Genomic DNA, 230,686 nt, shown 5'->3' with positions numbered 1-230,686 from the left:
CGAAGACACTCGCAAGGAACGAGTAGATGATCGTGAGACCCGTAATGATTCCAAACTGCTGGAGGGGAGGCAGGATGGCGAATACGAGAACACCGAACCCGCCCACGGTAGTCGCGGCACTGCCGAGAAGTGCCCCACCAGTACCGGTGACGCTCTTTCGCATTGCAACCCACGCGGACGGTTGTTCGTCGAGTTCGTGGATATAGCGCTCGCTGAGATGGATACTGTAGGCGATTCCCAGTCCGACGGTCAGGCTGGTAATCAGTCCGGTAATCACGTTGAACGAGATTCCGAGGAGGTACATCGTCCCAAGAATCCAGGAGACGCTGAACGCCACAGGAAGCATCGTGATGAAACCAAGCGTCGCACTTCCGTGCAGGAAGTAGTACGTGATCATCAGGAAGATGAATGTCGCTCCGAGCGTGATGAGGAGACTTTCGATGACCGAGTTGAGCAGTTGGTCTTGAACTATCTTGAAGATGATCGGCTGACCCGTCGCAACAGCATTGAGAGTGCTTTCCTGTTCAACCGTCTCGGCAACTGCTTTCATCTGCTCGCTAACCGCATCACCGCTTGCGCTGCCTTTAACCGAGACCGTCATGTGAATTGCTTTATACTGACCGTCATCGGTACGATAGAGCACACTTTTTGCTTGGTCAGGAGCGACTGTGTACAATTTGTCGTAGACTGATTCCAGATTGCGATCCGGGACACCATCACCATTCGTGTCGGCGTTTTTGAACGTCGTTTTGAACGAATCGTTCTCGTTCGCGACGGACCGCATAACGGACAACGGACTATCGATGTCGGGTTCTCCACTGGAGAGAACGACCGTTGAATCTTTCTCGGCCGCTCCGTTTTCTGCTTTTTCAACCGTTTCGAGCGTGGATGGTTGGGTGATATCTCCTCGTATCAGTATCTCTGCATTGGAATCCTGCCGCAGGAAATTGTTGTTCACGTATTCCAGCGAGGATTTCACCGTATACTCACCGGGGGCGAAGGGTTCCGGCAATTCGGTCATTACGCCCGACGGATTGCTTGCCAGGAAATCCTCCTGCGAGAAGCTCGTATCGACTTGTGCTGCACCAGCACCGCCGAGGACGGTGAGAATCACGGCGATGGCGAGTACGATACGTGGTGCTTTGCGAGCTGCCGTCGCACCGCCAGCGAGCACCGCGCCAAGTCGTCCACCTCCGGTACCGAACGCCCGTTTCTCCCTATCCCAACCGCGGGCTTCCAAGAACGAATCGAGTTCGGTTTTCAGAGCAGGAATGAGTACACCGAAGATAATCAGTGCCGCCGTAATCCCGACGGAACTCACGATACCGAACTGACGAATTGGGGGCACGTCGCTGACGAGATTCGAGAGGAACCCGATTACAGCGGTTACAGTCACGAGAATCAACGCGATTCCGAGACTCGATAACGTGACCTTCATCGACTGTTCGACACCTTCAGTACGATCTCGCTCCTCGCGATGGCGCATGAAGACGTGAATGGCGTAGTCGATCGAGAGCCCGATAAGTAACACTGGGACTGCAATGAAGATCTGGTTGAAGTCGATACCGGTCCAGCCCATGAAGCCGAACGTCCACACGAGAACGAGGCCGATACCGAAGAGCCCCAGAATGATATCGAGAAGATCTCGATAGGCAAATATCAAGACGCCGAGAACGAAGATGACCGCTAGGGGTCCGACGATAAGAATACTGTCGCTCATCGAACGCTGAGTCTCGTCCGAGATAATGCCGCTTCCGAAGACGAGGACGCTCGACTGTTCTGCCTTGAACTGCTCGTGAGCGATCGTTTGCATGGCAAGCTGTGAATTCATGATCCGATCGCTCGACGTCTGACTACTGGTGGTTTCACCCTCCGTCTGTTGGGTGACAACGATCATCGTCGCGTTCGCATCCGTGCTCCCGGCTTTGTAGCTGGTCGGCATGAACGCGAACGCGCCGTCACCACCAGCACTTGCACCACCAAAACTGGAGTTCTCGGCCAGAATGGTCGTGGTCGCATTATCGATCTCCGATTGATTATGTGATTCGAGGATCGACAGCTGCTCGGAAAGCGTGAAATTAGTCCCGTTTTGGAGTGCTTGCTGGTCGTTCTTGAGTTCCTGTCCGTCCTCTTTGAGTGCTTCCTGAGCGTCTTTGAAATTCTCGAACTGCTCTTGGAGCTGTTGACCTTCTTCTTTGAGCTGCGCGGAATCGTTCTCCAACTCCGCTTGTGCTTCTTTCAGCTCTTGGGAGTCCTCTTGAAGTCGTTGTGAATCTTCCTTGAGTTGCTCACCACGCTCCTTGAGCTGCTGTGAATCCGTTTCGAGCGCAGCCTGTTTTTCCTGCAATTCCTTTTTGTCCTGCTGGAGTTCGCTAAATGCTTGCTGAAGTTCCTTGCCTTCTTGCTGTAGTTTAGCTGACCGCTCTTCCAATTCAGCACGTTCGGCCTGCATCTGTTCTGCAGTTTCTTTGAGCTGTTCGGATTGCTGTTCGAGTTCTGCCTTATCTGACTCGAGTTTAGCTGCTTGCTGTTTGAGTTGTTGGGCATCCTTTTCGAGCTCTTGGCGGTCCTGCTGGAGTTCGGTCGATTTGTTTACGAGCTGAGCTTGATCAGCTTTCAATTCGGTCTGTTCTTCTTGAAGTGAACCGAGACGTTGTTCATACTCGGTATCGTTGATCGTACCATTCTGGTGGGCCTCCTCGATAGTGGCCCGCTGCTCTTGCAAACTCTTATTACGCGCTGCGAGCTCCTGTTGAGTCTGATTGAGTTCTTGGGCTCGTGCTTCCAAATTCGCCTGGCGTTGTTCGAGCTCTGCTTGGCTCTCGTTGAGTTCTTGAGCACGTTGTTTGAGCTCCTCGCCCTGATTCTGGAGCTGTGCTTTGCTCTCGTTCAACTGTTTGGCTTGCGCTTGTAGCTCCTGGCCCTTCGCTTGGAGCTGTGCTCTGCTCTCGTTGAGCTCGTCAGAGCGTTGTTGGAGTTTTTGTCCGCGTTGTTTGAGTTCCTGACCCTCCTCTTTGAGCTCTTCACCGCGCTGTTGGAGTTCCTGTTTACTCTGATTGAGTTCGTCCGAGCGCTGTTGGAGTTTTTCCCCTCGCGCTTGCAGCTCTTCACCTTGCTCTTTCAGCTGCTCTCCCCGTTGCTGGAGTTCTTCTTTACTCTCGTTGAGTTGTTCCGAACGGGCCTGAAGCTGTTTACCCCACTCGGTGAGATTTTCCTTTCGTTCCTGGAGGTTTTCGCCACGGGATTTGAGCTCTTCCGCTTTGTCTAATTGGTTAATCGTTGTGGCGAGGATATTCGCTATCCCAACCGTTGGAGAGTCTTCGGTAAGAGTTTCGTTTACGGTGCTATTATTCCGCAGTGCTTGCTGTAACTTGATTTGATTTTTGAGTGAATCTTTAGAGAGCGTATTGTTATCACGGACGATTATTTGAGCACTCGTCGTGTTGTTCGATCCCGTCGAAAAGTTCTCGCTAATGTAACTCTGTGCTTTTGCGGCTGAACTGCTATCACTTTGAAACGAATCGAGGGAAGATGATTGTCCTACCATCGACGCACCCGATCCGAGAAGCAACGAAAAGACGAGTAGAGCGACGATAAAAAGACGACTGTGTTTGACGATCTTGTCGCCGAGTTTGTCAGAGAATGACATTTGTACCACGTTTTCTGCGGTCCCTCAGTTTTGTTTGTAGCTGCCTACTCACAACCATTGTCGGTATTCTTCTACTCACAAGTGTCCCATATCCTTTCCGAATTCTAAGGAGTATTATTGAAATATGATAAGAGAAACCGAGAATAGCTTTAGAAGGATGTATAAATCCAGAGAACACCATATAGGTATACCATTTTTTAATACTATTCGGAATAATATGGTTTCCATAGTATCACTACGAATGCGAACGGACATGGGTTTTGGTCTGCTCGATAGGGTGGGAGAAATCATCCAGATCACCGCCAATGTATAAATTAGTTGAAAATCTTGGAAACGTGAGTCCTCTTTTTGAACCCTATACTACAGGGTCTTAAGCGGAGCTACCTACTTGAGGAGACTGATACGGTGAGACAGGGTAGAGTGAGTGCCACGAACAGGGACGATTTGCGGAACAAGCGAGTAATGACAATATTCTTCGAGTGGTTCGTGAGTCCGAGTTTCCAGCGGTGGCTGCTCGGTGAATCGCAGATACGGTCAGATGAAACGGCGGCCAGTGCATCAACGGCTTGAGGAGCTTCATGAGTGTGGTGCGTTAGAACGAGGGAAATGGAGTCCACAGGAGGTTATCTGGTGGGTTCCAGGGGAATAGATGCTTCACTCAAATAGAACTCGACCCGTCTACATCTGTTTCTTTTTGGATTCTAAGCCACAGTATTTTGATGGAGTAATCGCCTCTCTCTGGTATGAACGACAGATTACTCGAAGCAACCGAACATCCGGAAGAACTCATCTGTCGTGGCGCACGGAACGATTACATAGCCTTGCAACTTCCATAAGCCAATCTGCTACCCGTGTGAACGATCGTACACGAACTTCTGATCGAATGTTACGAGAGTATATATCCGGAAATACCTATGAATTGTTCAGGACGCTCATTCAAGCAGCGGGGCTATTGCTATTGACGATGAATAGGGTACGTAGTTCAAAGAGCAGATGGCTATCCTAAAATCATTCATTGTCGTGGCTGGTGCGATCACTACAAGTCTAGCGATGGCGTGGGCACTAGGCGCGAGTAGTAATTCACCCCCCTTTGCACCAGCGGTTGGTGCAAATGCCCTATCGACGATGCGCGCTGCATTTCTTCTAGGACTACTTGCTGCTTTAGGAGCGATCACACAAGGTGGCAATATTTCGAAAACGGTGGGAGAAGGGCTAATAGCGGGCGTTCAATTAACACCACTCGCAGCGATTGCAGGTCTACTGACAGCAGCTGGCTATATCGCGCTTGGAGTTAGGGCAGGATATCCGATTCCAGCTGCGTTTGCAACCACAGCGTCGATCGTTGGCGCGGGACTGGCACTTGGTGGGGAACCTGCATATGGGACCTATCGTGAGATTGCAACATTCTGGGCAGCAGTACCGGTGATGTCGATCACGATCGCTTATACGACGGGCCACTTGCTCCGTCGCACCAGTCTTTCCGAACAAACCACGCTCCCGATCCTCGGTGGGATCGTCGGTATCATCGTCGCGAATATGCCCTCGGCACTGATTCCTACCCCTGATACTACACAGGGAACCATCGCGAGTTACGTTTCTAACTCGTTGATGATGACTGGCCCGACGATAATTGGGGAGTACAATCTTGTGATGGCATCTACGAGTTTGATTCTGGGTCTCGTCGCAGTCGGATTACTTCGACGATCACTCAATCGTTCGATCGACCGTGGAGTTCGGCTCTTTTTGATTGCTCTCGGGAGTTTAGTCGCCTTTTCGAGCGGTGGCAGTCAAGTCGGCTTAGCGACCGGTCCACTGGAACCCCTGTTCGAATCACAGCTGCAACTTTCAGGGACGATTTTGCTGTCGTTCGGAGCAATTGGGATTCTGCTAGGAGCATGGATGGGGTCGCCACGTATTCTCCAAGCAGTCGCACGTGATTACTCGTCGCTTGGCGTTCTACGCTCAATTGCAGCGCTGATTCCGGCGTTTATCATCGCTCAAACCGCGATAATTCTCGGCTACCCGATCTCGTTCAACAATATTATCCTCTGGAGTATCATTGGAAGTGGCCTAACTGAAGGGACAGAAAGTATCTCCGTCCGGAAAACAATTTATACAGTCGCAATTTGGCTGCTCACACTCCTTGGTGCAGGAGGCACTGGATTTATACTGTATCGAGCGTTTGCCTTTGTTCTGTAAACGAAGTCAGCCGGACATTTAGCTTGTCATCTTCGGTAATAGCGCATCCATCCGTTTCAGTTAGTAAGTCGGTTTCTCGTTAAGGAAAGCTATGGAAAATATCCACGAATACCATGTCTCTTTTCAGAGGGTGAGTGGTCCTTGCGAGAGCACGCACAACAACCATGCAAGCAGATACAGTATGATTAATCATGCTGTATCACCAGCGGAGACGGCGACGTGGTTCGCTAGCACATCAGCGACACAACACAAAACGTCTGCAGAAGCAACTCAATGAGCAACGTCGCCGCATCGCCGCGTTGGAACGAGTGATATACAAATCTCAGGCAGAATCCGCTACCGACGGGACTGTCGAAGGAAAGTGTGCACAGTGTGCCGATGGAATCCTCTTCCATGATGGTGACAGGATTTACTGTCGAAATTGTAGATATGTCGCGTTCCTGTGACCAGAGAAATCATATCCACTGTTCCCACCAACAGGGATAGCTTTGTCCTTCGTAGTCAGTGAATGTAAACCAGCATTATGTGGTGAACTACCCAGTTCACGCCCCGAGACACTCAACCTGCCCTGCTTGTGAAAAATACACAAAAATGTTTATCCTCTTGATTGTATATGTGTCGATTTAAATCATCAGTTAGAAGTAAGTTTGAATATTACGGGTGTACCGATAATTAATGCGATCTATTGAGCGCGCTCATCTGCTCTTGATACCGCTTACGGACAGTCATTTGAGAAATGTTGGCGACGTCGGCAATTTCAGCTTGGGTGTTTTCTCCCTTACAAAGAAGCGTGGCACCATAAATCGCTGCTGCGGCAACACCAACGGGTGATCTGCCCGAGAGTAATCCTTGATTGATTGCGACGTCTATGATTTCGTTGGCTTTCTCTTTGATCTCGTTAGAACAGCTGAGTTCTGAACACAAACGGGGAATGTACTGATGTGGGTCAGTGGGTTCAATTTTGAGTCCAAGTTCCCATGCGATATACCGATATGCCCGGCCGATTTCGGTTCGTTCCACACGCGACACGGCCGATACTTCTTCCAGACTACGAGGGATCATTTCACTCCGACACGCTGCATACAAACAACTGGTTGTAACGCCTTCGATTGATCGACCTTTAATCAGATCGTCATTCAGTGCGTGGCGATAGAGTACGCAGGCAATTTCCCTCACCGAACGCGGGATGCCCAGTGCGCTTGCCATTCGATCGATTTCGCCAAGCGCGAACTGGAGATTACGCTCGTTGGCGTTTTTCGCCCGGATACGCTCTTGCCACGTCCGTAGCCGGTGCATCTGTTTGCGTTTCTCGGCCGATAACGTGTGGCCAGATGCATCCTTGTCTTTCCAGTCTATCGTCGTCGTTAGGCCCCTATCGTGCTTGGTGGGCGTCGTCGGTGTGCCAACTCGAGCTTTCTGTTGACGATCCCGATGGGTGAACGCTCGCCATTCTGGACCATGGTCGATACTGCGTTCTTCAACAACTAATCCACAGGTCTCACAAACGAGTTCCCTCCCATTGGGGCTCGTAATTAACGTATTTGAGTGACACTCGGAACAGATTTGGCCACGGTTGTGTTTCTCGATATTCTCTTTCATCTCGTCGTCGGGTTCGATTCGACGAGTAGAGTGTGACATACTCTAGCGCAGAGTGGTTCGACTTGGTTAACGTCTCTGCCTGTTATATCCACCAAACGTTCTAAACAAGCATCGGGCTGGGAGATTGACGCCAGAATCAGTAATCGGTGGAACTGTGGATTTGTGTCTCTTTAAAAGTGTTGATTAAAAACTGAAGCAGTGGTTAGTTCGGCAGTTCCTCCCGTCCTGTTCGCACGCACGGCCAGCATGGGAAGTCATCGAGGCCGTCGCAGTCACATACTGATGCTGTTTTAAACAATCCGGATGGAAATACTGAAAGACCAGCGTCCTTAGATGCGTATATGGAATCAAGTGAATTGAATCCCTTCGCACTCATCAGTGATGAGATACGGGCGAAGATAATTAAGGCACTAGGCGATGCGAGGGTAGAGAAGGGAACAAAACCGATACTCACGTTTACCGAGCTGATGAACCGGACGGCTGTCGACATACCAAGCAGCCAATTCAATTACCACCTACAGCGTCTTCAAGGGATTTTCGTTGATAGGGTCGATGGAGGATATCAGATGCGAGTGGAGGGACGCATCGTCTATCATGCACTCCGATCTGGAACCCTTGATCGACCTGATGTAGACTACAAATACACGCTTGACACAGGCTGTTATTACTGTGGTCAACCAATGGAGGCAGTATTTGAAAATAGTGTCGCTCGGATTCGATGTACTGACTGTAACCACCTTTACGAGATTATCGGTACTCCACCAGCCCTTGATCCTACAGGGACAGATCCAGTCACGCAGTTCGAACGATATTGTCGTCAGATGCAATTTGCATTCGCAAACCGAAGCTGTAGGACATGTGGCGATCGGACAACAATTAATGTACTCCGACCTCCACAGATTCCATTCAACACAGATAGCCGGGGGGTAGCAAGCATATACAGTTCGTGTCCATCCTGTGGAGACCAATTTTTCCTCTCAGCCGGGGAACTGATTCTATACGATGAGGGCGTCGTTTCGTTCTGTCACGATCGAGGGCTTGATGTCCTTAATCAGCCGGTGTGGACGATTCCATTCGCGGCAACGGATCGTTCAGTCGTTGTTTCGAATGAGGCACCGCTAATTCTCACAGTTCGTATTGAACTAGCTGGAGAAACTCTTCTGGTACGAGTAGACAACTCTGCAGAGATTATCGAACGAATTCGTTCCTGACCGGTGTCATACGTATCCAGAGCAGTCCGGCAGCAGCTACTGACAGACAGCCAGAGACTGCAAGAAATGAAAAGAGGCCAATACGTTCGGCAAACTGACCGGCGACGAGATTCGCGCCACCACCGGCGAGCGACAAAGCCATTGAAACACCAGATAGGACTGTGGCTCGCCCCATATCGTCTGCCCGATCGTTCACATATTGTGCCCGCAACGGCTGGACGATACTCTGGATTGCCCGCACAAGGAAAACGACCGGAACGACAACGACCGGTAAAACACCAACCAGAAGAAATGCAATGCCAACAACAGGGATGAGGAGACGGAACGAGTCACTTACCCCGACACGGTCGGCGAGCCAGCCGGTCGCTGCAGCTGAACACGCAGAAACCAGTTTGAGGCCTGCATAGAGGACTCCCAGTGCAGCAACCGGAACACCCACACCCGTCACAGCAGGTTGTTCGAAGGCACGGAGAACGTCAAAGAGTGCATAGAAAATGGCAGAATAGACAATGAACCACCGGAGACCAGGGGCGGTAACTGTAGTTAAGAGTGTCCGCAGACCATCGACAAGCGTTAGACGGCGTGTGTCAACAGTCACTATGGGAAGAGCCATAAGGACAGGCAGACCAGCAGCGGAGAGAGTTGCACCTGCAACGAACGGTAGCGGCCACGCTACGGTAACTAGGACGCCAGCAGTGACGGCACTGATGGCTGAGACAAGGAGTGAGACAGTACTGCCACGGCCACGAACTCGCGCAAACTCGTCAGAGTCAAGACGTTCAGAGAGGATCTCATAGAGCCACGCCGATCCGGTACCAGACTCAAGACTCCATCCAATCGCCCACAATATGTAGAGAAGAACATAGGCAGTTGGTGTGGTAATGACGGTGTACAAAGCCATGACAAGAGTGGTGATAACACTGGAAAGTGCGAGAGTTGACCGACGGCCGAGTCGATCACCAAGATAACCAGTGGGGATTTCAGCGAAGACAAGCGCGAGTCCAAATGCCCCCTGTGTCAAGCCAATTATATCGAGACCGAATCCACGTTGTTGTTGGAGAAAGATGATACCGACAGGAAGGTAAAAACCATTTGAGAGAGTTGCCTGGTAAAGGTAGTAGAGGAAAATTGTTCGCCGGGTAGTGGACATGATAGGAACTGACCGTGCACGGTACTTGGCATCTCTCGAAAGCGCGTTTTAGTTGGAATTCTGAATATATATCTGTAGTCCACTCTTTTACTGGGGACTAATCACGTTTGATCGCTACATCTGTGCTTTCCGTGAGCGTTTGCTGGTCGGTGATATCCGAGAACGTCACTAGCGTGTCATGGATAAAAAGAGCTGAAGGGGTGGTTAGTTCGGCAGTTCTTTGCGACCCGCACGAACGCACGGCCAGCACGAGAAGTCCCCGAGGCCGTCACAGTCGTAGTTGTCTGGTTCGATATCGTCGTCGTCCTCGGAGGGAAAGGCCTCGAGCGTTCCATCGTCAGTTGCGTGTTCGACGGCGGCCATGTGTTTGCAGCAGGTGTTCCGGTGAACGTGGTGCGGGCACGTGCAGGCCATCAGTTCTTCAGTCACGTCGTCGATAGCAACTGTGTACTGGTGGGCTGCGGGGTTCTCGTGGCTCTCGTTGGTAACTTCTACGAGTCCGGGGGCACCGACGTCGAAGGCAAACTATTCAACCGATGCACGTCTCAAAAATCAAGAGATCTCGTCGAATCACTCAATTATATTACTAAATGATATTGGAGAGGAACACTCATATTTAGGTATGAGCTTCAGCAGCGATCTCGAAACAGTGGCCGAACCGATCTGGGATGCTATCGTAGCGCATCCGATAGTTGAGGAGTTAGGGGCAGGAACCCTTGATGAAGAGCCATTTAGGTATTGGGTCAGGCAAGATTACATCTACTTGATTGACTACGCACGAGTGTTCGCCCACGGTGCGACGAAGGCACCTGATCTCGAATGGATGGGTACATTCGCCAAACTCCTCGATTCGACAATTAACACTGAGATGGATCTACATCGCGAGTACGCGGCCGAGTTCGATATCACGGAGAGCGATCTGGAGACTACGGATCCATCACCCACTACGAGGGCGTACACCGACTTCCTCGTGCGTATCGCGACAACGGGGACGTTCGGTGATCTCGTGGCTGCACTCTTGCCCTGTATGTGGGGCTTCAACGAGACAGGAAAGCGACTCGCAAAGAAAGGATTGCCGGACGATGATCGGTATGCTTCGTGGATTGAGATATACGCAGGCGATGAATTCACGGAACTCACGACGTGGTGTAAGGAGTTGATGGACGATGTGGCCAGGAATAAAAACGAGGTCGAGTGTGAGCGCTTTCGGAACCTGTTTCGAACGTCCGCTCGCTACGAGTACCGCTTCTGGGACGCCGCTTGGCGACAGGAGGAATGGTCGGTATGACTGGCCGTGATACCAACGTTGCCAGCGTTCCCGAGACCTTCGAGAAGTACGCGGAGGTATATGAGACGGCCGGATTCACCGACTGGCTTCGCGAACGTGCGCAACCGGAATGGTCGGAAGCGACGTCCCATCAGTTCACACGCGAACTCGGAACCGACGACCTCGACGATGAGGTCTTCCAGCTGTATCTAGTATAGGACTACGCCTTCGTCGGAACGCTCGTCGGGGTCTTTGGACACACCGTTGGAGACGCACCGACTATGGAATCGAAGTCACAACTCGTCGATTTTCTCGAGATACTGACCGCCGACGAGAACGACTACTTCGAGCGCTCCTTCGAGGCACTCGACGTTCCAGAAGCTGAGTACACTGATCCCGAATTAACCCCCGAAACTCAGGCGTTCGAGGATCTCTTAGAGCGAGCCGCAAGGGAAGGCGGGTATGCCGAGACGCTCGCGGTTCTCCTTCCCGCAGAGTGGATCTACTTGGAATGGGCCAATACCGTTGAAGGCGAATCGCCCTCAAGATTTTACCTTGCGGAGTGGATCGACCTCCATGCCAACGAGAGGGGTTCGAGAGCTTCGTGTCGTGGCTCCGCGACGAACTCAATCAAGAAGGCGAGGCCGCCTCACCCCGTCGTCGGCGACAGATCGAACGACTCTTCCGGCGAACGGTATCGTTAGAGATCGCCTTTTTTGAGACAGCATACGACCCCCACGATGCGATGGACGTCGAAGGAGGTGAGAAGTGATATGGTGAGTTCTGCCGTGGCGCTTGGACTGACGATCGCGACGCTTGCGGTCTTTACCGGGATCGGGGTTTGGTTCTCACATGGGAGGGTCGAGTCTGTAGAGGATCTCATCACTGCACGCAATTCAACTGGGGAAGGGCGAACGTCGGCCACGCTCATCGCCTCGGCCATGGGTGTCTGGATTCTCCTTTCGGCCCCAGAAGCTGGCGCCCTCTACGGAATCGCGGCCGTGGTGGGTTACGGGGTCGGTGAGGCCATTCCGATGCTCGCGTACTCAAAGCTCGGCCCGTGGATCCGCGAGGTGATTCCAGAAGGCCATTCGCTCACTGAGTACGCCTACGTGCGGTACGGCGGTGCGATGTACGCGTTCGTGATCGCCGTTAGCGTCCTTTATATGTTCGTGTTCCTCGCCGCGGAGCTGACCGGAATTTCGCTGGCGCTCCACCACGTAGCGGGAGTTCCTCAATGGCAGACGGCGGTTCTCGTTGGTGGATTTGTCCTGCTGTACACCGGTTACGGCGGCCTCCGGGCTGATCATCGTCACGATCGTACTCGTACTCGGCGGAACCGACGGCGTTTACGAGGGGATCGTGTCTGCTGACTCCACGCTCCTTGATCCCGGGTTCGTTCCAGGGATCAGGTTCGGCGCTGCACTGGTTTTCGCGATCCTCGGTGCGGAACTCATCAATCAAACGTGGTGGCAGCGTATTTACGCCGCCAGCGGATCCGACACGGTTGAGCGAGGGTTCCGCACCGCGACCATCGCTAACGGCCTAGTTCTCCTCTTGGCCACGCTCCTCGGTGTCGTCGCAGTCGGTAATGCCGATGTCGTCACTCAATTCGGCAGTGAGAATTATAACGCTGGAATTGACTTTTTCGTTCTGCTCGAGGGCACCGTCTCAGAGTGGGTCGTCCTCAGCGTCTTCTTGCTAGCGCTCTTGTTAGTGATGAGCACTGCCGACACGCTGTTCAATGCGTTGTCGAGCCTCGTGACAGCCGATCTCCCGCGGTTGCTCGAAAACCCGGACGACCGAACCCTACGATTCAGTGGGCGGGCGTTTACCGTGGTCATTGCGGTCGCCGCAATCGCGGTGAGCCTTCGCGCTCAGAGTGTCCTTCGCCTCTTTTTCGTTGCCGACCTCCTCGGTGCCGCCGTAGGCTTCCCGCTCGTCTACGGCCTGTTTAGTGGCCATCTCTCGGGTACGGGAGCCCTCCTGAGCAGTCTCGCCGGACTCGCGGCCGGGAGCGCTTACTTCCCCTTCCCGTTCGGCCTCCACGAGGTATTGGATTCATTGCTCGGAGATGCTCTCCCAGCGGCTGACACGACGTATTTGATTCCCTTCGCCGGCGCGTTTCTCATCTCGACCGTGCTAACGTTGATTATCGCACGATTTTCGAGCGAAAAATTCGACTTAGCTCGACTCTCCCACGAGATTCGCAGATTCGATGAACCGGCAACCGACGGTGGTTTGCCGGTGGACACAGACATTGACGTAGAGGTGAGTAAGTAATGGCAGTCATGGGTCTGATGGTTTTCGCGATCGTTCTCTGGGGAAGTCTTCTCGGCGTTCTCCTCGTATTTTGCTACGAGGTAGTCGTGATTACTAGAGATATCCGTCAGTTAGAGTGGGGGTGAACAGCTTGGGATCTCACCCCGAGACAATTGACCTGCTCGGTCCATAGAGTCGGTATGTATTTTATTCTCCGGTAATACCACCAAGGTATGAACGAAACACCGACTACTGTGACCACCGCGGAGGGCAGAGCAGTCCGCGACTACCTCCGTGAGATGGGCCCATCGTGGGTTGCCGGGGCGATCGCCGCAGGGCCGGCGACGATGGCGAGTCTACTCACTGCGGGTGCACGCTTCAACTACGCCCTGCTTTGGGTCGTGATTCTCTCTGCGGTCGCAGGTGCACTAGCGCAGTATCTCGCAATGCGGTTGGGACTCCTCACCGAGCGGGGAATTGTGGGCATCGTCGAGGAGTATCTCGGGGAGTGGTGGGCCTGGATTCTCGTCATCGATGTGGTGATTGTAGCTGGCGTCGCACAGCTCGTGATCATGAAGACGGTCGCTTCAGTCTCGTCGACGATAACGGGAATCGACGCCAGAATATGGGGGGGTATCTGGGCGCTGGTTCTGGCCATCGGTCTCGCCGGGCGAGGGTATCGTTTCATTGAATTTTTTGCGAAGATCCTCGTTACCGCGGTCGTCCTCGCATTCGTCGCATCCCTTTCCGTCGTTCCGATCGACCCAGGGAGTGCCGTTCAGGGACTTTCTCCATCACTTCCCTCCGGCAGTGCGGTTGTGGCTGCGGGCATCCTCGGCGGTTCGGTTCACATCACGCTGATCACGATGCATTCCTACACAATGCACGCTCGTGGGTGGACTGACCGTGAGTACAGCCTCGCAACCTTCGATATCGTCGCCTCGATGCTCGTCGCGTTTGGCATTTACAGCGTTGCGATCTTCCTCGTTACTGCCAGTGTGCTCACCGACCCCAACCTGACGACCGTGAGCGCGGCACAGGCTCTCGGCCCGCTTGTCGGATCGAGCGCCAAGTGGCTTTTCCTTCTTGGGCTTGGTGGTGCGGCAGTCTCAACACTCGGAGGAAATACAATCGTCCTACCGTTCCTCGTCGCTGATAAACTCGGCTGGAACACGACGGTCGAAGACTCACGGTACCGGACACTCCTCGCCGCATTCGCGCTGCTGTCTGCTCCCGGTGCCATCATCGGTGGGGAAGTTATCGGCCAGCTCGTGCTCGTCCTTGCGCTTGGAACAGTTGGAACGCCGTTTGCTCTCGCCATCGTCCTTTATCTCCTGAACTCCAAGGCAGTGCCAGAGTCGAACTCGACGCTCGCCAACAGTGGGGGGCTCGCCTTACTTCTCGTTTCGGGGGCGCTTGCAGTGAACTTCGTTCGCGAACAGATTGCAGGCGGCATCGATTCGGCGTCGGGGATCGTCCTAGCGTTTGCCGTCATCCTCGGGATCGCGACTCTCGTCCTCCTTGGAAAATATGCCCGTGAAGAGACAGCCATCAGATGACCGACCTGCCGTTCCCACTCTCCGGTTCGACCCTGATTGTCGGCCCTTCTCAGACTGGGAAGACCCGTCTCACCGCCCAAGCGCTCGATGCTTGGATCGAACAGAAGGGTACCGAGGGCGTAGTCGTCATAGAGTTCGCACCCGAGGTCGAACGCGACGGATGGGTGCTCGGCGGCAGGCTCGACCGCTTTACGACGATTCCTGATCGAGTATGGTACGGTGTCCTCGATGCGCATGCCCCGCGATCGGAAGGCAAGACTGAAGAGGAGATGGTCGCACTCGCCGGCGATAACGCCGAGCGAGCGGAACGAATTCTCGATGAGGCTCCCCAACCCCGAGCAGTATTTATCAATGATTCCACCATACCGCTTCAGCACGCGAAATCTGATCTTCAAAAGTTCACGACCTATTGTACAGACGCAGAATGCGTAGTGATGAACGCTTTTGAGAGCAATGAACTCGGGACAGACGATCCAGTCTCGCGTTGCGAACGTGAGGCTGTCAAGATTCTCCGAGAATGGGCCGATCGAACAATTTCACTGGAGTAGATAGACAAAATCCCTCTCAGAAGTTGGTCTGATCGCCCAATATGGGAATTCTGGTCAAATCGAAGATTCAACATTGAAGCGGAAGAGTTCTCATTGTGCGCGTTGCTGTGCCGTCTCGGCAGCTTCACAGTCAGTGGGTGATTCATTTTCATGCATTTCGAAGATTGTTCCGAGGAAAGAGTAGGAAACAGCAAAACTGGATAAATGATACTACTACACATCGAGAAACTAGCCCGAGAGTTAACTATCTCGAGAACGGATTGTGTCTATGGTCACACTTGAGGTCGCCTTGCCTGACCGCATCGAGAGTGATATTGATCGGCTTGTCGAACAAGGTGATTTTCTCAATCAAGAACAAGCGGTCGAAGAGCTGCTCACACTGGCGATTTCGGCCCAAGACAATGGTAACGAATTCGAAGAGGGGTTGGATGAGGATCTGTTTACGGATGCTGTCGATGAGCAACAGGATCCAGCCGACCAGCACAACGATTCGCTCTAATCTTCCTCACAAAACGAGGAGCAAAGACTGCCTTTCACCTCGAGTTTGATGAGCCAATCGAGGTTTTCTAGTTAATTGTCTCGACTGGCTGGCATCGGCCGGTCTGTCGGGCGACATCCGTAGCATTCTGATGATTCTACGTTCTATATTCTGACCGGGATATATCGGGGTTAGTACGGATTAGATGTAGCCGATCTGCTGGGTAGAATGTCTATATCACTGTTGATGACGAGTGAGCAAACTCAAGCCCGTTAAGCATAGCTACGATCGCTTGAACTCTGCTTAGAGAGAATGGCTCTAGAAGTGATAGGGTGACTATAATGAGAGGTCAATGAAACTTATTATGAGGCAGTCATAAAGGAAGAAGATGAGAATCATTGGAGAATACTCAGAATCATCATTTCACTAAGAATCAATCCCCAATTGGTAGTCGAAATATTGATGAGATTTGTAATGCTGATTGTGAGTGTTTTGACATCATCATTAACTGATCAACGAACGCGATTACAAACTGTATTGATCACTTTAGGGTTGTTTGTGTGTTCTGCTGGGTTTCTTGTTGTGGTAAAACGGTTTGACTTGCCCGTATTCCAATTTCTTCGGTTAGAATATCTTGCAGTCGGACTGCTCACTGACTGTGCAGTGCTTGCCGTCCAGGATCAGAGTCTCCGTCGGGTGTGGCTATTCACCTTAGCGCTCGCAGCAGGATTCGGTATCCATCTCGCTGGCATGGGAATTGGTGGTGAAATGCTAGGTCTTACATTCCGTATTCTGTGGACGATTATTGTTGGGGCCGTAGTTGCCGCTGTTCTTGAGACACTGGGCGGACTACTTGGATTGTGCCTTTTCCGAGTGTCCACTGCTGTCCGCTAATGCTGGGCTGGGGGATTTGCCCACTGTCGGTATTTCCCGTGGGCGCCAACCACGACTCCAAGAAGAATCAGTATGAACGATAAGACTATTAGGATACCCTCTGGAGCTGTGTAAGCTGCAATCACCATCACCCAGACACTAGTTGAGAGCGAGACAATGACAATCAATTCCCATCGTTCCGTGATATCGCGATCAGGAGCCAGTAAATAGGTCATGAGTGCAAAGATGAAGAGATTCCGTCCATACTCGGCAGTATTCGGCCAATAGGTAGTGCCGAGTAGTCGATCACTTATCACTAGACTGCTACCGATAGCAGCAATGCCGATTGTTGTGTAGACAAAAATCCTGAGAGCTCGGGTACCATGAATAGCCATTAAATTTGAATATGTATTCTTAGCTAATATACACTTGTATTGGGGTCAAAGAGATGTTCAGGTAATTGACCCCAAAAAGACAACTCCCAGTGTAGCACAACAAAGACATGGGACAGCAATTTCTTGTCATACTCTCCAGGCCACCAGCCTCTGGCACATCAACGCTCTCTGAAATGCTGGCTGATGAGTGTGGATTCTCGGTCGTGAATGGTGATGATATCTTTCGGGAGATGGCCAAGGATCAGAAGATGACTGTCGCTGAAATCGCTACTGTGGCTGAAGACGATTTCTGCATCGATCGGGAAATCGATGATCGACTCTTGAATTTTCCCGTTATGATATCTATGACGGTCGTACAGAGAGGTTGAAAATCACTGAAACTGAATTTCCATGAGAATTGGTTGGTGCTGGCCATCTGTGTCGACCGGTCTTCCAGGCCACACGGTTTAGAACTGGAAGAAAGGGGTCGCCTATAGAACACCGATCCGAGACTCAACCAATGACACAGAATCCACCCAGCGATACGTCGTTGCTGTTGGATCAAAATATTTATGATTGTCAACCTACGGATCGAGGCGCTCTATCCTTAACAGAGGAGAATTTAAGCATCAGTTATTTGCCCAATTGTCACCCTCATTTTGATTATTTTCTCGCATAATATTTAATACTTGGAATAGAATTTTGATACGCATGCTAGACGTTACGCGATCGAAGAGAGCTAATGATTCGTCGAACTGGCTCCAAGATGTGGCAATACTGGAGTCAGATCCCGTCGACAGCATATCATACTACAAGACTGCTGAGTTCAGAGAACCATCTACTCTCTCATTCTCCGAGTTTTCACCATGTGAAATTGGCTTTCGATGGCATCGCAACCGAAATACGACGTCAAATGACCGTCGGGATGCGGAAACTGATCTTCTCACGGGTGATTTGCTTCCCGATCGGCTTGCACTCGGAGATAACGTCTGGTTCCGTTTGCAGTTTACCATTCCAGAATCGATGAGGGATCACCCAGTTAGCCTCAAATTTCGAGTTGAACCACTTAAACAGCCTACAGAGGCAGAGCAACTTCCTCGATTGGAGGCACTCTGTTACCGGAATGGAGAACCATGGAAGGCGTTCGATGATGGACACGATGAATTACGTTTGACGGACTCGGCAGAAGGTGACGAATCGTTTGACCTTCTGATCGAAGCAGGGACTACAACATTGTGGGGGCTTCTCGATGTCGAAGAATTCGTTCTCGATACTGCCCACATATATGCAGAGCGCAAGAAAGTCAAACTACTCGCCCGAAATTACAACCTACTCAACGATCTCCGCAAGGAGATACCCGAAGAATCGCCGAACTGGAATAAGATCACTCGTGGGCTTGTCGAGGCCAGCCATGCGTTCGCATTTGATGCTGGCGACGAAGCATCATATGAACGAACAGCTTCCAACGCGCTCAGCATTCTTGACGAGCTAAAAGCAGATTTGCGATCGGACCTAACTGGATATGATATCACCGCGGTAGGTCATGCACATATTGACCTTGCTTGGCTCTGGCCTTGGTCCGAGACAACTCGAAAAGGGGCACGATCGTTTTCGAACGTGCTGAAGTTGATGGAGGAGTATCCTGAATTTACGTTCCTTCAGTCACAACCACATCTGTATGAATTCGTCCGCAATCGGTATCCGTCAATTTTTGAAAGAATAGAGTCACAGATCGATACGGGGACTTGGCAGCCAACAGGCGCACTTTGGGTTGAATCAGATATCAATCTCGCCGGTGGTGAAGCATTGGCGAGACAATATTTGCTCGGGAAACGGTATTTCCGTGACAAATTCGATATTGACCCACAGATCACGTTCATTCCAGATGTGTTTGGTTACAGTGGGTCGCTTCCAGAAATCGCTCGTGCCGCCGATTGTCCCTACTTCTTCACCCAAAAATTGAGCTGGAACAACGTCAATGATATCCCATACACCTCTTTCAAATGGGAAGGAATCGGTGGCTCATCGGTTCTCAGCCATTTTCCACCAGCAGATACCTACAATGGGGACATGAGCGTTAAACAGATTCGAGATTCCGTCCTCGAAAACGATGAAAACGATATCGTCGAGGAAACCGCGTATCTCTTTGGTTGGGGTGACGGTGGTGGTGGGCCGACACGAGAGATGATTGAGAACCGGGAAATCATCAACGAAATAGGATCGCTTCCCGACGTCTCTTTTGGGTCGTTACAAGGTTATTTCGATAGACTCTCTGCATCAACTGACGATCTCCCAACGTGGGTCGGCGAATTATATCTCGAAATGCATCGAGGAACGTTGACGACGCAAGCTCGAACCAAACGGAATAACCGAAAAGGAGAGTTCGCTCTCCGAGAAGCAGAACTTTGGTCTTCACTTGCGCTCGCTTACGATGAAGGGTATGAATACCAACATACCAACTTGGAGCAGGCCTGGAAGAGATTACTATTCAACCAATTTCACGACATTCTCCCGGGGTCATCTGTTACAGAGGTATACGCTGATGCTGAACGGGATTATGAGCGCGTATTCGAGACGACTAAATCGGTGACGGATGACGCCTTGAGGAGTCTTGTAACGACCGCTGAATCATCAAACCTCATCTGTGTCACGAACTCATTGTCCTGGGCGCGGGATATGGTTGTAGAGATAGATCCGGAAATGCTCCCGGATGACTTGGAGGAGAATTTAGTTGCTATTTCGAACGATGGGGTCCCATTACCAATTCAACGTTCAGAATCGGGCTCGAATGCCCTATTCGTTCGAACGAATGAGGTTCCCGCACTCGGGACGACAACGATCGAAATCATCGAAGGAGAACCAGCATTTGAGAATGATCCGTTGACGGTTTCCTCATCGCATATCGAGAATGCCCAGCTACGTGTTGACCTGAACGATGATGGCACAATTACCTGCTACGATAAACAGGCGAGTCGAGAGATATTATCCAAGCCGGGTAATCGGTTTGTGAGTTATCGAGACCATCCCGAAGCCTGGGATGCATGGGATATCGACCAGGACGTAACTGCCGTCGGTGACGAATTGAGTCCCCCAGTCGAAACGGACATCATCGAATCTGGGCCTGTCAAAGCGACGATTCGACAGAAACGAGAGTTCGAGGAGTCTACCCTAATCCAAGACATTTCGCTGGAACGGGGGGAAGGACGGATTGATTTCCAAACGGACGTCGATTGGCATGAGGAGGAACGATTGTTGAAGGTCCATTTCCCGATAAACGTCCATACGAACACTGCAACCTATGATATTCAATTTGGCCACATCGAACGGGAGACGCACGAAAATACGTCATGGGACGAGGCGGTTTTCGAAGAGCCACATCAATACTGGGTCGATGTTTCAGAGCATGAGTATGGCGTATCGGTAATGAATGATTGCAAGTATGGTGTTCACGTCGATGACGCGGATATCGGGTTGTCACTATTACGTGCACCGAATTCACCTGATCCCGAAGCGGATCGCGGTCATCATCAATTCCAATACTCCCTCTATCCGCACAGTGGATCCCTTCAAGAAGGCTCTGTCGTCGAAACAGGCTATGAGATAAATGTCCCATCTTTTATTCGCCCGGTCAAAGAGCGTACCGAGCACGCACCGATTGAAATAAATGGCGAGGGTGTAGTCATCGAGTCGATCAAACGGGCGGAAGACTATGATGATGCACTCGTCATCCGTCTCTACGAAGCCTGGGGAAGACAGACCGAGGCCACACTCGAATTTGACTTTCCGGTGCAGGCAGCATCGACGATGAATCTTATCGAGGATGAAAAATCGAACCTGTCCCTCTCGAATCCGGGTACCGTCGATCTGCCGTTTGATCCCTTCGATATCAAAACAATTCTCGTTAAGCTGTAGTCGTCAACCGACACTGATCTTTATTTCACTGATCACCTTCCTCCCAGACCAAATCGAAGAAATCGTCGCTAGTTACGATCTCGTATTCGGACCCAAGATCTTCAAGCCCTTCCACGACTTCGGTGGGAGTCAGGTTCCACGCAAGGAGACCGATGGCGATGAAGACTGGTGATTCCCCGTTCCAGTCGTCGGGTGTTTCCGATTCGATTACGTCGACAAGCCGATCTGCATCGCTAACGAGGGGACCGGCAGCTCGGGCAAGTCGATCATTAAGGATGTCGGTCTCCGCTGGAACTTCACCGCCGAAATTGAGCGTGACCCCTTTTGGATTGATATCTTCCGCATATTGGTTGATGGTTTCGGCACTTAGGGACACGTTCTCGCCACTTTCACGATCCAACATATATATGGTATTGAGATCAGTCCGTCGCATATAGCGTGCTGTCTGTTTCGTGAATTCCTCCAGCGTTTCATCTGGCCACGGACGTGGATACATATATCCAAGACCGGATGGACCACAGGTCAAGTGGTCGTTTTCAGTTGCGGTGCGCTGGTAGTGTGACAGGATCGACGGAGCTGCGTCCGCTAATTGTGGTGATGTTGACCAATTTATCGGTATTTCACCACGAGCGTCATCATCCCAGAGGTATCGCATTCGATGTTGATTATATTGTAGGTTGTCTCCTTCGGTATACGTAAGAGTAACATACACCTTGTTCTCCAGCTGAGGACAATCAGCTCCCCAATGATAATGCCGACAGCCAACGTTTGCGTTCACACCGGAGAAGACAGTCATATTGTCAAAATAATCGGTTGCCCCAACATAGACTGAATTCTGTGAACACTGCTCGACGCCACTTACTTCTCCCTCGAAATCACTACCGAACCACCCAAGGTAGGGACTGTTTGGTTCCAATCTATCGAGAACCGTCCCAAACAGATCCTGTATATCCCCATTAGGCCACAGCGTCAAGGCCCGTGTTGCAACCGCATAATCGCGGAATTTCGAGAATGGCTTGAACACAGTCTCGGATGGATCGGGGGGCGTGGTAGTCGTTGCTGCAACTTCAAACTGATTTTCCATTTCTATGTAGGCGGTCAATCCCGTCGCCTCAGTGGGCGTCTGAAATTTATAGATAAAGTAGGCACCCATGTCTGCGAATCTTAATTTCAAATTTTCTTTTACTTTCGAATTGTTTGGATCATATAGATATTGATCTTCATCATCAGTAGTAGGCTGGAAGTCGGCGACAGTATTACCAGTATGCGTTTCTACACGAATGCTGTACACTCCTGGGCCCCAACCATCATCCTCGAACGCATCATCGAATCGGAGGTAGAAAGCGTTACTACCGAGATACGAAGAAAGATCAACTTCATACACATCGTGGTTCGAACTGTCTCGTATTTGGTTGCTTTCAGCCAAGACTACATCATAATAGTCTTGACGTTCACTTGGGATCTCCTCGACTGGTACATCATCACCACCAGATAAACCAACGATATGCCGATCACTTGTCTCTGACCAATATTCATCCAGTTGCCATTGATACGCAGTCTGTGCATCATCGAACTTTCCACGGAGATCCCGTAGATCGAGATGATCGTACTTATTGATCAACTCCATCCCTAGTTTATGATCGGTGACAACCCCGTCTTCTACCCCTGCGATCGTGGTACCCACATTAACGGATGCAGGAACATCTGGATCATACACGATCACTGTTCTGATCTCGTCAATATAGTCGTCGATAACGGACTGGATCTCACTTTCGGTGTTGTGAACAGTATAATCGACATCGAACTCGCTAATCCAAGTATGTGGTCCTTCTTCAAAGTCAGTAATGATGTATATACGGGGTCGTTTTCGATTCACTACTCCTTGTAATGTAGTGAGAAATAGATGGCTAAACTCCACTTCACGGATGTCAAGAACATCCAGGTATTTCGCCTTCCGAAACTTGGGTAGAGCTTGGTTCTTCGGCCATGTGATCCCCTTGTACATGGGATGACCGTTTTCACTTGTCGCAGTACCAGACGCAATGCCGGATATTCCAAGCGCTGATGATGCGCTGACTCCCCACATGAATTGACGTCGGTTAAATTCGAAGCTGTTCTCTGTACTGTCGTATGACTGATTGCGGTCCATTTGCTGAGCTCCAAACCATATAAGTGATTAAATCATATTAATTTTTTTATAGAATTAATATATTATTAGCCTAGTAGGTCAGTGTCAAAGCGTCAAATCTGTATTTTGAGTACGTATTAGATCCTAATGGTCCGATAAGTTTAGACCGTCTCCGGTACTAATCCAACTGAAGATGTCATCCGATACAGTTCCAAGAACGGAGTATCCGCGTCCACAACTTCGACGTGATAATTGGAGAACAATAAATGGCGAGTGGGAATTCGAGATCGATCATGGTAACTCGGGACGATCCCGTGGACTTCCAACAGCCGATTCCCTCGAACGAACGATCACCGTCCCGTTCCCACCGGAGAGTAAACTCTCTGGGATCAACTACTGTGATTTTATGCAGGCAGTCTGGTATCGACGTGAGATTGAAATCACTGAGGCTGATCTCGATAGTCGTCTACATCTTCACTTCGGTGCTGTGGACTACGAAACTGAGGTCTGGATAAACGGTGAATCTGTGGGAACACATCGTGGCGGTTACACACCGTTTACGTTCGACATTACTGACTACGTCAAAGTTGGACGAAATGTGATCACTGTCTGTGCCGAAGATGATGTACGATCAGGAAATCAACCAGCTGGTAAACAGAGCCGTCAATATGAATCTGAAGGACCTAACTATACTCGGATCACTGGAATCTGGCAATCCACCTGGTTGGAATCAGTGCCCGATACATACATCGATGATCTACAGCTCGATACAAACTCTACTACTGGGGAAATATATGCGACAGTCTCAATTTCCGGTGAGAATCGGGGATTGGAGTTAGAGATTGAGACAACCTTTGGAGACAAAGTTGTTGGTAGAAGTTCGATGGCTATCGAAGGAACGACGAGTCGATGTTCAATTAACCTGGATGAGATTCATTTATGGACTCCAGAATCTCCGAATCTATACGATCTCACACTCCAACTTTGTCGTAATGGAAAGGTGGTGGACGAAGTTGAAAGCTATACTGGGCTACGTTCCGTCAATGTGAAGGACGGAGTCGTACACCTTAATGGCGAGCCTCGATTTCAAAGATTAGTCCTTGACCAAGGATACTATCGGGATGGTCTCTATACAGCACCGTCCGACGATGCGCTCATAACCGATATAAATCTTGCAAAAGACCTTGGTTTTGATGGAGCACGGCTCCACGAGAAGGTATTCGAGCCTCGGTTTCTATACCATGCAGATCGGTTGGGCTACCTTGTATGGGGAGAGCACGCTAACTGGGGATTAGACCACACGGATCCATCGAATCTTAGTCCGTTTCTGCAAGAGTGGATCGAAGTCCTTGAACGAGACTATAACCACCCGTCACTCGTTGGCTGGACACCATTCAATGAAACACCACCTGATCAGAACAACGACTTACTTCGCACAGTGTACCGTACTACGAAGGCAATCGATCCAACGCGACCGGTGATCGATACGAGTGGTTACATCCATGTAGAGACTGATCTACTCGATATCCATGATTACACTCAGGACGTGGACCAATTTCGTGAGCGGTATGAGTGCATCGCAGAGGGCAACGAACTCCAGGTCGATTATGGAGATAAAGAATATGCGAACGAATTGAGTTTTGTTAGCGAGTATGGCGGTATCTGGTGGAATCCCGATAACGAGGAAGGTTGGGGATATGGGAATCGTCCTGAAAGCATTGACGACTTTCTAGATCGATACCGTGGCCTCACTGAGGCACTTCTCGAAAACGAGGGGATTGGCTTATTCTGCTACACTCAACTCTATGATATCGAACAAGAAGTTAACGGTCTACTCACCTACGATCGCGAACCGAAGTTTGATCCCGAAACGATGCAAGAAATCCGGAGTATAAATAAACAGTCTGCCGCTGTCGAAGCTCGGAAATAGGAATTCGATCCACACGTTCCTGATCGTTTCCAAACTGTATTGGGGCCATCAATTACAGACATGACTCGCGTTCTTCCAGATGTTGTAAACCGTTCTAGCTCACCCAAATTAGAACTGTGTAATATTAATTCATTAGATTGAATCCAGGGTGATTTTATATGCACCGTAATCCTCCAGATATGCATCTGGGCCACCAATGCTTACTATGTCACCGTCTTCAAGATTGATCCTAAAAGTACATTTTCCGATATCGGATGTAGTGAAGGGATTAACGATACGTTGCTCAATATCAACTATTTGTCCGACGATCTGCGACTTGTCTCCACTTTCTCCAACTCGATGAGCTTCGATAATTGCTTTCAGCGATGTCCCCGCTTGAGAGTGTAAAGACGCCTGAAAAACGGCATGTTTTAGATTCCAAAACGTCTGAGGGAGCTCACATGCAGTCTTCACAAACACTTCGTTCCCAAGATTCCAATCGGTATTCAAGATGGATTTTGAAATTATCGGTTCGATATATGATTGTCCCAGTCGAACTGCATGGACGTGATGATTCGGTTGTGTAATTACCCCACGTGGTGCAACAAGAGCACACGAGTGGTCTACAGAGACTATTACCGGAATTTCGACTTCACGTACGCGTACGATGTGAGCAAGTGGATCTAACTCAATGTTAGATAGATCAATCTGTTTATCTCCGGTTTTAAAGATTAACAGTAGTACAAACACACCTCTGTTAACGGCAGCTTTGAGAGAGTCGGACAACGTAGAGATTAGTGTTGCAGGGATGGTAACTATCACCTGTCCCTCTGCGTTCTGTAAGATCTGGCGTATACGCTTGATCACCGTTTTCCTCGATTTCAGAACCTCGAAAGAATCGGCTGGTGAAGCTTCTGTATTGATGGTGGCTTCCAGCTTGTCGCGCATTCTATCTGCCGTAGAGGTGATATCTTCATAGATTTGCTCCGGGGGGGTTGGTTGAATGACTGTTGGGGTAATATAGTCATTTATCTTCACAAATCCACGCTCTTCTAATTTTTCTACGAGCGTATAAACGTGTCTTCTAGAGACATCTGCACGGCATGATATCTCATTTACTGTCGTCGGTCCTTCATCTATTAACACTAAGTATACATCAATCTCTTTATTCTGTAATCCAAACCGTGTTAGAAGTGATTTGAGATCGCCGTCGAGCATATCGCTTTATTTCCCTAGACACTATATAAACCCTTTTGTTAAACAGATGATGACAGTTTTAGCACTGTGCCGGGAGAATTACAGACATAGTATTGTAATACACACGCCCCTCGTTCGGTGAACTCGAATTTCTCACATCCAATCGTTAAGAATCAACCGCTACGAGACGTAGTCATCCGGGTGAAGGCAGGACAATCCAATAGAATAGCAGGGACAAACTACAAATTTGACTTTATTGGTAATTAATATAGTTATGTATTTAATATATTAATTTAAGTTTGTATCTTATTTCAATTATAATCGGTATGTTTTTATCTCCGTATGGTTCGCTATATGCATGGCTGTCAAACTAGGCGCGATAGGTATCGGTGGATTAGGCCATCTACAAAGCCAAGTCTGCACCGAACTCAACGATATCCAGCTCGTCGGTGGTGCGGATATTGATGAAAGTAGCCGCAAAAAATTTGAGAACGATTTCGGAGTCCCAGCATACGAAGACTACCACGAGTTACTTGACGAACACGAATCCGAGCTTGATGCGATCAACATAGTCACTCCGCACTCACTGCATTTTGAACAGGCGATGGCATGTCTCGAGAGAGGGCTTCATGTCCACTTAGAAAAGCCGATGGTCATCTCGACTAAACAGGCAGTGGCGTTGAATAGATATGCTGATGAGAATAACTTAGTACTTCAAATCGGTTATCAACGCCATTTCCATCCGGCATATCAAGAAATTCGACGTGTGATTGACTCTGGTCGAATAGGAAAGGTACACATGGTCGCTTGCTACTTGGCCCAAAATTGGATAAAATCGATTGGCGGTACATGGAGAACCAACCCTGCACTCTCTGGTGGTGGTCAACTGATAGATTCAGGCTCACACTTGCTCGATGTCCTCCTTTGGACTACTGATACATCTCCACGAGCAGTAACAGCTGTTACCGATAATTGGGACCAAGATGTAGACGTCAATAGCGCAGTTTCCGCCCAACTACGGACAAACAATGGACAGCAAATCATTGCGAGTATTGGTGTCTCAGGAGACGGCAGCTCCTTTGAAGAGCAGATTACTATCTGGGGGACTGATGGACATATCGAGTATAACGATGGCAATTTGCTCGTTACCGAACGAGGGAACGACTACGTAACTTCGTTCGAAGATCCGGATTATAAAACCCTCACAGCAAAGAAATTCAATTCGTTCTCTGATGCAATCTTATCCGGTTCCTCCCCGGCAGTGCCCGGTCAGTTTGGTCTTCGAGTCACGCGTTTAACCGAAGCTGCGTTCATATCGAGTACGATTGGCGAGACGGTCGACGCTGCTTCCCTTCCGTGGGATGAAAAAGAGAGAGAAGAGATAGGAATCAGTTCAAGAACGGATTAAATATCTAAAATCATATTAAAAGTTTTTTAAATAATATATTTAGAGGCGAACAATTAAGTTAATACGAGATAGCCATAGAGTTGTGTTATGAAACGACAATCCATCCACGCGGCAGTCTGGTCTGAAGGAACTACTCCACTCGATGTTTACCCAAACGATGTCAATACAACCATCGCTGAACACCTCAATGAAAATCGTGACATCGTAGCGAAGGCGATTTCTATAAACGACGATGAACAGGGAGTTAGTAACGATTTACTAGATTGGTGCGATGTAATTCTTTGGTGGGGCCATCTACGTCACGATGACGTTTCTGAAAAGACGGTTAATCGAGTTGAGCAGTGCGTACGTGAGAAAGGGGCCGGCTATATCGGCCTCCACTCTGGTCACTACGCAAAACCGTATAAACGCTTAATTGGCACGTCTGGCGATCTTGGTGCTGTTCGAAACGAGCAAGAGAAGGAAGAAATTGAGGTTGTTTCGCCATCACACCCGATAGCAACCGGGATAGACGACTTCTCGTTACCGAAGGTAGAAATGTTCGGAGAGCCCTACGATATCCCTGAACCCGATCAAGTCATTTTCGAGAGTAGCTTTGAAGATGGTGGTGAGTTTCGGTCAGGCGTTACGTTTACGTTTGGAGCAGGTCGTGGATTCTATTTCCGACCTGGTCACGAGGAATTCCGGATCTACCACGACCCAACTATCCAGCAAATACTTACTAATGCTACACGGTGGGCAGCAAATAGGTCCGATTGAAGCGTTATTGTTTGATCTATTCAACAGAATCGCCACCGGACAGATCTATTTCATCTCAATGCTATAAATAATAATTTAGATAATATTAATTTTTAGTGGCAAACGTATATATATGATAAGTATGTACATTAATCATGGTCGGACCAGAACGACAGAGCAAATCAACATTAGTGACGAGGCGGAAAATACTAGCAGGCAGTGCTGCAGGTATCGCCACTAGTATCGCAGGATGCAGTCAATCGGACCCAGCAAGCCCAAGTGGATCAAATGGTGGTGGTGGCTCGAAAGGGGCTGTGTTCACAAACGCAAATTGGACGGTACCAACGGACGCCCAGTGGAACCCATACAATCTCTCAAATTGGCCGGTTTCGTTAGTGAATATTGTTTATGATTCGTTTGCGGAGTTCAATGATAACACAAAGGGGTTCGAGCCTGCACTAGCAAAAAAATGGACCGTCAATGGAGATATGATGACGGTTTCCTTACGAAAACAGACCTGGCACAATGGTGACCAAGTCACTGCAAACGATGTTGTAGTCCAGTATCGTCTCGCCAAATATGAGGGGGATCTGGTTTGGAATTATCTCGATGCAGTCACTGCCAAGGATGACTCTACCGTTCAATTCAAACTTATTGGTGAGCTCAACCCTACTGTTATCAAACGGTATATCCTCCCAACTCGGGTCCATGCACCTGCATACGTATTTAAAGAATATCTGAATAAAATCGAAAACGCTTCAGAAGGAGACGAGCGCGACAAGGCGATAGCTAACCTACTCAATTACGCTCGTGAGAAACCAACCGGAAATGGCCCATATAAGGTAGACAAGACAACTAACAGCAAATTTGAACTGAGTGTCTACAAGGATCATCCGTGGGCAGATGACATCAGTGTAAAAAATTATGAATTTAAATACGCAAGTGGCAACCAGGACCGCTGGGCGTCTCTCTCTTCTGGAAATATAGATGGATACGGAAGCACTTACGTTCCACCAGACGTTTATAAAAGCTTACCAGATTCAATCCGTGAAGTCAATTTCACCCAATATGCCGATTTTGCATTGGTGTTCAATCATGATGATGAGGACTTTGGCAAGCGGAAGGTTCGACAAGCACTCGCACACATCATCGATCGAAAAACAGTTGCGAACAACGTCGGTCCACGAACGAGAAAACCAATCAAGGTCCCCACTGGGACGTCACCTTTCGCCACAAAGAAGTACCTACCAAGTAGCGTCGTCGATTCGTTAAATAAGTATGAAACAAACGAAGAGAAAGCGACGAAGCTGCTTCAAGAAGCGGGGTATAGCAAAGAAGGAAACAAGTGGGTGCGTGGAGATGGAAAACCGCTCAAGGCACCAATCAAAGTTGATTCTGGATTGAGTGATTACGTTAGTGGTGTCCAGACTATCGTTCCCCAATTGAAATCGTTTGGAATACAGGCGGAGCTGAAGACGATAGAAGGAGTAAGCCTCAGTAAGCAAATCCGAAACAGTGATTTCAGATTGCAGGGGGATAGCTGGGGAGAATGGAACGAGTCGTATCCATTCTTCGATTACAGGAGTGCGTTTGTCAGTCAAGATATGGTTGAATGGCGAAACCTCCCCGATCAAGTCACGGTCCCATGGCCTCCAGAAAATCCAAATGGTGAAAAGAAAGTCAAGCCGTCAAAGATGGTAATTGAGTTGTCTGAAACGACGAGTAAGGAAAAACAGCAAAAGCTGCTTGGTCAGCTTGCTTGGATCTATAACATTACTTTGCCGAAGTTGCAGATGTCTGAAAGGATGGACCAAGCGTGGATAAACGAAAAAGACTGGGATGTCCCGTCTAACGATGAAGACGTAATGGGTGTTCGATTCCCTGCCTTTTGGGCTGTGAAGACTGGTGCTATTTCTCCCAAATAAAAGTTGAATCATAGATATCTTTATTTAAAATTAATTTATATAATATTTTTTTAGGAAATGCATAAATACAATATACGTACATTATATTGGTAAGATATGACTAGACACATTGTGGAACGAGCTGCGCAAGCGATCTTTACGGTATTCATTGTTTGCACACTGTCATTTGGATTGATTCGATTATTACCGGGTGGACCGATGGATTCCATACGGGCGAAGATGATGCAATCCCGAAGTGGCAGTATGAGCATGTCCCAGGTGAACAGGTTAGTCGAAGTTTACACCAATGTGCAACCTCAGAAACCAATTTATATACAATATGTGGATTACATGTCGTCTCTACTTACCGGGAATCTCGGTAAGTCGATCTTTTACAACGGAGAGAGTGTCTCAAGTATAATCGCGGCAGCGTTACCTTGGACCGTTTTTATCATGGCAATTTCGTTACTCCTGACGTTTACCATCGGGATTAGTCTTGGAGCAGTAATGGGCTATCTTGAGGGTAGTAGATTTGACAGCGTTGCAACCATGATATCAACTCTGTTCAATTCAATACCATACTACATTGCAGCCGTAGTATTAGTATACGTTCTTGGATATCAGCTATCGTGGTTTCCAACCGGCGGTCGAGTCTCGTCGGATGTGGCACCCGGAACTCTCCCGTTCTTTCAAAGTGCACTCTTTCATGCAGCACTTCCAATATTCTCTCTCGTACTGACTGGCTTCGGGGTGCAAGCTCTCTCAATGCGTGGGAATAGTATACGCATTCTCGGTGAAGACTATCTCAGAGTTGCTCGACTACGCGGGCTTTCGACACGGCAGATCGCACTCCGATACGTTGGTCGAAATGCAATACTCCCGATGTACACCGGCTTGATGATCTCGATCGGATTCATGTTTGGTGGATCGGTTATTCTGGAACAGATATTCAAATATCAAGGAGTAGGATATTATATGTATGCAGCAATTGATTCACGCGATTATTCGCTCATGTTAGGTGCATTCTTGATCATCACGATTGCTGTCGTTCTGGGTATATTCATCGCAGATATGACGTATGAGAAAGTTGATCCGCGTGCTGGTACAGGAGGTGGCAACCGTGAGTCCTACTGAAAAGAGGACAGATGGTGGGAATGCGGACGCGTCTGACTTGCCGTTCGAGCAATTGTCTCCAGATACGATGACTCGTGGAGAACGATATCGATCAACAATACAAGAATGGGTAATTGCTCCTATTCAGATCATTTGGAGTGATCGACGAGCTCGGGTTGGATCGATAATTATTCTATTTTATATTCTCATGGGAACTGTGGGCGTCATGTTGGTACCTCCAACACAACCAGGTGATGGGGCCCAGCTAATAAAACCGTTCCAGAATTTTGCACACCCCCTTGGGACTGACAATCTTGGAGATGACCTTCTAGCGAGGACAATTCATGCAACCCCAGCGATGCTCGAGATGATTACAGCTGGTGCTTTATTCACAACAGTATTGGCTACTATTGTCGGAGCGCTCTCGGGATACAAGGGAGGAAACATCGATCGGATTTTGATGACGATAACAGACATTCTAATCACAATTCCGGGGCTTCCGTTAGTTATTGTAATCGCTGTGATTCTCAATCCGAAGGAACCATGGATGGTAGGAATTATTCTCACGATCAATGCATGGGCAGGACTCGCACGAGCGATCCGTTCTCAAGTACTAACACTGCGGAATGAGTCGTTTGTAGAAGCCTCTAGATTGATGGGAATCTCCACTCCAACAATCATTTTAAAGGATATTGTACCAGGGTTGATGCCATATATTACCGTGAATTTCGTGAATTCGGCACGTGGGGTAATATTCAGCTCCGTTGCATTGTATTTCCTCGGGATATTACCGTTTACTAACCGCAATTGGGGAGTAATGTTGAATTTGGCCTACAGTACCGGAGGAGCACTTTATAGTATCAACATCATCCACTGGTTGTTGGTTCCTATGATTACGATTATTCTATTATCTCTCGGGTTGATACTATTTGCACAAGGTACTGATAGGATATTCAACCCTCGTGTGAGGGCTCGCCATATGACAGTTAATACCGAACAGTTCGAAGAAGACGGTGAAAGTAGAATCACCACCGAATCACAAATCAAAAATTAAATCAGAATAAACAAATGTCGAATTACAACATCACCTCGCAAAGTCAAAACGACTCGTCACTGATTGAGAGCCCTCGAAACGATGAAAGCGTTATCATGGAAATGAGGGGCGCAAATGTTAGCTTCGATATGGATAGGGGAGAATCACGCGTTCTTCACGATGTCGATCTCGATATTTATCGTGACGAAATTATCGGGATCGTCGGTGAAAGCGGTAGTGGAAAATCGATGTTAGCATCAGCTCTTCTGGATGCCGTCGTAAAACCAGGAGAGCTGTCCGGTAGTATAACTTACCATCCAGAAGAAGGGGATACTATCGATATTCTCGATCTGACTGAAAACCAACTCAAAAGACTTCGGTGGGAAGAAATTGCTATGGTTTTCCAAGGGGCTCAAAGTTCGTTCAACCCGACGATATCCATTCGAACTCATTTCGAGGAAACAATGAGAGCACACGATTATAATATTGAAAAGGGAATGGACAATGCTCATGAGTTACTGTCCGATCTTTATCTTCAGCCGGATCGGGTGTTGGATTGCTATCCTCACGAGCTCAGTGGTGGCATGAAACAACGTGTTCTTATCGCGCTCAGCCTGGTTCTTGAACCAAGCGTACTAGTTATGGATGAGCCAACTGCAGCATTGGATTTGCTGATGCAAAGATCGATACTTCAATTAATCGAAAATCTCCAACAGAAATACGATCTAACGGTGATTTTCATCACCCACGATTTACCGCTTGTCGCTGGATTAGCCGACAGGTTAGCGGTCATGTATGCATTCGAGCTGGTCGAAATCGGTTCCGCTGATGAACTAATTAGACATCCATCGCATCCATATACCCGTGCACTCCTCCGTGCAGTACCGAATCTAGAGATTCCATTGTCAGAAATGAGTCCCATTGAGGGGTCTGCCCCAGATCCAGTGAATGTACCAAGAGGTTGTTCGTATCACCCTCGGTGTCCATTGGCAGACGCCCAGTGTACTGATATGGCACCTTCATTCGACACAGTTACAGACGAACATCAAGCAGCGTGTTTCCACTGGGAAGAAGCAGAAAGTGAGATCCCATTAGCGTATGAGGGTGATCGAGCCGAAGAGATATCGAACTACGAAGGGGAACAATCAGAGAACCACGTTGTTTCGATGCAGGATGTAGAAGTCTATTTTGAACAAAAACAGGGTCTATTCCAAAGTCTGTTTGCCGATCCAGACGAGGTCCATGCTGTCGATGGCATCAACCTCGACATATATGAAAACGATGTAGTCGCATTAGTCGGGGAAAGTGGATGCGGAAAAACAACGCTCGGGAAGACCGCCATTGCTGCCCAGCGACCGACAAACGGATCGATCACGTACCGTGGTCAAGATGTTTGGGATATCAAAGACGATGTCGGGGATACCACCATTGCTTACGAAGAGATTCGTCGAAACCTACAGATGGTTCACCAAGATCCGGGTAGTTCTCTCAATCCGAATCGTAAGATAAAGGCAAGTCTTGAAGCACCGTTGAAACGATGGAAATCAAATATGGGCCAAGAGGATCGGCAAGCCCGCGTTTTGAGTATGCTGGAGTATGTGGGAATGGCTCCACCGGAGGATTACGCTCAACGATATCCTCATCAACTTAGCGGAGGTGAAAAACAACGAGTTGCTCTTATTCGGGCAATGTTGCTGAATCCAGATGTCATTTTAGCTGACGAAGCAGTAAGCGCGTTGGACGTCTCGCTGCGTGTCGAGATGATGGATTTGATGTTGGACCTACAGGATCTCTTCGACACATCGTATCTCTTTATTTCACACAATCTATCAAATGCCAGATATTTCGCCGGGAAGAGTGGTGGTCGGATCGGAGTTATGTATCTCGGTGAAATCGTGGAGATCGGACCGGCGGAAGAAATCATTAAAAATCCGCAACACCCATATACAAAAGTCCTGATGTGGTCGACGACCGACTTGGATATTGATACTGAAAGCGGTGACCCTCCGATAGAAGGTATAGATATCCCCGATCCGGTAAATCCTCCTGGTGGCTGTCGTTTCCATACGAGATGCCCTCAGGCTAGGGAGATATGTAAACACGAAACACCATCGCTTGGAGGAGGAAACGATCTGGACCACGGGGTCAGCTGCTTTAGAGCATATAGAGAAAACCATCCCTATTGGGGAAGTGAAAAGATAGAGAATGATCTGTAGTTGAAAGATCCGAGTTATATATTTGTCTTGTGCCAATCGAAAGTCTGCAACTCATTTACCAAGATAGGTATTAAGCATTATTAGCACAAAGAGTTGCTTTAGACGATGATGGAGAAGTTTTGGAAAGTTGTTTGTGCTACCGGCCCCGCGATAAAAATCGCGCTTAATATAATAATTGTCCTAATCTTACTATCCATATATTCCTTCCTGATAGTTTCTCCAGATACAGGGTCGTATTACCTTACCCTCGCAAACATTACCATTCTTGTCATATTACTGGTATTTGTCTTGTACTCTATTTGGCGCTGTGACAAATTATCCGATATTGAAAATGGCTAACTCTAGTAAATAGTGTGGCGATGATAAATCACCACTTACTTCTCTTCATCGATCATTCTCACCAAAAGTATATAACTCATGCATGAATAATCATTGACGGATTGCTTTTCAGGAAGAGCATGAAGTGATAATGGACAAATTCAAACACCACAAACAAGCAGATCGTAGTCAGCAACCACCTTCTTTTGAGGGGCGATCATCTACCCTCAGAGCATGTTCGTTTAACATTCGTTATGACAATCCGGACGACGAATATTCATGGGACAAACGGAGAGATCAGGTTTTTCAGACGATCGAAAGTATTGCGCCTGATTTACTGGGAATACAAGAGGCACTACCACATCAATTCGATGATCTCCGTGAACTGAGTGACGAGTATGAGTGGTACGGTGTCGGGCGAAAAGATGGACACCGAGAAGGTGAATTCGTCCCGATCGGATGGCGCCATACCGACTTTGAAATGATCGAAACAGGAGAATTTTGGCTTTCAGAAACACCAACAAAACCAAGTATTGGGTGGGACGCCGATTTTCCCCGGGTAGCGACTTGGGTCAGTTTATGTCATCAACATACAAAAAGACAAATATGGTTCTGTAACACACACTTATCACATGTTGGGGAAGAAGCACGAATGGAGTCGGTAAAACTCATCCGAGAACAAGCATATAATCGTACAGAAAGTGGTACAGATGTCATTATCACTGGGGACTTCAACTCCGAGCCTAGTCAAGACCCGTATCGTCTGTTAATTGATACTACAAGCACATCAGCTAATGCGCTGATCGATTCACGGCGGAAAGCAGAAATCGACTCGGTGTACGGGACAGAGGGGACTTACCATGGATTTACAGACGAACCTAAAGAACGAATCGATTATATATTCATTGGAGATATTGGCGCTGTTAAATCATATTGGACGCTTCCGATTCAAGAAGGTGAATATAGATCCGATCATCTCCCGATTGCCATGGAAATGGAATATGAACCTAAGTACTGATATCACACCGATATTTATGTATGGGAAAATTCCTCGTTGAGAACCCCAACGTGATTTTTAGTGGGTACAGTACCTTATCGACCTGTAACATAGGAGTCGCTCACGACATTCTTTCCTTCGAGCTGTTCTCTCATGGAGCAGTAGTCGATGATTCTTATGGTATTAGCGAGACTATCCGATTGGTTTTGTGTGAGTGTATATTCATTTTGGACACTCCACGAAGCATTTAACCACTCGTTCGACGGAAAGCCGTTCAACGCAAAAAGGACGTATCGGGGAGCAAGAAACTCATTGAGGGTGCCCTCAATGCGCGTCAAAATCGCGATCGAGAGCGTCACGATTAACTGATAACTGAGATAACTCGCGAACTGGCTCCTGAAACGGATGTTCTCGTCCTAGCACAGGCATCCATGAGTCACTTAGAAACCAGACTCTCCAAACAGATCCCCGTTCCTGTTCTTTCGAGCGTGGAGTTGGTGATGGAAACAGTTGCAAACAAAATTGAAGAAACGCCGGAACACTCTGTCTGATGATTTCTGATTACCGTGAACCATAACATTATCCTTAACTTTATCTAACATTCAGAATGATGAAGATAATAGATTCGATCCTGATCGGAGAAAACACGTTTCCATTTCATTCACTCGATGATTTTGGGAACCAGATTGATGTCGCGCTCGGAAGTATGATTACTGTGGACGTAACGACAGACCGGACCCGCTTTGAGCGTTTGTCGGACTACGATATCGTTATAGACTACCTTACTGATAGCACGCTTACGGACGAACAATTCACGGGACTCCAGTCGTTTGTCGCAGAGGGAAATGGATATCTTGGAATCCACTGTGCGGCGGACCTCACGAGTGTATCGGACGGTAACGGCGGTATCGATGCTCGCTCTGAGCCAATTCCGGAACTACGGGAACTGCTTCGTGGACATTTTGTAGATCATCCCGTACAATCAAACTTCGAAGTCGATGTCCAGCCTGTATCTCATCCGGTCATAAATGGGGTCTCGGATTTCGAAGTTTTCGATGAACCGTATCAAGTCGATTGTGACGAAGATGAGGTTACTGTCCTCGCACGGATGGAACATCCTGATTTAGAATCATATCCTGTTCTCTGGGTTCGAAGGTATGGCGACGGTCGCGTTTGTTACGTCTCGCTCGGTCATACCGCTGACGCGTTCGAACATGAGGGATTCCGACGGATACTCCAAAACGCCGCTCGATGGGTCGCGGATGCGTGAATGCTAGCCATCGTATGTCGTGCGCTTTCCGGAGCACTTCCGATATACCGGTCAAGAATAGAAATCGGGCGTTAGTAGAAAGAAGGTTATCGGTTTTATAGATCAATCCATACTACATTGGAGTGTCCGAAAACCATCGATTGCAACGAAGATATGGAACCCAATCTTCTTCAAACAGCCCTTTTTGGGGCGTTCATTCTCTAATTTCCTCGGGGAATGACTGTGGGAGCAATGCAGGGCGTTCACAGTCCGTGTCGATGTCTTGATGCCGATTCTTTTTCGAGGAGGTTCGAATACCGGCTAAAATATCGAACACATGACTAGCTACTTCCACGTTCGTCCGCTGGTTCCAGTCGGTTCGAAGAGTGTAGGCTAAGTCAGCAACGCCAGCACCCCGACCGTCAGTATAACTGTGTGTGAGTGGAATCGTCTTGAACTCCTCTTTGTTTCGTTCTCGAATCTTGACTGGCCCCTTGAAATGGTTCGGGTCGGGTAGACTCAAGGTCCCTTCAGTCCCGTAAATTTCAAAAGTTGGTTCCGGAAGCGTCGAACCCTGGACATCGAAACTGAAGAGAAGGTTTGCAACAGCACCGTTCTCAAAGTCGACGATACCGGTTTCGTGTGTCGGGACCTCCACAGTTAGCTGTTCCCCACGTCGTGGATTACTCGTGATCGTTCGCTCTTCGAATCCTTGAGTGACAGAGCCTGATACTCGAGCAGCTGGACCCAAGAGTGCCACGAGCGCAGTTACATAGTACGGTCCCATATCGAACAGCGGACCGCCGCCGCGTTGATAGAAGAGATCAGGATTCGGATGCCATCGTTCGTGCCCAGGCGATGTCCAAATTGCTGTCGCCCCGATCGGCTCGCCGATTCTACCCTCGTCAATAACCGTTCGGCAGGTCTGCAAACCAGCCCCGAGGAATGTGTCGGGTGCAGAGCCGACGAGAACCTCGTTCTCATCGGCTATCTGGCGTATTTCTGCGACTTCGTCGATGGAAGTGGCGAGCGGTTTTTCTACGTACACGTGTTTACCTGCTCGGAGTATCTGCCGGCACGTTTGGGCGTGAACACTTGGCGGAGTCAAATTGACGACGAGCTCTATTCCTGGGTCTTGGAGTAACCCCTCTACGTCGTATGCAGTGACGTCGTACTCCGCTGCTTTGTCCTCTGCTAGTTCGAGATCGATGTCCGCACAGGCGGTAACATCGTATATATCGAAGGTTTCATCGGATCGAAGATACGTATCGCTGATGGTACCACAACCTAATAGTCCTACATTGACACGGTTCATACGAATGTATCTCAAAGGATGGTAATAAAATGATAGTTCGAAAAACCCGGATCGAACTCAGTCGGTCTAAGGAGTGAGCTCACTGCTCGATTCGTTCAACTCGCCCGCTTTGGGCAGCCCGATAGATCGCCTCCATCGTCCACATATCGACGTGTCCGTGTTGTCCATCAGGAGAGGACTGCCACGCGTGAATGAGTTCATGGCGCACCGGCGAACTGAATAGCGCCCAGACCTGCGCGTCGTAGGCGTCCCAACTGAGTCTGATCGTAATCTCCTCTGTTGTCGGGTCCTACGTGGTGACATCTGCCTGCCGTTTCGCACGGGGAGACATCTCCCACATAATCGCATCAGTCGGCAGGTCCGGGAAGTGCGCAGCCCCGACGTCAGCCACGTGTGTTTGTGCTTGGTTGAGCAGGTCGCGCCCAATCGTCGGTACGTTGTCGCGTTCAGTCGAACCAGCCGCACTTTCGGTGAGCATTTGCTGGGTAACATCGGACAGCGTTGTTTGCCGTGGCAGAACTGAAAAAGGGAGACGGGGTTAGCAGCAGTCGGTGAGAGCGCCTTCCGGGAGGTTTCCGTACTACAGCCCTCACATTTCCAGTAGGTGTGATCGACGGTGCCGTACGTGTCGTAGCCAGTGTACGGGTCACTGGTACGTTCGTCCTCCGATGGGAATGCCTCGAGCGTCCCGTCATCGGTTGTGATTTCGACGGCGGCCATGTGTTTGCAGCAGGTGTTCCAGTGAACGTGATGCGGACACGTGCAGGCCAACTGGTCCTCGGTCACATCGTCGATGGAAACGGTGTACTGGTGGGTGGGGTTCTCGTGACTCTCGTTAGTGACTCGATGAGTCCGGTGGCATCGACGTCGAAGGCAAATTGTTCGGCCTATGCCCGGTTCTGTGCCGTCTCGTCAGATGTATGGCAAGCCTGATAGGATAATACAAGAAAACATCGTGGTAATGATTCTAGCCTATATAATCGCAGATGTCCATTTTAATATATAATATTAATACGTCCTAAATACAGTATTTATGAAAATTCTCTTCTATTTATTATAACTGGCTTAAATGTCAATAGTGAAATAAACTTAAATATTCATTGGGTGTTTATTGCTTATGGGACTTAGAGAAACCCTATTCAACGACAATCGAAAAACAACGTTCGTCGCTCTCGTACTCATTGGAGCAGTTCTCCTCGGATTCGGCACTTGGGCTCTCTGGAGCGATACAGCAACGGTCGATCAGAACACAGTTAGTGGCGGCACGTTCGACCTGAATGTCGATGGTGCAGACTCTGCCAGCGGGGTCATCGGATTGACTGAAGCTGCACCTGGTGACACCGCGAGTCACACGTTCAACTTAACTAATGTCGGCTCAAAAGAAGCAGATCACGTTGCAATGGACCTCAGCTTTACCGAAAACGATTCTGGAGAACCCGACGATAGTTCGCTAGCTAAGGACCTCAACGGGCCAGATACCGCAGCCATGATTGAGGTCACAGAACTCTCCTATGATGGGACGGACCACTTGAAAGACATTGATGATCAAAACAATAACGGTATTCAAGATCTCGCAGACGTTCAAAGTCAAGTAGACACCCTCGACGATCTTGCTGCACCTGCTGCCGGTGGAAACGATGCAAAGGAAATGACCTTGGGTCTCAAAGTGGCCGATGACAACGGCGCATTCAACGGTACGGATGAAGACCTCATGGGAGATGGTGTCGATATCACCATCGACTTCACACTCAACCAGAAAGAAAGCCAATAACGATTTGGCTTTGATTTTCCAGTTATTCCAAAACTAAGTCAATGAACAGATCAGTACTGATACTCCTCATCGTGTGTATTTGTGTGGCCAGCATTGGTAGTGCATCAACCGCGATGGCCATTTTCAGTGATACGGATACAATTGAAGGAAGTGTAATGCAGAGCGGTGTACTCGATATCAAACTCAGCGAGATTGGGCCCACTACACATGCTAGTACCACCGATGAGCACCAGCAGGATACACTCCATGAATCGTTCAAGGATCAGAGTCATGGAGGTCTCATGGGCACATCAGCAGTAACCAATACACTTCGTATCGATAATAGCCAGTCAACACTGGATGCAGAACAGATGGGAATTAATGTATCGTATACTGAAGACGATGGAACAATGGGTATGAGCGGCAACGCCGAGACGACTGCCAAAACAATCCAACTTACCGAGTTTACCTATCACGGGTCAAATCTACTCACGACCGCCATCCGGGACGAGAATGGCAATGGCATGTTGGATGTAGATGACTTAACACAGGGTCAAACCAAGCGGAACCTAGCTACGCTTTCTGGTGTAAATGCTGGCGACACTGCTGATATACGAATTGGCCTACAAGGAGATACCGATTTGCTTGAAAGCCTACTTCAACCAGAGGATGGTATTAACATTACATTTAAACTAATAGCATCATCACATTCATTTACCGATGCAGACTCGACAACGAACAATACAATTAGATATGCACTACTCAATCCACTATGACTGACCTTCGAGCAATTCTTTCGCGCATAGTAATTTTTGTCCTCTTAGCCCCACTTATCCTCCAGATCACCTTTGTCTTGGTACCAGGATTTGGAAGTTACTCTGTATTAAGTGGGAGTATGGAACCGACAATCCATACTGGGAGTTTGGTCTATACCAAGGACACTGGTGACTATACAACGGGAGATATCATCACATTCGTAGTTGCAGGAGATACAGTCACCCATCGAATTGTCGACAAGACGCCGGAAGGGTTCATTACTAAAGGTGAAACTCAAAAACAAGATTCTTGGCGGATCACCCCAGACCAAATCCGTGGAGAGTATCTCTTTTCGATTCCCCTGTACGGATATCTCATACGACCATTTTCGTCCGTCGGCATGGCTCTCTATGCCGTTTTAGGTGGTGGCGGAATTCTCTATATTGTTGGTCAAGAGATTTTCAACAGATCTGAATCGTGAGAGGCGATTCTCCATCTGCCGTTCTTGCACATCGGTTAATTGGAGGCGGATTCTTTACAGTGAACGTGTGATTTGCTGGAAGACAGTCAGTGCGCACTCGTGAACCCTGCCATCGATTAATGGTAGTTCCGTCTTTTAATCATTTTTTGCAACGAGTGACCGCTAGGTCATAGTGAGCAAAACTTGAAAGAATAAGCTCGTAAGTCGGCGTATAATATGGATTTGACTACGATAGCGACCCATTGTTAGAGAAGTGCGTTCTGTGTCGTGTTGAAAAACGGGTTGATGCTATGGTGAAGTAGTGAGCAGCTACAAATCGCGCACTTGGACGGTTTTACGATCGTTTTCTTCGGCTCGCCGAGAAGCGTCCTCAAGAATTGATGCGACTTTCTCATCAAGTGCATCATAGAAGTCGCTGGCCACATTCTGTCCTTCGATCTGTTCTTTCACTGCGGATTGGACAATCAAATCAGCCATACAAGCGTCCGGACGGTATAATACTACAAAAAGACAGTGGAGAAATGGTCAATAAAAACCAGTAATTTGGATCACGGATGGCGATATGCCTCAGATGAGTCGTGCGTTCGAGTTTCCGGCAGTGACCGCTCGGTGGGTTGCAGATACAGTTGCAATAGAACAGCGGCCAATACATTAGTGGCTCGAAGAGTTGCATGAACAGAGTGAGTTGGAACGTGAGAGATTGAGTCCACAGATGGGTGTGTGATGGATTTGGTCAACAACAAGCGGCCCCAGAGACTATTTTCGCGTACAGAGAACTAAGTAGAAGCACTCCCTGAAGAACAATGGTCCACTCCCAAACTAATGGAGACGATGCGGCCCGTAGCCACCGAGATCCAGCATCAATACTCCAAAAAGATCTCATCGTCGTCTCTAATCGCCAGCCGTACCAACACCGATACGAAGAGGATGGCCGCATTGAGGTTGATCGGCCAGCCGGCGGACTTACGGCTGCGATAGATCCAGTAATGCAGCAAACCGATGGTACCTGGGTCGCATGGGGTGATGGTGAAGCGGACGCCGAAGTCACAGCTGATGACGGGACGATTCGGCTGCCACCGGAAGACGAAACGTATACCCTCAAACGCATCTGGCTCTCCGAGGAGGAGGTTGATGGCTACTACTATGGCTACAGCAATCAAACGCTTTGGCCACTCTGTCATGGCGGTGTCTGGAAACCTGAGTACGAAAGTCGCCATTGGGCACGTTATCAACAGATCAACGAGCGATTTGCATCGGCGGTAGCCGAGCACGCGGCGAGCAACTCACTCGTCTGGTTCCAGGATTACCATTTCGCGCTTGCACCGCGACAACTTCGTAATGGTGACGACAGCGCATTCATCATGCACTTCTGGCACATCCCATGGCCGAGTTGGGAAACATTCCAAGCCTGTCCGCAGCAACGGGAGCTGCTTGATGGTCTCTTGGGGAACGACTTGTTAGGATTTCATATCGAGCGCTATTGTGAAAACTTTCTCACATGCGTAGATCGATGTCTGGACGATGCGTTCATCGACCGCGAGGACGGACAGGTACGCTACGACGGCCGGACCACAACAGTCCGCGCGTTTCCATTAGGCATCAACGCCGACGATATTCAAGCGGCGAGTGAGAGTATAGATGGGAGCTTTTGGCAGTCGTTCCAGCGAGATCACAGCATCACACCAAGTACCCGTGTCGTGGCAGGAGTCGACCGACTCGATTACACGAAAGGCATCGTCGACCGTCTCAACGCTTTAGAGCGGCTGTGGACAACGAACCCGGACTGGCGTGAAGAGTTCACATACGTCCAGAAAGCCAACGAGAGTCGATCACTTATCCCAGACTATCAGGATCTCCAGCAGGACGTCGAGGACGCAGTCACTCGCATCAACGACCGATTCGGGACTAACGACTGGCAGCCGGTGGTGTACATCGAAGACTGGATGACAGACGAGGAACTCGCAGGATTGTACCGCCATAGCGACGCATTGCTCGTCAGTGCGGTTCGTGATGGCATGAACCTCGTCGCTAAGGAATACGTCGCTGCCCAGACCGGTGATCCCGGTGTTCTTGTGTTGAGTAACCAAACCGGTGCGCACGAGGAACTCGGTGACCAAGCGGTCACTATCAACCCACACGAAACGGACACCTTTGCGGCTGCTATCACGACCGCTCTAACAATGAAGGAGAGCGAACGGCGCGACCGAATGGAGACGCTTCGCCACCGCGTTCGGGCAAACGACCTCTCGGCGTGGATGACGACTGTCTTCGAGACCGCTCGTGATCTGCAGTAGCCCAATGACAGCGCTGTATCCCCTTCCTGTTCGCGCCATTCGGCGCTCGCTGAGGAAGGGGGCTTAGCGCCTGCAATTCAGCTAAGATAGAAAGCTAGGGCATAGTTAGTTCGGCAGTTCTCTTCGTCCCGTTCGCACGTACGGCCAGCACTGGAAACCGTCGAAACCGTCACTGTCACAGTCGTCTAGTTCAGCATCGTCTTCGTTGTTCTCCGACGAGAAGGCCCCGAACGTTCCGTCGTCGGTTGCGGACGGTGGCTATGTGCTTGCAGTAAGCGTTGCGGTGGACGTGATGCGGGCACGTGCAGGATCCTCGGTCACGCTGTCGATGGAGACGGTGTTTTGGTGGGCTGCGGGGTTCTCGTGGCTCTCGTTGGTGACTTGGATGATGCCGGTCGCTACTCACTGTGGTCCAAGAGCAGTGGAGAGATCCGAGCCTACCTTGATGCGTCAGAGCTAGCTGAGTGGATTCGCCTAAAAGAATCCGGTGTGAGCAAGAAATACTCGCAAGAATTTGCCCGGCGGACGATAAACGCAATGCATGGACTCTCGAAAGGCCGCCTGGGGAAGATCAAGCGCCAATGATCGAAGGACGGATTGAGCTACCAAGAGACGCGTCTCATGCTCAAGGCCGGTGTGGACACTTCTTGGAGAGGTTGGTAGCAACGACATGGAGGCTAGCCCGACCACAGACGGGGTTGCCGGAAAGTAGCGTGGTCGGAACCGCGTGATTGAGTCAACCGAGAAAGTGACCGTCGAATCAAGAATGACGATGATGCTTAAATGACGCGACGCATATTTTCTACTATGGCAGCTGAAATCTCCGATCGTGTCCGTGAAATCGCCGACGCACGAGGAGTTCGTGAGGGGGAGGTTTTCGAGCAAGCCCTTGAACTAAGAATTGCAGATCTGTGGGAGAACGTCGTCCTCGGGAAATACGTGGATGGCGAGCTATCTCGCGAAGAGGCGATCGAATTGGTTGGACTCGAAAACGTCCAGCGAGCCGACCGCGAAGCAGCAGCCGTTGAAGCGGATGTCGACTGGGGTCTCAACGCGTGACGATCGTTGCGGTCGCAGATACAGGCCCACTGATTCATCTTGCAGAAATCGACGCCCTCGATTTGCTGACGGCAATCGACGAGCTACTGATTCCTGAAACAGTGTATGCAGAATTCGAAGAAGGAGGAGTTCCACCGGAGTTCTCAGACCTGGAATGGGAACGAATCAAGGTTGCACAACCGGTCGAGCGCGGTGCTGAACTGGACGCAGGTGAGCGTGCCGAGAGTCAGCAAGTCCAAGAGAAGTACCTGAATGTCCTCGAGCACGCGAAGAACGTCGCCAAGACGAACGACATGATGGTCGCGCGGTTAGGCTATCGGGAAGTTGCGACCCACTACGGCTGTGCGTACACAAACGACGGCTATCGGATAATCGAAGAGATAGCCGAGTGTGTTCCCGGCGTGACCGACAAGGAATCTCGAACGCTGTGTGTGGACGACGCAATAGGCATCGGTGGTCACCACATCGAGATCACGTTCGCCCATCCCGACCTCGCGGGGTGGATGCGAGTACACGAAGCCAACGCGGAGATAGAGGGAAGACGCTAATTATAGCGTTGTAATCATGGGGGTTCGCAGAACTCACTCTCGAAATAAACCCAACTATTTCGAGCGTCACGATGTTACCTGGGTCCGGGAACATCTCCAAGACGAACACGACATTACTCACGAGCTATACTACAAACCAGATATCTACCCGCAAAGAGAATCTCAGCGGGAACAGCCGACGAATTTGCCCTCTCAGCCCCTTCTAGGTACGTCAAATAGTTCCCCGTCTAGGAGCCGTGTCACCAATCCTTTTACGACCCTTCTAACCAACTTGTGCTGTGTATACAGTAGGGCGGAGCGAAGCAACTCGGAGGCTGTCAGAAATGCCGTGACCGACTCAAGGGGTATATGCAGCAAGCCACCAGCGTTTCTTCCCGCCAATTTAGGGCGAACCAACCGCTCAGTAGGATGGCGAACTGAACACGCACGACCGTAGTAGTTTTTTCAGTGGCCTACTAAGTAGTGGTATGCTACATACATGTCCAGTGTGCCGAACAAAACGAGAAGACATGGACGTGAGAACCGACGAGTCCCTCGTGGTTTGTCCGGAGTGTGGACACGAACGCTCGTTTGTCCAGCCCTCGCTATGTATTGTTACGGGTGCCGCTGGTACCGGTAAGACGACGATTCGACGTACGCTCGCCGGAAGAGTCGACGCTGTGTTTCTGGAAGACGATAGCATCGTACCCGACGAGTGCGAGTTCAGTTCGGAAGAAACGTTCAACGAGTACGTCCTCCGGTTATGTCGTGATGTTGCCCAATCGAACGTGCCTCCCGTCCTGTTCACGACCGGACTCGGCGTCCCAGAGAACGTTGAGGGACTCGTTAATCGCCGGTATTTTGCGGACTCCCACTATCTGGCGCTCGTCTGTGACGACGACGTGCAGGCCGACCGACTCCGCGCTCGGCCACGGTGGGAGGGCAGTGATTACTGGGCCGACGTGGACAAACAGGTCGAGTTCAACAATTGGTTCAAAGATTACGCAGTCGAAGAAGGCATCGACCTACTTGATACGACCAACATGACCATTGAGGAAACAGCAACCGACGTTGCCCAATGGCTCGCGAACCATGTAACTGAGCAGAATACCTATTGTGATTGATCTCGCGCGTCCGCTGCCACTGCTCGAGTCGCTTGAAAATGAATTATTTCCCTAACAATCGACCACAGCCGTCAACTAGACAGTGTGGACAATGCCATCTGGTCGGCCCCTGCAGGCGTCTCTGGCCTGCAAAATCTTCTAGAACAATCCATTTAATCTGACTGAAACGGTGGCAGGGCTACATATTTCGTGATCAACCCCAGACATATTTCGGAGCGTGTAGTAGCCGTAGGAATAGAGAATTGTCAATAATCCACAAATATACCTTACCCTTAGCTATAATTTTATGTGACTTTGTATTAATCACTAGTATAGAGAAGGGAGAACATACTGTGTATCGATTGTTAGGCAGCAAAAACAAACTGCCTCGATAATATGACGAGAACACACACCGGGGTGTGGGTACATTCGAAAGTCAAAGCTTCTCGCCACAGATTATGACTGGACGCATCCCTCCGTCTGATGATGAAAACGAGCAGAGCGATACAATTGTCTACCAGACAAAGTTCGATCCAACAACGGACAACGTCAGCGAAGCAGTGATTAGAGTCGTTAGAAAACTAAACGATGCGGATCTCGGCGAATTCGCACTCCTCTGGGACGTTGTTGATCCTGATGCACTTGATTCGATCTTCGCACCGAAAGCTTGCGGAGTTCCACGCAACACGAATGGGTATATCCTGATTAAGTACGATGCGTATTATGTGAGAGTCAAAGACGATGGTCAGATTACGGTATATCAGTCTGATCCAGAAATCGACGATTGAACAGGCGTGAAAGCAAAATAGAGTACTCTCAAGCTTAGCTCTCAATTCCAGTATCGATACCGAAGACACAAAATGACTTAGTTTGTGGCCGTATACGAGTCAATAATTTCGAGGAGATGTTCAAGGCGTTTGCCATCTCGATACCGGATGATTTCACTGCGCTCATCGTAGTCAATGATTTCATGCTCGGCGAGTTTCGGCAGGTGGATATGAACAAGTGTGATCCGCGCTTGTTTAGGGCGAGAGACAGTCTCGACTGTTTCGTGAATATATGCAGCCAATTCGGTGAGCTCAGCGGTCGTCGTCTCTGTGGCCATAAAATATCGAATGGTAGCTCGTCGCGTGGGTTTGGCAAGCAATTTACAAGCAATACTGAGCGAGAGGTCTGGAGTTAATGGGTCGTCGGCATTTGGTGATACATTCATTGATGGTCGGTGTGTTTTTGGTTGGCACGCGTGGTCGCTGCAATATGACACTCCGGAACGACATAGATGGAACCAACAGTTGAACCGGAGGAGATCTATACTATTCTTTCGAAGAGTGAGCATTAGTTAATAATTAGAACTTATGTTTTTGTTGATAGTATATAAATATATTGAATGGTATCACAAGTCACAGATAGGCACCTCGTTAGACACCTGACGTTCGTATTGCTGCTGTTGTTCTACACGCCAAGTCTGTCCCAGCTCCATGGAAAGCCCAAATAGGAACGTAAATAATATATAAATAGATCTCTATTCAAGTAGTGCGAGAACCTTCGCTCTCCTCTGTAATTTTGAACTGTTCGTGTTCGCTAGCCGCATTTAGGACTACACTAGTGTTGCTTTCATTAATTTCCGCATCGCTAAGGAGCGTTTTGATCTGTTGATTCATTTGATCGGTGTCTGAATATTTCCCGATCGCAATAATATCATGGTCCCCAGTGACTTCGTACACGCTGATCATCTGGGATTGGTCTTGGAGACGAGCAATGACTTCCGGGAGTGCCGTTCCATCTACTTTGAGTTGGATTACAGCGGTTACATCGTAGCCTAGCGTGCTATAATCCAGCGTCGGAGTGTAGCCTGTAACGACATCTGTCTCTTGTAAGTTTTCGAGATGGTTTGAGACAGTCGTCACCGAAACATCCAGTTCATCGGCAATGCTACGGAGATTTGCTCGGCCATCATCCAGTAAGATGTTGATTAATTCTGTATCTAACGTTTCATAGGTCATTACGTATTTGATCACAACCCAGATATTTATCTCTAGCGAATAATCAAGTACTACCGATTGAAAACAAATTGCCGACTAGCATAGATGCATGACCTGCAGGAGAAACCACTGGTCTTTCTGACGAATCGCGATTAGGCCACCGATTCATATGTAAGTGAGTAACAGCGTTTTCGTGCATCGGCAAATGAGAAGCGTGAATCGACGAGATCGTGGTCGTTGAGACGACTGAGCGCGTAGCGAACTGTGCGTGCTGGGAGAAGAGTTTTATCGACAAGTTCAGCCTGCCTAAGCGCATCGTCATTATATTCGAGGACTTTCGCAACCAATTTTGCACTTGGTGGAAGCTCCGAAAGAACGACAGTCGGCGTGATCCTTTCTGGATGAATCGTGTCGTCTGAAGCTTGCACACGTTGTTGCATTGGATAACAAATGAGAGTAGTATGTGAAGACACCCCTGATATAGCAGAAGCGTCTGTCGGATTGATACTGAATATCCACAGACGCGGATATGGACGGTGTGTCAATCTGTGTTCGAGGTAGCTACGATGATTGCTGAGCTCCTTCTTAGAAATTGGATTGTTACTCATTGTCGGAGAAACTAAGGCAGATTGTTCCCTGGTACTTTGTATGGGAACTAAAGAGTATACCCTGCCAGGTCCTCTAAGTCGACGACAGATATTTACTCTCTTTCTTCTCCTTCAAATCGTGTCCGCTGCGTTCATTGCTCCAGTTGGTGCAACCGAAGAGACCGCAGACAATGGAACGACAATCACAATCTCTGAATTAGTTAGTTGGATAGAATCAACGATTAGCCAGCAGACAGAGGCAGTAAAGAATGTGGTAAGTGTAGCTATCGAGGAGCTCTCTCTTAGTGGCGACAACGGTACTGACGACGAACAACAACCCGATTCAGATCGAGATGTGGTTGATTCGGACGACGAACAACAACCCGATTCAGATCGAGATGTGGTTGATTCGGACGACGACAAAACGCCGAATGATCGTGGTTGTCATCCAAATCACACCGAGACATCGAAAACGAGCAAGAGATCCGTCGATACTGCCGGAAACGATAGTACAGACTGTAGTGGGACAGATGGTGAAAAAACAACCACGACTAATAATCGAACAACCACCAGTGACGGCACGAGTGATTCGAGTCCAAACGATCAAGATGAACACACCAACGAGGGCGAGACAACAAGTCGGCACGAGGGGGATAGTGGTGTCAACAGTACTGACACCACTCACAAACACAGTACTACGTCGCGTACTGGTGGAAAACACACGGTGAGTACCACCCACTCGACACATGAAATGGGTAACGAATCACCAGACGAGACGACAAGCGGAGTCAATTCTGGACCGTCACAAGGGTCGAAATTTGAGTCAAATATTCCTGAGGCTGACGCGCTTCCAAACATCAATTCACCGATTATTGCATTGATTGGGGCATTTTGTGTGATCAGTGGGTTGGTATCCATTGCTCGTCGCCTAAACTAGCTGTTCTTTTTCAGGAATTCGTCCAGTAAGTAAGAGATATAGATTATCAACCATCATTAAAATAAACAAAATTACTTTACGGTCTCACTAAATAGGGAATATATGGGACGTCGCTGGTTTCTAGTACTCGGAATTTTCCTCATCATCGGTCAACTCGCAGCTCTCGTAGCATATGGGATTCCAGTATCGTCCGAACTTAGTACGATAATAACGTTCTTGACCACCTGCTGTGCAGGGATTCTATTCGTGATCGGTGGAACAGAAAGACAATTCAAGGAGCTGACCTGGAACCAGTTCGTTGGAGCAGCCGATTTCCTCCTTGGTCTACTGTTTGTACTCGGCGTTATATTCCCCCTCTGGAACACATCGGCGTACGAAAGTAGTATTCAGCTGTTTTTTGCGATTGCAGCTATCGGTGGCACCATGTCACTCATGCTTATTGGGATTGACTGGGTTCGTGGTGGCCACTACTCCAATTTCTCTTCATACGAGTCTGATCTGATTCTCTCTCGCAGATAGACCAGTTGAACTCAAAAAAACAACAGGGATATGTAGTTTCAGAGAACAGCGGCTTTTCTGGGAGCTAACACAAGTTGAAAACCTATATAGATAATAAGAGAATTACACAATTAGGATTTCAATAGCTACTGTTGGTGGATTTGTAACACTATTTATTACCCTAGACCCCATAGGAAAGGATACGGATGAAATCTACTGCAGATTGAGAATTGAAGACAATAGTAGTTGTCCGCCACAGGAGAGAGAGCATGATCGCCACTATCGATTTCTGGAAGTACGGGGACCCGCAACACGAACTCAATACCGCTCACCTTGATGAGCGAACTGTATATGGAGCCCCACAGCATGACCTGACGGCCCCGATCAATGTGGAACTCCGAGAGTCAATTTCATACCTGCACTCCTGGGAACAATATGCCCAAGAGCGACGACAAGACGTCGAATCAAAACCGCTGATACCCACTATCGGTCATCATCCTTCTCAAGAGTAGTTCAATCAATCGGCCCACATTACTTCCAGTTAAAAACGAGTGAATAGCAGTGTTTTCGAGCATCGAGGGGAGAAGGGCGTGACTCAACGAGATCATCGTCCTCCAGCATGCGCACAGCGGAACGGACCGTCCGCAATGGAAGAAGGGCTTCTTCCTCAAGCTGCGACTGCGTCAACATGGGAGTGTCATCAAGGACTTTTGCGACCAGTTTTGCGCTTGGTGGCAACTCAGCGAGTATCTCGATCTCGGAATTGGCTCCTGAGCACGTGCTGTCGGTAGAAGTTGGAATACCTTGTTCCACTATCAGATTGTTGAGACCACAGGCAGAATACTCCTTTGGCTCAGTATCGATAGTGAGCACGTTGAATTCAAAGTGACAGTATTGAGAAATAATAGTCATGTAGGGTAGGTAGGTCTCACAGAGAAATGAATCCGGCGACCACAGCTACTTTGAAGCAAACAAAGGAGAGCACTGAGGCAACAAGCGGAGAGATGAACCATGTCGTTACCACGTGTCGGGTCATCTCTTCGCTGAAAAGATTACTGGGATGCTCATATTTTGATCCGTCTCCACCATCTGATTGGGCCTGATTCGTAAGTTGAAGCCGCTGAGAGATCTCAACGTGACGAGAGGCCCGTCCCCAACCAAGTCCAATCACACATGTAATCGCTGTAATCGCCAGACTAGCTGGAATACCGGCCCAACTGAGGAGTGTGATGATTGTTGCAGCGGTGATTTCGACGATCAATGTACCCTCCAACGAGAGAACAGTTAGCTCGTTTCCAATGGTCTCGATCGTGCGAGGATCGATGAGAAACGCACCAATGGCCATCACACTCCCTCCCAAAATGATTCCGGGTGTCATGTCCAAAACACCTACACCGACGAGTGGTGCAATCGCATTTGCCACGTTGGAGGCCTCGCCAAGAATCCCATATAACAGGCAATTACAATCACGAGCGCCTTCCCAATACACGTGACGAGCGGATCGATGAGTTGCAAGCCCGTGAATTTGAGAAAGGTGCCCATCTTCTTGCCGACAACGTTAATGAAGACCAGATCTTCGTCGAAGAAAACAAACTCGAACGCATCACGAAAGACGACTGGAAGACCTACTTCCGTCTTCCCGGTGAAGAAGATGCGCTTGGTCGTGGTGGTGCAGTTGCGCGTTCAACAGCGAATCTCTTACCGATTCAGCGACTTTTCCGCCATGACGGCGAGATGCTCGCTTCTGTAACCAACCGCAAACCCGACGAACTTGCAGGCGAAGTGTACGACGCGAGCGCAATGAGGCAGGTCACTACTCACTCTGGTCGACCGGCATTGGCGAGATACGTTCCTACTTAGACGCTTCAGACCTCGCCGAATGGATTCGCCCGAATGAATCTGGTGTGAGTAAAAAATACTCACAGGAGCTTGCTCGCCGAACAATGGACGCGATGCACGAACTCTCAAATGGACGTCTTGGTGAGAGCAAGCGCCAGCGATCCAAGGAGGGGTTGAGCTACCAGGAGACGTATCTCATCCTCAAGGTCGATGTGGAGCTCCCCGGTGAGGTGACGAACAGCGACACGGACGACAATCCAACCACAGACGAGGTTGCCGGAGAGTAGCGTGGTCGGGACGAAGACACGCCCGAGAGAGTAACAACTCTTCCACGAAACCAAGTACAACCGCGGTCATGGACGCCCCGATTGACACAATTCGGGACAGACGTGGTACGGTTACTTGTGAGTACGGCAATTGTACCGACGTCTATCGGCTAGGAGCCAGCGTGAAGGGGAGAACTGATACCGGCCACCGTGTTTGTGGTCGGGAAGTATGAAACACCGAGCGACCGAAGAGTTTCCACTCGACTCTCAGAGCCGTACTTCCCCACGAAAGGACAGCTAATCATACAGAGAACTTAACCGGGTAGGACCAGTATATAAATAAAGACATGTTACGCCCTACCCGTCGGGATGAGCGAGATACGTCGACGGAATGTAGCACAGATGAACAAGAGGGCGTACAAGATTGTCCCGAGTGTAAATCAAACACACTCCATAGGAGCGCAGATGGAAACGAAGTCGCTTGTGAGAACTGTGGCTTAATTGTTGAAGAAAAATCAATCGACCGTGGGCCAGAGTGGCGGGCCTACACACATCGAGAGCATCAGAACAAATCTCGGGTCGGCGCACCAATCACCCAAACGATGCACGATAAAGGTCTCACAACAACCATTGATTGGAAAAACACGGACGCGGCAGGCAACTCGCTCTCCGTCAACAAACGTCATCAAATGCATCGATTACGCAAGTGGCAAAAGCGAATCCGAATAAAAGACGCAGGCGAGCGTAACCTCCAATTCGCTCTGAGCGAGATTGACCGAATGGCGAGCGCACTCGGTATTCCGCGTTCGGTTCGCGAGATCGCATGTGTACTGTACCGCCGTGCCTTAGAAGACGACCTGATTCAAGGCCGGTCGATCGAAGGAGTCGCGACAAGTTGTCTGTATGCGGCATGCCGCAGCGAGAATATTCCTCGCAGCCTCGAGGAGGTTTCGGATGTATCCCGTGTGAAACGAAAGGAGATCGGTCGCTCATACACATATGTTGGGCGGGAACTTGGACTCGAGATCGAACCAGTTGACCCGAAACAGTATGTCCCTCGATTTTGTTCAGAACTCGGGTGCAGTGACGCCGTTGAAGCGAAAACAAACGAAATTCTTGATGTTTCGATAGCAAAGGGCCTGCTTTCAGGAAAGTCACCCACTGGGTATGCTGCGGCGGCGATTTACGCTGCTTCACTGCTTTGTAATGAGAAACAAACACAGGATACGGTCGCTTCAGTTGCACAGGTGACCGAAGTAACGATTCGCAACCGATATCCGGAACAGATCGATGCGATGGACATCGAATAAGATATCCACTGCAGTTGGAAGCAATCGATCACCCCTTCTTCATGCAACAGATGCGAACACGGGAGAAGAGTTTAAGCTGGCGCACTAATGCCCCAGAAGAATGCAATTCCGAGAGTGGTCACAACAGAGAGTAGAAGCTGCAGCGGCGCACCCACTCTGGCATAATCCGTGAATTTGTATCCACCAGGACCATACACAAATAGGTTTGTTTGATATCCAACAGGCGTAATGAACGCCGTTGAAGCAGCAAAAGTGACTGCAAGAATAAACGCGAACGGATTGCCACCAATATCTCGAGCCGCTTCGACAGCAACTGGAATCATCAAGACGACGCTCGCGTTGTTGCTGATGATGCTTGTAATGAGCCCCGTTGCGATGTAGAACACCCACAGAACACCGATCAGCGGCAAGAAATTCGCAGTTGCAGCGACGAGCGAACCGAGGAGGTTTGCTGCACCCGTCTGCTCTAGGGCAACGCCTAGTGGAATAACACCCGCAAGCAGGAAAATGACACTCCAGTCGACGCCCTCGTATATCTCTCCGGGCTTGATCACATCAGCGACAACCATCAGTACGACACCTGCAAGTGCTGTCTGGACGATGTTGAATTCGACACCTGCAAACATCTCAATGCCGGTTATATTCGCGAGGGTGGCCCATGGCATTCCAACAAGACCGACGACAGCGATAATAATCCCGAGCGCCCACGGTATCTTTTCCGTTCGATAATCGGGCGATTCAGATTCGTGAGCGACAATAAATTCAGGATTACGGCTCAATCGATCGATGCTATCACTCGGTGCTTGGACAAGGAGCGTGTCACCGACCCGTAGTGGGAGTTCGTTGAGCGACTCCGTATCGTTTTCCCACCGGACCGGAATGCAAGGACGCTTGCGTCGTACCGCTCACGAAAGGCTGAGGTTGCAATCGTCTCACCGAGTAGTGAGGAGCCTGATTGAATGACGATTTCGATGAGTGTCTGTGTTTCTTCCTCCGCCGGTTCGAGTGCCGAATCGGAGTATCGTGTCCCAACAAGGTCAAGACCTTCTTGCTCACGAAGTACGTTGAGCGTTCCACGGTCAGTACGAACAGTGAGAATATCCCCCACACGAATCCGCTTGCTGGCGATACCTTCGAAATACTGTTCATCGTCGCGGGAAAGTTGGACGATTTCCGTATCGAATTGTGATTCGTCGATCGCAGTTTGAACAGTTTTCCCGACGATAGGGGATTCGTCCCGGACGACGACTTCGAACACATAGCCCTGTAGATCGTACTCCTCGATGTAATCCTCACGTGCAGGGACGCGTTTCGGAATGAGCTTATGGCCGATAGTCAGCAGATAGAGACTGCCCGTGAGAAGCACGATGACTCCAAGTCCAGTAAAGGTGAACATCGAGAATGGCCGCCCAATCAACCGTTCGGAAACACTGGATGCGAGTAAGTTGGTTGAGGTCCCAATGAGAGTGAGCATTCCACCGAACATCGAAGCATACGAAAGAGGAATGAGGAGTTTCGAGGGAGATGTATTCCCCTCGTGGGCGAGGTCGGAGATGACCGGAACGAGGATAGCAACCACTGGAGTGTTGTTAATGAATCCAGACACAGGACCAGCAACGCTGATAGTCGCAACAAGTTGTTTCAGTTGGTCATTGCCAGCAAAGGCGGCCATCTGTTTTCCAATGATCTGCACGAGTCCCGTCTGGCTAATCCCTGTCGAGAGGATAAGCATCGCGAGCACGGCGACGGTTGCAGTGCTTGAAAACCCCGAAATCCCTTCAGTGATAGAAACCTGGGTCCACGGGCTTAGGAACATCAGGAGCACCATTACGAGAATTGCAGTGACATCTATCGGCAATAATTCCGTCACGAAAAGAAAGAGTGCCAACGCGATAATCCCGAATACGACAAGCATACCAGTTGTAACTGGTGGGATTCCCCCAGCTTGTGCTAGAGATACATGTATTACCATACTGAATATAGATAGTAGCCTATCTTAATACCACTACATATCTTTACAGGAGAGTAATTAGATTTGACAGAGTCATGTTATCAAGGAAAATGTAAATTATTCGACTCATTCGGGTTGGTATTGTCTCTCTGATTTCATCGGTATCTTCTATGAGGCTGTGTGAGTTTTGCAATTCAGTTCGGTGGGATGTTTACCAGAGAAAACAGGTTCCGAGTGTCGGCCACAGCGTTATCCCCTTCGTTCACCTAGATATGATATGGCGGACAACAAAAAGAGCCGAAACAAGCAAGCCCGTGACGAAGAGAACCGCCAGCGAGCGTGGGAAGTTGAACAGGCGCGTGAGCGAATGGACGAAACCGAACCACGTGACAACCAGAACGAAGCAGATGAATCTCGATACGCGAGAGAAGAAAATTCGGACTCGCATCCGACGTGTCACCGTCGTGGGTGCGACGAGCCAGCGAAGTTTGTCGTTCTCGAACGTTATCAAGAAGAAACGGGTCACGGGAGTGTTGAGGCAGAGGCTCGTCTTTGTCAAAGGCATACTGCTGAAGAAAGTCCCACGAATCTTGATGGCGTCTATGCGGACTATGTGTTCCGCGTTGATCCATTAACAGGGACAACTGATGCAGACATAGCGTGATTTCTGTCTGTACATACAGTCCACCACGAAATCATCAAGAGGTAGATGTGGTTGCATTTCTCTGCCACATCATATTTAGCGAACAATGCCAAGCGAGGCTCAACAAATTGCTCTATCTCTTCTTGAGGGGTATTGTTACGGAATATTTGAAGCAAAACCCTGCGCTCTAGCACGGGGAGAATGTCAAGTATAGGGCAGTTCGAAGGCTACTGCTCTGAATAAACCGTCACCTAAAAATGAAACAAAGTACACAGCGTACAGCGTCGCCTGATGGCGACTATGTGCGTAAATTATGCGCGAACGATGTTCGTTGCGCGCGGGCCCTTGGGGGCTTGTTCTATTTCGAAGTCGATCTCGGTCCCTTCAGTCAGATCTTCACCGCCAACGTCCTCCATGTGGAAGAATACGTCGTCGTCAGAGTCGTCCGTCGTGATAAAACCGTAGCCGCCAGTGTCGTTGAAGAAATCAACCTTTCCGTTTGCCATTGCAACCAAACACAGAGCCAACACACGGTTAAGACTTCCGAATTCATTTTATAAATTCGGAGAATATTTAGACATATGTTCATGAGTGCCAAGAGGAGGTAGTTATTCAACCAATTGGTTAGTTCTGCAGAGAAAGAGCACCCAATCCGCCAGAACGAACCATGGCTTCTACCGAAGCCATACTTCTAGTTTTACGGAAATTCTTGTCTCCGGCGGCTCCAAGAGCCACAGATGCTGTCCGACTGTCCCCCAATTGGCGTCGCAACTACGACTGGGGATTCCAGAACCCAACTGAGATCATGGACGAGATCAATGAGCTCACACCGATTTACGTCGGATCAGCGTTGTTTTCTGCGTCTATTTCTGCGAAATTGTGGGAGTTGCGTTCACGATTCCCCTCTATTACAACGATATAATCGATGGCTGCCACTGACGAGAGACGAGAACAGCATAATGAGAATGTGTGCTGAAGTTTCCGAAGTGTGGTCAAACGCAGACCTGTACCTCATCCCCATCGACGCGGACCTCATACTCCGGTTCAGGTTCATCTGCGGGTGGTCCGAGAACCTCCCCAGAGGAGATATCAAACTGCGCGCCATGCCATGGACAAGTAACGGTCGTTCCGTCAAGGTCTCCTTCTCCGAGTGGTCCACCTTGGTGAGTACAATCGTTGCCAATAGCGTAGAAGTCGCCATCGACTCTAAATAGGGCAATCGTGTGGCCACTTGCCTCGACGACAGTCCCTTCGCCGTCGTCGAGTTCGTCGGTCGTTGCTACCGCCACAAACTCTGTCATACGAGATTATTTCCCACTAAAAGTGATAATAGTTTGCCTGTGGATTGCACTGTACGGTGGTGCGAACGGATCTGCTTCTATGAGGATGGGTCAAGATGAACATGGACATCGCTGACATCATTCTCCCGCTGAAGCGTTTGGATGAGATCCGTTTCAAGGGCATGGGCATCCTCAAAGGTCCGATCGGCATTAATCTCCGCATGGAATTCGACTTCGATGTCAGTTCCCGAGTAGTACATCGCGACATCGTGCACACCATGAACGTCGGAGTGGTCCCTAATCGTTGCGAGAATCTGTTCCTGGGTCTCTTTCGGTGGCGCACGATCGAGAAGGTACGAAATATTTTCGCGTGCCAACTTAACGCCTTCATGCATAACGACCAGACTGATGAGTGCGCCAGCAACCGGATCGAGAACCGGGTATCCCGCCCACACTCCGATTACTCCGACGAGTGCAGCGATAATTGTATAGAAATCGTTGAGACAATCTCGCGCAAGTGAATGGAGACTCGATGAGTTCACGATCTGATTGAGACGCTCGGTATACCGGTAGGTACCATACATATCGATCATCGAGAAGAGAAGGGCACCAACGAGGAAGATACTGAACGTTGCTTCATTTCCGTGGAGATATTTTTGGACGCTTTCGTAGAGGAGAAGTCCACCGAGTGGGACAAGTACACCACCAGCGATGAGCGCAGTGAGTGGCTCAAATCGATCGTGACCATGTTGATGGATATCGTCAGGCGGATCAAACGCAGTCGGACCCCAAATATGGACGACGACACTTGCAGCCAAATCGGCGATTGAATGCCCAGCATTCGCTATCAGAGCAGTACTTCCAAATGTTACCCCGACCAACCCTTCGATAACGATTTTGAGTGTATTGGCGAGGAGATTGGCCCAGGTTGCCCGTCGAAACTTGTCCACATGCTCGTCCATCATCTTGTCTCATCGCTACTCACTGATAAGAGACCTCATTAGTCGCGTATAACCGATTTTTTGACTCAATCTAATTCTCAAATATTTATATCGAAAGTGCTGATGAGCCGAGTTCCTAGTAGACACACCTGCATTTGATGACAATAACCCTGAACGCGCTGGCGTTGCTACCCGTGTTCAGTAATGATGGGGCAGAGTGATTGTACTACCAGTCGAATCATGCAACGGGACAAACGTAAACCCGCGGTTATACCGAATGCTAGTCGAAAGATCAACATCAGCTCTTCAGACACAACATCTCCGCTGTGCCAGAGAAACAACAGATATCCAACTAGTTACGTTGTCCGCGCCGGGAGAATAACTGGGTGACTTTCTCAATCGAAACGGACTCTGGGAGTACAGATCGAGTATAGTAGTGGCTCGCCGCGGGGATAGAGAAGACGAACAAAATAATTGGAATGATTAATTGAGATGCCACTTGTGACACAAATGGAAGCTGAAGCAATTTAGCACCCAACAGACTCGTGCTGAAAAGCGTCCCACCGAGATAATACCGTTCCCATCGACGATTCACCGCACTACCCGTCGAAGATTCGGATGGATCGTGTGGAACGGAGTCATCCAGATATGGATCAAATTGGTCAGCGCGGGACGTTCGTTTAATTGTTCCGCGATCTTTGTTGTACTCGATGATACCCTCCGTATCGAGCGTCGGAAGGTGAGTTTGATACAGAGAGATATAGGCGCGTTGGCGTTCTTTCGAAGTTATCTCCACGACCGACAGCTCGTTCTCCCAAGCTGCTACCTGCTCGGCGAGATCGCGTAACGAAACGGTGTCTGTTCGCTCTTGGAGGTACTGTAAGATCAAGCGACGGCGCTCTACCTGTAAAATATGAAAAATCGTATCCTTCGACAATGGTTGGGACGCCGAAGTGTCTTGCGGGGTCGAGGTGGTATCACCAACGGAGTCGGCCGTGTTGGGAGATGCGCTCATGATTGCGATGAGTTCAAGCACGATGATTATATGAATGTATTGGCCGTTCAGATTTTAGTGTTAAGCGTCGAATTATGCCGTTAGATCACCAAAATAGACAGATCTCAGATTTAGCTGAACTAAACTAAACCCTGTATCGATTTATCCTATAAATTTATTTTCGCTGATTTTGGGCTATCTACGATAGTCTAATCACATATATCGAAATTAGTAGCTCAGTCGAATATCCGAAGATAGTCGGAGCCGTCTATCGATTAAAATCGAATGGGACAAATCATCTGGTCATTAGATTTTCAATTCAGCGGTCATCAGAGTCCGCTTCCTGCCCAGTGTGCGGACTTATTATCGATTTCGACGACCGGACGATAGAAACTAGAACACCAGGAGGCTTGAGCGGGTAAAAAATAGGCCTAAATTCTGATAACACTCAACATTCCATCGAGTGGCAATCTTCTCGCTTACGAAGGTGGGTGAGGATTTCATCAGGGGGTTTCACCGGATGAAAACGCTCGTAGGGAACTATGCCCCCGGACTGGTAATCGCCACCTGTGAACCAGAACTGGAGACAAATCGGACGAGCGCTGCTTATGCTGAGTGTAGTACTACTGGTTGTTTCCCCTGGCGTTTCGATGGCAGTCAGCGATGATCATACTAAAACATCGACGCCGTGAACAGCAACCACAGTGACGACTAACAGACACCCACGGACAACTGGGCGCCACTTGAACGCCTCTGAGAGATTTGAGTAGATGCACTCGATGATCACGTCTCTGCCCGCGACAGACGCGCTGTAACAGTCTTTGAACATTGGGAAGAGTGGTCAACCAAGACACCGCAGGGAAACCTCCTCAAGACGAGTGACAGCCTCAAGTCGCTTCTCTCCACAGCAACCGACGAGCATCTCGATTGGAAGCAGGTGTATCGCGCTTGCCGCCGTATCGAACCGCTATTGCAGGGACGGCTCACGTTCTTCCAGCACGGCAAACACGGCTGGATGCTCAAGCAGGACCAATCGTTCTCGTCCACTCAGATCACGAATGCAGGAATGACAGCGTCGTCAGTGGCCACATAGGCACCCCGTCAGCACACCCATCCCGAGAGGGACACATCCACGGTGAGCTATCTCGCGAAGAGGCGGTCTAATTAGTTGGACTCGAAAACGTCCAGCGAGCCGACCGTGAAGCAGCAGTCGTTGAAGCGGATACCGACTGGGGTCTCGACGCGTGACGATTGTTCTCTGACTATTCGCCCATTGGCTCAGGTGTGGAATCTCCGTTTCCGCCCGAGTCCCCTCCGGCGCCACTACGCTGGCCGAGTTCCTGATCAACCATCAGGAGGCCAGGACCGTCGTCACCGACGTGCTTGAGTTTATCCAGAACGGCCTGTGCTGTCGCCTCTTCTTCTACCTGCTCCGCAACGAACCACTGGAGCATGTTCTCGGTCGCGTTGTCGTTCTCTTCACGGGCGAGTGCGACGAGGTCGTTGATCATCTCAGTTATTTCGACCTCGTGTTCGTAGGCTGCCTCGAAGGCATCAGACGGACCGGACCACTCCTTTGGCGGACTGTCAATAGTATCCAGAGTAACCCGTCCGTCGCGCTCGATGATGAAGTCATAAATTCGCATCGCGTGAGCACTCTCCTCGTCGGCCTGAGCCCGCATCCACGACGCGAACCCGGGCAGACCTTCATCCTCGTAGTAGGCTGCCATCGAGAGGTACAAGTACTCCGAGTAGAGTTCAGCGTTGATCTGTTCGTTCAATGCCTCCTCGAGCGAATCTTTGAGCATTACTTCTAGGTTATTGCTCGGCCATGCCATCATCATTTGGGTCATCGAAGCCCAACCTTACTGGACGTGTCCGACGGGCGTTCATTCAGCTCCGAAAGGCCTATCGGTTGCTCAAAACCGCACGAAAATGCCATATATTGGTATATTAGAAATGTAAGCCATGTTTATATTCGGTACAAGTATGGCCCGTGCGGTTCAAGTGGGACGTCCACGATTGGTTGGGGAAATCTCACCCTGACGAAAGTCCCACAGAACTGTACACGAACCTGCACGTTACCTCCGTGGACTGGTAGGTGAAACCCCAACGTGAGGGATTTCGCCCTTCAGGGTCGGGAGGATATCAAGAGGATCAACAGCGGTCGTCGTTCTGGTCGTTCCCGGCGTTATTATCGGGGTTTCCACCGGAATTACCATCCGAGTCACCACCGGAGTTTCCGCCGGAATCGCCACCGGAGTCCCCTCCTGAGTCTCCACCAGAATCGCCACTGGAGTCTCTACTGGAGTTCCCGCTGGAATCGCCACTGGAGTCACCACCAGAGCTGCCACCGGAGTCTCCACCAGAACTGCCTCCGGAATCGCCACCAGAGTCGCCTCCCGAGTCCCCTCCTGAATCTCCGCCGGAGTCACCACCAGAGTCGCCGTCGTCCTTGTCGCCGCCGTCGTACTCCCAGCTGTTATTGCTGCCCTCGTATCCGTCCGGGCTGTTGTCGTCGATGCCGTTCTCGATGTGGGAATCCGTGACGGCGACTCCTTCGGCATTGCTCGTGATGCGAAGCGCCTCGTTCCCGCTCTGTGCGAGTGCCGAGACGCTCTCTATCGTCGTTCCGGTCCCGCTCTCAACGAGCGCGTTTTCTTCGGAGACGTAATCGCCTTCGGAGATCACGACGTTGTTCCCCGTGTTCGTCAGTGCCCGTCGACCCTCTTCCCCGCCGTGATGGACCTTCAGATTGCGGAACTCGCTACCGTCGCGGTTGTTCTGGATGGCGCTCCGGCTGCCATTGGTCGCCGCGTTCCCGGTAACGGTGACGTTTTCGAGGGAAACTGGCTGTTTACCCTCTTTGATTTTGATAGCCTCCGCACCGCCAGATTCGTGGTCGACGGTCGTTCGCTTGATACTCGTCCGGCCCGAAGATTCCTGAATATAAATTGCATTCGTCGTGCCATCGGTTCGAGCCGTGATAGTGGAGTCGACAACGGTTACGTCGTCCGCATCGCTCGTAACCCAAATTCCGGGACTATTATCGATGGTCGTCCGTATGTCGACGTTCCGTGCGACGATACTGGCGCCTTTCTCCATGCGGAGACCACGCTGGGCGATGTCGTTGTTGCTTTCTTTGTCGACGATGATAGTGGCGTCCTCGACGTAACTGTCCTTGCCACCGATACGGACGTTCGAACTCAGACTGTTCTCGAAGTGACCACCTTCGACCTGGATGGCACCGGTCCCGTTAGAAGCGTACAGTCCGTTGTCCGGGTAGCTTCCGAGTACACAGTTGCGAAATGTCATCGTCCCCTTGTTCGCTTCGTTGCAGAGGATACCGGTCGGTCCACGCCACAGGGAATCGCTCGGGGCGTGTTGTTCCACTACGGCACCGTCAGGTGCCTCGAATCGTTCGACGAGACCGCTACCGTCCGAGTTGTGCACGACGGAGCTCGGAGCGGCCCCCACGTTCCACTGTCGTGTGTGCCTTTGACCTCGATATCGCGGATGGTCAACCCGTCGGTTACCTCGGCCTCGATGACGCGGATACCGGTGTTATCTTCGGTCTGATCGACGGTGAAATTCTCGACTCGCAGGTCTTTTCCGGGCTGATCCACGACGCCGAGTCGGAAGAGCCGGTAGTTATTGTCACCGCCACCGTCGAAGTCGTTGTAGTTCGCCGGGATGAGTGTCGCGTTCTGGCCAACCATCCCGAAATTTGTGAAGCCAGTAAAGCGGAATTGCGAATCCATATAATACTCTCCCTCAGGGAAGTAAAGGAGCGTATCGTCGTCCGCGTTGTCTTCGAGTACCGGCGTGATGGATTCGTTTCCGTCGTTGTCCGCTCCGGCCTCCGTCACATCAATGACGTTGCCGTACTGATCACTGTAATCAGATTGGGATGAAGAGGCAGTTCCCATGATTGCAGACGATGCGAGGACTGCTCCAGTTAGTTTGAGATAGGTTCTACGGCTTGCAATATTTTGATTTTGCCTGTCTGACACCATCAAAAGTGAAGTCTCACCACCCCTTATTAATTATCTGGTGCTTAGTTCTATTTCCCTCGTTTTTTCACTGTTTTAAACGTCATGAACGGTATAAACGGTTTTTCGTCATCAGGTTTTTAAAGTGAAAAATAAATCCACAGGTAGAATTGGATATAATGTAAGATTAATATAATTTTTGTAAGTCAAGTTGGACTGATGAATGATGAAGCAATCCCAACCGAGATGGGTGGACGAGGCTGAGCGACAAGGGGAATGTGAACGATCTCGACTGCATACCAGAAGCCTACAGCCTCTGGTGACGTTGACGAGAGCAAAACTCTCGTCCGCACATCAGAAACGCGTTGTGTTTCTGAGGGCATTGAAGAATCACGGAGCGACTCGTTCACAAACCAGAAATCGATGATTTCTGGTGACGTTGATTCGAAGCATCCCGCTCCTACTTTCTTTAGACTGTGAACGAAGATGTTGTACGCCGGGTTCTAGCCCCTGTCTATGAAGAGGGTAAGAAGGAACTCTCACAACCAGACACGGCGACATTGTCAGCTGATGGCGCCAAACGATGGCGTCGTACCGGGTTGTGAGAGCGTATCTCGACTAATGGTCCGAACGAGGAAATAAGTTCGTCAGACATAGCCCGATTTTATTATATAACTCAACTAAGGAGTGAAGAACATTCATTAGATTAATATCTAATGCTGATCTCATTCAGTTTATTAAATTCTAATGTGAGATTCTGTTACTCAATTTTCTGGAAGGAATGTCATAACAACCGGTCAATCGAGAATCGACCGTAGAATCAGTTATCCACTTCGGACGGAGCAATCGGTACCCGATCAAGACCAACAGTATCGTAATCTAGTTCGTTGAGAGTGCCTGCTCGCCCTTCGTCGCGACAAGACCAGCGTAGAGAGCATTGAATGGCGTCATATGATACTCGTCGATATACGTTGCAGCTGCGAGAATCACATCTTCGTGAATTTCTGGGACGATAGGAACGAGTTCAAGAAGGTTCGTAATAGCTCGCGGCGCATCAATGTCGACGGTATCGACAACCAAACAATCGAGAGAGGACGCATAGTACAACAGAAAAGGATTAGAATACTGTATGGATTTTGGGTAAGAGATGGAAATTCTTCAGGCTATTATTTATATTACCTTATCACAATGACAATTAAGATGCGGTATAGTTTGTAATTAAAGGAACCTTTATTCAATGTTAACTGCTATCTGACGGCTATGGCTGAACAAAGAAACAGTGGGGAGGAGACGACGAATTGGTCGTTGATCGGGCCGGGTCTCATCGTCGCCGCCACCGGTGTTGGCGCTGGGGATCTCGTCGCCGCCCTCGTCGCTGGGAGCAGTTATGGATTGAACTTCGTGTGGGCGATCGTACTTGGAGTGGCAGTCAAATTCTCGTTGAACGAGGGTGTAGGACGATATCATCTGGCGAGCAACGAGACCATTCTCGAAGGAATCGACTCACTTGGACGGTGGGCATCCGGGTTTTTCGGCGGCTACACGGTGATTTGGGGATTCGTGTACGGTGCTGCCGTCGCTGCCTCGTGTTCACTCGCTGCGAACGCACTGTTCCCGGGAATTCCGTTCTGGGTATACATTGTCGCCCATCCGATTCTCGGTTGTATACTGGTGTTGTTCAATCAGTACGAAACGTTCGAGAACCTGATTACCGCCTTGGTCGCGCTCATGTTCGTGAGCGTTATCGGCTCCGCGATTCTCGTGATTCCGCAACTTGACGAAATCCTCGCGACTGGGATCCCCGCGCTTCCCAAAGGGTCGGTTGTCTATGCACTGGGGCTGATCGGCGGTGCTGGTGGAACGATCACGATGGCATCGTATGGCTACTGGCTCGCGGAAAAAGACTGGGACTCCGCCAATCACATCCGCACGATGCGACTCGACGCTTCATCGGCATACGCCATCACGGGTATCTTTTCGATCGCATTGATCATGATGAGCGCAGCACTCCTGTACGGAACGGGTGCGTCTGTCTCGGGCAAGGACGGACTGATCGTCCTTGCGACCAATCTCGGTAATGAGTTGAATCCGCTGGCTCGGACTGGGTTTTTGGTCGGCTTCTGGGCCGCCTCGTTTACCTCGCTCCTCGGGGTTTGGCACGGCGTTTCATACTTGTTTGCTGACTTCGTCGAGACAGTAACGACTGACTCGGCGAACGCGGTGAATGAGGTGTCGCTTCGTCAGACTAAGTGGTACAAATTCTACGTGCTGTGGCTGACGTTCCCGCCGATGGTGCTGTATTTCTACGGGAAGCCGGTCTTCCTCATCGTCCTGTACGGCGCTCTAGGCGCGATATTCATGCCGTTCCTTGCTATCGTTCTCTTGTTGCTCCTCAACTCGGACAAGACCAAGTCCGGTGAACGAAACCATTGGCTCTCCAATTCGATGTTGATCATCAGTGCGCTCCTCTTTATGGCGTTGATGGTGGTACAGGTCGCCGAGCTTCTTCCCTGATTCACGGCGGTTACCTCACCCTAAACGACGTGGCATTGGGTCTGATCAACCACGTCATCACCAGGAAGTGATTGACCCTATCGCAAAGGATCGAAAGCGGGAACGTCAGGAATTCAGCAACCGTCTTGCGAGTGGTGACGTGTAAATGGTTGACGAGGAGATTTTCGTCGATAAGTTCCAATACATCAACCAATATTCCGGCGATTTTCGGCAGATGCGTGGACAGGCAGGAAACCAATCTCTGAATTTCTGCTTCTCGGTCGTTGCATCCGTACGTTCCATGAATGTTCGCTGAACAGTGCGGTCCGTGAACGTCATTCGATGTACCAGGGGGAAAAATCTGAAGCGAGGGTTCGTGTGCGACGAACGGGGGTGGAATCGAACCACCGGGGCCACAAAGTGGCCGCCATCGACGTGGCGTCGATGGTGCTTCTACCAACAAGCAACCCGTTCTCGTGAAACAATGTGTGGTCGTGCCAGCACAACCACACAGCGGACGTTGGGCATCAGGCGTGGTGTTTTTTCGTTGACGATACCAAGCGTCGCAGGACACGACAACCTGACTGGTGTAGTGCGACGCTCGCAATTTTTCTATCGGGCGCTTCGAGTATTGTTATTGGGTGCCTGACGGTAGAGAAAGAACAAACAGAACGTAACTACATTGTTAGTTACCTATGCTGTCGGAGATGGGGGATGAGCGAATCGATTGGTGTCGTAGTGAATTGCCGTTGTGATTTGGTTTTGAGAAATTGGTCAGAATTTCTTTTTCCGATACGCTCGTTGGTTGAGTTGGCTCGGGGAAACTCGGCCACCACGCCTGTCTAAGTGAAGTCAGAGGCACGACTCGACAGGACCCTAAACGGTGAAATCAGTTCACCATCGGCTACCCGCTTGGCATTTAACCCGCATCATCTCGAATTCCAGCCCAATCGTGAGTGCCGTCATCATGCTCACGGAGTAGATCTCCAGGGTCGGAATTTTGGCCCGAAGCAGTACAAGAGGTATTGTTTAGCGGACGGCGGTTCTATGACTACTCTATGTTTTCTCGAACCATGCTTTCTTCCACGTCGACGTCCGGATGTTCAGCATTCGCATGTTCTTGGACTTGCTCAAGCACCTCTTCTTCAGTGACTCCTTCCGCGGTGAAGTCACATCCCTCGACCACACAACTGAATTGTCGTGGCATACTGCCTGCTAGCCCAGAGAGTGGCATCAAACTATTGGCAGCCAGAAGCGGGTTCGATAGATTGATCGAAAAGTACTGCTTGTACAGGGTAGTTCTGATGTTCCGAACGAGTAGTGTTTATTGAGTCTATCTCCGATCCGAACACGATCGACGACGTGATGGGCGCTGGTGGCCATCAGAGTCTCGATCGATTGTGCAGAAGTTCTCCAAGTGCCCGTGAATATTTTACACGCAGAGCATATGAATATACTATGGAGATGGATAGCGTCCGATTGGGATCCACAGGGCTCCGTGTGTCTGAGTTTTGCTTGGGAACCGCAATGTTCGGCCGGGAGATGGGCGATCATCTCGCTGCGACACCCGAGGAATCACATGCGATTCTGGATGCATTCGCCGATGCTGGTGGGAATTTCATCGATACGGCGAATACGTATGCAGATGGGCGAAGTGAGGAGATCATTGGTGAATGGCTCAACGAACGAGACCGCGAAGAGTTCGTCATCGCATCGAAAGCATACTGGAACCGGATCAGCCCACTGAACGAGAATCTCTCCCGACCCGCACTCCGAACTGAACTTGAGGGGACGCTCGACCGACTCGATACGTCGTATCTCGATATCTACTACATCCATCGCTGGGACGACGACACGCCTATTGCGGAAACCCTCTCGACACTGGATGACTTCGTACACGAAGGGAAAGTCAACTATCTCGGTATCTCGACTGCGGCGGCGTGGAAACTCACGAAAGCCCTCTGGACGAGCGACGTTGAAGGGCTTGAGCGCTTCGAGGTGGCTCAACCGAAGTTCAACGCAGCGTATCGAGAGGACGTCCAAAGCTATCTTGATGTAACGGTCGACCAAACCCTCGCAGTGGTTCCATACTCTCCCCTCGAAGGAGGGTTCCTCACCGGAAAATATGAACGCGATCAGGACGCACCGGAAGGATCACGCGGTGCAATCTCCGAGTGGGATGGGTTCGAGAAGCGTCAATGGGCCGTACTTGACACCGTGAAAGCAGTAGCCGAGGAGTGTGATACTGATCCTGCCGTCGTGGCACTTCGTTGGCTTGCAGATCACAACAGAGTCACTACCCCTATCCTTGGTGCACGAACTCGTGAGCAGATCGAAGAAAACTTACAGGCCGTTACCTGCACACTCACCGACAACCAACGTGACCGCATCTCAGACGCATATTTCGAGGCCAGGCAGCGCGAATAGTGCCTCCCTAGCGATACATCGCGAATGCCGATGACCGACCCGCTGATGAAGTCGAACGAGCAGATGCTGCGCTTGCCGCACTCACAGCACAACATCTCAGCACAGGAGCAGCTACACAGGCATACGTTTACACGACCGACATTGCTCCAGGGGAAGGTACCGAAATCGTACTTGCATTGCACGGGTACGGCGATGCGGTCACCTTCGTGAACGCTTTCCGATTCATCGGGGATCTTCATACCTGACAAGCGGTTCGAGGATATTTCTCACGATTGGAATCAAGATAGTCGCCGTCAGTGAAGTGAGAAGTGAGTCAGACGGCAGTGTCAGTGACTGCGAGTCAGTCGATAGAGATGAAATCAACGTAGGTATACTAGCCACACTTGGGTAAGTCCGACGACAGGGTAGGAAATCGAGCTATGGAGTTCGAAGGAGACAGGACTCTATGTAGCGTTCGACTTCAGCATGCGTCATCTCCAGTATTGGGTCGTCCGTTGTCGCTTGGTCGAACTTCGAACCGTGCGCAACGGTTACCAAGAATTCGGCGACCGAGTCGGGGGTGATGTCCTCACGGAAAACACCCACTTCGATACCTTCAACGAGAATCTCAGTGAGGTGTTCTACTAAATGAACGCGTGTGCGCGTAAAGTGTGTGCGGTAGTTCTCATCGTGGGCAGCCTGCGCCCGCATTTCGACGAGGGCGTTCCTGAAGCTCGATTTCTGCGCCTTTTCGGACATAGTAGTGGTATGCTCGATGAACGAGTAGAGACGTGCCTCCGGGTCGTCCTCGGTTGTCACGGGAAAATCCTGTTCTTCGGACCGTTCAAGCAGATAGCCGAGAAATTCGAGGAGGAGTTCGTCCTTCCCGTCGTAGTGGTGGTAGAGCAGCGACTTCGACATTGGGAACTCCTCACTAATCCGTTTGATCGTGAGATCGGCGTATCCGTGCTTGCAGAGTGCCTTAAACGTCGCTTTCATGATCGCCGTTCGAGTGTCTGAGGGGTCCTCCGGAAACGGGGAGTCATCATCCGCGTCGGTGTGTTTCCCGGACATCATTACTCCTCTTCTTGCCACAATGTCTCTGATATCATTGGTCCTTGAGCCATTTGTCGACGATGTGTTCGAACTGGTTGGCTGTCAGGTCATCGCGTTCGAGAAGGTCGGCAGCGAGTGTCACGTCCTGATTTGTGGCTTCGTCCTGAACGACGAGACGCTCGAAGAGATCATCGACGACAGGGATCGTCTCAGATCCGTTTATTGTCATCGAGTCTGCAGCAGTGACGAGCGTGCCGTCGAAGTGGACGCTGTCACCGTCTCCGAGTGTGTCGGGTACCGTCGTCTCGTAGGTAAGTGAGACGTCAGTCGGTTCATCTAACTCCCACACAGTGTAGAGCGTGCCGTCGGTAAGAGCAGTGCGAATGGGTCTGGGGTTAGTTTCGACGACGAGGGGCGTACTGGCCATTGCCGTCTCTCGGACGAGGAAGCGTCCGGTCGCGTTGGGGATGTCGAGCCGAACGCTCGCTGTCTGTTCTGGCTGGAGGACCGGCGGTGTGACCGTCCGGACCGCGTCGATGTCACGCGCGACATTCTCGGTATCCGCTCCATCGAGGTTCTTATCGACTACCTTCTCATCGTCAGAGAGGGAGGTGGCGTCGTTGGTGACGTCAGATTTGTCGTCAGTACTGGCGATGTCGCTGCTACTGTGGGCGCTGGTAGCGTCCATGCCACCATTGGTACTCGCAACGTCACTCCTGTCGTTCATGTCGGTGGTTTTACTTTCGTCGTCTATCTCGACACTTTCACTTCTGTCATTCATGTCGTCTATGTCGCTTCCGCCGTTCATCTTGGCAATTTCACTTCCGTCGTTCATGTCGGCAACGTCGTTTCCGCCGTCGGTACTAGTGCCCGCACTCTCGGGCACCTCGGTACCCATCTCTCCGCCCATCTCAACGTTCGCCTCTTCGCTGAGGTCAATGCTAGGGAGGACGAGTGCGACGAGGAATGCGAATCCGATGATCACTGAGCCAGTGAGGAAAAGCTGGTCGATGCTGTTCGCCACAGCCATCTTCACGACAGGGATGGCAGCGTCCGGTAGTTGCTTCAGGGCTTCTGGGCTGAGGTTCGAGCCCGCGCCAGAAAGGGCCTGCGCAGACTGTGGACTGAGACTGCCAGATTTAACCGCGTCAGTGATACGATCCGAGAGCTGGTTCGTGAGGATTGCGCCGAAGACGGAGACGCCGATAGCACTCCCGAGACTCCGGCTGAAGGTCACAGACGTCGTGGCGACGCCGAGGTTCTTGTGGTCAACGACGTTCTGAACGGCGACGGTGAGCGTCGGCATGACGAAGCCGAGGCCGAGTCCGGTGACGAACATGAAAGTGCTCGACCAGAGTTGGGTGGTGCTCGGACCCATCGTCGAGAGGAGGTAGTATCCGCACGCGGCCAGCGCGGCGCCGAAGGCCGTGAAGGGCTTGTAATACCCGAGACGAGTCATGAGCTGGCCGGTCAGAGCACTCGTGATCATGAGTCCACCGACAAGCGGAAGCAACAACAGTCCGGAGTTCGTTGCAGACTGCCCGAGAACGACCTGGAGGAAGACGGGGAGGTAAGTGGTACCGCCGAGCATCCCGACCCCAACACAGAAACTCAGGATATCGACGCCCGCAACAGTCCGCCGCGTAAGAAGGTTTACGGGGAAGATGGGCTCGTTCGCGCGTAGCTCCTGTACAACGAAGAGTACGGTTCCAAGAATGGCAACAGCGGCGAGCCCGTAAATCTGGTTGGAATCCCAGGCATACTTCGACCCCCCCCACGAGGTGACCAGCATGAGGGAGCCAACAGCGATAGTGAGGAGAACTGCACCAAGGTAGTCAATGTCGTGGTTCTCCCCAGGTACGGGGAGATCAAGCTGTGTGTGGATGATGGTGATCGCGGCGAGCCCAATCGGGATGTTGATATAAAAGATCCAGCGCCAGGTGGCGTTATCGGTGAGCCAGCCACCGAGGAGTGGACCGCCGATGGTCGATGCTCCGAAGATAAGCATCATGTAGCTCATGTACTGACCGCGTTCACGCGGGCTGAAAATGTCACCGAGGATGGTCGTCGCCATAGCGATGAGTCCGCCTGCACCGATACCTTGAATCGCGCGGAAAATGGCGAGTTGCGCCATCCCGCTGACGTGCTGATCGAGGACAGGAATGTCGCCCGCGAGCCCGGAAAGCGCGCTTCCAATGAGGAATACGGCAATCGAGAACTCATAGATGATGCTTCGACCGTAGAGGTCAGAGAGCTTCCCGTAGAGCGGCGTCGTCACCGCAGTCGTGATAAGGTAGGCGGTTACAATCCACGAGAGACTCCCGGAGCCTCCAAGGTCGCCAACGATGGTCGGTAAGGCGGTAGAAACGATTGACTGATCGATACTACCGAGGAGCATTCCGAGCATGAGACCGCCGAGGATGACGGCGCGCTCGCGTCCGAGATCACCGAGGAAACCGTCCTTGCTATCACTTACAGTCTCACTCATAGGGGGTACCCCACGAGACTGAATGAACGTTCAATGAACACGGACTGAATGTATGTTCAGTCAATATAAAACAGTTTTGGAATGAGATTAGCCGAAATAACAGTCCTGTTTACTCGGTGTATGCCGGAGGGAGCTTGAAACACCCATGAATGGGACGATAGACACTCGAAAGGGGGAGACCTGTTAAGAAATAAAACTCGCCTACGTTAGTATTCAATACTAACCAACGACTACTGAAAAACGGGAGTACGCGACTCAACCCGTCCTTTGAGGGGATTTACAAAGCAAACCGAAGCGACTGTCTCCATCACTGTTCGAGCTCCGATGTTCGCCTCCCTGACAACAGGCACCTCGATTTCTCCACGACTATCATCGAATCTCCCTGTGATCTGATCATTCGGTGTGTTCTCATTGAACAGGGACATCAGCCGTAAATGACATAGATTTAAGCGATTCGTAAGAAAATCGTTTGTTCTAGAACGTAGAAATCCATGAAAAAGACATCTGTAACAATTCTGTTAGTCGTTTGTTTGATGGTTTCGGGATGTGCGTCACTTACCGGAGACACCACACAAACAACGAGCGAGGCCACGACAACGCACGATTCGACCACAGCCGCATCGACGACAGCACCACCCACGACACAAACGAGTGAACCAACAGCAAGCTCGGAACCATCGTCATCGACCACGGAACCCACCACGACAGGTCAGTCAGCAACACCATCTACCACGACATCGATCACCACAACAGCAGCACAACCAACGACCACAACACAGCAACCACAAACGTCCGCACAGTCCTCGACGAGGACCACGTCAACGACTAGCGAAGCGAGTTCGACAGCTGATACTACGTCATCACAAACGACACCGACCACGACAGTAACCACTACAACACAGATGACGACAACGCAGACGACGACCACGACCAAAACAGAGTCTTGGGACGAACCAAAGCAACCGAATACGCCGCTCCAAAACAAGATGGACACGGAGGAGGATCGTCACCGCATCAAGAGTGTCACAGTCACAAACGAGCAAAAGGCTGGTACTGGTGGCTACTCGGATTTTGATCTAAAGGTGACTGCCGACACGAAGATGGAGCGGATCGACCCCGCAGAACACGGAACTGTAGACGGTGAGCCTTTCTTCCTCGTCTACGCCGATGGGTCGCTCGATAACGGATCGAAGTTCACCCGAACTGACGGTACGCTTATTGAACGGTCGGACGTCAGCCAGGATACGAACGGCGAGTACACCCTCTCTATCAACCCTGCAGCCCTCAAGCAGTCAGGTGTCGAAGACGGTAAAGTGACGTTCATGATCCTGTTGATGGACAGAGACACTGACTGGGATGATATTTACGGCGTGAAATTTGTCACCGTCGACTACTCGTCGGGTGAGTAGCGATACGGCCACTCCCACTTTTAGGACTCACGACTTTCAATCGGTGGGCGATGTAGGTTAGTATTATATAGTAACTCTTGAGCGACCGATTGTAGACACACACTCTTAACCGGATCACTCGTCCCCTGGATCGTCCCTGCACGATTATGACTCGTGCTGTGCATCCGTTGTCCAAGAACGGTTGCCTCAACGGCGGACTTTTCAGCTGAGTCACGGTATACGGCCCATGGATGTCTCGTGGTCGGCAGTTGTCGAACTCGCTCGGTCGAACGCTGAACGAGTCGCAGTGTGGGGTCTCATTCTACTCATCGTCGCTGGGATCGGACTCGGGTGGTACGTGACAAATCCACTTTCCGGAAGTGACGCGTCACTCGCGACAGTACGTGCCGATGAGAACGTTTCTCTCAGCTATCATGACGGGACGTATGCACTCGTGCCAACCGATGTCGAACCGAAAGCTGGATTCGTATTTTATCCCGGTGCCCATGTCTCTCCAGACGCGTATCTCGCTTCGCTCGCACCGCTCGTTTCGCAGGCCGGCATCGCGGTATACGTTCCACGAATGCCATTGGGTTTCGCAGTGTTCGATCCCAGCGCGGCCAATGGCGTTGTCGCCGGCCACCCGAATATCGACCGCTGGTTCGTTGGTGGCCACTCACTCGGCGGGGTGATGGCGTGTCGCTACGCAAGCAAGCATCGCAGTCGGGTCGAGGGACTCGTCCTCTTCGCCTCTTACTGTGAGGCAGACGTCACGCCGAACGTGCCCACATTGAGCGTCACCGGGAGCGCTGACACGGTGCTCAACCGGAAGAAGTACGCTGCCCGCCGCAGAAATCTCCCGGCAAATGCAACGGTGGTCGAAATTCAGGGGATGAATCATTCAGAGTTCGGCTCCTACACTGGCCAGCGTGGCGACCAACCGGCACCAATTGGATATCGAACAGCCCACGATCGATTGGCAGACGTCATCGTCCCATGGACCGAAAATCGACTTACTCAACCGCCGTCGCTGCGTATTCGGGAGCCATATCTTACGACCAAGAATCGACATCTCGTTCATGAAATTCGGGCTGGGTACTTTGCTCGGGGTCGTGCCGGATAGTTCACGAGTTCATCAACGACAGCAACCTACACAACGGCAAGATGATCACGAAGTGCAGCATGCACCGTCGAAAAATCCCGAACAGCCCAAGAAGGACTCGACAGGTTCTATCGGTTTCCGATTCGGATTTCCGAAACACTGGCTCAAAACAGACAAGGCATCGAACGGGACATAGTTAGCATGATATACTAACCACAGTACTGCTTGGTTCTCGAAAAGGAGGACCAATACAGAATGAACAAGACGCCTGTATGCTAGTCCAAATGCCGAATTAGCCGTTTAACGCGTCTATGGGTGGACTTCCACAGTGTTTCTGGACAATCGAAGTGAAACCTCCCCCAATCTTAGCAATGGAAAAGCTGACGACTACCAGCCGACACAGAACAAAGAGAACGGTTGTATACAGCAAGTATCTATATTAGTGGTTTACAGTCCCCAACCGTCGATTGGAATATTCCGAACGAGGGCTAAATCGGGTTCCGTTCCTCGGACGAACTGTGCAGTCGAACCAATCTGAACTAACACACGACGACTCGTCCGGTGATGGATCACCGAAGAGTGAGAACATATCGCGCTTCTTCCCATATCCGGCAGCACTGCTCGCGCTGACGATTAGTGCCTTTGCCATCGGGACGAACGAATTCATCATCGTTGGCCTCCTGACGCCCATCGGCACCGACCTCGGTGTCAGCGTTGCGACGGCGGGCCTTCTCGTGAGTCTATACGCGCTCGCTGTCGCGTTCGGTGCACCAGTCATTACTGGCTTAACGAGCCGAATCGGTCGGCGGACGCTGCTGCTGAGCTTGATGGGGTTGTTCGTGGCAGGGAACGTCGTCGCGGCGTTCGCCCCAACTTACGAACTGCTCGTACTTGCTCGCATCCTCACGGGCTTCGCCCACGGTGTGTTCTTCGCCATTGGGTCAACCATCGCTGTCGATATCGTTAGGGAGGAACGCGAATCCAGCGCCATCGCGATCATGTTCGCCGGTCTCACCGTTGCCACTGCGACGGGAGTTCCGTTCGGGACCTACATTGGTCAGAATTTCGGGTGGCAAACGACCTTCTGGGCTATCGTCCTCCTCGGCGTAGTCGGCTTCGTTTCCAGCTGGATACTCGTCCCGCGCGATCTCGAACATAAGGAGCAGGGCTCGTTTGTCGATCAAATTTCGGCACTCACCGAAGGCCAAATCCTGCTCGTGCTCGCGATGACCGCCATTGGCTACGGTGGCACGTTCGTCGCGTTCACCTACCTCGAACCGATACTCCGTGAAATCTCGGGGTTCGAACCCACCACCGTGAGTGCCTTGCTTGTCCTCTATGGCGCTGGCGTTTTCGTCGGCAACCTCAGTGGCGGCCGTCTCTCTGACCGCTTCGGCGCGGTGCAGACACTCGTCGGACTGTTCGCCGTGCAAGCAGTCGTCCTCGCAGCGTTCACGTTCACCGCTAGTGACCCGACGTGGAGCATCGTCACGGTGTTCTTCCTTGGGGTCGTCGGCTTCGCGAACGTCCCGCCGCTCCAGACGTATATCGTCAATAAAGCCGAACGGCTCGCCCCCGAAGCGGTAAACGTCGTCTCCGGGCTCAACATCGGCGCGTTCAACGTTGGTATCGCCGTCGGCGCGTACGTCGGTGGTTGGGTCACCGGGTTCAACAACGGTCTCGGACTCATCGATACGCCGTGGATCGGGGCATTATTCGTAGTCGGTGGTCTCGCGCTGACCATCGTCAGTTGGCTACTTGACCGCCAACAGTCTGCCTCGAAGTCGTCGGCTGCCGTTACCGCCGACTAATCAAGTAGTAGTACCACTGTCTCGGTAGAGATTCGAGAAGAGAACTTGCGTGTATCCTCGTTATTTAGTTTCCGGGTGTACGCCTCTTCGATACCCCTTCCTGTCGCCGTTACAATTGCAGCCTTGTTTCAGTGGATGAATAGTCTCGGTCAGTTCGTTATTTGCTGATTCTGTTCCGACGCTACGCACTAAGTTCAAGGTCGACCGGGTCAACTCGCTGGTCAACCTCGGTTCCGAGCGTCTCGGTGACGAACTGCTGAGCCAACCATGCCTCCGCGCGAGTGATCCGATACTGAAGCGTCGAGTTCGGAATACCGATTTTCTTGGAGATATCCTGAACGGTGTTTCGACGTGGTGACTCGTAGTAACCGTATTCGACGGCGGCTTCCAGCGCTGCCTGTTGTTCCGGAGACAGTCCGTCGAGATCAGCCTCCCTGTCGTCAAACCAGCACTTTGGTTCGCTGAGCCGTTGGACACTGAGCGTGAGTCCCTCGTCCAAGCCGTCGTCCACCTCTTCGTAGATTGCTCGGACGGTGTCGTCGTCGTCGATAAGTAACCGCCACTGGTACTGCGACCCCCGACGGACCGCCTGCATCAACACCCCCTCCCCGATATGTTTCGCAGCGACGTACGGAATCGATTGAACGCCCTCACCTTCTTTGCGACAAGAGTAGACAATGCGGCTCTCCGCCGAACTGGAGAGAATTTCGTAGTTCCACTCGAACACAGGCGCACCACACATCCCGATGACCTCGTTACAGACGGACACGCGACCAATCACCGAGTCGAACTGCTCCAGTACTTCGGACGGACCGGTGATGCGGTCGAGCCGCCACATCGACTCCGTCGTCGCGTGGACCGCCATTGTCTTCGCTTTGAGCTTCGGATTGTCGATGAACAGATCCATCACCTCGTCGGCACCCTTCTCGTATTCGACCGTGAAGACGAACTCACGCATACGTCCACTGTTTGGCCCACCTGCATATAGCGTTGTTTGGAATATACCAACTGCTTGTGCCCGGTCAACGTCCTTGACGAGCGGCAACAACTAGACCCGTCGGAGGAGACGACAGACAGCCAAACCACGGTCTCTCCGTACAAGTACGTAACCCCAGGTGCGCTCAAAGACATACATCGAAGCAAGTGCGTCGAGAAAGGCCGATGTTGAGGTGCGATTCACGGTTGAAGACTATCTTGTCACCGTTTGCAGTAACAATACCATCCTAATCTATGAAGCGGTTGCCCCCCGACAATAACGGGGAAATCTCAATTTAAATCGCTATGACAGGATTTGCAAGTGAAACACGGACATGTGAGAACAGTTATCTCGTCGTGCTCCATGCGACCAGATACGATGATTGATGGTGTCGCAGAAGAAGTAGATATGCTTGACCGGCATCTGGAGGTTCTTCAGATGGTTGTTAGCAACGAACCGATCGGGATAGTGAAAATGGCGAATGAATCAGGCTATGACCATCACGAGATACGCTATTCGCTTCGAATACTCGAAGAAGAGAACCTGATCGAGCCCACGCAGCAGGGTGCAATCACAACTGATGAGACGGAATCATTCATTGAGAGCTTTGGTGGACAGATCGACGATATCAGAACAAGACTCACCGCGATGAAGAGTAGTGAGTGACAGAACAGTCTTGCGCTGATTAGAATCGATTTTCCCCGCTAGCCATTAACATGGCCAATAATTATTATAGATAGGTTCTCGAAGTCTTGGTTGTGGGGAAGGAGAATGTCCATTTTCGACACGATAATCAAGCGGTACCGCTCGCCGAAACCAGAAGAACCACTCTATGAATGCACTATCTGTGGTGAAACAGCATCTGCAGTGACATCACACATCGTCTGTCCCGAGTGCGGAGGAAAACTTGAACGAATAGAGCTTGTTCATCAATCGTAGCACTCACTCTCGGGTCATTTCGATCGCGCGGTGGCAAGTACTGTGATAGGGACTACGAATCAGTGAGCCGGAGTTTCCCCTCGACTTCGTAGAGATAGCCTTTCATGTAGAGCCGTTCGACGATATCCTCGGCAGCGGGCCGCCCAAGACTTTCTTCTTCCTTCAAAATCGCATATGCTTGCTCATACGTGAGCTCTCCTTCATCCGGAAGTGCATTCGTGAGCGCATCAAGCGCTTCTTGGGCAAGTGGGGAGAGTGGCGACGTCCCATTCGAGACCATTGGTATGCAAATTCGAGCACGGGATAGGTAAACCCTCGGACAGAGTCTCCTCGTGACACTACCTAGCTCATCGTGACAAGGCGAAAAGCAGACAACACGGGAACTTGGGTTGGGATGAGTACGAGAACCCACATCGCCTGCTTGGGTACACTGACTGCAATTAACGATTAGTACCCGATAGGTAAAGACTTCAGCCAACCAGAGCGGAAGTGGAACTGAAGACACGGGAGGATTCGCGACCTCGACGCTTCTCACCAACAACGCAGAGTCGAGAACACAACCGCCAAGGCAAATAGTCTTGAGTTAGTATAGAATACTAACCATCGATACCCAACAAAATCAAACGGTCCGGCGATGGCCTCGTTCTCCAGGTCACAAAGCCTGCCCGAGCCGCTGGACTCGTCTAAGATACCGACGACGACCGCGCTTGACACCGTCTCGATCCACCGAGTTGCAAACGCTTCGTTGCAAATCGCAGGGAATGGCTATCAAGTCCAACTGCCAGGTGCTGCCGATGCTAGGTTTCACGTCGGTGATCGAGCATCCTGCACACCTTTACCGAATATGCTCGTGATTGCAGCGGATATGGTGACGATTCGGAAAGAACAGATGTAAGTTGGCCCGTTCTTTGTTAGTATAATATACTAACAGAGAGACGAATGTAACTGTCCACTCGAGTGGACACCAATAGTCGGCCTCAGGAGAACACCCCCACACCGGATTTCAAATGAATTCCGTTCCAAGGGAAAGTGGGCGTTCTGAGAGTACGGACTGACGAGAAAACTCAGGAGAAAGAAACAAGCACTACAGTGGTTCTTCCGCATGAATCACCGGAAATAGATTTATCACCGGAAATAGATTTCATTTGGAGACCAGTATTCTCAAATCGCGTTATTATATATATTACTATAACGGTAATATAGTAGTAGTAGCTCAGTGCAAATAATCGGATTTCTAATGAAGCAACCACTCTGAAGAAGACCCAACTTCTACGACTATCTCATTTATATATCGAGTGTTGAACCGCCCTTTTGAGCAGACGCGCTCATCTTCTCAGTCGTATCCCATCAAACGACACCGGATTTCAATTGATTTCCCCGAGACGACGCTTCTCTTACCTGTTTAACGGGAGTTCAAATGTGTTTCTCTTTCTCCCCCTTGTTCCGTCCCTGCCCAGATCTTCCCTGAATTCATTTGAAATCCGGTGTGGGGGTGCCGAGTCTCGCCTGGCTTGCTATGCCCTACCGAGAATTCATTTGAAATCAGGTGTGGGAAAGGGGGTAGCCAACTGCTTTACCACTCCCTCTTTTATAAGAAATTCATTTGAAATCCGGTGTCATCCGTTCGTCCGACAGTTCTGTTCAACTCGTAAAACTCCAACAACAGCAACCAGCTTTCGACACGAATCGATGCAACTGAGGTGCCTGGGGAAAGAACTAAGGTGAATTCATTTGAAATCCGGTGTATGGATTCAGGCACAGCACAGGTGAAAACACTCGGTGAGTATGCAGCCGAGCATGGGGCTGTTGCCCATTCTCGCTCTAAGGCTCGTGATGATCCTCTTTCCGTGCTTGACGAGGATGATCCGATCTTCGCCAACGAAGATTTGCTTCGTATCGACCACATTCCCGAGCATGACAAAATCGTTGGTCGAAACGACCAGATTGAAACCGTCGCTCGGCGACTCAAACCGACGATCACTGGCGGATCCGGAAAAGGAACGCTCCTTCTCGGCAAGTCTGGTTCTGGAAAGACACTTGTCACTCGATACGTAAGTCGGGAAGTCGAAGAGCGTGGTGAAGCGAACGATACCCGGATCGGCCGGGCTATTATCGACTGTGCACAGCGTCGTTCGGAAGTTCAGACCGTTATTCATCTCTCGAAAAGCCTGAACGACCCGCAGAAAACAGGAATTACAATTCCACACTCGGGGATTGCGACGGGAGCGTACTACGACCGCTTGTGGATGGTCATCGACAAACTCTACGATGCGATCATCGTCGTCCTCGACGAAATCGATCGGCTCGCACCGTCAGATGACGCTCGAAACATCCCACCTGAAGAAGCGGACGACAGCAAACTACTCATGCAGCTTTCCCGAGCTGGTGAGGAAAACGACGTTGACGCCAGTATCACCGTCGTCGGCATCAGCAACGATCTCAAATACGGCGACCGATTGGACACCCGCGTGGAGAGTTCGTTTGCTCCCGATGAGATTGTATTCCCAGCGTACGACGCAAACCAACTCGGAGATATTCTATACCGACGTCGCGATGCCTATCACAAAGGCGTCCTTTCGGAGGACGTTGTCCCGTTGTGTTCTGCATTTTCTGCACAGGAACACGGGGATGCACGACGTGCTCTTGATCTCTTTCGACTTGCTGGCGAAGTCGCTCGTGATGCCGATAGCGATCAGGTTCGTGAAGAACACGTCCGAGCTGCGAACGACGACGCTGAAGTTACACGTGTGCAGGATTTGATCCGGGGCTGTCCAACCCAGGCAAAGATCGCGATTGCCGCGCTTGCTGCCATGGATGAATTCACAAACCAATCTCATTTCAAGGCGACCCAGATGTACCAAATCTACCGTGTATTCGCGAAATCGATTGGCACGAATGTCCTTGGTCAAAAGCGTATCACCGATCAACTCCGTGAGTATGAAACGCTGAAAATCATCGATATGACTCGGACGAGTGATGGATACCGTGAAGGAACATACCTGGAACTTTCCCTGCTGGATGAAGCAAGTCTTCTGCTTCAGTCGATCGGACTTGATGATCAGTGTTCTCGTATCCCGATTGACGCTCAAATGCGCCAACAGATTGTTAGCCTCGTGGAACGCTGACTTTTCTCCGGGACTAGTGCTTTCAGATACGTTTCAGCCAACGATTTTTGGCCAGCAATTCGTCCATAGCTTCGAAAACTCACTAGAAGTACGTTAGCGCTCAAGGCGAGGTGCAGGCTGATCAGTATCAATCAATCGACGAGAGAAAATCGCTAATGCGGGAATCTTGTTCGAGTACAGATTTGACTATATCGGGTTCTTCGAGGAGACGGTGCTTTGCGTGAACCCCTTGACCACGCCCACGTCCCCGACGTTCTGATTGAATCACATTCAGGAAATCATGCTCTTTCAGAATTTCTTGTGTACGGCGTTCAGAGAGCATATCAAGACCGGTACCACGCGCAATCTGTTGATATCGTCGATAAATCTCCTTCGTAGAGAATTCGTCTGCTTGTTCGGATTCGGTAAGGGTAGTAAGTGCCAACAGAATCGTCTTTGCTTGCGTTGGAGCGCCAGCGATCAACTCGGCAAATCGGTCGGCTTCGGTCTTTTTCTTCGCTTGGCGAACGTGCTCGTCAGTTACGGGCACAGTATCCGATTGAGTAGCGATCCGGCCAGCATTTCGAAGAATATCGATTGCTTTGCGGGCGTCCCCATGTTCCTGAGCTGCGAGTGCTGCGGTCAGGGGAATGACGTCACCTTCGAGGACGTCCTCACGGAAGGCATCACGACGATTCTCGAGGATATCGACGAGTTGAGTTGCATCGTATGCAGGAAAAACTAGTTCGTCGCGTGCAAAACTGGATTTAACGCGCTCACCGAGCTCATCTGCAAAGTTGATCTTGTTAGAGATGCCGACAATACCGATATTGGAATCAGATATCTGTTGATTTTCACCTGCTCGCGATAGTTTTCGAAGGACCTCATCATCCTCGAGAAGGTCGATTTCATCAAGAATGAGAATCGCGACGTCACAACATCTGTCGAGAACATCCCAAAGACGACGATAGTAATCTCCAGTTGCAAGTCCTCGTTCAGGAATCGTGATATTGCTTTGTGTTGGCTCGTTAAGTTCGCGCCCAATGGTTTTGACGACACCAGCTTCGGTGTTTTGCTCACCGCAATCCACGTAGGCAGCTTTCACCGTGATATCGTCTCGCTGAGCTTCGTTGATAACGCGTTCGGTCACACTTCGCGAGATCAAACTTTTTCCCGTGCCGGTTTCACCGAAGATGAGGAGATGAGTCGGTTCACGGCCAAAAATTGCAGGGTTAAGTGCCTCTGCAACCTGCTTCATATGCTTATCTCGGCCGACGATCCGGTCCGATCCAGGTATATGCTTGATTTTCAAAAGTTCTTCCCGAGCGAAAATGGGATCATCGTATCGGAAGAGTGGATCACGATCATCTGACTCATCGGATACCATGCGATTGACTACTACATATTCTTCAATCGTAATAAAGGGCGGGGGAGTCGCGGATGTAAGTCAGCAAAAATCGCAACTTCTAGCCGCCAAAGTAGGTATTTGAGAATCTGTGGGATAACAAGTAGTGTCGCGGATGTAGTACCAAGAAATGATTGCTGATTTTGATGTCGGACACCTACGTCGCGGATGTAAACTCACGATATATCAGCGATAGAAGACTCAAGTCGATTGGTGATGAATTATCCCGGTGTGGAATACAAGTTGATGCGCACACACCTCTGTCGCGGATGTAACTGATTCAATGAAAGGGCGAGAGACTGTCGATACTCACCGAGATCGAGAGAAGAAAAGGGTGAAGAGTAGTCGAAAAAATCGACTACTCTTATTAAAAGCTGAAATTAACTTAATGAGCTATACGCTGCTACTACACAAATAACTTTGGGATATAATATGTGTACCTAATATCACTTCGTCAAATAGATGGAGACCATTGTGAGTTACATCCGCGAGGGTGGTGTGTCTCCTCCAATCGATTTGAATGACCTACACATTCGTCTTCCACTTACATCCGCGACCAAGGTGTGTCTGTCCGTACTCGATTCATCCAATTCGTCATTTCAACACGCTCTCGAATAGCACTAGAGCTCTATTGGTTAGCTGGGTTCATTCACGACACAAAGAATTTGTCTGACATACTTTTATCCCATCTTAGAAGGCATAACTAGAGTAGAGAAGTATGACGACTAAGATCGCTGTGAGTAATCAAAAAGGCGGTGCTGGAAAAACGACAACGTCGATCAACGTCGCAGGAGCACTCAATCAGCTAGGATACGACGTTCTTCTAATTGATCTGGATCCCCAGGGACATGCAACCGAAGGGGTCGGCTTAGAAGACAAATACGATGCAGACGTCATAAGCTTCTATGATGTCTTACCTGATTTAGACATCATAGACGAAACGGCGCAACTGGTTTACGAGCATTCTGAGATGGATGTCATACCTAGTCATCAGGATATGATCAACATCGAAGATGCGTTAGCTGGAGTGCCAAACCGTGAAAATCGCCTTAATATGGCGCTTGATAACCTCGATGGGTACGAGTATATCGTCATCGACTGTCCACCAAACTTGGGCGTCCTGACCGACAATGCCCTTCTCGCGTGTGAAAACGTGCTTATTCCGGCCCAGACAAAGACGACGAGCATTCGTGCGCTTGAATTGTTGTTCAAACAAATCAACGCCCTTGAAGCTGCTTTTGGCACGGAGATTCATGAAGTGGGGCTCGTCGCGAACGAAGTTGGGACGGACAACGAAGCGACCGAGATGATGGAGTGGTTCGAAGAAGTATTCGAGGAAAGGGCACCAGTGTGGGAGATCCGAAAGCGAGTTGCATTACAGCGAGCGTGGAACGCGGGGGTCTCGATTTTCGAACACGAGGAAGACTGTGACATGGAAGAGGCCTATCTACAAATTGCCGAGTCGTTGGAGGGAATCAATGGCGAGAGATAAGACACAGAACCGCGACCCATTTGGAAGTCGGTACGCTCAGAACGAAGAGCCATCTGAAACAGAAACTCAAGACAATCTGTCTACGACAGAAAAATCGGATAGCCTGTCTAAGACGGGGAAGACAGATAATACGTCTATGACTTCTAAGACCGATGAACCAGAACAGAACAAAAAGACAAAACAGAACGAGAAGACATCTGTGAAGGACCGACCGTCAGTCCTGATGTATCTTCCCGAAGAGCAACACACCGAACTAGATATCCGATTCGACGAGATCAACGCGAAATACAAACGTGAATACGGTGAATCACTCCAGAAAAACCGCGACTACTACCCCATTCTTATCGAACTCGCAATGGAGAGGACTCAGGAGATAGACGACGATGAATTGCTTACTCGTCTGAATCAGCGTTGATTATCTTAGAGAGAATATCTGTCTATGAGGTCATAGAGGTCTTTTTGAATCACTTTTTATTATACGATTCACCCGCACTGAACAGAGTTTCAGACTGTTTCTAAGATGGTTATGATGGTTGAGACAGCATATTCTAGTATTGGTTTAGCTTCGAGACCCGAGAAGAATGTCATCTGATATAGCGTAGGTCTAACCTCTCTTAGATGGTTTAGAAAGATATGATGGGAATGCTCTCTTACCTCACTGGGACTCTCGATCCCATTTTCTTCGTTAGGGTGTTCCACAACTTGGGTGAGAAGAGACTCTCCTATGGCCCTGCGCTGTCATAGCTATCATACGTCTCTAACCCCTCTAAGATGCCCACTCTCTATTGTGGTAACGACTAGCCAACTTTTTCGTGGTATTGTTAGTATACAATGCTAACAACCGTCGCCTTTCTGTGCCAAAGATAGATTCGTTGCGCCGAAGCAGTGGCGGCGATCTACTCTAGATCTGATATGGGAGACTGAGTCTCTTCAGAGGGACTTCCCTGATCGCGATCGAGAATCTCGGCTATTCCAGCTATCGTACTGTGTTGATGATCGAGAACAGTGAAGTATACACGAAATGCTGCTATATGTACTCCACAGACCGTGGCCATAGTCTCCGTGAGCCCCAACTCAGATTTCCCATCCAATAGTTGTTCGAACATCGTTACACGTTCATCTGGGAGTACTGTCCCCTCCGTCAACACATCGTCTTCTATTTTCATATACTCACGTGTGGGATTATCTCCCGCCCAATTAGTCCGGTATCCATACCTTTTCGTGAACACTAGTCATAGCGCTAACTATGCGAGTCACCGTCATCGGAGCTACCGGACACATCGGTTCCTACCTGGTGCCACGACTGGTACGGGCCGGCCACGAGGTCGTCGCAGTCAGCCGGGGCAAGCGCGATCCCTACCAAGACGATAGCGTGTGGACCGCGTCGAGATGGTCGAGCTTGACCGCGAAACCGCCGAGGAACGCGGCGAGTTCGGCGAAGAGATTGCGGCCACCGACCCGGACGTCGTTATCGACCTGATCTGCTTTGGGCCGGAGAGCGCCGAAGCGCTCGTCGCGTCGCTACGCGGGGAGGTTCAACACCTACTACACTGTGGGACGATTTGGGTCCACGGTCCCAGCGACGTCGTGCCCACGACTGAGGACTCCCCTCGCACGCGCCGGCCACTCGGCGAGTACGGGCGAAAGAAAGCCGAAATTGAGGCGTACCTGCTTGATGAGGCGCGACGGAACGACTTCCCGGCGACCGTTCTCCACCCCGGACACATCGTGGGCCCCGGTTGGGAGCCCGTCAATCCGGCGGGCAACTTCGACCCCGACGTGTTCTCGCGACTCGCGCAGGGTGAAGAAGTCGCGCTCCCCAACTTCGGTCTCGAAACCGTTCATCACGTCCACGCCGACGACGTAGCACAGGGCTTCCAGCGTGCGCTAGAGAACTGGTCGGCGGCCGTTGGCGAAAGCTTCCACGTCGTCTCGCCGCGAGCGCTTACCCTCCGCGGCTACGCCGAGGCCGTTGCCGGGTGGTTCGGACGAGACGCCGACCTCACGTACCTACCGTTCGACGAGTGGGCCGATCGCCCCGAATACGACGAAGAGGACGTCGAGATGACCAAGGACCACATCAGCTACAGCCCAAATGCGAGTATCGAGAAGGCGCGGGAAAAACTCGGATACGAACCGCGATACACCTCGCTCGAAGCCACTCGAGAGGCGGTCGAAGCTCTGATCGAGGCCCGAGAAGTCGGCTTGAGCAAGTAGCACAACTTACGTCGGAGAACTCCGGTTTGGAGAGCAGTCACGGCTGCTCAGGCAACTCCTCGTCATCGGACTCGCCGATAAACATTGTATGAGCGCGGAACTATCGCCGTCACTGCTGAACCGTTCGAAGGGATGCCGCGACGTTCATACCTCATCGTCATCGACTGATCATATCTGATGCTGCCTCGTCGTTGACGCCACCCGTGTGTACTCCACGACGAAGGATTTGCACATCTCCGACATCCATCGGTCCAGCGACTCCGAGCGCGGCAACGCCTGCCTTCGAGAATCTTCCTCGCGTTCTCCCGCCCCTGAGAACAATTTAATTCGATTTTAGCGACTCGATTCGTCTAAACCACGCATCACAGCCCCGCTAAACTCACTGTAATCTCAAAACCTCGACGATCGATTTTGATGTAGCGCTATGTAGTTTATGAATTTCTAAGGGGCCATTTCCGTACAATAGAAGCACTGTATCCCTGGTCTACACAATACGTGGTGGTGTCTCCTATACTGCCGCTTAGGGAAGTAAGCGGAAGTGCACTACCCCCGGGACCCCCCGCTTGTTCTATGCAGGGTTCGTAGTCTATATTGAGCACCCACCTGCGGTCATCAGGATTCGAATGTTCTACTCACGGATGTGTTGGCGTAAATGTCACGCTAAAAATCTACCGGAATTCCCATCGATTAGGTTCCTCAAAGTAACAAAACAAACGACTAATCAATTGTCGATCCTCGGTTTGCTCCGGCTGTCTCTGTACGTGACGAACGGATTTCGAGCGATTCGAGATGACGTAGCAGGGACATCAAAGTCGACTGTCCGCTGCCGAATGTAGTTACGATCGGAAGGAAGGACGTTCAATTCGTTATATATACATTCGAGATAGTAACTATTTCTCTAACCCGTAACGACCTTTTTCGACCCATTCGTTCTTCTCCCACCCGCAGTGAGGACACTCCGTCTGCTGCCAATCGAACTCCTGATCGCAGTTCTGACAGAGAGTCGTATTAGGTGATGTACTCTCCGAGAGGCGCGGTTGATTCTCATCGTTAGTATCCATATGTGATAATCTCTCTCTCGAGAAATAAATTTCTTGTGGCGATCAACTGGTCTTGGAATTTTGTCTTTCGTGAGTGAATCGACATTAGACCGTTGTTATAGTGGCCATCAGCCGACGAGTATGTCGTTTTCGACCATTTTGGGCCGATTCTATCTCCTCGAAGGTCATAAACTTCACGTGGGAGTACCACCGGCCGATCTGACTTCCCCAGACACCCAGAAACGCGACTTCGGCAATCATCACGGGGTCGGAACCTCCGAAGTATACATTGTAGCTCGATTCAATGATGGTGAACCTTAATGAGGGTTCTGAAGAAAGGGTAGTCTATGAAAGGGAAAAACAAGCCGAAACGGATCAAAGCGAGTGCCCGATCGCTCTCCGTCCTAGAGGCGCTCATGACACTTGGTCAGGCCTCGGAAACTGAAATTTCGGAGCACCTCGATATGGCGAAGAGCACGACGCACTATCACCTAACCACGTTAGCTTCTCACGAGTTCGTCGTCAAAGAAGGGGCAGACTATCGATTAAGCATGCGATTTCTCAATATGGGACATAGCACTATTGACCAACTAGATATTTACCAAGTCGGAAAGCATAAAATCGATCAGTTGGCCAAAGAGACTGGCGAACTCTGTATTCTGATGATCGAAGAACGGGGGTACGGCTATTATGTTTACGATGCACAGGGTACGAACGCGGTCAACTTCGATACGACGGGAAGCCAAAAATACCTCCACGATAACGCGCTCGGTAAGTCAGTTTTAGCACACCTCCCTGCGGAACGGATCGACAAGATCATCGATCACCACGGACTTCCAGCGACGACGCCCCACACAATCACGGATCGATCCAAACTGGAAGCAGAACTGGAGACGATTCGTGAACGGGACATCGCATTCGATCGGGAAGAACAACTCGAAGGCCTTTGTTGTGTGGCCACTGCGATCCAGCCTTCGAATGAAGACGGCTCTAAAGGCGTCTACGGATCAATCTCGATCGCAGGTCCGGCAAGTCGAATGAAGGGTGACTACTTCACCGAGAACCTCGCGATGGCAGTCTCCGATACTGCCAATCTCATCGAACTCGAAATGAGGGACTACTGATCTCGATCTCGAGAAATCAACGGTGGTGAATCACTGAAACCCCCATCACTCTCTTGGTCAGGTGAGTGAACGATCACGATGCGCTTGTGTAGGTTTCTGGAGTAGCTGTCTCCGATGGAAATATCTGCTTGAGGTCCGAACTTCCTCGTTCTCCACTTGCAACGATTAGAGAGAATATGGGGCGACCGGGATTACGACACTAAGACTGTAATGCTACTCGTCGAATTGATCCAATTCACTCCTGTTGAATCCGTTTCACCGATATGATGATGTCGTACCCAGTCAATACGTCTTTCCGAGACAAAGAATGACCACTGAGTGCCCTGGTTCAACAGCATTGAACCGGATGGTCGAGTCTACGGTCGGATGACGGCGCGACCCTCGATTTCGTTCCGCTCGAGTTTTTCGGCTACTTTATTGATTTCGTCGAGGTCGTACTGCGTGGTGGTGAGGTGCATCTCCCCTTGTTCAACGAGCGCGATGAGTTCCTGGAGTTCGGTGTAGGTTCCGACCAGGTTGCCCTGATAGGAGAACTCGCCGTCGACGAGGTCCTGGGAGGGTCGATGGACGTGCCCGCCGTAGCCGACGATGTGGTGGTCGCCACCGGGTGCGACGATATCGGGCGCGAGGTTAGTGGTGCTGTCGGCGCCGACGAAGTCCAGGACTTGTGTCCCACCCGCACCGTCGGTGATGTCGGCGACGCGTCTGCGACGTTCTCGTCCCCGGAGTTGACGGTAAAATCGGCGCCCAATCGCTCGGCGAGTTCGAGCGCGTCGTCTTTGATGTCGACGGCGATAGTCCGTGCCGCACTCATCGCTTCGACGGCTTGCAGACCGATGTGACCGAGCCCCCCGATACCGATGAGGACGCAGTAGTTCCCCGGGACCAATTCATCGACCGCTTTCTTCGACGCGTGGTAGGCTGTGATCCCAGCATCGGCGTGCGGTGCGATATCGACGGGGTCGATGTCGTCGAGTTTGATCGCGGATCGCTCGGAGGTGAGGAGGTACTCCGCAAATCCGCCATCCGTGTCGAGTCCGGAGAACGCGCTGTTCTCACAGTACATATCGTTACCTAATCGGCAAGCGCGACACTGCCCACAGGTACGAACGGGATGACAGATGACCGAATCACCGACTTCGACGGTGGTTACTTCGTCACCGACTTCGACGACTGAACCGGCATTCTCGTGGCCCAGAGTCATCGGGAGATTCTGCTCTGCGTAGGGTTCCCACATCCCCTCGATGATGTGGTTGTCCGTCTGGCACCATCCGGCGCCCTCCACCTCGACGATTATTTGCCCCGATGTCGAGATTTCCGGCTTCTCGACATCTTCGACCGTAAGTGCCTCGCTCATATCGTCCGTATACTCGTGTAGTCGCGCAGCTTGCATGATGCGACTGATAGCACCTCTCCAGCTGGTAGTAAATTCAGTGGTACCGGCAGCGACTGCCGACTAAACGCAACGGGCTCGCGGGTTGTTGCATCACGATGGGAAAGCTACGACACAAAATCCCGACTGTACCCTGTTGGCGGTCCATAACAATTATTACTGTGTGTGGTTGTTATTTGCATGCAATGCTTCAGCACCAAGGCGAAGATATCTTCGTCGTTGATGGTCACCTTCACGCGTGGAACGCGACGAAGGAGAACATCATCCATGAGGGAGGCGAACAGTTTATCCAGTGCTTTCACGACTATCACACGGGATTCGCGCCGGAAGAACGACAACGCTCGCTCGACGAGTTCCGTACCTACAGTGATGAGCAACTCCTGACGAGTGTTTTCGGGACCGGTGACGTCGATGTGGGTATCTTCCAACCGACCTACTTAAAGGAATTTTACGCCGATGGCTTCAACACCATCGACGATTGCGGTGCGCTCGCCGACGAATACAGTGATCGGCTCATCACGAACGGACGCTTCGACCCTCGGGAAGGCCAAGAGGGGCTCGATGATCTCGAACGACAGAAAGAGGAGTACGACATCCAGGGAGCGAAGGTGTACACCGCAGAGTGGCGCGGCGACTCGAAGGGATGGCGCCTCGATTCCGAAGAGTCCTTCGAGTTCCTCCAGAAGTGTGTCGACCTCGGCATTCGGAACATCCATCCGCACAAGGGACCGACGATTCGCCCGCTGAACCGCGACGCCTTCGACGTCGCGGATATCGACGATGCGGCAACCTCGTTCCCCGAACTCAACTCTCGTCGTCGAGCACGTCGGGATGCCGCGACTCGACGACTTCTGCTGGATCGGGACGCAGGAACCGAACGTGTACGGCGGGCTCGCGGTCGTCGCCCCGATGGCACGAGGGCGACCGGCGAAATTCCGCGAGGTGCTTGGCGAGTTACTCTATTGGCTCGGCGAGGACCGCATCCTCTTCGGTAGTGACTACGCGATCTGGGAACCCGATTGGATACTGGAGGCCATCCTCGATACCGAGTTCACCGAGGAGGAACGTCGCGAGTACGGCGTCGAGTTCGACTCGAAACGAAGAAGAAGGTGTTGGGTGAAAACGCCGCGGACCTGTACGATATCGACATCGAGGAGCGCAAGAAATCGCTTCAGGATGACGATGTCTCCCAACGCTTCGACACGGGTGCGCAGTACGAAGGAGCGGCGGACTGACCATGACGCCAGCGATAGAAGGGACAGACCCGACCAGAGACGCCATCCGGTCCGCACTTCGGAGCGTCACCGATCCGGAACTCGACCGGTCGATAGTCGAACTCGACTACATCGAGGACCTCGAAATAGAGGATGGAACCGTCACTGTCGCGTTCGCGCTCCCGACGGCGTGGTGCTCCCCGACGTTCGCGTGGATGATGGCGACGGACGCTCGCGACGCGGTTTCAGAACTCGACGGCGTGGGCGATGTCCGCATCGTGCTCCGAGATCACATGCACGCGACCGAAGTTACCCGGGGCGTCAACGAAGGGATGGCGTTCTCGGACGCCTTCGAAACTGCGGACGGTGATATCGCCGAGACGCTCGCGACGCTCGACCGAAAGGCCCGTCTCGCCCGTCAATACGACGCCATCAAGGAACTTGCCGACGCCGGACTCGACGACGCTCAACTCGCGGCGTTACGGCGGGAGGATCTCGGTTTCGAAGGCGGTCGCGCGATGTCGATCTCGACGAGTTCTACGTCGAGGTGGATGCAGACCCGCTCAAACGGTATCTGGAGAAAGCCACGAGTGTCGGAGTCGTCGAGGGGACTGTGACCGATTGTTCGTGTCTCGCGACGGTGACCCGCTTGCTACCGAGGACGTGCAGACCGCGCGGAGCGCTTCTCGACTCGCGAAGACAAACATGGGTGGACAGGGTGGTGTTTGTGCCAGCCTCCATGCTGCGCGGAACCCCGAACTTGCCAGTGACTGAGGAGCATTCCGGTATCGACTGCTCGCGGCGATAGCTGTCACTCCGCCGGACGAAACGATTCTTCGCCCGGTGTCTCCGACCGCTTGTCCCGTTTTCTCATCGACTTTAACTCGGCAGTAACCAAATGGTTTTTTTAGAGAGCCAGTGTAGCATACTCCATGACCGGAATCCTTGACCACACGATGATGCGTGTCGGTGATTTGGAAGCGTCACTCGATTGGTATCAGACACATCTCGAGTACGAAGAGAAAGATCGTTACGAGGGAGACGGATTCACTATCGTCTACCTCGGTCCCGAAGGGATGCACGAAGACGGGGCGATGCTTGAACTGACACACAACGAGGGGGAGTCTCCTGAAATCGGTGATGCGTGGGGTCACATCGCCGTGCGTGTCGAAGACGTGGATGACGCGTACGAAGAATTGATCAAGGAAGGTGTCGAGGACTACCGCGACCCCGATTCCTGCGGTGGAAGCTATGCATTTGTAACGGATCCCGATGGGCACGAAATCGAAATCGTCCAACGCGACCACGGCGCGCGATGGAGCATCGACCACACCATGATTCGCGTCGAGGATGCCGACGAGGCGCTCGGATTCTGGACGCGAAAATTCGAGTACGAGCACACCGGTCGTTGGGAATCGGATTCGTTCGCCAACTACTTCATGAAACCCGAGGACGCCGCCGAGGAGGCGATGGCGGTCGAACTCACCTACAACTACGACGGACGTTCGTACGAACAAAAAGATGGATGGGGGCATTTCTGTGTTCGTCTCGATGATCTACAGGACGATTGGGAGACCCTCCAACAGCGTGAAGCACCCGACTATCGCGACCCCGACTCCTGTGACCAGATGTACGCATTTACGAAGGATCGGGACGGCCACGAGATCGAACTCATCGAGCGAGACGGAATAGAAGGTGATCTCTTCCCGTTCTAAAAATTCTCCATTGGGAATTGTGAGGCATGCAGGGTCGCGAAAACATCGCCGTCGGAGTTGTCGAGTGCCATGCCCCAGCAAACGACGGTCCTTTTCAGCCTCCGTGTGGTCGCGTCCCGCGTGTGCGGGTGGCCGTCGACGACAACGATGTCTTCCCCCTCGTGTTGAAGCACTGTGAGTAGATCATTTTCCTCTTCCATTCATGGGTTTGGGCGGCCCTGAAGGTCGCTCGACCGGAACTGTGGGAAAATTTAACACGGTTGGTGTGGTGTTCACTGGTATGCCTCAGGTGTTCGAATCACCGGCAGCGTATGTACAGGGCCGCGACATCATCGACTCGTTCAGAACGCATGTCGATTCGCTCGGGACCGAGTGTTTGCTTCTGGCCGACGAGACCGTCCTCGATCTGGTTGGCGAGCGGGCTATCCAAAGTCTGAAAGCGGAGGGCCACGGGGCAAGTACGGTCGAGTTCAACGGCGAAGCCTCTGAAACCGAGATCGATCGTGTCGGAGCCATCGTGGAAGAGCGCGGTGCGGACGTCGTTATCGGCGCCGGTGGCGGCAAGGCGCTTGATACGGCGAAAGCCGTCCGCGAAGAAACTGGGGGTGCGATGGTTTCGATGCCGACTATTGCCTCGACCGACTCCCCAACGAGTGCTCTCTCGGTTATCTACAGTGAAGAAGGAGAGTTCCGTGAATACTGGTTTTACGAGCGACATCCCGACCTCGTGTTCCTCGATACGGCGGTCGTCGCGACCGCGCCGACGCGCTTCTTCCGGTCGGGGATCGCTGACGGGCTTGCGACTTGGTTCGAAGCGGATGCGACGTACCAGTCGGACGGCGAGAATATCGTTGGTGGCACCCCGACGCGGGCCGGGCACCGACTCGCAAAACTCTGCTATGAGACTCTCCGGGAGCACGCTATCGTCGCCGTGGACGCGATCGAACGTGACGCCGTCACTGAAAGCGTGGCGGCCGTGGCGGAGGCAAATACACTTCTCAGTGGGCTCGGATTCGAGAGTGGTGGTCTGGCTGCGGCGCACTCGGTACACAACGGGCTGACGCAACTGGCAGGAACTCACCATGCGACCCACGGGGAGAAAGTGAACATCGGGACGCTGACTCAGCTCGTACTCGAGGGCCGTGAAGACGCTTTTGTCGAGGACTACGTCGAGTTTTCACTCGCACTCGACCTCCCGGTGACGCTCGCTGACATCGGGCTCGATGACCCGACGACGGCGCAGCTCGAAACGGTCGCGGACGCCGCGTGTGATCCCGAGGAGACGATTCATAACGAGCCGTTCGAGGTTACGCCGCCGATGGTTCGAGACGCTCTCCGAACAATCGATCAAATCGGTCACCGGGTTCGAGAGCACCACGGCTAGCTTGCGACGGCTCCACGACGGTCACTGCACGGGCAGGACCGGTCACTCCCAAGACTCGTTGACAGCGAATGCGGCCGTGACGTACCACGCGGCGAGCGCGTCGATACCGAATGTGATCCCGAAGCCGGAGACGAGCGAAGACTCGGAGTAGCCTCCAGCGAGGAGAACGAAGCAAATCGCGAGCCATCCGACGACGTACGCGAAGTAGCATTATGTTGGGAAGTTAATAATTACGATGATGGGTGTCTTACTTGTCTATTCTTCGCAAATATGAGGATGATTCACTTTGATCGAGCGTGACGGTCCGGACCGTCCCAGCGAAGGTGCAATCGGTATGAACCGGTTTAATCGCAGAGGACAGCGTTTTCACACCCTCGTGTTTCGTATTTGCTATTGCAGACGTAGAGTATTTCTCTAACTGGTCGAGTACCTCTCTATTGATTGGTTCGTTAGTCCGTGACATACCTTTAAGATGAGCACCGCATATTAAATAATTGAGCACCTCCACCCAGTCGTATTGGGCTGCGACTCCTCCGGTGTTTTTTGATAGAGTAGTGAGAAGAGATCAGTCAAATTTATATAATATCTCTTGGCTGTGCCCGTGAGCGTTTTGTATATTGGTGGCCTTCAACCGTGGTCTCCCACTAAATCCATAAGCGGAAGTGAGACCCGCCACGAGACTCGATACGATCTATGCGCTACGCCTCCTCGACGACGTCCGCGAGGTTTCCAAGGGAGTCATTCCATCCTTCGTTGGCGTCCTGGGGCGGGATGTTTTCGGGGATTCCTGCTTGGTGAGCAGTGACTTCGGTCCCACCGGTGACTTTCTCGAAGGTGACCGTGGTCGTCATCTCTCCGGCCATTCCCGGGTCGTCGGACTCGAACTCCTCGGTGTAGACGATCCGCTCGCCAGGGGACAGTTCCTCGTATGTCCCATGGAACGTGTGGGCGTATGGTTCCAATTCCTTGATGTCAGCAGTGAACGACATGCGGAAGGTGCCCTCCTCCGTGGCGTCGAACTCGTGAACTTCGCAGGAGAAGCCCTCTGGCGGGAGCCACGCGGCGAGTTCGTCGGGATCGACGAAGGCTTCGTAGACTCTCTCCGGTGTGGCTTCGATTACGCGGTTGACGGTAATACTTCGCCCCTCATCCGTGGTGGTCTCTTCTCGCGGTTCTCTTCCGTCATCAGTATTGTCTCTCATTGGTCTTCTTGCTCCAGATGGTCGGCCAACGCGTCGAAGCGGTCTTCCCAAAGCACGCGGTACCGAGTTAGCCATCCAAAGGCTTCACTCAGCGGCGCGGCATCAAGGTGACATCGTCGAACCCGGCCGTCCTTCTCGATATCGAGTAAGCCCGCATCTTCCAACACGTGGAGATGCTTGGAGACTGCTGCCAACGAGACGTCGTGTGGTTCGGCGAGATCGCCGACGCTTTCGGGGCCATCGGCGAGTTGTTCGAGGATCTCTCGGCGAATTGGATGGGCTAATGCCTTGAAAATCTCGTCGAGCTCCTGGTCGTTCAGCTGTTGTTCAACCATCCAGTTGAATGTACAGCACACTCAATATTAAACCTATAGGTTAAACAAATTGCCTTCGACGATTCGGACGGAGAGAGCGTTTCTTCAAGAATTGTTCGCTCATTAGCCAGCTCGTTCCCATCACACAAAATATATGACTGTGCACAAAGTCAGAACAAATGATCAATGGAATTGTCACGTCGGGGGTTTCTAAAATTATCGACATCTACGGCTCTTGCAGGCGCCGTTACGGCGACGACCGTCGGTGCTCAGTCCACTACCGAGAACGCCCAAGCCGTTATCGTCTACGACGATGGACCGGTAACCGATTACCAAAAGGCGTTTCCTGTGCACAAGGACGAAGGCGTTCCGGCATCTATCGGGATTGTTTCCGAGTGGGTCGGTACGGACGGGTCGGGAAGTATGGACCGTGCGCTGAACAAGAAGGAGCTAACTGAGATGGAGTCGTTCGGCTTCGAAATCATGTCTCACACCAGAGAGCACACATCGTTGAAGTCGTTCCCGCTCGCGAAGGATATCGCTCCGGACGACGACCGGGCATATCCGAACGGTACTCACGCGTCACATCCGTTCCACGCAGGCTACGAGGTGGAGATATACGATGGAGACAGCTCCGTAACGCGAAATATCGTCGGATCGGGTCGGAATGACGACGACGAGCTGTACATGAAACTCGACAAACCGGTTGGGATGTCCTTCGATGCCGACAGCGCCCGTGAGCGTTTATCCCCGAAGACGATGCGATACATCCTCCGTGATTCGAAACGGACGCTCGAATCGTACGGGTTCACGGTCGACAATCTCCTCGCTCCTTACGACCACTTCACCGAGTATTCGGAGAAGTTCACGAAGGAGTTCTACACCGGCGTCGCAAACGCGATCGATTCTAACGGTATCAACCAACGTGGGGAAATCGACCCGTACGGGACTCGTCGCGACTATTTCATCGAATTCACCGATTGGAGCGCTGTTCGAGACGAACTCGACGCCGTCGCGGAGGACAACGCGCTCGGCATTTTCGGCGCACACACGCAACGGGACGAGGTCACGAAGTCGAAAATCCGTCGGATGATTCGAGCGGCGAAGTCGAGGGACATCGAAATCGTGACACTCAGACAGGCGCTCGCAGACGCCGGATTCGGAGCGACAAGAACGACCACGACGACCAATACTACCACCACATCCACGACGCCGAAAACGACGACAACCATGACGACGCACCCTCCGTCTACGGATTCGGCTGAATCGTCCGATGGGAGCATGCTCGAAACTTTCGAGTCGTTCGGTATTGTCGGTGGTGTGGGGGCGGTCGCCGGGTTCATCTTGGGCCGACGAAGCGAGTCGGAGTAATCCCACGGACTGTGACCGAAACGCGATGATCGTATTACCCCTTGGTCGTTTGTTTTCGGTGGCTACAGACAACGAATCATATGTCCTTCAGACGATGTGTGGGTCGTTCGAATCCTGAATTCAACGGATCTTTGTAACGATCACAAGCCGTGCCCGCACTTCGCTCGTGAACGTTTTGATCTAGACGAAATGCATGATGGAAAAGTTGTTTGTTTGTAGTGAGTCTCGCGACTAATGAATTAATATGTGTCTTCATCATTACTTTTGAGTTACGATATTACCAATCGCTGGATTTCATAAGTGGATCACTCCCGGTACCCTAAGAAGAATCTATGTGGACAGTGTACCGTCATTGAAGATACGTCTCAAGTGAATCTACGACGTGATCGGCGAAATCCTTCGTAACTCTCCCCTGCCACGCTACCAGATCTTCGATACGGGGGGAGTGGACTGCCCATGGAGAGACGAACGATTCGTATGGTACGCCGCCTATTTTCCAGACAGCTGACTCCAGGGAATCGAATCTCCGCTCGTATATCAGGTATTTATCGAGATAGTAGGGAAAGTAGTTGCGTTCTAGGGTTTCGACGCGTTTCAAAATGCGCGATTGGTTTGATAGCCGAAGTAGAACGTGGGACGGCAGCGAGGTCGATTCTTCGAATTTGTCCAATTTCGGCGATTGACTTCCTTTGGACAGTATAAGCGGAAATGGACGATTCCTAGACCCTCGAAGGTATCTTTGCGCAGTTCGTAGTGCACACTACGCGTACCGAGGATTTGTGGGTTCGTGACTGATTCACAGAGCATCTTTCACGCCGCCAATCTTATTATCTTAGCGTGTCTGTTGTACATCGGATTGAGCGATTGCACACTGTGCGTCCACTGCCCGATGTGGTAGTGGTATTCCAGCAGTGGCCTATCATTCGTGTAGACGATCGTGTTCACATGGGGCGCATCACAAAGTCCATACTTGCTCCGCGCCACACTATGACCGACTACAACACCGACAAACAACGCGACTTGTTCAGCAACCCCGAGACAGGGCCACAAACGAGAGCAGAACTTAACGACGCACTGGATGTCCTTCTCACGAAGGTTGTATCAATGGCGTTGATCTTGGGGATGATGCGTACGAAATCCGTCACACCCAACCTGATATCTCAGACTGGGAAGTCCATATCACACGGACGACGAAGAAGCTGTGAATTGATAGATACTCACCAATGAACACCTCACGACTCAAACTCGGGTCGGGACAGCAGTTCAAGTTAGTATTCCAGCTCGAATTATATATTTAAAGAAACCAGCCCAGCGCTGCCGCCCATTACCCCTCATTATCACCGGTTCGAGACCGTGTGCCTCGGGGCGGAACGACTCTGGGTCGTCGAAGACTTCTGGGTCGCGGTTCGCAGCGCCCACCCAGATATTCACGATTTCTCCGGCCTCGATTTGCTGGCCGCCCAACTCAATATCCTCACGCACGACGTGCTGTATTTCCTGTATCGGGGATCGATAACGGAGTACCTCTTCAATGGCTTTCTTACGGTTGACATCGCCTGATCGGACGTTCTCTATGATGCCTTGTTCCTCGAAGGACCAGATGGCATTCGTGAGTAAATTCGTCGTTGTGATATTACCCGCGAGGAGAAGGATCATACAGAAGCCGATTTTCTCCTGGTGGCTTAGTTCGTCTGCCGTCGATGTCCGTGTCGCTCGTCCGCTTCATAGGTTAGTGTTTGCAAGAGATGACTAATATACTTACGTTGGTTCCAGCCCGGACGAATGCAAACGATACAGAACACGGAAAGGTGGATCTCTCCCAAGCAGAAGACGCGAACACTGTTGTCAGAGCCAAATTGCGCTCTCCTGACGGTGACTTCTCGGTCGATCCATTCCGCTGCCTGGTTTGGAGGTGATTTGATCATCGGAGGCTGTAGTCGACGAGGACGGAGCCGTCGTCGAAACGACGTGTTGTGTTGAGAGCGAGGTCGACCCGCGCTGCATCGGGAAGGGCTTGGGTTCCCCCACCGACGATCGTCGGGACCAAGCGCAGCACATACCGGTCGACCAGACCTGCGCGGATGGCCTCGGAAGCGAGACCGGGGCCGCCGATGGACAGGTCGCAGTCGGCATGGTCTTTCATGGCCTGTACCACTTCGGAGTCGAACGTCTGCTCCAGGCGGGTCCGCGGTTCCGGCACGGTGTCCAGGGTGGTTGAATAGACGACTTTGTCGGTATCCCCCCACGCTCGGCGAACTCGCGTTGTACCTCGGGTAGGTCGTCGAGGTCAAAGGTGTCCCACACCCGCATCGTCTCATACATGCGACGGCCGATAAGGGAGGTGCCGACCGATCGTTGGTGATCGTTGAACAAGGCATGCGCGTCCTCAGATGGCTCTGACCAGTCGAAGTTCCCGTTCTCGTCGGCGATGTAGCCGTCGAGTGATGAGTTGATGAAGTAGATGAGGTCGGCCATGGAATCCTCTTGACCGTCACGACTATTCAATATGGCGACAAAAAAGGGGCAGAACCTGATTAGACGGTATGGATCTACGTTGTGCGCTTTCTCGAAGACAGCCACGACGCTGGAGGGGACCGCCGTTATGTGAACTAGGTCTATTTCCCCTGCCATTATTGCTCTGCTGCAAATATCCTCTCTATTCAGCAGTCCGTTCCTCTCAGAATCACGGCCATCTGCAGTCTTCGTGTGAGCTAGCGAGACCTAGTTCCAAGTTGTAAACGACGCATTTGATGACAAGTTCGCGGAACTGCTTCCACCACAGACGCTAAGATGTGCCTCGGAGCGTGACCCCGAGGCGGTTCACAGGGCGCTAAAACTGCGAAAGATGGTTCCCTGGCGATGCTTACAACGTAATTCCGGTTCCCGTGCTAGTCGTGGTTGTTGGCGATGATGTTGTAGTCGTCGCGTTACTCGTAGTTGGAGGTGATGTGGTAGTTGTCGAGGGTGATGTTGTAGTAGTAGCTGTTGGTGATGATGTTGAAGCGTCGTCGTGCTACTCGTACTGATGAGGATGATGTTGTAGTCGTAGTTGTTGAAGAAGGTGTTGTAGTCGTTGTGCTACTCGTAGTTGTCGAGGGTGATGTTGTAGTAGTAGCTGTTGGTGATGATGTTGAAGTCGTCGTGCTACTCGTACTCGATGTTTCCGTCAACGTCGCATTCGATTTCGTGGGTGTCGTACTCGCTGGTGGCTGCGTTGTATTCTGCGACTTTTCCGAAGGTGAACTGTCACCGAAATCGCCGAATCCCGAGTTGAGAAACGCAAACCCAATACCCGAGATGAACAGTAGTATTCCGGCGACGATCAACAATTTTTGTATCGAATCGGATCTCATTGTGTTACCTTGTATTTTCGTTCGAAACGTTTCGGCCTGTGAACCGAGCGGGTCGGAGAATGATAGGAGCATCCTATAACTTCATCGGATTCAAGCGCTCCTGTCGTAATATAGAAAAGCGCCAAGACCGCGAGTCCGGGTAGTGGGACGATAACGACCGACAGAAGGAGGTATATCCCGAAAACGCGTGGCTGTATATCGATCAACCATGCGAGGACGATGAGTCCCAGCGCCAATCTCCCGGTGAGTAGGAACGTGCACTGCGTCGTTTGAGCCGCTATCTCGGTGATTTTCTCGGAATGGTCATTGGACCACAGCTCCGAAGTCAAGTGAACGAACCTCGTCTGGAGCGCGATGGGAATGAACCAGAGGAATTCCACTAGTTTGAGTGCCGACCGGTAGTATCCGACCAACTTATTGTTCGCAGTCAGCGCCTGCAACATCAGAAATCCGAGGTCGTTAAATGTCGAAATAGTGTTTTGCTCGGCGGTGATCGACAGGTTTGACCCAGCTACATGCCCCGAATCAACACCCGGGAGCCACTCCGATTTCTGCAGAGTGCGTTTTACAAGCAGGGAAACCTCTCCCTCAGCGAGGCCATTAGACCGAGCAGGGCGGGGTAGTTTATCGGGCAAGAGCGATCAGTCCACCGACTACACAGAGAATTCCGATTATCGCGATAATCGGTGAGTTTATGTCTGGCAACAGACCGAACCCGCGGACATTCGCTCGGTCCGCTTTTTGCGATGCTTTCGTGTTTGTTTCGGACATTGTCGTGTGTGTACTCGATGAGCTAGTCACAGTGGCCCCCGAATCAGTGGAGTGGTCGGTCGGCGCGCTATTGCTACCGGTATCGTTGGGATTCGGTTGCGTAGCCGTCGTTCTATTGGGACCTGAATAACACTCGTTGGAAGTGCTCGTCTTGGTGGCGGTGCAATTGCCCGTCATCGTGCCGTTGGTTGGCGCACAGTCGGTGGCCAACCTCGTTTCAAGAGCGCCGAGTGTCCCATCATTGATCCGTTCCAGGTTCTTCGACTGGGTCCCAAGCTGTTGTTCGTCTTTCGTGGCGGCGGTTGCGACACCAGGAGCGACACACACGATCAAGAGAAGTTGCAAGACGATAACGAGGGCGGACATCCGATGTCGCTGCAAGAGGGGGTGGTGATTTCGATCGCCGTCGTTCTCGAGGCGGATGAACCGAACTATTGCTGTAAACCTCATTTGACTGCATCTCCTCGAGGAATTGTTGTTTCCTCGCTCTCAGTCAGGATAGTATCGGTCCCCGTCCATACTCTTCCACGAGCTTCCGCGATTTCGATCGATCGAGATGGATAGCTCACCTTCCTGTCCGCTACAATCTCCGATAATGTGCTCCTGGTTTTGATCGCTCCGCACGTTTTGTTCGGTTTCATCAGGCATCGTTCCCCGTGTTATCCCCCATTCAGCTTTCTCTCATTAGTGTTGTTGCCAAACGTAGAATTGCATAAAATATTTGCTTCCTCCACAAATAACACTCTAGTATATAAAATATCTACAAAACTAGATTGACAATCCGAACTCGTTTCCCGACCTACGGGATCCGCTAAACGACGGGACTGCGTGGCATCCGCCAACTCAGAGAACAGTAGCTAGGTATCTCTCATGTTCGCTTGTGAGCAGAAGCAACTGACACAGTCGTCAGAACCAATTCACGCATCACCGTCCTCTCTCCAACCGCAAACCAATCGCGAAACAAGATGCACTTCAGAGTAATCGATAGTTGCTTAGGTCGGTTTGTGTCGTAGTGTTTTGATTCGGTGTAGATTGGTACACCTCTCGGGATGGGTGTACTGACGGGGAGAGCTACGTTGTCATTGACGACGCTGTCATCTTCCGAAATGAGAAAAAACCTCGTTTGAGAATTGCCGGAGAATGTCCACCTGCTCGCGTTCGCGTTCAACGGCTGTAGAAAGACCCCACGTGATTATCCATACTGTGATCTTCTGTGGAACTGAACAACCATGGCTTCCATCCTCGTCTGTTACGGACCGGTGAAGGACAAACCGTGAAGGTGGCTGACCGCATTGCCGAAAGGCTAACCGCGAACGGTCACGAGACGATGACGGTGGATGTGAAGGAGATCAGTCCCGATCTCGATATCGACGATGGGAGAGAAAGTCCATAGATTTTGACGTAAAAAATGGCTATGGATGTTCGGCGATGAGTATACGTATGGACCTCACGGAGACTGTCAAACATCGACTCGAAGTTCGTGAATTCGCTGATAAGCCCGTTTCAGACGACATCGAACGTGCTGTGCTAGAGGCTGCACGACTGGCTCCCTCAAGTCGAAACCGCCAGGACTGGCACTTTCTTCTGATCGATGGCGACGCTCTCGACGATTTGGCTACGGTGAGCACCAGCGGGAAGTGGGTCGCGGATGCTGCCTTTGCTGTCGTTGTCTTCACTGACGATTACCCCTCCTCCGGCGTCGATGTCGGACGTGCAGTCAGCCACATGCAATTTGCAGCTTGGGATCACGGCATCGGCTCTTGTATCTACACTGGCATTGAGGAGGAGGCCCTGAAGAGACAGTTTGGTATTCCACTTGAGCTCGTCAGCGGAGCTGTTGTCGGCTTTGGCTATCCCAAAGGGTCCGGGATGGGGACGAAACGACGGCGATCAATTGCAGAAGTCGTCTCGAAGAATCGGTTTGGAGAGTCGCTATAGGCTAGTCGATTTCGTCCTTGATCATACTGTCCTCAGGGAGCTGTTGGGTGGTGTGACAGTAGGTGTGGTGTCGCCGCTTGGACAGAGAGAATCGGCTATCGACGAGAAGGTAGGGCAGTATATCGAGTCAAGTTTGGCGTCATTCGGTCGAACCAGAGACAAATTTCTGCCATTTTTCAAGTTCTCCCCCCGCGCATTTTCACGGGGTATTTCGAAATATCCCTGTTCTAGTACCCAGTACACGACCATTGGTTTCGGACCTATAATCTGAAAACTCGACGATCGGAACGTAAGATCATCGGGTTCTGCTCGCGATCAATGTTGCTGACCTTCTATGTCGATACTCCATTGCTGCTTGAATACTATCATCCCTTGATTGATTCTTTAACGATCTCGATGAACGTTCGGGACGATACTTATCATTGAATATTGTATGGACCGACCAACGATACTATCAGAGCGTATTGACTCCGATAACGACAACTAGGAGACAAACTTAGTAATCCGTATGCTGGAGTACATCCGTTCATAAATAGTGCGAACTGCTCAATGATTCTCGGGCTTGAAATACGAATGGCATAATATCGGTCTTTGGGTTCTGGTGCTCTTCTATCACCGTGGAGAAGTCGGGGATAGACGAGTTGGACCAGACCCAGGAGAAAAACAACGAAAAAGGCACTTCGCATCTTGCTCGCAGTTACGATCGTCGGCTCGCTGTTTGCTGTCGGCTTTGCGGGTTCGGCAGCCGCTGCAGATTATAAGAAACCGAGTGATAGTCAATCGAACTGGCAGTATGCAAGCTCGCACGTTGACCAAGACCAGCACGTCTGGCAAGGCAACAGCAACTACCAGAAGGACAACTACGCAAAATCGTCGGCGAAGAGTTTCTATGGTCACGCGAAATCTGGTGACGCGAGAGCCATCCAGTCGAACTACCAGAGCAACTCGAACTCGCAGAAAGCCTGGTCGAACGCCCAGAACTTCAACTCGCAAAGTCAGAAGGGCGGCCACGACCGGACATCCTGGTAAGACGAAGCATTACATCGACGCGATTTTATTTTATACACCGTTGCTCTTCTTCGAGCACCAGTTCCTGATCTGAAAGGTGACTCCATCCTTTTTGATGATCATTTTATCAGTTTATGCTCATCTTCACAGAAGTTGGTGAGTTCAGCATCTGTGAGCGCTCTCGATGGGCTTGTACTGCGGAGGCAGATGTTTCGAATTCTTCGATTTGGGTGGCTTTTTTCTCGGTAATCACCCTTGTGACCGTGCTTCCCATTGCTGAGTACCACGTTGTTCGATGGCAGCAAGTACCGTCGAGAGCACATCTAACGGATGCACTGATTCGAGTGAGACATCCGCAACATCGTTCCCATTTGGTGGTTGGTGAAAGTGGAGACGGTCGTTATCCAAGTTGGGATGGCGATCCTACCGAGAGTCCCAGTTTTAACTGTCGTGTGTTTCGATGTAATGGATTGAGAAGTCACCTGTTGTAAACCACCGACAAACTCCACACAAAACCACCGCCGATAGCAAACTGGATATTCAACACCAATCTATGCCATGAGTACTGTCTCGATTGCTGGATGAACATATTCGCTCCGTTCTTTCTCAGTTGCGACGATCACAAAGCTGCCCGACTCGTGGTCGAACTGCAAGGAACTCGGGTTGCTCTTTCTGTTGAGAAATCGGTGGATGACTCACAACTAGTCGTCAATTATCTTCTTGGAGTTCGTTAACAATGAGATACAGCAAGCGCGCTCTTCTCTAAGAAATGTGTTAGAAGGTAAATTGGCCCTGTCTAGTTTACCTCTTCGACTGGTGTTCGTTCATCGAGTGCTCCGAAGCTCCTCGGTCGTCTCCTGATCGATCTCACCGTCTTCGGTCACGACGACGCCGTACTGCTCTCGGGCAGCCTCACGTGAGACGTAGCCATCACGGAAGTCCTCGCGAACTGCGTCCGGATCACGTTCGTACGGGTCGCCGTATCCACCGCCGCCTGCGGTCCGGTTCGAGATTACTTCTCCCGGGACGAAGTTCCCGCGGAACATCCCTGCATACGTTACATCTTCATCGTCGTAGAGATCGTCGTTATCAACGAGAATCTGCACTCGCTCGTCGAAGTCATCTTCTTCGGAGTCGAGTGCGACAACGTTCTTCATACCGGGTTCGCCGCCGTCCAATCCCCAGTTCTCGGTTCGGGTTTTCTGTATAATCGAGAGCGCGCCGACCGGTTCGAGCACGCGGAAGTCACGACAGATGCCGAGGCCACCACGATGCTTCCCCGGACCACCGGAGTCCTCACGGAGTGAGAGTTGGTCGAATCGGATTGGGGCTTTGTTCTCGAACACCTCAATTGGGATGTTTCGGACCATTGTCTCGCTGATATGCATGAGCGCGTTCTCCCCATCGTGGTTAATGCCTGCACCCCAGCCAACAGCCTCATTGTTCGCTTCGACGAACGGTCGGCCTGTCTCCGGGTTCTCGCCGTAAAGCATGATATCAGCGAGGTCACCACCAGTACTTGCAGGGACGCGATCAGGCATTCCCTTTGCGAGCGCCTGGTAAACCACGTCGATAGCGACAATCCCGGTCCAGACGGTGAACGTAGGGGCGGGATAACTTGCGTTGAAGATGTTCCCCTTTGGAACGGTCATCGATAATGGTGCGTACTGTCCCCCGTTCGAGTCCTCCTCGGGTGTAGTAATCGTCTTAAAGCAAAGCTTACAGATCGTCTCGCTCATCCCTGGCGGGATATTGAGTGGCTCGTCGACTTCGTCGGACGACCCCGAGAAGTCAACTTCGAATTCATCGCCGTCGATGGTAACGGTCGCCTTGAGTTTTATTAGGTCGTCAGAATCACGGTTGACGCCGTCGGCATATCCAGTTGCCGACCAGCTCCCGTCCGGGAGTTCTTCGACGGCCTTACGAGCGGTTTCCTCACCATGGTTGAGTACCTTGTTAACCGCCGACTCAACAGTTTCGCCGCCATACTTCTCGTATAGTTCTTGCAAGCGCTCTTCACCGGTGCGGACCGCTGCGACCTGCGCGTTCAGGTCACCAACGACTTTCTCGGGCATCCGGGAGTTAAACCGGATGATATCCATAATCTCCGGGTCAGGCTCACCATCCTTGTAGACTTTCGTACCGGGGAATAGCACGCCTTCCTGGTGAACATCAGTCGAGTCGAGGACGTAGCCGGAGTCCTTCGCACCGAGGTCAAGCCAGTGTGCGCGGCAGGTCGTATAGCCGATGAGGTCCTCGTCGTGGAACACTGGAGCAAATAGGAGCACGTCGAGGGTGTGCGTCCCACTCCAGTAGGGGTAGTTCATGATGAACACATCCCCTGGGTTCATGTTTTCCTCACCAACGTGGTCAACCGCTTTCTTAATTCCGTAGTCGTTCGCACCCAAGAAGAGTGCTAGTCCCGGGGAGTCTGCGATGAGATTGAGATCTCTGTCGAAAATAGAGATTCCGAAGTCCAGAATCTCGTAGATAATTGTGTTGTAGGCAGTTCTGATAAGGGTGCGTTGCATCTCCGTTGCGGCAGACGTGAGGTAATTCCGAATCACCTCGACTGTTGCCGGGTCGATGTCTTGTTGTGTGCTCATTGTTTGTCTCCTGTTGTGATGATGATGTGGCCATACTCGTCGACGTCTGCGGTCTGGTCTGAGTGGAAGACGAGCGATGTAGTCGGTTCGGTGACGACCGCAGGCCCTTCGATCTCGTCGCCAGGCTTGATGTCTGCACGTTGATAGACGTCGAAGTCGACGAAGTCGTTGACCGCGAAACAGTACGCTTCTCGGGTATCAATGGGCGAAAGGTCACCATCTGTCCGCGGCGTCCCACGTTCGAGGCTCGGTTTCTCATTCTCACCGACGGCACGGACACGAAGGTGAACGACTTGCACGGGATCGCCCATCGTGTGGCCGTACCGAGACTCGTGCTGGGCTTCGAACCGATCTGCAAGTTCGTCAAGTGAATCGATGTCGTTTGCATCGACCTCGACGGTGTGTTCCTGGCCGAAATACCGCATCTCGACTGCCGACCGATACTCTGGCGCGTTTCGCCAATCCCCTCTTCCGTGAGCGTTTCACGGCCTTCGGCTTCGAGGGTATCGAATTCTGAGCAGAGCGTCTCAAAGTCGACATCGTCGAGAACGGCGATGTGGGTTTGAGAGAAGTCGTAGACAACGTCGGCCATCAGCATCCCCCAGGCGGAGAAAACCGAAGGTGCCTGGGGGACGAGCACTTCACCAGCACCAATCTCGCGTGCGAGCAGAGGGACGAACATAGGTCCAGCACCGCCGTAGGCGACCATCGAGAAGTCGCGCGGGTCAAGGCCTTTTTCAACGGTTATCTCACGGATCGCGCCCACGGTATTCGCGAGCGCGACATCGAAGACACCCTTGCTGGCCTCGTCGACAGACATGTCGAGTGGCGTTGCGAGTTTCTCTTCGATGCCATTGAGTGCGGCTTCCGCGGCGGTGTCCATTTCGCCGCCGAGGAAGTCAGCCGGGTCGAGGAAGCCGAGTGCCAGCGCTGCATCAGTGACGGTGGGTTCGGTTCCGCCATTATCATAGCAGATTGGGCCGGGATCTGCACCCGCGCTCTCAGGACCGACCTTGAGGAGATCGCCATCAATCCATGCGACGGACCCGCCGCCCGCACCGATTGTCCGAATATCGTAGACCGGAATCATCATCGGTTGGTGTTCAAGTGAGGAGTCATACTTCACGACGGGAGATCCGTCCTCAACGACGGCAGCGTCGAGGCTTGTCCCACCCATGTCGACGGTGATGAGATTATCACGGTTGGTACCATCACCGACGTGGGACGCACCAATGAGACCGCCAGCGGGGCCGGAGAGAATCGTGTGGACTGGCGCAGTCTTTGCACTCTCAGCAGTGAGTGTTCCCCCGCCTGATCGCGTGATGAAAAACGAGCCATCGAAGCCGCTCTCTGTGAGCGCGCTGTCGAGGGTGTCGACGTAGTTCTCAAAAATCGGCTTGATGTAGCTGTCGAGAACGGCAGTACTGGTACGCTCGTATTCCCGGTATTCGCCGCTGATGTCGCTTGAAACGGACACACTGATATCCGGGTGTGTATCTTGGACGATGTCAGCGGCGGCACGTTCGTGTTGGTCGTTCTGATAGGAGTGCAGGAAACAGATTGCGATGGATTCGACGCTCTGTTCTTCAACGAGGTACTCGGCAGCGTCGCGAACGGCGTCAATGTCAAGTTCTTCGACAACCACTCCCTGCGCATTGAGGCGGCCGGGTACGCCGACGCGGCGACGCCGAGGGACCATGGACTCTGGTTTCTGGTAGTTGATGTCGTACATCGATGGCCGTTCGAGGTTGGTACGGCCAATTTCGTAGACGTCGGCGAACCCTTCGTTTGTGATGATACCGGTGGTTGCACCATCTCGTTCGAGAACGGCGTTAAGGCCAAGCGTTGTCCCATGGACAAACGCACTGGTGTGTTCTATTTCTGCTTGGACTTTGTCGATTGACTGCAGCACCCCTTCGGAAGGTTGGTCTGGCGTGGTTGGTGCTTTCTCGAGAGCTATTTCTCGGGTTTCTCGATTGAAGGTAATAGCATCGACGAATGTCCCGCCAATGTCTACCGCCACTCTTTGCGTGTTGATATCTTGACTCACGATCTATCCATTTCGTGCACTGGTATAAATCAGTTTCTCGCTAGCAACCGATTCGTTCGTACTACCAAACTATACGAGCGTTTTCTAGAGTAAGAACAACGTATTGTTGTCTACTGGTGACGAAACGGGGGATTTATGCGGAGTGTTTAAGACCCTGTGGGTCGGTTATGATACCATGATTCGAGATATTGATGACCAATTTGATCGCTGGTCATTCCTAAAATACGGGATTATTGCCCGTATTGGGACTATCTTCGTCGGTTGCACAGGGAATCAATCACCAGAAACCACGAGTGACAATTCAACCGATAGTACCGAAAAGTCAGGAGGTGCCAATACTTCGTCAACCGAGTTCAGGTATGGAACAACAATTTCGCCGAGTTGGTTTGACCCGCTGAAGGGCTCAGACAACATCGAGACTGACCTCTTCCCGAACCGATTGTCGGCCGGACATTTCCCCGGCGTCTATGCGACAATCGTCAGTGGCCACGATGAACGACGAGATGAGGACTTCCTCAACGATTATATCACGATGGAAACGGCACGCAACGTCTATGGCGTCGTATTGACTAACGACAGAACGATCGGCGACGAAGCCACAATAGATGGAGACACGATCCAATGAGCGACATTGAACTCACAAACCTCGACGATGTATGGGATGAGAGCACGGGAACCCCACTCACACTCTTTGAAACGACCGACCCTAAATCACAGACTGGATCGTACGTCATCCAACCCGGCGAACGTGCCCCGGAGGAGGGATGGACGTCTCATGAGAGTGATGAGATCTCCGTTATTCTAGATGGGGAGATCACTCTCACGACCACAGAGGGCGAATACACAGTCGGTTCTGGGACACTTTCGGTCATCTCGGCTGGTACCAAACACTATAGTGTCAATGAGACCGATATGCCGGTAAAACTCGTCTATACCACCCTTGGCGGCCTATAGACGACTTCACGAGTAATTTTTCCAGAGTAGTTTCCACTATCTGTCTGTTATCGTCTTGTGCCACGCCTTATGCGTCTTCGTGACCGGGATTGTCTCATAGTCTGCGACGGCGTCGTGAGCCTGTAGTTGTGAGCGGAGATATGTATTTATGTCCGCGAGCGAGGCGTTCCATACCCGCAACAAGAGGTCGTATTTTCCCATGTATTCATCGATCTCGTAGATGAGTTCTTCTTTCTGTATTTCAGCAAGGAAGGCATCAAGGTCATCGCTGCTGATTCGAGCGTCGAGGGTTACGAACACGTCTGCGTACGCGAAATCGGCTTGTTGGAGAACGAGGACTCCCAGAACGTCAATGATCCCATCCTCCTCGAGTTTCTTTCGTCGACGGCGTGCGGCTGTTCGTGAGAGTCCAACTAGTTCTCCGAGCTCGGTATCAGAGATCCGACCATCTTCGTTCAGTGCTTTGTATATTGAGTAGTCAGTTTCGTCGAGGTGCTCTCGGAGTAGTCGTTTGACAGTGTCGTCCCCCTGCCAATCATCAGTAAGAGGGTCCTGGTCTTGTGGCATTTGTCTTTGGATCCATTGTCCGGTGAGGTGTAGTTTCCGATTAACCGATGGCATGAGTTCAGGTGGCGTCCACGTCTAGCACGTAACAACGATGCCGTCGTAGGTCTTTGTGTATCACTCAAGTTCAAGAAGTCCCAGGCTGATTTCATTGCTACAAGGTGTCTATTTTCCAGTGTCTTTTGATGTGTCATTCAGGCCTCGTGATGTGTATTCGGTGGTGTCTCAAAGAATGGTGGCCGGCATTCGAGGCTTCTGCAACGAGATTCGGTGAATCGTCATCAACACTCTCTTCGGTTTCGTAATTCCGATCGTGAGCAGGTATCTTCGAGCCGCTTATCAGTTGTAAAGATTCTCGATGAAGCGGAAGGCGTTCACGAAGGTCACTGCATCGCTATACCCGTGCGATGTAAGTACGGTTTCGGCACCTTCCCCTGCAGCGATGTCGGTCGTGTAAATGTATACATGTGCAGCCACCCCTGTGCTGAGATGTTGTGCTGCGAGTGCGGCAAGCGCAGCATCTGCTCGTTCGACTTCATCAGCGGGTCGGTCATCAGCATTTGCGATGTATCACTGGACGCCATCCATTGCTTGCGATACGACTGAAATCGTATAGTCAAGTGGATCGGCAATCTGTGCCCATCCCTCTTCGATTGCTGTCTCAATTGGTGGTCTCGTGGTTTCGCCGGTAGTTCCTGCAATCTCCTCATAGACTCGCTCCGGGAGGAGAAACACAATGTCATTTTTGCGGGAAAACGCTCTCATCTTCTGATAGCGACTGTTTGTGGGCTTTCCGAGAGCGATGAACATTCCCGAGTCGGCGATATGAATGTCGCTCACGTGTCGTCAGATGTTTCCGTAGTTTGCTCGTCATCTAGCCCAAGATCAGGTCTGACCGCACCGGATTCTTCGATGTTGATGTGATCGTGAACGACCGGGCGAAGGGCCTGGAGAATAATCTCTGCAGCGAGGGACGAGATATCCAAGTCACGGGCCATCAGCCGATGGGTTACCTCACCGCGCTCACGTGCAACCGTATACGTGAGTGCTGTTGCGAGACCCTCAACGCCGTGGCGAGCGATGTATGTCTCGATATCGTCATTGGTAGATTGGCGACTCACGGCGTCCACCAACATCGGGGTAATCGTATACTCACGCGTTCCATCTCCAGCCGAGACAGTGAGGTCGATCGTGTGAGCAACATAGGTTCGCGGTTGTTCGTCGCCCGTTGCTTTGATAACACCCGCATCGGCCAGCCGCTTCACGTACGTATAGGCCGTTCCTTGTGGGAGGTCCAAGACATCCATGAGTTCTTGAACGGTTGCTGGACCCTGTCGGGTAAGGTAGGCGTATAGTTGGGCTAACCGTGGCTCTTCGAGGAGGCCTGCAACCGAGAGAAAATCTCGAATGACATCGCCATTGGCGTGGGATGCAGTGTGTGACATTGGTGTTGGCGCTGTTTACAACTTACAGATAATCTGTAAAGAGTGTTTGGATTGTCCAGGTCGTCAGCCAGGAGCATCCTCTGGAATCCGCTACTGAACGCATATCGACGAGAGAGCCATCACCAATACAGACGGGTGGATATCCCCTCAAGATTCGCTCGAACATGTCCAAAGCCGGGTTGTCCTCGTTCCGTGTTCGTGCAGTCCCAAAGTGATAGTGAAGACCCGAGCGGGTGCACTCATAACGAGCTGACCGATCAGTGAGCGTGTGAGGAGAAAGGGTGAAAGTGATTGAACGCAAATGTGGCTTCGACGTCGTTTTCGGTCACCGGCCGCTCGTTGCAGATCGTTCCTGAATTGTTAGTGAGGACACCGACTCGATCGTGACGGCGTTCGAACTCGGTCTGAGACACTGATCGAATATGTTCGAGTGAACCTCCACAATACGTGCCTCCCTACTATATCCTGTGGTCTAACAATGCAACGCCAACCAAATTCAACCGAAACCGGCTCCAGTCCAGCATTTGCTATCGAAGCAACGAACCTTGGAGTGACTTATTCGAATGGCACCGAAGCGGTCAAAGACGTCTCACTCGAGATTCCGAAAGGCGAATTTTTCGGCTTTCTCGGAGCAAACGGAGCTGGCAAAACAACGACGATCAAGATGCTCACAACGCTGCTTCGACCGACCACTGGACAGATCAGCGTCAATGGATATAACGCTGAGACGGATCCTCGGTCAGTTCGCGAGTCGATTGGGTATATGGCACAAGAAACGAGTATCGACCCGGTGCTCACCGTCCGGGAGAACCTCAACTTCGCCTGCCGTGCCTACGGTGTCCCGAGTGCCAAGCGGGGTGCCCGGATTGACGACCTTCTCGAACTCGTCGGGCTCGAATCCAAGACGGCCGACAGCGCGGGGATGCTCTCTGGTGGACAGAAAAAGCGCCTTGACGTTGCGATGACGCTGGTTCACCACCCCCCGATCGTCTTCCTTGATGAACCGACGACCGGACTCGATCCGGCAGCGCGTAATCGGCTCTGGGAGTACTTCCGTGAGATCAATCGGCAGGGAACGACCGTTTTCCTCACGACCCAGTACCTCGAGGAAGCCGATGCGCTCTGTTCCGACCTCGCGCTCATTCTCGATGGGGAAATCGTCGCGACCGGTTCGCCGGCCGAACTCAAAGCCCAGGTAGGTGGCGATGTTCTCGAAATCTCCCTCGACGACCCAAGCGAGACAGCTGTCGAACACGCCAGAGCGATTATCGAGGATTCTGAGGTGGTGGCTTGGGACGAGATCGAGAGTATTCAGCCGACTGAAGACGGATTTAGTGTCACTGCCACTCATGCTCGCCGGATTGGGACCACCCTCCTCGTGCGGCTCACGAAGGCAGGCGTGACTATCACGGGATTCAATATCCGGTCACCGACGCTCGACGATGTCTTCCTGACACTGGCAGGCGAGTCGAAAAACGACGCTGCGGACAGGGAAATCCAACCGAACGGGTACCAAATGGAGGCACGAGAATGACCACTACTACAACCACGACCAAACAGCCCAAGAGAGAATACCAACGACGCCCAGAGAAAACGAGCGGCAACAACTTTCTCGGTGATGTCTGGACGAACTTCCTGCGCTGGAATTTGAAGAAGGTGCGCGAACCGTTCGTGCTCGTCTTCGCATTAGTGCAGCCGATAATCTTCCTCGTGCTGTTCAGCCAAGTGTTCGGGAAACTCGCGGGGCGGGCTGTGCCGGGCGGCGACTATCTCGCGTACCTCGTCCCGGCGATTGTTATCCAAGTCGCGCTTATCACAGCGGCTGGTTCCGGGACGGGATTCGTCCAAGATATCGAGTCTGGAATGTTCGAGAAAACGCTCGCGTCGCCGATGAGCCGCACGGCCGTCTTCACTGGCAAGGTCCTCTCAGATCTCCTGTTGATCCTGGTGCCGACGCTGATCATGCTGGGACTCGGGTACGTCTTAGGCACATCGGTGACGACCGGCCTGCTCGGTGTCGTCGGCATCCTCGTCGTGGCGCTCGTGTTCTCGGTGTGGTTCATGGCGTTTTCGAACGTCCTGGGTATCGTGACTGGCGACGTCTCAGTGACGGGCATCGCAACGAACCTCATTCAGTTCCCACTGTTGTTCGCGAGTACCGCGTTCGTCCCGGTCGACGCACTGCCCGGTTGGCTTCAGGTCGTGAGTTCGATGAACCCTGTTACCTATGGGGTAGACGCCGCCCGAGCGATCATGCTCTCCGGATGGACGTGGGGCATCATCGGTCAGTCGCTCGTCGTGCTCGTCGCCCTCGATCTGCTGTTCGGGGCAATCGCGGTGTACTTTCTCGGCCGGGCGTCGAGTTCAGCCGCTCGGTAACTGCGCGGCAGTCCTGAAACGCTCGATTCGTCATCTATACTAACGGTTCGCAGCACCATCTTTCTCGATCATTGAGCGTTGGTTAGAACGTATTCGAGCAGAGAATCATTACTGCTGCGCACGTTCTCTCCGGTATGGACACGTCAACGACCGAAACGGGGACGAACGCAATCAACTCACAGCGTTCCTTCGAAGAATGTCGGGGCAACGAACTGCAACTCAGGGTTACGATGTGGACTAACGGGTTTACCGTGATGTGATTAGCCGTCTGCTCACATTATTTTGTTCTCGGTGATGACGATATCACGCTCTTGCAGCTCGTCGATGAACTGCTTGGGGTCTAGTACTTGTTCGGGTGGCTTTGCACCGGTTTGGAGTGCTTCGCCACGGCCAACTAGCTCTGCTGCGATACCCATCGGTACACCGGTCCACACTGCGGTGGCTTTTAGTCCCCAATCGTCGAGACGTGACTCTACGACCACAGAATACTGATACTGAGCATCTTCACCGTCTTCTTTGCCAGTGACATCTACTCGGAACGATTTCCACTCTTCGACTGCGCCGGGTTTCGGTTGTTGGTCGAGATGCCAATCGAGGAATTCGCGAGGGGTGAACGTTGCATTCTTGAATTCGACTTCCTTCTCGCTGGTGAGATTCAGTCCGATGAGCACGTCACAGATGTTTACTAAGTCGGGAGAGAACGCGACGCGGAAATCGACGGTCTCGACGCCGTCGAATGTGTAGGGCATCGTCGCTAACTCGGAGTGGATACTGTGAAATCCTTCGACTTCGCCGATGGGGTCCGGCATGGTATAGGTCTCCCGCCCCGAGAGTGGTTCGAGTTCCACGAATTCTCCATCTTCGAAGACGACCGGATTCATTGTGAGCTCGTCCAAGATCGTCTTTGCGGAATATGCGAATCCTTCACCACCACCCTTCGCACCAGTTCGGATATGAACCTCATCGACCTGGTCGAGATGACTTGCACCCATCGCAGCCGCGACGTTCGTTAATCCTGGGCTGGCGCCAATACCGAGAACTGCAGTGAGCTCCGCTTCATCGAATGCCTCGTCGAGTTCGAGTTGCTCCTGAGTTTTATGATAGAGTCCACCGAGGTCAAGATAATGTGCGTCCGCTTCTAAACACGCTTCCATCACGTCGATGTTGAACGCATACGGAAGCGCATTCGCGACGACATCCGCCTCGGTCAGCACGCCGACGAGGTGGTCGTGATTAGTCACATCGACTTTCTCGGTCTCGACTTCTCCAGGAAGGTCCGCAGCGAGTTCCCTTGCAGTGTCGATATCCGCGTCTGCGATCGTCAGTTCGGTGTCTGTTCTCCCTGCGAGCTCGTAGGACGTCGCCCGTCCCATTGCACCACAGCCGCCGAGTGTTACGACATTCATGTTAGTAATCCTTGTAGTTCATCATAACCGCCTTCGTTTGCGTCATCGATTCGAGGTGCCACTTGCTCCCATACCGACCACCGGAGCCGCTATTTCCATACCCGCCGAACGGAAGCAACCGCTCCCAATAATTGTTGGTTTCATTGACGAACACACCGCCCGCCTTCAGACGGTTCGCGGCATCGTGAGCGCGTTCAAGCGAATCGGTGAAGATTGCGGCTTGGAGACCGTACGGTGAACGATTGGCGACTTCGATAGCTTCCTTGTAGTCGTCGACGCGAATCACGGGAGAAACCGGTCCGAACGTCTCCTCTGTAGCGATATCCATCTCTTCAGTCACATCGTCCAACACCGTAGGGGTGTAGAACAGGCCGTCAGTGTCACCACCAGCCAAGAGTTGGGCTCCTTGGTGTACCGCGCTGTCGACGTGGTCTTTGACCTTCTGTTGAATCCGCTCGCTCACCATCGGTCCCATGTCTGTCCCCTCCTCAAAGGGGTCGCCTAACGTGAGGGCCTCCGTTTTCTCTACGACGGCTTCGACCAACGCATCGTGAACGCCTTCGGTCGTGATGATACGCTCGGTCCCACAGCACACCTGCCCTGCGTTCCAGTTGCTCCCCACAACGATACTCTCAGCGGCGTGATCCACATCGGCGTCGTCGAGGACGAGAATCGGATCCTTTCCGCCCATCTCCAGCAGGCACTGAGCGTTGCGCTCTGCGGCGGTCTTGGCGATTTGTTGCCCAACTTCGGTACTACCGGTAAATGCGATGAGTCGAATGTCTTGGTGTCCGACCAATTCTGCACCGGTTTCGCCCGCCCCCGTGATGAGATTGAAAGCGCCGTTAGGAAGGCTCGACTGGTCGAACGCCTCCGCGATGTGGTAGGCGGTCAGCGGTGTTTCCTCGGCGGGCTTGAACACGACCGGATTCGCGGTGGCAATGGCCGAATAAATGCTTCCACCGGGAACTTCGAGGGGGAAGTTCCACGGGCTAATGACCGCACACGGACCGTACGGCTCACGTTGCGTGTATGCAAATCGTCCCCTGAACTCCGATGGGACGACGTCGCCGAACAACCGGATCGCATCGTGTCCGTAGTCATCACTCGATTCGATGACGTATTCGGTCTCCTCGTAGGATTCGTGGAGTGGTTTACCCTCTTCGCGCGTGATGAGTTCGGCGATTTCGTCCTCGTGTGCTTCGAAGTAATCGGTTACCTCGTCGAGCACCGCCGCACGTTCGAACGCGGTCATCTCCTCGAGTTCGCGTTCCGCACGGCGGGCGGCATCGACTGCCGTTCGTACATCCTGTACGGATGCACTGGGGACGGTATCGATGACCTCCCCCGTAACCGGTGAATCGACGTCGATGCCCTCGTTGGACGCGGCGTCGACCCACTCTCCATCGATGTATAGCTGTCTCATGCGTGAGTCACTCTATCAAATGGCCACATGCACCAAAAATCTTTCCGGAATGGAGAGTCTATAGCGGAAAGATTTCGGAATTGTGGGTGCGGTTCCGAATTCATTGTTCGAAAAAGCTCCTCGCCTCACAACGATCACAAAAGTACGATCGTTCCACCGATACCGCTCAGAACGTTGGATCTTCGAGAGCGAGGTGAACGGATTTACTCTGTGTGTATTCCGTGAGCGCCTCTTTTCCACACTCCCGACCGATACCGGATTGTTTGAAGCCACCGAACGGCGTTCCGGGGACGGTACCGAAGTACTGATTCACCCAGATGCTTCCTGCCGCGATTTCTGCGGCCGCTCGATGCGCCCGGGAGGCGTTCTGTGTGAATACTCCTGCGGTGAGACCGTAGGTCACGTCGTTTGCAATCTCGATAGCCTCCTCATACGACGAAAACTCGAGAACGAATTGGACCGGTCCGAACACCTCTTCCTGTGCGATTCTCATCTCAGGGTCAACGTCCCCGAAGACGGTCGGTTCGAAGTAGTAGCCGTCATTGAGTTCATCATCATCCGGACGGTTTCCTCCGGTAAGGATCGTTGCTCCTTCCTCTCGACCGAGTTCGACGTACTTCTCTACCTTCTCCCGATGGTCCGCATAGCAGAGCGGTCCTTGGTTCGCGCCTTGGAGGGGATCGCCGATGGTTCGAGCTTCGACAGCGTCGAGGTAGTAGTCGAGGAACTCATCTTTTATCTCTCGATGGACGAGGAGACGGGTCCCCGAATCGCACGATTGGCCGTTGTTATAGAGCCCCGCAACGGCTGCTGTCCGTGCAGCCGCTTCCACATCAGCGTCGGGGAACACCACAAAGGGATTTTTCCCGCCCAGCTCTAGCGTGACGGGTGTGACGTCGTCCGAAGCCGCCCGCATGACTTCTTGACCCACGGGTACCGAGCCGGTGAATGACACTTTTCGAATGCCATCGTGGCTGGCGACGGCCGCACGGCTTCGTCACCGAATCCGGGAACGACGTTCAATACGCCATCGGGAAGAATACCTTGTGCGAGTTGAGCCGCTCGAATTACTGCGAGCGGTGCTTGCTCTGCGGGTTTCGTCACCGACGTATTCCCCGCCGCGAGGGAAGCACCGACCTTCCAGCCCATCAATAGAACAGGATAGTTCCACGGGAGGATTTGGCCGGTTACGCCGTAGGGCTCTCGACTAACGTACGCGAATGAGTCGTCGCCGACGGGCGGTACCGATCCTTCCTCTCCAACAGCCGCTGCGGCATAGTACTCGAAGAAATCGAGGCCCGTCTCGATGTCGGCACGGGCGGATGAAAGCGGTTTTCCGACCTCGAGTGTTTCGAGGAGTGCGAGGTCATCGAGGTGGTCGCGAAGGACTGCCGTCCATTCTCGGATGATATCACCGCGTTCCAATGGTGTTGTATCACCCCATTCCCCCTCGTACGCCTCGGTGGCGGCCCCTACCGCGGCATCGACATCTGCATCTCGACCGCGTGCCACTTCCGCGATCGGTGCCGCGATTGCCGGGTCGGCCGGCTGAAACGTCTCTTCGGCTGCCGTGTGGCTGGTTTCGCCGTCAACGATGATGCCGAACGTTACGCCGTCGGTTGCGTTTTCAATGGCCGATTCGTGATTTGCTCTAAGTGAGTCAGTATACTCTGTCATTGGATGCTGATCTGCTTTCGATGATTGTTCTGCTGGCGGGTGTGTTATCTCGTCAACACGACCGCATTATCTGCCGACCACCCGACCGTCACGGTTTCCCCGGTCGAGAGATATTCACTACGGTCGGTTATTTGCATATCCATGGTAAGCTCTTGGCCGTTCGAGAGCTCTACGACGAACTTGCCTAGATTGCCTTTGTAAATCTCTTCGTTCACTTTCCCCTCAAAGGAGTTGTCCAGTTCACGAGCATCCGTGCCGAGACGGATCTTCTCTGGTCGAACTGCGAACGAAACGGTTCCCTCGGCGTCGGGATTACGCGGTACTCTAAACGAAAGGCCATTACGCTCGATGACTGCGCCGTTCGCCGTCTCCTCGTAACTTCCCCTGATGAGGTTCGTTTCTCCGATGAAGTCCGCGACGAACTCCGTCTCGGGCTCCTCATAAATCTCCGTTGCAGACCCCAACTGTTCGAGATGACCGTCGTTCATCACGGCGATTTCGTCGCTCATCGTCAGTGCCTCCTCCTGGTCGTGTGTCACATAGACGAATGTGGTGTCCAACTCTTCTTGGAGGTTCTTTAGCTCGACCTGCATGTTCTTTCGGAGCTTCAAATCGAGCGCACCGAGCGGCTCGTCGAGCAATAATACCGTCGGTTGGGTAACCAATGCACGGGCGAGGGCGACACGCTGTTGTTGCCCACCGGAAAGTTCGCTTATCTTCCGATCCTGATATTCGGGGAGTTCGACCAGTTCGAGTGCTTCTGCAACCCGAGCGTCGACTTCTTCGCTCCCGGTCCGTTTGAGAAGCCGCTTGAAAGATGTGCTGAGACTACTATTCGACGTGGATCCACCGTCCGTCGACCGGGTTTCGCCCGATGGTAGTCCCTGCATCTCGAGTCCGAACGCGACGTTCTCCCCCACCGTCATATGGGGGAACAAGGCGTACGATTGGAACACCATACTCGTATCGCGTTCGAACGGCGGGATGCCATTGACCCGTTGCCCGCGAATATACACGTCACCCTTGGTAGGGGTCTCGAATCCGTCGATACAGCGTAATAACGTCGTTTTTCCGCATCCCGACGGTCCAAGGAGGGTGAGAAACTTCCCCGATTCGATGTCGAGGCTCACGTCGTTGACCGCAACGACATCATCGAATCGCTTGGTGATTCCGTCGAGTCGCACATCGTATTCCGTCATGTTATGCGTTCTTGATTTCGGTCCAGGCCTCGTTGTATTTCGTCGTCGCCTGACCGATGTTTCGTATGTATTCGAGTTTCTTCATCGTCTTTGAATCGGGGTAGATGCTCTTGTTGTTCAGGATGTCTTTGTTGATGTTCTTCTCGGCCGCTTTGTTCGGACTTCCGTAGTAGGTGTAGTTCGTGATGCGTGCGCCGATTTTTGCGTTGAGATAGTAGTTGATGAACGCGTACGCTGCGTTCGGGTGGTTCGCGTCCTTGGTGACCGCTCCGTTATCGACCCAGATGACTCCTCCCTCCTTCGGAACTGTATAGCCGATGGGTGACGATCCATTCTTATTCGTCTCCCAATATGCCTGAAACACCCCACCGGACCAGCCGTGTACGGGGCTCGCCTGCTTGTTGATCAGGTTGGTCGTGAAGTTCGACGAATCGTACGTCTTTAGCAGTTTCTTCTGCTTAATCAACGTCTGTTTTGCCTCGTTGATCTTCTTCTCGTCTTTTGTATTCAACGAGTAGCCAAGGCGTTTCAGAGCGGCGCCAATGGTCTCCCGCATATCGTTGAGCATCGTCATTTGCCCTTTCCACTTTGTGTTCCACATCGCGTCCCACGAATCAATTTTCACGTTTCCACCGAGCATCTGTTTGTTATATCCGATGCCGGACGTCCCCCACTGGTACGGAGCAGAGTAAGTTCCGGGATTTGGATCGTACGGCGTGTCCGTGAACTTCTTGTCGAGGTTGCTATAGTTAGGAATCTTTTGTTTGTCAAATTTCCGTATCATCCCCTGTTTGACGAGGACGTTGATCATATAGTCGCTCGGGAAGATGAGGTCGTACTGGCTGGTTCCACCGGCCTTGAGTTTGTTGAACATCTCCTCGTTGGAGGCGTAGTTCGAGACGTTGACCTTCACCCCGTAGGCCTTCTCGAAGTCCTGAACGGTACCGTCCGGCCAATAATCTCCCCACTGGAAGATGTTTAGCTGATCCTCCACCTTGTAATCGAGTTTCTTCAGTCCGTACTTTTTCCTGAGTTTGGAGCTTCCAGCGGACGCTCCCTTCGACGAAGAGGAACTCGTCGTACTGGACTGACCACCGTTCTGATCGTTCCCGCTCGAACACCCGGCGAGACCGGTGAGTCCGACCGTCGCCAGCGTCCCCGTCGTCTTGAGAAATCGTCGTCTGCCATCCCGAGGGTTACCATGCTTGTCCATGTGTATCACACCGATTCTTTTTGGTAAAATGGGCCTACGTGACATAAAGATTGGGGAATTGAAGCTATAATCCCGAATCTTTTTCTACCAGATCGGCCCTTCGAACCACTGGGCGACCGCGACCACCGCCATCGTGACGACGATTATGAGCGCAGCGATGACGTTGACCCCGGGCGTGATTCCCTGCCGAACCATCGAGAAGAAGAAAATCGGAAGGGTGTTCTGATTACCGATAATGAAGAAAGTAACCACGAAGTCGTCGAAGCTCATGGCGAACGCGAGTAGCGCACCGGCCATGATTCCGGGTTTGATAAGTGGTAAGGTGACATACCGGAATGTCTCCAACTCGTTTGCCCCCAAGTCTTTGGCTGCCTCTTCCAAGGTGTGATTGAAACTCTGCAGTCGAGCGAGCACGACGATAGCGACGAAGCTAATGTCGAAAGCGATGTGACCGATCATTGCCGTGTGGAGTCCCAGCGTCATTCCCACGATATTGAAGAAGAGCAGCAGCGAGATTCCCATCACGATGCTCGGAATGATGATCGGCATATAGACGAGCCCCGTAAATAACCCCTTTCCGGGGAACTCGTACCGATCGAGGGCGAACGCCAGCATCGTTCCAAATACGGTGCTCACGATGACGGTGACGAGTGCGATTTCGACCGAATGGACAAGGGCTGTGAACGCAGCGTGGGGATTAACGCGAGCGACGGTTTGACCCGCAAGCAGGGACTGATACCACTTCGTCGTGAATCCTTGCCACACTAACGCATATCGCGAGTTGTTGAACGACAAGGAGATGAGCACGGCGATCGGGACGTAGAGAAAGAGATAGAAGAGCAAGGTTTCGACGGCGAGTATCGACCCACCGTTTCGAAAGAGCCGTGTCCGAATTCGGGAGACCCAGGTACGCTGTGGGGATTCCGTATTCATACCAGGTCAGCGCTCCCGTATCGCTGGTAGATCGCAATCGCAACCAGCATGATTCCCATTAGCGTGAACGACCCGGCCGCTCCAAGCGGCCAGTTTCCTGCTGCGCCGAACTGCTCCGCGATGAAGTTCCCGATCATCTGACTATCCGTCCCACCGAGTAGGTCGGGGATGACGTACGCTCCCGTGCTCGGAATGAAAACCAATAGGCTTCCCGCCACTACCCCCGGCATCGATAACGGAAAGACGACCCGTCGAAACGCCTGAAATCGATTCGCACCGAGATCCATCGCCGCTTCTCGAAGGGTAAAATCGATTTCCTCCAAACTCGCGTAGACGGGAAGGATCATGAACGGGATCCAGATATACACTAATCCCACCATGACCGCAAATCGTGAGTTCATCAACGACTGTCCCGGGGAGATGAAGGGAAGAAGCCCCAACGCGTTCATCAGAACGCTATTTCCTGATAACAATATTTGGATCGCATAGATTCGAACCAAGAACGACGCCCAAAACGGGAGGATAATTAACACTAAGAGCAGGTCTTGATACTCTTCGGGCGCCAGACGACCGACATAGTATGCAACGGGATAGCCGATGACAAACGATGCCACCGTCGCGATAATTCCGAAGCCGATGCTCTTCAACGTTAACTGAACGTACGGCGTCGGCTCTCCCGACGCGAGATGGAGAGTCACTGGGATAATGGCGTCGATCACCCATGCGATGGTATACCAAATACTGTCCACTATGGACGCACCATCGGGGATGAAAAACTGGGCGTACTGTTGCAAACCGAGATAGTCCGGCCCGATAAGTACCTCACCAAACGCTCCCCGTTGACCGAAGCTATAGTAGAACATCACGGCCAGCGGAATGAAGAAGAACGTGATCAGCCAGAACGTGCTCGGGAGCATGTTCACGACTAACCCAGCCCAGCGATTCCCCCGCAACTGACGGAGGAGTCCTGACCGTGTCTTAACCTCTTGATCCCGTGTTGGTGTTTCACTTGCCATGCGTTTACGTGTCACACCATCACGGCCAAACAAAATAAGTTTTGTTCTAATGAGTGTCTTTCCCGATCATTTCTCGTACCAAACACCGAATTTCGGATAAAGTTTTTGTCTCTCTGTTCCATAGCTCAGTAAGCAAATGGACATCAGCGAGACGTTCGACATCGCATTGTGTCAGTACGAACTTTGCGGTGTAGAGTCGCTTAGCGTACTTTTGGAACACGTTGGAGCCTATTTTGACCGGGCAGGTGACGCTGATCTATACGTCCTTCCGGAGTTGTTCTTGAGCGACTATCTCGAAGGAAGGGAGGAAGGCGACTCGATTGCGACTCTCACTTCCAAGGAAGAAGCACGATTTCATGACTTTCTTACCGCTGCTGCGGACCGTCGTCACGCGGTGGTCGTCGGTGGCTCGTACAACGTCCTTGATGATGGTCAGATCTACAACCGATGTGCAATCGGCACTCCCGATTCGAGTGTTCACACCTACGATAAGACCCACCTCATTCCGGAGGAACGCCAGCGTGGGAAACGAGCCGGTGAGGAACTTCCGCCAGTCGTCGAACACGACGACGTCGGTATCGGCATCGCCATCTGTTACGATGTCGAATTTCCAAACGTCGTGCGAAGTCTCGCAGATCGCGGTGCGGAAATCATTGCCGTTCCGTCGTGGACGGCCAACGAAGCGGGATACCAGCGCGTTAGTCGCTGTGCTGCAGCCCGTGCAGTGGAGAATCAATCGTATATCGCACACGTTAGCATCGTCGGCACGAAACCCAACGTAGAGTTGACAGGTACCGGACGGTCGGCAGTGTATTCGCCGTGTGACGACATCGTTGGATCGCACGGAACACAGCTCTCATTACCACGAGATAAGGGTGCAGCGGCTACGTGCTCGGTCGATATCGCTGATCTCCGTGAATCACGGACGAATGCTGAAGTCCAACCATACACAGATTCGAACCGATGACAGAGCAAAGCTACAAGCAACAAAACAGAACGAATAGGAGACCGTAACAAAAAATGAATCGCATGAATCTCGACGATGTCGACGTGAAAATTCTCAAAATCCTTCAAGCGGATGGACGAACAGCACTCTCTGAGATAGCCCGTCGACTCGATATGGGTACAGCGACGATTCACGAACGGGTGAACTCACTCGAAGAGGATGGGTATATTCGGGATTATCGAGCAGTGCTTGACGCCGATTTGCTTGGATTGGATCATGTCGCATTCATCCGCGTCAATACTGAAGCTGGACACTTCTCCGAGGTTGCCGAGCGCCTCGCCGAAGAGACCGCAATCCAGGAAATACACGAACTCACTGGTGATGCCGACTTACTCTTGAAAGTGCGAGTTAGCGATCGTTCCGGATTGACGGATCTGTTGAGCCGTATCGGGAAATACGACGCAGTGCGATCCACGGCGACTGACGTGGCACTCCGAAACGTGAAAGAAGAACAGCGGCTCGACATCTCGAACGATGGCTAACTGGGACCTTTCGCCGTCCGTTCGAACCGAAGTCGGTTCCCTCGAGAGCGTGCTCGTTCATGAACCCGGGCCGGAATTTAACACTGTAGTTGACCCCGACGAGTGGGAATGGAATGGGTTACCTCGACAAGAGGGTGCAGCGAGTGAACACGAAGCCCTGATCGAGGAACTAGAAAATCGAGATGTGACTATCCACCGTCTCGATGATGCTGGTGATGGCCTCGCCGAGTCGCTGTTCGTCCGTGACGTGGGATTCGCCATCGAAGGCGGCCTCGTCGTCGGAAAGATGGTCGAAGAGACCCGGCACGGTGAAGAACGCCGTATAACCGAGCGCGCTGTCGAACTCGGCATACCGATCTATCACTCGGTTCACGGAGCGGGCGGATTCGAAGCCGGAAACATGGTGTGGATCGATTCTGAAACGGTCGCTATTGGTCGTTCTCGAACGACTAACGACGAGGGGATTCGACAAGTTCAGAATGTATTCGAAACGTACGATATCGACGTCGTGGAGGTCCCCATCTTCGGTAGCACCGAAAGTACCGGACAGACACATCTCGCGCTCGTGTTCGGTATGGTCGCTTCCGATCTCGCCCTCGTATACCCACAAGCTGTCCCCAGTGAATTCCTCGAGATTCTACACGACCGAGGTATTGAGATTATTGAAGTACCGATGCGTGAACAACGGAACCGGGTAACCAGTACTATTGTCGTTGAACCCGGTGAAGTACTCTTGCCGTCCGGAAATCCGTTCGTTCGTGATACACTTCTCGATCGTGCTATCGACGTCGTTGAACTAGATATACGGGAAATACGGAAGACAGGTGGAGGTCTAAAAGGGCTGATTCTCCCCCTTTCTCGCCGCACGCAACCGTAGCATCTCCGTTTCTAATTGATGCTGTCCAGATCATTTTCGACTCTTTTCTATTTTAGCCAAAGATTTATTGGCCACTCTTCCGTCGTCTGGTACGATGAGTCTTGGTGACAAAGAGCAAGAGGACGATCACACGGAACGGTACCGGGAGAAGACGACTTCCAGCGAACGATTTCACGAACGAGCGTCGAATATCACGCCCCTCGGTGTAGAGTCAAACGTCCGCTCGTTTGATCCATATCCGTTTTACGTGGATGAAGCGGACGGCTCGTATTTGTACGATATCGATGGGAACGAGTATCTCGATTTCCTCCTCGCACTGGGACCGATTATCCTCGGTCATGGCCATCCAGAGGTCCAAGATGCGGTCAAAGAGCAAGTCGATACGAGCGACCTGACCGCTACGCCACAACCGGTTGCGATTGAGTTCATGGAAAAGGTCGCGGAGATGACGCCAAGCATCGAAAAAGTCCGACTGGCAAACAGTGGGAGCGAAGCGACCATGCATGCGATGCGGGTTGCTCGTTCGTACACGGGGAAGGACAAGATCGCCAAGCCCGAGGGTGGGTACGCCGGTGCACACGACTACGCGCTTCAAAGCGTCTATGCCAGTGAAGAGGCACTCGGACCGGCCGACGCACCCAACACCGTTCCGTACGGAACCGGTATTCCCGACGTCGTCAGCGACACCGTCGTCGCGTTCCCCTACAACGACAAGGAAGCGACCGAGCGAATCCTCCGTGAACAGGCCGACGATCTCGCGGCGGTTATCATCGAACCCGTGATGTTCTCCTGTGGCTGTCTCCTGCCGCGTGACGGCTACCACGAATTCCTTCGAGACCTAACGGAGGAACTGGGAATCGTCCTGATCTGGGACGAAGTCATGACGGGCTTCCGTCTCGATCCACAGAGTGCACAAGGACGGTTCGACATTCTGCCCGACATGACTACATTTGCCAAAGCTGCCGGTGGGGGCTACCAGATCGCTGGATTCGGTGGCAAATCCGAAATCATGGACGAGATCATTCCGCCACGAAAGAAGGAAGCATCAAAGTGGAACACATCGACGTTCCACGGCGGGACCTACAACGGTCATCCGGTTTCAGCCGCGGCCGGGTTGAAGACACTCGAAATCCTCGATGAACGGGACGTCTATGAGCATATCGACCGTCTCGGTGACCGTCTGTTCACCGGTCTCCAGGAAGTCGCCGACGACGTCGGCATCGATGCCAACGTCCAACACATCGGTTCGATGGGCCAGGTGTACATGACCGACCACGATATTCACCGCTACCGTGATACCTGGCACGCCAACGAGGACCAGTTCGCTGATTGGTGGCTCGAAGCCGCCGCCAGTGGCGTCTTATTCGGAAATCCGATGCAGGGTGAGCGATTCTTCACCACCTATTCACACACAGAAGAGCAGATCGACAACGCACTCGAAGTCGCAGAAGAGGCGTTTCGTGCTGTGGACCATGAGTACGAGTAAACCATGAGTACTCGAGATCACTGGTCGATTTTGGAGACCAGCGACTCATCCGCTGTCCGTCACGGCGAGGTACGACAGGGGATACGATGACGGGTGAGTCCGACGATGTCATCATCATTGGTGGTGGGGTCATCGGGTGTGCTATCGCTCGTACCCTAGCTAGTGATTATGATGTGGTCGTTCTGGAGCGCGGACAAATCGCAGGGGAGGCATCGGCGCTCGCTGCAGGTGAAATCACGATGGCACCATCATATTCGGATGTTCCCGCGATCGCCAACCATGCTATCGAATTTTTTCGACGGTACGACGGGACTGGACAATTTACCTTCACTGAGTGTCCAAGTCTCGAACTTGTTACCCCAGGTCGTGAAGGTGAGTCTCGAAGACGCGTGAAACGCCTTGCCTCCAAGGGAATTGATGTCTCGTTCGTCGAAGCTGACCAGGTTGAAGCGGCCTATCCTCGGTTCGACCTTTCCGAGTATGTCGGCGCAATCAAGTACAACGACACCGGGTTCGTCGACCCCTACACGTTCGCGATGACACTCAAAGAGGACGCAGAGGCGAGAGGAGCGACGTTTAAGACAGAAACCACGGTGACAGACATTCGAACTACTGACGGCCAGGTACGGGGTATCGAAACATCCACCGGAACCCATTCCGCTCCAAACGTTGTCGTCGCTGCTGGTTGGCGGAGTGAACGCTTTCTCCGCAACCATCTTCAACTTCCCGTCCACCCCTACCGAACTCAATGTGTCGTACTGACGCCCGAAAATGATCTGGGGACGGATGTTCCGATGGGGTGGGTTCCAGGTGAACACGTTTACTTCCGCCCGGAGCAGAACGGAGACCTACTCGTCGGCGGTTGGTCTTTTGTCGAGGACGCTCCCGAACACGCAAGTACCAACGATGACGAGGCATTCCGAAATCACGTCGCTACCCTCCTGCCGAAATTCATGCACGGGTTCGGACGAGCTCGATTCGTTAACGGATGGGCTGGAATCGACGGTGCAACACCCGATACGAGGCCGATAATCGATGCACCGAATGATGGTCCCACGGGACTGTTAGTAGCGACTGGTTTCCATGGTCGGGGTGTAATGAGTGCACCCGTTGCAGCGACGGCAATCCGAACTCTCATCACAGGTAGTGAATGCTCGTTCCCACTCGATGAATTCGCTCTCGATCGATTTGAATCCCGATCGCCCAATTTCGAGTTCCAGAGTATCAGTGCAGGGGACTGATCGCTTTCATTTGGGCGTGTTTTCGACCGGACCACGCTACTCTCCGGTAACCCCGTCTGTGTGGCTCTGATTGTGAATTTTTGATATTTTGGCTATCGACTGGTGGATTGAGATGAGAGGCTGTTCGAGATCTAAACAAATATATAAAAATACACCTCCATTAGGAGGGTACTTTGATAATTACCACCATGAGAATAGATAACTCATGGCTTCCGAAGAAAGCACGCTTCACACGACCAGTACGGAACTCTCTCAGAGAAGCATCGAAGATATAGATCTCGATGACTTCGCTATGCAACCAGTCCTGAAGTTCGTAATCGCATTTCTTATCGGTGGGATCTTCTTTCTCCTCCCTGTCCCGTACCAAGGGGAAATCACTGTCCCCTTCGACATCGCCGTCAGTTTTGTCACCGAGACGTTCCCGACTGCAGTTGGGATTTATTCGCTGGCAATTATCATCAGCGGCGGTGTCCTAACGACGCTCGCGATGTTCGGTGACGGTACATTTTCGGGCTATGACGTCTCGTACTTTGAGACGTCGAATGTTTTCTGGGGACTTCGGATAGCTGGACTCATTCTGGCACCGATCATGTTCTTCAAACTTGGCCCCGAGATGTTGCATGCACCCGGGACTGGGGGCTTAATGTGGGGATCGTTGGTGTATAGCGTTGGGGTCATCATTCCTATTGGTGCCATTTTTATCACTATCTTTGTCGAGCTCGGTGGTCTAGAGTTCGTTGGTACGCTTTCACGCCCGGTGATGAAGCCACTGTTCAAGGTGCCTGGTCGAGCAGCACTCGACAGTCTCGCCTCATGGGTCGGTTCCTACAGCGTCGGCCTTTACGTCACCCGGAACGTCCTTGAGAACGGAGGCTATCATAAACGCGATGTCTTTACGATCGCCACCTGTTTCTCAACCGTTTCGATTGGATTTGTCGGTATCGTTGCTTCGACACTCAACATACTCTCCTTGTTCCCGCTCATCTTCGGTGCGTACTTCTTCTGTGTCGTCATCACTGCTATCATTCTGGTTCGGTTGCCGCCTATTGCAACAACGTCGAATGAATATATTGCAGAGCCAGATCCTGAGCTCCCATTCACCGGGTCACTCAGTGACTATCTCAAACTCGCGGTTAGTGAAGCTACTAAAAAAGCGAGAGAGGGTGATTCGTTTGCACAAGCCGCAAAACGTGGGTTCGTTGATGGATTAAAACTCACGACACTCATACTCGGGACGATTCTCGCGGTTGGATTAGCCGCGACAATGTTATCAGCATACACATCCGTGTTCGATCTCCTCGGCAAACCACTTGTCCCGATCGTTGCAGCACTGGGAATCCCAAACGCGGAGACTGTTGCTCCCGCTACTATCGTCGGTATCACTGAAATGTACGTCCCGGTACTCCTCGTGACCGAAACAGCTACGAAAGCAAAGTTCTTTGTCGCTGTGCTTTCCGTCTCACAGCTGATTTTCTTCTCGAGCGTTGGGCCAATGATTATGGATATGTTCAGTGATATTCCGATTCAATTCCGTGATCTTGTTGCCTTGTTCATTATGCGGACGATTATCCTCGTCCCTCTTATTGCTGGGATCACTCATCTGTTAGCCGCATTCGGAATGCTCTAATCTTTAGTCGCTGCATAGACAATCCGTAGTCCGGGTGAGATTGACAACTTCCTCATGAAGTTTCGTCGCCAGTTGATAGATCGTTTGGACACGGTGCTCACCAGCAATGCCTGTGCGATAGTACGATTCTGATCGGTTTTCTTGCCAGAGGGCTTCGAGACGATCGGCGACATCCTTCGAGAAGAGTCCTGCCTGCACCCCGTACTCGTACACTTCGGTGTGTGATTGTCCAGGAATATCGTGCCCACTTGCTTCCACATACAACTGGATTGAGCGCTCGATCGCTACGACCGAAGCCTCGATAATCACCGTGTAATGGCCATTGCGATCGATCAAGAATTGGGCAGCATCGAGCAACCGGCAGGCCTTCCGCAGTTAAAGGATGGTCGGATCGGTCACGAATCCCAGTCCCGTTTCCGGGTTTTCTGGTGAGTGTTGGAACGCGTCTTCAGCATTGGTAAGTGCGTTCTCGATTTCTTTCGACGTCATTCGCTTCCTCCGAAGATCTCTCGCTTGATGTCCTGGAGCATTTCTGTTGTGTAGAGTTCGACCCCTTCTTGGAAAAATGGTCGAAGATCTGCACCTCGTCGACGGGCACTGGCAGGTGATTCGACGAAGGTTTCAAACTCGTACCGCTGCCCGTTGATTGTCTGTGCTTCGAGATCCGATTTGATTTTCGAGATCGCTCGCCGTGTGGCCACGAGGTCGTCATTGTCGTTAGTCAATACGAACAGATCGATATCGCTGACGCGATCCGCCTCGCCGCGTGCAACGCTGCCAAAGCAAACGATGCCAGCAATCGATGAGAGTTCCTCGGTGGCGCGGTCTCTGAATCGTTCGAGTGGTTGTCGGAAGGTCGATTGCGGGATTTCCAGTAATGGGTCGTCGGTTTCATGCAGATGGTCGTCGTTGATCTGGTTGAGGGTTTTTCGACCAGCGTCCCGGCGTGTGACCAACCCAAGTGCAGTAAGCAGTGTGAGTGCCTTTGAAACACTCGGACCGCCGAATCCAGTGAGTGTCTGTAACTCACGGTTTGAGAATTCTTGTGTCGGATTATTGGCAGTGATTTCGAGGATATCGTCCATCGCTTCATACCTGAAAATCTGTTCGTCTGGCAATGGGAGGCGTAACTCTACACGCATACTGTTATATGTGGCATAAATGTTTACGTCTCATCTATTGGTTGTGCTTCTAGCACCTAATCGCTCTGCAGGCAAATAAGAGAGCAACCAGTTAGCACGTGCCGCCTGCACCACCAGCCGCTCCAGCTCCAGCACAGCTCGCTGCACTCGCGCTTGCACTCGCCGCTGCAGTTGTCCCGGCAACGATGATCGCTGCATTGTTTGTCTGGCTATAGTTCGCACACTCGCCCCACGCAACTGGGGCGATTTCATCGTCAATATCATCCGCAGCGAATACAGTCTCACGCAGATCTGTGAGTGTAAAGCCGGCGTCAGTAGCGTATCGGTCGACTAACTCGTCCGTCAGAAGAACGCGCCGACACTCTTCTGCCTCGAAGAGCTTGTCGCCATCAAACGTGAATTGGATATCATAGTGCCGGACGAAAACATCGTCAAAGGGGGCTTGCATCGCGAGTGCAGCTTCGCCGACGAGATCCCACACGAGATTTTGATCGGGATCTTCGACATCCTCTCCGAGAGAAAATCGTGCAATTGGCACGACGATTGGTTCTCCGTCAGGCCCTTCGTTGACAACCGCGACACCCGTTATACCACAATCTTCAACGGCGTAGCTACCACGTTCAACGGCCTCGTGGAGCGCTTCATCTGCCTTGTTTTGTCGCGATTCCAGATCGACCTGTTCGTCTGGGGTGTCACTGCCGAGGAGTCGTTCGAGTAGTGAAGGCATTGTACCGAGATCATTTGTGTGTAGTATCTTGGCAATTTGGGTGGTGGAACAGGCTGGTGATGAACGTGAGCATGTTCCTCGAATTCATTAGTTCGCCAACGTGGTTTTCATGGCCATGTGCTCGGGGATTTCGCTCAATGGACGTCGACGAGATATTGACCGATCGGTTATAACGTTGTAATAGAGGGGGATCATGAGAGCGACCCTCTCCATTTCGCAGAAATAGACGCACTCCACTGAACCAACCGATTAGTACCACCATGTTTCACCGGCAGTACGGTGTGAATCTCGTGTGGTGGTACCACCCGAGTGGGGGTTCTGCGACCTCCCGTGAGTACAACACTATAATTAGCGCCCTCCGTTTCCTCCTGCGTTCGCTTCGTGTGCTCACATCCACCTGGCGAGGTCGGGATCTCTTCAGCTTCAGTGAGGTCGTCGATGTTTGCTTCTAGGGACTCGGTTGTCTCTTCAAGACTACCGAGTTTCTGTCGGTCCTGAGCACGCTCTTTGGTCGCTTCCTCGCGATAGTCCTCGAGTTGATTGACTCGCAAAATTTGCTGATACAGCGATCAACTGTTACATTAGTCGTTTGCTACAGTTGGTCTATATGAACGACTAATTCGCTTCCAGTGACCCCCATCGAAGCGATAATACGTTACAATCGCTGGAATGACGGTTTGGACGATTAGCGTGAGTGACAGTGCAATAAGTCCGACGGAGGTCGTTGCACCGAGGTACGCGACGGGTAGTGCGAAGAAATATAGCCCCAATGTCTGTCCGTAGAATGGCCACCGGGTGTCGCCGCCCGCACGGAGTGGGCCAGTCGCACTTCCGATCACCCCATAGAAAACGACGCTCACACAGGTCGCATAGATCAAGTTCTTCACAATTGGGAGAACGGCTGGATCACTGACAAACACTCGGCTGATAGGATGGGAGAACAAAGCAACAACGATCGCAATGATAACGTACACAGCCACTGTGAATCGGAATACGTCTCTCGCATAGCCCTCAGCTTTTTGTTCGGCACCTGTTCCAAGTGCTTGTCCAACGAGACTGCTTGAGGCAAGACTCAATCCCCAGCTAGGTGTATCCATAAGCGTCGAATCCGAAGCGCGATGACGAATGCAGCAACAACGTTCGGTCCGAAGAGGCCAACGATGGCGATCAAGGGGAGCTGCCCTCCGGTTCGAGCAAGATTCGTTAGAACGAGTGGTGTTCCAATCTCCGTAATTTGGTGCATAAGCGGCCGATCAACATGCGGACCATCGAGAGTAATCGTCACAGGGAATACCCCAACCAGTGGAAGGCTTCCAGCTATGAATCCCCAGGCAAAGAGAATCGTCACGAGGACTGTGCTAACCACCGTTCCAATCGCTGCACCAAGAACTCCGAAGCCAAGACCAAAGATAAGAACTGCATTAATGCTAATATTTACCACTGCACCACCAGCCCGGAGAAGCATTGGTATTCGTGCGTTATCAGCTCCAACGAGCGTTCGACTTCCAATCAGGTTCATTGCTGCGAAGGGAATCCCAATAGCAATGACTTGGAGGTAGCTGGTTCCATATTCGATCGCAAGGCTGTCGGAACCAACCAGTGAAATCAGGGTACGAGGAAAGAACCAAAGCAGAAGCGCTAGCGGTATCGTTACTGCAACCGCTAAAAACGTGCTCGTTTTGACGATTCGGTTGAGTTCGTCATATCGGTCCGTACTAAACCGCTGTGAGATCAGTCCGATTGTGCCGTCTGCGATCCCACCACCAAATGAAAATGCGAGCCCCCAGAACGGTGATGCAAACCCGATACCTGCAATTGCCGCAGGACCCACAGCCAGCCCAACCATGGCAATATCTGCTGCTGATTTCGACATCCGGGCAACACCGGTGATAATTCGCGGCCATGCAAGTCGCGTAGTATGGTAGACCCGGTGCTTATCGATCAGGTTCAGCGCGACCAGCAGATGGCCAACCTGAAGGAGAGCAACTCTCACGGGATTGTATGATTTGAGTTCCACAGAAGTACTGCGACGTATGACCGTTGTGTATAAATTACTTGTGAGACATTGAGGAACAATCTAACAAACATTCATGATTGGGAAGAGATCTCAATTCACATCCGTCTTCTGAAAGTCATCTACAATCTAATTGTACTTGTACAAATCAACGAGCGTCGGAGAGTCACTCGACTGTGGATACGAAGAACTGCAGATGTGGGCGACACATGAAACATTACAAGACGTCGATCTCTGTCCGGACGATATTGGCGGTTCGCGGTCGGTTCGCTGGACGTTTTCAAGCCGTGAGTAATAGATTTACGTTGGTCCACCACTTGAGAGATCACACTCGGATACGGCACGTAGTAGGCGGCCTACCAACCCACATATTCACTCAAAATTTTCCCGACAAAGAGTGATCACGCACACCTTGGACAAGTTCACATTGCGGTAGTGTTCGTGTGAAGCTTAGCAGGTGAACGAGTTCACCCCCCTTCCCGGTTTCCCGGGAAGGTTGCTCGTCGCACCGGATCGGGAACAGACCCGTCGAGGGAATCGAACCCTCGTGCTGACCGTCACGGGTTAGATCAGATCGTCAGTCGTCGTCCCACATGTCGAGGTCGATGTAAAGTCGTTTCCAGTGGCGATCCACAAGGTTGTTTTCAAACGCTAACTCGGAAGACTTTAACTTGACGCAGACTTCACTCTGGCCTCTTGGATTGGAACACGAGTATTGGCGATCTTGCTACTCAACACATCTCCTCCCAGTTTCTCGGTTAATATTTTCTCGTTGACCAGTCACACCCGTTGTGACCGGCACTACGAACGAAACCACCGTTTGGCAGTAAGTTACTACAACACTACTACTGAAACAAAAGGACTTCTTTCTTCGTTGTGACTGAGGGAGAGTGCGTCAGAAACGTGAGGAACGCGGTTCAGCCGCAACCAAACTGCGCTTACACGTCACGTCCATCCAAATCGTCGATTATTGTGGCGTTCTCACACCGTGGACCCCTCACCTCTGGTCACAACAGGTGTGACGCCACTCGTGATCGTTTTCTCGTCTGTAGCTTTAATGAAGTCAATGAACGCTGCTCTAGTAAACTTTCTGCCTCGTGGTTTACCTCGATGCTTTCGGTGCTTTCTGGCGTCAAGTTAGTCGCGCTTGTACTGTAGTACCGTCACCTGGAGAATAAACGACCCGGTTGTCTGGTCTACTTGAGAGTGGAATTTTTAGTGTGTTAGTCGAGACGGATATTGTCTGCTGAACATAGAACCCGTGGTAAACGGATTTCCCACCGCGTTGCTCCTCCAAGCATTGTCCTCCCTTTCCCCTACTCAAGGATGTCGAAGACATCGACTGCCTTGTACTCTTTCCCGCGTTGCTTTCCAGTCACTTCCTCGATGAGGCCATCCGCTTCAAGATCGTCGACGATCTTGTAGGCAGTTCGGCGCGAGACGCCGAGATACTCTACGAGGTCGGGGGCTGTGAAATATGGATACTGGAGTAATTGACGAGCGAATATGTCTGTGTTCGTACTGCCCGGATATTCCTTCTCGTACCGTGCTTGGAGTTCCCGGAGCTGTTGGGTCCGATTGTATGATGTCTCAGCTTGACTCCGAAGCCCTTCGATGAAGAACATGATCCACTCGTCCCAGGTGGCCTCCTCGCTTACTGCACGCATCCGCTCGACATACTCGACCTTGTTGCGATTGAAGTATGCACTGGGATAGATGTACGGACTTTCGAGATACCCCTCACTCGCCAAATAAAGGATGATGAGGAGTCGACCAAGCCGACCATTCCCATCCGAAAACGGGTGGACTGTCTCGAAGAAGTAGTGGATAATGCTAGCGTCGATAAGCGGATGATACTGCCCACCCATCTGAATATACGATTCGAGCGACTGCATGAGTCCATTGAGACTCTCTGGGGTCGGCGGGACGAACGGACGTTGTCCAGATTGTGGACTCGCTAGATGAACCATGTGATCGCGGAAGTCGCCGACAACGTCACCGTCGTTCCGAACGTCTTCAAGGAGCATCGAGTGAAGTTCTTTAATAAGCGAGAGCGTTATCGAGTCCCCGCTTTCGATTCTGTCAAGCCCATAGTTGAGCGCATTTTCGTAGTTGAGTGCCTCTTTAAGATCTTTCTCAATCGTTGGGTCTGTCTCTCCTGTAGGGTGTTGTGTGTGATACGCTTCGAGCTCTTGATACTCGACATCGGCACCTTCAATGCGTGCGGATTCGACGGCTTCGATACGAATAAGAGATGTATAGAGAACGGCAGAGAAGTCGACTGTTGAACTAACTCCGTCGACACGACCGATCTGATATGCAGCATCGGCGACAAGGTCACGTGTTTGATCGGAAATCTCGAGCTTTGACTCTACCGGTAGTGATTCTGGTGAATAATACGGATTTGGATGAGACGAGATATACGTTCCCGGGGCACTGTCCGGCAGCTCTCTCGTAGGCATCTCTGTAGTACCCCTCTGTGCCCCATTGGTATAGGTGTTTTTATACTCGGTATACGAATGACTCACCGGGGAAGGTTTGTGTGCAGTATCGACCCAGATCGTGTATTTCCGAACTGCAGCTCCGTCGCTCTGTGCAGCCACATATATGCGTGTATACGTTCCATCTCATCGTATCTCAGTTGCACCATTCTCCACCGTCGAATACAGCCATCGACTCACTATCGTCTATTCGTGAGCATCTCCGATTTGACCTGTTGAAACCCCTCACGGCTGTATTCCAATCCCAACAGTGGCTGGTAATGTGGTTGTCGTCGATTGGAAGTACTGAATGTGAGTGGGGAGTACATACCCCCTGCCTCGGTTGAGGCATAGAACGGGAGTCCACGCGAAAGCCTCGGGGCTTGATCCCGAGGCGATTTACCAGTGCGCTCGTATCCGCAACGACTGTTCGCAACCGTGACTGGTCGCTCATCGTTCGTCGGTGTCGTTTAGTGTGCGTTCCGAATCGACTGTCTTTGCGTTGCCGTTGTAGATGTCTGTATCGTTAGGTGCAGCGAGGTCGAATGGCTCGCCTTCGAGGTCTGCTTTGAGCAATCGGAGTCGCTGGGCGGTCTCGGCGCCAACCAGTTGCTTTACCGTCTCGAACTCAAGTTGGTCGTCGTAGTACTTCGTCGCAACCAACTCTTGGAAGGTTTCGCTTTCTGCAGTGTCTTCGATGTACTCACGGATCGCATCGACGAGGAGGTCAGTTCGGTCTTTGTCGAAAAGGTCGGCCATCGCATCCAGTCGCTCGACTAAATACTCGGGAGACTGGAAATGGACACGTCGGGGACCATCGCTCCCGCTCATTGTTTGTGCATTTTCTGTACATAGACAAATAACGATGTCGTCTGGCGTGCAAAGTTTGCACACAAAGACGCATCCACGTTCCCTTCAAACACCGTTCTGACACCGTCGTCAGAACCAATTCACCGACTTCTCTCCAACCGCAAACCAAACTGTGAGAGAGCAAAAGACGACACAAACGGGTGATATCACAATCAGTCGTTTTCTCGTCGTTCGCGTTTCTCGCACATTCGTCTCGGCGCAGGGTCGAAACTGACGCATCGAGACGGTGCTTCTTCAACAACACGGGAGAAAACCCACGGAAACTAGCAATTAAGCAAAATTGAATCGCTTACAGTTAGAGAAAATTTTAAATGGCTATGTACTCTAGAAGTCCGTAGGAGAGCTTTTGTGGTGACGGACGACCACGGGTCGTCCGGAAGGGGTGGTTTGTCGGTGGGTTGTGTTCTGTCGTGGTTCGTGTGTCTTCGTGTTGCTGTCTCCCGTGAGAGCCGTCTTCGGTTTCAACGACCAGACGGATTCGGTGGAATCGTGTGAACGAGAAGAAGACCGACAATTGTGATATCACTCTATTCGAGTGGGTTTCGCGGTATTGAGGGCGACCATCTCTGCAGAATTGGATTTTGTGTCTGGACGACGATTCGCCGAGTGATATCACTCCTGCATACTTGCTGTCGTTTCTCTCATCAGGTTCTCACCTGGAGAACAAGGCAATTTAACTCTAGGTAAGTAGAGACAGAGCATACTGATGGCACCAGTCGTCTACTACCCCCATCCGCTTTCCGAGAATTTTTCTCTCAAGTTCAGCTCGGCAACTTCCGCTGCGGTTCATTTTTGGTTAATCGCGGAGCTCGGCGACCGATTGGCCAACCTCACGGACATGCTCACTCCGTTCGAGATCGAGCTCTTGGGCGAGAAAATCGACCGTCTCTTCTAAGCTCATACTTCTAAGAAGCTTCACTATTGGTATAAATCCGGTGTTTAAACGATGTCGAGAAGTCGTTCGCTCTTCTAGCACGTGGACTGTGGCTCTCTTTGATTTCTAGGGGACTAACAGCCCTCTAGCGATTCGATACTGACCTTAATCGCTAGCGCTGTCGCTACATGTCGGGGCGGACAATTGCGGCGTGCTGGTCGTTAGTCGTTGTGGATGACGGTCAGTAGTGTCTCATCAATGGATTCGATAACTGCGACCCTGTCTTTTGCAGGGACGTCCTCGAAGGCTGCAACCGCGTCGTGGATGTTCGAGTGGAGTGCATCGAATGCTGTTTTCGCCTCGCTATCTTCGTATTCGTAGGTGCTACGCTGAAGTTCTGTAACGTAGGTGCGCCCAGCATGTTTCGTCCGAGCAATGTCTTCGAGCCACGTCGTGAATTCCGAGTACCACTGCTGGCGAAGGGTCTCATCGTCGATGGCACTATCCTGTGTTTGTTGCCACACGTCGAAATCGGTGACTGTCTCGGCGCGCTCAGCCACGCTTTGGGCCGTCTCGATTTCACCTTGTAGTCGTGCGTGGAGGTCGGTTTTCGTCGCGTAGTAGGAATTCGCAACCGGCGACGGATTCTCGTAGAGCTGGTTAGCAATGAGATTCGTGTACGTCTCGCGGATATGCACTTTCCCGCGTTCTTGCTCGCCGTCAGTGAGCCGATTCGTGAGAAGGAGACAGTACTCATTCACGAGATCCTCGATCATGGTGTGGGGGACGATGCCGTTCTCGTAGGCTTGCGAGCGAGCAATCCCGGTGAGAATGCGAGCAGCAGGCCGATGACTGGCTTTCAGCGTCTCCTCGCCAATCCGACTGTCGTGGATTTCGAGGTCATCGTTCCAATACCCACCATCCTCCGGATTCTCGACGGCATCACGCAACGTCTCCCAGTCGAGTTCTGGACCGGGTTCAGCAAGATCGTCGGGGGTTACAGTGAGATAGTACGAATTCGATTCATACTCAGTGACAGATTCGGTAGTGATCGACGTCAAATCCAGTTCATCGACGGTGATCTCGTCGTTCGCGAGTGCCTGAAGATCGTCGATAGACACTTGACCCTGTTCGATATGTGCTGGGTCGAGGTCGTCGAACTGCTCGGTGAACGCTTCGTCGATGAGTGAGCGAAGGAGTGCACCCTGCGAACAGTCGTTAAGTGCAGCAAGTGCATCGAGTTGGGCGTCACCAGGACTGTCCGTCCAGAAAGTCTTCTGGACGTTTTTCGGGGTGGGCTGGGACTGTTGTGGCTGCGTAACTGATCTAGTGGATGCTGCCATCTATCGGTCACCTCCTGACATCGAGTCACCTGTTCTTGGTGGTTTCAGAGCGGTTTCCTCTGTGAATTCAGTGGAAATCGTGGTGTCTTCAGTGGCGTGCTTCTTCACTGGAACTGTAGTATCCTTCGGTGACGTTGTGAGACGTGGGAGGTGGGCGATGGTAGTGAGCGTGCCGATACAACGAGATGTCGTGTCACTAGGCGTGTGGAGGTGCTCGAGAACAGTCATAGCAGAATCAGTGTTGGACTGACTAGTGCAGTGGTAGGTGGCTTGATGCGGTGCGTCCTGTGCCGTCGTCGTGATTGGTGGAGCCGTCAGAACGAGATGCGGGCCGCAGTGTGTCGGTGCGTTCGTTGCTTTGACCGTGCAAATCGTCCGTGGCAGCTCCGTGGTAGTGATACGAACGCAATTACCGGGCGAGAGACGTTGAACGAGGGCGTCGGCATCGCGGGGATTCAACGGTCGTGGTGTCTCGCTCACGCTTGCTCACCTCCCGTCGGATCGACGATATCCTCGATCGTCGCGTAGGTGCGCAACCAGGCGTACTTCCCAGAGGGGGTGCGTCCGTACCGATCGAGATCGGCCTCGGTGTGTTCGATTGCGTCGTAGTACCGGTACTGCAGGCGGTACAGATCGTTCGACGGCGTAGCGACGTACAGGACGTGCTCACCGGGTTCGGGACCGCGACAGGAAAGTGTGGGTTCCGAATGTTCACACTGATAGACGCACCCGTGAGCGTGCGTTGCTGGGTGTGAATCTGGATCGGGTCTGTACACTCTAGACCGAGGACCGTCTCCTGGTCGGTCATTGGTCGGCCTCCTGTTTTTCGCGAATGCGTTGACAGCGCTGGCAGGGTGCAAGGAATTGCTCGTGGGCGGTGCTCGCGAGGACGCGTGAGAAACGACTGATCGGCACCGAGCGAACAAAGCGGTGTCCCGTCGCTGTCCGGTTCGTGGTAAGCGTAGGTGTTGTACCGTTTGTGTTCGCGGACGAGGACCGGATCATCGTCAGGGAAGGGGTTGGTCTCGATGCGGTGTGCGAGTTCCTCCCGGTTTACGCTGTGGAACTGTTTGGCTGGTTTGCAGGAGTGTGCGCCATTGCACTGCACAACGTACGTGCCACAATCGGGGCACTGCTCGAACGTTTCCTTGATGTCGGCTTCGGTGATTTCGTTGTCTGGTGACCACTCGGTGTGGTCGTTGGTGGGAGTGCGCGGTGGCTCACAATCGTGGGCCATTATGCACGCCTCCAGTTGTCGGGATGCTCGTCAGTTGTGTGGAGGGTCGTGTGTTTGTTGAGGTTGTGATCGGGCTGGAGGCATCGTCGCTTGCTGGGGTTCCGTGGTGTGAGTTTCATGGGTGGGAACCAGGTGTGGCGTTGCCGGTGGCTGGTGCTCGTGGAGTACGATACGTTATCGCTGCGTTTGGGTCGATAAGGACACGCCCGCTGGCGTTTCAGGCTCTTCTGCCTTGGTTGCAGGTTTTCGACTAGAGAGAAATAGTTTACGCACACACTGACCGATTCTGAGAGAGAATCGTCCTGACTCACAGACAGATCGTCGTGAATTCGGGTGTCGACAGCTAGCGCTCTTCGACGAGGGCGTTCGGTGGGGTGCATCTACGCGTGCACCTCGGTTGTGGTGGTATGAGTGGTGGCGTCGATGCCATAGCACCGAGCGAGGATTTCCTGGTAGTGCCTGCGGGTTTCAGTGTGGGTTTCACCCGGTGGTGTTGAGGGGAGGTTTGGATTGCCCGTTTTGGTGGTGGCGACCGAGCGATAGGTCTCGGTATCGTCGGGAATCTGGAAGCCCTCTTTGCCGTAGTCGATCGGGCAACGGCGTTCGAAGAACCGTTGGCAGTCGGCCGTGGCGTAGATGCAGTACAGGTAGGGCGCTTGGTCTGTGGTCTTAGTTCGGGTTTGAAAGCCCACGCGGAGTTCGACGAGGTACGCGCGGGTGATTGGCTCGTCGGTAGTGGACGTGGGTTGGTCGGGGTCCTGGGCGGCGGTGTCTGGTGTGGGTTCGAGACGTTTGACGGGGTGGAAGACTTTCTCGCCGAATTGGGCCTCGAGGGAGAGCAGCCCGCCGTTGGGTTTCTCGTCGAAGGACGCCATTAGTCCAGTCCTCCGATACAGGGTGGTTGGTAGTCGATGCGTTTTTCTACGGAAAGGGTATTGCTAGTCATGCTTCAGTTGGTCCTGAAGCGCGGTCGGTGGATCCAACACCGGCCTTTCTGTGATGGCAATCCGCGCTTCGTAATTGTATCTACGTACTATAAGCACTTAAATTTGTGCATATTGCACATCTATAGTAAATAATCTAACACACAATTCTAAGTGCCCAAGCAATGTCAGTATGCCTATGGCGTTAGCACAACAACTTGATTCCGAAGCCATGGATGCTGATGATCTTACCAAGACTGATCGCGCTATTCTTGACTGTCTAAAGGAAGGAAAAAATGGTGACGAACCATGGGGTATTGCCACAAAGGGACGGCTTGTCGACGAAACTGGCTTTAGTAGAAATAGCGTTTACCAGCGTTTGGAAGTTCTCAAAGCGAGTAATCACATCAGGCTTATTCACGAACCTACACGTGAGTTCGCATTCGTTAGCGATCCTCGCGATTAAGGGATAGTCAAGAAAACAAACGGATTAATGAAAATAATGCGGGATACAACTATAATTAATTACTGCACTCTGGACTTTGTCTATTATAACTGATATTTGTCGTAGGTCTATCAGATGGTTTAATGTCAAAAGATCTCTTATTCGACAATCAAATGGTAAAATCGACCTTTTGGAAGTATCGATGGATGATAACTACTGTCTTATCGCTTATCATTTTAGTCACAGTAATAACTTTCAATTATAATCCGAGAGCCTCAGGTGAGGTTGTTTTGACTACTTTAGCGACAGCGCAAACAGGGATTTTTGCCATTGTTTTCTCAGTCGTTATACTTGGAGTTCAGTTGTCTACCTCTCAGTATGCTCCACGCTTGGCTGCGGATTTCGCAGCAGATCAGTCTTACCAGAAAACTATAGGGATATTCGGAGCTTCGATTAGCTCAAATATTATTGGCCTCTTTCTATTTGGGCAGTTATCTGACTCTGTCCTCACGCTCATACTTGTGATCTCTATTTCGCTCGCGATAGGTGCGTTTTTTACTCTCTACAGCTTCGTTAGCGAGACCCTCAAAAAGACGACTCCAGAGGGTATTTTGACCCATATCCAAGACAGTATGACTCCTGAGTCAATGCTTTCAGATATTGAGGAAGCCGCTGAAGATCCCGTGAATCCTGACCCTTTCTTGACGCTCATCTCTGTCATACACTCATTCATTACTAGTAAGGACCGGGCTGGCGCTTCTTTGGGCCTAGATATCCTCGCAGAAAGGGTATCTACTCTGCTCGGATGCTCAACAATGAATAGATTCAAAGAAGGTTCACCAGTAGATCAATCAATAAAGAGAGTTTGTACTGATCAGCTACCAAGTACGGTGGAGGAAGCCGTGTACAACGATCTCACCCAAATTGGTCTTCAGGTCTCTGAATCAGTGAAAACTATTGGCGAAGCCGCAATAGAGAACAGTTCAGATAGAGCATTTGAGCATCTCATTACTGGCCACATCAATTTAATTGATACACTTGAATTTAAATCGGAAAACGAACGGATCAGAACCGAAGTCATGGATACTTCTGGAAAATTGCTCAAGAAGGCCGCGGACGAGGGGCTGTGGGATAGCACAGCTATCGGTACAAGACTAATGGGATGGGTTGCTGCAGCATCTATCATGATGCGGGACCAAGAGGACAGCCGGAACAACCGATACAGCTCACTCTTAATCCTCCTTTTCCCGAAGTTGTTAATGAAAGCAGTCAATGTGCCTGCAACCTTCGAAGATCATCCAATACATGAATGGCTACGTTTACAACGATCAGATGCCCACCCAGTAGCGCGTTTGATTAACAGTTGTTACGGCTCCATGGCAGAAATAACGTCGGCAGCGATTCGATATGAACTGCGGACGGAACAGCGAATTGTTGATTGGGAATCGGTGGCATATGGGTGGTCAGAGGGTCTGGAGACACTTGAACAGTCAAATCTGGATTCGATGAAGCAGCTGTGGTTCGGAACGGTACTTTACCTAGAATATCTTGACGCTATTTCACCAGATCACGTCATGAAAGGCTTCAACCCGCACAGCCGACACCGAGTCTCGGAGAAGATAGGGCAGAAAACAGTGGCTAAAATCAAAGATGAGAGCCTAGATCCCAGCTCTCCTATTGAACTCAAACCGGGAGGTGCTAACCCTGTTGAAATGCCGCTAACAGGTATCCAAGTTCCAGTGATTCCGGATGCCGAGATCACATTTCGTGAATGGGTTTCAGATCAAGTGTTTGTATTTGGCTCAGGGGGGTTTGTTAGCTCTTCTGATGATGAATATTAAGGATAATGTTTCTCTGGCTAATTTGTGCGGAGCGATAAACATGGTCATCCGGAACACAGCAAGGGATCGTCCTTTATTGTCGCTTGTATGAATCCAAGAGCAGGACGATACTCAAACTCTTGCACCCTTTTGAGGTTATATTCTCCCATTTGAATACCCCCCCCCTTCTCAGGAATGATTCCACGGATTGGTATCACTGCAGTTCCAACAGGGGGAACCTGAATTTTGTTCAGTAGTTGTGATCGTGCATACTTGACATTTGGTTCAGGATGGACGAGATTTCTATCAACTAATCTAAAATTTAAACCCAAACTCAGTACCTCACAAAGCATCCTCGGCTAACTGTTTCTGAAGCCTGAGTTCTGTCTTGGAGCGATTGCACTGACGGTCTCGACGAGAGAATCATGGACGAATCGACGGAGAGCCGTCGCTGTCGGCGGCAGACCGCCGCCGACGCGACAGCGTCGGCACTCAAACCGCAGGCTAGCCTGATCGAGAGTCACCGGGTAAACCGGTCGTCCGGTGGTCGGTTCGCGGGGACGGCCCGACGCGTCGCGAGGGCCATCCACGCTGCCCGTCGGACCATATTAATGAACTCCTTGAACGACCATTGCCAGAGGCGACGCCCCCCGCGGCGGGCGTCGCCACGTACTCCCAATGCAGAAACCGCCAGACGTTCTGTAACAGTAAGCTCACCACGACGTACAACAGCCGTACGACGGGATTTTGTGTTGAGGTCGTCGCAATACTTTGCTCGGAGAGTCGATAGCTGGCCTCGATACCGAAGCGTTTCGCGTAGTGGTATCGAGCGTCTTGTGGTGTGTCGATAAACGGCGCGTCAGCGGCGTAGCCGTGACGCGCCACGCCGTGTTCATCGCACCGCCCGTTCTGGTAGGTACAGTCGATGTAGACGGGAAACTCGACGGTCACAGCTGGACCGTCGAAGTTTCGCCGTCAGACTGTGGTGAATCACGCGACTCCAGCCTTCCGAGAGTTTTTGCTTGATCGTCCGTCCCCAGCGGACGATCGGCATAACGTAGGCGTGGTTGTGTGCCTGAAGCAGCGTCAAACACTTGCTATCGTAGAATTCGCGGTCAAGGTAGACGTGCCTTGACACCGAGGTCAAGGCCGTCAAGGATGCCAAGAAACTCGGCGAGGACGCTGCTGGCGGTGCGCCGTCTTACCGACGGCGACACCGCCAATGTGTAGCGTTTGTTCTTCACACGCGCGTAGAGTGTGGCGTAGGCGTGGAACGCAGTGGTTCCACGCTTCGCTTGCGAGTGATAGAGACCGTCCGTGTCGTCTTCGTCGCCATAGTAGGGCCGCAGGTAGAGGTCAGCGACGACCTCCACCTGCTCAGGGGGGACGTCGAGAACGTCCTTCTGGAGGAGCGTGTTACCAACTTGTTCGAGCGTCTCTAGGTCAAACTTGGTGCGAAGATGGTAGAGAACTGAGTTTTCGTGAGGTGCATCTTCGCTGTTCTCACAAAGCGTCGAGACCGAGGTCCCGTCGGCGCACGCGCCGGCGAGGACCTCGTAGATGTCTTCAGCGTCGAGTTTGGCGTTTTCAGCGAGGGAGAGAGCAACTTCCTCGTCAAGGGAGTTGACGAGGAAGTTAAGGACCTGGTCTTCGTGGATTTCATTGTCTGCTTGCTTGGTTTTAGACACACCTTCTGCAAGCAGACGTCTCAACTAACCGGCTTTGTGATGTACTGAATCTCATTATCTATCAATATCTCATCATAATTTTCTTCTACAAATCCCATTAAACTGGTCGCTTCTAAAAATTCCCTTATATGTATGTAAAATAATTAAAATATTCTGGTATCTAATCTCGTGCTGTTCTGAGCCCCTTAGGGGATCCTGTAAGACACTTACTTCTTTTCCACTTGTCCTTTCCCTACCCGACTTAACAGATTCAATAACATCTCTATATTCTGGTCAAAGTCGATAACTATTGTAATTTATAGTATTTATCCCGAACAGCTGCAAATGTTGGAGAAGCAGCTGTAATAAACACAACTAATTGTGAAATTATAATCCAAAATATTAATTGAATGGACTGTGAGGATATCGCTGCTATTATCCCTGTAACAACCCCTAGTATATGACTGAGGGGCTGAACCCATTTTTTCTTCCAGCTTGACGAAAAACTAGTTCGTTCAGAAAAATACAGTTCAAACACATCTTTGAGAATCAAATAAAGCGCAAATCCACCTACTGCTGCGGAATTTGACTCGATATATGTGGCATCAGCAAGGGTGAGCACAGTAAGCAATACTATGAGAAAAACGCTATCCGCTAAGAACTTAGTTCTCCAAGAAAAAGATCTGATTGGATATTTTCGGTAGCTATTATAGATCCAGACTACATAATTGCCCCAAATTATAAATAAAATTCCGCCGACGATTACAAGTATGTTCTTATCTATTAACATGCCAGAGATCGTTGCTATCAGCCCGCTAAAAAGCAATAGAACGAAGATAGTTTTTCGTAATGTATTGAGTGTTGATGTTGACAATTTTGCCTGTTGCTTAACGAATGGGGACTTTATGTATTCTTTCAAACGTACTCCCTGATGTTCTAACCAATGTGGAGTTTCAGGTGTTTCTTTTTCATCATCCTCTATGGCTTTGTCTAACTCTTTTTCTAAAGCCTTGATAGCGGTCTCCCTTAAACCCTGGAGTATTTTTACTGAATTTTTAAATGAATCGATTGCAGAGGTCTCTTGATGCAAATCTCTGTCTGCCTCTACTATCTTTTCACACGCTCGTCTTTCTTGCTTTGTAATTAGAGCATCACTATAATATGATATAACTGGTTCAATTTCATCCTCTGAAAGTAGTCCAATATCACTTAGGTTAGACTCATACGTAGAAGTGGGAATGAAATCATGATGGATATAAAAATAAACTCCTGTACTGCTATTAAGCATATCTAAGGCCACGTCCAACCGGTTTGTAGACTGAAGTTCCGCTAAAAGTGCATTACGAAGCTTTTCTCTTTTTTTGTTCTTTTCGAGTACCACACGTAAATAGGCTACCGATAGGGCTGCAACTGCACCAATGAAAGCAGCTAGAACATTACCAAGCCCAATTTTGACCATATATAAACAAATAACCCAAATGTTAAAAATATAATGGGTTCAGAGGATGAATTCGTACCTCGGAAACAGGGCCTAAACTCACGCTTCATCAAGAAAACTCCATTATTGCTTATCCTCTTGCGCTTAGCACTGGTCGTAGTGCTGGCCGAGAATAGTGTGAGACGTTCGCTCAATCGTCAACCACGCGCGGTGGTACATCTTGTTGGAATCGAGTGTGATTCAGATGGTAGCAGTTAAAGAGAGAAGTGTGGAACAGATGAATACTGTGAATCGACCGATTTAGGTACGTTAATGTGGCTACGGAGGGTTTCGCGTACAGATTGACCTGAAGATGTACTGTCGGATTTCAAAGAATGTAACCGTCCCGTCCTCAGTTCCTCTGGAGAATTTCCTCAATCATGTCAATATTAGACAGGCGTTCTTCTTTGAGATGACCAAGTGCAGCATCACTCTTATCCCCGTGCTCAAAGAAAAAGAGGAAGTCGTCATGCGACCAATCCGAAGATTTGTTCACGTAGAGGATAATAAGCGCCTCAACCATGTCCTTTACTGTATTTGTATCATCTGTCGTGATCTCCACCGACTCGCCCTCATGAACCAACTTATTTCGTTTCTCGCAGATTTTCGACTGACTGACTACATTCGATGTTCTGGCAACTGTTCTAGCACGTTGAACAACTGTTGACGTTGTATCGGTCTCTGAAGTAAGAGTCAGACTTTCAGCTGCCCGCCAATAGTTAAGAAACGCGTCCTCGGCTTCCGTATCAGTTACTGCATCCTGGAACGAGTGGACGGCTTTGACAAGCCGGTTCTCCATTGTATCTCGATTATCGCTCAAAGGCGGGATGTCATCAAGATAGTTGTCATATCGGTCAGCCTTGTGTCCGAATAGTTTCACCGATTTACGCGGAGTTGGATCCCTACTATAGGAGAAATGAGAGTACTTGTTATCTTCGAAGATAAGGTAGACAAACGGCAACCGTAAATCCATCCACCTCGTGTTCCAGATACTGCTATTCATCTGCATTCCCTCAAGCTGGTTACGGCTAAGTGCGAAATTGATCCGACCAAGCAGAAATCTGAGAACCGCTATACATCTGTCAGTTGCGTATTCGTTATCTAGTGCCTCAATCTCGACCATCCAGTACGTTTGACCACCTCGATCGAGCTGATTTGGCGAATCCTTAAACCATTCTTCGAGCTTATTTCTGTCGCCAATCACATCCGATTTTTCGGCCTTTTCTTTCTCACAATCATACGCCCAGTTAGAACACGTTTCCCACACATCATCTGTGAGGGCCTCTACCGTCTCGCCGAGAACTCGGTATTCGTCGGGGTGCTCAATATCGTCGTATATCACGTTGAGCGGAAATACGATATTGTATGTAGACCGGTCTTGTGTCCCAAGATAGCGATGGATGTCATCCATCTCTGACCAGAATACATCAGCAGTATCACCGTCACCCGTTTTCGCTTCCCAGATAGCTCCCTTGATTTGCCTTCGTAGACCTCCCTCGCTTAGTTGAAACTGGTCTAGTTCAACGTTAATCCGCTCAATGATGGCACTCACTGTTTCTTCGAGTTGCCCTTCGTCAGTGGAGCTGTATTGATATCCGTCTCCGTGCTTCGAGGGTTCTAAACACTCAGCAGCGTCTTGCACAAGCTCTTCCTTTGTCGGCTCTCTAACGTCAATGTCATGGTAATCTAGAATTTCGCGAAGGGTTTCCGGTGCAGCGGAGAGTTCTATCGCTGCCTCGATCAGGGATATGTCCTTTGTCATGTAATGGCCAAGGACTTCGTGCACTTCGGAATCGGTCGCCGTCTTTATCTTGTCAAACATCTTGATAGGCTCCAGTAATATTTCCTATAGATGGTCTTGTAACTACTGGAGCGATGCGCACCGGAGCAGAAAGCAAACATCTAGCAGTACATTCGAAAATACCCAGGTCACTACGGCGGAAACTGAACTCCTCGGCTACCTTGGTTCCGCTGGTTAAAACTATGGTATTCTCACCGATAGCTTCGACTGGGACGTAAACGCGATTGCAGAAGAATACAACGGTCGTGTCGCACTCGACTCAATTGTTGGCACACAGGATTTGAAGTCCGTCGTTCGATACATCGTCCAGAAGTAGGGGGTGGTGGTTTATTCAGATCTTACGGGACCGCCCAATTCGAAAGGTATTTTGGCGACGTTTTCCAGCAATTCGGCCATCACAACATCCAACGGGCCACTGGGGGACTCTCTGTTCCACGACCTCTACTCTGAAGTTCTCGTTGGCGAAGACGACTATTACCAGACAGCGTTAACATACAGATCGTTGATACTTTAGATGGTATGACCAAAGCAGAACGGACGTCATTCGCTGCACTTCTCCTCGATCGGTTGGCGCTCGTTTGATTGATACGCGATCGGGACATCCTGGAGATCGATCCCACCAAAGTGGCGACGGAGCAACGACGGTCTAAACCGGTTCCAAGGCTTGTTCTACGAAACGTGTCTCCAAGGCCGTGTAAGGAAAACTAAGGAGTCCCATGTGTATCGACAGATGTTTATGTGATACTGAGAATCCAAATATCCGATGGGTATCGGAGAAACGATAATTAACAGCATTCAACTGATCTACGGGATTATTTCAGAATTCTTCGTTCCACTAGGTCCCCCTATCATTGTATCACTACTGACAGCAGTAGTATCTGTCCAACTTACGTTCTGGTACCACGACCACCGTGACCGGCGGAACGCACTAAAGGCGTTTCAGTCGGAAATCCATCTCAACGACAAAGAAACGGAGATGATGATTCACGACATCTTCAAGAAGCGAAATGGGTTTGAGGATGATTCTAATACGCGTAACACAGTTCGGTTGGCCATCTCCGGGTACGAGACATTGAAGAATTCTGGAACCCTCACAAGAATGCCTGAGCGGGCCAAGAAGAGTATTCGCTCGTACTACACCATACTTCGTCTCATCAATCGGACTCTCCAGCAACGAGAGGACGTTCGCTATAACCTTCCTTCATCAAAGCGAGACCACGCCATCGAGACTGTTGATAGTCAACTCCTAACTAATATCTGCACGATATGTGGCCCAACTCGGTTGGAACTGGTGGCAGACAGACTCAAAGACAACGACGAAGTCGAAGGGACACTGAGAGAGTACTCTAATAAAAAGGCCGGGCGTGATTTGGGTGGCATTCCCATCTATGGTGACTACGAGGAAGTATCACACCATATTTCGAATGAGCTTGAATCCTTGAGAATTCTCCCTCACTGGACCGATTTGAAAGAGAAATTATTCGGGTATTGAGTGATTCCAACTCTGAGTTGGCGACTACTCCAACAATATCTATATTTATTTTACTTAAAAAGTAGTTAAAATTAAATTTAGTTGGATTGAATGAAGACAGAATATATGAACTGTTGAGTTCATAATAGAGGTTTCACGAGACATCAATTGGCGTCCTAAAATATTCTCTCTTTTGACATCAATTGCCAAACTTATTGGTCCTTCCATGGCTCATCGTTTTGCGGGTGAGATGGTGATCGGTAACGGAACCCCGCAAATTTCGATGAAAAAGTCCTCCAGTCTTCACCATCTCGCTTTTCTTCCATTACGAACCGATCCTCAAGACAATCAACAACAAGACGATATGGTTTCCCTTTTGGGTATCGATTGCTGGGTGGACTTCGAAGGTAAACGACTACACGGTCACTACCACCATTTCGGGATTCACGCTCTACGTATTGAACTTCAAAACGCGTAGGTTTTTGAAGCGTATACAGAGCTCCGTTCTCTTCGATACACGCCAATTCGCGGTACATATCTTCCGCTGTCTTCGTAATTTCTACCATTGTCAATTACTAAACTTCTCACCACTATATAATTATCTTTTATTGATTTCTTAGGCTCACTCTGGCCGAATCCAGATCACACGACGCGCCTCGGGCTTCTTCTTGCGAATTTCGTCGCTCTCATGGAGCCGAGTGAGAACGTTATACGCCGACCGTCGTGACCACCCAAGCTCGTCCGCGATCTCGCTCGTCATGTAGGGTTCGAGTGGCTGCATGACCTCTAAGACGGCCTCTTCAGTGTGCTCTTGGACATATTCCCCGCTCTCATTGCGTGGCCTCTCATCGTTCTCTGTCATTTAGGTGAGTTTGGATGGCGCTGTCCAAAAATGGCTATCTCCTCTGCATTTTTATTGTCAGGTCTACTATTTTATCCGCGAGAAAACTAAGTATAGGTGTAAGAATGGCTTCGATAGTATTCATTGTAATCAAAAATAAAATTGGCCCTGCCACAAATGTGAATACAGATATTTGTACACAGAATAAAATTAATAATACTGGATCGTTTATTGCTGATGGAGATTCTGGGATGATTTTTGGTAATATCGGAAGCAATCTAATATATTCAAAAAGTATTGGTGGCATTTCACCAAAAAGACTTTTGTAGGTAACGATTATTGTCAGTGGAGCTATAATCGCTTCATATATAAATGAAATAATAAACCCGAAATTACGTTCTATGTGATAAGCAAGCAGTTCCCCTGATTCACTAGATATTCTGGGAAAAAAGATGGAATTTTGAAGCCCAAAATACAAGGACAGCATCATAATCCATCCAATACAAAATAACAATAACTGTGTACTACCAGATATATAATACAAATATCCGAATATTAAAGACGGAGTAATTAATATTGATTTTCGCTGACTTTTAATTGCCTCTACTATATCCAAACTTAAACATAACATATATGACTATACTTGTCTGCATCATATGAAAATTTGTCGTTGTCCATAAAAGCGTATATTGAATTGTCTCGCTGTCATAAAATTGCAGCGGCGTCCTAATAATTTTTACAAATCTATGTCGAGATTCTAACTCCATCCTCACTCCGTCCACACCGCTGGTATTTGATTGTCATCTCGTGCAACCACTTGCCGCCGAGCCCAGACGTATCGTGGCCCTCGTCGCTCCGTTTCATCAACTGTTGACCACCACGGTCGGAGAATCACTTCATCGTGCATTGCACACCAATGCTGTTTGACTCCCTACGATTTGTACTCTCCACCACACACAGGACACTCAACGATTGATGCACGACTCTTCTTGCATTCTCTGACCGCCTTGAAATCGCTCATACCGGCTTACTCTCTTCACAGACGATCTCCCGGAGCTCTTCGAGTTTATCGGGTCGATGCTCGGCAAGCACAGCAATATCCTTCGGAAGCTCTTCAGTAATTCGCTTACTCACCCGATAGACGGCCTGATCACGCTGTTGGTTCGAGGGATCGCTTTCACCGCTGATATGCTCTCGATCGGTCTCCGTCATGATCGCTCGATATCGACTCATTGCATGCGGTTTCTGATTCAACATAGTTCAATCTATGCACCTCTGCCTACTTCAATCATATGCACTAATGCAAAGTCGGTAGCTTTACTATGCATTAGTGCATAGTTTAGCGTAGGAAGAACGGTGCTCTCGGGCGTGTAGAAACGCGCCGGGTGCGCCAACACCCGGCACCGGTCTTCCAAATACCACTCTGGAAAGACCATGTCAACGAAAACGCCTAGTGGACTTGAAGCTGACGAGACGGCACAGAAACGCGCACAGGCCGAACAATTTGCCTTCGATGTCGATGCCCCGGACTCATCGACATCACCAACGAAAGCCACGAGAACTCCGCAGACCACCAGTACACCGTCTCCATCGACGATGTGACGTACGAACTGCTGGCCTGCACCTGCCCGCATCACGTCTACCGGAACACCCACGACCATCACATAAACACGGACTTCTTCACCACCCCATCCCCGGATCGGCGGCAGCTTGCCGGACCCAGGAAGCGACCTGCTCCTCGTTTAGTGTGTCTGTCTTCTTCAGGTCTAGGGCCTGTCTCACCGGAGCTGTCCCGCTAGGCGGCTCTGGTTCAAGATACGATTCACACACGAATGACAGTTTCACGTGTTTCGAGAACGCACTGAATGACGCGAACCATCCCTGGTCCTCGACGCCATAGAACGGCTGGTGGTACCTCACGGCACGGCGCACATCGGGCACTTCACGTTGGATGATCTCGTCGAATCGTGTCGCAATCTCACGCTTCCACCCCGGCAGCGCTGCAATGTATGCCTTCACCGCTGAGGATCCATCAGTATCATCATTCCTCCGTGCCGCCTGGTACCGTTTACGCCGTTCCTCCCATTCTTCCTGCGTCGGAATCTGGTCCGACAGCTCGATTTCTCGGAAGTCTTCGTCCACGATGGTTTTCTTCCCCTCTCGGCCTGCTATCGCGGTCACGACCAAGATTGAGTCTGGTTCTTCGGATCCAGAAACCAGGTCAAAGTCCATCCGCAACGTATCTCCCCGCCAGTGACGAGCGAAGCCAACCCAGCCATCAGGGTGGTTGTCTCGGGTGTCTTGCTCAACCCGGAACAGACCTATCAAGGCTGGAATAGCGTCGGCACCCCATTGGAGTCCCCTATCCAACTCCGTGAATTGAACCCCCTCGTCGTGGTCGGTCTGGTAATAGGGTGCTCTGATTGCTCGGTTCGCCATCACGAGTTCGTTGACCCGCTGAGCCGTAAGTGGGGTGGACACGCTCATACTCACTAAGATGTGGTATTGAAGTATCAATATTTTCTTGGTATGTCGCTATCGTCCGATCAGCAGTGTAAGATACGCGCTCTGTATTCAGCACGCCTCTCGAAACGGATCATCGCATAAGAATTTCTCGAACCATTGTTGAACTACCACTGTTTCATCCTAACCGCATCTGCACCCCACCGAGCGGTCACCGCCGGAAACTCTGACTCGCGCATCGCCGTCAGAACAGCGTCCTCAGTCGTTTGCTCCGCAAATCGCCCCTGCTCGTCCTACTGTGTTTCCGATGTGGACTCGTGTAGCGATTCCGGATGTGATTCGAGATACTCATTGAGATCGAAGTGCTCGAGCGTTTTGAGTGCAAGAAATCCCGCACCAAACAAGGCGAACAACCCGATGATATCGAGTCCTGCGCCGAGTTGGATGTGACCGTACCAGTCCGCGACCCTGCCAAGGAACCACCCCGTTGCGCCGATTAACGTGAGTGGTTGGAACCACGGCGTTTCTTTGATAGCCTCGATGCACGGGCATGTGAAACTCATTCTTCGTCCTCACCTGTATCTGGATACACGATTTCGCGGAGGCCCTCAAGTAGGTCAGTGTTATGTTTCTCAAGGATGTCGACATCTGTGGTGACCATAGATGCTGTATCGCTTTCTGCCGGTAAATCTATTCTTGGTACAGAGAAACTACTCTAGTAATAGTCTGCGATGCCGTGATTTAACCGGTATCCCGCAAGTAAGTCTATTATCGTTCTATTTTCCGATACACAACAGATATTACTTCTATCTCCTATTTTTGATCAATGCAGTATTTCAAAACGGACAAAGGGACCTGCACTCTTACCGATGGTTCACTTCTCATTGAACAGCGCTGGAGGACGTGGATTATTCGAGGAATTCAATATGAGAAGTGGTGGTTTATTCTCCTCTTCATTGGTTTTGGATTGATGGGAATTGCTATCATTGGAAGTGGTCACTTCACAGTAGCTGATTTACTAAAAGTGAGCAAATTATTTGGGCAACTCGTTCTTCTAATTCTGCTTCTTGCACTCCCGCTCGTTCTGTTTGGAATGATAAAGAACCCGCCGACGATTAGGGGATCTCTTAGCTCAGAACGGACCATCCCAATCGAAGTGATCTCAGGTGTTACAGTGAAGAAGGTGATTTTCACTCATTCAATTCAGATTCACTACCGGGACGACGGGACCACAAAGACTGTTCCTCTCACGTTCCTTCCGCATATGGATGAAGAGCGAAAGCGAGCGGTTGATATCTTTCGAAGGAACGACATCCCCTTGAATATAGAATGAGTTAATCGCCACTCTCGAATCCCTTACACCACTTCAAACGTGTTCTTACTGTCAGACCGCAACTCCGACAGAGTTCATATTACCCGATGCGCTTCGAGCTTCTTTTTTGCGAATCTCATCATCGTCTGCAGGCCTATTCACAACCAGATCCGCTGTATAATATGACCCTCGAGCTCCGCCGCAATTCCACTCGGCATAGAAGATGTCAGTATCGAAAACCCGTGAGGATTATTGGGTGCACATGAACGCTTCTCACGGGTGTCGGGAAAGAGCTAACCACTTCAACCACACCCATAGGGTGATTGCCCCGACAAACGGTTGTATACCTCCCGATTGAATCAGTTTTTTTGGCTGCGTACTTGTGCAATTAAAGCGAGGTTTATTTGTATATATACTGTTTATTTATCGTACACGATATCCGGCCGCGACATTCTCGACTATATCTGCAACCTATCGAACAGTCACCACTGGAAACTCGGATTCACGAATCACCCGAAGAACATCGTCATCAGTGATCCGAATTACTGGTCCTCTTCCGACTATTTTACCGCTGTCTTTTTGTAGTATTCTACCGTCTGAACGCTTGTATGGCTGATTTGATTGTCAAATCCGCAGTGAAAGACCAGCTCGAAGGACAGAATGTGGCCAGCGACTTCTACGATGCACTTGATGAAGAGGTCGCAGAAGTCCTCGACAATGCCGCCCGCCGAGCCGAAGAAAACGATCGAAAAACCGTCCAAGCACGCGATTTGTAGCGATTCATCGCCTCTTTTGGCGCCAATCCTGTTTGTGTTCGTTGCTACGCACAGAACCCACATTCTCAAGTGATGAACAACCCGTTCAATCGGCCATGAGGTCAAAGCTCGTGCACGTATATTAGCGGAGGGTATGGCTGCCATTTACCCCATCCTCTCACTGTTGCTCACGTTCGCACTTGCCCTGCTGATCATTCGAATCGGTTCAATTGCCCTTCGGATGACCGGCGTGTCACCCGACATTGCATCCTTCCAAGCCGCCTCTGCATTTTCGGGCGCGGGATTTACGACCGAAGAATCAGAAGTGATCACCGCGACACCTGGACGACGTCATATCGCCAAACAACTCATCCGCTTCGGAAGCCTCGGTCTCGTGAGTGCCATCGCCTCACTCGTTCTCTCGTTCACGAACGCGAGCGGTGGAAATCTCACTGGGCTCATCTATATCATCAGTGGGGCAGTCCTTCTGATCCTACTCGCCCGAAGTCAATGGCTCAACCACCTTGTCACTCCTCTTATCGAACGAGCACTTAGCCGGACGACTGATCTCGAACTCCGAGATTACACCCAAGTACTCGGGCTCCAAGACGACTATCGGGTTGCTGAGCTCGATACAGAAACAGACGAATGGCTGACTAGCGGTACCTTAGCCGAATTGGATCTCCCAGCCGAAGGGGTTCGTGTGCTCGCGATTGATCGTGCTGATGGCTCATACATCGGGGCACCAGGGCCGGATACCGAAATTCGCCCCGGCGACACGGTTGTTCTGTATGGACAAGAACATCGCTTGCAGGAACTATCGGAGCGTGATGCCGACGACACCCAGGCACATGAAGCGGGAATCGAAGATCACGAACAACAACTCGAAGTACAGGAACAAGATACCGAGAGTGAAGCCTAATTACTGTCTGCACGACACACAATACTCACCAATAAATCATCCAGCGAGAGCCTTTCTCGGACTCCAGACCAAACTCACTCTGGAAAGTGGATATCCGCAGGCACACGAGTCAGCCCGAGTGTCGTGAAATCCCGATCAAGGGCAAAAACCGACCGGAACAAACGATGAACGGAATAAGCGAACTGACTCCTATTTGTACCGAATCTCTTTCTATCGCTGCACCGATTACAGGATATGTTCACCGAGCTGGCTTCAAACATATTCGTTCTCTCAGAACCGTTATCATTCTACGGGCTCCAGATCGGTCGGAATATGGTTGTTGTCCGGCTTCCGAATGGTGATTTATTCGTTAACTCTCCAGCGTCATTATCCGATGACCGAATTGCGGCACTGAACGATCTCGGGACAGTGAGATATGTGACACCATCGAGTAAACTCCACGGTCATCTCCACATGGAAGACTACAAATATGCATTTCCAGACGCTGAGTTATTCGCTGCACCTGGCCTTGATCGTCGCCGTACAGATCTTGTATTCGATGGTCTTCTTGGTAGCACCCCTGACGAACGCTGGGGTGATGTCATCGACCAGGCGGCGTTCCTTGGCGCCTTTTGGATTACCGAAATCGAATTCTTTCATCGACCAAGCAAGACACTGATCATCGGTGATATCTGCTACAATCTCGGGCCGAAAACTCCGCTCAAAACAAGGCTTGCCACACAGCTTCTCGGCATGTATGGTGATCTATCTGTCCCCCTCGATCTTCAGCACATGATGAAGAATGAGGCCGCAGCACGCCACTCAATCGACCGGATCCTTGAGTGGGACTTCGAACGAGTTATTGTCGGTCACGGCAACGTTGTCGAGCACAATCCAAAGCGAAGATTTCGTGCGGCGTTTAATTGGCTTTACTGAACGAGTATCTTCGAATTCTGCATAATGGTTGACCTCTAAATATTTCTACTTAGTGCTTGTAGTGGTCTGCTGTGGAGAGTTTCAGGACGAAACGAGGGAGGTGTTTTTTCTCCGAAAGTGAGCTGCGACTCGAGGAGAGCTACACTGACCAATTGAAACACTACTATGAGGAAGCGAAGGCCTCGACCCGCGGACTCGTTCTCACCGCTCTGATGATTGTCTACGTCGTTTGGATGGCCAATTTCATCCTCTTCGAAAGACGAGAGTCCTTTGCGTACTTTTTGGGGTTCTTTGTGATTATCGTCGTTCTCGCCTATGTCGTGGATCATCTCCGGGGATTCCGACGAGTCAATCAACTCCCTCTTGATTCGATTACTGCCGTTGAGGTGATCGAAGGCTCGTGGTGGACGCATCCTCGGTTTATCATCGAGTACCAAAATGGCGATCAGATCAATAAGCGACGTATTCGACTGCCTTCCAGATACTTCACATTCACCGAACAAGAGTTCGAACACGCAAAGGAGCTGTTTCGTTCACACGATATTCCCCTTACTGGCGATGTTGATCGGTCCGATACCACTCAGTCGTCTCCAGTAAAACAATAACGAAGACAAAGTCGTATCGCTGAAAACGCTAGTCTTCAAGATCGGCAACGTGCGCTGCAACAGCCGAAAGACTCTCGGCTGCAACACCATTTTCTCGCGCTTCAACCCGCTCACGGGCGCTCCGGATATACTCTTGAGCGTCGATGTGCGCGGATTCGTTCTTGCTCATACCACTAATTCGGAACTGAGGAACCATAACGATTGGGTCACAGTCGACTTGCGAAGACGCGTTTCCCATCATCTCTCTGCGTAAGCAACTCCGATGCCCCTGCTCGTTGGAGATAGTCTGTTGCAAACTCCTTCCAGACGTGGTCATGCTCGACGGCATAGTACGCCCACGGATCGTCAACATCGAGTGGATATGTCTCGAACGAGATAACAACATCGTTCTTTCTGCGAACGCCAGTAGCGCCCAACGACTGAAGAAACGAAAAGAGGGCTGCTTTCCGTCGGACCGTGAGGATTCGCTTTGAGTCGCGAATGTACTCATTTGCCCATGTTGTCCAGTCGTCTCCTTGATTCGTTTGTGGAATGTCGGAAAACGTGTGAAACGTCCGTGCGTACAATTCGAAAAATGCGATCGACGTTCGATGGTTCGCATTCGGAAGGCCGTGGGACCGAATGAGTTCCGAGATAAGACTCCCGCCGACAGTCGGGATCAATTGCTTCCATGTTACTGCCTCAATGGCATCTGCAATGTTCGTCGGTTCAAGCGGCTTGTACCACTCAATTTCTTGGTCGTCGCTAATTTGGTCGAAAAGACTGATGACAGTATCGACGATATCGCGTGTGTCAGCACTGTAATCTGATAGATCGGGACCTTCGATCTCCTCTTCTTGCGCTTCTGCAAGCGTGTAGACCCCATATACATCATCGTCCAATTCGAGGAGCCGAAGAACAGCTGGTTCATCACGGCTCTGTAGATCCTCTTGTGCTTCTGATTCAGACGGGTGAACATACGAAAGCGAATAGTAGTTCCCATCGACGTTGAGATGATAAGGAACGAGAGTCATTACCGACTCGTACACAGAGAAGAGGCTTAATATTCAGGGAGACATTCGTCCCGCCTTACGGCAATAGACCAGCGGATTTTTTGCGATTGTTGCCATCGTCCACAAACCCATTTAAAACCTCATACGCCGTCCGACGTGGCCACCCAAGCTTCTCCGCAATCTCACTCGTCATATAGGGTTCCAGCGGTTCCATGACTCCGAGTACATCTACTGGCTTCCATTCCTGAATGAACTCGCCTCCCTCTCCTCTCGTCGTCACTCGGTTGTTCTTCTAGATTTGATGCTGGTGCCAATGTTAGTATTGTATACTAACATCGAGCTACTCCCAAACCCTGACCACTCCTATGACTTCCTCACTTCGTCTGGCGTACCATTGGCCCAACAAGCAGAAACAACCCAGCAATCACCAGACAAAGCGTACCAGCAAATAGAAGCAGAGAGCCAGTGTGTCCATTACACCCGTCGTGCCAATACACAGCCATCTTTTGCAAATCAACTCCTGTAATCTTGGCTCGACTGAATTCAATGCCTAAAAAATCGGGGTTAAAACCATCACATCCCACCACAGTACTACTAGTAAAAAACGTCAGAGGCATCAGTCCGATTCCGAGGGGGACAAGCAAGAGACCGATGAGACGCCTCGAGAGGGGTGGCATACAGAGTATACTCTTGGTTCATCATAAAGCGGTAGCAGAGACTCAAAACCAATTTTGAATCTCGGTTCCTGCACAGCACGTCATCGAAACGGGAAGCCTCGTCCACAACGTGCGAAGCGCGTAGGGTGGGATAGTTCACGTAAAAGGGCTAAGCAGTCCGAGCACCTATACTATGTATGGCAACCGGTATCGACACCATCGAGTTCCTGGCCCGGTCGCCCCACCGTGTCGGAGTCCTCGAAGCATTGATGGATGGATCGACCGACCGTCGGGACCTGTGCGAGATCACTGGAGCCTCATCTCCGACGGTTGGTCGGGTGCTCGCCGACTTCGAGAACCGCCAGTGGATCGACGAGATGGCCCGACGTACGCACTTACTCCCCTTGGGGAATATGTCGGCGACCGGTTCTTGGCTCTCCGAGACGCGATGGAGATCGAACAAAAGCTCCGTGATGTCTGGCCGTGGCTACCACACGAGATGCCGGGGTTCAGCGTCGACCTATTCGCCGATGCGGTGGTCTCATTCCCCGGCCCGGGATACCCGTACGAACCCGTTGAGCGACTCGGACAGCTCATTGCGTCGACCTCGTCAATGCGCGGGTTCGACAGTATCGTCTACAAGTCGAGCAACCTCGAGACTGCCTGCCGAGAGATTCTCAATGGAATGCAATTTGAGTACGTGTTCACACCAGAATCTCTGGAGGGGACGTTTACTTGGAACCCCGACCGGATGTTGGAGGTCGTTGCCTGCGAAAATGCGACTGTCCTCGTCCACGATCATCTTCCTGACGGCGACCGATGCGGCCTCGGTATCGTGGACGACCGAGCTGGCATTTGCTGTCACGACGTCAAGACCGGGGCACTGGTGGCGGTTATCGATACCGATGCGACAGAGGCCCGCGAGTGGGCAATCTCTGTCTTCGACCAGGTTCGGAAGGAGGCGACGCCGGTCGACCCAACTTGGGATTTCACCACCTGAAATCCTGCACACGGCATCATGACGACCGTTCGCCGCCAATACTCACTGAGGGACCAGGACATGACCGAACGTTACGAGACCGTCGTTATCGGTGGCGGTCAGGCCGGGCTCGCAACCGGGTACTACCTGCAGTCACGCGATCAGGACTTCGTCATTCTTGACGCAGGCGACCGTGTTGGAGATCCGTGGCGAAAACGCTGGGACTCACTCCGGGTGTTCACGCCAGCCCGTTTCACCAGCCTGCCGGGAAAGGCCTTCCCGGGATCGCCATCCGCATTTCCTGGCAAGGACGCGGTGGCCGACTACCTCGAGAGCTACGTCGAACACTTCGACCTGCCCGTCGAACTCGGCGTTCGCGTCGATGGCCTCAAGCGCAATGATTCGAGCTACCTACTCACTGCAGGCGACCGGCAGTATGCAGCCGACAACGTTGTGGTGGCAATGGCGAGCTACCAAATCCCGACAATCCCTGACTTCGCGGACGAGCTAGCCGACGACGTCGTCCAGCTGCATTCGAGCGGCTATCGCAACCCCGACCAACTGCAGGACGGCAGTGTGCTCGTCGTCGGTGCGGGGAACTCCGGTGCCGAGATCAGCATCGACATCGCCGACGAACACGAGACGTGGCTATCAGGTCGGGACGTCGGCTACGTTCCGTTCCACGTTAACTCAAGATTCGGCCGACATATTGGGGTTCCGTTCGTGATGCGCGTACTCTACCATCGAGTGCTTACCACTGACACGCCCGTCGGCCGCCGTCTGCGACCAAAGCTACTCTCCCAGGGTGGTCCGTTGATTCGAACCAAGCCACAGGACTTGGCCGCTGCGAGCGTCGAGCGAGTGCCCCGGATGACCGATGTCCGCGACGGCCGCCCTGTGGTCGGTGATGACCAGATCCTCGACGTCACAAACGTCATCTGGTGTACGGGGTTTCAGCCTGATTTCTCGTGGATCGATCTCCCCATCTTCGATGGCCAGGCGAATCCCAAGGAACCCATCCACGAACGCGGTGTCGTCTCTGATGCTCCTGGGCTCTACTTCGTCGGTCTATTCTTCCTCTACGCGTTGACGTCGTCGCTATTCACCGGTGTCGGCCGGGATGCAGAGTATGTCGTAGACCATCTTACGTCGCGGCCACGCCCCTCTCGCACTGATCGACTATCGGCTTAGACTGATTGCAAACAGCTGAACTGACCACCACTTCAGCTGTTTTTATCCATGGTACGTCAAGTGACGGTCCCGGATACCACTGCCTAACGAACACTGGCCGAGTACACAAATCCTGCTGCCGTTGACGATGACGTATAGAGCGTATACAATCATCTTCCAACGATTCCAGCGAGGGCGGTACCGATTCCAAAACCTGGTTGACCATCAGTAGCTGATGTTTCCGTTGTGGTCATTCTACTGTTCGATGTGGTTGACGTCTTTTGGTTTGACAGTGAAAGAGGGACCTACTGTTTCGTGTGACCCCTACTGATTCGGATTAGCCAGCATGGAACGAAGAGGATCCAGACACATTGAGATAAGGATGTCGCAGAGTCCTCCCTCGCTTAACCGTCGAAAATTCCTCCAAGCGACCATTGTTTCGAGCACTGTACTTGGAACTACCTCGACGGCAACGGCCAGTCAATCGCACGGTTCTTCCCACTATACCCTCGAACAGGACGGGAAATGTATCCCTATCGAACCGCTCTCAAAGGGACTTCCTGTGAAGAAATTTTACGACTTCCGGACGCCGTTTACTCATCCATCATCGTTCAGGTACGCTTCTTTCGGGACGACGAACCTTCAACAGAAGAATACGAGCATCCTCTTTCTTTACGAGGGACCGAAAGGACTGAGTCTCGTCGTGGTTCACGATAAAAAGGGCGTTGGCTCGGGAGGTGCGGTTACGTTCCGGATTACGAATCTCCCCGCAGACGGAGATATCGCTGTCAAAGACGACAAGTACCCCCTCCAGACGAACTACGACCAGTGGAATCTCTCGAAATACCGCAATTCGGACGGAAAGAAAGTGGCGACCCTCGAAGCCAGTTGGGCGCACGGTAAAAAACGCACAGATGGGATGGCCTATCGAGGATTGGGAGACGATTTCGAGTTTACCATCAATCCCGAGTTCAACCAGAAAGCCATCCTCTCAAATGACACCCATGGAGAGATCAAGCGATGGGAAGTTCTCTCAGGAGACATAAACAACCCCACGCGGACGAAGCTGAATATGAACAAACCGGTTACAATCTTGTCGGGGTCGTGCCAGCCGAAGACGACAACACAGCAAACGACCAAAACGACACAAACAACGCAGACAAAAACGAGTAGCAACCAAGCTACGACAACCGAGAAACAAGCAACGAAGAGTACGAACAACAACCAATCCGTCTTCGGACAGCTCTGGAACGACGTGAGTTCGGCGTTCCATTCGATCGAGTCCTTTTTCACTAGTCTATTCTGATCACAATCTCTCTTTCAAGGTAATTACTTTCATCACGATCGAATGCGCTGAGTGGTTACTGCCGGGAATTCGAACTTGAGAAATCCTCGAAGCATGTCGTTATCACTCGTATTCTCACCCTCCGGGAGGGGCGGGTCCATCGACGATATCGTCGGCCCGATGCCGTTCATCGCCCAGCAGAGCATGCTCGACGAGGCGAATGCTCCTGGTCTGCGAAACTACTGGAGGACTCCTCTTGTCGACCCGCTACCCGATGAGGCGATTGATGTCGTCGTGGAGCGGTGCCAAGACCTCAGGTCACCATACCCAGATTGTGCTTGAGTACCTGGGCGGAGCAATCGTCAGGGTCAATCCGGACGCGACCGCGTTCCGAGCTCGGAACGCATCCTTCTCGTTCAACATCTTCCCTCGGTGGGAGAACCCCGGTGAGGACGCCGAACACATCGCGTGGGCCCACAGCTTCTACGAGGCGATCGTGCCTTACGCGACCGAGAGCGTGGCGCCGAACTTCCTCAGCGACGAGGGGGACAGCGCGTTCGGGTGGCCTACGACGAAAACTACGAGCGCTTACAGGAACACAAGGACGAGTATGATCCCGACAACATCTTCCGGGTGAACCAGAACATCGAGCTCACGAATTGAAGATCGGTCACAACCACCTCCACCGCTGATCTCTTTCAAAAAAGCATTGATATTTTCACTCGCTGATCTCTATTTCTGCGAGATTTTCACCTGCATCGACTTCCGCTTCGTTCTCCACGAAAATTTGGGTGATAGTCCCCGATTGTTCAGCCGTGATGTCGTGGAAGTTCTTCATCACTCCGACGAGACCGATAACGTCTCCTGCTTCGACAGAATCCCCTTCTGTGGCGAAGAGATCTTCGTCCGGGTCCGGACGACGATAAAACACGCCGGGCATGGGGGATTGGATTGTGATTCTTTCAGACATTATTCGCTCTCCATTGTACCATCTGTATCGATACTCCGGATACGTTTGTATATGCTTCGTCCGGTGGAGTGTCGTGAATGGGATCCATTCGATAATCGTGTCATTTGATTAGTGTGGATTGTATCGCGTCGAGTCGTTCGGTGTGTTCGGTTCGTGCAGCAAGCGCCTCGTCGATGGTCACAGCTTCGAAGGAAAACGACTGATGGGTACGATGCTGTGCGAGACGGTTTCGGTCGGGGCTGATCACGGTCCCAATCGTCGCATAGCCACCACCGGTCACAGCATCTCGCATCAGAACGATTGGCTGTTCTGGGACTTGAATAGACCCGACTGGATAGCCCAGATCGACGACGTTTGAAGGGTCAGTCCCCGCGCCGAACGGCTGTTCCCGCTCGATAAATTCGAGGTCGATTCCCTCCACACGATACCCGACACGATCTGCCTCCGGGGTCACAGTCCACTCGGCCTCCAAGAACTCTGCTTTGCTTTCGTCGGTGAGGCGATAGTCACACAGCCCCATTACGACCCGGATTGGGTCCATATCACTGTATACCGGCCGGAGTTCCTCGGGCACCCGTCTCTTGTCCTGTGCCGAATCGTCACCCACGTTCCCGATTGGGAGTGTATCACCGCTTTCGAGTGATCTTCCCTCGTGGCCACCAATTCCGATAAGCGTGTAGGTCGACCGACTCTCCATCATAAGTGGCACATCGATTCCACCGGCGACGGCGAGATAACTCCGTGCACCCTCAGTGGAAAAGTTGAACGAGAGAACATCACCAGCACTGATTTGATGTGATTCCCAGTTGTCGACCGGTTCGTCGTTTACCGTCGCATCCATATCGGCACCGGCTATCGCGACGACGGTGTCCTCTTCGAATTTGAGATCTGGTCCTTGATACGTGATTTCCAGCGTTGCTTCGTTTTCACCGTTACCGACGAGGTAATTTGCAACCTTGTGGGAGAACAAGTCCATCGCCCCGGAGGGGGGCATCCCGATGTGATAGTGTCCGAATCGGCCGAGATCTTGGACTGTAGTCGAGATCCCAGGTTCTAACACTTCGATCATTCGTACAGCACCTCCACAAGTTCCTCGTTGTACGATTCCGGATCCTCGAAAAATTCCTCGGGTGAAAACCTGACCGGTTCATACTGATATTCGAACGTCCCATTGTCGATCTTCGTCCGAATGCGATCGTACTCACCACGGTCTATCTCTCTGAATTTCATGATGTCTCCGGGCTGTGGGAATACCATCGACTCCGTGAAGTCGGGTAGCTCCTGCTCGACATCCAATACTTCGACAGGGGTTCGACCAAATAGCTGATAGCCGCCAGCACCCTGGACCGGATAAATTGCCGTGAACGCCCCTCCATAGCCGATCGCTCGGCTTGGGGTGTCGGTTCTCGGTTGAACGTATTTCGGAACTTCGATCTGCTCATCGCGGGGGACCATTTGGAATGTCCACGGGAGACCCGGTACGAACCCGATCATCGTCACCATATGCGGCGCCCCAGCGTGCGCATCGATGAACGCCTCTGGTGTGTCGAACCCGTTGATACGTGCCGAATACTCCAAGTCGGTCGCGTCCGGGTCTTGATGGTTGTCACGGAAACGCATCAGCGTTTCATGTGTCCATGGGTCGTCATAGAGTATGGGAAAGTCAATGATGCGAGTCTCCCACTCGTATTCCGAAAGGTGTATCTCCCGGTCGAGGTCTTTCAGCTTCGCAATGAGTGTGTCCGGCTCGATCAGATCTGGATCGAAGTGAAGCAGGTAGGATGCGTTCGCAGGACACACTTCGATAAGTCCGTCCAGATCCATCTCTCGAATCTGTTGGGTAATCGCCATCGCCTTGAAGTTGGCGTCGAAACTCATCTCCTGGTCTAACTCGACGAAGATGTGGTCGTCACCGCCGTATTCGTACCGTGGTGACGGTAACTCCGTTCGTTGGATTTGCGATCCAGCCATGGTATAAACAAACACACCCCATGCGGTACCGTATAGTTATCGCCGGGTAGCAACTCAGTGGAATCTGCTTTGGAGAAAGTAGTCCGCTGAAAGACGTGTGGGCGACTTCGGTATTATATGCCGCGGGACCAATACCCATACACAATGTTTGATCGTGTAATGGTCGCGAATCGTGGTGAGATTGCCGTCCGAATCATTCAGGCTTGCAATGAACTCAATATCGAGTCGATAGCCGTCTATAGCGATACGGATGAAGATGCACGCCACGTTCGCCTCGCGGATGAAGCGTACCACATTGGCCCTTCGGTCGCCCGCGAGAGCTATCTCAACCAAGAGTCGCTCCTCGACGCTGCTCGACAAGCGAACGTCGATGCCATTCATCCGGGGTATGGATTCCTTGCCGAGAGCAAATCGTTCGCTTCAGCAGTCGAAGATAGCGATTTCGTCTGGGTTGGTCCTCCAAGTGAGGTTATGGAACAGTTTGGTGAAAAAACAAAGGCACGGAAAATAATGCGACAAGCTGACGTCCCGATCGTCCCTGGAACCACGGAGCCGGTCACAGACGTCCAAGAGATATCTCGATTCGCGCACGAACACGGGTACCCAATCGCAATCAAAGCCGATGGCGGGGGCGGCGGTAGGGGTCTCAAAGTCGTCCATGAAGGGGACGAAATTGAAGAGCAGTTTACGAACGCGAAACGAGAGGGCGAGGCTTACTTCAACAACTCGAACGTGTATGTCGAACGCTACCTCGAAAATCCACGACATATCGAAGTCCAAATTCTGTGTGATGAACACGGTAACGTCCGGGATCTTGGCGAGCGCGACTGCAGTATCCAACGACGACAGCAGAAACTCATCGAAGAGACACCCAGTCCAGCATTGACCGAGACAGAGCGAGAGAACATACGGAGTGCAGCGCGCAAAGGGGCCGCTGAAGCAAACTATGTGAACGCTGGAACGGTGGAGTTTCTGTACGAAGATGGTGAGTTCTATTTCCTCGAAGTGAATGCGAGAATCCAGGTCGAACATCCAATCTCGGAGATAGTCACAGGACTCGATCTCGTCCAGTGGCAACTCAGAGTGGCTGCAGGAGACCCACTCACGTTCGAGCAGGCAGATATCCAATCCCGTGGGACTGCGATGGAATTCCGCATCAACGCTGAAAACCCATCTAAGGAATTTGCACCGATGCCAGGGAGACGGTCGACCGATATCGACAACCGCGTGGCATTGGAACCCGTGTCGACGACGGAATCGACGAAGGTGACAAAATCAGTCCCTACTACGACTCCCTTATCGCCAAGTTCATCGTCTTCGCAGAAGATCGACCACACCTCCTCCAACGAGCGAGACGAGTGCTTCAGGAGGCTGAAATCGAAGGCGTTCCGTCCACCATTCCATTCCATTTAGCGATGCTTGATGACGATGCCTTCCACAACGGCGACTATTCCACGAAGTACATTGATGAGGTGTTTACCATGCCATCCGAGGAAGCGGAGTGAGAAGACGAGATTCGTCAAACACGGGACAAAACCGCTGAACGAGTTCGATACCCAGGTGGGTGTACACTTCTCATGCGATTTCGTCAAGTGATGCGAGTTGGATATCGTGTTCGTCCACTTGCTGGTGAATGGTTTCGAGGAGTTCAACAGCGTTCGGTCCATCGCCGTGGATACAGATACTCTTTGCAGGAACGTCGATTTCCGTCCCATCTTCGGCGGTCACTTTCCCATCGAGTGCGATATCAAGAAACCGTTCTGTAACCAGATTCGGATCTTTTGGCTCCATATGTTGTTCGACGATGAGACTTCGGTCCGGACGGTATGTGAGATCGACGTACCCTTCAAACACGGAGCGAAGTTCGTCGTACTCCTGTGCGACCTCGTAGATGTTCATGTCTGTTGCGAGGTAAATGAGGTCCTCGTTCACGTCGAGAATTCCGTCCATTACCGCCCGGGCGTGCTCATCACTCTCCGAAAGCATCGAATACATTGCACCATGGGGTTTGACGTGTTGGACGGTCGTTCCGTGCTGCTCGGCAAACGCTTGCAACGCGCCCAACTGATAGGTGACATAGTCACGGACTTCCTCGGGACTCGCGGCCATCGTTCGACGCCCGAACCCCATCTTGTCGGGGAGGCCGGGATGGACTCCGATTCCAACGCCGTGTTCAGCAGCGAGAGCAACAGTGTCGTCCATCACGTGTGGGTCCCCTGCATGATATCCCCCTGCAATGTTGGCGGAGGTGATGTACGGCATCACTTCCTCGTCTCGACCCATCGACCAGTTGCCGAAGCTCTCTCCCATGTCGCAGTTTATGTCGATCGTTACCATACCGAATACGTGGCCAGAGAGGAAGAAATAACTTCGGTCACTGACGGAGGTCATTCAGTATTCCAGTCCGAACGCTCGCAGTGCGACATGGCATCGTAACAAACACAGCGATCCGTTGCTGGTAACGTATTTCGTCTCCCGTTTCCTAGTGTGAGTATGACTAGCAGCCCACCAATCGACGATCTTCATTTTAGCGAGGCACCTGACGTCGATCACGTTCCAGGACCGCGATCTCAAGAACTCCTCGACAAACAGCGGCAGATCGACAGCGCTGCCGTCGCGTACCCAAAGAGCGTCCCGATAGCCATCGACTCGGCCAAGGGGGCAACGATTCGTGACGTAGACGGAAACACGTTTCTCGATTTTTTCGCTGGTATCGGTGTACTCAACGTCGGTCACTCGAATCCATATGTGCTTGAGGCAGTCCAAGAGCAGACGGAGAAACTCGTTCACTCGATCGATTTTCCGACCGAAGCGCGACTCGAACTCATCGATAAGTTGAACGAGATTGCACCTGGCACGCTCTCTGACGAGAATCGAGTGGTCTTTGGAGGACCGACCGGGAGCGACGCCATCGAAGCTACGCTCAAACTAGCGAAATACAACACCGGAAATACGGGACTCATAGCCTTCCGTGGGGCTTATCATGGAGCGACGTCCGGCGCACTCAGTCTCGGTGGGGGACGAAAGTACAAGCAGGCATATGAGCCGCTTCTTCCTGACGTCTACCACGTTCCGTATCCATATCCCTTCAGACAGGGCATTTCAGAAGATGATGCTTGCGAGCGGGCTTTGTCTGACGTCCGTGAACTCGTCGAAGACCCCTACAGCGGTATCGCGAATCCTGCTGGCATTTGGGTCGAGCCAATTCAAGGAGAGGGTGGTATTGTAACGCCTCCAAAGGGATTCCTCCGCGGATTAAAGCAGATAACCTCGGATAACGACATCCCGCTCATCGTCGACGAAATCCAGACCGGTTTCGGGCGAACTAGGCAGTGGTTTGCGACTGAATGGGAAGACGTGACGCCCGACATAATGCCGATGGCAAAAGCCATCGGTGGCATCGGTCTTCCGCTTTCAGCGACGATGTACCACGAAAATCTCGATACATGGGACGCGGGAGGACATGTCGGAACCTATCGTGGTAACGTCCCAGCAATGCGCGCAGGAGTTCGTGCAATCGAGTATATCCAAGACCACGATCTGCTTGCTCACGCACGTGAGATGGGAGCGAATATTCTGGATCGTTTCCGAGAGATTGAGGATAATACGCCAGAGATCGGGGAAATTCGAGGCGAAGGTCTTTTCATCGGCGTCGAGTTCGTCGATGGGGATGGAGAACCAAACAAGCCACTCATAAAAGCGATTCAACAATATTGCTACGAGCATGGTGTCTTGGTGTGGACCGCTGGGCGGAATGGAAACGTTCTTCGAATCATTCCACCACTCGTTATCACTGACAAACAGGTTGAAGTTGGAATGGATATCGTCATGGACGGGGTCGAAACTCACACCTGATCACAGTAGTCACCATTACACGATGATACGATCAGGGCACAACGATGACGGCCCCGATGCTTGGTAGTTCGAGGTACCGATGTTCCCCATTGATATGGATGACCTCTGATTTCTCGGACTATGCCCGGATATATGGTAAAATGAGAGAGTTCAGTGTTACTCTTCTGACTCTAGCGCTGGTGTCGTATCCGGAATGACACGGGGGTTTGCAATCTGTTCGTACGCGTAGGCCAGTTTCAACAATGTCGCTTCGTCATATGGTTTACCAATGAGTTCGACACCAACGGGAAGTCCCTCGTCCGTTACTCCAGCAGGTATCGACATCGCACAGCATCCAGCTTGTGACGCGATGACCGTATTCGTCGGGAATGTGAGCGTATCGAGCGCACCGGACTGCACTTCATCTGCTTTCGGTGGGACTACCTGTACATCCGGACACAGAACCGCGTCCAGTCGATGTTGAGCGAACGTATTGAGGAGGATTCGTTGGAAGGTGTCTTGAAGGACGATTTTTCGCCAATAATCTGGTTCGTCTTCCGGGTCGGTAGGACCCTCTGCAATGCCTTCGAGTAAGTCAAGAAGTTCGTGATAGAATTCTTGTTCGTAAATCTCGTCGACTGATTCGACCGGTGCGTTCGCTTGGTTCGTCAGAAATTCGTTGATATCTCGCTTCGATTGAACGAGGTACAAGGACGTTTCCTCAACGTAGTGGTCGATATCGTCGATTTGAATCGGGTCTACGATTTCTGCCCCAGCATCACTCATCAGTTCGATTGTTTCCTCAACGAGCTGGTTGACTGGCTTCGCCTTCGGATCGGAATCGTCGCCAAATTTATCGCGGAGAATGCCGATTCGAGCACCATTAAGACCATCTTCCGTAAGTTGGTTGACGTACGTCCCATCCACGTGTGTTAACTCGTTCGTGACTGTGTACGGGTCGGTTGAATCGTATCCAGCGAGTACGTCAAGTAGGATTGCAGTATCTTTCACCGTTCTGGTCATCGGCCCAGCAGTGTCCTGTGAGACAACGAGTGGCGATAGACCCGTTCTACTGATAAGTCCTGGCGTGACACGGAATCCGAAGAGGTTTGTGAACGACGCTGGCAAGCGTATCGAACCACCCGTGTCCTCTCCGATGCCAACCGAAGCGAAATTGGCAGCCACTGCAGCACCTGTCCCACTACTCGACCCACCCGGATCACGGTCGAGTGCATACGGATTTTTAGTTCGTCCCAGAACTGATGAGAATGCGAACCACGAGGTCGCCCAATCTGGAAGGTTTGTCTTCGCAAGAACGATTGCGCCAGCGTCTTCGAGTCGTTCGATAAGTGTCGCGTTTTGCTCTGGCACATAGTCTTCGAACGCCACGGAACCAAAGGTCGTCGTGATTCCCTTTGTCTTAATTTGGTCTTTTACCACTACAGGGATACCATGAAGTGCCCCAACGAAATCTCCTGATTCTCTCAATACCTGATCGAGTTCCTCGGCCCTCTCTCGGACGTCCGGATTGATCGTAATGATCGACTGAATCTCCGGACCGGTTTGGTCGTATGCTTCGATGCGTTCGAGATAGCTCTCGACAAGTTCGCGACTGTCCAAGTCTCCCTCTTCGTATGCGTGGTGGATTTGGTCGATAGTCGTTTCTAATAGTTCGAATGACGGTGATGACATCGGTATCTCCCCTAGTGAAGATATCATCTCAGTATGCATAATCCTATTGTGGATGGTGATTCGAGTGATTCTTCTAGGGAGATTCACACCCACGATTGCTATCCCTCACGAGGAATCAATTTTATAATTCGATTGAGATTACTGTCTCGTGTCAATTACACGGTCGAAATCGATCAACACCATCTACGGAGACTGCAAGGATTTTGACCTTGTACTCGTACCGAATGTACCTCTTGCAAGCGCAATAAATCGCAGACTCGATCACCCGCAGGTCGGTCCATTCGCGATCACACTACGACGGCTATAAATTAGCGACTAAAGTATTCCGACAATAAGATCGTAGGAGATCAGTGTGGATTTCTCGGAGAAATTGGAACCGTGGCTGGACATTGTGCTGTCTTCCAACCTAATCGTTATGTGACGGAGCTTTTTGCCCGTACAGTAGAGCGACGGATCACGCGTCGTCAGTTGGATCGTACGGGCGCGCGTCGTCAACAGATGGTGCCCCGATAGCGAGGATACGTGTGGCTGTTTCGGCGGTTTGAGGATTGAATGCTCGCTGCGGGCTTCCAGGATCGACAAAAAGGACTTGATCTGATTCTACAACATACGTCTCGTCGGGGGTTTCGACGTGAAGCGTCCCGTCGAGAACGTAGAATGCTTCGACTTGCTCGTCGTGGGTGTGGTAGCTCAGCCCGGACTGCTCACCGGGAGAGAGTTCATAGACCCGAAGGCCGAGCTTCGAGTTCTGATAGTCGTACCCTGCTGCAACACTGAGCGACCGGACATCGGTCGGACGGTCGTCCCACTGGTCAAGGTCGTTCGAATCGATGAGATGGTATCCCATACCTATCGCTGTCGGTGATACGTGATTAAATGATCGGACTCTAGCCTGATTCCGAGTTGACGCTAAGTTAGTATTGTATACTAATACAGAACCTTCTATAGAACAAATTCCAACAGACGAAGACATCTATCCATGTATTCCGACTGGAGTGTAACCATACCAATACACCAAGAGAGGCGGTGAGTCACTCCACCAGCATACTTCTGCCTAGTAACAGCGCACTCCCTCCGAGGAGATCCGACAGTCTAGAGCGCACAGATTCGATCTTGAAGAACCAAGCCAGAGTTAGAATCGTCTGTGTCTTTCCAACCGGTACTCTAATTTGAGTATCTTTTCGTCCACCCCATTCAGAAGTGGACTCAACGCATCGATCAATTTTCGCTTGGTTAGATAGAATAGTTCCAAACAACATATCGAGAGTTATCGCTTGGCGAAGCGGTGTCACTCGCAGAAGAGATTAACTGAGTCAGCAGTAGACATACCTTTCATCTCATTGCATAATATTGTTCTAAGATCTCTATGATAGCTAAGAACCAGGCTCTTAATAAAAGACGGTAGTCACACTTGCCTTCACTGGTGCATCATCCGGTATCCTCTCTTGTTCAAGAACCGGTCTGGAGATTCGCCATACAACAGCCCGATCACAGCGGCTCAACTTCAGCGAGTGTTGCCTGCACCTCAGACGAATCATCATCGTCGTCACCCCACGTATGGACTCAGAGAGACATAGCTTCGGTTTCGGTTCCTCATCTCCTCGCTCCTCGATGATCTCGTTGGCTGGTTCCACCACCGGTGGATTCAATAGAATCAATGACTTCAGAAGCACACAATGGATCCAGAACTCGAGTACATACCGGTCGGGGAAAAATAACATGCCGTGGGGAGTAAACACGGAGTTCACCGAGGAAGAGGGACCGGAAGTAGAGATCGATGAGGACCAAGAGAAGGTCGATCGTACAGAAGAAGGATCCGAAACCACTCAAGACTTCGATATTGACGAAGCGATTTCGAATTTAGACTGAACAAGATAATCACCCATTGTTTCCCAATTGGATAGTGGAGAATAAAGGTATCTTCTAATCTTGGAAACTCCCATGATCCATAGATTTATAGTCTTGTTCTAAACTCTCTATGATGTCTAAGACGGCTAAGAGACCGACACAAACCGAATGATAGCAGCACCACTACCAGCTAGGATCCTCAACAAACTATCGAATCAGTATCTCCACTTCACTGACTCCTCCTCAGAAATTTGTATTTTCGTGTCCTTGCTATGAACACTTGCTCTACAGCAATCTTAGAAGCAGCTCTCCGCGGTCAATCGTTGCTGCTCTTTGTGGAACTCCGGGTAGTGTCCGCGACGAGATCGGTGAGGAGTTGATCGAATTCAAATCGCTTTAGAGCACAGTAACAGACAAATCCGATCGGCAGTCCCACCATCCACGAGATATCGAGGAAGGGGATACTCACGGCTGCCCCCAACAAGAGGCTGACGAGTGCGGACATCGAGAACCCGCGAATGAACCAAAACTTCGAGCTTTTATCTACTGTGTAGAGGGACGTGATATCGGTATCGCGTTTCCTGATGATCCAGTAGTCTGCGATCAGAATTCCAAGAGCCGGACCGAGGAAGACGGAATATGCGTTGATGAACGTGTAGAATATGTTGCTCGAAAAGAGATACCAAGGGAAGGAAACAACCGACAGCGCACTCGTGAGAACGACTCCTTGGCGCCACGAAATACCGAGCGAATCCTGGAAAACGTGAGTCGGTGGGAGGATGTTGAGGGTGAGATTCGTCGAAATCTGTGCGCCCAATACGAACAGCAACATCGCACTACCGACGAGCGGATTGGGTGCGACGATCATTATCGCCTCGATCGGGTTCGCATTTCCGGTCGAGACACCAAAGACCAGCCCCACCAATAACATGAACATCATCGGTGGTGCGATACCGAAGGCATGGCCCAATACTTGGTTACGAGCACCTCCCTTTTCCTTGAGATGGCGGCTGAGGTCCGAGGCGTTGAGTGCACCCGTGATAATGAATCCGACGGCCGCCGAAATCGTCGCGTAGAACTGACTCCCCCACGATCCAGAGTAGTTGATAACGTCACTGGGAATATGCTGCGTCGTGAGAACGAGATACACCGTATATGCCAGCAACAGTCCTAGAATCCCGGCGGCGATCGAATCGAACCACTTGATGGACGTGATCCCGTTGAGTGCGAGGCCAACGTTCAGAAGGACGAATAGAACGAAGTACACCCAGACGTTTCCAAATCCCCACAACGTCGTCGTGATCGTTTGAATCGCAAGAGCCCCGATCCAGTTCCCGATACCAAGCCATCCGATGGCGGGAATAATTCGCAGATAGTTCGGAATGATCGACCCCCGAGTGCCAAATGCAGACCGTGTCTGAACGGCAAACGGGATTCCTTCTTCGTAGCCGGGGAATCCGTTCAGAATGAAAAATATCGTTGCAATGATCGTTCCGATCCCGATCGCGATGCCCGCTTGAACGAGATTCAAATTCCCGTGGGGATAAACGGCGAAAAACGCGACAGCAAATGCTTGGACGATGATCAGCGATGACCACCAGACCGGAATGTAGTGGGAGAGACCCATTGTCCGCTCGTCTCGTGGAATCGGACTCAATCCCTCGAGTTCCGTCGTATCGTTCGCGTTGTCTTTTGAATTTTCACTCATGGATTAACCACCTGATCTTGGGATACCATACACCATGCCATTGCATACACTTATTTAAAACTTCGGGTCAGAATAGGACGTTGTAAAGAATACAGAACCAATATTAGTATAATAGGCTCATTTACCGGGAAAAGACTTAATAGTGTTTGTGCCGCCATCGTTGGTATGCCCATCGAGATAGACCGGAAACGGTTTGTGGATACGATGAAAAAACAAGCCGAAATCGGTGCGACTGAAAACGGCGGACTGCATCGTTTGGCACTTTCCGACGACGACCGAGAAATTCGTGACTGGTTTTACGAGCAGATGGACGACGAGGGCCTCGACATTCGCATCGACGAGTTCGGAAACATGTTTGGCCGACGGGAGGGACGGAACCCCGAAAAGGGGACGATTCTGCTCGGCTCACACCTCGATTCACAGCCATACGGAGGGATATACGATGGTGCACTTGGCGTCATTGCTGCCCTCGAGTTCGTTCGTACGCTCAATGACGAGGGAATAGAAACCGAACATCCAGTCGAGATCGTCAACTGGACGAACGAGGAAGGGTCACGGTATCAACCTGCGATGCAAGGAAGTGGTGTATGGGCCAGTAACCACGACCTAGCGGAGGAATACGACAAAACAGACGAAGATGGGAACCGATTCGAGGACGAATTGGAGCGAATCGGATACAAAGGGGATGTACCGGTAACTCCGACGGAGAACTACGACGGCTACTTCGAACTCCACATCGAGCAGGGACCGTATCTAGAGGAGAACGACATGGACGTTGGAATCGTTACGGGCATCGTCGGTTTTACTTGGGGTGCAATCACCTATTATGGAGAAGCCGATCACACAGGGCCCACGCCCATGCATTACCGCAGTGATGCACTCATCGGGGCGGCGGACGTAATCACACAAATTCGGCGAATAGCGAATTCGCTTGGGGAGCGAACCGTCGGTTCGACCGGTTTTATGGATGTTCAACCGAATTCGATCAACATCATCCCTGGTGAAGTCACGTTCACGTGGGGCTTTCGTGACCCAAGCGATGAGGTCGTCGAAGACGCCTTCGACCGCGTTCTTGCCGAGGCGGAGATGGCAGCGGAACGAGAAGGGCTCGACTGGGAATGGGAAGAACGCATGCGTGCCCCATCCGTCGACTTCGCCGAGAGAAACATCGTAGCGGTCGAACGGGCCACGGAAAACCTCGGATACGACGCGATGCGGATCTTCAGTGGAGCAGGTCACGACGCCACACACGTTGCCGATATCATGGATACGTCGATGGTGTTTGCCGTCAGTGAGAATGGAAAAAGCCACTCCGAGGAAGAGTACACGAGCTGGGACGACTGCTATATGGCGGCAAACACGTTTGCGAACGCCGCACTCGAACTCGCAATGGAGGACTGACCATGGCAGATCCACAATTCGATCGCGTTGGAATCTGGAATTGGGAGCGCGAAGATATCGCCGACGAAGTACGGTATGCCCAGTATGCAGAATCCAAAGGATTGGACTCGGTTTGGCAGGGTGAGTCGCGCCTCGTTCGAGATGCGATGACCGTCATGGGCGCATATACGCAGGTCACCGACGAGATAGACATCGCCCCCGGTGTGACGAACTGTTATACACGGAACGTGGCGTTGATGGCCCAGACGTTCTCCACGCTCGACGAACTCTCCGGGGGACGGATGAAGCTCGGCATCGGTGCCTGGTGGGATCCCCTCGCATCAAAAGTCGGCATCGACCGCAAGAACCCACTTCGGAGAATGTGGGAATACTGTACTGTGGTCCGGAAATTGTTCGACCTCGAGAACGTGACTTACGAGGGTCAGACTCTCAACGTCGAGGACATCGAACTCGATCTCGTCCGTTCGGACGCTTCACCACGGGATGTCCCGATATACATCGGTGCCACGGGCCCAACGATGCACAAACTCACCGGTGAACTGGTAGGTAACGGAATTGCAGGCGGTGTATTCATGAACTATCTCATCCCACCCGAACACAACGAACTCGGCATGCAGAAGCTCACGGAGGGAGTCGAGAAACAAGGTGGCTCGATCGAGGACGTCGATCGACCACAGTTGATTGCAGTCTCGATGGATGAGGACCGCCAACGAGCGATCGACCAAGCCCGTGGACTGGTAACCCAATACATCGGACAGCAGCCACACATTAGGAAGGGATCGGGAATCGCCCCCGAACTCGGTGACCAAGTTGAGGCGGAATTAGGAAGCTGGCCCGCAACGGCCGAGGATATCGAACGTGCAAGCGTCCTCGTGGATGACGATATTGTGACGAACGTGGTCGCTGCAGGGACCCCAGAGGACGTCGTCAGTCGTGTACAGGATTATTGTGACGCAGGATGTACGGAGCCCGTTCTCTACTCGTTAGGTGATAACGTAGAGGAAGTTATCGACGTCTTCGCAGAGTTCAAATCGGAATAGCAATCACTGCGAGTTTCGGTTGCTCACTGTGTATTCCAGTCAGGGACCTCACGTTCGATAAACTGCCCATATCCTGGGTCTCCGACGACTTCCCCGTCTTCTGCGACGACTTCACCTCGGACGAGGGTTTTCTTCACGCGACCGGTGACCGTTCGTCCTTCGTAAATCGAGAATTCGGCTTTGCTGACGTTGTTGTCGGCAGTGATGGAATACGTTTCATCCGGATCCATGAGAACGATATCCGCGTCCTTCCCCGTCTCCAACGCTCCCTTCTCCGAGAGTCCAAACGTGTCGGCGGGGTTCGTAGCCATCACTCGTACCACGAACGACGGTGAGAATCCTCTGCGATTCACTGCTTCATCGTAGAACACCGGTAAACTGACTTGAAGGGCGTTCGCTCCAAACGCACTATCCCACCAGTTTTCGACTTGTTTCTGATCGAGTCGATATCCACAATGGTCGGTCGAGACGACACTCAAACAGCCGTTGTGAAGATGTTCGAACATCGCCTCGATGTCATCCGGCTTTCTGATTGGCGGTGCAATCATGGGGAGATTGCCCATCTCCTCGAAGATCGAATCGTCGAGCGTACAGTAATGGGTGCACGTTTCGGCACGAATCATGCTGCCGTCGTCTTGGAAGTACTCCAGAATGTCGGCCGCTTTTCGACACGTCGTGTGTATTCCATAGTACTTCATCCCTGCTTCGACCGCCATTCGCGCCGCATCCTCGGCCGCCATGGCTTCCGCGTAATCCGGACGTGATTTCGGATACCATTCCGGATCCCCTTTTCCTTCCTCTTTGAATTGTTCGGTCAGCGAGTCACAGATCGATGGGTCTTCCGTGTGAAACACACCGACGGCATCTTCCGCCGCGATATGCTGTATGGCCCTGTTCATGAATCCGTTCGAAAGGCCGTGCTCGTATGCGGTGAACATCTTGAACGACGTCACACCAGCATCGATTACGTCGGGGATTTCATCGAAAACGGCGGGGTCCTCTCGTGTGATTGCACCGTGAAGACTGTAATCGACCAGCGCATCTTCCCCTTTCTCCTGCTTTCGCTTGACGCCTTCCAGTAGCGTCCCGTCTTCGTCCCAAATTCCCATCTCACCGTCCCATGCTTGCCATGCAAAGTCGATGTATGAGGTCGTCCCACCGACAGCAGCGGCACCCGTCGCGGATTCGTAGCTATCGATGGAGAACATATCATCGATGTGGACGTGTGGATCGATCACGCCGGGCATTACGAGTAAACCGGATGCATCGATCGTTTCGGATGCGTCCGGTAACGTTTCATCGGTTCCGATACCGACGATTTGCCCGTCGTCGATCGCGATACTAGCGTCGGTTTTTCCTGTAGCAGTTACCACTGTTCCACCGCTAATTATGGTCTCAACTACCATGGTAGGAAATAACTCTCAATGGTGAAAAGTATTGTGCTCAATGAAACAATATTATACTATATTCTTTCTTATTATGAACTAATTACGGAGGAAAATTGAACAAGTACCAATTAGAGGCACTCGAGTCCACAAATCAAATAATGCGATTGTGGTGTCGTCAATGCGGATGAGATCAGTCCATGATTCCATCCTCCATCGCCTCGTCTGATACTTCGAGGGCAACATCGAGTGCAGCGACCGCATCATCGATCTCGGCGTCCGTGATCGTGAGCGGCGGTGCGATAATGAGGGTGTTGATCATGTTCGCAACGTAGACGCCGTTTTCGTAGGCTTTGGCCGCCACCTCGTCTACGACTGTACTCCCCTTACTGACTTTGTCGTCCCGAGTCCCGAACGGGACCCGTTTGTTCGAACTCTTCGTCAATTCGATTCCACGGAAGAGTCCAACGCCCCGTGTGTCACCAACACTGGGGTGACTGTTTGCGAGGTCATCGAGACGAGCGCCCAGATATTCTCCGGTTTCCCGTGCCTGATCGATGAGGTTTTCCGATTGGTACGTTTCGACGGCCGCGAGCCCTGCGGCGACCGCCGCTGGGTGACCGGAGTAGGTGTGCCCGTGGCAAAACATATCGTCTTCGAAGTGGTCGGCAATTTCACTGTTAACGATGGTGGCACCGAGTGGTTGATACGCTCCGGTCAATCCTTTTGCCATCGTCATAATGTCGGGTTCGACGTCGAACACGTCACAACCAAACCACTCGCCGGTTCGTCCAAATCCGGACATCACCTCATCACAAATCAAGAGAGCGCCGTGTTGGTGTGCGATCTCCTTGAGTCGGGGGAGGTACTCATCGGGTGGCACGAGAATCCCGTTCGAACCGACGATCGGTTCGACGAGTACCGCTGCGACAGTATCTCCTTCCAACTTCAGCATTTCCTCTATGTATTCGAGACTCTGCATCGGATCCAATGTCGACCCGTAGGCGTACGGGTCGGGGGCTTTGATCGTCCCCGGGATGCCGGGTTCTGCTGCAAGCCGACGAGGGTCCCCTGTTACGCTAATGGATCCATAGGTTGCTCCGTGATAGGAACGGTATCGAGAGATGATCTTTTGCTTTCCAGTGGAAAATCTCGCAATTTTGATCGCAGCCTCGACCGCTTCCGTCCCGCTCGTCGAGAAGAACGTCTTCGAAAGGTCACCAGGTGTAACCTCCGCTAACTTCTTTCCGAGATTTGCACGCGCTTCCGTGGTGAAGCCCGGGGCGACGTATGCCGTTTCATTGATCTGTTTGGAGACGGCCTCCGTAACTCGCTCGGCGGAATGACCGAGATTCGAGCACATGAGCTGTCCCGAAAAGTCGATGTATTCGTTCCCGTTCGCATCGGTGAAGGTGACGCCGTCGGTGTCTATTATCTGTGTTGGGCTCACTTCACTTTGAAACGACCACGTACCGAAGACGTACTCTTTGTCAGTCCGTTCTATCTCGTTGAGAGTGGTATCGGACTCACTTTCTTGACCAGACATCGTTCTATCCTCTCTACTCCGCACGAGTTGATTAATCTTTGGTGATTATCCAGTGTTGTAGGATATTGTCCGCTAGTGAATATTCATTCAGAACAATATTCGCATATTTATCTTCGAGTTGGATTTGGTGAGAAAGTGTTATGAGGCGGGGAGACAAATGCGCACATGACTCATGACGATGGAAACTCCGATCGACATCGATTCCGTACAGAATTACATCGATGGGGAATGGCGAGCCCCGAGCGGTTCCGACGGCCAAGATATCGTAAATCCTGCGACGGAAGAGACGATAGCACACACGAACTTCAGTACTACTTCCGACGTCGACGAGGCAGTGCAGGCTGGCTATGAAGCGTTCTTGGAGTGGCGAGAGGTTCCGGTTGAAGAACGTATCCAACCACTGTTTCGATTGAAGCAATTACTCGAAGATCATCAAGACGAAATCGCGGAACTGCTGGTCAGAGAACACGGAAAAACGTTTCAAGAAGCGAAAGGAGAGCTCCGCAGAGGCATCGAAAACGTCGAAGTCGCCTGTGGTATTCCATCGCTCATGCAAGCGGGCCACCTCCCGAACGCTGCCCCGGAGATCGATGAAACCGCCGTCCGGAAACCACTCGGCGTGTTCACCGCAATCACGCCGTACAACTTCCCGGGAATGATTCCCCTCTGGTTCCTTCCCTACGCGGTTGCCACTGGTAACGCATTTATCCTCAAACCGAGCGAACGCGATCCGCTTACCGCACAATATCTGTTCGAGCTCGTGAAAAACGCTGGATTCCCTGACGGGATTTTACAACTCGTGAATGGGAGCAAGGAGACGGTCAATACATTGTTGGAACACGACGATATCGCGGGGGTATCCTTCGTCGGAAGTACTCCAGTGGCCAAGTACGTGTACGAAACGGCTGCAGCCAACGGTAAACGGGTTCAAGCGCAAGGAGGAGCGAAAAACCACATCGTTGTCGCCGAATCCGCCGATCTCGATTTCGCCGCCGAGCAAACGATCGGATCCGCCTTCGCGAACACCGGACAACGATGTCTCGCGAACCCCGTTGCAGTCGTCGTCGACGATGTTTACGACGAATTTGCCGATCGGGTGGTCGAACGCGCCGAGAACATGACCGTTGCCGATGGGTTGACTGACGATTCCGAAATGGGGCCGCTCATCACGCCGGATCAGCAAGACCGGGTCGAAGACTACATTGGAGAAGGTATCGAGGACGGTGCAGATCTCCTCCTAGATGGCCGCGAACTCGAAACACCCGATACTGGGAATTTCCTTCGACCGACGATCTTCGGCGATGTCGATCCGGAGATGAGTATCGCCTGTGAGGAGATTTTCGGACCGGTCCTCGCGTTGATCCGCGCTGACGATTTCGAAGATGCCCTCGGCATCGTGAATCGAAGTCGGTTCGGTAACGCCGCCAGTCTCTTTACCGACCGGGGAAGCGATGCCCGAAAATTCCGCCATACGGTCGACGCTGGCAACCTCGGTGTGAATACAGGAACGGCCGCTCCGATGGCATTCTTCCACTTCGGTGGTTGGAAGGATTCCTTCTTTGGTGATCTCCACGCACAAGGTGAAGACATGATTCATTTCTACACCGATAAAGTGGTCTACATCGAGCGATGGCCTGACGCCTGACAACGCCTTTTCTGCCGTTTTCTATCAACTCCGTTTTCCACCAACTCTGTTCTCCATCAACTCCAACGTGGGTGATGGACTCTCAATCGAAGACTGCCGTGATAGAGTCATCGAGTGCATCCATCGCCCGGTCGATCTCGGACTTCGTTGCGATCAGCGGTGGAGAGATGATGATCTGGAACCCAGGGCGACCACCTCCCAGCAGGATACCTCGGTCGCGACATTCGTGGAGGACCGCCGAGACGGGGTTTTGCCCGTCGTCGACACGTGGATCGTGGAAGGAAGTCTCGGTCTCCGGGTCGGCGAACTCGACAGCCCACAGCCCTCCTCGTCCACGAACATCACGGACGACATCGTGTTTCGATTCCAACTGTCGAATTCGAGACGCGAGCCCCTCTTCCAGATCAGTAACACCATCGATTATGCCGTCTGCATACTCATCGATTGCGGCACAGCCAGCGGCACACGCCATCGGATGTCCCCCAAACGTCTGTCCAATATCGAAACCGTTCGTCCGAACGAACGACGCAATCTCCGGCGTTACCGAGACGCCCGCGAGAGGTGCATATGCGCTCGTAACGCCTTTTGCAAACGTCAGCATATCCGGTTCGATGTCTTCGGTCTGAACGCCAAACCAGTCACCACAGCGACCGAATCCTGTGATGACTTCGTCGGCGATGAGGAGGATGTCGTACTCATCACAGAGGTCACGAACGTGGTCAAAATAACCCGGGGGCGCGGTGAAAGCACCGCTCGTTCCGGCGATCGGTTCGGTGAGGATGGCGGCAACCGAGTCAGGCCCTTCATTTCGAATCACGAATTCGAGGTGCTCTCCGGCACGCTGTGCCAGTTCTTGAGGATCACTGGTGTCGAAGGCCTTTGGAATGGGTGGGAGAAACTTTGCTGTGCCTGAAGTAGCAGCGTGCCGTTCTATCGTTGCCCGTGTTTCGGGATCGCCTGTTAGCGCTCCTGCACCGTACGTTCCACCGTGATAGGACCGCCAACGGGTGAGTACCGTTGGTGCGTCCTGATACTCACGCGCGAACTGTACCGCGATTTCGTTGGCTTCGCTTCCGGAAACCGAGAAAAACGTGTGGGACAGTGATTCGGGTGTGACGCGTGCGAGCTTTTCTGCGAGTCGGTCGCGGGTCGGTGACCGTTTTGCCGAGGAAACGTACGGTATCTTTCCTGCCTGTTCTTCCATTGCTTCGATCACTGCCGCGTTACTGTGGCCGAGGTTGGTGCAGTACAACTGCGAGCAGAAGTCGAGGTATTCGTTTCCATCCTCGTCCCATACTGTCGCATCTTCACCGTCAGTGATACTGAGGGGCCTAGACTCCGGATCGTACCAATGGTGAATCGAGACCGGCTCCGTTCCTGAATCCTGCTGTGACATAGTGAACGATTTTTCTCCAAAATAATAAACGCTCGTTTGAACAATGTTCGAAAAATCGGGGAGAGGGGGAAGGCAAGAGCAAGTGGCCCCGTAGCCGAGTGCGGTCAGTCAGGAAGTGACTCGGTATCGTTCCGACGGGTTTCATCCCTCCAGCGGTCTAGAAAATCACTTTCTACTGCGTTCCACTATTCTCCAAGTCGGTAGGTCCGATAGTCTTCGTCACACGGAGGTCCATAGGTGGCATGCAGAGTGCGGTCGTCGAGATCGAGAATTACGCTCGTGTCTGTCCGACTGCGCTCTTCCACGGGAGCATCCGGATCTTCGTGTCGACAGATACTCGCGGGACGACCGAAGTGGTCACAAAGAGCGGATTTCATTATTTCAGTGTCTATCGCTCCACGTTGGTGTTCGAACAGTCGACGAAGTCGATTTGCTCGATAGAGCGAGTCAGGGAGCTGTCGTTCCATTCGGCTCTCGAAACCGGACGTCATGAAGTGATTGGCGTGTGTGACGATTCCATCCCGTGGATAGACATGGTCGGTCCGGTTGGGCGACGTTTCGATGTCTATCACCTCTCCATCACCATGACCGACGACGTAATTGGCTGAACAAGCATGCGGTGTGGCGATAATCGATTCGAGTGTGCTATCGAAGCGTGTCGCATCGAGTATTTCGCGACAGCGAAGGTGGAAGGGTTTCCGAAACGGGTGTTCACCATCGTCCGGGGAAACGAGGCCATTAATCACGAGGCCGATACCGTGTTCGTTGACGCCCATCTTTCCGCCGACGATACCTGCCTCCGTGATCGCGATGTGGTCGCTTCCATCGCGCTGATGAGTCTCGGTTACCAAGAGCGTATCTGCGATGGGTACTGCCCAGTCCCAATTCTGTCCAACATACGTTTTCCCGTCGGCTGTCGCCGTCGGAAGGAGACCGAAACTGGTGCATCCGTCCGTTCCGGCCGTTTGATCGGAATAAGACGCATAGAGTATCTCGTATCGGACGTTGAGAAGCATTACCTCCTCGATTGGGACGCCACTTCCGTCGGCGATACCACGCAATTCCGAGGCATAGTCGGGGTTCCACTCCTCCACGAGGGGGACGTACTCGGTCGCTTGGCGTCGAACGACTTCTTCCTTGGCACCGTGTTGTGCAAACCGTGTCAGGTACGTTTCGACGTTCATACGGATCTCTTCCGCGAAGCGTTCCCCGTGTGTGAGGCCGCGTTCGTACGGTGATCCGGTTAGAACGAGATGTGGTAGTGATGTCATCGATATTTTCGTATGGCATTAATCATCCGAAGCGGCGTACTCCTGTCGTGGGCCATTTCCCTGATCCGGAAGGGCATAATACCCGACCAACAACACCAACGCGGCCGACCCGACACCGATGAACGTCGCGGGGATGCCGATACCTCCACCGTAGAAGTTTGCGGCAAGGCCCAAGACCGTCCCAACGACGATGGAGGCGAGTACAGCCCATCCGTTGACATCCGAGAGGTAGAGTGCTGTATAAACCGGGATGAGGAAAGCACTCGTCAGCAGGATCGCACGAAGGTTGTAAAGACCGATAATCGTGTCCGGTGGATTGACGGCCGCCGCCGTCGCAGTTATTCCGAAGACGACGGTTGCAATTCGTGAAACCCGAAGCTGTGATTCGTCCGATGCGTTCGGTCGGAAGTAGCTGTAGATGTCACGCGCCGTAGTGATGCCCGTCGAATGAAGTCGTGTATCCGTCGTCGAAAGGATCGCACTCATAACGGCGAGAATGATGACGACACCGACCGAGGTCGGCACGTAATCGGTTATCAACGTCGGGAACGCGTTATCCACAGTGTTGATCGACAATCCGGCGTTCCCCAGTGCGACGGTCGTCGCACCGCCGAGGACCACGAGCGCAGTGTAGAACACCGAAAGAATGACACCGGAAGCTGCGAGATGGATTTTCGCTGTTCGGACGTCCTTCGTCGCGGCGATACGCACGATCATGTTCTGTTCCGTGAATATCGTGCCGAAAAACGCGACGACGGATGCGATGACTCCGATTACCGTGTAGGCACCGTTTCCGAGAGGCGCAACGTTTGCTGAACTCATCGCGGCAAACTCGGTATTGATGGCAGTGAATCCACCCAAGTCGAGCACCATGTACCCGAGTGCGAACAGAACGGCTGCGACCATGATCGTACCTTGAAGGAGGTCCGTCCACGCCACGCTCACCAACCCGCCGAGGACGGTGTACGTGATGAACACGACGCCGATGACCCACACCATGTACTCGTACGGAACACCGGTAATCGTCGTAACGAGGAGGCTGGCACCGACGAGTTGCATGATAAGGTACAGCCAACCGTTCGCGAGCAACACCGCTCCTGCAATCGGTCGGGCCGCTTGTCGCCCGGTCAGATCCGCGATGATGTCGGGCAACGTCAGGTGATTCAACTGTCGAACGCGACCGACGACGAAGTAGAGACCGCTGACACCGAGCATCAATCCCAAAATGGTACCGGTCATGAGGGAATAGCCGCCGCCGTAGACGGCTCCGATAAATCCGATCACGCTGACTGCGCTCACGAAGTTGGCAACGAGCGACCAGGTTGCCAGGGTCGGTCCCATGCTCTGCCCCATCACCCAGAAATCCATGACATCTGTCGTTTTCCGATATCCCCAGATACCGATGGCAAGAACGATAAGCAGATACACCACGAACGCGCCGAGATAGTACGGATTGACGTCAGCCATCGTTGCGGCCCCCGTCTGTCGCACGTGGTTCCGTCGTCGTTTTTCGAATGTTCTCGTCAATCGGTCTTCCTAACAGAATGTGAACTATCGTGTAGTGGATTGCACCAAGGCTCCCGGCTAAAATCGTCGCAACGAACACCAGGAACATCGCTGTTGGCATGCCATATAGTGTCATGTTTGACCCTACCACATAGAATACAATTTTCGAATGTAAATCTATCGGTTGTCATTGTACAATATTGTAGGAAATTATTTGATCATCGTATTTTATCCTCCAATCGGGGCCAATTGAAGTATAATATCCCTTCCTCCCCGACGCCGACCACTCGTGATAATCGCTACACGCTACGCTGGACCGTTATTCCGATACCGCTGTAAGCATCTCTTCGGTTGCGCCGAGAAGAGCATCCAACCCATCCATAGCAGCGGAAAGGTCGACGTGCTCGTCGTACGTGTGAGCCTGTGCCAAATCACCGGGACCCCAAGTGATCGCTTCAGTATCGGCATCATTGATAAAGTTACGAACGTCGGTCGATGCGCTCACCCCCCACGGTTCCGGAGATACGTCCGCGACCCGTGCGGAGTGCTTTCGGAAAATATCCGCAAGTACGCTGTCTTCGTCTATGGCAGCTGATTCGTACGTTCGCGTCCGGTTCCACGAGATGGTAACACCGTGTTCCTCTTGGACGCTTTCCACTAGCTCATCGATCTCCGAGTCGATTTGTTCGATGGATTCATCCGGGAGGAAACGCCGATCGATGGTGATCTTTGCCTCTTCAGGGACGACGTTCTCTTTCGTACCTGCTTCGAACATCGTCACCGTCGAATAGGCTTGCCCGACCAAGGGATCGGTACGTTCCCTGACTGTGGAGTCATACTCATCGAGTGCGTCCAGCATTGGTTTTGCATACTGAATCGCGTTCGTGCCCTGATCGGGTCGGCTCGCATGTGATGGGTCGCCCGTAACGGAGATCTCGTACCACGCCAGACCCTTCTCACTCGTCGCAGTGTGCAACCGAGTCGGCTCAAGTACGACACCATAATCCCCGTCATAGCCGTTTTCGAGGAGGGTTTTCGTCCCCGGTTCGGCCGTCTCCTCACCGATTGCTGCATGAAAAACGAGCGATCCTGGAAGCCTACCGGATTCGATATCATCCGCAAAGTGAGCTATCGTCAACATCCCTATCGCAACACCGGTCTTCATATCGACGCTCCCACGACCGTAGAGACGCCCGTCGACTTCTTCGCCGGCATACGGATCGTGCGTCCATTGGTCCCGGTCCCCTGCCGGGACGACGTCGATGTGCCCGTTCAACACGAGCGTTGGTTCGCCACTCCCAACTTTGACGCCAACTTGGGGTCGGTCGGGATATGGTTCGTCGATGATCTCCGCTTCGATATCTCGTTCTTCGAACCAAGTGGCGATAAACTCCGCACACGCTTTCTCGTTACCAGGTGGATTCTCCGTTTCGATACGGACTAACTCTCCGATCAGAGTCGTCAACTCCTCCATTTGTTCCGTGTTGCCCATGCACAAATTCTCTCTGCATTGTTCAAAAGATTTGCGATCAGATGTATCTCATTCGTATATTAACATCTATTCAGTATTATGTCCTAAAATACCGATAAAAACAATACAATATACTGGGGCTTGCAAGCGATCTTTCCAGGATACCGATATGGATTATGCTCCGGGAAGCGTCCCGCTGCCATCCTCACTGATGTCGATCGCGACGTTCTTGGTTTGTAGATACGAATCCAGTGCTTCCAAGCCCTTTTCGCGACCAATACCGCTGTATTTGTAGCCACCGAACGGGGTTTGTGTCGTATCTCCGAACCACTTATTCACATAGACATTGCCCGCCTCCAGGTATCGTGAAAGACGGTGTGCCCGAGTGATATCGTTCGTGAATATTCCTGCCGTCAACCCGTACTTCGTATCGTTGGCGATCGATAGTGCCTCTTGTTCGTCGTGAAAAGGGATCACCGAGAGTACCGGACCAAATATTTCCTCTTGGGCGATTCGCATCTCGTTTTCGACATCCGTGAAGATCGTCGGTTCGACGAAGTATCCCGGCTGATCGGGGACCTCTCCTCCAATCAATGGTGTCGCACCCTCTTCTTTTCCAACATCGATATACTGCAGAACCCGGTCTTTGTGTTCGGCGGAAGTAAGCGGACCGATGTCAGGGTCAGATTTTCCGGGGCCGATTTCGTACTCGTCGACGATCGAAGCGATTCGCTCGACCAATCGATCGTGGATATCGTCGTGAACGAGGAGACGATCGGCGGCCGAACACACCTGTCCGGCATTCGTGAAAATGGCAGTAGCGATGCTTTCAGCGGTCCGGTCGAGCGGCGCATCGGGGAATACTATCGCTGGATTTTTTCCACCGAGTTCGAGGGTCACCGGTGTAACAGTATCTGCTGCATGCTTCATAATCGATTGACCTGTCGTGACGCTTCCCGTGAAAGTTATCGTATCGACATCGGAGTGGGACACGAGGGGTTGCCCAGTCGATTCACCGGTTCCAGTTACGACGTTGACGACGCCATCTGGAAGACCTGCTTCAGAACAGAGTTTGGCGAGCCGGAGGGTGGATAAGGCGGTCTGTGGAGCCGGTTTGATGACGACTGTGTTTCCGGCAACCAACGCCGGGGCGACACCCCGAGCAAACAAATTTCCGGGGAAGTTCCATGGCGTAATCTGTGCACTTACTCCGTACGGTTCACGCAGAGTGAAATCGACTTGATCCGGTCCAACCGGTACGCTTTGTCCCTGGAGCTTATCAGCAACCCCGGAATAGTATTCGAAATATCGCCGCGCACCGCGCATATCGCTTCGAGCCTGGGAGATCGGTTTCCCTTGATCTCTGCATTCGATGGCCGCTAATTCGTCGATTGAATCCTGTATCTGTCTCCCGATTCGATGGACAATGCGACCACGTTTCTCCGGAGCGACATCTCGCCACGACTCGAAGGCGGTCCGAGCTGCTGTGACGGCACGGTCGACATCGCGTGAGTCAGCTACCGCGATTTCCGCGAACGAATCACCCGTCGCAGGGTCATAGGTTGAGATAAACTCGTCCGTGGATGGTGGCATTTGTTCTCCATCGATGAAGAGGGAATATCGTTCTTTGAACGAAATATCCGATTGAACCATACGCGATCTAGATTCGCCATAACGATAGTACTTTGGCAATAATACGAGAATCATACAAATAGGAGAATAATATTCATATATTACCGCCCTATTCGGATTATTGACGGATTATTGGGTTACCCAAACCGAAGTTTGATAGCAAATGCCACGAGATAACTTCACATGAGCTTTTCAGAAAAGACCGTTATTGTAACGGGTTCAGGTTCTGGGATGGGTCAAGCCATCGCAGAGCGATTCGCGTCCAAAGGGGCAGCAGTCGTCTGTGCGGATATCGATGACGATGCTGCTAGTCAAACTGTCGAGAAAATCGAACTCGATGACGGCATCGCAGTTGCACTGGAGGTTGACGTTTCGTCCGAAGAGGACGTGAAAACGATGATCGAGCGAACGGTGGCGGAGTTCGGTTCGCTCGATGTGTTGCACAACAATGCAGGCATTCCGCAACAGGCGACCCCGGTCGAGGACGTTTCCGAGACCCAATGGGACCAGATCATCTCTGTCAATCTAAAAAGCGCCTTTCTCGGAGTGAAACACGCCGTCCCGTATCTCCGCGACGGTGGGGGCGTCGTCCTCAACACAGCATCTACGGCAGCGATCCGACCACGAACTGGACTTTCGGCATACGTTGCATCGAAAGGGGGAATGGTCGCGATGACAAAACAACTCGCGTATGAACTCGCCCCATCCATCCGGGCAAATGCCATTTGCCCAGTGGCGACTGATACGCCGATGCTGCCGAAGTTCGCTGGGGACGACCTCAGCGTCACCAGTATGCAAGAGACGATTCCACTCGGCCGTCTCGCCGAACCGATCGACATCGCCGCCGCGGCTACCTTCCTCGCGAGCGATGACGCCAAGATGATAACGGGAACAGCCCTCGAGGTCGATGGCGGGAGGGATATCTAATGGTGACGAAGCAGGCCATATACGACGAAGTCGACGACCGACGCGGTGAAATCGTCTCCCTCCTCTCTTCATTTCTCGAAATTCAAACGGAAAACCCACCGGGCAATAATTATCGAGAAGGTGCTTCCTTTCTCGATACGGTGCTATCGAAACGGGGATACGATGTCGAATTGATCGACGTTCCCGAAAACGTCGTAGAACGGCACTATCCGGAACGATCCCACTTGGAGCGGGTCAACGTGCTAGGGCAGAAAGCGTTCGGGGATGGGCCGAACATCCACTACACCGGTCATTACGACGTCGTTCCCGCGGGAGAAGATTGGACCAGAAACCCGTTCGACCCAACGATAGAAGGGGATCGAATCTATGGACGCGGCGCCAGCGATATGAAATCCGGTATCGTCGCCAGTCTGTTTGCGATTGACGTATTGGAAGCCGTCGATGCTGAATTGGAAGGGTCGGTTACACAGAGTATGACGGTCGACGAAGAAACGGGTGGGTTTACTGGCCTCGGATATCTCGCACACGAAGGATTCCTCGATGGTACCGATTATTGTGTATACACCGAATGTTTCGACTCGTCTCGGGTCTGTCTCGGTCACCGTGGTGTTCTGAAGTTCAAAGTCGTGACGCATGGACGAAAAGCTCACGGGTGTATGGCCCACGACGGAATCAACGCCGTTTCGACGATGAACGATTTCTTAACACGCATCGAGGAGTATCGGACCAAGCTTCACCAGCGGACGACCGACCTTCCGGTCACCCCAAGCGAATCTCAACGAGCGGATATTTCGGTGACGATGATGGACGCGGGGTACTCCGAGAACGTCGTTCCGGACCGCTGTACGGCGACATTCTATCGGGTACTCGTTCCGACCGAATCGGTCGCAGACGTGCGAAACGAGATTCGGGAACTGATCGGTGAAACGGAGGACAGTATGGACGCCTCCCTCGATTATGATGAAATCATGTTCGCGGAACCGACGAACGTCTCCCAGGATTGCAAAGTGAGCCAAACGTTCGCACGGAACGTCGATTCGTTCCACGGAAATACCGAATTCGTCATTTCCCCCGGTTCCGACGACCAACGCTTTGTCGTCAACGATGCAGGCATCGATCAGTGCATCGTGTATGGCCCTGGACGTTTGGAGCAGGCCCACGTCGAGGATGAGTACGCATCGATCGAGGACATCCTTACCGCAATAAAAGTGATGGCAGTTTCGACTGCACAGCTCATCGGCGATATGGATGAATAGCTCTCCCAATTGCGACCTACTCGAAATCGGTCCAAAGAGTCGTTCGAAGATGACTGTGGCGTCTCGAATAGATGGAGTATGACCAAGGATTAGTTCAGTCCTCAAACGACGACCGTAGAGCGACAAACGGAAACTAACTCGCGGAATCGAAAGACGTTTTCAAGCAGATAATGGTCGTTCGACAAGATTGAACAACATTCTATGGATGATAGACAAATTAGAAGTATTTACCAAATAGCGTGCTATTCATATACGTTGGAGGGTGAAAGTAGTATAATGACGAAGGGATATTCGACGAGTGATGATTTCGATGGAGTCGACGTGAAACTGCTTACGTTCATCGAAAATGATTTTGATGTGAGTCTAGATAAACTATCAGATGAGTTGGATCTCTCGAAATCAGCGGTCCACTATCGGCTCAACAAGATGAAAGAGAGCGGCGTGATTAAAGGTATTACTGCCGACTTGAACCCGGAACCGTTCGAACTCGATATGGTGGCGATCACTGAGGTATCCGTCACCCACGAGAAGGGTTACTCGACCGATATCGGGAACAAGCTCGCAGATATCGATGGCGTCGAACAAGTATACTATACGATGGGCGATGTCGACTTCATGGTTCTCGTCCGTGTGCAGGATCGAAATCGGATGAACGAGGTCATCGACGAGATGGTCGCTATCGATGGTGTTAACGAGACATCCTCTCGATTCGTCATGGATGAGGTCAAGAACAACCCGAAATTCATGGACAATTTCTCTCAAGAGTGAATAAAATTGGAGAGAGAGAGAGATTGCATCTGAAGGACAAACGGCAATAAGTGGAGTAGCGATATAGAGTCCCAGATTACCCATTATATCTCTTCCATCCGAATCGAGGAAGTCCAGAGTATGCTACCCAAGAACCTAGTATTCGGCCCGCCAATTATCATTCATGTACGACCGAATTCTCGTTCCAACCGACGGGAGTGAAAACGCGGAAGCAGCCGCACGGTACGGACGCTGGCTTGCGGACGCATTCGATGCGACTGTCCACATATTAAGTGTCGTTAATATCAGTACGTACACCGATCAGCTCGCCGATATTGATGAGGTCAATCGGGAGCGTCGAACGGCATTAGAAGAACGAGCCAAAGAGGCAGTGACCGGGGTTGAAGAAATCCTCGACCGGACATCAGAAATACCATATGAGTCGGTCATCGAGCACGGCACTCCATACGAAGTGATCCTCAACTACGTTTCAGAGAACGATATCGAACTTACCGTGATGGGGTCCCACGGACGAGGCGGACTCGACAGGCTACTGTTGGGAAGTGTTACTGAACGTGTCGTACGAATGAGCGACGCTCCAGTGATGGCAGTGCCGCCTACTCGGATAGATCAAGAGGCAGTCGAATGTGATTCGATACTCATCCCAACCGATGGGAGTGCTGCTGCTGAAGCTGCCGTCACGCGCGGAATCGCCATCGCTGACCAGTTAGAGGCATCTGTTCACGTTCTTTATGTAATTGTGAGTGGGCGAGGGTTGCCAAGTGTGTCAGACCCAGCACGCACTGAAGCCGAGAGAGTCGTTCGGTCAGTCGCGGACAAAGCGGAGCAGCGTGAAATCGAGGTACAAACACACGTCCAAGCAGGTTCCCCGTATGGCAATATCCGGAATTTCATAAGCAATCGTGGAATCGATCTGGTTACTATGGGTACACACGGTCGATCCGGAGTCAAGCGCTATCTCCTTGGAAGTGTGACAGAAAAGACATTACGAACGAGCGATGCACCAGTTCTTGCAGTACGATTGACGAAGTCGGAATAATTGAGGAAGAGAAACCTCGAATAGTCACGTCCGACTCCTCACGAACATGGCTAAGTGGACCGGCATCCCGTGGATCTGATCCTCTCAGCTGAACTCTCAGGGCACTACAAACCGGACGAGGTGGCTGAATATCAGGAAAAGAACCAATAATACGGAATAGAGCACTGACAAGGATGATCAACTGCGAGGCGTCTCTCACCTCCAAATCACCACTCCCGTACGGATACTGCCCATCCTTACACTCCACTGGAACACTATACTCCTGGCGAACCCTCATTCAGATCTTAGAACCGTAGTAATTGTTGATTATTGTTTGGTATGGCGCGTATAACAATACAAATGGCTTCTGTATAGAATTTATGGATTACTGGGAAACTGAATCCGAGCGGGAGATGATTCTTGATTGTTGCTGGTCAGCAAATCATAAACGCACAGCATCGCCACCAGATGAACAAGCGAAGGAAGTCTGGAAGGGCTTAGTTGTCGCAGGTTCATTTGCATCTCTCCTTTGGCTTGTTGTCATCCTATCATTCGTAGTCCATCAAGCACTGATATAATTGTCAGTGATCTCATGTATCCGCGGCTCGTACTAACTCGGTTTCGCCGAGCGCTTCGAGATGGTAAACAAAACCGACGACGACTGAGCGCGTCATGCTCGACCGTGCACAACAGCACACGCGTCGGCCGAGCGTTTCTCAGCCCTATCGGTCAACGCGACCGCCTGGGACGTGTCGCACCGTGACGGCAAGCCGAGGTGTCAAAGTACGAGTCGGCGCTCACGTTATTACTCTGACGCGAGAACTCCCTTGCAGGAAGCCCCGCGCGCCCTTGAGGGCGGGTGAGGATCTCACTCCCTTGTAGTGGAGTGATACACGGCGAACCGACCGAGTGGATGTTCGATCCCAGACTGATCGCTCTGCTCCTGCAGAGCGTTTATGGGGGAGAACTTCGTTTCGGCGGGTATGGACGAGGTAGACCTCAAGTCCCTGGTGTCGTCACTAACGCCCCAGGAGGAGAACCAGTCGATCAAGTCGTACCAGAACACGGTTTCAGTGGCGTGTCCGGCATGCGACGAACCATTCGAAGACCTCGTCGTCTGCAAGCAGAACCCGACGAGCCTCAACCTCTCAATGCAACTCGACCTCTGCGTCGGCGTCGAAGACGATCGCGTATTGATCTTCACGCACAGACAGTAGTCGAAAGGGCGACTACCACATCACTCCGAATACGTCGTCCAGTGCATGACGTGATGGCCTGCACCTGACACCACGTCCACCGGAACGCTGTCTGCAAACACATGGCCGCCGTCGTGAACGCAACCCACGACGGGACGCTCGACACCTTCCCGTGGAGAGCGACGACGATGCCGGACCAGACAACTGAGACTGCGATGGCCCCTCGGTGGCTTCCCGTGCTGGCCGTGCGTGCGAACAAGACGGAAAGAACTGCCGAACTAACCACTGTTTCAGCGCTTTTTATCCATGGTACGTCAAGTGACGGCCTCAGATATCACCGACCAGCGAACGCTCACCGAAATCACAGCTGTCCCATATCTTGCCATTGGGTCGAATTTTGGAACCAACGGAGGGCGTGGTAGCGACACGGAGATAAACGATCCAGTCCAAGGTTTAGGTGAGGAGAATCACCGTCAAATACAGACCTCAGTAAAACCAGAAATCGTGTCATCGCAACATCTGACGATGGTTCTCCGGATTTGATGCGCCGGTCTGCCGATTCGGACCGGCACGTGGGTACGTCCCGGCTGACGGGCACGGGTGAAGCGAGAAACCCACCGCTCCCCCACCAGCCCGCAGAACCCTCTAATCCGGGCCTTCAGCCGGGTTTTGCTGTTCTATGCATTGAGTCTTCAGTATCCACATCCTGAGCATAGCAATTGCAATCGTTGCGCTGTGGGTGATATTCCGCAACGCGACGCCGTTGCTTCTCGTAGTTATTCGATTCATTATCATATTAATTCTTTTACACCAAACAATGCTGTCCGTTGGTGCCGAGTGCCCCTCAACCAAATACGTGGGTCAGCAGTTACCCTGTTGTCTCTACTCGATTTTACACCTATTACCGCCATGCGAAGAATGATACTCCGTACACTCACAGACTCATTCGAATGTGCATGAAACTCACTACCACGGTGATGCAACGTGGCTAACGCGGAGACAGAGACTGGAACGTGGGACCCGATTCGAACGCACGGTCGATACCTGTTACACTTCAAGACGCATGCAACAGTACTGCTGATCACTATCGTAGCAGAGGCGATTGGTAGTCATGCATTTGATCTCGGACCAGGACAAATCGTACTCCTTCCGCTATTATACGCGGTGGTCATTGGAATCCTCCTCAGTTACAGTGTCCTTGGCCAGTATATCCCGTCGCTACAAGAAATAGTCTCGAAGGATGTCAGCGAAATCAGTGCCACTCTCTTGACGATCTCCCTCATGCCCTTGGCCGTCAAATATGGGACGACTGTCGGGCCCGAGTTCAACAATTTGGTGAGCGCCGGACCAGCGTTCTTACTTCAAGAGCTTGGGAATCTAGGCACGATTTTCATTGCGCTACCAGTTGCACTCATCCTCGGCCTGAAACGGGAGGCCATCGGTGGTGGCGTCAGCATCGCACGAGAGGCCACATTTGCTGTGATAACCGAACGATATGGGATCGAATCACCGGAGGGGAGAGGTGTTCTGGGAGTGTATCTTACTGGAACTGTACTCGGAACGATCTTTTTCGGCCTCATCGGTGGACTGGCGCCCATCACGGGATTAGACCCGCTAGCACTCGCAATGGCCTGTGGTATGGGAAGTGCAAGTATGATGACTGCATGTTCAAGCTCTTTAGCAGGAGCCTCTAGTTCGGTTCCAGCAGACCAGATTCTCGCATTTGCCGCAACAAGCAATCTGCTCACAGGTCTCACCGGAATTTATGTCCTAATATTTGTCGCACTTCCCCTCATCAACTGGTTGTACAGTGTTGCTCGCCCGCTCATCGGGGGTGAGAGCTGATGTCGGTCGACTCGCCAACGTTTGAGTCAAACATCGCAAAGATGCTCATCATCATCAGCGTGATAACAGTGGTCGGGAATTACGTCGGCTATGGAATCAGTCCAATCGAAGCTGCACCCGGTATGCTCTTGATTGCAGTCATCGGGTTCGTCTCGTTGCTGCTAGGTCGTCACCTCTCGCTTCAGTTTCCTGCATTTGCATATGCGACGATTATTGGATTCGTCCTCTCGCTTCCATTCTCACCAGTTCAAGACATCGTTCTCTCACTAACTGATCCTGTGCAGTTCTTGGCAACGACAACTCCAATTCTTGCCTACGCTGGCCTCTCGATCGGACTCCAGGTGACCAGCATGAAACAGATGAGCTGGAAGATCGTGGTTGTGGCTATTTGTGCATTCACGGGCACGTTCATCGGCTCTGCACTCGTTGCACAGGCAATACTCAGCTATCAAGGAATCATCTGATCCAAAATGACGGATACACAAACCCAAAAAGAAGCCGTTTGTACCGCGATTGACGACCACCGAGACGATATCATCGAACTAGCCAAAGCTGTAGAGGAAGAACCCGAACTCGGCTATAAAGAGCATGCAACAACCGAGAAAGTCACAGCAGCGTTCGAAACGATGGGACTGGAAATCGAACGCGACCTCGCCATTACTGGTGCTCGCGCTTCCACAGACCTAGAAACCAGTGCGGATGAGTTCACGATCGCTGTTCTTGGGGAACTGGATGCGCTCGTAAACTGGGAGCACCCGAAAGCAGATCCCGAAACAGGAGCGTGTCACGCATGTGGCCATCACGCCCAATTAGCCAATCTGATCGGAACGGCCTACGGGCTTAGTTCGGCTGGAATTCTAGATCGGCTCCATGGCGCGGTCGAGTTTATTGCTGTCCCGGCCGAGGAATACCTCGACTTAGAGTACCGACGCTCGTTGGTTAATGACGGTGAAATAGAATTACTGGGTGGGAAACAAGAGCTGATCAAACGGGGATATTTTGATCATGTCGACTGTGCCGCAATGATACATGCGGATGCGGACACCCCGGAAAGAGAGATTCTAACCCGCTCGTCGACGAACGGTTTCATTGGCAAATTCGTCACCTACCGTGGGCAGTCGTCTCACGCAGGCGCAGCGCCAGAAGAGGGAGTCAATGCCCTCAATGCGGCGATGCTTGGCATGAACGCAGTCCACGCTCAGCGAGAAACGTTCGCCGACGAAGACAACGTCCGTGTGCACCCTATCTTAACGAAAGGAGGGGAGGGGGTCAACGTTGTCCCTGCAGACGTTCGAATGGAATCGTACACACGCGCGAAATCAATCCAGGCAGTCAATGACGCGAATGACTCGGTGAATCGAGCACTTGAAAGCGGCGCGATGGCTGTTGGAGCTGATATTTCGATCGAAGACTATCCTGGGTATCTTCCGTTCCAGACGAATAAAACGATGATAGAGGTGTATGAAGCAAATGCAGTCGATGAACTAGGCTCTGCTGCAATTGACACTCATGATCCTCATACAACGGGGTCGACTGACATGGGAGACATCACCCAAATCATACCCGGTATTCACCCGATGATTGGTGGATTCGAAGGAACGCCACATACCCCGGAATTCCGAGCTGTGGACGATGAGATGGCGTATATTATACCTGCAAAACTCACAGCGTGTATGATTGTCGACTTACTCGCTGATAGTGAGACAAAACAAGAGATCCGTCGACAAAAAGAACAAAAATATTCGCCAGAGGACTACCTGACGCTTATCCGGGAAATGCGTCGATCCGTGAGTGGAGAGTATTTATCAGATTGAGGCAACTCGCACTGGTCTCGATGTTCTGGTCAGCACAGTCTCGTGATTCTCACCGTCTGTCTTCATAGCCAGGCTTTTCTCTGGGTGATTCCGTTGTAGACGACCGCTGTCGTCATTGCAACATTCATTACAGCAATCCCAATTCGAGTTCTCGTCTCTCTCCGGATTCAAGCGGCAACTCAACGATAGCAGATGCAGTAACAAGTATGACTGGCCCACAAACCAGTACGATCACTTCTTATTCGTCGACTTCTTCACAGACGATCTCCCGGAGTTCTTCGGGTTTGCCGGATCGATGCTTGGCAAGCACAGCAATGTCTTTCGGGAGGTCCTCGGTGATTCGCTTACTCACCCGATAGACGGCCTGATCGCGCTGTTGGTCTGAAGGGTCGCTCTCACCACGAACGTGCTCTCAATCGGTTTCCGTTATGATCGCTCTATATCGACTCATTGCCTGCAGATTTTGTATCACCGATTAGGGATCGCAAACCCTTTGCGACATCTCAGAGTACGAAATATAATGAATCCCCGCCGACAAGGAACCTGGCTCGTCGTAATCGGTGTCATCCTTTTCGTATTAACTGTAGTAATTAGTGGGGCTCTTGCGCCAGAGATTGGTTCCGTCGGTGATAGCGATAGCCGCCGGATTTTGGTGGGATCACAAGGTGGTGGTCCTGGTTGGCACGAGCATGGAAGTGTGTACCTTTTGACTGGTCGGGATGTGACATGGCGCGAAGCCAGTGCAGGTAGCTATTTCGACGTGACGAAGACGAGCAATGGAACGGTATTGGCAGGATTTATGGATGGGGGATATCAGAAATGTGCTCCGTATGAATCTCCATGTTCACGCTCAGGATTTCGTGTGATTGATCCCACACCCACCCCCCATGTCATCTCGGAATATAGTTTCCCAGTTCGTGACAAAAAAGATAGTGAGGTCCACGATGTCGAGCGCCTCCCGTCGGGGGAATATCTGATGACCGATATGGAACACGAGCGCATCTTTACGGTAAAAAATGGAGCAGTCACATGGCAATGGAATGGGCGTTCATTCTACGACGCGCCAAGTGATCCAACAAAGTCGGACTGGCTGCACATCAACGATGTCGACGTCATTGGTGATGGTCGATATCTGATCTCGATTCGGAACACAAACCAATTATTGGTCATTCAACGAGGCAAAGGTGTTGTCGAGGTGATCAACAAGGATACTCCAACGAGCTCTGATGAAAGCTGTCGACGATCGGGCCAGTTAGCGGATTATGACAATGATGGCGATATTCGCTGTGGTGATCCCTCTGTGCTTAATCATCAACACAATCCACAGTGGATAGGAGACGGTGCCGTACTCGTTGCCGATAGTGACAATGACCGAATTGTTGAACTCCATCGCACCGAGAGTGGGGAATGGCGCCCTGTTTGGACAGTAGGAAGTGCTAATGGCGTCGAATTTAATTGGCCACGTGACGCTGATCGACTACCAAATGGAAATACGCTCATCACCGATACGCTAAACAGAAGGATTGTCGAGGTGAATTCCGAAGGCAAAGTCGTATGGAGTACAAGAACATCACGGATTCCGTATGAAGCGGACCGACTCCCGGTGGGCGAAACAGTCGGTGGGCCGCAATACAGTTCAGATACGTCATCAATCGTTGCGCCAGGGAACGACATCCCGATCCTCTCATCGATCCTCGTCCTCCTTCGAGCGATTGTCCCAGCGACGCCGTTCTGGTTCGGTGTTCCTCAGTTAGCTTTGTCACTGCTCTCACTCACCTTGATTCTTGTCGGGAGTGTCCGATATCTACGTCATTGATGATCGAGAGTCCTCGAATCGCAGATGGACTGGCTGTCGTTACATTCCAATCATATCTGCGACCCGCCGAGGGGTCACTGCCGGAAACTCGGACGCTAGCTTGATTCTGAGTTGGTACTATATTAGTATATCATACTAACTTAGAATCTCGCCATTTCTCACTGCTCTTCTGTTCCACGTCTCCATGAGATCGTGACCGTGCGCGCTGAGAACGTGCCAGCAGGCATCCGACCGGAGGACCATGAAGCAGGAATGAAATCAACACTCGACAATCTCGCAGCGTTCGTCGAATAGGAATCGACAGAAGTGTTCGTACTCGCTTAGCTTTGGTCAACGTGCTTCCGGATCCAATCCATGGCCATCGAGCTGGAGTTGAGGACCGAGATGTGTCCGTCGTCCGGGCGCAGTCGCAGATCCGCCGAGGAACAGCGGTGCGCCAGCCACTCACTGTGCGAGCTGGGCACCACCCGATCCTGCTCACCGTGCAAGAGGAGTACCGGTACGTCAACCTGTGAAGGATCGAATCCCCATGAGGAGACGTAGGCAAGGTCGTCGTCGATTAGTCCGTCCGGTCCGTCCTTCATGGCTGGACCGACGACACTGTTCAGCCAGGACCACGTGTCCGAGAGTGCGGCATGGTCAGCCTGGGTGAACATCTCCGGGTCGTACTCGGCTGAGGCCTCGTACTTCTCCTTTGCCGCACGCCCCTCAATAGCGGCACGTAGTGACGCCGCACCTGACGGCGTCATTCCTCCGAACCAGTCAAGACCCTCGGCATTGAACGGAGCCAGTCCGGCCACACTGACCACGCACAGGACGCGTTTTGGTAGTAGTGCCCCGCATGCCAGCGCATGCGAACCCCCACCGGAATGACCCATGACCGCGAACTGATCGATGTCCAACGCATCGGAGATGCTGGCGACGCAGGCGGCCGCTGATGCCACGTCCCGGCCTGGATAGGGGGTTGAACCACCATATCCGGGCCGATCATACGATACCCAACGGATGTCAGGCAGGTTTGTAGACTGGAAAAGAGGTTCGGGAGGCTTGCCGATGTTCGGCGTGCCATGGTGCCAGAAAACGGTGAGCTGGTCGTCTGCATCATCCACGCCTGTATCATACGTATGAAGTGTTCGCCCATCGCTCAGCTCCAGATCAACTTCAACCAACTTCTCATCTGATCCAGCCATACGCCTTACACGCGTTAGGAGAGTATGAACACATCTGCTGGCACCTATAGATTCTTAAACGATAACAAGTGGATTCACCACAGTGAACCAGTGAGTTCTCTATCGGTGTGATTCACCGCGATGAACTGTTCGATAGCGAATGTCCCGACAATCGCTATTGTTGGTCTTTAGCTGGGTAGCAGTCGCTAATCTCCCTTCCTCAAGGGGCAACGCAGGTCGAAGGCCGGGTAATGGTGTAGGGTGGGGAGACAGTGACGTCATCGTCTTCCTTGCACGTTCTTTGGCTGGCTCACCGGTCCACGTATTCCGAAAACTTCCGGAAGCGAGACTTACTCACTTCTGGACGCAAAAAGCCAAGCCGATATGACTTCGGAGATGACTGCCTATACAATAGAAGAATATGGCAATCCAGATGTCTTTACGGAGACAACAGTCGAGATACCCGATCCAGAACCAGACGAAATTCGCATCGAAACTGTCGCATCGAGTGTCAACCCGGTAGATTACAAGATTCGTCGCGGGGATCTTCCCGATTTTAGCCCTGATTTCCCAGCGATTCTTCATTGTGACGTTGCGGGGATTGTAGATTCCGTTGGCGCAAACGTAGAGCGATTCGAAGAGGGTGACGAGGTGTATGGGATGCCTGGTGGGGCCGGCCAGCAAGGAACCCTCGCTGACTACGTTACTGGCCACGTGGACACATTTGCTCACGCGCCAGAGACGCTACCACTCGAGGAGGCAGCTTCCCTGCCAGTCGTCGCACTCACGGCGTGGGAGATGCTCGTAGACAAGACAACCGTCGACATCGACGACGAAGTGCTCGTCTATGGAGCGAGCGGTGGTGTCGGTCATATCGGTGTTCAGCTTGCACGCTGGTTCGGAGCAAACGTCACCGCGACTGGATCCTCGGAGGAAAAACGTGCTCTCGCGACTGAAATCGGGGCTGACGTGACAGTTGACTACACGACGACCGATGTCGAGGCATATGTGAACGACCATGCTAGCGAGGACGGATTTGACATCGTATTCGATCCTATCGGTGACGACCATCTCCAAACAGCATTCCAAGCGGTTCGTCCGTTCGGAACCGTTGTAACCACCGAATCGAGTTCAACACAGGATCTCTCGGCGATGCATGCAAATTCGCTCGAACTAGGGGTCGTATTAGTTATTCTCCCGGTATTGCTGGGCAAACATCAGAGCCGCATCGGTGAAGAACTCGAGACTATCGCGGCTCTCGTCGATGACGGTGCCATCGAACCACATATTGATGAACGATTCACTTTCGAAGAAGTAGCGGCCGCACACCGTTTAGGAGAGATGGGAGATTTCACTGGAAAACTACTGCTCGTTAACGAGTGAACCACTGAATCAGCTATTTTCTCGGCTGTGTCAATACGTCTGGAATGTAGACTAAGAGAAATCTAGGGCCTCAATCAGAGATAGCTAATCCAGTTTCTCCAGCAGTCTCGTCGTCGGTCCAGACCCCTGTGGAAAAGTCAATAGCATTGTTCCATTTTGCTGCAAGGGTGGCCACAGCGAGATCGCCAGTGACGTTATTCATCGTGGCTATTCGTCCCAAGATTGGGTCGACACCAGCGACAAATCCGACGACAGTTAGTGGAAGACTAACGGATTGGAGGACGACAGTCAGCATAATCAGGCCCGCTCCAGGTACACCTGCAGTCCCAATTGAAACGAGAACGACGGTAACAAGGAGAGTGACCTGATCACCGAGGCCGAGGTGGACCCCAAAGAGGTTCGCAGCGAAGACAGCGGTAATCGCCTGTCGAATCGCCGCACCATCCATATTGATAGTTGCGCCAAGCGGAAGTGAGAACCCATACAACGATTCATCGATCTTGAGGTCGTCTTCCGCGTTCTGCATAGTTACAGGAAGCGTACCAGTTGAGGACCGGATACTGAATGCAGTTACCATCGCATCTTTTGCACCCCGGAGAAACTTGATCGGATGTTGCCCGAGACCGAGCATCGTAATGAGACCGAGATAGGTAATCGAAATCTGAAGAAGAGTTCCAAGGGCAACCGCAGCAACCAGCATTGCAAGACTCTCGATGGCGCCGAGACCGTGTGTTGCCATTGAGGTCGCTAAGAGCGCAAATACGCCGACAACACCGTACTCCATAACTCCCCAAACGACAGTAAAGAGACCCTCAACGATACCATCAACGATCTCAAAGAACGTCTTGATTCCATCACGGACATGCTCAGACTCAGTAGAGTCGCGGGCGATGGCGAGACCGAGACCGAACACAAGTGTGAAGAAGACGATAGAAAGAACATCCCCGTTTCCAAATGCTGCGACAGGATTCGTGGGAACGATATTCAGAAAAACCTCCCCAAGTGATGGTGGCGATGCGGATTGAGCTTTCCCACCAGTGAATTGGACACCTGTTCCCGGATTCAATATGTTTGCAACGACAAGGCCGAGAAAACCAGCGATGGCGGTCGTTGCAAGATACAGACCGACGACACTCCCACCAATCCGACCGAGTTTTGTAGGCGTTAGTTGTTTAACACCACTGAGAAGTGTGAAAACAATAAGAGGAACGACCAACATTTTCAGGAGTCGAAGGAATAGCGTCCCTAACGGTTCAAGTGCAGCGGCGGGCTTCCCTACAATGAAACCAAATATGCCACCAAGTACGAATCCGACAGCGATACGATAAACAAGCGGAACCGACCGATATCGATTCCAAGGAGAATCATCTATCACTCCTACCGCTAGAAGAGGGAGCAAAATATATTCACAGATTGCAGTGATTCGTGACGGGTCCTATGTCAGCAGCACCCCGATCATTCGTACCGGAAAGTAGGAATATCTCTCGGCTGTTGATGCTCTGGCTTCACTACAGTGACGTCACAGGTAGCGGCAACCATCTTTACACCGAGTTAAAGAGTCGATTGAAAAACAGACTCATGGAAAGGACGATGGCTTCCGGCGTGAGGAAGCCGCCGATTGATTGCGATGCCCAACCGGTCTTCCAAAATGGGTCTCAAGAAAGACCAGGAGTCCGAAACCACCTCTGGGGATTGAAGGCGACGATCACACACTAGGAAACGATCCCATGGTGCTCGTCATCTTTTCCACCATAAGAAACCTGACTTCTCACTTACTGAAGGAGACTCCGAACAAACGATTCATATTGATTCGGAACTCGGTGCTTGAGTTGGCACTGGTTGGTTTCACCATCGATATTGACCAAATACGTTCGTCCTCGTGTACCTCCATACGCTCCCTGGAAGTCATAGACGAATCCGTAGAGGTTTCGCTCGTCGGACACTGCGTCGCTGTCGACGAGAAATTGAATCTGCTGATGGACATTGTATTCGACGAGTTGATTGATGACCTCAAGATCTGAAGTCTCAGTGTCGACACGGTCGGATTCAAGACCATCACTGACGATATCCACAAGTACTTCTAGTTCTTGGCTGATACCCGGTGATTCATCGACCTGTGTTCCACGTGCTATCTCATAGGCAGCAGTAATCGCACCACAGTCAGTGTGGCCGACAACCGCTCCGTTTTCGGAATCCGCTTTTTCGAGACCGTAGAGAAAATCACCGTCGACGACTCGTTCACCGTCCACGAGACTGATCACTTTATTGCCGATATTGCTCGGCTTAAACAAGAATCCTGCCTCAAGAGCTCCAAGAAACATGCCCTCTTGGGATACTCGCGAATCAGAGCAACAAACAGAGGTCACAGAAGGTGCTTGGCTGGTTTGGACATCGCTGAAATAGCCATCTGGCAATGCGTTTGTCCATACTTGGTTTCGCTGTAACAGACCAGTAAGGCCATCGCTGAAAGAGTGTTTGTTTACGGGTCTGCGGGAGGTAGTGTTCTGACTGGTTTGTCGTGTCGTTTTAGCTTCTGCTATCCCGGAACTTCCCAATCCTCCTAGCATCGCGAGACCCATTGCCCCCGACCGAACGAATCTCCGTCGTGTGGTCAAACGCTTATTCGTCCCTCTAGTGCCTCGCAGGTTGACGTCCGTCTCTGAGTCATCGTGCATTGGTTGCATTTTTGCAAACAGCCCATCAGAACTTAAAATATATTTTTAGATTAATTAATTAATATTGGAATGGTTCTTCTGGAATTGGATGATTTAGCTGCCATAATGGCACAGCAATGCGCACAGGCCGAACAGTTTTCCTTCGACGCCGAAGCCCCGGATGCATCGAAGTCATTAATGAGATCCACGAGAATTCCGCAGGCCACCAATACACCATTTCCATCGGCGACGTGACTGACGAACTGGTGGCCTGCACGTTCCCCGACCACGTCCACTGGAACGCTGTCTACAAACACATGGGTGCCGTTGAAAACGCAACCGACGACGGAACGTTCGAGGCCTTCCCGCCGGAGGACAACGAAGACGATGCTGAACAGACGACTGTGACTGTGACAGCTTCGACGGTTTCCACTGCTGGCCGTACGTGCGAACGGGACGAAAAGAACTACCGAACGAACGACTGCTCCCCCGACAATCACAGGTGGTAGTATACTCCATTGAGATAGTGAGATCCATGTTCGAGTACGGTGACGCTCACGGACCGCGCCGATCATCGAATATTCGCAGAAAGTACTACTGCAACGACCGAGAAACAGAAATCCTAGAACGGTGGGGAAATCAGTTTTGACCTGATAAGTACCGTTCCAACGGCTGTGCAGAACCCCAGTAGAAATCGAGGAGGTCGTTACCCCAACACCGAGCCTCCTCCGTCTCGGCGATAAATACTGTCTGGGCGTCGTAAGTCCCGTCCAACGTCGGTAGCGAAAGGAGAAGACAGTCGTCAGTAATGGTAACCGTAACTGAAACGTTTGCCACGCGTATTGTCTCCTTGGCCTCAAGTTGTGACGAGATGGTTTTCTGGATAACGTCGTCGAAAACGGCTTCGTCAAAAATGAGTCGCTCAATTTCACCAGTGGTGCCTGCATTGGCCAACTGCTCGTCGTACACCGGTGTAATGGCGCTGATTGTGTTCGAATTTACCAATCGTCGTTCGATTTCAGAGATAGCATTCGCTGGTCGCGTCTCAGTAGCCGTCACTACTTGTCCACCAGCAAGCTCTGAAAGACGAAGTCGGAAACGTGGCGGTATTGCTGTTACACCGTGGGTCCGCCAGAAGTCAGAATCAATCGCGAGTACAGACTCTGTTTGTTGGCAGTTGTCGATGAGTTTGGCGGCGACTTGCCCCAGTCCAGTTAACGACCAGTGGTCCGCTTGCGGGCTATGTATCAACCCTTGTTCCCGGAGGCGAGTTAGTGTGTTGTACACACCCGACTCGCTGGCGAGATCGGAGTCAAGCAGCGATTGAGTCGAAGTACAGTCGTTAGCGATCGCAATGAGAATAGACGTTCGTACATTAGATCGGAGTAAAGAATCGATCAATGACGAGTCAGTCATGGCCAGAGTCTTTTGTCCGATCTCATCATCTTTTCGCCTCGCGCAAATCTACGGCGCAGAACAATACAGTAGTATGTTCTATTTTCAACACAAATCTTATACTTCGATCCGTGTTATCGTATAACGAGCTTATGGTGAACAATGACTGATGTAAGTGCAGACGTTGCAGAATCGATCCTCGCTGCTGCTGAAGAGAAAGCGACAGAGATCGAGGTACCGATGTGTATCGCCGTCTTCGATGACGCGCTAATCTGGTTGCATTTCGTCGGATGGATGATGCTCTCTTAGCGAGCATTGATATCGCACAGAATAAGGCGTATTCGGCTGTGAGTCTGAAAATGCCAACCCACGAATTAGCAAATGCCAGTCAGCCGAACGAGTCTCTATTCGGGATTCATTCGACGAATGACGACCGTATCGTAATCTTTGGAGGTGGGTATCCCCTTCGTGTTGATGGCGATGTCGTCGGCGCTGTCGGAGTCAGTGGCGGTGCGGTTGAAGAAGACCGAACCGTTGCTGAAGCCGGTGTCGAAGCCTTCGAATCGTAGGTCTTCTACTCACGAATCCGCTTCAACGGAGTTCGTTTTGCTAATCGGGCGCTGTTCGCCCCAAGAAGCCTCGCTTGTGTAGTCGTTGGTGAAGACAAATCGAATATTGGTTGTTCTTCTGGCATCCGTTCATGTTGAAGAACGATTCGACTCGGATTTCCATCTCCAATCGCAATTCCGATGCCGAGTCGTGAATCCTCGGCGGCCATGTTTGCAACCATGAGAAGTTCGTCCCGCGGAATGCGCTCAACTTGCCAGGGAACCCCCTCTTCTTCGATACCGTATTCGACGAAATCGAGTACATCGCATCTCCCGCCATGATGGTACACCAGAATCTGTGGCCGCAGGGATGGGACAGTATTACTCATCAGTCGCCACCGTTTCGGTAATCGATGTCGAAAGCTCATCCGGGAGTTCGAAATCGAGGAACGAATTGCCATCGATATGCGACAGCACAAGTCCAGTGGCGACGGCATTTCTCGGGCCCTGTTCTTTACGGATATTACCACTGCCACAAACGATTCCGTATTCCGCTAAGGTATTCGAGATCATCTCGGGAATCTCGAAATCGAGCGCTGACCGGCCAACCATCACGACGAACGGTAAATGGCGGATATTTAATGACGGCGTTATTTGACGAAGCGCCCGTTTACTGTTCGTCACGAACACTTTTTCTTTCGCTTCTCTACGTGTCGCCCGAATCTCTTCTAGCGAATGGTCCGTATCGATCGGTTCCATTCCGTCGTCATCCTGTAATAGAACTACTTTTCCAAAGAGTTCGGGGTCGACAGCAGTTTCCAGGAAATCGACAGTGCCGTCCTCATGCCTGATACTGAAGAGTGTCTCCACTTTCGCAGCTGGATGCTTTTTAATCTCTTCAGCAGTTTTCCGATCCTCCAATCCGAGTTCAGAATCGATGAGCATCGTGACGAGGTCGCCTGCCCCAGCGAGGTGAATCGATTCGATCTCTTTGCGCTCGTTCATGTATGCTGCATCCGTGGAGCCACCTCCGATATCGAGGATTGCGATCGGGAAGTCCGTTCCCGGCGTCGTTAGTGATCCAAGCACTGCCATCGATGCCTCTATTCCTTGGATGTGGACGTCTACGGCGAGCTCTTCTGTTAGTTCTCCCGCGATCTGTTCCATCGGTAGTCGGTTCGTCTTGACCATGGAGGCGAGCGCGACAGCGTTTTCCATCCGATATTCGCCAGCGACTGCCCCTTTGACGGCCTGAGGAACGATCGTATCCACTGCGAGGATATCGCGGATCTGAATCGAGTCGGGGTCCTGATTTGTGATTTCACTCATTTCAGTCCGGGCTCGGTTAAGCATCCCTCCGATATTGGTGCCGGATTCACCGGTAACGTCCTCGAGCGGTCGTCGGTTACGGACCGTTTCCCGAATCACGTGTGCGCCATCCTCGGTATCGACGGTACTCTTTGACCCATCCTCACCGATTACAGTGAGTGACCCGGCTGGGATGCTCCGCTCTTCGACATCCCCTTCCGGTGTCTTGATGACGACTCCGGATTTGTTCCCGACCAATGCCCGTGCAACCGGGATGATCTTCTGTGTTTCTTCCGCTGATAACTCGAAGAGGGTCGCAATGCCATACGGATTCGAGAGGGTGTCGATCGTCTGTCCGGATGCTGCGACCTCGATGGCAGCGGGTTGACCGAGCGGTACTTCGTCGATCTCGGTTACCTCGTCTACGATCGGTATTTCGATCTCACAGCGGTTGGAAACGAGTACGGCGTCATCCTTCTGGAGGATTGCCCCTTGGATGTCGAATCCCTGCGCTACCCACTCGTTGATGATGGCCGCCGCATCGGCGAAATCGACCTCATTCGGGACCCGGAAAATGATATCTTCGTCTTTCGAATGAGCCCGTTGTGACTCCGTAATATCGACAATGGTTCCTGTTCCGATTCCAATGCCGCCAGGTGTCGATGGATCGTGGCCGATCATCGTCGATTCGGTGATGATCGTTTCGGTAATCGTCTCCATAGCAACATCGCCGATCACCGGTGCTGCTTCATTCAACAGGAGGAGATCAAGGTCGTCCACCGCTATTCCGGCGTTTTCGGCACCACGTTCCAATGCTCGTACGATCCCTGGCACGTTTTCGGTCGTCCCTTTGAGACCAGTCGTCCGAAAGAGACTGCTCGCGACGAACCGCTTTGATTCCTGATCGTGGCGAATAATTCCAACCTCGGTACTGGAATTTCCGATGTCGATTCCTGCGATGTAGTTCATGTGTAGTATCGTATTCTGTAGCGAAAGGGGGACGGACGACTGTAACCACTACCGTGTTGAGCCGTTAGTACAGTCCACGCGTTTCGTAGACTTCTGCCGCTTCACGGACGAGTTCTGCGTTGATCTGTGCGTCATATTCGTCCTCGAGTTCGTCAGCGATTTCCAACAATGTCTCTTTCTCGGCTCCACTCGGTCGAAGTGCGTTGTAGATCTCTAAGATGCGTTCGTCCGGTATCTCGGTCAACTCGGCCGCTCGTTGGAAGTTTTGTTTCATCTGCGAACGACCAGCAGATTCTGCGACCGTCGCCTGCTTTTCGAGTGTTTCTGCAGAAATGCGGATGTCTGCTGCGTCTACATCGCCGTCTGCCAAACTCTCAAGCGTCACATCTGACATCGTTTTTCCGGTCGGTGTTTCGACTTGGTCTGGATTCTTTCCGAGCGGGTACTCGCTTGGTTCGTCTGTAGTGTTGTTGTCGGACATGGATCGTTGTGGTAATTATTCGAAGTGAGCTTCGAGTTCGACTGGTTCTCGCGTCTCGTCGATCGATTTCGACTCTTTGATGTGGAGCACCGCAGCGAGTGCTTGGTATTTCGGCCTGGCCATCGGATCGTTCTCGACCGTGACAGGGGACGGATTCTCCCCTTTTGCGTACTTTGCTGCGTTCTTTCCGATAGCTCTGAATTTCTCGCGATCTAAAAGCGGTGCCTGCGGAAACAGTTCGAGATTGCTAAGCGGAAGCAAATCCGCTTGATGAATCAAGGCAGTTCCCTTCGACTGGATACCGACACTGATCCCCGACCCGCTCAACTTTGCGCCCCGATTCCCGAGATTACCTAAATCTGCGGTGTCGATGAACCGAACGAGTCGCGAATTGAGACCTTCCTCTTCGATTCCGGCCATCGTCTCACGAAGCACATCCGCAAGCGGAATGTCCACGATCGTCGAGGTTTGTGACTCGCCAAAGGCTGGACTGATTGCGATTACGACCTCGTCACTTTCACTTCCCGATTCGGCGTTCCCGTTCTCTTCGAGTCGAAGTTGCCGTCGACTGGTTTTGGTTTCAGTACTCATTGTCACAGTGGTCAGATCTCTTTCGGATCGAACGCATGCCGAATGTCTTTGATTTCCTCCCAACGCTCCTCGCTCATGCGATAGCCGGTTCCAGGGCCCTGATAGTCGTTTCTGTCGTTCACACCGCTCGTCACGTTGAATTCCCCATCGATGACCGCAGACGTGTGGAGGTAATCCCCGGAAATTCGCTGTTTGAGCATGTTCAACATGTTCTCCGCCAAGTCGTCGAAACCATGTTTGGCGAGGATTTCCACGATGTCCAGCCCAGTGATATCTCCGTCCATCAATTCTTCTGCGGCCTTCAAATCCGCGGCTTGGTCTCGATCCGGCATATCGTCGCTTCCATCTCCATACGTCGCGGCTTCGACTTCTTCGTCGGTGATTTGTGGGAAGCCCAATTCTCGGAATACGACTTGAATCGCGCGTGCGGCAGTATTCCGTACTGCAATCGCGTCTTCCTCCGCAATCGGTTTCAGTCCCCCGTCGACCTTGAGGTCGCGCTGTACAACGTTGTAGTCGTCATAGTCGTACGAGTCGAAGTTCGATCCCGCGAACATATCGTCGTAGTTCGGCATGGTGCTATAGCCGGAGAAGATGAGGTCCGTTCCGGCGACTAATTGTGGGAACGTCCGTGCCATCTGGCGTTTGTGCGAATGGGAGAACGTCTGGTCATTCCCTGATGCGACCTCTAAGTCGACCATGGTCGTAATCAGGTTCTCCGCAAGAACACCTCGAATCCCCGATGGCACGGCGGATGGGATTGCGATACAACTAATTCCACCGTTTTGCAGTCCTTGGACACCACATCCTTTGGTCACGAGAACACAGCGTGACTCCAGATACACCATCGATTTTCCCTCCGCTTGTCCCATATTCACTTCTGAACCGGAACCGGAGGTAAACCGCATCTTCAACCCACGAGAAGCATACCCCGAGGCGAGAAACGCTTTCGACCATGGAGTGTCATCACCGTCCTTGAAAACCGATTCCGTCCCATACACTGAGACGGTTTCAGCGTACGTCGTCAGGCCTTTCATCCCGAGTTCGAGTTCGGTCGCTTCCTCGACAGCACACTGAGTGAGTACTCCGCCGCGCCCAGCTTGGCTTCCGAGTTGTTGAGCGAGTGCGTTAAACGGTGCGTATCGAGCTACCCCGACCGTAGTTTCGATTTCGTCGAATCCTCGGAGAGCCGCCTCGGCAGCGTCAGCTGCGATTTGTACAGGATGATCTTTAACACTCGTGCAATGGCCTTGGTTGCCTGGCGTTTTTCGAGCACGCATTTTCTGCAATGCCATCATCATCTCCAGCGTGTTCATCTGGTTCACTACTTCAGCCAGTTTTGCTGGAGTCATTGCAGTCGTAAGCTCGATGATATCCTCACGCGGGATGTTGATATCAACGAGCCGCTGTGCAAACTCAACCGAATCGATAGCGAGTGCTTCCTCGGCTTTCTCCACGTTGATGGCATAGTCGGCGATGAAGAAGTCGATAAAATCGAACTCTTCTCGCTGCTTTCCATCCATCTCGACGATTTCGCCCTCTTCAACAGCCACACTCGGATCTGGATCGTTGGGACTGTCCATTGCGATTAGTCCCTCTTCTGGCCACTCTTTGGCAAACCCGTCTTGGTTTACCGGTTTTTCGTCGAGTGATTTGAACCGGTTCGATCTCTTATGCTGATTTGTGTCTGTATTCTGGACTTCACTATTCTCTCTCTCCTTCATAGTTTGAAACACCATACCATGCAATTCCTTCCCACATAGATTTTTCCTATTTTATCATTAAATAGTCCAAGATTGTTTGCAGAACAACAATTAGAGTAGAATTGTATTAATTAGTTTCGTAGTGATTTTTGTCCGTTTGTACCTACTCTGCTGCCGTCTTCTCCGAACCACAAGATGCGATGACTCGGACCGACTAGGTATCGTTCGAATCGATTGCACTACAGTTTTTGGACGATTTCTACGAGCCATAGACGTAAGGACTGAAGCTATGGCCTCCATGAGGTTCTGCGGTCAGATGGGCAACGCTACCACCGCGACCGAACACATCGTTCTCACCGGGGAGTCGAAAGTAGGTCTTGCTGTCGTCTTTAGTAATGAGTTCGAGTTAGTTCCTTAGTTCTACTTTGTGCAACAGGCGGTAGTGAGGCGGCAGGATTTCAACTAAGTCAGTCCGAGTTCACCGCCAGAATTAATCATAAGTAGAGCTTACAAAATACTGCTCATCTGCTAATAGAGTTGTTTAGTAGATGTCCTTTTCTCTACAGACAGCCTATTGGCGGCCATGAACGAGGGAGAAGCGGACGAGTCCATGGCAGAACGAATGGACGAGCCCCGAGTCAGATTCTGGTTTCTTCTTGATGGGGATCGATGGGCGATCACTAGTCTCTTGACTGTTAGCCTGTTCATCATCCTCGTCATCTCTGGAACGATCGGTCCCTCATCGTTCCGCTCGGTCATGAGCAGTACAAATCAAGTTGGAATCGCTTTTCAGGCGTTTATCGCGTCGCTCGTTACTGGTGTGACGCTCGTCGTCACAATCGGTCAATTAGTTCTCTCACAAGAACTCGGATCTCTAAAAACCAAACGAGAACGAATGGAGGACGCTGTTGATTTCCGCCGTGATGTTGACAGTATCTTCGGTACAATCGGGCCCCCAGATCCCGAGACCTTTCTCCGTAATCTGGTTCAGGAGAGCAAAGAACGCGCCGAGACCCTCGAACAGAACCTTACAGAAAATAGTAACAACGAGTTACGTGAACAAGTCGATGAATTCGTTAGCGCTCTCGTCGAGAACGCTAACGAGGTCGAAGACCAATTAGAGGACGCTGAATTCGGTGAGTTCAATCTGCTCCGTACCGCCATGAACTATAATCACTCGTGGAAGCTGTATGGTGCCCTGTGGCTCGAATCCGAGTATGAAGATAGTCTCGACGATGAGGAGCAACGTGCATTCGATGAGTTGATCGACGTGCTCATGATCTTCGGCCCGCTGCGAGAGCATTTCAAGTCGCTTTACTTCCAGTGGGAACTCGTGCGTCTCATTCGGTCGATCTTGATTACTGCATTTCCTGCATTGGCTGTCGCGATTGCAACACTACTCTTTCTGGCTCCGACCTCGTTTCCTGGCGTGACCTTCGGCGTCGCGAATATCATCTGGGTCGTTAGCGCATCATCAGCGATCACGATCATCCCATTTTTTGTGCTTACCTCGATTGTCCTGCGAATTGCAACCATTGCGAAGCGGACGAGTGCAATCGGACCATTCATCCTGCACGAATCGGACCGAGGTGATGATCTCGATTTAGAGATAGAAAACTAACTCTCGTATTCGCAAATCTCCAAACGTACAGATGACATGGTGGTACGTCTCCTTAATGTGAACCCTGATCGTAACTTTCGACTGTCTATTTAATCTTGGTATGGTCCGGATTCTCTTTGATGGCAATGCTCAGTTGGCCAACCTTCCGATTAGTTCAGAATTACCAAGAGAAAGCGGTTTGCATGTGATGGCACTATGGTGAGCTATGGTGGCTGCGTGGGCATGGTGAGAGCACGTCACGAAGATCGACCCAGACAAAGCACTCAGCGACGGGGATACCTACGCTAGCATTGCCGACACGGGCACCGATGCAATCATACTCGGTGGCACCACGAACGTCACAGAAGCACGCGTGCAACCAATTCTCGATACACTCTGTTCTACCGAGATTTCCATCTTCGTCGAGCCGACCTATCGCCCGTCGTCGTCTCACACCGAGACACCCTCTGGCTATCTGCTTTCGATTGTTCTGAATTCCTGAGCAGACGGGGGAGGTGATGCCGGATGGCCTTGCCTGGCTGGATGACGTTTTCACTATTACATCGGATGACGACCCGGAGACAGTCGCAGACAAAGTCAACAGCTACCGCAAGGATTACCCGCTCTTGAATCGGCTTGCGGGGACGAATGATGCCAATATCGAAAGTGGACACACGACCGGCAGTACCCAACCGTCACAGACGGTCAAGAACCTTGCACAGGCACACAATGACGGAAATCGGTGCTTGTTCTTTGCACGGGAAAACGTCGCCGAACAGGTGTACAATACAGTTGCTCACGCTCCGGTCTGCTGTCGGAGCAATCACAGCGTCGATGGTGAGCGACGGTTCTATACAGGAACGAATACACTCAGTATCGAGGGCAAGACGATCACCCGGCCAGGAAATCGTGAGAAGTTGAAGCCGCCGATCATCCCCGAGTACGAGATGAACGGGGATCTACGCGAGTGGGATGTTATTGTGGTGCCACCGGAGACAACGACACCGGATGGATCTTCGACTCTACCAAGACAACGACCAAACGCCTCTCACTAACCTCGTGACGACCAAGCAGGACAACAGTGACCCAGACCACCGAGGACAATCACCGACCGAAGCACAAACCAACGAATGAGACGAGGAAATCGAGATCACGTTCAACCGGTTTTAGAACATCCTCTATTGTTTCTGTCTCGCGAAATCCTCGACGATCTCGGCCATCCGGTTGAACTCTACTCGAAGCTCATTGAGTTCATCCACTTCTTCCCGAAGCGACTTCACTTCGTCGTGAAGCGTTTCCAGTTGCTCTTGTTGCTGGTTCACTTTCTGTTCTAAACTCTCAACGGTTTCAGCTGTGGTCGTACTCTCTGCAATCTCCTCGGCAGCGGCTGAGCCAGCGTCAGTGAGGTGATATTGATTGGCTAGTTCACCATTGTCAAGTCGCTCTGTTCCCTCCTGCACGATGAGCTCCCACTCTTCTAATACAGAGAGGTGGTGCCGGATACTTCCCGGTGGGACATCCCCGTAGGCACGAAGCTCACTGGTGTTGGCTGACCCACCGTGATAGCGAAGACCATCAAGCAACGTCCGACGATGGCCCCGAATCATCTCATCTTCTTCTCTAGTCTTTGAGGTTCCCATACGAACATAAACGAAGATAGCGCTAATAATTCTATTGGCGTTTAGGAGCATAAACGCGGATAATCCACCCCTCCCGATACATATAGCTGAAACACACCCCAAACAACAGCAAACAAATCAACTACCGGGAGAACCAACGTGTAAGAAAGAAGAAAACGAAAACCGACGGCAACATCCTTGCAGAAACACACTGGAAAACAACCGAGGAGCAACCAACCATACCTCCAACTGAAGAGAGACTGAGAATGAACTCAGCGACGAGACATGGGCACCCAAGATAAACGTAGCACGACGGGCACCCCACTGTGTGAGACTGATTGAGTGGGCACCCACAACTGTACTAAAGACTATGACACAATAGGGGAGAAGCGACAGGGACGACAGTTACGAAAGCCACTTAGATGACGACAATCAAATTTTTGAGAAGTAGATTGAAGTCCGCGCCAGAATGAGGCAGGGAGAACAGATGAAAAGTGGTGTATGGACAGTCCCCCGAAAGCGAGATTTCTGTAGACTGGTGTGTAGCGATTGGACGACAGTCCGCCAAGGCGAGATAATGAGAGAGGCGAGAGTGTGAGTACAGAGGGACGGTCCCCTCATGTAGAAACAGCAGCCACAGAACACAGAATACCGCGAGATGGGACAGTCCACAGTGCGAAAAGAAGACTGAAACCGAGGCCGACTTAGCTTTCTGAAGCTGGTGCTGACAACAGAAGGTGGAGTGACAGCCATACCGAGACCAGTAGACAGTCAATGAGAGCGAGACAGCGACGGACAGTGTAGAGGGAGCGAGAGGATAGCTGAAAACAAGGGATGAGCAGTACGATGAGGAGTTAGGCAGCATCGACAGCAAGGACGTGCAGCGTTACGAGAGGACGACAGCTACCAGGACGGAAAGACCTCGAGGAGCGGTCCATCCCAGAAACCGAGTGACGAAGTGCGAGACACAAAGGCTGTGAGACAGCACAGGACAGTCATCAAGAGCAACGAGTTCTGACAGTCCCTCTATCCGGACAAGACAAAGAAATCCGATGAGCGACGGTATGGGATGCCAGTGGATGTATTGGTTGGGATGCCCACTGGCTTCACGCAGATCTGGGTGCCAATAAGAGAGACACCGGGGTTACAATGAACGTACTGCCTGACTGTCCACCAGAGGTGAGGACAGCCTGGAGTGGGACAAATGGACTCTAGACTGTCCGTTCCCGACCAGCAGAATAGATGTTGGGAGTGTAACAGCCCGTGGGACTGTCATCCCGGTACCAGTGGGAGTTGACCGTATCCGGCGATAACCAGAGGACTGTCCAGCGTGCTACAACGAGTTTGAAGTGGACCAGTTGAGGCCACCGGACTGTCCTCTGTGAATCAGCAACCGGACTGTCAGTGCGAGTGAGTTAGTGGGACAGTCTGTGAAGGCAAGAGTGATTGTGGAGGGAGAGAGCGTCTACCAGCAGTGGGAAGCAGATTTACTCCGGAAATGTGGTGTGGTAATAGTGGACTGTCAAGCTGGCTGATGCTGGTTGTCTGTGATATTGATTTTCACTTGAAAGACGGCGTGGTTCACGTTGGGGTGGGCACCCTGTGTCTGCTGGCTGACTGTCCGCTTGGTAGGAGAGTTTGTGAAGGAGTGATGGGCTAGTGGGTTGGTGGTGCGTGGGTGGATACGGTTATCGAAGAGAGGACATTCAACTCAGTGAGATTGATCAAAAAGCGTGCTATATGATACCGATTGGCTCCTAAAATCTATTAGCACACCTTCCCTGAGCAGAGCGTATGGAGAACGCGTCATCGTCACAGTCAGAGCTATCGATACGAACGACACGTCCTGACACCGAGTCGATCACTGCTGCCGTGGTGACGGCAGTGACTGAAGCGAATGGCACGAAGCCTGCGACGCTCCTCTACGAGGTGATTGATCCTGATGCCCTCGAGGATCTCTATCAGCATGGCTCACCAGAGGTGAGCTTTGAGTATATTGGGTATCACGTTACGATTCATTCTGACCGGACGGTTTCTGTCTCTGCGATGGATACTTAGGGTGGTACTCTTGGGAGCCAGTGGTGAAATCAGCGGTATCTCATACAAAAATACACAGATCATACTGCTCCATGTTGCACTAAGCGGACGTAGGAGCAGATGTTGAGACTACATAGAAAGCGTAATTGTGTCTATTTTGTTCAGAGGGGGTCTCTCCGTCTGAGTAGAGCATTGCTTAATTGCAGTCTTGAGATCGTTCCAACCATCGTCCCATAACAAAAAGTAAGTAACCACCTAGTAACCCCACAATGGACGCCCACCATGGGAGGTCTCGAACAACAAAGTCAATCAGGGCTAGATCAGTAGTTCGGCCAGAAACAAAGAGAACCATCGATGAAACTCCTGTTGTGATGAAAATTTTAGATAGTATAGGAGTCATATTTCGGTTCATATAATTAGTTAGTTTTCTTTGACTTATTAGGAATTAGCTTAAGCTAAGATATAATACGAAAGCGCCGAACACGAGACACAGCCCGCCCATCATCTGGACTACCCGCCGAGCAATTCGACTATGCGTTGGATTATCTTCGGGATACCAGAATTTGTCTGGAGCGCTTGGATCTCGTATCATTGACGCGCCGAACACGACACAAATCAATCCAAAGACAAGTGCGACGACTGAAACCATAGTTCAGGGTGAATTAGAAGGTAAATAAAAATTGTGACTATTATGTGATACTAATCATAAAGAATGGTTCGACTCGGTAATAGTATGAGAAGCCATTTCAACACCTGCCGTAGTCGCTCCGGCGACCTTTCAGTCGTTCTTCGACCATTGTTATCTCAAATGGACATACTATAGCTCACCACCCCCAGTGCCAGCCTCCTTCGTAACTTGTCGAGTGCTCCAACTCAGCGTCGTCGTGGAAGAACGCTACAATCTACGCATAAACTGAAGCGAGTACCGGGATGCACCTACTGCCGCTTATACTGCCCAGCGGTAGTCAATCGCCTAAATCGGCCAGATTCGCGAAATAGAACTCACTGCCGCCGCACGTTCTACTTCAGTTATCGAATCAATCACTCATATTGAAACGCGTCGAAATCCCAGAACACAGACTACTTTCCCTACGATCCCGATTAATACCTGATATACGACCGCAGATTCTATGCCACTGATCGTACGACAACAGGCCCCGTGAAGAATGGTTCCCTATCTCTCAAATCATCCGTGTAATTGGTCGATCAAACCCCTAATCCGAGTTATTCGACCGTTTTGAATCCCTCACGCGGAGATCGTTTCAGCCAACGAGCTAAGAGTACCTGCTGATAGCGATCGTCTACTGGATCACTGCTTCAGCACACCCGTACATTGATTACATCGGCACACTAAGTACAGCGTATGCCCGTTCGTATCGAGGAGTTCGAAGCCGGGGACCTCCCAAGTGGCCCAAGCGTGCCCGAACAGATACTTGGCTATCTCTATACAAATCGGGACAGAGCGTTCTCCCGGTCGGAAATCGCTACCAGTATCGATGCGGATCCGAACACAGTTGGGACAGCCCTCTCACGGTTGAAACAGCGTGAACTCGTCCGACACAGAGGAGAGTACTGGGCGATAACGAACGATCTTGATCGGGTTGCAGACGCGTACGCTCTCCACACGATCACGGAACGGCTCAATCAAGACGAAGGAGCAATCGAACCTGAAGAGTGGGACGCAGTCGCTCCGGACGAACCGCACCCAAGTGAGCGAGACGAATAGATGCAACCGGAACGTGGCGATGTGGTTCGAAGTTCAGACCCGTTCAAACTGGGCGAAGATAGCCAACGACCGTGGCTCATCGTCAACAACGAATCGCATCCGTTCGGTGACGAGCAGTACGTGGCTGTCGCTCTCTCGACGAAAGAGTACGGTGATTCGATTCCCTTAGAGCCAGCTGTCTGGAAAACAGGTGGTGTACCGTACGAATCGTTCGTCTCTCCATGGGCAGTCCACTCCCCTCGTATCGAAGATCTGGTGGCGTGGCAGGGTCGAGTTACGAAGGACTTTGTCGATCACGTCGTGGATTCACTGGAGACGTATCTTCGATGACGGTAACTGTGCACATAGATTTCATTGAAGGTCCCGGGGGAGTTCCACTTCCGCTTATGGATTTAGGCGATAGTAGTTAATTTGTGTTTACCGCAGTTGCGTATTCTACGTAGGAGTTTGTCCGGGGGAGCTCACTGAAGTCACATACAACATCGCCGATATCCAAGTCTGTGACGGCTTCACATCATTTCAGTTCTACGTCCATGTCGGGCTACTCCAAGGCCAACTGCTAACACCACCACGATGCTTACGTGGTATGCAATATCCGGGACAGTACGTGGGCCAATGCCAATGACGATCGTGAAGATTCCGACAAGCGTTCCCAGTAATGCGAATGCTTGGACGATTATGGCGGTTGTGAACATCGAACGTGAACGAAGCCAGGTTCTTATTAAGCCACTGAGCAGAACCATCCCGATTATACTCTCGGCAATCATCGCTTCGTGATGTTCATAGCCACTGATAAGCATCCCTGCATGAATTGTGGCGGCAAGAAAAAACGATACAGCCTCAACCCCTAGCAATACGCGCATGAGTCGTCTCATCGGGATTCCCTCGCTACTTCGGACTTTGTTACGAAATCGTGTCTCTCTGTAATTCGACTCATTTTTTGATACTTCAGCCGCAGGTGATTTCATACCTTAGAGGACGATAGCAGCCACGAAGACTATTTACTCGAACATGTTCGAACGAACTTGAGGGTATAACGATCCGTCTATAGAGGTGATGGCTCCAACGCCATGCTTGAACCGGTCCACCTGCTGTGGTATCGAATACACAAAGGCAGAACAGGGTACAGAGAGCAGGCGATCCATAGAACGAGGTCCGCCTCGCTTTGTCGTCTTCGGGTTCGGTGTCATTCTTGGGCTCGTCGCTGCGAGCAAATTAGCAGCAAATTCAGGAGAGCGGTAATTCTATGCCCGAAATTAACGATAACGAAGTTGGAGCAACCCTCATCAATGTCTTCAAGATTGATCCGGATAATCAGCAACCAATCATCGACGAGATCCAAGAGAACGTCGAATCAATGGGTGACCTCCCAGGGTTTGTCTCGTTCAGCCTCCACCGCAGTCTCGGCGGCGAACGCATCGTGAATTACGTCCTGTTCGAAAGCCAAGAGGCATTTGGGGCGATTCGTGACTCGTGCGATTGGGAAGAACAAATGAGTGACGTAATGGCTACCGCTGAACCGGATCGACGTTTCTATGAAGTAGTGCTCACACACGAGTCGTCGAAGTAGTTTCACCGTGCACTCGATTGGTAACCGTGCTGCACTCTTGATGACCCCTTGATAGTTTTCTCATACGTTATTGAATAGACAGCACTCTTGCGGTTGCAGCTGCCTCGGGAACGAACCTCCAGTTCCAAACACGGAGGAGGGATGAGACATCTCAGAGGGATAAGGTCAGCTTTCGGGCTGTATTCTATCAATAACTATACCTCGACGCGTCAACTTCTCACGGGCCATGCCGACTTCCAGAAATGAGGCCGAATCTTCGCGATCGCTAACAGGGGAGGCCGCCGAGCGCGACTTGTTCGCCTTCGAGATGATGTCGTTCAACGGGTTCTTCGAGCGATCGAACCGCGAGATCGACTGGCACCACGTGGACGACGAGTTCAACACGTTCTCCGTCGAGCAACTGGACGAAATCGGGGTACTCCTCTTCGGTCGTGTCACCTACGAGCTAATGGCGAACTACTGGCCGGAGGCGACGACAACTCCCGCGTCGCCGAGCGCATGAACAGCCTCCCCAAAGTCGTCGTCTCGACGACGCTAGAGGAAGCGGATTGGAACAACACGAGAGTCGTTTCGGAGGACATTGTCGAGGAGATTTCGGAGCTCAAACGCCAATCCGGCGACGACCTCGCGATTTTCGGCAGCTCAAAGCTCACGGTTTCAATGCTCGAGGCGGGACTGGTCGACGAGCTCCGAATAATCGTGAATCCGATTTTGCTGGGCGATGGGCACTCGCTGTTCGCAGGACTGGCCGACGATTTCGAATTGCGGCTGCTCGACACGAAGACGTTCGGGAATGGAAACGTCCTGCATCGATACCGTCCAGTGTACGGCGGTGACGATCGCGAGCGTTGATCGTCGACGAAAAACGATATTCTCCGTTCTGGGCTCTGTCGAACCCCTCATTCGAGGACATATTCGGCGTGCGAGATACAGTGCAAGGGCACACCAACGCCCCGACCCGAGTGAGCGTAAGGAGAGCCTGGGACCGGCCCCCGCCTTAGCAGATGGGACCGGTCTAAGGTCGCGACGAAACCTCCCGCCAGCGACGCCTATTTGCGCACCCCTCACCTAGTTTATTCGGACTATGGCAATCAAGCGAATGGACAACGTCCTCATCGTGGTCGAGGATCTCGAACCTGCGAAGGAGTTTTTCGCGGAGCTCGGCCTGCAGCTGGAGGATGAGACGCGCGTCGAGGGAGAGTGGGCGGGCCGCGTCGTAGGGCTCGAGAACGTCCAGAGCGACATCGCCATGATGCGGACGCCCGATGGTCACAGCCGCGTCGAGCTCTCGGAGTTCATCACCCCCGAGGCCACCCGTGACGGGTCCGAGGAACCGGCGGTGAACACCCTGGGAATCCGCCGTATCATGTTCACCGTTGACGACATCGACGAAGTCCTCGACCGCCTCCGCTCCCACGAAGCCGAACTCGTAGGCGAAGTCGCCCAGTACGAAGACGTGTACCGCCTCTGCTTCGTGCGCGGCCCCGAAGGTATCATCGTCGGGTTGGCCGAGGAACTCGACGAAGCCTAGCAGGTCGTGCTCAGTCGTCGGTGTCTTGTCTTTGCGTTCTCGGTCGTATCGGCACACTGAGTCAGCGTTCGCTGGGCACCATCGGACAACCTTGTTTGGCGTGACAGAACTGAAAAAGGTAGACGAGGTTAGCAGCAGTCAGTGAGTGCGCCCTTCCGGGTGGCTTCCGCGCTACAGTTCTCACACGTCCAGTATCTGTGATCGACAGCGCCATACGTGTCGTAGCCAGTGTACGGGCCACTAATCCACTCGTCGTCCGAAGGGAAGGCGTCAAGCGTCCCGTCGTCGATGGAGACGGTGTACTGGTGGCCTGCGTGGTTCTCGTGACTCTCTCGTTGGTGACTTCGATGAGTCGAGACATTGTACACACTCACCTCTTCAGGTAAGTAATCCACCTCTCCGCTTTCACAGGGGATCCCTTCGTTTTCTGTTACTTCAATAACGACAATGTTCACGTAAAACAATCCAAATGATAAATTTATACTAATATCCATGGATTTATAATGGATAGGTTTGAACCGAGATAGCATGGTCCACGTAAACGTCCCTCTAGTGTTAGGCGGACAAGGTCCGCTTGTCTCATTGCTCGTCGGTGTTATCGCCGTCGTATTTCTCCTCGTCGTGCTCGACCTTCCAGCATTCGTCGGACTCGTCATCGCGACGTTCGTCGTCGGGACAGTCTCGCCACAAGTCCCGTTGGGCGATGTGGTAAGTAAAACGGCCACCGGATTCGGTGACGGGATGGCTGGGATTGGAATCCCGATCCTGATGGCAGCGATCATCGGGAAGGCGATGACAGAGAGCGGTGCGGCCGACCGCATCGTGCGCGCATTCGGTACGCTGAGTAATGGAAAAACCGAGATTTCTCTGTTCGGCAGTAGTTTCGTGATGGCGATTCCTGTGTTTTTCGACAACGTCTTTTACTTGCTTGCGCCCCTCGCGCGGTCCGCTCGGTCACGGACAGGCGGGAATTACACGCTTTACATAGTGGTTCTCGCCGCCGGTGGGGTGGTGACACACGGGTTTATCCCGCCGACACCAGGACCATTGCTTGCAGTCGATAATATCGGAGCTAATCTCGGGACCACGATGCTGATCGGCGTGGTCGTCGGACTCCCGACTGCACTTGTGTCGGGATTGGCTTACGGTCATTGGATCAACCGCCGGTTGAATATCCCGCTTCGGGACGCGATGGGGACGACGGTCACGGAAATCGAGGAAGTGGCCACGACACCGATAGACCAGCTTCCCGGTCTGTTCGAGGCACTTTTGCCGATCATTCTCGCCGTTGGACTCGTGGGCGCGGCCACTACCGTCGATACGTTATTCTCCGATAACACGCTTGCTTCCGCTGTGACGGGATACGTGGGCGACCCGAACTTTGCCCTAACCGCCGCTGCGATGGCGGCGGCATTCACGTACTACCGTATCAGTGACATAGGCCAGTCGGTGTTCTCAGACGAGTTGACAGACGCCCTCAAAAGCGGCGGCAACATCGCCGCGATCACCGCCGCCGGAGGCGCTTTCGGAGTTATGTTGCAGGCAGCGGGTGCCGGCGATTACATTGCCGGGGGACTCAAGGGCGTTGGATTCGGGCTACTCGTGACGGCGTGGATCATCGCCGCCGGAGTGCGCGTCGTTCAGGGATCCGCGACCGTTGCTATCGTGACTACGTCCGGAATCATGGCCCCGTTCGCCAGTCAACTCTCCGTCAACCCTGCGTACCTCGTAATGGCGATTGGTGCCGGTGCCTCAATCTTTTCATGGTATAACGACAGCGGCTTTTGGATCGTCAAAGAGATCGGTGGTCTCACACAAAAAGAGACACTCAAGACGTGGACGGTGGTCACCACCTTGGTCGGCGTCGTCGGTCTCATTACCACGCTGATTGCCTCACGAATAATCCCGCTCGCCTGAGGAGGAATCTGTTTAGTCGATTCGTTCCCTTCTGTTCAACTCTGTTTTCTGTGCTCTCGGTAGCCGTAGTGTTGTGGAATCTACCCCTTGCGACGAGGTGGTCAAGCACCTCAACGATAGTGTCGTCTCAGCTGAACGCACCCACCTTCGTTACGACGGGAGTTCTATCCGCCTTCCCATTCCGAACAGGTCGACGGGTACATTGACGTCGATCTACTCCCCGCGAAAGGCGATTCTGCCTGCATCGAGATTGTCGATCATATTTTTCGAGATAGACCCGCCGGTGAGGAAAAACCGATGGACTTCCGGTTTCCTAGACCCGGACAGTGGTAGCGCTGAGGTCCAGTTGACGCGCTCTCGAGCCAGGGGTCCGGAGACACCCATCCGACTCGCCACGACGTTGGTTGCTTGTACTTGCGCTCGGTTAAGCCAACCGCGCGCAATCGTCGGTTTGTCTGTGCGGTCGGTCGTCTCCACGCACTCGGTCAGCGTTCGCTGGGTACCATTGGACAGCGTTGTTTGGCGTGATATAAATGAAAAGGGATATGGGGTTAGTCCGGCAGTTCTTTGCGACCCGTCCGCACGCATGGCCAGCACGGGAAGTCACCGAAGCCGTCACAGTCGCAGTTGTCTGGTTCAGCATCGTCGTCCTCTGATGGGAATGCGTCAAGCGTCCCGTCATCCGTCGCAGTTTCGACGGCGGCCATGTGTTTGCAAGGCGTTGCGGTGAGCGTGGTTCGGACACGTACAGGCTATCAATTCCTCGGTCACGTCGTCGATGGAAACTGTGTACTGGTGGGTGGGGTTCTCGTGACTCTCGTTAGTGACTTCGATGAGTCCAAGGGCATCCACGTCGAAGGCAAATTGTTCGGCCTGTGCGCGTTTCTGTGCCGTCTCAATCCGATCAGCTAACAAAGCGGATCATCCTTGCATCGTCCAGCGTCGCTTATTAGACTTCCCTTCGTCACGGGCAGACCGTAGCACGGTGACAAGCCCATCAAACTTGCGTGTGATCACTTGACTGAAACTCAGAGCCGTAAAACGACGAAGCAACGACTGCTGTTGGTCACCGAGAAAGAGATGGCCACAATCATACTGCTGAGCAGTGGTAAGCAAGGAATCAGTTTCTCGGCCAACCATTCCAACAGCGGTATAGTCAATGCCAAATGCCACGAGTGCTTGTCGCCCACGCTTGAGGGCGTGTTGACGGCATGATTCTTCGGCTTGGCAAATAGTGTATGTTGGAAGATGGTCAATCTGAGCGTGCGCTTGCTGTCGCTCCATAAACTCATTCGGAGCCATTGTGTTCACCAGTACGAGCTTGCCACCCGTGCCTGTGACGTACGTTCCTGCTTCACGAATAAGACACTGATCGATCTCGCTACCAGTGAGATGGACCAATACATTTCGTGCCCGATCATCGATCGCTGCTGTGTCGTCAAATGCTTCGGCAGGAGCTTTCGCACGTGATTTATCCATATACGATTATCACGTGAAAGTGCTATAATCGTGATCCATCCCCGGAGTGAAAGTGATTTTTCCACCGTTCAGAAGTCGGGATTTCCGGTGGTTGAGTGGGTTTTCGAGTCACTTTCACCACCGGTTATCGGCGCGTTTGTTGCAGAGTGGCAACACTAGTGGAAAAGGTGAACGAAATGAGGTGGACAGTCTCTCCGTAGACAGCAGAATCGAGTAGAGCGACAAGAAAATTTCTCACAGGAGATACGAGCGCTCTGTGAAACAGATAAAGGATGCTTACTGCTGACTAAGCAATCGTACGGCATCGGACATCGCATTCACCCGTGCGGCATGCTCGTATGACTCTTCGCGGATGCCATTGGTCACATAAGCAAATCCGATACTGTGTTCTGGATCTCCCCAACCAAAGATACTTCCAAGTCCGGCGTGGCCAAACATTCGTTCGGTGCTTACAGTTCCGAACATATCATTAGCTAAGCCGCCCGTCCAGAAGCCAAGCGCATAGCGAACTGGTCGCGAAAGCGTCCCGTCGGATTCGGTCTCAGCGTGGGTTTGAGTCGCTATTTCTACAGTATCTGTGCTCAAAATCCGGTTTCCAGTAAGCTCACCTCCGTTCGCGATACAAGCGTAGAATCGTGCCATATCCCGTGCTGTTCCGATACCATTTGCAGCTGGGATTACTGCCCGATGAACGGCCTCCTGATTGAACGCTTCTGCTGACTCACTAGCTGGTATCCCTAGCCCTTCTCCCGGGTCACGGCACCGGTCAAGCACTTCGAAGCCAGTTAGCGTAGCGACAGTATCCTCTTCATCCTCGTTGAGTCCGAGGCTGGTATCGTTCATATCCAGGGGCTCAAACACGTTTTGAGCGATATACTCATCGACGTGTTGCCCGCTGATTCGGTGAATGAGTTCACCAACCAACCAGCCATAGTTGAATGTATGATACGCTGGTTGTTCACCAGGATCGAAAATCGGGTCGATGTCTTCCATTGCTTGAACAACCGCATCCCAGTCTCCCCACTTATCGGCTCGCTCGTCGAATTCCCCGTACGGAATTCCAGCGGTGTGGCTCAACACGTGTCGGAGAGTAATCTCGGCTTTTTGACTCCCTTCGTCCGCGAATTCTGGCCAGTGATCAACGACTGGATCGTCGTAATTCGCATTGCCTTGCTCAACGAGTTGGTGCAGTCCAACACCGACGTATGGCTTCGTGCATGAAAACACGATGTGAGGTGTTTCTGACGTTGTTGGTTTGCCACCGGGACCAGTTAGACCACCAGCAAAATCAATCGCAAGTTCCCCGTCCATGTAGACCGCTAGTTGTGCCCCGTGATGAAGGCCGACGTCAAGTTGCCGGTTAAACGCTGCATGGAGTTTTTGCTTTTGTCCATCAGTGAAGTGTGACATAGTAACTAGTCCCATTGCTGAAGGTTAATGCTATTGGGAGAGTGAACTCGGGCTTGGGTACACGTACTACATACTGCAGTAAAGACGAAAGAGGGAGAATGTGCGATACTTCCGGCCAGCATACAGAGGACATCACTGACGACGATATTCTTCGAGTGATTCGTGCGTCCGAGGTTCCTGCCGTGACCGCCCGGTGAGTGGCGGATACGGTCGAGATGGAACGGCGGCCAGTGTACCAGCGGCTCGAAGAGCTACATGAACAGAGTGCGTTAGAACGTGGGAAATTGAGCCCGTGGGTGGTTATCTGGTGGGTTCCCAAAGAAAAGTGGCAATAGGTACCTCAGTTGGCGATTGTCGGCTTCGCACATCTATAGTTTCAGCTTAATTTCGAACTGATTGTGTAGAGCTGTCGTCTCTTACGTTATTATACGTAATTAGTCGAAGGAAAGAGAATAGCAGCGTTTTCGTGCATCAGTAAATGAGAAGCGTGAGTTGACAAGATCGTGGTCTTCGAGTTGGGTGAGTGCGTAGCGAACTGTGCGTGCTGGGAGTAAGGTTTTATCGGCGAGTTCACCCTGTGTGAGCGCATCGTCGTTGTATTCGAGTGTCTTTGCGACTAGTTTTGCACTTGGTGGAAGTTCGGACAGCACGTCAGTCGGTGGTTTTGTTTGTGAATCGTCTGTATCATCGGGAGCTTGTACACGTTGTTGCATTGGATACCAAATGTGGGTAGTGGGTGAAGACACTGCTGATATGGCAGTGACATCTGTCGGATTGAAACTGATCTCCTCCAGCGATGGTTTTGGTTGAACCACCCAAAGAAGAGTTCACCCGATCTGTCGGGTGGCACCCGACAGTACATTCCAGTTTTACGTTCTGGTTTCTTACCCAAACATTCAGTTCCTCTTATTATAATTGAATGGTATGTTAAAGATACATTTACGGGAGGGGGAACGGATAAGGCACATCAAACCAGTAGCGGTGCTCCTCGGACTCATTATGGTCGGGGGAGTGGGCATCGCACCCGTGGCGGCATCGTCTTCTCAATGGGCAAGTTCGTCCGTGAGTCAACACCAGGGCATTGATCAAGTGAACATCAACCACCAGTCGCACAATTACGGGTTACTCCGACAGAGCGACCTCGAGCTAATGATGTTGATTCCTACTAAACGTTGACAAAGGATTTAACAAACGATACCACTTGGTTCAGCTATGGTAGAGATACTCTTTCTCATTGGACTTACTGTCGCAATTTTCGTGGGCTTCAATGTTGGTGGTTCGAATACGGGAGTTGCTTTCGGTCCCGCAGTTGGTAGCCAAACGATCTCAAAGGTTGGTGCTGCATCTCTCATGAGTATCTGTGCTCTTATTGGCGGATGGACAGTTGGTCGCAATGTCATCAATACAATGGGTGGTGAAATTGTTCCGAGTCGATTTTTCACTCTGGAAGCGAGTATTGCAATTCTCTTTTTTATCGGATTGGCGTTGTTCCTTTCAAATATTGTTGGTGTCCCTGCCTCGACCTCAATGACTGGAGTTGGCACAATTGCTGGTCTCGGCCTTGCAACTGATGCACTGAACGTGGGAGTGATGGGGCGAATTGTTTCATGGTGGCTTGTCTCTCCGGTGATTGCCTTTTGGGTGAGTGCTATTATTGGTCGATACTGGTACCCTACCCTTCTCGATTGGTTTGCGATTACACAGACCAAAGGTACACTGCTTCAGATTGATCGCTCGGGGGGGATTGCCCGGCCGACACTCGGTCCAAATACAACTATGCGAGAATTCATTGGTACCTTGTTGGTTATCATCGTTGGCTGTTATACTGCATTCTCAGCAGGGGCATCGAATATGGCGAACGCAATTGCTCCACTCGTCGGCAGCGGTGCCATTGAAATGAACTATGGTATTTTGATAGCGGGGACTGCTATTGCAGTCGGTGCGTTTACCATTGCTCGACGAACTCTCGATACGATGGGAAGTGAACTCACTGATATGCCTCTACTTGCAGCATTGATCGTCGCACTTGTGAGTTCCACACTTATCACTGTCCTTTCAGAACTCGGGATTCCTGCTAGCATCGTTATTGTTTCTACGATGAGTATTGTCGGTCTTGGATGGGGCCGTGCCACTCGCGTAAAGGAGTATACTCGTCGCTCTACAATGATCGAAGAAGGTCCACTGGGAATCACTGGTGGCGCACTTGCTGTAGATTCAGCGGACACGCCAACAATAAAGAAAACCAAACCAGAAGAGAACCACCATTCCTCTACGAGTGAAGTAGAGAGGAATCAACACCCCGATATTAATTCGCTTTATGAACCGTGGACTACTGCACGGGTTATTGCCATGCAAAATATTGTTCCAGGGATTTCAACAGTCTCTGCGTACCTGTTGTTCGAATTCGTTCCTCTATTCGGTTAGTCTGGTTTTCGCATTTATCAGACAAATTTGTAGATAATATCTTTCATAATGAGTCACAGTGGCCCGAGGTATCGAGAGTATCCGTCCAGCGGGTGAACGTTACGCTGTGATCCGTGGTGCCCAACTCGTGGTACTGCCATGCGTGAATGAGTTCGTGGCAGACAGTCGCACTGAATTGCTCCCGGCCGTGGTGTTCGTAGGCCGTCCAGGTCAACGAAATCGTGATCGCCTCTGTTGTCGGGTCGTACTTCGTCACACCTACTTGTCGTTGCGCTCGATGTGAGACTTCCCAGTCGATGGTTTCGACCGGCAGCTCTGGGAAGTATTCGGCGGCGACAGTCGTTGCGTGCTGTCGTGCTCGGTCGAGGAAGTCGGTGTCTCCGGTGTATCGTCGGTCGTTGCATTCGCACTTTCCGTCAGCGTTTGCTGGTCGGTGATATCCGAGAACGTCAATTGGCGTGTCATGGCTAAAAAACTGAAGCGGGCTGCCGAGTGGTGTCCACTCACGTTTGCGTACTATGAGAAGAAGATGAAGGGTCGGAAGAACCAATTGGCACCATAGAAAATTTATTATAGATTAATCAATTATTACTCTATCCAAACTGGCTATTTTATACCATCCTCTGCCAAAGTCCCAGCCTTTGAGAGTAGCCTGAACACGAACTCTTCTAACGGTTGTGCCTGACCACTAGACAATTCAGGTGGTCGAAAATTCTTGAACAACACCTGGAAGACCAGGAATTGCAGTGGTGACATGACCACTTCTGCGTGCCTGACCAGGTTTAATGACAATGCTATCTGCCACTAACCCAAATGCCCCAACAGAAGCCTTAATATTACCATTGCTGTTCAGACACACTTGTACGTCAAGAAATTTAACACCAGTACCGTAACAACGGTTGGCACTAGCCATTGCACTCATACCACTCTCTAAACTACTTTC

General features: G+C 51.6%; 192 protein-coding genes and 16 pseudogenes (1 of these 208 cut by a window edge). 108 read left to right on the top strand and 100 right to left on the bottom strand.

Annotation, left to right across the window (positions count from 1 at the left end):
- Positions 1–3,649 carry the 5' portion of an MMPL family transporter gene (locus tag A4G99_RS20605; RefSeq protein ID WP_066147715.1) on the bottom strand. 113 nt of this gene lie to the left of the window's left edge, so only the first 3,649 of its 3,762 coding nucleotides appear in the window; its start codon is at positions 3,647–3,649; its stop codon lies beyond the left edge, outside the window.
- Between the two features lie 993 nt (positions 3,650–4,642).
- Between A4G99_RS20605 and A4G99_RS20600 the strand changes: the two genes are divergently transcribed.
- Positions 4,643–5,848, top strand: coding sequence for an inorganic phosphate transporter (locus tag A4G99_RS20600; protein WP_066147712.1), 1,206 nt, complete (start codon positions 4,643–4,645; stop codon positions 5,846–5,848).
- A 672-nt stretch (positions 5,849–6,520) separates the two neighbouring features.
- Here A4G99_RS20600 and A4G99_RS20595 read toward each other — a convergent pair.
- From A4G99_RS20595 to A4G99_RS26195, 3 genes are all read right to left on the bottom strand, one after another.
- A complete protein-coding gene (locus tag A4G99_RS20595) occupies positions 6,521–7,486 on the bottom strand; it encodes a transcription initiation factor IIB family protein (RefSeq protein ID WP_066147710.1) in 966 nt (321 codons plus the stop codon).
- 1,149 nt (positions 7,487–8,635) lie between these two features.
- Complete coding sequence (locus A4G99_RS20590; RefSeq protein ID WP_066147706.1) at positions 8,636–9,808, bottom strand: MFS transporter; 1,173 nt, start codon at positions 9,806–9,808, stop codon at positions 8,636–8,638.
- A gap of 204 nt (positions 9,809–10,012) precedes the next feature.
- Complete coding sequence (locus A4G99_RS26195; RefSeq protein ID WP_190303837.1) at positions 10,013–10,237, bottom strand: SWIM zinc finger family protein; 225 nt, start codon at positions 10,235–10,237, stop codon at positions 10,013–10,015.
- A 193-nt stretch (positions 10,238–10,430) separates the two neighbouring features.
- On the opposite strand from A4G99_RS26195, the gene tenA reads away from it, so the two are divergent.
- The 8 genes and pseudogenes from tenA (at position 10,431) to A4G99_RS20535 (ending at position 21,081) form a co-directional block, all read left to right on the top strand.
- A complete protein-coding gene (gene tenA, locus A4G99_RS20585; protein WP_066147701.1) occupies positions 10,431–11,096 on the top strand; it encodes a thiaminase II in 666 nt (221 codons plus the stop codon).
- A pseudogene (locus A4G99_RS30010) lies at positions 11,093–11,847 on the top strand (TenA family protein). The gene tenA and the pseudogene A4G99_RS30010 overlap by 4 nt, the downstream one beginning before the upstream one ends.
- A 1-nt stretch (position 11,848) precedes the next feature.
- A pseudogene (locus A4G99_RS30005) lies at positions 11,849–13,358 on the top strand (sodium:proline symporter).
- Positions 13,359–13,570: 212 nt separating this feature from the next.
- Entirely contained in the window at positions 13,571–14,896 is a 1,326-nt protein-coding gene (locus tag A4G99_RS20570) for an NRAMP family divalent metal transporter (protein ID WP_066147698.1), read from the top strand.
- Complete coding sequence (locus tag A4G99_RS20565) at positions 14,893–15,444, top strand: hypothetical protein (RefSeq protein ID WP_066147695.1); 552 nt, start codon at positions 14,893–14,895, stop codon at positions 15,442–15,444. Before A4G99_RS20570 ends, A4G99_RS20565 begins: the two co-directional genes overlap by 4 nt.
- A 268-nt stretch (positions 15,445–15,712) precedes the next feature.
- Entirely contained in the window at positions 15,713–15,943 is a 231-nt protein-coding gene (locus A4G99_RS20560) for a CopG family transcriptional regulator (protein ID WP_066147690.1), read from the top strand.
- A gap of 1,354 nt (positions 15,944–17,297) precedes the next feature.
- The gene (locus A4G99_RS20545; RefSeq protein ID WP_150123189.1) at positions 17,298–17,558 is read left to right on the top strand and encodes an AAA family ATPase; all 261 of its coding nucleotides are present in this window, start codon (positions 17,298–17,300) and stop codon (positions 17,556–17,558) included.
- Between the two features lie 322 nt (positions 17,559–17,880).
- Complete coding sequence (locus A4G99_RS20535; protein ID WP_082837972.1) at positions 17,881–21,081, top strand: glycoside hydrolase family 38 C-terminal domain-containing protein; 3,201 nt, start codon at positions 17,881–17,883, stop codon at positions 21,079–21,081.
- A gap of 25 nt (positions 21,082–21,106) precedes the next feature.
- Here A4G99_RS20535 and A4G99_RS20530 read toward each other — a convergent pair whose 3' ends face one another.
- Positions 21,107–23,230 (bottom strand): GxGYxYP domain-containing protein, encoded by a 2,124-nt coding sequence (locus tag A4G99_RS20530; protein WP_082837971.1) that lies wholly within the window; start codon positions 23,228–23,230, stop codon positions 21,107–21,109.
- A 172-nt stretch (positions 23,231–23,402) separates the two neighbouring features.
- Between A4G99_RS20530 and A4G99_RS20525 the strand changes: the two genes are divergently transcribed.
- Positions 23,403–25,139 (top strand): glycoside hydrolase family 2 protein, encoded by a 1,737-nt coding sequence (locus A4G99_RS20525; protein ID WP_066147671.1) that lies wholly within the window; start codon positions 23,403–23,405, stop codon positions 25,137–25,139.
- 132 nt (positions 25,140–25,271) lie between these two features.
- Here the strand turns inward: A4G99_RS20525 and A4G99_RS20520 are convergent, their stop codons facing one another.
- Positions 25,272–26,336, bottom strand: a complete 1,065-nt coding sequence (locus A4G99_RS20520) for a TrmB family transcriptional regulator (RefSeq protein WP_066147668.1) — start codon at positions 26,334–26,336, stop codon at positions 25,272–25,274.
- Between the two features lie 337 nt (positions 26,337–26,673).
- Here A4G99_RS20520 and A4G99_RS20515 point away from each other — a divergent pair, with 337 nt between their 5' ends.
- The 8 genes from A4G99_RS20515 (at position 26,674) to A4G99_RS20480 (ending at position 37,312) form a co-directional block, all read left to right on the top strand.
- Positions 26,674–27,723: a Gfo/Idh/MocA family protein gene (locus A4G99_RS20515; RefSeq protein WP_066147665.1), complete on the top strand. Its 1,050-nt coding sequence runs from the start codon at positions 26,674–26,676 to the stop codon at positions 27,721–27,723.
- 87 nt (positions 27,724–27,810) lie between these two features.
- A complete protein-coding gene (locus tag A4G99_RS24690; RefSeq protein ID WP_082837970.1) occupies positions 27,811–28,482 on the top strand; it encodes a ThuA domain-containing protein in 672 nt (223 codons plus the stop codon).
- Between the two features lie 134 nt (positions 28,483–28,616).
- Positions 28,617–30,386 (top strand): ABC transporter substrate-binding protein, encoded by a 1,770-nt coding sequence (locus A4G99_RS20505; protein WP_082837969.1) that lies wholly within the window; start codon positions 28,617–28,619, stop codon positions 30,384–30,386.
- A 96-nt stretch (positions 30,387–30,482) separates the two neighbouring features.
- Positions 30,483–31,499, top strand: coding sequence for an ABC transporter permease (locus A4G99_RS20500; protein ID WP_066147658.1), 1,017 nt, complete (start codon positions 30,483–30,485; stop codon positions 31,497–31,499).
- Complete coding sequence (locus tag A4G99_RS20495; protein ID WP_190303833.1) at positions 31,486–32,532, top strand: ABC transporter permease; 1,047 nt, start codon at positions 31,486–31,488, stop codon at positions 32,530–32,532. The genes A4G99_RS20500 and A4G99_RS20495 overlap by 14 nt, the downstream gene beginning before the upstream one ends.
- 14 nt (positions 32,533–32,546) lie before the next feature.
- On the top strand, positions 32,547–34,727 hold the full coding sequence (locus tag A4G99_RS20490) for an ABC transporter ATP-binding protein (RefSeq protein ID WP_066147653.1): 2,181 nt from the start codon (positions 32,547–32,549) through the stop codon (positions 34,725–34,727).
- A 469-nt stretch (positions 34,728–35,196) separates the two neighbouring features.
- Positions 35,197–36,063 carry an endonuclease/exonuclease/phosphatase family protein gene (locus A4G99_RS24685; RefSeq protein WP_082837967.1) on the top strand — a complete coding sequence of 289 codons (867 nt, stop codon included), beginning with the start codon at positions 35,197–35,199 and terminating at the stop codon, positions 36,061–36,063.
- Between the two features lie 589 nt (positions 36,064–36,652).
- On the top strand, positions 36,653–37,312 hold the full coding sequence (locus A4G99_RS20480) for a ThuA domain-containing protein (RefSeq protein WP_066147791.1): 660 nt from the start codon (positions 36,653–36,655) through the stop codon (positions 37,310–37,312).
- Between the two features lie 193 nt (positions 37,313–37,505).
- Here the strand turns inward: A4G99_RS20480 and A4G99_RS20475 are convergent, their stop codons facing one another.
- Positions 37,506–38,606, bottom strand: a complete 1,101-nt coding sequence (locus A4G99_RS20475; protein ID WP_066147789.1) for a Gfo/Idh/MocA family protein — start codon at positions 38,604–38,606, stop codon at positions 37,506–37,508.
- A 1,117-nt stretch (positions 38,607–39,723) separates the two neighbouring features.
- Here A4G99_RS20475 and A4G99_RS20465 point away from each other — a divergent pair.
- The 3 genes from A4G99_RS20465 (at position 39,724) to A4G99_RS20455 (ending at position 41,593) form a co-directional block, all read left to right on the top strand.
- On the top strand, positions 39,724–40,377 hold the full coding sequence (locus tag A4G99_RS20465; protein ID WP_066147645.1) for a TasA family protein: 654 nt from the start codon (positions 39,724–39,726) through the stop codon (positions 40,375–40,377).
- Between the two features lie 83 nt (positions 40,378–40,460).
- Positions 40,461–41,132, top strand: a complete 672-nt coding sequence (locus tag A4G99_RS20460) for a hypothetical protein (protein ID WP_150123188.1) — start codon at positions 40,461–40,463, stop codon at positions 41,130–41,132.
- Positions 41,129–41,593 carry a signal peptidase I gene (locus tag A4G99_RS20455; RefSeq protein WP_066147641.1) on the top strand — a complete coding sequence of 155 codons (465 nt, stop codon included), beginning with the start codon at positions 41,129–41,131 and terminating at the stop codon, positions 41,591–41,593. Before A4G99_RS20460 ends, A4G99_RS20455 begins: the two co-directional genes overlap by 4 nt.
- 309 nt (positions 41,594–41,902) lie before the next feature.
- On the opposite strand, the gene A4G99_RS20450 is transcribed toward A4G99_RS20455, so the two are convergent.
- Positions 41,903–42,070: a DNA-binding protein gene (locus A4G99_RS20450; RefSeq protein WP_066147637.1), complete on the bottom strand. Its 168-nt coding sequence runs from the start codon at positions 42,068–42,070 to the stop codon at positions 41,903–41,905.
- 326 nt (positions 42,071–42,396) lie between these two features.
- Between A4G99_RS20450 and A4G99_RS20445 the strand changes: the two genes are divergently transcribed.
- From A4G99_RS20445 to A4G99_RS20420, 6 genes and pseudogenes are all read left to right on the top strand, one after another.
- Positions 42,397–43,887, top strand: a complete 1,491-nt coding sequence (locus tag A4G99_RS20445) for a trehalose-6-phosphate synthase (RefSeq protein WP_066147636.1) — start codon at positions 42,397–42,399, stop codon at positions 43,885–43,887.
- 807 nt (positions 43,888–44,694) lie between these two features.
- Positions 44,695–44,946 (top strand): hypothetical protein, encoded by a 252-nt coding sequence (locus A4G99_RS20435; RefSeq protein ID WP_066147632.1) that lies wholly within the window; start codon positions 44,695–44,697, stop codon positions 44,944–44,946.
- Complete coding sequence (locus tag A4G99_RS27805; RefSeq protein WP_082837966.1) at positions 44,943–45,494, top strand: hypothetical protein; 552 nt, start codon at positions 44,943–44,945, stop codon at positions 45,492–45,494. Before A4G99_RS20435 ends, A4G99_RS27805 begins: the two co-directional genes overlap by 4 nt.
- A 49-nt stretch (positions 45,495–45,543) precedes the next feature.
- Positions 45,544–45,713 (top strand): annotated as a pseudogene (locus tag A4G99_RS30000) (DUF1917 domain-containing protein); the annotation flags it as partial.
- A 440-nt stretch (positions 45,714–46,153) separates the two neighbouring features.
- On the top strand, positions 46,154–46,597 hold the full coding sequence (locus A4G99_RS20425; protein WP_150123187.1) for a hypothetical protein: 444 nt from the start codon (positions 46,154–46,156) through the stop codon (positions 46,595–46,597).
- 437 nt (positions 46,598–47,034) lie between these two features.
- The gene (locus A4G99_RS20420) at positions 47,035–47,364 is read left to right on the top strand and encodes a HalOD1 output domain-containing protein (protein ID WP_066147629.1); all 330 of its coding nucleotides are present in this window, start codon (positions 47,035–47,037) and stop codon (positions 47,362–47,364) included.
- 77 nt (positions 47,365–47,441) lie between these two features.
- On the opposite strand, the gene A4G99_RS20415 is transcribed toward A4G99_RS20420, so the two are convergent.
- From A4G99_RS20415 to A4G99_RS27800, 3 genes are all read right to left on the bottom strand, one after another.
- Positions 47,442–47,789 (bottom strand): hypothetical protein, encoded by a 348-nt coding sequence (locus A4G99_RS20415; protein WP_150123186.1) that lies wholly within the window; start codon positions 47,787–47,789, stop codon positions 47,442–47,444.
- Between the two features lie 313 nt (positions 47,790–48,102).
- Complete coding sequence (gene lrp / locus A4G99_RS20410; protein ID WP_066147625.1) at positions 48,103–48,579, bottom strand: HTH-type transcriptional regulator Lrp; 477 nt, start codon at positions 48,577–48,579, stop codon at positions 48,103–48,105.
- Between the two features lie 131 nt (positions 48,580–48,710).
- Positions 48,711–48,986, bottom strand: a complete 276-nt coding sequence (locus A4G99_RS27800; RefSeq protein WP_394337476.1) for an ArsR family transcriptional regulator — start codon at positions 48,984–48,986, stop codon at positions 48,711–48,713.
- A gap of 298 nt (positions 48,987–49,284) precedes the next feature.
- Between A4G99_RS27800 and A4G99_RS25400 the strand changes: the two genes are divergently transcribed.
- Together A4G99_RS25400 and A4G99_RS20400 are read left to right on the top strand one after the other, a co-directional pair.
- On the top strand, positions 49,285–50,082 hold the full coding sequence (locus A4G99_RS25400; RefSeq protein WP_150123185.1) for a hypothetical protein: 798 nt from the start codon (positions 49,285–49,287) through the stop codon (positions 50,080–50,082).
- A 102-nt stretch (positions 50,083–50,184) separates the two neighbouring features.
- Positions 50,185–50,601 carry a hypothetical protein gene (locus A4G99_RS20400; RefSeq protein WP_066147621.1) on the top strand — a complete coding sequence of 139 codons (417 nt, stop codon included), beginning with the start codon at positions 50,185–50,187 and terminating at the stop codon, positions 50,599–50,601.
- Between the two features lie 510 nt (positions 50,602–51,111).
- Here A4G99_RS20400 and A4G99_RS20395 read toward each other — a convergent pair.
- A complete protein-coding gene (locus A4G99_RS20395) occupies positions 51,112–51,381 on the bottom strand; it encodes a helix-turn-helix domain-containing protein (RefSeq protein WP_066147785.1) in 270 nt (89 codons plus the stop codon).
- A 127-nt stretch (positions 51,382–51,508) separates the two neighbouring features.
- The gene (locus A4G99_RS20390; RefSeq protein WP_190303832.1) at positions 51,509–52,003 is read right to left on the bottom strand and encodes an inorganic phosphate transporter; all 495 of its coding nucleotides are present in this window, start codon (positions 52,001–52,003) and stop codon (positions 51,509–51,511) included.
- An 86-nt stretch (positions 52,004–52,089) separates the two neighbouring features.
- Between A4G99_RS20390 and A4G99_RS26185 the strand changes: the two genes are divergently transcribed.
- The 3 genes from A4G99_RS26185 (at position 52,090) to A4G99_RS20375 (ending at position 53,995) form a co-directional block, all read left to right on the top strand.
- Positions 52,090–52,440, top strand: a complete 351-nt coding sequence (locus A4G99_RS26185; protein WP_066147618.1) for a hypothetical protein — start codon at positions 52,090–52,092, stop codon at positions 52,438–52,440.
- An 83-nt stretch (positions 52,441–52,523) separates the two neighbouring features.
- Positions 52,524–52,706: a hypothetical protein gene (locus tag A4G99_RS20380; RefSeq protein ID WP_066147616.1), complete on the top strand. Its 183-nt coding sequence runs from the start codon at positions 52,524–52,526 to the stop codon at positions 52,704–52,706.
- Between the two features lie 326 nt (positions 52,707–53,032).
- The gene (locus tag A4G99_RS20375) at positions 53,033–53,995 is read left to right on the top strand and encodes a transcription initiation factor IIB family protein (protein ID WP_066147615.1); all 963 of its coding nucleotides are present in this window, start codon (positions 53,033–53,035) and stop codon (positions 53,993–53,995) included.
- Between the two features lie 71 nt (positions 53,996–54,066).
- On the opposite strand, the pseudogene A4G99_RS20370 reads toward A4G99_RS20375, so the two are convergent.
- A pseudogene (locus A4G99_RS20370) lies at positions 54,067–55,967 on the bottom strand (SLC13 family permease).
- Between the two features lie 256 nt (positions 55,968–56,223).
- Here A4G99_RS20370 and A4G99_RS20365 point away from each other — a divergent pair.
- A complete protein-coding gene (locus tag A4G99_RS20365) occupies positions 56,224–56,610 on the top strand; it encodes a hypothetical protein (RefSeq protein WP_082837964.1) in 387 nt (128 codons plus the stop codon).
- A gap of 290 nt (positions 56,611–56,900) precedes the next feature.
- On the opposite strand, the gene A4G99_RS20360 is transcribed toward A4G99_RS20365, so the two are convergent.
- The 8 genes and pseudogenes from A4G99_RS20360 to A4G99_RS20320 all read right to left on the bottom strand — a co-directional run.
- On the bottom strand, positions 56,901–57,095 hold the full coding sequence (locus A4G99_RS20360; RefSeq protein ID WP_066147782.1) for a cold-shock protein: 195 nt from the start codon (positions 57,093–57,095) through the stop codon (positions 56,901–56,903).
- A gap of 486 nt (positions 57,096–57,581) precedes the next feature.
- Entirely contained in the window at positions 57,582–57,890 is a 309-nt protein-coding gene (locus tag A4G99_RS24655; protein WP_082837962.1) for a non-heme iron oxygenase ferredoxin subunit, read from the bottom strand.
- Between the two features lie 77 nt (positions 57,891–57,967).
- On the bottom strand, positions 57,968–58,834 hold the full coding sequence (locus tag A4G99_RS24650) for a cation diffusion facilitator family transporter (RefSeq protein ID WP_082837961.1): 867 nt from the start codon (positions 58,832–58,834) through the stop codon (positions 57,968–57,970).
- A 328-nt stretch (positions 58,835–59,162) separates the two neighbouring features.
- Positions 59,163–59,846, bottom strand: coding sequence for a hypothetical protein (locus A4G99_RS20340; protein ID WP_066147608.1), 684 nt, complete (start codon positions 59,844–59,846; stop codon positions 59,163–59,165).
- A 1,220-nt stretch (positions 59,847–61,066) separates the two neighbouring features.
- A complete protein-coding gene (locus tag A4G99_RS20335) occupies positions 61,067–61,612 on the bottom strand; it encodes a ferritin (protein ID WP_150123184.1) in 546 nt (181 codons plus the stop codon).
- 349 nt (positions 61,613–61,961) lie between these two features.
- Positions 61,962–63,257: a hypothetical protein gene (locus A4G99_RS20330; RefSeq protein ID WP_223302067.1), complete on the bottom strand. Its 1,296-nt coding sequence runs from the start codon at positions 63,255–63,257 to the stop codon at positions 61,962–61,964.
- Positions 63,197–63,733, bottom strand: a complete 537-nt coding sequence (locus tag A4G99_RS27795) for a hypothetical protein (RefSeq protein WP_223302066.1) — start codon at positions 63,731–63,733, stop codon at positions 63,197–63,199. The genes A4G99_RS20330 and A4G99_RS27795 overlap by 61 nt, the downstream gene beginning before the upstream one ends.
- 883 nt (positions 63,734–64,616) lie before the next feature.
- Positions 64,617–64,858 (bottom strand): annotated as a pseudogene (locus A4G99_RS20320) (PIN domain nuclease); the annotation flags it as partial.
- A gap of 198 nt (positions 64,859–65,056) precedes the next feature.
- Here A4G99_RS20320 and A4G99_RS20315 point away from each other — a divergent pair.
- Positions 65,057–66,310 carry an Nramp family divalent metal transporter gene (locus A4G99_RS20315; protein WP_066147602.1) on the top strand — a complete coding sequence of 418 codons (1,254 nt, stop codon included), beginning with the start codon at positions 65,057–65,059 and terminating at the stop codon, positions 66,308–66,310.
- 1,030 nt (positions 66,311–67,340) lie between these two features.
- Here A4G99_RS20315 and A4G99_RS29995 read toward each other — a convergent pair.
- Complete coding sequence (locus A4G99_RS29995) at positions 67,341–67,496, bottom strand: DUF1059 domain-containing protein (protein WP_190303831.1); 156 nt, start codon at positions 67,494–67,496, stop codon at positions 67,341–67,343.
- Positions 67,497–67,753: 257 nt separating this feature from the next.
- Between A4G99_RS29995 and A4G99_RS20305 the strand changes: the two genes are divergently transcribed.
- Positions 67,754–68,716 (top strand): aldo/keto reductase, encoded by a 963-nt coding sequence (locus A4G99_RS20305; protein WP_190303835.1) that lies wholly within the window; start codon positions 67,754–67,756, stop codon positions 68,714–68,716.
- An 11-nt stretch (positions 68,717–68,727) separates the two neighbouring features.
- Positions 68,728–68,961, top strand: a pseudogene (locus tag A4G99_RS27790) (hypothetical protein); the annotation flags it as partial.
- A 172-nt stretch (positions 68,962–69,133) separates the two neighbouring features.
- Here A4G99_RS27790 and A4G99_RS20300 read toward each other — a convergent pair.
- The 3 genes from A4G99_RS20300 to A4G99_RS20290 form a co-directional block, all read right to left on the bottom strand.
- Positions 69,134–69,769: a TetR/AcrR family transcriptional regulator gene (locus tag A4G99_RS20300; protein WP_066147777.1), complete on the bottom strand. Its 636-nt coding sequence runs from the start codon at positions 69,767–69,769 to the stop codon at positions 69,134–69,136.
- A gap of 34 nt (positions 69,770–69,803) precedes the next feature.
- Positions 69,804–72,239 (bottom strand): MDR family MFS transporter, encoded by a 2,436-nt coding sequence (locus A4G99_RS20295; protein ID WP_066147596.1) that lies wholly within the window; start codon positions 72,237–72,239, stop codon positions 69,804–69,806.
- Positions 72,240–72,684: 445 nt separating this feature from the next.
- The gene (locus A4G99_RS20290) at positions 72,685–72,930 is read right to left on the bottom strand and encodes a hypothetical protein (RefSeq protein ID WP_150123183.1); all 246 of its coding nucleotides are present in this window, start codon (positions 72,928–72,930) and stop codon (positions 72,685–72,687) included.
- A 211-nt stretch (positions 72,931–73,141) separates the two neighbouring features.
- On the opposite strand from A4G99_RS20290, the gene A4G99_RS20285 reads away from it, so the two are divergent.
- From A4G99_RS20285 to A4G99_RS20275, 3 genes are all read left to right on the top strand, one after another.
- Positions 73,142–73,648, top strand: coding sequence for a hypothetical protein (locus A4G99_RS20285; RefSeq protein ID WP_066147592.1), 507 nt, complete (start codon positions 73,142–73,144; stop codon positions 73,646–73,648).
- Positions 73,649–74,081: 433 nt separating this feature from the next.
- Positions 74,082–74,750, top strand: a complete 669-nt coding sequence (locus A4G99_RS24635; protein ID WP_223302064.1) for an alpha/beta fold hydrolase — start codon at positions 74,082–74,084, stop codon at positions 74,748–74,750.
- Positions 74,751–75,247: 497 nt separating this feature from the next.
- Entirely contained in the window at positions 75,248–76,540 is a 1,293-nt protein-coding gene (locus A4G99_RS20275) for an MFS transporter (protein ID WP_223302063.1), read from the top strand.
- A 181-nt stretch (positions 76,541–76,721) separates the two neighbouring features.
- On the opposite strand, the gene A4G99_RS20270 is transcribed toward A4G99_RS20275, so the two are convergent.
- Positions 76,722–77,498 carry a helix-turn-helix domain-containing protein gene (locus tag A4G99_RS20270; RefSeq protein WP_066147589.1) on the bottom strand — a complete coding sequence of 259 codons (777 nt, stop codon included), beginning with the start codon at positions 77,496–77,498 and terminating at the stop codon, positions 76,722–76,724.
- Between the two features lie 396 nt (positions 77,499–77,894).
- Between A4G99_RS20270 and A4G99_RS20265 the strand changes: the two genes are divergently transcribed.
- Together A4G99_RS20265 and A4G99_RS29990 are read left to right on the top strand one after the other, a co-directional pair.
- Entirely contained in the window at positions 77,895–78,182 is a 288-nt protein-coding gene (locus A4G99_RS20265; RefSeq protein ID WP_066147770.1) for a hypothetical protein, read from the top strand.
- A gap of 105 nt (positions 78,183–78,287) precedes the next feature.
- Positions 78,288–78,455 (top strand): rubrerythrin-like domain-containing protein, encoded by a 168-nt coding sequence (locus tag A4G99_RS29990; protein ID WP_150123182.1) that lies wholly within the window; start codon positions 78,288–78,290, stop codon positions 78,453–78,455.
- 52 nt (positions 78,456–78,507) lie between these two features.
- Here A4G99_RS29990 and A4G99_RS20260 read toward each other — a convergent pair whose 3' ends face one another.
- Positions 78,508–78,735: a hypothetical protein gene (locus A4G99_RS20260; protein WP_066147587.1), complete on the bottom strand. Its 228-nt coding sequence runs from the start codon at positions 78,733–78,735 to the stop codon at positions 78,508–78,510.
- A gap of 1,465 nt (positions 78,736–80,200) precedes the next feature.
- Here A4G99_RS20260 and A4G99_RS20250 point away from each other — a divergent pair.
- A complete protein-coding gene (locus tag A4G99_RS20250) occupies positions 80,201–81,580 on the top strand; it encodes a Cdc6/Cdc18 family protein (RefSeq protein ID WP_066147585.1) in 1,380 nt (459 codons plus the stop codon).
- Between the two features lie 127 nt (positions 81,581–81,707).
- On the opposite strand, the gene A4G99_RS20245 is transcribed toward A4G99_RS20250, so the two are convergent.
- Positions 81,708–82,946, bottom strand: coding sequence for a Cdc6/Cdc18 family protein (locus A4G99_RS20245; protein WP_066147583.1), 1,239 nt, complete (start codon positions 82,944–82,946; stop codon positions 81,708–81,710).
- Between the two features lie 736 nt (positions 82,947–83,682).
- Here A4G99_RS20245 and A4G99_RS20240 point away from each other — a divergent pair.
- From A4G99_RS20240 to A4G99_RS20220, 5 genes are all read left to right on the top strand, one after another.
- Positions 83,683–84,456, top strand: coding sequence for a ParA family protein (locus tag A4G99_RS20240; protein WP_066147582.1), 774 nt, complete (start codon positions 83,683–83,685; stop codon positions 84,454–84,456).
- A gap of 136 nt (positions 84,457–84,592) precedes the next feature.
- Entirely contained in the window at positions 84,593–84,871 is a 279-nt protein-coding gene (locus A4G99_RS20235) for a hypothetical protein (RefSeq protein WP_190303830.1), read from the top strand.
- 831 nt (positions 84,872–85,702) lie between these two features.
- The gene (locus A4G99_RS29985) at positions 85,703–85,936 is read left to right on the top strand and encodes an NAD-dependent epimerase/dehydratase family protein (RefSeq protein WP_394337475.1); all 234 of its coding nucleotides are present in this window, start codon (positions 85,703–85,705) and stop codon (positions 85,934–85,936) included.
- Complete coding sequence (locus tag A4G99_RS20225; RefSeq protein ID WP_394337474.1) at positions 85,846–86,673, top strand: NAD-dependent epimerase/dehydratase family protein; 828 nt, start codon at positions 85,846–85,848, stop codon at positions 86,671–86,673. The genes A4G99_RS29985 and A4G99_RS20225 overlap by 91 nt, the downstream gene beginning before the upstream one ends.
- A 1,387-nt stretch (positions 86,674–88,060) precedes the next feature.
- Positions 88,061–88,837, top strand: a complete 777-nt coding sequence (locus tag A4G99_RS20220; protein WP_066147576.1) for an IclR family transcriptional regulator — start codon at positions 88,061–88,063, stop codon at positions 88,835–88,837.
- 356 nt (positions 88,838–89,193) lie between these two features.
- Here the strand turns inward: A4G99_RS20220 and A4G99_RS20215 are convergent.
- Positions 89,194–90,230 (bottom strand): annotated as a pseudogene (locus A4G99_RS20215) (NAD(P)-dependent alcohol dehydrogenase).
- 185 nt (positions 90,231–90,415) lie between these two features.
- On the opposite strand from A4G99_RS20215, the pseudogene A4G99_RS29980 reads away from it, so the two are divergent.
- The 4 genes and pseudogenes from A4G99_RS29980 (at position 90,416) to A4G99_RS20190 (ending at position 94,543) form a co-directional block, all read left to right on the top strand.
- Positions 90,416–91,465: pseudogene (locus tag A4G99_RS29980) on the top strand (amidohydrolase family protein).
- 2 nt (positions 91,466–91,467) lie between these two features.
- Positions 91,468–92,061: a metal-sulfur cluster assembly factor gene (locus A4G99_RS20205; protein ID WP_223302062.1), complete on the top strand. Its 594-nt coding sequence runs from the start codon at positions 91,468–91,470 to the stop codon at positions 92,059–92,061.
- 315 nt (positions 92,062–92,376) lie between these two features.
- On the top strand, positions 92,377–93,159 hold the full coding sequence (locus tag A4G99_RS20200) for a VOC family protein (RefSeq protein WP_066147574.1): 783 nt from the start codon (positions 92,377–92,379) through the stop codon (positions 93,157–93,159).
- 280 nt (positions 93,160–93,439) lie between these two features.
- Positions 93,440–94,543 carry a glycerol dehydrogenase gene (locus A4G99_RS20190; protein WP_066147570.1) on the top strand — a complete coding sequence of 368 codons (1,104 nt, stop codon included), beginning with the start codon at positions 93,440–93,442 and terminating at the stop codon, positions 94,541–94,543.
- 698 nt (positions 94,544–95,241) lie between these two features.
- Here the strand turns inward: A4G99_RS20190 and A4G99_RS20185 are convergent.
- Together A4G99_RS20185 and A4G99_RS20180 are read right to left on the bottom strand one after the other, a co-directional pair.
- Entirely contained in the window at positions 95,242–95,745 is a 504-nt protein-coding gene (locus tag A4G99_RS20185; protein WP_082837957.1) for an SRPBCC domain-containing protein, read from the bottom strand.
- Entirely contained in the window at positions 95,742–96,080 is a 339-nt protein-coding gene (locus tag A4G99_RS20180; protein WP_066147767.1) for a helix-turn-helix transcriptional regulator, read from the bottom strand. The genes A4G99_RS20185 and A4G99_RS20180 overlap by 4 nt, the downstream gene beginning before the upstream one ends.
- Positions 96,081–96,245: 165 nt before the next feature.
- Between A4G99_RS20180 and A4G99_RS20175 the strand changes: the two genes are divergently transcribed.
- Positions 96,246–97,430: a polysaccharide deacetylase family protein gene (locus A4G99_RS20175; protein WP_082837956.1), complete on the top strand. Its 1,185-nt coding sequence runs from the start codon at positions 96,246–96,248 to the stop codon at positions 97,428–97,430.
- A gap of 1,359 nt (positions 97,431–98,789) precedes the next feature.
- Here the strand turns inward: A4G99_RS20175 and A4G99_RS20165 are convergent.
- The 4 genes and pseudogenes from A4G99_RS20165 to A4G99_RS20155 form a co-directional block, all read right to left on the bottom strand.
- Positions 98,790–99,140 (bottom strand): annotated as a pseudogene (locus A4G99_RS20165) (cytochrome P450); the annotation flags it as partial.
- 211 nt (positions 99,141–99,351) lie between these two features.
- Positions 99,352–99,573 carry a dihydrofolate reductase family protein gene (locus A4G99_RS27785; RefSeq protein ID WP_255359153.1) on the bottom strand — a complete coding sequence of 74 codons (222 nt, stop codon included), beginning with the start codon at positions 99,571–99,573 and terminating at the stop codon, positions 99,352–99,354.
- Positions 99,570–99,905 carry a dihydrofolate reductase family protein gene (locus A4G99_RS27780; RefSeq protein ID WP_223302060.1) on the bottom strand — a complete coding sequence of 112 codons (336 nt, stop codon included), beginning with the start codon at positions 99,903–99,905 and terminating at the stop codon, positions 99,570–99,572. Before A4G99_RS27780 ends, A4G99_RS27785 begins: the two co-directional genes overlap by 4 nt.
- An 874-nt stretch (positions 99,906–100,779) precedes the next feature.
- Complete coding sequence (locus tag A4G99_RS20155) at positions 100,780–101,418, bottom strand: hypothetical protein (RefSeq protein ID WP_066147563.1); 639 nt, start codon at positions 101,416–101,418, stop codon at positions 100,780–100,782.
- Positions 101,419–102,994: 1,576 nt separating this feature from the next.
- Between A4G99_RS20155 and A4G99_RS20145 the strand changes: the two genes are divergently transcribed.
- Entirely contained in the window at positions 102,995–103,492 is a 498-nt protein-coding gene (locus A4G99_RS20145) for a nitroreductase family protein (RefSeq protein ID WP_066147559.1), read from the top strand.
- A 687-nt stretch (positions 103,493–104,179) separates the two neighbouring features.
- Positions 104,180–104,521 carry a hypothetical protein gene (locus A4G99_RS20140; RefSeq protein WP_223302059.1) on the top strand — a complete coding sequence of 114 codons (342 nt, stop codon included), beginning with the start codon at positions 104,180–104,182 and terminating at the stop codon, positions 104,519–104,521.
- An 803-nt stretch (positions 104,522–105,324) separates the two neighbouring features.
- Here the strand turns inward: A4G99_RS20140 and A4G99_RS20135 are convergent.
- The 3 genes and pseudogenes from A4G99_RS20135 to A4G99_RS20130 all read right to left on the bottom strand — a co-directional run.
- Positions 105,325–107,106, bottom strand: coding sequence for a hydantoinase B/oxoprolinase family protein (locus A4G99_RS20135; protein ID WP_066147555.1), 1,782 nt, complete (start codon positions 107,104–107,106; stop codon positions 105,325–105,327).
- The gene (locus A4G99_RS27775) at positions 107,103–107,531 is read right to left on the bottom strand and encodes a hypothetical protein (RefSeq protein WP_223302076.1); all 429 of its coding nucleotides are present in this window, start codon (positions 107,529–107,531) and stop codon (positions 107,103–107,105) included. The genes A4G99_RS20135 and A4G99_RS27775 overlap by 4 nt, the downstream gene beginning before the upstream one ends.
- A 209-nt stretch (positions 107,532–107,740) precedes the next feature.
- Positions 107,741–109,129, bottom strand: a pseudogene (locus A4G99_RS20130) (hydantoinase/oxoprolinase family protein); the annotation flags it as partial.
- Between the two features lie 202 nt (positions 109,130–109,331).
- Here A4G99_RS20130 and A4G99_RS20125 point away from each other — a divergent pair.
- Together A4G99_RS20125 and A4G99_RS20120 are read left to right on the top strand one after the other, a co-directional pair.
- A complete protein-coding gene (locus A4G99_RS20125) occupies positions 109,332–109,781 on the top strand; it encodes a hypothetical protein (protein WP_150123180.1) in 450 nt (149 codons plus the stop codon).
- Positions 109,778–110,110: a cupin domain-containing protein gene (locus A4G99_RS20120; RefSeq protein ID WP_066147551.1), complete on the top strand. Its 333-nt coding sequence runs from the start codon at positions 109,778–109,780 to the stop codon at positions 110,108–110,110. Before A4G99_RS20125 ends, A4G99_RS20120 begins: the two co-directional genes overlap by 4 nt.
- A gap of 36 nt (positions 110,111–110,146) precedes the next feature.
- Here A4G99_RS20120 and A4G99_RS20115 read toward each other — a convergent pair whose 3' ends face one another.
- The 3 genes and pseudogenes from A4G99_RS20115 to A4G99_RS20105 form a co-directional block, all read right to left on the bottom strand.
- Positions 110,147–110,677 (bottom strand): Lrp/AsnC family transcriptional regulator, encoded by a 531-nt coding sequence (locus A4G99_RS20115; protein WP_066147549.1) that lies wholly within the window; start codon positions 110,675–110,677, stop codon positions 110,147–110,149.
- Between the two features lie 336 nt (positions 110,678–111,013).
- Positions 111,014–111,514: pseudogene (locus A4G99_RS20110) on the bottom strand (hypothetical protein).
- Complete coding sequence (locus tag A4G99_RS20105; RefSeq protein WP_066147548.1) at positions 111,511–112,119, bottom strand: helix-turn-helix domain-containing protein; 609 nt, start codon at positions 112,117–112,119, stop codon at positions 111,511–111,513. The pseudogene A4G99_RS20110 and the gene A4G99_RS20105 overlap by 4 nt, the downstream one beginning before the upstream one ends.
- Before the next feature lie 478 nt (positions 112,120–112,597).
- Here A4G99_RS20105 and A4G99_RS20100 point away from each other — a divergent pair, with 478 nt between their 5' ends.
- The 3 genes from A4G99_RS20100 to A4G99_RS28975 all read left to right on the top strand — a co-directional run bounded on the left by A4G99_RS20100 (position 112,598) and on the right by A4G99_RS28975 (position 114,758).
- Positions 112,598–113,653, top strand: coding sequence for an ATP-binding cassette domain-containing protein (locus A4G99_RS20100; RefSeq protein ID WP_066147545.1), 1,056 nt, complete (start codon positions 112,598–112,600; stop codon positions 113,651–113,653).
- Positions 113,650–114,498 (top strand): ABC transporter permease, encoded by an 849-nt coding sequence (locus tag A4G99_RS20095; RefSeq protein WP_066147543.1) that lies wholly within the window; start codon positions 113,650–113,652, stop codon positions 114,496–114,498. Before A4G99_RS20100 ends, A4G99_RS20095 begins: the two co-directional genes overlap by 4 nt.
- Before the next feature lie 134 nt (positions 114,499–114,632).
- Complete coding sequence (locus tag A4G99_RS28975) at positions 114,633–114,758, top strand: hypothetical protein (RefSeq protein ID WP_255359152.1); 126 nt, start codon at positions 114,633–114,635, stop codon at positions 114,756–114,758.
- Between the two features lie 12 nt (positions 114,759–114,770).
- Here the strand turns inward: A4G99_RS28975 and A4G99_RS20090 are convergent, their stop codons facing one another.
- The 7 genes and pseudogenes from A4G99_RS20090 to A4G99_RS20060 form a co-directional block, all read right to left on the bottom strand.
- The gene (locus tag A4G99_RS20090; RefSeq protein ID WP_066147541.1) at positions 114,771–115,904 is read right to left on the bottom strand and encodes a saccharopine dehydrogenase family protein; all 1,134 of its coding nucleotides are present in this window, start codon (positions 115,902–115,904) and stop codon (positions 114,771–114,773) included.
- A gap of 1 nt (position 115,905) precedes the next feature.
- Positions 115,906–117,330, bottom strand: coding sequence for an aldehyde dehydrogenase (locus A4G99_RS20085; protein WP_066147539.1), 1,425 nt, complete (start codon positions 117,328–117,330; stop codon positions 115,906–115,908).
- Positions 117,331–117,496: 166 nt separating this feature from the next.
- A pseudogene (locus A4G99_RS20080) lies at positions 117,497–119,007 on the bottom strand (aldehyde dehydrogenase family protein).
- A gap of 44 nt (positions 119,008–119,051) precedes the next feature.
- Positions 119,052–120,206: an ABC transporter ATP-binding protein gene (locus A4G99_RS20075; protein WP_066147537.1), complete on the bottom strand. Its 1,155-nt coding sequence runs from the start codon at positions 120,204–120,206 to the stop codon at positions 119,052–119,054.
- 1 nt (position 120,207) lies between these two features.
- Complete coding sequence (locus A4G99_RS20070) at positions 120,208–121,419, bottom strand: spermidine/putrescine ABC transporter substrate-binding protein (protein ID WP_066147535.1); 1,212 nt, start codon at positions 121,417–121,419, stop codon at positions 120,208–120,210.
- An 84-nt stretch (positions 121,420–121,503) separates the two neighbouring features.
- Positions 121,504–122,352, bottom strand: coding sequence for an ABC transporter permease (locus tag A4G99_RS20065; RefSeq protein WP_082837953.1), 849 nt, complete (start codon positions 122,350–122,352; stop codon positions 121,504–121,506).
- Positions 122,349–123,269: an ABC transporter permease gene (locus A4G99_RS20060; protein ID WP_223302058.1), complete on the bottom strand. Its 921-nt coding sequence runs from the start codon at positions 123,267–123,269 to the stop codon at positions 122,349–122,351. The genes A4G99_RS20065 and A4G99_RS20060 overlap by 4 nt, the downstream gene beginning before the upstream one ends.
- A 235-nt stretch (positions 123,270–123,504) precedes the next feature.
- Here A4G99_RS20060 and A4G99_RS20055 point away from each other — a divergent pair, with 235 nt between their 5' ends.
- From A4G99_RS20055 to A4G99_RS20030, 6 genes are all read left to right on the top strand, one after another.
- The gene (locus A4G99_RS20055) at positions 123,505–124,335 is read left to right on the top strand and encodes a nitrilase-related carbon-nitrogen hydrolase (RefSeq protein ID WP_066147532.1); all 831 of its coding nucleotides are present in this window, start codon (positions 123,505–123,507) and stop codon (positions 124,333–124,335) included.
- Between the two features lie 62 nt (positions 124,336–124,397).
- The gene (locus A4G99_RS20050) at positions 124,398–124,856 is read left to right on the top strand and encodes an Lrp/AsnC family transcriptional regulator (RefSeq protein WP_066147762.1); all 459 of its coding nucleotides are present in this window, start codon (positions 124,398–124,400) and stop codon (positions 124,854–124,856) included.
- Positions 124,849–125,733 carry a dimethylarginine dimethylaminohydrolase family protein gene (locus A4G99_RS24620; RefSeq protein ID WP_082837952.1) on the top strand — a complete coding sequence of 295 codons (885 nt, stop codon included), beginning with the start codon at positions 124,849–124,851 and terminating at the stop codon, positions 125,731–125,733. The genes A4G99_RS20050 and A4G99_RS24620 overlap by 8 nt, the downstream gene beginning before the upstream one ends.
- 94 nt (positions 125,734–125,827) lie before the next feature.
- Complete coding sequence (locus tag A4G99_RS20040; protein ID WP_066147527.1) at positions 125,828–127,219, top strand: aspartate aminotransferase family protein; 1,392 nt, start codon at positions 125,828–125,830, stop codon at positions 127,217–127,219.
- Between the two features lie 86 nt (positions 127,220–127,305).
- Complete coding sequence (locus tag A4G99_RS20035; protein ID WP_066147525.1) at positions 127,306–128,460, top strand: FAD-binding oxidoreductase; 1,155 nt, start codon at positions 127,306–127,308, stop codon at positions 128,458–128,460.
- A 205-nt stretch (positions 128,461–128,665) separates the two neighbouring features.
- Positions 128,666–130,087: a YjiH family protein gene (locus A4G99_RS20030; RefSeq protein ID WP_066147523.1), complete on the top strand. Its 1,422-nt coding sequence runs from the start codon at positions 128,666–128,668 to the stop codon at positions 130,085–130,087.
- 3 nt (positions 130,088–130,090) lie between these two features.
- On the opposite strand, the gene A4G99_RS26180 is transcribed toward A4G99_RS20030, so the two are convergent.
- From A4G99_RS26180 to A4G99_RS20000, 6 genes and pseudogenes are all read right to left on the bottom strand, one after another.
- Positions 130,091–130,444 (bottom strand): hypothetical protein, encoded by a 354-nt coding sequence (locus A4G99_RS26180; protein WP_223302057.1) that lies wholly within the window; start codon positions 130,442–130,444, stop codon positions 130,091–130,093.
- A 128-nt stretch (positions 130,445–130,572) separates the two neighbouring features.
- Complete coding sequence (locus A4G99_RS20020) at positions 130,573–131,205, bottom strand: nucleotidyltransferase domain-containing protein (protein ID WP_223302056.1); 633 nt, start codon at positions 131,203–131,205, stop codon at positions 130,573–130,575.
- 115 nt (positions 131,206–131,320) lie between these two features.
- Positions 131,321–131,956, bottom strand: coding sequence for a hypothetical protein (locus A4G99_RS20015; RefSeq protein WP_066147519.1), 636 nt, complete (start codon positions 131,954–131,956; stop codon positions 131,321–131,323).
- Between the two features lie 581 nt (positions 131,957–132,537).
- A pseudogene (locus A4G99_RS20010) lies at positions 132,538–133,973 on the bottom strand (MATE family efflux transporter).
- 1,313 nt (positions 133,974–135,286) lie between these two features.
- The gene (locus A4G99_RS20005) at positions 135,287–136,432 is read right to left on the bottom strand and encodes a Fic family protein (protein WP_066147756.1); all 1,146 of its coding nucleotides are present in this window, start codon (positions 136,430–136,432) and stop codon (positions 135,287–135,289) included.
- A gap of 468 nt (positions 136,433–136,900) precedes the next feature.
- A complete protein-coding gene (locus tag A4G99_RS20000; protein ID WP_066147517.1) occupies positions 136,901–137,281 on the bottom strand; it encodes a hypothetical protein in 381 nt (126 codons plus the stop codon).
- A 745-nt stretch (positions 137,282–138,026) separates the two neighbouring features.
- Between A4G99_RS20000 and A4G99_RS26175 the strand changes: the two genes are divergently transcribed.
- Complete coding sequence (locus A4G99_RS26175) at positions 138,027–138,215, top strand: hypothetical protein (protein WP_066147514.1); 189 nt, start codon at positions 138,027–138,029, stop codon at positions 138,213–138,215.
- Positions 138,216–138,415: 200 nt separating this feature from the next.
- Here the strand turns inward: A4G99_RS26175 and A4G99_RS25385 are convergent, their stop codons facing one another.
- Positions 138,416–139,537, bottom strand: coding sequence for a hypothetical protein (locus tag A4G99_RS25385; protein ID WP_150123179.1), 1,122 nt, complete (start codon positions 139,535–139,537; stop codon positions 138,416–138,418).
- Positions 139,538–140,414: 877 nt separating this feature from the next.
- Here A4G99_RS25385 and A4G99_RS19975 point away from each other — a divergent pair.
- Positions 140,415–140,720: a hypothetical protein gene (locus A4G99_RS19975; protein ID WP_150123178.1), complete on the top strand. Its 306-nt coding sequence runs from the start codon at positions 140,415–140,417 to the stop codon at positions 140,718–140,720.
- Between the two features lie 434 nt (positions 140,721–141,154).
- Here the strand turns inward: A4G99_RS19975 and A4G99_RS19970 are convergent, their stop codons facing one another.
- Positions 141,155–141,649, bottom strand: a complete 495-nt coding sequence (locus A4G99_RS19970; protein ID WP_066147508.1) for a hypothetical protein — start codon at positions 141,647–141,649, stop codon at positions 141,155–141,157.
- Between the two features lie 636 nt (positions 141,650–142,285).
- On the opposite strand from A4G99_RS19970, the gene A4G99_RS19965 reads away from it, so the two are divergent.
- Positions 142,286–143,983, top strand: coding sequence for a DUF2254 family protein (locus A4G99_RS19965; protein ID WP_082837950.1), 1,698 nt, complete (start codon positions 142,286–142,288; stop codon positions 143,981–143,983).
- Positions 143,984–144,482: 499 nt separating this feature from the next.
- On the opposite strand, the pseudogene A4G99_RS19960 reads toward A4G99_RS19965, so the two are convergent.
- From A4G99_RS19960 to A4G99_RS19955, 3 genes and pseudogenes are all read right to left on the bottom strand, one after another.
- Positions 144,483–145,650, bottom strand: a pseudogene (locus A4G99_RS19960) (ISH3 family transposase).
- Positions 145,651–145,936: 286 nt separating this feature from the next.
- Positions 145,937–147,088, bottom strand: a complete 1,152-nt coding sequence (locus tag A4G99_RS25380; protein ID WP_150123177.1) for a hypothetical protein — start codon at positions 147,086–147,088, stop codon at positions 145,937–145,939.
- Positions 147,089–147,458: 370 nt separating this feature from the next.
- Positions 147,459–148,928, bottom strand: coding sequence for a HEPN domain-containing protein (locus A4G99_RS19955; RefSeq protein WP_066147506.1), 1,470 nt, complete (start codon positions 148,926–148,928; stop codon positions 147,459–147,461).
- Between the two features lie 742 nt (positions 148,929–149,670).
- On the opposite strand from A4G99_RS19955, the gene A4G99_RS19950 reads away from it, so the two are divergent.
- Complete coding sequence (locus A4G99_RS19950; RefSeq protein ID WP_066147503.1) at positions 149,671–150,399, top strand: hypothetical protein; 729 nt, start codon at positions 149,671–149,673, stop codon at positions 150,397–150,399.
- Between the two features lie 601 nt (positions 150,400–151,000).
- Here the strand turns inward: A4G99_RS19950 and A4G99_RS19945 are convergent.
- The 5 genes from A4G99_RS19945 to A4G99_RS19930 form a co-directional block, all read right to left on the bottom strand.
- Positions 151,001–151,240, bottom strand: a complete 240-nt coding sequence (locus tag A4G99_RS19945; protein ID WP_066147500.1) for a hypothetical protein — start codon at positions 151,238–151,240, stop codon at positions 151,001–151,003.
- A 34-nt stretch (positions 151,241–151,274) separates the two neighbouring features.
- On the bottom strand, positions 151,275–151,709 hold the full coding sequence (locus A4G99_RS25375) for a hypothetical protein (RefSeq protein ID WP_150123176.1): 435 nt from the start codon (positions 151,707–151,709) through the stop codon (positions 151,275–151,277).
- 527 nt (positions 151,710–152,236) lie between these two features.
- Positions 152,237–152,431: a hypothetical protein gene (locus A4G99_RS19940; protein ID WP_223302054.1), complete on the bottom strand. Its 195-nt coding sequence runs from the start codon at positions 152,429–152,431 to the stop codon at positions 152,237–152,239.
- A 468-nt stretch (positions 152,432–152,899) separates the two neighbouring features.
- A complete protein-coding gene (locus A4G99_RS19935) occupies positions 152,900–153,706 on the bottom strand; it encodes a DUF1801 domain-containing protein (protein ID WP_066147751.1) in 807 nt (268 codons plus the stop codon).
- A 269-nt stretch (positions 153,707–153,975) separates the two neighbouring features.
- Positions 153,976–154,245: a hypothetical protein gene (locus A4G99_RS19930; RefSeq protein ID WP_066147498.1), complete on the bottom strand. Its 270-nt coding sequence runs from the start codon at positions 154,243–154,245 to the stop codon at positions 153,976–153,978.
- A gap of 263 nt (positions 154,246–154,508) precedes the next feature.
- Here A4G99_RS19930 and A4G99_RS19925 point away from each other — a divergent pair, with 263 nt between their 5' ends.
- The 5 genes from A4G99_RS19925 to A4G99_RS19905 all read left to right on the top strand — a co-directional run bounded on the left by A4G99_RS19925 (position 154,509) and on the right by A4G99_RS19905 (position 158,191).
- Positions 154,509–155,015 (top strand): hypothetical protein, encoded by a 507-nt coding sequence (locus A4G99_RS19925; RefSeq protein ID WP_066147496.1) that lies wholly within the window; start codon positions 154,509–154,511, stop codon positions 155,013–155,015.
- 587 nt (positions 155,016–155,602) lie between these two features.
- Positions 155,603–155,770: a DUF1931 domain-containing protein gene (locus A4G99_RS24610; RefSeq protein WP_082837949.1), complete on the top strand. Its 168-nt coding sequence runs from the start codon at positions 155,603–155,605 to the stop codon at positions 155,768–155,770.
- Positions 155,771–155,903: 133 nt separating this feature from the next.
- Positions 155,904–156,671 (top strand): TrkA C-terminal domain-containing protein, encoded by a 768-nt coding sequence (locus A4G99_RS19915; protein WP_066147494.1) that lies wholly within the window; start codon positions 155,904–155,906, stop codon positions 156,669–156,671.
- 234 nt (positions 156,672–156,905) lie between these two features.
- Positions 156,906–157,586, top strand: a complete 681-nt coding sequence (locus A4G99_RS19910) for a DUF4336 domain-containing protein (protein WP_066147492.1) — start codon at positions 156,906–156,908, stop codon at positions 157,584–157,586.
- A 233-nt stretch (positions 157,587–157,819) separates the two neighbouring features.
- The gene (locus A4G99_RS19905) at positions 157,820–158,191 is read left to right on the top strand and encodes a hypothetical protein (RefSeq protein WP_150123175.1); all 372 of its coding nucleotides are present in this window, start codon (positions 157,820–157,822) and stop codon (positions 158,189–158,191) included.
- Positions 158,192–158,219: 28 nt separating this feature from the next.
- Here A4G99_RS19905 and A4G99_RS26170 read toward each other — a convergent pair whose 3' ends face one another.
- Complete coding sequence (locus A4G99_RS26170; RefSeq protein ID WP_190303829.1) at positions 158,220–158,360, bottom strand: hypothetical protein; 141 nt, start codon at positions 158,358–158,360, stop codon at positions 158,220–158,222.
- A 37-nt stretch (positions 158,361–158,397) separates the two neighbouring features.
- The gene (locus A4G99_RS19900; protein WP_150123174.1) at positions 158,398–159,204 is read right to left on the bottom strand and encodes a hypothetical protein; all 807 of its coding nucleotides are present in this window, start codon (positions 159,202–159,204) and stop codon (positions 158,398–158,400) included.
- Positions 159,205–160,203: 999 nt separating this feature from the next.
- Between A4G99_RS19900 and A4G99_RS19895 the strand changes: the two genes are divergently transcribed.
- From A4G99_RS19895 to A4G99_RS29975, 4 genes are all read left to right on the top strand, one after another.
- Positions 160,204–160,839, top strand: a complete 636-nt coding sequence (locus A4G99_RS19895) for a winged helix-turn-helix domain-containing protein (RefSeq protein ID WP_223302053.1) — start codon at positions 160,204–160,206, stop codon at positions 160,837–160,839.
- An 18-nt stretch (positions 160,840–160,857) separates the two neighbouring features.
- Positions 160,858–162,009, top strand: coding sequence for an NAD(P)/FAD-dependent oxidoreductase (locus A4G99_RS19890; RefSeq protein ID WP_223302052.1), 1,152 nt, complete (start codon positions 160,858–160,860; stop codon positions 162,007–162,009).
- A gap of 325 nt (positions 162,010–162,334) precedes the next feature.
- Positions 162,335–163,294 (top strand): hypothetical protein, encoded by a 960-nt coding sequence (locus A4G99_RS19885; RefSeq protein WP_223302051.1) that lies wholly within the window; start codon positions 162,335–162,337, stop codon positions 163,292–163,294.
- A 447-nt stretch (positions 163,295–163,741) separates the two neighbouring features.
- Positions 163,742–163,936, top strand: coding sequence for a BBE domain-containing protein (locus A4G99_RS29975; RefSeq protein ID WP_082837947.1), 195 nt, complete (start codon positions 163,742–163,744; stop codon positions 163,934–163,936).
- A gap of 55 nt (positions 163,937–163,991) precedes the next feature.
- Here A4G99_RS29975 and A4G99_RS19875 read toward each other — a convergent pair whose 3' ends face one another.
- The 3 genes from A4G99_RS19875 to A4G99_RS19865 all read right to left on the bottom strand — a co-directional run bounded on the left by A4G99_RS19875 (position 163,992) and on the right by A4G99_RS19865 (position 166,214).
- Complete coding sequence (locus A4G99_RS19875; protein ID WP_066147482.1) at positions 163,992–164,243, bottom strand: acetyl-CoA carboxylase; 252 nt, start codon at positions 164,241–164,243, stop codon at positions 163,992–163,994.
- A 100-nt stretch (positions 164,244–164,343) separates the two neighbouring features.
- Entirely contained in the window at positions 164,344–165,312 is a 969-nt protein-coding gene (locus A4G99_RS19870; protein ID WP_066147480.1) for a biotin-dependent carboxyltransferase family protein, read from the bottom strand.
- Positions 165,309–166,214, bottom strand: a complete 906-nt coding sequence (locus tag A4G99_RS19865) for an allophanate hydrolase subunit 1 (protein WP_066147478.1) — start codon at positions 166,212–166,214, stop codon at positions 165,309–165,311. The genes A4G99_RS19870 and A4G99_RS19865 overlap by 4 nt, the downstream gene beginning before the upstream one ends.
- Positions 166,215–166,358: 144 nt before the next feature.
- On the opposite strand from A4G99_RS19865, the pseudogene A4G99_RS19860 reads away from it, so the two are divergent.
- Positions 166,359–167,719 (top strand): annotated as a pseudogene (locus A4G99_RS19860) (acetyl/propionyl/methylcrotonyl-CoA carboxylase subunit alpha).
- A gap of 70 nt (positions 167,720–167,789) precedes the next feature.
- Here A4G99_RS19860 and A4G99_RS19855 read toward each other — a convergent pair.
- Entirely contained in the window at positions 167,790–168,551 is a 762-nt protein-coding gene (locus tag A4G99_RS19855) for a LamB/YcsF family protein (protein WP_066147476.1), read from the bottom strand.
- Between the two features lie 156 nt (positions 168,552–168,707).
- On the opposite strand from A4G99_RS19855, the gene A4G99_RS19850 reads away from it, so the two are divergent.
- On the top strand, positions 168,708–170,069 hold the full coding sequence (locus A4G99_RS19850; protein ID WP_066147474.1) for an aspartate aminotransferase family protein: 1,362 nt from the start codon (positions 168,708–168,710) through the stop codon (positions 170,067–170,069).
- Positions 170,070–170,225: 156 nt separating this feature from the next.
- Here the strand turns inward: A4G99_RS19850 and A4G99_RS19845 are convergent, their stop codons facing one another.
- The 3 genes from A4G99_RS19845 to A4G99_RS19830 all read right to left on the bottom strand — a co-directional run bounded on the left by A4G99_RS19845 (position 170,226) and on the right by A4G99_RS19830 (position 175,296).
- Positions 170,226–171,779: an amidase gene (locus tag A4G99_RS19845; RefSeq protein ID WP_223302050.1), complete on the bottom strand. Its 1,554-nt coding sequence runs from the start codon at positions 171,777–171,779 to the stop codon at positions 170,226–170,228.
- 415 nt (positions 171,780–172,194) lie between these two features.
- Positions 172,195–172,587, bottom strand: coding sequence for a cupin domain-containing protein (locus tag A4G99_RS19840; protein ID WP_066147472.1), 393 nt, complete (start codon positions 172,585–172,587; stop codon positions 172,195–172,197).
- A 1,317-nt stretch (positions 172,588–173,904) separates the two neighbouring features.
- Positions 173,905–175,296 carry a cytosine permease gene (locus A4G99_RS19830; protein ID WP_066147469.1) on the bottom strand — a complete coding sequence of 464 codons (1,392 nt, stop codon included), beginning with the start codon at positions 175,294–175,296 and terminating at the stop codon, positions 173,905–173,907.
- 165 nt (positions 175,297–175,461) lie between these two features.
- Between A4G99_RS19830 and A4G99_RS19825 the strand changes: the two genes are divergently transcribed.
- Both A4G99_RS19825 and A4G99_RS19820 read left to right on the top strand, forming a co-directional pair.
- A complete protein-coding gene (locus tag A4G99_RS19825; RefSeq protein WP_066147467.1) occupies positions 175,462–176,697 on the top strand; it encodes a Zn-dependent hydrolase in 1,236 nt (411 codons plus the stop codon).
- Positions 176,698–176,699: 2 nt separating this feature from the next.
- Positions 176,700–177,737: an LLM class flavin-dependent oxidoreductase gene (locus A4G99_RS19820; protein ID WP_066147465.1), complete on the top strand. Its 1,038-nt coding sequence runs from the start codon at positions 176,700–176,702 to the stop codon at positions 177,735–177,737.
- 23 nt (positions 177,738–177,760) lie between these two features.
- Here the strand turns inward: A4G99_RS19820 and A4G99_RS19815 are convergent, their stop codons facing one another.
- On the bottom strand, positions 177,761–179,143 hold the full coding sequence (locus A4G99_RS19815) for a dihydroorotase family protein (RefSeq protein WP_066147463.1): 1,383 nt from the start codon (positions 179,141–179,143) through the stop codon (positions 177,761–177,763).
- A 172-nt stretch (positions 179,144–179,315) separates the two neighbouring features.
- Positions 179,316–180,668, bottom strand: a complete 1,353-nt coding sequence (locus A4G99_RS19810; RefSeq protein ID WP_066147461.1) for an aspartate aminotransferase family protein — start codon at positions 180,666–180,668, stop codon at positions 179,316–179,318.
- A gap of 172 nt (positions 180,669–180,840) precedes the next feature.
- Here A4G99_RS19810 and A4G99_RS19805 point away from each other — a divergent pair, with 172 nt between their 5' ends.
- Positions 180,841–182,313 (top strand): CoA-acylating methylmalonate-semialdehyde dehydrogenase, encoded by a 1,473-nt coding sequence (locus tag A4G99_RS19805; protein WP_066147459.1) that lies wholly within the window; start codon positions 180,841–180,843, stop codon positions 182,311–182,313.
- Between the two features lie 82 nt (positions 182,314–182,395).
- Here A4G99_RS19805 and A4G99_RS19800 read toward each other — a convergent pair whose 3' ends face one another.
- From A4G99_RS19800 to A4G99_RS19775, 5 genes are all read right to left on the bottom strand, one after another.
- A complete protein-coding gene (locus A4G99_RS19800; RefSeq protein WP_066147456.1) occupies positions 182,396–183,709 on the bottom strand; it encodes an aspartate aminotransferase family protein in 1,314 nt (437 codons plus the stop codon).
- Positions 183,710–183,894: 185 nt separating this feature from the next.
- Positions 183,895–184,980 carry a C45 family peptidase gene (locus A4G99_RS19795; RefSeq protein ID WP_066147454.1) on the bottom strand — a complete coding sequence of 362 codons (1,086 nt, stop codon included), beginning with the start codon at positions 184,978–184,980 and terminating at the stop codon, positions 183,895–183,897.
- An 18-nt stretch (positions 184,981–184,998) separates the two neighbouring features.
- Entirely contained in the window at positions 184,999–186,471 is a 1,473-nt protein-coding gene (locus A4G99_RS19790; protein WP_223302049.1) for a sodium:solute symporter, read from the bottom strand.
- Positions 186,472–186,805: 334 nt separating this feature from the next.
- Positions 186,806–187,960: a M20 family metallopeptidase gene (locus tag A4G99_RS19780; protein ID WP_150123173.1), complete on the bottom strand. Its 1,155-nt coding sequence runs from the start codon at positions 187,958–187,960 to the stop codon at positions 186,806–186,808.
- Positions 187,961–188,131: 171 nt separating this feature from the next.
- Positions 188,132–189,610 (bottom strand): aldehyde dehydrogenase, encoded by a 1,479-nt coding sequence (locus A4G99_RS19775; protein WP_066147445.1) that lies wholly within the window; start codon positions 189,608–189,610, stop codon positions 188,132–188,134.
- 162 nt (positions 189,611–189,772) lie between these two features.
- Here A4G99_RS19775 and A4G99_RS19770 point away from each other — a divergent pair, with 162 nt between their 5' ends.
- From A4G99_RS19770 to A4G99_RS19750, 5 genes are all read left to right on the top strand, one after another.
- Positions 189,773–190,516: an SDR family oxidoreductase gene (locus A4G99_RS19770; protein WP_066147443.1), complete on the top strand. Its 744-nt coding sequence runs from the start codon at positions 189,773–189,775 to the stop codon at positions 190,514–190,516.
- On the top strand, positions 190,516–191,772 hold the full coding sequence (locus tag A4G99_RS19765) for an ArgE/DapE family deacylase (RefSeq protein ID WP_066147439.1): 1,257 nt from the start codon (positions 190,516–190,518) through the stop codon (positions 191,770–191,772). Before A4G99_RS19770 ends, A4G99_RS19765 begins: the two co-directional genes overlap by 1 nt.
- A 276-nt stretch (positions 191,773–192,048) precedes the next feature.
- On the top strand, positions 192,049–192,540 hold the full coding sequence (locus tag A4G99_RS19760; RefSeq protein ID WP_066147739.1) for an Lrp/AsnC family transcriptional regulator: 492 nt from the start codon (positions 192,049–192,051) through the stop codon (positions 192,538–192,540).
- A gap of 163 nt (positions 192,541–192,703) precedes the next feature.
- Entirely contained in the window at positions 192,704–193,579 is an 876-nt protein-coding gene (locus A4G99_RS19755; RefSeq protein WP_066147438.1) for a universal stress protein, read from the top strand.
- Positions 193,580–194,541: 962 nt separating this feature from the next.
- Positions 194,542–194,775 (top strand): hypothetical protein, encoded by a 234-nt coding sequence (locus A4G99_RS19750; RefSeq protein WP_066147734.1) that lies wholly within the window; start codon positions 194,542–194,544, stop codon positions 194,773–194,775.
- Here the strand turns inward: A4G99_RS19750 and A4G99_RS26160 are convergent.
- Positions 194,759–195,013, bottom strand: a complete 255-nt coding sequence (locus A4G99_RS26160) for a hypothetical protein (RefSeq protein ID WP_190303826.1) — start codon at positions 195,011–195,013, stop codon at positions 194,759–194,761. The two genes, A4G99_RS19750 and A4G99_RS26160, sit on opposite strands and share 17 nt — an antisense overlap.
- 725 nt (positions 195,014–195,738) lie before the next feature.
- Here A4G99_RS26160 and A4G99_RS19745 point away from each other — a divergent pair.
- The 4 genes from A4G99_RS19745 to A4G99_RS24585 all read left to right on the top strand — a co-directional run bounded on the left by A4G99_RS19745 (position 195,739) and on the right by A4G99_RS24585 (position 200,229).
- A complete protein-coding gene (locus A4G99_RS19745) occupies positions 195,739–196,599 on the top strand; it encodes a DUF3100 domain-containing protein (protein ID WP_082837945.1) in 861 nt (286 codons plus the stop codon).
- Positions 196,599–197,063, top strand: a complete 465-nt coding sequence (locus tag A4G99_RS19740; RefSeq protein WP_066147436.1) for a hypothetical protein — start codon at positions 196,599–196,601, stop codon at positions 197,061–197,063. Before A4G99_RS19745 ends, A4G99_RS19740 begins: the two co-directional genes overlap by 1 nt.
- Positions 197,064–197,069: 6 nt before the next feature.
- Positions 197,070–198,413, top strand: a complete 1,344-nt coding sequence (locus tag A4G99_RS19735; protein ID WP_066147434.1) for an amidohydrolase — start codon at positions 197,070–197,072, stop codon at positions 198,411–198,413.
- A gap of 520 nt (positions 198,414–198,933) precedes the next feature.
- The gene (locus A4G99_RS24585; RefSeq protein ID WP_082837944.1) at positions 198,934–200,229 is read left to right on the top strand and encodes an arylsulfotransferase family protein; all 1,296 of its coding nucleotides are present in this window, start codon (positions 198,934–198,936) and stop codon (positions 200,227–200,229) included.
- Positions 200,230–200,549: 320 nt separating this feature from the next.
- Here the strand turns inward: A4G99_RS24585 and A4G99_RS19725 are convergent, their stop codons facing one another.
- Entirely contained in the window at positions 200,550–201,419 is an 870-nt protein-coding gene (locus A4G99_RS19725; protein ID WP_066147430.1) for an alpha/beta fold hydrolase, read from the bottom strand.
- Between the two features lie 363 nt (positions 201,420–201,782).
- Between A4G99_RS19725 and A4G99_RS19720 the strand changes: the two genes are divergently transcribed.
- A complete protein-coding gene (locus tag A4G99_RS19720; RefSeq protein ID WP_066147429.1) occupies positions 201,783–202,781 on the top strand; it encodes a zinc-binding dehydrogenase in 999 nt (332 codons plus the stop codon).
- 70 nt (positions 202,782–202,851) lie between these two features.
- Here A4G99_RS19720 and A4G99_RS19715 read toward each other — a convergent pair whose 3' ends face one another.
- Positions 202,852–204,156 (bottom strand): dicarboxylate/amino acid:cation symporter, encoded by a 1,305-nt coding sequence (locus A4G99_RS19715; protein ID WP_150123172.1) that lies wholly within the window; start codon positions 204,154–204,156, stop codon positions 202,852–202,854.
- A 397-nt stretch (positions 204,157–204,553) separates the two neighbouring features.
- Positions 204,554–205,195, bottom strand: a complete 642-nt coding sequence (locus A4G99_RS24580; RefSeq protein WP_223302048.1) for a carbonic anhydrase — start codon at positions 205,193–205,195, stop codon at positions 204,554–204,556.
- 491 nt (positions 205,196–205,686) lie between these two features.
- On the opposite strand from A4G99_RS24580, the gene A4G99_RS26155 reads away from it, so the two are divergent.
- On the top strand, positions 205,687–205,944 hold the full coding sequence (locus A4G99_RS26155) for a hypothetical protein (RefSeq protein WP_066147423.1): 258 nt from the start codon (positions 205,687–205,689) through the stop codon (positions 205,942–205,944).
- 130 nt (positions 205,945–206,074) lie between these two features.
- Here A4G99_RS26155 and A4G99_RS19695 read toward each other — a convergent pair whose 3' ends face one another.
- On the bottom strand, positions 206,075–206,851 hold the full coding sequence (locus tag A4G99_RS19695) for a winged helix-turn-helix domain-containing protein (RefSeq protein WP_066147421.1): 777 nt from the start codon (positions 206,849–206,851) through the stop codon (positions 206,075–206,077).
- A gap of 141 nt (positions 206,852–206,992) precedes the next feature.
- Between A4G99_RS19695 and A4G99_RS29515 the strand changes: the two genes are divergently transcribed.
- Entirely contained in the window at positions 206,993–207,139 is a 147-nt protein-coding gene (locus tag A4G99_RS29515) for a hypothetical protein (protein WP_342764524.1), read from the top strand.
- Complete coding sequence (locus A4G99_RS19690; RefSeq protein WP_342764523.1) at positions 207,121–207,399, top strand: heme-binding protein; 279 nt, start codon at positions 207,121–207,123, stop codon at positions 207,397–207,399. The genes A4G99_RS29515 and A4G99_RS19690 overlap by 19 nt, the downstream gene beginning before the upstream one ends.
- A gap of 5 nt (positions 207,400–207,404) precedes the next feature.
- On the opposite strand, the gene A4G99_RS24570 is transcribed toward A4G99_RS19690, so the two are convergent.
- From A4G99_RS24570 to A4G99_RS19670, 5 genes are all read right to left on the bottom strand, one after another.
- On the bottom strand, positions 207,405–207,767 hold the full coding sequence (locus A4G99_RS24570; RefSeq protein ID WP_190303825.1) for a glycerol dehydratase reactivase beta/small subunit family protein: 363 nt from the start codon (positions 207,765–207,767) through the stop codon (positions 207,405–207,407).
- A complete protein-coding gene (locus A4G99_RS19685) occupies positions 207,760–209,655 on the bottom strand; it encodes a diol dehydratase reactivase subunit alpha (protein ID WP_066147420.1) in 1,896 nt (631 codons plus the stop codon). The genes A4G99_RS24570 and A4G99_RS19685 overlap by 8 nt, the downstream gene beginning before the upstream one ends.
- Positions 209,656–209,719: 64 nt before the next feature.
- A complete protein-coding gene (locus A4G99_RS19680) occupies positions 209,720–210,136 on the bottom strand; it encodes a diol dehydratase small subunit (protein ID WP_066147418.1) in 417 nt (138 codons plus the stop codon).
- 15 nt (positions 210,137–210,151) lie between these two features.
- Positions 210,152–210,727: a propanediol/glycerol family dehydratase medium subunit gene (locus A4G99_RS19675; protein WP_066147417.1), complete on the bottom strand. Its 576-nt coding sequence runs from the start codon at positions 210,725–210,727 to the stop codon at positions 210,152–210,154.
- Between the two features lie 11 nt (positions 210,728–210,738).
- Complete coding sequence (locus tag A4G99_RS19670) at positions 210,739–212,451, bottom strand: propanediol/glycerol family dehydratase large subunit (protein WP_066147416.1); 1,713 nt, start codon at positions 212,449–212,451, stop codon at positions 210,739–210,741.
- A gap of 562 nt (positions 212,452–213,013) precedes the next feature.
- Between A4G99_RS19670 and A4G99_RS19665 the strand changes: the two genes are divergently transcribed.
- From A4G99_RS19665 to A4G99_RS19660, 3 genes and pseudogenes are all read left to right on the top strand, one after another.
- Positions 213,014–214,051, top strand: coding sequence for a hypothetical protein (locus A4G99_RS19665; protein WP_066147415.1), 1,038 nt, complete (start codon positions 213,014–213,016; stop codon positions 214,049–214,051).
- A 241-nt stretch (positions 214,052–214,292) separates the two neighbouring features.
- Positions 214,293–214,532 (top strand): annotated as a pseudogene (locus tag A4G99_RS24565) (geranylgeranylglyceryl/heptaprenylglyceryl phosphate synthase); the annotation flags it as partial.
- Between the two features lie 16 nt (positions 214,533–214,548).
- Positions 214,549–215,085 (top strand): hypothetical protein, encoded by a 537-nt coding sequence (locus tag A4G99_RS19660; RefSeq protein ID WP_066147412.1) that lies wholly within the window; start codon positions 214,549–214,551, stop codon positions 215,083–215,085.
- Between the two features lie 123 nt (positions 215,086–215,208).
- Here A4G99_RS19660 and A4G99_RS19655 read toward each other — a convergent pair whose 3' ends face one another.
- Complete coding sequence (locus A4G99_RS19655; RefSeq protein ID WP_150123171.1) at positions 215,209–215,670, bottom strand: hypothetical protein; 462 nt, start codon at positions 215,668–215,670, stop codon at positions 215,209–215,211.
- A gap of 1,773 nt (positions 215,671–217,443) precedes the next feature.
- Here A4G99_RS19655 and A4G99_RS19650 point away from each other — a divergent pair.
- The 3 genes from A4G99_RS19650 (at position 217,444) to A4G99_RS19640 (ending at position 219,742) form a co-directional block, all read left to right on the top strand.
- The gene (locus A4G99_RS19650) at positions 217,444–217,707 is read left to right on the top strand and encodes a HalOD1 output domain-containing protein (RefSeq protein WP_190303824.1); all 264 of its coding nucleotides are present in this window, start codon (positions 217,444–217,446) and stop codon (positions 217,705–217,707) included.
- A 1,342-nt stretch (positions 217,708–219,049) separates the two neighbouring features.
- Complete coding sequence (locus tag A4G99_RS19645) at positions 219,050–219,412, top strand: hypothetical protein (protein WP_066147406.1); 363 nt, start codon at positions 219,050–219,052, stop codon at positions 219,410–219,412.
- Positions 219,413–219,742 (top strand): hypothetical protein, encoded by a 330-nt coding sequence (locus A4G99_RS19640; protein WP_066147402.1) that lies wholly within the window; start codon positions 219,413–219,415, stop codon positions 219,740–219,742.
- Positions 219,743–219,921: 179 nt separating this feature from the next.
- On the opposite strand, the gene A4G99_RS19635 is transcribed toward A4G99_RS19640, so the two are convergent.
- Positions 219,922–220,287, bottom strand: coding sequence for a hypothetical protein (locus tag A4G99_RS19635; protein WP_066147401.1), 366 nt, complete (start codon positions 220,285–220,287; stop codon positions 219,922–219,924).
- A gap of 371 nt (positions 220,288–220,658) precedes the next feature.
- On the opposite strand from A4G99_RS19635, the gene A4G99_RS19630 reads away from it, so the two are divergent.
- The 4 genes from A4G99_RS19630 to A4G99_RS19620 all read left to right on the top strand — a co-directional run bounded on the left by A4G99_RS19630 (position 220,659) and on the right by A4G99_RS19620 (position 222,513).
- Positions 220,659–220,982, top strand: a complete 324-nt coding sequence (locus A4G99_RS19630) for an antibiotic biosynthesis monooxygenase family protein (RefSeq protein WP_066147400.1) — start codon at positions 220,659–220,661, stop codon at positions 220,980–220,982.
- Positions 220,983–221,208: 226 nt separating this feature from the next.
- Complete coding sequence (locus A4G99_RS27765) at positions 221,209–221,484, top strand: hypothetical protein (protein ID WP_223302047.1); 276 nt, start codon at positions 221,209–221,211, stop codon at positions 221,482–221,484.
- Positions 221,481–221,834 carry a dihydrofolate reductase family protein gene (locus A4G99_RS27760; RefSeq protein ID WP_223302046.1) on the top strand — a complete coding sequence of 118 codons (354 nt, stop codon included), beginning with the start codon at positions 221,481–221,483 and terminating at the stop codon, positions 221,832–221,834. The genes A4G99_RS27765 and A4G99_RS27760 overlap by 4 nt, the downstream gene beginning before the upstream one ends.
- Positions 221,835–222,066: 232 nt before the next feature.
- Complete coding sequence (locus A4G99_RS19620; RefSeq protein ID WP_066147399.1) at positions 222,067–222,513, top strand: VOC family protein; 447 nt, start codon at positions 222,067–222,069, stop codon at positions 222,511–222,513.
- Between the two features lie 128 nt (positions 222,514–222,641).
- On the opposite strand, the gene A4G99_RS25350 is transcribed toward A4G99_RS19620, so the two are convergent.
- On the bottom strand, positions 222,642–222,887 hold the full coding sequence (locus A4G99_RS25350) for a hypothetical protein (protein ID WP_150123170.1): 246 nt from the start codon (positions 222,885–222,887) through the stop codon (positions 222,642–222,644).
- A 154-nt stretch (positions 222,888–223,041) separates the two neighbouring features.
- On the opposite strand from A4G99_RS25350, the gene A4G99_RS19610 reads away from it, so the two are divergent.
- Positions 223,042–224,430 carry a GntP family permease gene (locus tag A4G99_RS19610; RefSeq protein WP_066147393.1) on the top strand — a complete coding sequence of 463 codons (1,389 nt, stop codon included), beginning with the start codon at positions 223,042–223,044 and terminating at the stop codon, positions 224,428–224,430.
- A gap of 678 nt (positions 224,431–225,108) precedes the next feature.
- On the opposite strand, the gene A4G99_RS26150 is transcribed toward A4G99_RS19610, so the two are convergent.
- From A4G99_RS26150 to A4G99_RS24560, 4 genes are all read right to left on the bottom strand, one after another.
- On the bottom strand, positions 225,109–225,345 hold the full coding sequence (locus tag A4G99_RS26150) for a hypothetical protein (protein ID WP_190303823.1): 237 nt from the start codon (positions 225,343–225,345) through the stop codon (positions 225,109–225,111).
- 6 nt (positions 225,346–225,351) lie between these two features.
- Positions 225,352–225,909: a universal stress protein gene (locus A4G99_RS19600; RefSeq protein ID WP_066147388.1), complete on the bottom strand. Its 558-nt coding sequence runs from the start codon at positions 225,907–225,909 to the stop codon at positions 225,352–225,354.
- Between the two features lie 276 nt (positions 225,910–226,185).
- Positions 226,186–227,319 carry a serine hydrolase gene (locus A4G99_RS19595; RefSeq protein ID WP_066147725.1) on the bottom strand — a complete coding sequence of 378 codons (1,134 nt, stop codon included), beginning with the start codon at positions 227,317–227,319 and terminating at the stop codon, positions 226,186–226,188.
- A gap of 434 nt (positions 227,320–227,753) precedes the next feature.
- Positions 227,754–228,032, bottom strand: a complete 279-nt coding sequence (locus A4G99_RS24560; RefSeq protein WP_223302045.1) for a winged helix-turn-helix domain-containing protein — start codon at positions 228,030–228,032, stop codon at positions 227,754–227,756.
- A 499-nt stretch (positions 228,033–228,531) separates the two neighbouring features.
- On the opposite strand from A4G99_RS24560, the gene A4G99_RS19585 reads away from it, so the two are divergent.
- Positions 228,532–229,743 (top strand): inorganic phosphate transporter, encoded by a 1,212-nt coding sequence (locus A4G99_RS19585; protein ID WP_066147385.1) that lies wholly within the window; start codon positions 228,532–228,534, stop codon positions 229,741–229,743.
- A 43-nt stretch (positions 229,744–229,786) separates the two neighbouring features.
- Here the strand turns inward: A4G99_RS19585 and A4G99_RS29970 are convergent, their stop codons facing one another.
- Both A4G99_RS29970 and A4G99_RS27750 read right to left on the bottom strand, forming a co-directional pair.
- On the bottom strand, positions 229,787–230,293 hold the full coding sequence (locus A4G99_RS29970; protein WP_394337472.1) for a SprT-like domain-containing protein: 507 nt from the start codon (positions 230,291–230,293) through the stop codon (positions 229,787–229,789).
- Positions 230,294–230,440: 147 nt separating this feature from the next.
- The coding region (locus tag A4G99_RS27750) for a hypothetical protein (RefSeq protein ID WP_223302044.1) at positions 230,441–230,686 on the bottom strand (246 nt) is incomplete at its 5' end.

It is taken from the genome of Haladaptatus sp. R4 (assembly GCF_001625445.1).
Lineage (GTDB): Archaea > Halobacteriota > Halobacteria > Halobacteriales > Haladaptataceae > Haladaptatus.
Note: the sequence above shows the minus strand (reverse complement) of the source record. Positions and strands in the feature narration are given on the sequence as shown.

Bases quoted from the DNA above. Each gene is read 5' to 3' on its own strand.
- A4G99_RS20600 (WP_066147712.1), top strand. From the start codon at position 4,643: ATGGCTATCCTAAAATCATTCATTGTCGTGGCTGGTGCGATCACTACA.
- A4G99_RS20595 (WP_066147710.1), bottom strand. From the start codon at position 7,486: ATGTCACACTCTACTCGTCGAATCGAACCCGACGACGAGATGAAAGAG.
- A4G99_RS20590 (WP_066147706.1), bottom strand. From the start codon at position 9,808: ATGTCCACTACCCGGCGAACAATTTTCCTCTACTACCTTTACCAGGCA.
- tenA (WP_066147701.1), top strand. From the start codon at position 10,431: ATGAGCTTCAGCAGCGATCTCGAAACAGTGGCCGAACCGATCTGGGAT.
- A4G99_RS20570 (WP_066147698.1), top strand. From the start codon at position 13,571: ATGAACGAAACACCGACTACTGTGACCACCGCGGAGGGCAGAGCAGTC.
- A4G99_RS20565 (WP_066147695.1), top strand. From the start codon at position 14,893: ATGACCGACCTGCCGTTCCCACTCTCCGGTTCGACCCTGATTGTCGGC.
- A4G99_RS20560 (WP_066147690.1), top strand. From the start codon at position 15,713: ATGGTCACACTTGAGGTCGCCTTGCCTGACCGCATCGAGAGTGATATT.
- A4G99_RS20545 (WP_150123189.1), top strand. From the start codon at position 17,298: ATGGGACAGCAATTTCTTGTCATACTCTCCAGGCCACCAGCCTCTGGC.
- A4G99_RS20535 (WP_082837972.1), top strand. From the start codon at position 17,881: ATGCTAGACGTTACGCGATCGAAGAGAGCTAATGATTCGTCGAACTGG.
- A4G99_RS20530 (WP_082837971.1), bottom strand. From the start codon at position 23,230: ATGGACCGCAATCAGTCATACGACAGTACAGAGAACAGCTTCGAATTT.
- A4G99_RS20525 (WP_066147671.1), top strand. From the start codon at position 23,403: ATGTCATCCGATACAGTTCCAAGAACGGAGTATCCGCGTCCACAACTT.
- A4G99_RS20520 (WP_066147668.1), bottom strand. From the start codon at position 26,336: ATGCTCGACGGCGATCTCAAATCACTTCTAACACGGTTTGGATTACAG.
- A4G99_RS20515 (WP_066147665.1), top strand. From the start codon at position 26,674: ATGGCTGTCAAACTAGGCGCGATAGGTATCGGTGGATTAGGCCATCTA.
- A4G99_RS24690 (WP_082837970.1), top strand. From the start codon at position 27,811: ATGAAACGACAATCCATCCACGCGGCAGTCTGGTCTGAAGGAACTACT.
- A4G99_RS20505 (WP_082837969.1), top strand. From the start codon at position 28,617: ATGGTCGGACCAGAACGACAGAGCAAATCAACATTAGTGACGAGGCGG.
- A4G99_RS20500 (WP_066147658.1), top strand. From the start codon at position 30,483: ATGACTAGACACATTGTGGAACGAGCTGCGCAAGCGATCTTTACGGTA.
- A4G99_RS20490 (WP_066147653.1), top strand. From the start codon at position 32,547: ATGTCGAATTACAACATCACCTCGCAAAGTCAAAACGACTCGTCACTG.
- A4G99_RS24685 (WP_082837967.1), top strand. From the start codon at position 35,197: ATGGACAAATTCAAACACCACAAACAAGCAGATCGTAGTCAGCAACCA.
- A4G99_RS20480 (WP_066147791.1), top strand. From the start codon at position 36,653: ATGAAGATAATAGATTCGATCCTGATCGGAGAAAACACGTTTCCATTT.
- A4G99_RS20475 (WP_066147789.1), bottom strand. From the start codon at position 38,606: ATGAACCGTGTCAATGTAGGACTATTAGGTTGTGGTACCATCAGCGAT.
- A4G99_RS20465 (WP_066147645.1), top strand. From the start codon at position 39,724: ATGGGACTTAGAGAAACCCTATTCAACGACAATCGAAAAACAACGTTC.
- A4G99_RS20455 (WP_066147641.1), top strand. From the start codon at position 41,129: ATGACTGACCTTCGAGCAATTCTTTCGCGCATAGTAATTTTTGTCCTC.
- A4G99_RS20450 (WP_066147637.1), bottom strand. From the start codon at position 42,070: ATGGCTGATTTGATTGTCCAATCCGCAGTGAAAGAACAGATCGAAGGA.
- A4G99_RS20445 (WP_066147636.1), top strand. From the start codon at position 42,397: ATGGTCCACTCCCAAACTAATGGAGACGATGCGGCCCGTAGCCACCGA.
- A4G99_RS20435 (WP_066147632.1), top strand. From the start codon at position 44,695: ATGGCAGCTGAAATCTCCGATCGTGTCCGTGAAATCGCCGACGCACGA.
- A4G99_RS20420 (WP_066147629.1), top strand. From the start codon at position 47,035: ATGACTGGACGCATCCCTCCGTCTGATGATGAAAACGAGCAGAGCGAT.
- A4G99_RS20415 (WP_150123186.1), bottom strand. From the start codon at position 47,789: ATGAATGTATCACCAAATGCCGACGACCCATTAACTCCAGACCTCTCG.
- lrp (WP_066147625.1), bottom strand. From the start codon at position 48,579: ATGACCTATGAAACGTTAGATACAGAATTAATCAACATCTTACTGGAT.
- A4G99_RS20400 (WP_066147621.1), top strand. From the start codon at position 50,185: ATGGGACGTCGCTGGTTTCTAGTACTCGGAATTTTCCTCATCATCGGT.
- A4G99_RS20380 (WP_066147616.1), top strand. From the start codon at position 52,524: ATGGACGCGATGCACGAACTCTCAAATGGACGTCTTGGTGAGAGCAAG.
- A4G99_RS20375 (WP_066147615.1), top strand. From the start codon at position 53,033: ATGTTACGCCCTACCCGTCGGGATGAGCGAGATACGTCGACGGAATGT.
- A4G99_RS20365 (WP_082837964.1), top strand. From the start codon at position 56,224: ATGGCGGACAACAAAAAGAGCCGAAACAAGCAAGCCCGTGACGAAGAG.
- A4G99_RS20360 (WP_066147782.1), bottom strand. From the start codon at position 57,095: ATGGCAAACGGAAAGGTTGATTTCTTCAACGACACTGGCGGCTACGGT.
- A4G99_RS24655 (WP_082837962.1), bottom strand. From the start codon at position 57,890: ATGACAGAGTTTGTGGCGGTAGCAACGACCGACGAACTCGACGACGGC.
- A4G99_RS24650 (WP_082837961.1), bottom strand. From the start codon at position 58,834: ATGATGGACGAGCATGTGGACAAGTTTCGACGGGCAACCTGGGCCAAT.
- A4G99_RS20335 (WP_150123184.1), bottom strand. From the start codon at position 61,612: ATGCTCAAAGATTCGCTCGAGGAGGCATTGAACGAACAGATCAACGCT.
- A4G99_RS27795 (WP_223302066.1), bottom strand. From the start codon at position 63,733: ATGGGAACTGCCTCTTCATCCCAATCTGATTACAGTGATCAGTACGGC.
- A4G99_RS20315 (WP_066147602.1), top strand. From the start codon at position 65,057: ATGGCTGAACAAAGAAACAGTGGGGAGGAGACGACGAATTGGTCGTTG.
- A4G99_RS29995 (WP_190303831.1), bottom strand. From the start codon at position 67,496: ATGCCACGACAATTCAGTTGTGTGGTCGAGGGATGTGACTTCACCGCG.
- A4G99_RS20305 (WP_190303835.1), top strand. From the start codon at position 67,754: ATGGATAGCGTCCGATTGGGATCCACAGGGCTCCGTGTGTCTGAGTTT.
- A4G99_RS20300 (WP_066147777.1), bottom strand. From the start codon at position 69,769: ATGTCCGGGAAACACACCGACGCGGATGATGACTCCCCGTTTCCGGAG.
- A4G99_RS20295 (WP_066147596.1), bottom strand. From the start codon at position 72,239: ATGAGTGAGACTGTAAGTGATAGCAAGGACGGTTTCCTCGGTGATCTC.
- A4G99_RS20285 (WP_066147592.1), top strand. From the start codon at position 73,142: ATGACGACAACGCAGACGACGACCACGACCAAAACAGAGTCTTGGGAC.
- A4G99_RS20270 (WP_066147589.1), bottom strand. From the start codon at position 77,498: ATGCGTGAGTTCGTCTTCACGGTCGAATACGAGAAGGGTGCCGACGAG.
- A4G99_RS20265 (WP_066147770.1), top strand. From the start codon at position 77,895: ATGATTGATGGTGTCGCAGAAGAAGTAGATATGCTTGACCGGCATCTG.
- A4G99_RS29990 (WP_150123182.1), top strand. From the start codon at position 78,288: ATGTCCATTTTCGACACGATAATCAAGCGGTACCGCTCGCCGAAACCA.
- A4G99_RS20260 (WP_066147587.1), bottom strand. From the start codon at position 78,735: ATGGTCTCGAATGGGACGTCGCCACTCTCCCCACTTGCCCAAGAAGCG.
- A4G99_RS20250 (WP_066147585.1), top strand. From the start codon at position 80,201: ATGGATTCAGGCACAGCACAGGTGAAAACACTCGGTGAGTATGCAGCC.
- A4G99_RS20245 (WP_066147583.1), bottom strand. From the start codon at position 82,946: ATGGTATCCGATGAGTCAGATGATCGTGATCCACTCTTCCGATACGAT.
- A4G99_RS20240 (WP_066147582.1), top strand. From the start codon at position 83,683: ATGACGACTAAGATCGCTGTGAGTAATCAAAAAGGCGGTGCTGGAAAA.
- A4G99_RS20235 (WP_190303830.1), top strand. From the start codon at position 84,593: ATGACTTCTAAGACCGATGAACCAGAACAGAACAAAAAGACAAAACAG.
- A4G99_RS29985 (WP_394337475.1), top strand. From the start codon at position 85,703: ATGCGAGTCACCGTCATCGGAGCTACCGGACACATCGGTTCCTACCTG.
- A4G99_RS20225 (WP_394337474.1), top strand. From the start codon at position 85,846: ATGGTCGAGCTTGACCGCGAAACCGCCGAGGAACGCGGCGAGTTCGGC.
- A4G99_RS20220 (WP_066147576.1), top strand. From the start codon at position 88,061: ATGAAAGGGAAAAACAAGCCGAAACGGATCAAAGCGAGTGCCCGATCG.
- A4G99_RS20205 (WP_223302062.1), top strand. From the start codon at position 91,468: ATGACGCCAGCGATAGAAGGGACAGACCCGACCAGAGACGCCATCCGG.
- A4G99_RS20200 (WP_066147574.1), top strand. From the start codon at position 92,377: ATGACCGGAATCCTTGACCACACGATGATGCGTGTCGGTGATTTGGAA.
- A4G99_RS20190 (WP_066147570.1), top strand. From the start codon at position 93,440: ATGCCTCAGGTGTTCGAATCACCGGCAGCGTATGTACAGGGCCGCGAC.
- A4G99_RS20185 (WP_082837957.1), bottom strand. From the start codon at position 95,745: ATGAGAGACAATACTGATGACGGAAGAGAACCGCGAGAAGAGACCACC.
- A4G99_RS20180 (WP_066147767.1), bottom strand. From the start codon at position 96,080: ATGGTTGAACAACAGCTGAACGACCAGGAGCTCGACGAGATTTTCAAG.
- A4G99_RS20175 (WP_082837956.1), top strand. From the start codon at position 96,246: ATGGAATTGTCACGTCGGGGGTTTCTAAAATTATCGACATCTACGGCT.
- A4G99_RS27785 (WP_255359153.1), bottom strand. From the start codon at position 99,573: ATGAAAGACCATGCCGACTGCGACCTGTCCATCGGCGGCCCCGGTCTC.
- A4G99_RS27780 (WP_223302060.1), bottom strand. From the start codon at position 99,905: ATGGCCGACCTCATCTACTTCATCAACTCATCACTCGACGGCTACATC.
- A4G99_RS20145 (WP_066147559.1), top strand. From the start codon at position 102,995: ATGGACCTCACGGAGACTGTCAAACATCGACTCGAAGTTCGTGAATTC.
- A4G99_RS20135 (WP_066147555.1), bottom strand. From the start codon at position 107,106: ATGAGCACACAACAAGACATCGACCCGGCAACAGTCGAGGTGATTCGG.
- A4G99_RS27775 (WP_223302076.1), bottom strand. From the start codon at position 107,531: ATGCGGTATTTCGGCCAGGAACACACCGTCGAGGTCGATGCAAACGAC.
- A4G99_RS20125 (WP_150123180.1), top strand. From the start codon at position 109,332: ATGATTCGAGATATTGATGACCAATTTGATCGCTGGTCATTCCTAAAA.
- A4G99_RS20120 (WP_066147551.1), top strand. From the start codon at position 109,778: ATGAGCGACATTGAACTCACAAACCTCGACGATGTATGGGATGAGAGC.
- A4G99_RS20115 (WP_066147549.1), bottom strand. From the start codon at position 110,677: ATGCCACAAGACCAGGACCCTCTTACTGATGATTGGCAGGGGGACGAC.
- A4G99_RS20105 (WP_066147548.1), bottom strand. From the start codon at position 112,119: ATGTCACACACTGCATCCCACGCCAATGGCGATGTCATTCGAGATTTT.
- A4G99_RS20100 (WP_066147545.1), top strand. From the start codon at position 112,598: ATGCAACGCCAACCAAATTCAACCGAAACCGGCTCCAGTCCAGCATTT.
- A4G99_RS20095 (WP_066147543.1), top strand. From the start codon at position 113,650: ATGACCACTACTACAACCACGACCAAACAGCCCAAGAGAGAATACCAA.
- A4G99_RS28975 (WP_255359152.1), top strand. From the start codon at position 114,633: ATGGACACGTCAACGACCGAAACGGGGACGAACGCAATCAACTCACAG.
- A4G99_RS20090 (WP_066147541.1), bottom strand. From the start codon at position 115,904: ATGAATGTCGTAACACTCGGCGGCTGTGGTGCAATGGGACGGGCGACG.
- A4G99_RS20085 (WP_066147539.1), bottom strand. From the start codon at position 117,330: ATGAGACAGCTATACATCGATGGAGAGTGGGTCGACGCCGCGTCCAAC.
- A4G99_RS20075 (WP_066147537.1), bottom strand. From the start codon at position 120,206: ATGACGGAATACGATGTGCGACTCGACGGAATCACCAAGCGATTCGAT.
- A4G99_RS20070 (WP_066147535.1), bottom strand. From the start codon at position 121,419: ATGGACAAGCATGGTAACCCTCGGGATGGCAGACGACGATTTCTCAAG.
- A4G99_RS20065 (WP_082837953.1), bottom strand. From the start codon at position 122,352: ATGAATACGGAATCCCCACAGCGTACCTGGGTCTCCCGAATTCGGACA.
- A4G99_RS20060 (WP_223302058.1), bottom strand. From the start codon at position 123,269: ATGCTCCCGAGCACGTTCTGGCTGATCACGTTCTTCTTCATTCCGCTG.
- A4G99_RS20055 (WP_066147532.1), top strand. From the start codon at position 123,505: ATGGACATCAGCGAGACGTTCGACATCGCATTGTGTCAGTACGAACTT.
- A4G99_RS20050 (WP_066147762.1), top strand. From the start codon at position 124,398: ATGAATCTCGACGATGTCGACGTGAAAATTCTCAAAATCCTTCAAGCG.
- A4G99_RS24620 (WP_082837952.1), top strand. From the start codon at position 124,849: ATGGCTAACTGGGACCTTTCGCCGTCCGTTCGAACCGAAGTCGGTTCC.
- A4G99_RS20040 (WP_066147527.1), top strand. From the start codon at position 125,828: ATGAGTCTTGGTGACAAAGAGCAAGAGGACGATCACACGGAACGGTAC.
- A4G99_RS20035 (WP_066147525.1), top strand. From the start codon at position 127,306: ATGACGGGTGAGTCCGACGATGTCATCATCATTGGTGGTGGGGTCATC.
- A4G99_RS20030 (WP_066147523.1), top strand. From the start codon at position 128,666: ATGGCTTCCGAAGAAAGCACGCTTCACACGACCAGTACGGAACTCTCT.
- A4G99_RS20015 (WP_066147519.1), bottom strand. From the start codon at position 131,956: ATGCCTTCACTACTCGAACGACTCCTCGGCAGTGACACCCCAGACGAA.
- A4G99_RS20005 (WP_066147756.1), bottom strand. From the start codon at position 136,432: ATGCCTACGAGAGAGCTGCCGGACAGTGCCCCGGGAACGTATATCTCG.
- A4G99_RS20000 (WP_066147517.1), bottom strand. From the start codon at position 137,281: ATGAGCGGGAGCGATGGTCCCCGACGTGTCCATTTCCAGTCTCCCGAG.
- A4G99_RS26175 (WP_066147514.1), top strand. From the start codon at position 138,027: ATGGCACCAGTCGTCTACTACCCCCATCCGCTTTCCGAGAATTTTTCT.
- A4G99_RS25385 (WP_150123179.1), bottom strand. From the start codon at position 139,537: ATGGCAGCATCCACTAGATCAGTTACGCAGCCACAACAGTCCCAGCCC.
- A4G99_RS19970 (WP_066147508.1), bottom strand. From the start codon at position 141,649: ATGGCGTCCTTCGACGAGAAACCCAACGGCGGGCTGCTCTCCCTCGAG.
- A4G99_RS19965 (WP_082837950.1), top strand. From the start codon at position 142,286: ATGTCAAAAGATCTCTTATTCGACAATCAAATGGTAAAATCGACCTTT.
- A4G99_RS25380 (WP_150123177.1), bottom strand. From the start codon at position 147,088: ATGGTCAAAATTGGGCTTGGTAATGTTCTAGCTGCTTTCATTGGTGCA.
- A4G99_RS19955 (WP_066147506.1), bottom strand. From the start codon at position 148,928: ATGTTTGACAAGATAAAGACGGCGACCGATTCCGAAGTGCACGAAGTC.
- A4G99_RS19950 (WP_066147503.1), top strand. From the start codon at position 149,671: ATGGGTATCGGAGAAACGATAATTAACAGCATTCAACTGATCTACGGG.
- A4G99_RS19945 (WP_066147500.1), bottom strand. From the start codon at position 151,240: ATGACAGAGAACGATGAGAGGCCACGCAATGAGAGCGGGGAATATGTC.
- A4G99_RS25375 (WP_150123176.1), bottom strand. From the start codon at position 151,709: ATGATGCTGTCCTTGTATTTTGGGCTTCAAAATTCCATCTTTTTTCCC.
- A4G99_RS19940 (WP_223302054.1), bottom strand. From the start codon at position 152,431: ATGACGGAGACCGATCGAGAGCATATCAGCGGTGAAAGCGATCCCTCG.
- A4G99_RS19935 (WP_066147751.1), bottom strand. From the start codon at position 153,706: ATGAGCGTGTCCACCCCACTTACGGCTCAGCGGGTCAACGAACTCGTG.
- A4G99_RS19930 (WP_066147498.1), bottom strand. From the start codon at position 154,245: ATGAGTTTCACATGCCCGTGCATCGAGGCTATCAAAGAAACGCCGTGG.
- A4G99_RS19925 (WP_066147496.1), top strand. From the start codon at position 154,509: ATGCAGTATTTCAAAACGGACAAAGGGACCTGCACTCTTACCGATGGT.
- A4G99_RS24610 (WP_082837949.1), top strand. From the start codon at position 155,603: ATGGCTGATTTGATTGTCAAATCCGCAGTGAAAGACCAGCTCGAAGGA.
- A4G99_RS19915 (WP_066147494.1), top strand. From the start codon at position 155,904: ATGGCTGCCATTTACCCCATCCTCTCACTGTTGCTCACGTTCGCACTT.
- A4G99_RS19910 (WP_066147492.1), top strand. From the start codon at position 156,906: ATGTTCACCGAGCTGGCTTCAAACATATTCGTTCTCTCAGAACCGTTA.
- A4G99_RS19905 (WP_150123175.1), top strand. From the start codon at position 157,820: ATGGCCAATTTCATCCTCTTCGAAAGACGAGAGTCCTTTGCGTACTTT.
- A4G99_RS26170 (WP_190303829.1), bottom strand. From the start codon at position 158,360: ATGAGCAAGAACGAATCCGCGCACATCGACGCTCAAGAGTATATCCGG.
- A4G99_RS19900 (WP_150123174.1), bottom strand. From the start codon at position 159,204: ATGACTCTCGTTCCTTATCATCTCAACGTCGATGGGAACTACTATTCG.
- A4G99_RS19890 (WP_223302052.1), top strand. From the start codon at position 160,858: ATGACGACCGTTCGCCGCCAATACTCACTGAGGGACCAGGACATGACC.
- A4G99_RS19885 (WP_223302051.1), top strand. From the start codon at position 162,335: ATGGAACGAAGAGGATCCAGACACATTGAGATAAGGATGTCGCAGAGT.
- A4G99_RS19875 (WP_066147482.1), bottom strand. From the start codon at position 164,243: ATGTCTGAAAGAATCACAATCCAATCCCCCATGCCCGGCGTGTTTTAT.
- A4G99_RS19870 (WP_066147480.1), bottom strand. From the start codon at position 165,312: ATGATCGAAGTGTTAGAACCTGGGATCTCGACTACAGTCCAAGATCTC.
- A4G99_RS19865 (WP_066147478.1), bottom strand. From the start codon at position 166,214: ATGGCTGGATCGCAAATCCAACGAACGGAGTTACCGTCACCACGGTAC.
- A4G99_RS19855 (WP_066147476.1), bottom strand. From the start codon at position 168,551: ATGGTAACGATCGACATAAACTGCGACATGGGAGAGAGCTTCGGCAAC.
- A4G99_RS19850 (WP_066147474.1), top strand. From the start codon at position 168,708: ATGACTAGCAGCCCACCAATCGACGATCTTCATTTTAGCGAGGCACCT.
- A4G99_RS19845 (WP_223302050.1), bottom strand. From the start codon at position 171,779: ATGCATACTGAGATGATATCTTCACTAGGGGAGATACCGATGTCATCA.
- A4G99_RS19840 (WP_066147472.1), bottom strand. From the start codon at position 172,587: ATGGGATACCATCTCATCGATTCGAACGACCTTGACCAGTGGGACGAC.
- A4G99_RS19830 (WP_066147469.1), bottom strand. From the start codon at position 175,296: ATGAGTGAAAATTCAAAAGACAACGCGAACGATACGACGGAACTCGAG.
- A4G99_RS19825 (WP_066147467.1), top strand. From the start codon at position 175,462: ATGCCCATCGAGATAGACCGGAAACGGTTTGTGGATACGATGAAAAAA.
- A4G99_RS19820 (WP_066147465.1), top strand. From the start codon at position 176,700: ATGGCAGATCCACAATTCGATCGCGTTGGAATCTGGAATTGGGAGCGC.
- A4G99_RS19815 (WP_066147463.1), bottom strand. From the start codon at position 179,143: ATGGTAGTTGAGACCATAATTAGCGGTGGAACAGTGGTAACTGCTACA.
- A4G99_RS19810 (WP_066147461.1), bottom strand. From the start codon at position 180,668: ATGTCTGGTCAAGAAAGTGAGTCCGATACCACTCTCAACGAGATAGAA.
- A4G99_RS19805 (WP_066147459.1), top strand. From the start codon at position 180,841: ATGACGATGGAAACTCCGATCGACATCGATTCCGTACAGAATTACATC.
- A4G99_RS19800 (WP_066147456.1), bottom strand. From the start codon at position 183,709: ATGTCACAGCAGGATTCAGGAACGGAGCCGGTCTCGATTCACCATTGG.
- A4G99_RS19795 (WP_066147454.1), bottom strand. From the start codon at position 184,980: ATGACATCACTACCACATCTCGTTCTAACCGGATCACCGTACGAACGC.
- A4G99_RS19780 (WP_150123173.1), bottom strand. From the start codon at position 187,960: ATGGAGGAGTTGACGACTCTGATCGGAGAGTTAGTCCGTATCGAAACG.
- A4G99_RS19775 (WP_066147445.1), bottom strand. From the start codon at position 189,610: ATGGTTCAATCGGATATTTCGTTCAAAGAACGATATTCCCTCTTCATC.
- A4G99_RS19770 (WP_066147443.1), top strand. From the start codon at position 189,773: ATGAGCTTTTCAGAAAAGACCGTTATTGTAACGGGTTCAGGTTCTGGG.
- A4G99_RS19765 (WP_066147439.1), top strand. From the start codon at position 190,516: ATGGTGACGAAGCAGGCCATATACGACGAAGTCGACGACCGACGCGGT.
- A4G99_RS19760 (WP_066147739.1), top strand. From the start codon at position 192,049: ATGACGAAGGGATATTCGACGAGTGATGATTTCGATGGAGTCGACGTG.
- A4G99_RS19755 (WP_066147438.1), top strand. From the start codon at position 192,704: ATGTACGACCGAATTCTCGTTCCAACCGACGGGAGTGAAAACGCGGAA.
- A4G99_RS19750 (WP_066147734.1), top strand. From the start codon at position 194,542: ATGGACGAGGTAGACCTCAAGTCCCTGGTGTCGTCACTAACGCCCCAG.
- A4G99_RS19740 (WP_066147436.1), top strand. From the start codon at position 196,599: ATGTCGGTCGACTCGCCAACGTTTGAGTCAAACATCGCAAAGATGCTC.
- A4G99_RS19735 (WP_066147434.1), top strand. From the start codon at position 197,070: ATGACGGATACACAAACCCAAAAAGAAGCCGTTTGTACCGCGATTGAC.
- A4G99_RS24585 (WP_082837944.1), top strand. From the start codon at position 198,934: ATGAATCCCCGCCGACAAGGAACCTGGCTCGTCGTAATCGGTGTCATC.
- A4G99_RS19725 (WP_066147430.1), bottom strand. From the start codon at position 201,419: ATGGCTGGATCAGATGAGAAGTTGGTTGAAGTTGATCTGGAGCTGAGC.
- A4G99_RS19720 (WP_066147429.1), top strand. From the start codon at position 201,783: ATGACTTCGGAGATGACTGCCTATACAATAGAAGAATATGGCAATCCA.
- A4G99_RS19695 (WP_066147421.1), bottom strand. From the start codon at position 206,851: ATGACTGACTCGTCATTGATCGATTCTTTACTCCGATCTAATGTACGA.
- A4G99_RS29515 (WP_342764524.1), top strand. From the start codon at position 206,993: ATGACTGATGTAAGTGCAGACGTTGCAGAATCGATCCTCGCTGCTGCT.
- A4G99_RS19690 (WP_342764523.1), top strand. From the start codon at position 207,121: ATGGATGATGCTCTCTTAGCGAGCATTGATATCGCACAGAATAAGGCG.
- A4G99_RS24570 (WP_190303825.1), bottom strand. From the start codon at position 207,767: ATGAGTAATACTGTCCCATCCCTGCGGCCACAGATTCTGGTGTACCAT.
- A4G99_RS19685 (WP_066147420.1), bottom strand. From the start codon at position 209,655: ATGAACTACATCGCAGGAATCGACATCGGAAATTCCAGTACCGAGGTT.
- A4G99_RS19680 (WP_066147418.1), bottom strand. From the start codon at position 210,136: ATGTCCGACAACAACACTACAGACGAACCAAGCGAGTACCCGCTCGGA.
- A4G99_RS19675 (WP_066147417.1), bottom strand. From the start codon at position 210,727: ATGAGTACTGAAACCAAAACCAGTCGACGGCAACTTCGACTCGAAGAG.
- A4G99_RS19670 (WP_066147416.1), bottom strand. From the start codon at position 212,451: ATGAAGGAGAGAGAGAATAGTGAAGTCCAGAATACAGACACAAATCAG.
- A4G99_RS19665 (WP_066147415.1), top strand. From the start codon at position 213,014: ATGAACGAGGGAGAAGCGGACGAGTCCATGGCAGAACGAATGGACGAG.
- A4G99_RS19660 (WP_066147412.1), top strand. From the start codon at position 214,549: ATGCCGGATGGCCTTGCCTGGCTGGATGACGTTTTCACTATTACATCG.
- A4G99_RS19655 (WP_150123171.1), bottom strand. From the start codon at position 215,670: ATGGGAACCTCAAAGACTAGAGAAGAAGATGAGATGATTCGGGGCCAT.
- A4G99_RS19650 (WP_190303824.1), top strand. From the start codon at position 217,444: ATGGAGAACGCGTCATCGTCACAGTCAGAGCTATCGATACGAACGACA.
- A4G99_RS19645 (WP_066147406.1), top strand. From the start codon at position 219,050: ATGCCCGTTCGTATCGAGGAGTTCGAAGCCGGGGACCTCCCAAGTGGC.
- A4G99_RS19640 (WP_066147402.1), top strand. From the start codon at position 219,413: ATGCAACCGGAACGTGGCGATGTGGTTCGAAGTTCAGACCCGTTCAAA.
- A4G99_RS19635 (WP_066147401.1), bottom strand. From the start codon at position 220,287: ATGAGACGACTCATGCGCGTATTGCTAGGGGTTGAGGCTGTATCGTTT.
- A4G99_RS19630 (WP_066147400.1), top strand. From the start codon at position 220,659: ATGCCCGAAATTAACGATAACGAAGTTGGAGCAACCCTCATCAATGTC.
- A4G99_RS27765 (WP_223302047.1), top strand. From the start codon at position 221,209: ATGCCGACTTCCAGAAATGAGGCCGAATCTTCGCGATCGCTAACAGGG.
- A4G99_RS27760 (WP_223302046.1), top strand. From the start codon at position 221,481: ATGAACAGCCTCCCCAAAGTCGTCGTCTCGACGACGCTAGAGGAAGCG.
- A4G99_RS19620 (WP_066147399.1), top strand. From the start codon at position 222,067: ATGGCAATCAAGCGAATGGACAACGTCCTCATCGTGGTCGAGGATCTC.
- A4G99_RS19610 (WP_066147393.1), top strand. From the start codon at position 223,042: ATGGTCCACGTAAACGTCCCTCTAGTGTTAGGCGGACAAGGTCCGCTT.
- A4G99_RS19600 (WP_066147388.1), bottom strand. From the start codon at position 225,909: ATGGATAAATCACGTGCGAAAGCTCCTGCCGAAGCATTTGACGACACA.
- A4G99_RS19595 (WP_066147725.1), bottom strand. From the start codon at position 227,319: ATGTCACACTTCACTGATGGACAAAAGCAAAAACTCCATGCAGCGTTT.
- A4G99_RS24560 (WP_223302045.1), bottom strand. From the start codon at position 228,032: ATGCAACAACGTGTACAAGCTCCCGATGATACAGACGATTCACAAACA.
- A4G99_RS19585 (WP_066147385.1), top strand. From the start codon at position 228,532: ATGGTAGAGATACTCTTTCTCATTGGACTTACTGTCGCAATTTTCGTG.